At 58.1% G+C, this 230,686-nt stretch carries 184 protein-coding genes, 1 tRNA gene, 3 pseudogenes and 1 riboswitch (2 of these 189 cut by a window edge); of the genes and pseudogenes, 111 read left to right on the forward strand and 77 right to left on the reverse strand.

Going from position 1 to position 230,686, the window contains the following annotated elements:
• Positions 1 to 277, reverse strand: the beginning of a protein-coding gene (locus D3871_RS08080) for an amidase (RefSeq protein WP_119768417.1). The gene continues 1,046 nt to the left of window position 1, outside the view; 277 of the gene's 1,323 nt are visible here — the first part of the coding sequence; the start codon lies at positions 275 to 277; its stop codon lies off the left edge, out of view.
• A gap of 223 nt (positions 278 to 500) precedes the next feature.
• On the opposite strand from D3871_RS08080, the gene purL reads away from it, so the two are divergent.
• The gene (gene purL, locus D3871_RS08085) at positions 501 to 4,520 is read left to right on the forward strand and encodes a phosphoribosylformylglycinamidine synthase (protein WP_119768418.1); all 4,020 of its coding nucleotides are present in this window, start codon (positions 501 to 503) and stop codon (positions 4,518 to 4,520) included.
• 167 nt (positions 4,521 to 4,687) lie between these two features.
• Here purL and D3871_RS08090 read toward each other — a convergent pair whose 3' ends face one another.
• From D3871_RS08090 to D3871_RS08115, 6 genes are read right to left on the reverse strand one after another with little or no spacing between them, the layout of a single operon-like run.
• Positions 4,688 to 5,464: a peptidylprolyl isomerase gene (locus D3871_RS08090; protein WP_119768419.1), complete on the reverse strand. Its 777-nt coding sequence runs from the start codon at positions 5,462 to 5,464 to the stop codon at positions 4,688 to 4,690.
• A gap of 55 nt (positions 5,465 to 5,519) precedes the next feature.
• On the reverse strand, positions 5,520 to 5,795 hold the full coding sequence (locus D3871_RS08095) for a BolA family protein (protein WP_119768420.1): 276 nt from the start codon (positions 5,793 to 5,795) through the stop codon (positions 5,520 to 5,522).
• A complete protein-coding gene (locus tag D3871_RS08100) occupies positions 5,792 to 6,412 on the reverse strand; it encodes a septation protein A (RefSeq protein WP_119768421.1) in 621 nt (206 codons plus the stop codon). The genes D3871_RS08095 and D3871_RS08100 overlap by 4 nt, the downstream gene beginning before the upstream one ends.
• Positions 6,413 to 6,442: 30 nt before the next feature.
• Positions 6,443 to 6,838 (reverse strand): peptide-methionine (R)-S-oxide reductase MsrB, encoded by a 396-nt coding sequence (gene msrB, locus D3871_RS08105; protein ID WP_119768422.1) that lies wholly within the window; start codon positions 6,836 to 6,838, stop codon positions 6,443 to 6,445.
• On the reverse strand, positions 6,835 to 8,340 hold the full coding sequence (locus D3871_RS08110; protein WP_119768423.1) for a protein adenylyltransferase SelO: 1,506 nt from the start codon (positions 8,338 to 8,340) through the stop codon (positions 6,835 to 6,837). The genes msrB and D3871_RS08110 overlap by 4 nt, the downstream gene beginning before the upstream one ends.
• On the reverse strand, positions 8,337 to 9,122 hold the full coding sequence (locus tag D3871_RS08115; protein ID WP_119768424.1) for a Crp/Fnr family transcriptional regulator: 786 nt from the start codon (positions 9,120 to 9,122) through the stop codon (positions 8,337 to 8,339). The genes D3871_RS08110 and D3871_RS08115 overlap by 4 nt, the downstream gene beginning before the upstream one ends.
• 198 nt (positions 9,123 to 9,320) lie before the next feature.
• Here D3871_RS08115 and D3871_RS08120 point away from each other — a divergent pair, with 198 nt between their 5' ends.
• From D3871_RS08120 to mmsB, 17 genes are all read left to right on the forward strand, one after another.
• The gene (locus tag D3871_RS08120) at positions 9,321 to 10,097 is read left to right on the forward strand and encodes a class II aldolase/adducin family protein (protein ID WP_119768425.1); all 777 of its coding nucleotides are present in this window, start codon (positions 9,321 to 9,323) and stop codon (positions 10,095 to 10,097) included.
• Between the two features lie 21 nt (positions 10,098 to 10,118).
• Entirely contained in the window at positions 10,119 to 10,706 is a 588-nt protein-coding gene (locus D3871_RS08125) for an HD domain-containing protein (protein ID WP_199724740.1), read from the forward strand.
• 172 nt (positions 10,707 to 10,878) lie between these two features.
• The gene (locus D3871_RS08130; RefSeq protein WP_119769972.1) at positions 10,879 to 12,531 is read left to right on the forward strand and encodes a 3-(methylthio)propionyl-CoA ligase; all 1,653 of its coding nucleotides are present in this window, start codon (positions 10,879 to 10,881) and stop codon (positions 12,529 to 12,531) included.
• 108 nt (positions 12,532 to 12,639) lie between these two features.
• Positions 12,640 to 13,887: a branched-chain amino acid ABC transporter substrate-binding protein gene (locus D3871_RS08135; protein WP_119769973.1), complete on the forward strand. Its 1,248-nt coding sequence runs from the start codon at positions 12,640 to 12,642 to the stop codon at positions 13,885 to 13,887.
• A gap of 325 nt (positions 13,888 to 14,212) precedes the next feature.
• On the forward strand, positions 14,213 to 15,460 hold the full coding sequence (locus D3871_RS08140; protein ID WP_119768427.1) for a branched-chain amino acid ABC transporter substrate-binding protein: 1,248 nt from the start codon (positions 14,213 to 14,215) through the stop codon (positions 15,458 to 15,460).
• 96 nt (positions 15,461 to 15,556) lie between these two features.
• Positions 15,557 to 16,504, forward strand: a complete 948-nt coding sequence (locus tag D3871_RS08145; protein ID WP_119768428.1) for a branched-chain amino acid ABC transporter permease — start codon at positions 15,557 to 15,559, stop codon at positions 16,502 to 16,504.
• Positions 16,505 to 16,509: 5 nt separating this feature from the next.
• Positions 16,510 to 17,811, forward strand: coding sequence for a branched-chain amino acid ABC transporter permease (locus D3871_RS08150; protein WP_233575555.1), 1,302 nt, complete (start codon positions 16,510 to 16,512; stop codon positions 17,809 to 17,811).
• Positions 17,808 to 18,572: an ABC transporter ATP-binding protein gene (locus tag D3871_RS08155; RefSeq protein ID WP_119768429.1), complete on the forward strand. Its 765-nt coding sequence runs from the start codon at positions 17,808 to 17,810 to the stop codon at positions 18,570 to 18,572. Before D3871_RS08150 ends, D3871_RS08155 begins: the two co-directional genes overlap by 4 nt.
• Complete coding sequence (locus D3871_RS08160) at positions 18,573 to 19,286, forward strand: ABC transporter ATP-binding protein (RefSeq protein ID WP_119768430.1); 714 nt, start codon at positions 18,573 to 18,575, stop codon at positions 19,284 to 19,286. It abuts the gene before it with no gap.
• 85 nt (positions 19,287 to 19,371) lie between these two features.
• Positions 19,372 to 19,956 (forward strand): gamma carbonic anhydrase family protein, encoded by a 585-nt coding sequence (locus D3871_RS08165; protein WP_119768431.1) that lies wholly within the window; start codon positions 19,372 to 19,374, stop codon positions 19,954 to 19,956.
• A gap of 113 nt (positions 19,957 to 20,069) precedes the next feature.
• The gene (locus tag D3871_RS08170) at positions 20,070 to 20,306 is read left to right on the forward strand and encodes a hypothetical protein (RefSeq protein ID WP_119768432.1); all 237 of its coding nucleotides are present in this window, start codon (positions 20,070 to 20,072) and stop codon (positions 20,304 to 20,306) included.
• A gap of 249 nt (positions 20,307 to 20,555) precedes the next feature.
• Positions 20,556 to 22,634 carry a 3-hydroxyacyl-CoA dehydrogenase NAD-binding domain-containing protein gene (locus tag D3871_RS08175; protein ID WP_119768433.1) on the forward strand — a complete coding sequence of 693 codons (2,079 nt, stop codon included), beginning with the start codon at positions 20,556 to 20,558 and terminating at the stop codon, positions 22,632 to 22,634.
• A 147-nt stretch (positions 22,635 to 22,781) separates the two neighbouring features.
• Positions 22,782 to 22,994, forward strand: a riboswitch (cobalamin riboswitch).
• Between the two features lie 272 nt (positions 22,995 to 23,266).
• Positions 23,267 to 24,802, forward strand: coding sequence for a CoA-acylating methylmalonate-semialdehyde dehydrogenase (locus D3871_RS08185; RefSeq protein WP_119768435.1), 1,536 nt, complete (start codon positions 23,267 to 23,269; stop codon positions 24,800 to 24,802).
• 13 nt (positions 24,803 to 24,815) lie between these two features.
• On the forward strand, positions 24,816 to 25,976 hold the full coding sequence (locus tag D3871_RS08190; RefSeq protein ID WP_119768436.1) for an acyl-CoA dehydrogenase family protein: 1,161 nt from the start codon (positions 24,816 to 24,818) through the stop codon (positions 25,974 to 25,976).
• Positions 25,973 to 26,755, forward strand: a complete 783-nt coding sequence (locus tag D3871_RS08195) for an enoyl-CoA hydratase (RefSeq protein ID WP_119768437.1) — start codon at positions 25,973 to 25,975, stop codon at positions 26,753 to 26,755. Before D3871_RS08190 ends, D3871_RS08195 begins: the two co-directional genes overlap by 4 nt.
• Positions 26,752 to 27,882 (forward strand): enoyl-CoA hydratase/isomerase family protein, encoded by a 1,131-nt coding sequence (locus D3871_RS08200; RefSeq protein ID WP_119768438.1) that lies wholly within the window; start codon positions 26,752 to 26,754, stop codon positions 27,880 to 27,882. Before D3871_RS08195 ends, D3871_RS08200 begins: the two co-directional genes overlap by 4 nt.
• Before the next feature lie 31 nt (positions 27,883 to 27,913).
• A complete protein-coding gene (gene mmsB, locus D3871_RS08205; protein WP_119768439.1) occupies positions 27,914 to 28,807 on the forward strand; it encodes a 3-hydroxyisobutyrate dehydrogenase in 894 nt (297 codons plus the stop codon).
• Between the two features lie 96 nt (positions 28,808 to 28,903).
• Here mmsB and D3871_RS08210 read toward each other — a convergent pair whose 3' ends face one another.
• Positions 28,904 to 29,818, reverse strand: coding sequence for a LysR family transcriptional regulator (locus tag D3871_RS08210; RefSeq protein WP_119768440.1), 915 nt, complete (start codon positions 29,816 to 29,818; stop codon positions 28,904 to 28,906).
• Between the two features lie 105 nt (positions 29,819 to 29,923).
• On the opposite strand from D3871_RS08210, the gene metE reads away from it, so the two are divergent.
• A complete protein-coding gene (gene metE, locus D3871_RS08215) occupies positions 29,924 to 32,215 on the forward strand; it encodes a 5-methyltetrahydropteroyltriglutamate--homocysteine S-methyltransferase (RefSeq protein ID WP_119768441.1) in 2,292 nt (763 codons plus the stop codon).
• A 336-nt stretch (positions 32,216 to 32,551) separates the two neighbouring features.
• Here the strand turns inward: metE and D3871_RS08220 are convergent, their stop codons facing one another.
• Positions 32,552 to 33,346 carry a ferredoxin--NADP reductase gene (locus tag D3871_RS08220; RefSeq protein WP_119768442.1) on the reverse strand — a complete coding sequence of 265 codons (795 nt, stop codon included), beginning with the start codon at positions 33,344 to 33,346 and terminating at the stop codon, positions 32,552 to 32,554.
• A gap of 89 nt (positions 33,347 to 33,435) precedes the next feature.
• Here D3871_RS08220 and serA point away from each other — a divergent pair, with 89 nt between their 5' ends.
• Positions 33,436 to 34,635 carry a phosphoglycerate dehydrogenase gene (gene serA, locus D3871_RS08225; RefSeq protein ID WP_119768443.1) on the forward strand — a complete coding sequence of 400 codons (1,200 nt, stop codon included), beginning with the start codon at positions 33,436 to 33,438 and terminating at the stop codon, positions 34,633 to 34,635.
• Between the two features lie 42 nt (positions 34,636 to 34,677).
• Here the strand turns inward: serA and D3871_RS08230 are convergent, their stop codons facing one another.
• From D3871_RS08230 to D3871_RS08240, 3 genes are read right to left on the reverse strand one after another with little or no spacing between them, the layout of a single operon-like run.
• On the reverse strand, positions 34,678 to 36,078 hold the full coding sequence (locus D3871_RS08230; protein WP_119768444.1) for a SpoVR family protein: 1,401 nt from the start codon (positions 36,076 to 36,078) through the stop codon (positions 34,678 to 34,680).
• 14 nt (positions 36,079 to 36,092) lie between these two features.
• Positions 36,093 to 37,250 carry a DUF444 family protein gene (locus D3871_RS08235; RefSeq protein ID WP_119768445.1) on the reverse strand — a complete coding sequence of 386 codons (1,158 nt, stop codon included), beginning with the start codon at positions 37,248 to 37,250 and terminating at the stop codon, positions 36,093 to 36,095.
• A gap of 28 nt (positions 37,251 to 37,278) precedes the next feature.
• Positions 37,279 to 39,228 carry a serine protein kinase gene (locus tag D3871_RS08240; RefSeq protein ID WP_119768446.1) on the reverse strand — a complete coding sequence of 650 codons (1,950 nt, stop codon included), beginning with the start codon at positions 39,226 to 39,228 and terminating at the stop codon, positions 37,279 to 37,281.
• 513 nt (positions 39,229 to 39,741) lie between these two features.
• Between D3871_RS08240 and D3871_RS08245 the strand changes: the two genes are divergently transcribed.
• The 4 genes from D3871_RS08245 (at position 39,742) to D3871_RS08260 (ending at position 42,964) form a co-directional block, all read left to right on the forward strand.
• Complete coding sequence (locus D3871_RS08245) at positions 39,742 to 40,656, forward strand: ribose-phosphate pyrophosphokinase (RefSeq protein WP_119768447.1); 915 nt, start codon at positions 39,742 to 39,744, stop codon at positions 40,654 to 40,656.
• A gap of 340 nt (positions 40,657 to 40,996) precedes the next feature.
• Positions 40,997 to 41,950 (forward strand): AAA family ATPase, encoded by a 954-nt coding sequence (locus D3871_RS08250; RefSeq protein WP_119768448.1) that lies wholly within the window; start codon positions 40,997 to 40,999, stop codon positions 41,948 to 41,950.
• A gap of 35 nt (positions 41,951 to 41,985) precedes the next feature.
• Positions 41,986 to 42,489 (forward strand): outer membrane protein assembly factor BamE domain-containing protein, encoded by a 504-nt coding sequence (gene bamE, locus D3871_RS08255; RefSeq protein WP_119768449.1) that lies wholly within the window; start codon positions 41,986 to 41,988, stop codon positions 42,487 to 42,489.
• Between the two features lie 151 nt (positions 42,490 to 42,640).
• Complete coding sequence (locus tag D3871_RS08260) at positions 42,641 to 42,964, forward strand: hypothetical protein (protein WP_147376757.1); 324 nt, start codon at positions 42,641 to 42,643, stop codon at positions 42,962 to 42,964.
• 79 nt (positions 42,965 to 43,043) lie between these two features.
• Here D3871_RS08260 and D3871_RS08265 read toward each other — a convergent pair whose 3' ends face one another.
• From D3871_RS08265 to D3871_RS08275, 3 genes are all read right to left on the reverse strand, one after another.
• A complete protein-coding gene (locus D3871_RS08265; RefSeq protein ID WP_119768451.1) occupies positions 43,044 to 44,132 on the reverse strand; it encodes an alpha/beta hydrolase in 1,089 nt (362 codons plus the stop codon).
• A 117-nt stretch (positions 44,133 to 44,249) separates the two neighbouring features.
• Positions 44,250 to 48,200, reverse strand: coding sequence for a translocation/assembly module TamB domain-containing protein (locus D3871_RS08270; RefSeq protein WP_158597886.1), 3,951 nt, complete (start codon positions 48,198 to 48,200; stop codon positions 44,250 to 44,252).
• Positions 48,201 to 48,207: 7 nt separating this feature from the next.
• Positions 48,208 to 49,998 carry an autotransporter assembly complex protein TamA gene (locus D3871_RS08275; protein WP_119768453.1) on the reverse strand — a complete coding sequence of 597 codons (1,791 nt, stop codon included), beginning with the start codon at positions 49,996 to 49,998 and terminating at the stop codon, positions 48,208 to 48,210.
• Between the two features lie 557 nt (positions 49,999 to 50,555).
• On the opposite strand from D3871_RS08275, the gene D3871_RS31625 reads away from it, so the two are divergent.
• The gene (locus tag D3871_RS31625; protein WP_420799659.1) at positions 50,556 to 50,855 is read left to right on the forward strand and encodes a response regulator; all 300 of its coding nucleotides are present in this window, start codon (positions 50,556 to 50,558) and stop codon (positions 50,853 to 50,855) included.
• Between the two features lie 268 nt (positions 50,856 to 51,123).
• Here the strand turns inward: D3871_RS31625 and selD are convergent, their stop codons facing one another.
• Complete coding sequence (gene selD / locus D3871_RS08285) at positions 51,124 to 52,182, reverse strand: selenide, water dikinase SelD (RefSeq protein ID WP_119769975.1); 1,059 nt, start codon at positions 52,180 to 52,182, stop codon at positions 51,124 to 51,126.
• 129 nt (positions 52,183 to 52,311) lie between these two features.
• Here selD and mnmH point away from each other — a divergent pair, with 129 nt between their 5' ends.
• Positions 52,312 to 53,346 (forward strand): tRNA 2-selenouridine(34) synthase MnmH, encoded by a 1,035-nt coding sequence (gene mnmH, locus D3871_RS08290; RefSeq protein ID WP_119768455.1) that lies wholly within the window; start codon positions 52,312 to 52,314, stop codon positions 53,344 to 53,346.
• Positions 53,347 to 53,595: 249 nt separating this feature from the next.
• Positions 53,596 to 54,921, forward strand: coding sequence for a hemolysin family protein (locus D3871_RS08295; protein WP_119768456.1), 1,326 nt, complete (start codon positions 53,596 to 53,598; stop codon positions 54,919 to 54,921).
• A 231-nt stretch (positions 54,922 to 55,152) separates the two neighbouring features.
• Here D3871_RS08295 and D3871_RS08300 read toward each other — a convergent pair whose 3' ends face one another.
• On the reverse strand, positions 55,153 to 55,842 hold the full coding sequence (locus D3871_RS08300) for a Bax inhibitor-1/YccA family protein (RefSeq protein ID WP_119768457.1): 690 nt from the start codon (positions 55,840 to 55,842) through the stop codon (positions 55,153 to 55,155).
• A gap of 752 nt (positions 55,843 to 56,594) precedes the next feature.
• On the reverse strand, positions 56,595 to 58,511 hold the full coding sequence (locus D3871_RS08305) for an AAA family ATPase (protein ID WP_119768458.1): 1,917 nt from the start codon (positions 58,509 to 58,511) through the stop codon (positions 56,595 to 56,597).
• Positions 58,512 to 59,140: 629 nt separating this feature from the next.
• Here D3871_RS08305 and D3871_RS08310 point away from each other — a divergent pair.
• From D3871_RS08310 to D3871_RS08320, 3 genes are all read left to right on the forward strand, one after another.
• Positions 59,141 to 60,205, forward strand: coding sequence for a TIGR03032 family protein (locus D3871_RS08310; RefSeq protein ID WP_119768459.1), 1,065 nt, complete (start codon positions 59,141 to 59,143; stop codon positions 60,203 to 60,205).
• An 89-nt stretch (positions 60,206 to 60,294) separates the two neighbouring features.
• Entirely contained in the window at positions 60,295 to 64,140 is a 3,846-nt protein-coding gene (locus D3871_RS08315; protein ID WP_119768460.1) for an Ig-like domain-containing protein, read from the forward strand.
• Between the two features lie 155 nt (positions 64,141 to 64,295).
• A complete protein-coding gene (locus tag D3871_RS08320; RefSeq protein WP_158597888.1) occupies positions 64,296 to 66,812 on the forward strand; it encodes a sensor domain-containing protein in 2,517 nt (838 codons plus the stop codon).
• Here D3871_RS08320 and mdoH read toward each other — a convergent pair.
• The 3 genes from mdoH to D3871_RS08335 form a co-directional block, all read right to left on the reverse strand.
• Positions 66,758 to 69,352, reverse strand: coding sequence for a glucans biosynthesis glucosyltransferase MdoH (gene mdoH / locus D3871_RS08325; protein ID WP_119768462.1), 2,595 nt, complete (start codon positions 69,350 to 69,352; stop codon positions 66,758 to 66,760). The genes D3871_RS08320 and mdoH overlap by 55 nt on opposite strands.
• Entirely contained in the window at positions 69,325 to 70,863 is a 1,539-nt protein-coding gene (locus D3871_RS08330) for a glucan biosynthesis protein G (protein ID WP_119768463.1), read from the reverse strand. Before D3871_RS08330 ends, mdoH begins: the two co-directional genes overlap by 28 nt.
• Before the next feature lie 235 nt (positions 70,864 to 71,098).
• Positions 71,099 to 71,296, reverse strand: coding sequence for a hypothetical protein (locus tag D3871_RS08335; RefSeq protein ID WP_119768464.1), 198 nt, complete (start codon positions 71,294 to 71,296; stop codon positions 71,099 to 71,101).
• Positions 71,297 to 71,536: 240 nt separating this feature from the next.
• Between D3871_RS08335 and D3871_RS08340 the strand changes: the two genes are divergently transcribed.
• The 4 genes from D3871_RS08340 (at position 71,537) to D3871_RS08355 (ending at position 74,876) form a co-directional block, all read left to right on the forward strand.
• Positions 71,537 to 71,995, forward strand: coding sequence for a (2Fe-2S)-binding protein (locus tag D3871_RS08340; protein WP_119768465.1), 459 nt, complete (start codon positions 71,537 to 71,539; stop codon positions 71,993 to 71,995).
• 85 nt (positions 71,996 to 72,080) lie between these two features.
• Positions 72,081 to 73,205, forward strand: a complete 1,125-nt coding sequence (locus D3871_RS08345; protein ID WP_119768466.1) for a tartrate dehydrogenase — start codon at positions 72,081 to 72,083, stop codon at positions 73,203 to 73,205.
• Between the two features lie 146 nt (positions 73,206 to 73,351).
• On the forward strand, positions 73,352 to 74,497 hold the full coding sequence (locus D3871_RS08350; protein ID WP_119768467.1) for an alpha-hydroxy acid oxidase: 1,146 nt from the start codon (positions 73,352 to 73,354) through the stop codon (positions 74,495 to 74,497).
• A gap of 175 nt (positions 74,498 to 74,672) precedes the next feature.
• Positions 74,673 to 74,876 carry a hypothetical protein gene (locus D3871_RS08355; protein ID WP_119768468.1) on the forward strand — a complete coding sequence of 68 codons (204 nt, stop codon included), beginning with the start codon at positions 74,673 to 74,675 and terminating at the stop codon, positions 74,874 to 74,876.
• A 361-nt stretch (positions 74,877 to 75,237) separates the two neighbouring features.
• On the opposite strand, the gene D3871_RS08365 is transcribed toward D3871_RS08355, so the two are convergent.
• Both D3871_RS08365 and galU read right to left on the reverse strand, forming a co-directional pair.
• On the reverse strand, positions 75,238 to 75,819 hold the full coding sequence (locus D3871_RS08365) for a hypothetical protein (protein WP_119768470.1): 582 nt from the start codon (positions 75,817 to 75,819) through the stop codon (positions 75,238 to 75,240).
• Between the two features lie 81 nt (positions 75,820 to 75,900).
• Positions 75,901 to 76,764, reverse strand: coding sequence for a UTP--glucose-1-phosphate uridylyltransferase GalU (gene galU, locus D3871_RS08370; protein ID WP_119768471.1), 864 nt, complete (start codon positions 76,762 to 76,764; stop codon positions 75,901 to 75,903).
• An 854-nt stretch (positions 76,765 to 77,618) separates the two neighbouring features.
• Between galU and D3871_RS08375 the strand changes: the two genes are divergently transcribed.
• The 14 genes from D3871_RS08375 (at position 77,619) to D3871_RS08440 (ending at position 97,184) form a co-directional block, all read left to right on the forward strand.
• Entirely contained in the window at positions 77,619 to 79,286 is a 1,668-nt protein-coding gene (locus D3871_RS08375; protein WP_119768472.1) for a DUF1302 domain-containing protein, read from the forward strand.
• Between the two features lie 17 nt (positions 79,287 to 79,303).
• Entirely contained in the window at positions 79,304 to 80,656 is a 1,353-nt protein-coding gene (locus tag D3871_RS08380; protein WP_119768473.1) for a DUF1329 domain-containing protein, read from the forward strand.
• A 243-nt stretch (positions 80,657 to 80,899) separates the two neighbouring features.
• Positions 80,900 to 81,916, forward strand: a complete 1,017-nt coding sequence (locus D3871_RS08385) for a WD40/YVTN/BNR-like repeat-containing protein (RefSeq protein ID WP_233575558.1) — start codon at positions 80,900 to 80,902, stop codon at positions 81,914 to 81,916.
• A gap of 22 nt (positions 81,917 to 81,938) precedes the next feature.
• Entirely contained in the window at positions 81,939 to 84,374 is a 2,436-nt protein-coding gene (locus D3871_RS08390; RefSeq protein ID WP_119768475.1) for an efflux RND transporter permease subunit, read from the forward strand.
• 106 nt (positions 84,375 to 84,480) lie between these two features.
• A complete protein-coding gene (locus tag D3871_RS08395) occupies positions 84,481 to 86,118 on the forward strand; it encodes a methyl-accepting chemotaxis protein (protein ID WP_119768476.1) in 1,638 nt (545 codons plus the stop codon).
• Between the two features lie 56 nt (positions 86,119 to 86,174).
• Positions 86,175 to 86,633: an ABC transporter substrate-binding protein gene (locus D3871_RS08400; protein ID WP_119768477.1), complete on the forward strand. Its 459-nt coding sequence runs from the start codon at positions 86,175 to 86,177 to the stop codon at positions 86,631 to 86,633.
• Positions 86,634 to 86,782: 149 nt separating this feature from the next.
• Positions 86,783 to 88,171, forward strand: coding sequence for an amidase (locus tag D3871_RS08405; RefSeq protein ID WP_119769976.1), 1,389 nt, complete (start codon positions 86,783 to 86,785; stop codon positions 88,169 to 88,171).
• 641 nt (positions 88,172 to 88,812) lie between these two features.
• Positions 88,813 to 89,955, forward strand: a complete 1,143-nt coding sequence (locus D3871_RS08410; protein WP_119768478.1) for an acyl-CoA dehydrogenase family protein — start codon at positions 88,813 to 88,815, stop codon at positions 89,953 to 89,955.
• Positions 89,956 to 90,294: 339 nt separating this feature from the next.
• Positions 90,295 to 92,091: an acyl-CoA dehydrogenase gene (locus tag D3871_RS08415; protein ID WP_119769977.1), complete on the forward strand. Its 1,797-nt coding sequence runs from the start codon at positions 90,295 to 90,297 to the stop codon at positions 92,089 to 92,091.
• Positions 92,092 to 92,111: 20 nt separating this feature from the next.
• Positions 92,112 to 92,897: an SDR family oxidoreductase gene (locus D3871_RS08420; protein ID WP_119768479.1), complete on the forward strand. Its 786-nt coding sequence runs from the start codon at positions 92,112 to 92,114 to the stop codon at positions 92,895 to 92,897.
• A gap of 176 nt (positions 92,898 to 93,073) precedes the next feature.
• Positions 93,074 to 94,258: an acetyl-CoA C-acyltransferase family protein gene (locus D3871_RS08425; protein WP_119768480.1), complete on the forward strand. Its 1,185-nt coding sequence runs from the start codon at positions 93,074 to 93,076 to the stop codon at positions 94,256 to 94,258.
• A gap of 11 nt (positions 94,259 to 94,269) precedes the next feature.
• On the forward strand, positions 94,270 to 95,940 hold the full coding sequence (locus D3871_RS08430; protein ID WP_119768481.1) for an electron transfer flavoprotein-ubiquinone oxidoreductase: 1,671 nt from the start codon (positions 94,270 to 94,272) through the stop codon (positions 95,938 to 95,940).
• Positions 95,941 to 95,957: 17 nt separating this feature from the next.
• Entirely contained in the window at positions 95,958 to 96,611 is a 654-nt protein-coding gene (locus D3871_RS08435; RefSeq protein WP_119768482.1) for a TetR/AcrR family transcriptional regulator, read from the forward strand.
• 12 nt (positions 96,612 to 96,623) lie between these two features.
• Entirely contained in the window at positions 96,624 to 97,184 is a 561-nt protein-coding gene (locus D3871_RS08440) for a DUF2889 domain-containing protein (protein ID WP_119768483.1), read from the forward strand.
• Between the two features lie 138 nt (positions 97,185 to 97,322).
• Here the strand turns inward: D3871_RS08440 and D3871_RS08445 are convergent, their stop codons facing one another.
• Positions 97,323 to 100,034: a winged helix-turn-helix domain-containing protein gene (locus D3871_RS08445; RefSeq protein WP_119768484.1), complete on the reverse strand. Its 2,712-nt coding sequence runs from the start codon at positions 100,032 to 100,034 to the stop codon at positions 97,323 to 97,325.
• Between the two features lie 340 nt (positions 100,035 to 100,374).
• Here D3871_RS08445 and D3871_RS08450 point away from each other — a divergent pair, with 340 nt between their 5' ends.
• From D3871_RS08450 to D3871_RS08515, 14 genes are all read left to right on the forward strand, one after another.
• Positions 100,375 to 101,145: an enoyl-CoA hydratase/isomerase family protein gene (locus tag D3871_RS08450; protein ID WP_119768485.1), complete on the forward strand. Its 771-nt coding sequence runs from the start codon at positions 100,375 to 100,377 to the stop codon at positions 101,143 to 101,145.
• 64 nt (positions 101,146 to 101,209) lie between these two features.
• Entirely contained in the window at positions 101,210 to 102,451 is a 1,242-nt protein-coding gene (locus D3871_RS08455; RefSeq protein WP_119768486.1) for a thiolase family protein, read from the forward strand.
• A 42-nt stretch (positions 102,452 to 102,493) separates the two neighbouring features.
• Positions 102,494 to 103,648, forward strand: a complete 1,155-nt coding sequence (locus tag D3871_RS08460; protein WP_119768487.1) for an acyl-CoA dehydrogenase family protein — start codon at positions 102,494 to 102,496, stop codon at positions 103,646 to 103,648.
• Positions 103,649 to 104,059: 411 nt separating this feature from the next.
• Entirely contained in the window at positions 104,060 to 105,241 is a 1,182-nt protein-coding gene (locus tag D3871_RS08465) for a lipid-transfer protein (RefSeq protein WP_119769978.1), read from the forward strand.
• A gap of 16 nt (positions 105,242 to 105,257) precedes the next feature.
• Positions 105,258 to 106,460, forward strand: a complete 1,203-nt coding sequence (locus tag D3871_RS08470) for an acyl-CoA dehydrogenase family protein (RefSeq protein WP_119768488.1) — start codon at positions 105,258 to 105,260, stop codon at positions 106,458 to 106,460.
• A 14-nt stretch (positions 106,461 to 106,474) separates the two neighbouring features.
• On the forward strand, positions 106,475 to 107,608 hold the full coding sequence (locus D3871_RS08475; RefSeq protein ID WP_119768489.1) for an acyl-CoA dehydrogenase family protein: 1,134 nt from the start codon (positions 106,475 to 106,477) through the stop codon (positions 107,606 to 107,608).
• Between the two features lie 196 nt (positions 107,609 to 107,804).
• The gene (locus D3871_RS08480) at positions 107,805 to 108,260 is read left to right on the forward strand and encodes a MaoC family dehydratase (protein WP_119768490.1); all 456 of its coding nucleotides are present in this window, start codon (positions 107,805 to 107,807) and stop codon (positions 108,258 to 108,260) included.
• Positions 108,261 to 108,411: 151 nt separating this feature from the next.
• Entirely contained in the window at positions 108,412 to 109,323 is a 912-nt protein-coding gene (locus D3871_RS08485; protein ID WP_119768491.1) for an SDR family NAD(P)-dependent oxidoreductase, read from the forward strand.
• 596 nt (positions 109,324 to 109,919) lie between these two features.
• Positions 109,920 to 111,041, forward strand: a complete 1,122-nt coding sequence (locus D3871_RS08490) for a CaiB/BaiF CoA transferase family protein (protein ID WP_119768492.1) — start codon at positions 109,920 to 109,922, stop codon at positions 111,039 to 111,041.
• A gap of 19 nt (positions 111,042 to 111,060) precedes the next feature.
• Complete coding sequence (locus D3871_RS08495; protein ID WP_119768493.1) at positions 111,061 to 111,930, forward strand: SDR family oxidoreductase; 870 nt, start codon at positions 111,061 to 111,063, stop codon at positions 111,928 to 111,930.
• A gap of 119 nt (positions 111,931 to 112,049) precedes the next feature.
• Positions 112,050 to 113,735, forward strand: coding sequence for an AMP-binding protein (locus D3871_RS08500; RefSeq protein WP_119768494.1), 1,686 nt, complete (start codon positions 112,050 to 112,052; stop codon positions 113,733 to 113,735).
• Between the two features lie 142 nt (positions 113,736 to 113,877).
• Complete coding sequence (locus D3871_RS08505; protein ID WP_119768495.1) at positions 113,878 to 115,236, forward strand: DUF1329 domain-containing protein; 1,359 nt, start codon at positions 113,878 to 113,880, stop codon at positions 115,234 to 115,236.
• A gap of 187 nt (positions 115,237 to 115,423) precedes the next feature.
• The gene (locus D3871_RS08510; RefSeq protein ID WP_199724741.1) at positions 115,424 to 116,461 is read left to right on the forward strand and encodes a DUF1254 domain-containing protein; all 1,038 of its coding nucleotides are present in this window, start codon (positions 115,424 to 115,426) and stop codon (positions 116,459 to 116,461) included.
• Between the two features lie 23 nt (positions 116,462 to 116,484).
• Positions 116,485 to 117,960: a DUF1254 domain-containing protein gene (locus tag D3871_RS08515; RefSeq protein ID WP_233575559.1), complete on the forward strand. Its 1,476-nt coding sequence runs from the start codon at positions 116,485 to 116,487 to the stop codon at positions 117,958 to 117,960.
• A 120-nt stretch (positions 117,961 to 118,080) separates the two neighbouring features.
• On the opposite strand, the gene D3871_RS08520 is transcribed toward D3871_RS08515, so the two are convergent.
• From D3871_RS08520 to D3871_RS08540, 5 genes are all read right to left on the reverse strand, one after another.
• Positions 118,081 to 119,238: an alpha-hydroxy acid oxidase gene (locus D3871_RS08520; protein ID WP_119768496.1), complete on the reverse strand. Its 1,158-nt coding sequence runs from the start codon at positions 119,236 to 119,238 to the stop codon at positions 118,081 to 118,083.
• 206 nt (positions 119,239 to 119,444) lie between these two features.
• Complete coding sequence (locus D3871_RS08525) at positions 119,445 to 121,121, reverse strand: alkaline phosphatase D family protein (RefSeq protein WP_233575560.1); 1,677 nt, start codon at positions 121,119 to 121,121, stop codon at positions 119,445 to 119,447.
• A 283-nt stretch (positions 121,122 to 121,404) separates the two neighbouring features.
• The gene (locus D3871_RS08530; RefSeq protein WP_119768497.1) at positions 121,405 to 122,760 is read right to left on the reverse strand and encodes a DUF1329 domain-containing protein; all 1,356 of its coding nucleotides are present in this window, start codon (positions 122,758 to 122,760) and stop codon (positions 121,405 to 121,407) included.
• Between the two features lie 13 nt (positions 122,761 to 122,773).
• Positions 122,774 to 124,444: a DUF1302 domain-containing protein gene (locus tag D3871_RS08535; protein ID WP_119768498.1), complete on the reverse strand. Its 1,671-nt coding sequence runs from the start codon at positions 124,442 to 124,444 to the stop codon at positions 122,774 to 122,776.
• Positions 124,445 to 124,606: 162 nt separating this feature from the next.
• Positions 124,607 to 125,638: a DUF1254 domain-containing protein gene (locus D3871_RS08540; RefSeq protein WP_119768499.1), complete on the reverse strand. Its 1,032-nt coding sequence runs from the start codon at positions 125,636 to 125,638 to the stop codon at positions 124,607 to 124,609.
• Between the two features lie 493 nt (positions 125,639 to 126,131).
• Between D3871_RS08540 and D3871_RS08545 the strand changes: the two genes are divergently transcribed.
• The gene (locus tag D3871_RS08545; RefSeq protein WP_119768500.1) at positions 126,132 to 127,076 is read left to right on the forward strand and encodes a helix-turn-helix domain-containing protein; all 945 of its coding nucleotides are present in this window, start codon (positions 126,132 to 126,134) and stop codon (positions 127,074 to 127,076) included.
• A gap of 114 nt (positions 127,077 to 127,190) precedes the next feature.
• Here D3871_RS08545 and D3871_RS08550 read toward each other — a convergent pair whose 3' ends face one another.
• The 5 genes from D3871_RS08550 to D3871_RS08570 form a co-directional block, all read right to left on the reverse strand.
• Positions 127,191 to 129,584, reverse strand: coding sequence for an arylsulfatase (locus D3871_RS08550; protein ID WP_119768501.1), 2,394 nt, complete (start codon positions 129,582 to 129,584; stop codon positions 127,191 to 127,193).
• Positions 129,585 to 129,673: 89 nt separating this feature from the next.
• On the reverse strand, positions 129,674 to 131,062 hold the full coding sequence (locus D3871_RS08555; protein WP_199724742.1) for an FAD-binding oxidoreductase: 1,389 nt from the start codon (positions 131,060 to 131,062) through the stop codon (positions 129,674 to 129,676).
• Positions 131,062 to 132,603 (reverse strand): acetolactate synthase large subunit, encoded by a 1,542-nt coding sequence (locus D3871_RS08560; RefSeq protein WP_119769983.1) that lies wholly within the window; start codon positions 132,601 to 132,603, stop codon positions 131,062 to 131,064. Before D3871_RS08560 ends, D3871_RS08555 begins: the two co-directional genes overlap by 1 nt.
• A gap of 378 nt (positions 132,604 to 132,981) precedes the next feature.
• Complete coding sequence (locus D3871_RS08565; RefSeq protein ID WP_119768502.1) at positions 132,982 to 134,313, reverse strand: MFS transporter; 1,332 nt, start codon at positions 134,311 to 134,313, stop codon at positions 132,982 to 132,984.
• A gap of 201 nt (positions 134,314 to 134,514) precedes the next feature.
• Positions 134,515 to 134,670 (reverse strand): hypothetical protein, encoded by a 156-nt coding sequence (locus D3871_RS08570; protein ID WP_199724743.1) that lies wholly within the window; start codon positions 134,668 to 134,670, stop codon positions 134,515 to 134,517.
• A 252-nt stretch (positions 134,671 to 134,922) separates the two neighbouring features.
• Between D3871_RS08570 and D3871_RS08575 the strand changes: the two are divergent.
• From D3871_RS08575 to D3871_RS08615, 9 genes and pseudogenes are all read left to right on the forward strand, one after another.
• Positions 134,923 to 135,108, forward strand: a pseudogene (locus D3871_RS08575) (TetR/AcrR family transcriptional regulator); the annotation flags it as partial.
• 23 nt (positions 135,109 to 135,131) lie between these two features.
• Positions 135,132 to 135,437, forward strand: a complete 306-nt coding sequence (locus tag D3871_RS08580) for a hypothetical protein (protein WP_147376758.1) — start codon at positions 135,132 to 135,134, stop codon at positions 135,435 to 135,437.
• A 683-nt stretch (positions 135,438 to 136,120) separates the two neighbouring features.
• Positions 136,121 to 137,407 (forward strand): histidinol dehydrogenase, encoded by a 1,287-nt coding sequence (gene hisD / locus D3871_RS08585; protein ID WP_119768505.1) that lies wholly within the window; start codon positions 136,121 to 136,123, stop codon positions 137,405 to 137,407.
• A gap of 93 nt (positions 137,408 to 137,500) precedes the next feature.
• Complete coding sequence (locus tag D3871_RS08590; RefSeq protein ID WP_119768506.1) at positions 137,501 to 138,403, forward strand: SDR family oxidoreductase; 903 nt, start codon at positions 137,501 to 137,503, stop codon at positions 138,401 to 138,403.
• 29 nt (positions 138,404 to 138,432) lie between these two features.
• Entirely contained in the window at positions 138,433 to 138,879 is a 447-nt protein-coding gene (locus tag D3871_RS08595; RefSeq protein WP_119768507.1) for an acyl-CoA thioesterase, read from the forward strand.
• A gap of 25 nt (positions 138,880 to 138,904) precedes the next feature.
• Entirely contained in the window at positions 138,905 to 140,500 is a 1,596-nt protein-coding gene (locus tag D3871_RS08600; protein ID WP_119768508.1) for an arylsulfatase, read from the forward strand.
• A 31-nt stretch (positions 140,501 to 140,531) separates the two neighbouring features.
• The gene (locus D3871_RS08605) at positions 140,532 to 141,737 is read left to right on the forward strand and encodes a formylglycine-generating enzyme family protein (RefSeq protein ID WP_119768509.1); all 1,206 of its coding nucleotides are present in this window, start codon (positions 140,532 to 140,534) and stop codon (positions 141,735 to 141,737) included.
• 380 nt (positions 141,738 to 142,117) lie between these two features.
• Complete coding sequence (locus D3871_RS08610; RefSeq protein ID WP_119768510.1) at positions 142,118 to 143,281, forward strand: hypothetical protein; 1,164 nt, start codon at positions 142,118 to 142,120, stop codon at positions 143,279 to 143,281.
• A gap of 11 nt (positions 143,282 to 143,292) precedes the next feature.
• Positions 143,293 to 143,730, forward strand: coding sequence for a type 2 periplasmic-binding domain-containing protein (locus D3871_RS08615; RefSeq protein WP_233575562.1), 438 nt, complete (start codon positions 143,293 to 143,295; stop codon positions 143,728 to 143,730).
• A gap of 66 nt (positions 143,731 to 143,796) precedes the next feature.
• Here D3871_RS08615 and D3871_RS29720 read toward each other — a convergent pair whose 3' ends face one another.
• A complete protein-coding gene (locus tag D3871_RS29720; protein WP_147376760.1) occupies positions 143,797 to 144,069 on the reverse strand; it encodes a hypothetical protein in 273 nt (90 codons plus the stop codon).
• Positions 144,070 to 144,266: 197 nt separating this feature from the next.
• Between D3871_RS29720 and D3871_RS30770 the strand changes: the two are divergent.
• Positions 144,267 to 144,467, forward strand: a pseudogene (locus tag D3871_RS30770) (ISNCY family transposase); the annotation flags it as partial.
• A 2-nt stretch (positions 144,468 to 144,469) separates the two neighbouring features.
• On the opposite strand, the gene D3871_RS08625 reads toward D3871_RS30770, so the two are convergent.
• The 6 genes from D3871_RS08625 to D3871_RS08650 form a co-directional block, all read right to left on the reverse strand.
• Entirely contained in the window at positions 144,470 to 144,760 is a 291-nt protein-coding gene (locus tag D3871_RS08625; RefSeq protein WP_119768512.1) for a DUF1330 domain-containing protein, read from the reverse strand.
• A 216-nt stretch (positions 144,761 to 144,976) separates the two neighbouring features.
• Complete coding sequence (locus tag D3871_RS08630) at positions 144,977 to 146,623, reverse strand: long-chain-fatty-acid--CoA ligase (RefSeq protein ID WP_119768513.1); 1,647 nt, start codon at positions 146,621 to 146,623, stop codon at positions 144,977 to 144,979.
• A gap of 55 nt (positions 146,624 to 146,678) precedes the next feature.
• Entirely contained in the window at positions 146,679 to 147,767 is a 1,089-nt protein-coding gene (locus D3871_RS08635) for a CaiB/BaiF CoA transferase family protein (RefSeq protein WP_119768514.1), read from the reverse strand.
• A gap of 55 nt (positions 147,768 to 147,822) precedes the next feature.
• Positions 147,823 to 149,943: a 3-hydroxyacyl-CoA dehydrogenase NAD-binding domain-containing protein gene (locus tag D3871_RS08640; RefSeq protein WP_119768515.1), complete on the reverse strand. Its 2,121-nt coding sequence runs from the start codon at positions 149,941 to 149,943 to the stop codon at positions 147,823 to 147,825.
• A 10-nt stretch (positions 149,944 to 149,953) separates the two neighbouring features.
• Positions 149,954 to 151,159, reverse strand: coding sequence for an acetyl-CoA C-acetyltransferase (locus tag D3871_RS08645; protein WP_119768516.1), 1,206 nt, complete (start codon positions 151,157 to 151,159; stop codon positions 149,954 to 149,956).
• A 22-nt stretch (positions 151,160 to 151,181) separates the two neighbouring features.
• Positions 151,182 to 152,318, reverse strand: coding sequence for an acyl-CoA dehydrogenase family protein (locus tag D3871_RS08650; protein ID WP_119768517.1), 1,137 nt, complete (start codon positions 152,316 to 152,318; stop codon positions 151,182 to 151,184).
• 302 nt (positions 152,319 to 152,620) lie between these two features.
• Here D3871_RS08650 and D3871_RS08655 point away from each other — a divergent pair, with 302 nt between their 5' ends.
• On the forward strand, positions 152,621 to 153,640 hold the full coding sequence (locus D3871_RS08655) for an AraC family transcriptional regulator (protein WP_158597889.1): 1,020 nt from the start codon (positions 152,621 to 152,623) through the stop codon (positions 153,638 to 153,640).
• A 251-nt stretch (positions 153,641 to 153,891) separates the two neighbouring features.
• On the forward strand, positions 153,892 to 155,604 hold the full coding sequence (locus D3871_RS08660) for a cation:proton antiporter domain-containing protein (RefSeq protein ID WP_119768519.1): 1,713 nt from the start codon (positions 153,892 to 153,894) through the stop codon (positions 155,602 to 155,604).
• Here D3871_RS08660 and D3871_RS08665 read toward each other — a convergent pair whose 3' ends face one another.
• The 7 genes from D3871_RS08665 to D3871_RS08695 form a co-directional block, all read right to left on the reverse strand.
• A complete protein-coding gene (locus D3871_RS08665) occupies positions 155,605 to 156,732 on the reverse strand; it encodes an AI-2E family transporter (RefSeq protein WP_119768520.1) in 1,128 nt (375 codons plus the stop codon). It lies immediately after the preceding gene.
• Positions 156,733 to 157,298: 566 nt separating this feature from the next.
• A complete protein-coding gene (locus tag D3871_RS08670) occupies positions 157,299 to 157,742 on the reverse strand; it encodes a DEAD/DEAH box helicase family protein (RefSeq protein ID WP_233575563.1) in 444 nt (147 codons plus the stop codon).
• A 1,087-nt stretch (positions 157,743 to 158,829) separates the two neighbouring features.
• A complete protein-coding gene (locus D3871_RS08675) occupies positions 158,830 to 159,084 on the reverse strand; it encodes a hypothetical protein (RefSeq protein ID WP_119768521.1) in 255 nt (84 codons plus the stop codon).
• Positions 159,085 to 159,300: 216 nt separating this feature from the next.
• Positions 159,301 to 159,789 carry a GNAT family N-acetyltransferase gene (locus D3871_RS08680; protein WP_119768522.1) on the reverse strand — a complete coding sequence of 163 codons (489 nt, stop codon included), beginning with the start codon at positions 159,787 to 159,789 and terminating at the stop codon, positions 159,301 to 159,303.
• Between the two features lie 117 nt (positions 159,790 to 159,906).
• The gene (locus tag D3871_RS08685; RefSeq protein WP_119768523.1) at positions 159,907 to 161,046 is read right to left on the reverse strand and encodes an ABC transporter substrate-binding protein; all 1,140 of its coding nucleotides are present in this window, start codon (positions 161,044 to 161,046) and stop codon (positions 159,907 to 159,909) included.
• Positions 161,047 to 161,092: 46 nt separating this feature from the next.
• Positions 161,093 to 161,848 (reverse strand): ABC transporter ATP-binding protein, encoded by a 756-nt coding sequence (locus D3871_RS08690; RefSeq protein ID WP_119768524.1) that lies wholly within the window; start codon positions 161,846 to 161,848, stop codon positions 161,093 to 161,095.
• Positions 161,849 to 162,035: 187 nt separating this feature from the next.
• On the reverse strand, positions 162,036 to 162,506 hold the full coding sequence (locus tag D3871_RS08695) for a MarR family winged helix-turn-helix transcriptional regulator (RefSeq protein ID WP_119768525.1): 471 nt from the start codon (positions 162,504 to 162,506) through the stop codon (positions 162,036 to 162,038).
• 366 nt (positions 162,507 to 162,872) lie between these two features.
• Between D3871_RS08695 and D3871_RS08700 the strand changes: the two genes are divergently transcribed.
• The 3 genes from D3871_RS08700 to D3871_RS08710 all read left to right on the forward strand — a co-directional run bounded on the left by D3871_RS08700 (position 162,873) and on the right by D3871_RS08710 (position 165,003).
• Entirely contained in the window at positions 162,873 to 164,105 is a 1,233-nt protein-coding gene (locus tag D3871_RS08700) for a flavin-dependent oxidoreductase (RefSeq protein ID WP_119768526.1), read from the forward strand.
• A gap of 111 nt (positions 164,106 to 164,216) precedes the next feature.
• On the forward strand, positions 164,217 to 164,642 hold the full coding sequence (locus D3871_RS08705; protein ID WP_119768527.1) for a hotdog fold thioesterase: 426 nt from the start codon (positions 164,217 to 164,219) through the stop codon (positions 164,640 to 164,642).
• A gap of 160 nt (positions 164,643 to 164,802) precedes the next feature.
• Positions 164,803 to 165,003, forward strand: coding sequence for a hypothetical protein (locus tag D3871_RS08710; RefSeq protein WP_119768528.1), 201 nt, complete (start codon positions 164,803 to 164,805; stop codon positions 165,001 to 165,003).
• 31 nt (positions 165,004 to 165,034) lie between these two features.
• Here the strand turns inward: D3871_RS08710 and ispF are convergent, their stop codons facing one another.
• Together ispF and ispD are read right to left on the reverse strand one after the other, a co-directional pair.
• Complete coding sequence (gene ispF, locus D3871_RS08715; RefSeq protein ID WP_119768529.1) at positions 165,035 to 165,532, reverse strand: 2-C-methyl-D-erythritol 2,4-cyclodiphosphate synthase; 498 nt, start codon at positions 165,530 to 165,532, stop codon at positions 165,035 to 165,037.
• The gene (ispD, locus tag D3871_RS08720) at positions 165,529 to 166,227 is read right to left on the reverse strand and encodes a 2-C-methyl-D-erythritol 4-phosphate cytidylyltransferase (protein WP_119768530.1); all 699 of its coding nucleotides are present in this window, start codon (positions 166,225 to 166,227) and stop codon (positions 165,529 to 165,531) included. Before ispD ends, ispF begins: the two co-directional genes overlap by 4 nt.
• A 176-nt stretch (positions 166,228 to 166,403) precedes the next feature.
• On the opposite strand from ispD, the gene mfd reads away from it, so the two are divergent.
• The 3 genes from mfd to D3871_RS08735 are packed head-to-tail and all read left to right on the forward strand — an operon-like array spanning position 166,404 to position 171,122.
• On the forward strand, positions 166,404 to 169,847 hold the full coding sequence (gene mfd / locus D3871_RS08725) for a transcription-repair coupling factor (RefSeq protein WP_119768531.1): 3,444 nt from the start codon (positions 166,404 to 166,406) through the stop codon (positions 169,845 to 169,847).
• 24 nt (positions 169,848 to 169,871) lie between these two features.
• The gene (gene serB, locus D3871_RS08730; RefSeq protein WP_119768532.1) at positions 169,872 to 170,720 is read left to right on the forward strand and encodes a phosphoserine phosphatase SerB; all 849 of its coding nucleotides are present in this window, start codon (positions 169,872 to 169,874) and stop codon (positions 170,718 to 170,720) included.
• 39 nt (positions 170,721 to 170,759) lie between these two features.
• Positions 170,760 to 171,122: a DUF4870 family protein gene (locus D3871_RS08735; RefSeq protein ID WP_119768533.1), complete on the forward strand. Its 363-nt coding sequence runs from the start codon at positions 170,760 to 170,762 to the stop codon at positions 171,120 to 171,122.
• A gap of 75 nt (positions 171,123 to 171,197) precedes the next feature.
• Here the strand turns inward: D3871_RS08735 and D3871_RS08740 are convergent, their stop codons facing one another.
• Genes D3871_RS08740 through rimO form a run of 3 tightly spaced genes read right to left on the reverse strand, consistent with a single transcriptional unit; the run spans position 171,198 to position 174,268 of the window.
• Positions 171,198 to 172,388 (reverse strand): cystathionine beta-lyase, encoded by a 1,191-nt coding sequence (locus tag D3871_RS08740; RefSeq protein WP_119768534.1) that lies wholly within the window; start codon positions 172,386 to 172,388, stop codon positions 171,198 to 171,200.
• A gap of 21 nt (positions 172,389 to 172,409) precedes the next feature.
• Complete coding sequence (locus D3871_RS08745) at positions 172,410 to 172,901, reverse strand: hypothetical protein (protein WP_119768535.1); 492 nt, start codon at positions 172,899 to 172,901, stop codon at positions 172,410 to 172,412.
• Positions 172,901 to 174,268 (reverse strand): 30S ribosomal protein S12 methylthiotransferase RimO, encoded by a 1,368-nt coding sequence (gene rimO / locus D3871_RS08750; protein ID WP_119769985.1) that lies wholly within the window; start codon positions 174,266 to 174,268, stop codon positions 172,901 to 172,903. The genes D3871_RS08745 and rimO overlap by 1 nt, the downstream gene beginning before the upstream one ends.
• An 875-nt stretch (positions 174,269 to 175,143) precedes the next feature.
• On the opposite strand from rimO, the gene D3871_RS08760 reads away from it, so the two are divergent.
• Together D3871_RS08760 and D3871_RS08765 are read left to right on the forward strand one after the other, a co-directional pair.
• On the forward strand, positions 175,144 to 175,668 hold the full coding sequence (locus tag D3871_RS08760) for a hypothetical protein (RefSeq protein ID WP_119768537.1): 525 nt from the start codon (positions 175,144 to 175,146) through the stop codon (positions 175,666 to 175,668).
• A gap of 100 nt (positions 175,669 to 175,768) precedes the next feature.
• Positions 175,769 to 176,572, forward strand: a complete 804-nt coding sequence (locus D3871_RS08765) for a hypothetical protein (protein ID WP_147376761.1) — start codon at positions 175,769 to 175,771, stop codon at positions 176,570 to 176,572.
• Between the two features lie 361 nt (positions 176,573 to 176,933).
• Here the strand turns inward: D3871_RS08765 and phaR are convergent, their stop codons facing one another.
• Positions 176,934 to 177,491 (reverse strand): polyhydroxyalkanoate synthesis repressor PhaR, encoded by a 558-nt coding sequence (phaR, locus tag D3871_RS08770; protein ID WP_119768539.1) that lies wholly within the window; start codon positions 177,489 to 177,491, stop codon positions 176,934 to 176,936.
• Between the two features lie 285 nt (positions 177,492 to 177,776).
• Complete coding sequence (gene phaC / locus D3871_RS08775) at positions 177,777 to 179,498, reverse strand: class I poly(R)-hydroxyalkanoic acid synthase (RefSeq protein WP_119768540.1); 1,722 nt, start codon at positions 179,496 to 179,498, stop codon at positions 177,777 to 177,779.
• A gap of 56 nt (positions 179,499 to 179,554) precedes the next feature.
• Here phaC and D3871_RS08780 point away from each other — a divergent pair, with 56 nt between their 5' ends.
• Positions 179,555 to 179,803 carry a hypothetical protein gene (locus tag D3871_RS08780; protein ID WP_119768541.1) on the forward strand — a complete coding sequence of 83 codons (249 nt, stop codon included), beginning with the start codon at positions 179,555 to 179,557 and terminating at the stop codon, positions 179,801 to 179,803.
• Positions 179,804 to 179,838: 35 nt separating this feature from the next.
• On the opposite strand, the gene pgeF is transcribed toward D3871_RS08780, so the two are convergent.
• Both pgeF and D3871_RS08790 read right to left on the reverse strand, forming a co-directional pair.
• The gene (gene pgeF / locus D3871_RS08785) at positions 179,839 to 180,591 is read right to left on the reverse strand and encodes a peptidoglycan editing factor PgeF (RefSeq protein ID WP_119769986.1); all 753 of its coding nucleotides are present in this window, start codon (positions 180,589 to 180,591) and stop codon (positions 179,839 to 179,841) included.
• A gap of 18 nt (positions 180,592 to 180,609) precedes the next feature.
• Positions 180,610 to 181,611 carry an RluA family pseudouridine synthase gene (locus D3871_RS08790; RefSeq protein WP_119768542.1) on the reverse strand — a complete coding sequence of 334 codons (1,002 nt, stop codon included), beginning with the start codon at positions 181,609 to 181,611 and terminating at the stop codon, positions 180,610 to 180,612.
• Positions 181,612 to 181,695: 84 nt separating this feature from the next.
• On the opposite strand from D3871_RS08790, the gene D3871_RS08795 reads away from it, so the two are divergent.
• The gene (locus D3871_RS08795) at positions 181,696 to 182,493 is read left to right on the forward strand and encodes an outer membrane protein assembly factor BamD (RefSeq protein WP_119768543.1); all 798 of its coding nucleotides are present in this window, start codon (positions 181,696 to 181,698) and stop codon (positions 182,491 to 182,493) included.
• Positions 182,494 to 182,564: 71 nt separating this feature from the next.
• Here D3871_RS08795 and yaaA read toward each other — a convergent pair whose 3' ends face one another.
• Positions 182,565 to 183,341: a peroxide stress protein YaaA gene (gene yaaA, locus D3871_RS08800; protein ID WP_119768544.1), complete on the reverse strand. Its 777-nt coding sequence runs from the start codon at positions 183,339 to 183,341 to the stop codon at positions 182,565 to 182,567.
• 47 nt (positions 183,342 to 183,388) lie between these two features.
• Between yaaA and D3871_RS08805 the strand changes: the two genes are divergently transcribed.
• The 3 genes from D3871_RS08805 to D3871_RS08815 all read left to right on the forward strand — a co-directional run bounded on the left by D3871_RS08805 (position 183,389) and on the right by D3871_RS08815 (position 186,465).
• The gene (locus D3871_RS08805; RefSeq protein ID WP_119768545.1) at positions 183,389 to 183,862 is read left to right on the forward strand and encodes a putative toxin-antitoxin system toxin component, PIN family; all 474 of its coding nucleotides are present in this window, start codon (positions 183,389 to 183,391) and stop codon (positions 183,860 to 183,862) included.
• A 47-nt stretch (positions 183,863 to 183,909) separates the two neighbouring features.
• Positions 183,910 to 185,097, forward strand: a complete 1,188-nt coding sequence (locus tag D3871_RS08810) for a pyridoxal phosphate-dependent aminotransferase (RefSeq protein WP_420799632.1) — start codon at positions 183,910 to 183,912, stop codon at positions 185,095 to 185,097.
• A gap of 222 nt (positions 185,098 to 185,319) precedes the next feature.
• Complete coding sequence (locus D3871_RS08815; RefSeq protein WP_119768547.1) at positions 185,320 to 186,465, forward strand: HD-GYP domain-containing protein; 1,146 nt, start codon at positions 185,320 to 185,322, stop codon at positions 186,463 to 186,465.
• 78 nt (positions 186,466 to 186,543) lie between these two features.
• Here D3871_RS08815 and D3871_RS08820 read toward each other — a convergent pair whose 3' ends face one another.
• Positions 186,544 to 187,191 (reverse strand): glutathione S-transferase, encoded by a 648-nt coding sequence (locus tag D3871_RS08820; RefSeq protein WP_119768548.1) that lies wholly within the window; start codon positions 187,189 to 187,191, stop codon positions 186,544 to 186,546.
• A gap of 176 nt (positions 187,192 to 187,367) precedes the next feature.
• On the opposite strand from D3871_RS08820, the gene D3871_RS08825 reads away from it, so the two are divergent.
• The 14 genes from D3871_RS08825 to D3871_RS08890 all read left to right on the forward strand — a co-directional run bounded on the left by D3871_RS08825 (position 187,368) and on the right by D3871_RS08890 (position 204,483).
• A complete protein-coding gene (locus D3871_RS08825; protein ID WP_119768549.1) occupies positions 187,368 to 188,147 on the forward strand; it encodes an oxepin-CoA hydrolase, alternative type in 780 nt (259 codons plus the stop codon).
• The gene (locus D3871_RS08830) at positions 188,144 to 188,854 is read left to right on the forward strand and encodes a histidine phosphatase family protein (RefSeq protein ID WP_233575564.1); all 711 of its coding nucleotides are present in this window, start codon (positions 188,144 to 188,146) and stop codon (positions 188,852 to 188,854) included. Before D3871_RS08825 ends, D3871_RS08830 begins: the two co-directional genes overlap by 4 nt.
• 113 nt (positions 188,855 to 188,967) lie before the next feature.
• Positions 188,968 to 190,032: a phosphotransferase gene (locus D3871_RS08835; RefSeq protein WP_119768550.1), complete on the forward strand. Its 1,065-nt coding sequence runs from the start codon at positions 188,968 to 188,970 to the stop codon at positions 190,030 to 190,032.
• Between the two features lie 46 nt (positions 190,033 to 190,078).
• Entirely contained in the window at positions 190,079 to 191,341 is a 1,263-nt protein-coding gene (locus tag D3871_RS08840; protein ID WP_119768551.1) for an acyl-CoA dehydrogenase family protein, read from the forward strand.
• A gap of 87 nt (positions 191,342 to 191,428) precedes the next feature.
• Positions 191,429 to 192,121 carry a glutathione S-transferase N-terminal domain-containing protein gene (locus D3871_RS08845; protein WP_119768552.1) on the forward strand — a complete coding sequence of 231 codons (693 nt, stop codon included), beginning with the start codon at positions 191,429 to 191,431 and terminating at the stop codon, positions 192,119 to 192,121.
• A gap of 116 nt (positions 192,122 to 192,237) precedes the next feature.
• Positions 192,238 to 192,314, forward strand: a tRNA-Arg gene (locus D3871_RS08850).
• A 370-nt stretch (positions 192,315 to 192,684) separates the two neighbouring features.
• On the forward strand, positions 192,685 to 193,470 hold the full coding sequence (locus tag D3871_RS08855; protein WP_147376762.1) for a methylamine utilization protein: 786 nt from the start codon (positions 192,685 to 192,687) through the stop codon (positions 193,468 to 193,470).
• A gap of 9 nt (positions 193,471 to 193,479) precedes the next feature.
• Complete coding sequence (locus tag D3871_RS08860) at positions 193,480 to 195,870, forward strand: putative bifunctional diguanylate cyclase/phosphodiesterase (protein WP_119768554.1); 2,391 nt, start codon at positions 193,480 to 193,482, stop codon at positions 195,868 to 195,870.
• Between the two features lie 78 nt (positions 195,871 to 195,948).
• Positions 195,949 to 197,379, forward strand: a complete 1,431-nt coding sequence (locus D3871_RS08865; RefSeq protein ID WP_119768555.1) for a PAS domain-containing sensor histidine kinase — start codon at positions 195,949 to 195,951, stop codon at positions 197,377 to 197,379.
• A gap of 11 nt (positions 197,380 to 197,390) precedes the next feature.
• The gene (locus D3871_RS08870; RefSeq protein ID WP_119768556.1) at positions 197,391 to 198,041 is read left to right on the forward strand and encodes a response regulator; all 651 of its coding nucleotides are present in this window, start codon (positions 197,391 to 197,393) and stop codon (positions 198,039 to 198,041) included.
• 141 nt (positions 198,042 to 198,182) lie between these two features.
• Positions 198,183 to 199,961, forward strand: coding sequence for a GGDEF domain-containing protein (locus tag D3871_RS08875; protein ID WP_233575565.1), 1,779 nt, complete (start codon positions 198,183 to 198,185; stop codon positions 199,959 to 199,961).
• Between the two features lie 212 nt (positions 199,962 to 200,173).
• Positions 200,174 to 201,643 (forward strand): pyridoxal phosphate-dependent decarboxylase family protein, encoded by a 1,470-nt coding sequence (locus D3871_RS08880; protein WP_119768557.1) that lies wholly within the window; start codon positions 200,174 to 200,176, stop codon positions 201,641 to 201,643.
• Complete coding sequence (locus D3871_RS08885) at positions 201,643 to 202,881, forward strand: ATP-grasp domain-containing protein (protein ID WP_233575566.1); 1,239 nt, start codon at positions 201,643 to 201,645, stop codon at positions 202,879 to 202,881. Before D3871_RS08880 ends, D3871_RS08885 begins: the two co-directional genes overlap by 1 nt.
• 45 nt (positions 202,882 to 202,926) lie before the next feature.
• The gene (locus D3871_RS08890) at positions 202,927 to 204,483 is read left to right on the forward strand and encodes a hypothetical protein (protein WP_119768558.1); all 1,557 of its coding nucleotides are present in this window, start codon (positions 202,927 to 202,929) and stop codon (positions 204,481 to 204,483) included.
• Between the two features lie 150 nt (positions 204,484 to 204,633).
• Here D3871_RS08890 and D3871_RS29725 read toward each other — a convergent pair whose 3' ends face one another.
• Positions 204,634 to 204,924, reverse strand: a complete 291-nt coding sequence (locus D3871_RS29725; protein WP_147376763.1) for a hypothetical protein — start codon at positions 204,922 to 204,924, stop codon at positions 204,634 to 204,636.
• On the opposite strand from D3871_RS29725, the gene D3871_RS08895 reads away from it, so the two are divergent.
• The 3 genes from D3871_RS08895 (at position 204,914) to D3871_RS08905 (ending at position 209,860) form a co-directional block, all read left to right on the forward strand.
• Complete coding sequence (locus D3871_RS08895; RefSeq protein ID WP_119768559.1) at positions 204,914 to 206,959, forward strand: flagellin N-terminal helical domain-containing protein; 2,046 nt, start codon at positions 204,914 to 204,916, stop codon at positions 206,957 to 206,959. The two genes, D3871_RS29725 and D3871_RS08895, sit on opposite strands and share 11 nt — an antisense overlap.
• Before the next feature lie 211 nt (positions 206,960 to 207,170).
• A complete protein-coding gene (fliD, locus tag D3871_RS08900; RefSeq protein WP_119768560.1) occupies positions 207,171 to 209,534 on the forward strand; it encodes a flagellar filament capping protein FliD in 2,364 nt (787 codons plus the stop codon).
• 2 nt (positions 209,535 to 209,536) lie between these two features.
• Complete coding sequence (locus tag D3871_RS08905) at positions 209,537 to 209,860, forward strand: flagellar protein FliT (RefSeq protein ID WP_119768561.1); 324 nt, start codon at positions 209,537 to 209,539, stop codon at positions 209,858 to 209,860.
• A 45-nt stretch (positions 209,861 to 209,905) separates the two neighbouring features.
• Here the strand turns inward: D3871_RS08905 and D3871_RS08910 are convergent, their stop codons facing one another.
• Genes D3871_RS08910 through D3871_RS29730 form a run of 14 tightly spaced genes read right to left on the reverse strand, consistent with a single transcriptional unit; the run spans position 209,906 to position 224,095 of the window.
• The gene (locus D3871_RS08910; RefSeq protein ID WP_119768562.1) at positions 209,906 to 212,929 is read right to left on the reverse strand and encodes a tetratricopeptide repeat protein; all 3,024 of its coding nucleotides are present in this window, start codon (positions 212,927 to 212,929) and stop codon (positions 209,906 to 209,908) included.
• A gap of 38 nt (positions 212,930 to 212,967) precedes the next feature.
• Entirely contained in the window at positions 212,968 to 214,167 is a 1,200-nt protein-coding gene (locus tag D3871_RS08915; protein ID WP_199724744.1) for an N-acetyl sugar amidotransferase, read from the reverse strand.
• Positions 214,168 to 214,176: 9 nt separating this feature from the next.
• Positions 214,177 to 214,983, reverse strand: a complete 807-nt coding sequence (gene hisF, locus D3871_RS08920) for an imidazole glycerol phosphate synthase subunit HisF (protein ID WP_119768563.1) — start codon at positions 214,981 to 214,983, stop codon at positions 214,177 to 214,179.
• Complete coding sequence (hisH, locus tag D3871_RS08925; RefSeq protein WP_119768564.1) at positions 214,980 to 215,594, reverse strand: imidazole glycerol phosphate synthase subunit HisH; 615 nt, start codon at positions 215,592 to 215,594, stop codon at positions 214,980 to 214,982. The genes hisF and hisH overlap by 4 nt, the downstream gene beginning before the upstream one ends.
• Before the next feature lie 7 nt (positions 215,595 to 215,601).
• On the reverse strand, positions 215,602 to 216,660 hold the full coding sequence (gene pseI, locus D3871_RS08930; RefSeq protein WP_119768565.1) for a pseudaminic acid synthase: 1,059 nt from the start codon (positions 216,658 to 216,660) through the stop codon (positions 215,602 to 215,604).
• Complete coding sequence (locus tag D3871_RS08935; RefSeq protein WP_158597891.1) at positions 216,657 to 217,616, reverse strand: ATP-grasp domain-containing protein; 960 nt, start codon at positions 217,614 to 217,616, stop codon at positions 216,657 to 216,659. The genes pseI and D3871_RS08935 overlap by 4 nt, the downstream gene beginning before the upstream one ends.
• Complete coding sequence (locus D3871_RS08940; RefSeq protein ID WP_158597892.1) at positions 217,613 to 218,311, reverse strand: metallophosphoesterase family protein; 699 nt, start codon at positions 218,309 to 218,311, stop codon at positions 217,613 to 217,615. Before D3871_RS08940 ends, D3871_RS08935 begins: the two co-directional genes overlap by 4 nt.
• A 16-nt stretch (positions 218,312 to 218,327) precedes the next feature.
• Positions 218,328 to 219,215 (reverse strand): class I SAM-dependent methyltransferase, encoded by an 888-nt coding sequence (locus D3871_RS08945; protein ID WP_119768568.1) that lies wholly within the window; start codon positions 219,213 to 219,215, stop codon positions 218,328 to 218,330.
• Complete coding sequence (gene pseG, locus D3871_RS08950; RefSeq protein WP_119768569.1) at positions 219,212 to 220,312, reverse strand: UDP-2,4-diacetamido-2,4,6-trideoxy-beta-L-altropyranose hydrolase; 1,101 nt, start codon at positions 220,310 to 220,312, stop codon at positions 219,212 to 219,214. The genes D3871_RS08945 and pseG overlap by 4 nt, the downstream gene beginning before the upstream one ends.
• The gene (locus D3871_RS08955) at positions 220,309 to 220,938 is read right to left on the reverse strand and encodes a pseudaminic acid biosynthesis-associated methylase (RefSeq protein ID WP_119768570.1); all 630 of its coding nucleotides are present in this window, start codon (positions 220,936 to 220,938) and stop codon (positions 220,309 to 220,311) included. Before D3871_RS08955 ends, pseG begins: the two co-directional genes overlap by 4 nt.
• Before the next feature lie 9 nt (positions 220,939 to 220,947).
• Positions 220,948 to 221,685 (reverse strand): cytidylyltransferase domain-containing protein, encoded by a 738-nt coding sequence (locus D3871_RS08960; RefSeq protein WP_119768571.1) that lies wholly within the window; start codon positions 221,683 to 221,685, stop codon positions 220,948 to 220,950.
• Positions 221,682 to 222,839, reverse strand: coding sequence for a UDP-4-amino-4,6-dideoxy-N-acetyl-beta-L-altrosamine transaminase (pseC, locus tag D3871_RS08965; protein ID WP_119768572.1), 1,158 nt, complete (start codon positions 222,837 to 222,839; stop codon positions 221,682 to 221,684). The genes D3871_RS08960 and pseC overlap by 4 nt, the downstream gene beginning before the upstream one ends.
• Positions 222,836 to 223,834 carry a UDP-N-acetylglucosamine 4,6-dehydratase (inverting) gene (pseB, locus tag D3871_RS08970; RefSeq protein ID WP_119768573.1) on the reverse strand — a complete coding sequence of 333 codons (999 nt, stop codon included), beginning with the start codon at positions 223,832 to 223,834 and terminating at the stop codon, positions 222,836 to 222,838. Before pseB ends, pseC begins: the two co-directional genes overlap by 4 nt.
• Before the next feature lie 57 nt (positions 223,835 to 223,891).
• Positions 223,892 to 224,095, reverse strand: a complete 204-nt coding sequence (locus tag D3871_RS29730) for a hypothetical protein (protein ID WP_147376764.1) — start codon at positions 224,093 to 224,095, stop codon at positions 223,892 to 223,894.
• Between D3871_RS29730 and D3871_RS08975 the strand changes: the two genes are divergently transcribed.
• The 6 genes from D3871_RS08975 (at position 224,094) to D3871_RS09000 (ending at position 227,821) form a co-directional block, all read left to right on the forward strand.
• Complete coding sequence (locus D3871_RS08975) at positions 224,094 to 224,465, forward strand: flagellar protein FlaG (RefSeq protein ID WP_119768574.1); 372 nt, start codon at positions 224,094 to 224,096, stop codon at positions 224,463 to 224,465. The genes D3871_RS29730 and D3871_RS08975 overlap by 2 nt on opposite strands.
• Positions 224,466 to 224,754: 289 nt before the next feature.
• Positions 224,755 to 225,255, forward strand: coding sequence for a flagellar export chaperone FliS (fliS, locus tag D3871_RS08980; protein WP_119768575.1), 501 nt, complete (start codon positions 224,755 to 224,757; stop codon positions 225,253 to 225,255).
• A gap of 6 nt (positions 225,256 to 225,261) precedes the next feature.
• Positions 225,262 to 225,600, forward strand: coding sequence for a flagellar protein FliT (locus D3871_RS08985; RefSeq protein ID WP_119768576.1), 339 nt, complete (start codon positions 225,262 to 225,264; stop codon positions 225,598 to 225,600).
• Positions 225,601 to 225,605: 5 nt separating this feature from the next.
• Complete coding sequence (gene fliK, locus D3871_RS08990; RefSeq protein WP_233575653.1) at positions 225,606 to 226,733, forward strand: flagellar hook-length control protein FliK; 1,128 nt, start codon at positions 225,606 to 225,608, stop codon at positions 226,731 to 226,733.
• Entirely contained in the window at positions 226,726 to 227,025 is a 300-nt protein-coding gene (locus D3871_RS08995) for an EscU/YscU/HrcU family type III secretion system export apparatus switch protein (protein ID WP_119768578.1), read from the forward strand. The genes fliK and D3871_RS08995 overlap by 8 nt, the downstream gene beginning before the upstream one ends.
• Positions 227,026 to 227,050: 25 nt before the next feature.
• Positions 227,051 to 227,821: a flagellar brake protein gene (locus D3871_RS09000; protein ID WP_119768579.1), complete on the forward strand. Its 771-nt coding sequence runs from the start codon at positions 227,051 to 227,053 to the stop codon at positions 227,819 to 227,821.
• Between the two features lie 127 nt (positions 227,822 to 227,948).
• Here D3871_RS09000 and D3871_RS09005 read toward each other — a convergent pair.
• The 3 genes and pseudogenes from D3871_RS09005 to D3871_RS09015 all read right to left on the reverse strand — a co-directional run.
• Positions 227,949 to 228,425: pseudogene (locus tag D3871_RS09005) on the reverse strand (NuoB/complex I 20 kDa subunit family protein).
• Between the two features lie 314 nt (positions 228,426 to 228,739).
• Positions 228,740 to 229,837, reverse strand: coding sequence for a TRAP transporter substrate-binding protein DctP (gene dctP, locus D3871_RS09010; protein ID WP_119768580.1), 1,098 nt, complete (start codon positions 229,835 to 229,837; stop codon positions 228,740 to 228,742).
• Positions 229,838 to 230,205: 368 nt separating this feature from the next.
• Positions 230,206 to 230,686, reverse strand: the final stretch of a protein-coding gene (locus D3871_RS09015) for a porin (protein ID WP_158597893.1). It continues 665 nt past the right edge of the window; the window shows 481 of its 1,146 coding nt (coding positions 666-1,146); its start codon lies beyond the right edge, outside the window; its stop codon occupies positions 230,206 to 230,208.

Raw genomic sequence — 230,686 nt, forward strand, 5'->3', positions numbered from 1 at the left:
CGGGCGTATCCCGCAATGCGGTTGAGCCCGCCATCGTGGTTTCTCCCGCGATATCGACCAGATCCTTGATGGAAACCGGCAGTCCCGCCAACGGCGACAGTTCGACGCCCGCCGCGCGCATTGCATCTGCATGATCGCCAGCGGCGCGCGCCGCATCCGGATACAGCCTGGTGAAAACAGACTTCGTCTTTTCCGCTTCTTCAAGACAGACATCGACCAGGGAATGACGTGAATACCTGGCCAATGCAGGAATCGATTTGGAGGTGAGGGGGTTCATGCGGACAGAACTCGCTTAAGCAAAATGATCGGCATGGCAACGATAGCATACCGTCAGGGTGCCGTCGAAGTGCGTCAATCAGGTCGGCTGTTACGCAATACCCGTGACAAAGACCGGCTTGGCAGGATGCCATGATGCGGCGTCGCGGTATAATCGCGGTTTCCCGATTTAACCCGCAGTCGGGTCGCCAACCGGCCACCGCTGCATCAATTTTCTCGCCGCCATGTTGATTCTGCCGGGCTCCAATGCCCTGTCTGCCTTCCGTACCCAGCGCCTTTTGTCACAATTGCAAGAAGTCGAGCCCGCGATCGTCAGCGTTACCGGCCGTTTCCTGCACTTCATCGAGGCGGCGTCCGCGCCCAGCAAGGATGAGATCGGACGATTGGATGCCTTGCTGACATACGGCGAGCCCTTTGCGGGCAGCGCGGACGGAGAAGAATTCATTGTCATTCCGCGTTTCGGCACCATTTCGCCATGGGCCAGCAAAGCGACCGATATTGTCCATAACTGTGGCATGGTCCATATCAAGCGCGTCGAACGCGGGATTTCCTATCGGGTGCAGATGAAAACCGGCCTCCTGGGCGGTGCCAAGAAGCTGCCGGAAAGCGCGATTCCGGCGGTTGCCGCGCTATTGCATGACCGGATGATCGAAGCCGTGCTGCGCGACGCCAATGAGGCAGCCGGCCTGTTCCGTGAACTCGATGCCAAGCCGCTGGAATTCGTCGATGTGCTCGCCGGCGGCAAGGATGCCCTGGTGCGGGCAAACAGCGAACTCGGGCTTGCGTTGTCCGATGACGAGATCGACTATCTGCTCAATGCCTTCACGCAGGCGAAACGCAATCCCACCGACGTTGAATTGATGATGTTCGCGCAGGCCAACAGCGAGCACTGCCGCCACAAGATTTTCAATGCGGACTGGACCATCGACGGCGTCAAGCAAGACAAGTCGCTGTTCGGGATGATCAAGAACACGCACCAGCTGCATCCCAGGGGCACCGTCGTTGCCTATAGCGACAATTCGTCGGTCATCGAAGGTGCCACCGTATCGCGCTTCTATCCGCGTGGCGCTGCGGGCGGCAATGTGTATGAAGCATCGGATGAGCTCACGCATATCCTGATGAAAGTCGAAACCCATAACCACCCGACCGCGATTTCTCCGTTTCCCGGCGCGTCCACCGGCGCGGGCGGCGAGATTCGCGACGAAGGGGCAACCGGACGGGGCGCGAAGCCGAAAGCTGGCCTGACCGGCTTTACCGTGTCGAACCTGATGATCACGCATGCGGTGCAGCCTTGGGAAAATGCGCGCGATGCCGCCGAACCCGCGGCTCAGCGTGCGCCGCATGCGCAGGCCGGCATCTACGGCAAGCCGGATCGTATCGCATCGCCGCTGCAGATCATGATCGACGGTCCGATCGGCGGCGCGGCATTCAACAATGAATTCGGCCGGCCCAATCTGGGCGGTTACTTCCGTACTTACGAACAGAATATCGGCGGCGCGGTAAAGGGTTATCACAAGCCGATCATGATCGCGGGCGGAATGGGCAATATCTCCGCCAAGCACACCAAAAAGCATGACCTGCCGGTCGGCAGCCTGCTGGTCCAACTCGGCGGCCCCGGCATGCGCATCGGCATGGGCGGCAGCGCCGCATCGTCGATGGCAACCGGTACCAATACCGCCGACCTCGATTTCGACTCCGTACAGCGCGGCAATCCTGAAATGGAGCGCCGCGCGCAGGAAGTCATCAATGCCTGCTGGGCCATGGGCGACGACAATCCCATCCTGTCTATCCATGACGTCGGTGCGGGCGGCCTGTCGAATGCATTCCCGGAGATCACCAACGATGCCAGGCGCGGTGCGATCTTCGACCTGCGCAAGGTCCCGCTGGAAGAGAGCGGCATGGCACCCAAGGAAATCTGGAGCAATGAATCGCAGGAGCGCTATGTGCTGGCGATTGCGCCGGATAGCCTGCCGCTGTTCCAGTACATGTGCGAGCGCGAACGCTGCCTGTTTGCGGTAGTCGGTACCGCGACCGAAGAGCGCCAACTGAAGGTGATCGACCCCGAACAAGGCAATAACCCGGTCGACATGCCGATGGAAGTCTTGCTCGGCAAACCGCCCAAGATGCATCGCGACGTGACGCATGTACAAAACGAATATCCGCCGGTCGACCTGACCGGCATGGAGTTGGCCGAAGTTGCGCAGCGCGTTTTGCGCCTGCCGACCGTTGCCGACAAGTCCTTCCTGATCACCATCGGCGACCGTACCGTGGGCGCGACTTCGGTGCGCGACCAGATGGTCGGCCCATGGCAGGTGCCGGTTGCCGATTGCGCGGTCACGACCATGAGTTTCGAAGGCTATCGCGGCGAAGCCATGTCCATGGGCGAGCGCACACCGCTCGCGGTGATTGATGCGGCAGCCTCCGGGCGCATGGCGGTCGGCGAAGCGCTGACCAACATCGCCGCCGCACCTATCGCTGACATTTCGGACATCAAGCTATCCGCCAACTGGATGGCCGCCTGCGGCCAGCCGGGTCAGGATGCGGCGCTGTTCGATACGGTCAAGGCCGTCGGCATGGAATTGTGCCCGGCGCTCGGTGTCAGCATCCCGGTCGGCAAGGATTCCCTTTCCATGCGCACCACCTGGAAAGATGAAGGCGGCGCCAAGGAAGTGACATCGCCGGTATCGCTGATCGTGTCCGCGTTTGCCCCGGTGCCGGACGTGCGGCTGTCGCTTACGCCGCAGTTGCGTACCGACGCCGGCGACACGGTGCTGATCGCCATTGATCTCGGACGCGGCAAGAACCGCATGGGTGCTTCGGCGCTGACGCAAGTGATGCAGCAGATTGGCAATGAAGTCCCGGACGTGGACAGCCCGGAAGACCTGAAGGCCTTCTTCTGCGCGATCCAGCAACTCAACAACGAACGCAAGCTGCTTGCTTACCACGACCGTTCCGATGGTGGCCTGTTCACCACGCTGTGCGAGATGGCATTCGCCGGCCGTACCGGCTTGTCGTTGAACCTCGACATCCTGACAATGGAAGGCGAGCATGCATCCGACTGGGGTGATTCCAAGAACTGGGCAGGCCAGGTAGCGGAGCGCCGCAACGAACTGTCGCTGCGCGCCCTGTTCAATGAAGAACTGGGTGCCGTGATCCAGGTAAGGGCAGAGCAGAAGTCCGACGTGATGGCCGTGCTGCGCTCATACGATCTGGGTGCCTGCAGCCACATCATCGGCAAGCTCAACGATCGCGATGTGATCGAAGTCATGCGCGACGCCAAACTGGTCTACAGCCAGCCGCGTACGGAACTGCAGCGCCTGTGGAGCGAAACCAGCTGGCGCATCGCACGTCTGCGCGACAACCCTGCATGCGCGGATGCGGAATACGAACGCATTCTCGACGCCGCCGATCCCGGCATGACGCCTATCGTCACCTTCGAGCAGCAGGTCGATATCGCCGCGCCATTCATCGCAACCGGCGCTAAGCCCAAGGTTGCCATCCTGCGCGAGCAGGGTGTGAATTCGCATATCGAGACCGCCTATGTGATGCATAAATCCGGCTTTACTTCGGTAGACGTGCACATGAGCGACCTGATTGCCGGCCGGGCGCGTCTTGATGACTTCAGCGGCTTTATCGCGGTCGGCGGTTTTTCGTATGGCGATGTGCTGGGTGCCGGCGAAGGATGGGCGAAAACCATTCTGTTCAACGCCAAGCTGGTCGAACAGTTTTCGATATTCTTCAACCGCGGCGATACCTTTGCACTCGGCATCTGCAATGGCTGCCAGATGATGAGCAATCTGAAATCGATCATTCCGGGCGCGCATGCCTGGCCGAAGTTCACGCGCAACAAGTCCGAGCAATTCGAAGGGCGCCTTGCAATGGTCGAAGTCACCAACTCGCCATCGATCTTCTTCAACGACATGGCGGGTACGCAGAGCCCGATCGCGGTAGCGCACGGCGAAGGCTACGCCGACTTCTCGCAGACCGGCAATATCGACGAAGCCATCGTCGCGATGCGCTGGATCGACAATAACGGCAGGCCGACCGAAACCTATCCGTACAATCCGAATGGATCGCCTCAAGGCATCACATCGGTCACCACGCCGGACGGCCGCTTTACGGTATTGATGCCGCATGCCGAGCGTGTATTCCGCACGGTGCAGCATTCCTGGCATCCGGAAGGCTGGGGCGAGTATTCGCCGTGGATGCGCATGTTCCGCAATGCGCGGAAGTGGGTTGGGTAAAAAGTACGCTGTCTATATGTTGGCGGAGTCATGCACGAATCCGCCAACGTCAGTCTGGCCATTATGGTCGAAGCACTACAACGGTATAAAAAAAGCGCTCCGAATGGAGCGCTTTTTGTTTGTTCGCCCGAAGGCGAGGGTGGCCTGAATACACCACCCGCAAGCTGTTACTGAATTTTTGCTTTCTTGCGCAGGTCTTCCTGGAAAGCCTGCAGCTTTTTCTGTTGCAGCGATTCGGCGATCTGCGGCTTGACTTCTTCTAGTGTCGGGATCTTGGCAGCGCGCACGTCTTCCAGCTTGATCACATGGAAACCATACTGGGTCTTGACCGGTGTTTCAGTGATCTGGCCTTTTTGCAAACCAGTCATCGCATCCGAGAATGGCTTGACGAAAGAAGCAGGGGAGGCCCAATCGAGGTCGCCGCCATTGGCTGCCGAACCCGGATCTTTCGATTGCTTGGCGAGCTCTTCGAACTTGGCGCCGCCCTTGAGCTTGGTGATGATGGCTTTGGCTTCGTCTTCTTTTTCAACCAGGATGTGACGGGCATGGTATTCCTTGTCGCCGGCCTGGGACTTGAACTTGTCGTATTCAGCCTGGATCTCGGAATCCTTGACCGGATTCTTCTTCAGGTAATCCTGCACCAGCGCGCGAATCGCGATCGACTGGCGGGCGATTTCGACCTGATTCTTCACTTCGGCCGAATTGCTCAAGCCCAGCTTGTCGGCTTCCTGGATCAGGATTTCGCGGTTGATCAACTCTTCCTTGACCATCGCGCGCAGTTGCGGCGAGTCCTGCTGGCCTTGTGCCGACAGTTGCTTGACCATGGCATCGGCGCGCGAGGAGGGAACGGGTTTGCCGTTCACGACGGCGAGGTTTTGCGCCATAACTGGCATAGCAAGAGCGCCGACAAGCAACATCAGCAGGCGAGCAGGTTTCAAAGTCATTTATGTAGTCCTAACATCTGAAAAAAATAAGAGATTAAACCAAATTCAGGCGCGTCTACGCGGAGAGTTCAGACGGCGCGACGGCAATGATGTTGATGGCGTGAATTTCAGTTGCCATCATGTCACGGAGGCAATCATACACCAGCCTGTGCCGCGCTATGCGATTCAGGCCGGCAAAGCGTTCAGAGACGAGGCGAAGCTTGTAGTGGCCTGCGCCCGAAGCGGCACCTGCATGACCGGCGTGCAGGTGGGACTCATCGTCGAGTTGACATTCCAGCGGTGCGAAAGTTGCAATGAGCCGGTCACGAATTTTCTCGATACGTTCGCTCATTGCTGATCCTTGACATGGCGCGACAACATCAGACTTTGTGCGATCACAAAGGCAAGCATGAGTCCAGTAAAGCCGAACAGCTTGAAATTGACCCAGAACGCTGTGGAAAAATTATAGGCCACATACAGATTGACCAAGCCCATTGCGCCGAAGAATGCAGCCCAGGACAAATTCAGCTTTTGCCATACCGCATCCGGCAAGGAAAGCTGCTTTTGCATCATCAGGCGAATCAGGTTTTTACCCAGCAGAAACTGGCTGACGACAAGTGCCGCGCCGAAACACCAATACAACACGGTCGGCTTCCACTTGATAAAAGTTTCATTGTGAAAATAGATGGTCGCTCCGCCAAACAGGGTAATGATGGCAAATGACACCCACAGCATGGTATCGACCTTTTTTCCACGCATGAGCAGATAGCCGATCTGTCCTATCGTCGCGATGATTGCCACCGCTGTCGCAAGCATGATCGGCGCCTGGGTGGCGGTCACGGCGCCGCCGGAGACCAATCCGGACAAGTACTGCTGCGCCAGGGCCTGCGCGGAGTCCGCATGGCCTTCTCCCCATTTGAACATTGCAAAGAAGAGAATGACCGGGAAGAGATCGAACAGGAACTTCATATCGGTGGAGGATCTTTCGTAAAGGCGTGATTAGCTGGGTTCAAAACGCAGCGACGCGGAATTGATGCAGTAGCGCAGCCCTGTGGGAGGCGGACCGTCCGGAAATACATGGCCGAGATGCGCGTCGCACACATTGCAGAGAATTTCGGTGCGTATCATGCCATGACTGCGGTCGATCCGCTCGGAAACATTGGCCGGATCCAGTGCCTTGAAATAGCTGGGCCAGCCGCAACCCGAATCGAATTTGGTATCGGACTCGAACAACGGGGTATTGCAGCATACGCAAACATAGATGCCGTGTTCGTGATGATCCCAGTATTTCCCGGTAAAGGCGCGTTCAGTCGCCGCGTGGCGGGTTACCTGATATTCCAGAGGCTCAAGTGCGGCGCGCCATTCGGCGTCGGTCTTCGTTACTTTGTTTGTCATGATGAGCAACTCACCTCAAGTTCGTTTGCCCAGTCGGGCGGCAGTTCAGCATAGCTTTCGTTTTCGGGCTGCTCGTCGAACGGGCGTTCCAGGACAGCGAGCAGGCGGGCAACTTCGGAAAAGTCCTTATTTTGCGCTTTTTCAATCGCAATTTGTGCAAGGTAATTGCGCAGAACGAATTTCGGATTCACGGTATGCATTTCGGCTTTGCGTACCGCATCGTCGCTGTTTTCCTGACGAAGGCGCAGGCGATATTGCGCAGCCCATGCGTCGAAGGCAGGACGATCGATGAATAAATCGCGGATGCCTTCATCAGCCGCAGGATTGTCGACCTGAAGTCCCGCAAGACGTCTGAAGAACAATGTGAAGTCGACATGGGTTTTCTGCATCAGCTCGTGCATGGCTTCGATGAGCTTGCCGTCCTCGGGGAGATTGCTATGCAGGCCGAGTTTTGCATGCATGAGCTGGTCGAATTTGTTTTCGTAGGCAGACTTGTAGATTGCCAGCACCACATGGACATCATCGACTTCGCCTATCAGCGGCAACAATGCCTGCCCAAGCGCGAAACAATTCCATTGACCGATGCGCGGCTGCATATGGTACGCATAGCGACCCTGATGATCGCTATGGTTGCATATATGTCCAGCGTCGAAGGCTTCCATGAAGCCGAATGGCCCGTAATCGATGGTCTGGCCGAGAATGGACATATTGTCGGTATTCATGACGCCATGCATGAAGCCGACCGCTTGCCACTGCGCCATCAGCTCGGCGGTGCGACGCGTCACTTCGGTCAGTAGTGCCGCATAAGGCTGCGCCGTCGCACGTAACGCAGGATAAAAGCGATCGATGACATAGTCGGCAAGGATCTTCAATTCATCTTTGCGGTCGTTGTAGAACCAGTGCTCGAACGAGCCGAAACGGATGAAGGTCGGCGCCATTCTGGTGGCGATCGCGCTGGTTTCCGGCGTTTCGCGCATTACCAGCATGTCGGAGCCGGTCACGCAGAGGGCACGCGAGGTCGGAATGCCAAGCGCGGCCATCGCTTCCGAGCAGAGAAATTCGCGTATCGATGAACGCAGCACTGCGCGGCCATCTCCCATGCGGGAGTAGGGCGTCAAGCCGGCACCCTTGATCTGAAGCTCCAAGCGGTCCGGATGCGAGCCGTCCATGGCCGGCACATCGCCCAGCAGGATCGCTCGCCCATCGCCGAGCTGACCGGCCCATACACCGAACTGATGGCCCGAATAGACGGCTGACAGCGGTTCGGATCCGGGTAATACGCGATTACCCGAAAAAGCGTCGATCGCATGCTGCTCGCTCAATGCGGTCACATCGAGTCCGATCAATGCTGCGGCCGAGGCGCTGGCACCGACGAGGTAGGGCGCAGGAACCGGGGTCGATTGCAGGCGCGTATAAAACGAAGCGGGCAAGCCGGCAAACGAGTTTTCAAAAGGCAATTCATCCACACGGTAGTGGACCAGGCCTTTCTGAGGTGCATTCATGAAACTTCCTTGAGTGAGGACGTGTCCGGGAGTGGCGCTAAAGGCTTTACGGTCCGTTTCCTCGTTTGTTCGGGATAGGCGAGCGATGCGAGAACCTCGGGCTGCCTGATCGATATGCGTCCATATTTGGTTTTTATCAAGCCGTTTTGTTCCCACGCATGTAACTGTTTGGAAATGCTTTGCCGCGACTTGCCCAGCAAGTGCCCGAGTTCTTCCTGTGTCAGTGGCACTTCGCGCCCGCGCGCGTCGACTGCGGCATTCAGGGGTGAAGGCTTGATGTGTGCCAGTTCAAGCAGGCGACGCGCGAGCCGCTGAGTCAGCGGCGCGACCACGGCTTCCTCGACCAGATCGAAGGTGGCACGCAGGCGCATGCTCAATACTTTGGCAAAGCGTTCGTAGATCGACGGATAGCGCGCAAGCAGCCGCTTGAAATCGGTCTTTGCGTGAAATAGCAGAATGGTAGGACCCGAAGCATGTCCGTCGTGGGTACGAGGCAAACCGTCGAACAGGGAAATCTCCCCGAAGCAGTTTGGCGCGTCGAGCACGGCGATGGTGGTGGACTGGCCGTCTGCCGTCGCGCGGGTGAAGCGTACCGCGCCGCTGGCGATGGTATAGAAACCGTCCGCTTCCGCACCGCGGGCATGGATGAGTGTGCCGTCTTCCGCCGAACGCAGCGTTCCGCAGGCCGCCGCGACATCGATCACGTCGTCGGAAAAACCGGATAGCCAGGAACGCCGCAACACGCTTGCCTTGTCGATCTGGTCGATACTGCGATTTTGCATCGGAAATGTTAAGAAGTTGACAGTGTTATGCGGGGCGATATAACGATACTGTACCGACCTGAGCGGCTTGTGCCTGGTTCTACTGCGTCACAAAATTTGCTGTAACGTTTCCTTCCCTAAAGGAGGAGTCGAGCAGCAAAGGTTTATGCTGAAGTAGCTACACAAGCCTTCATTTTGACAGAGAAGAGGAGACCCCATATGAACGCGCCCGAAAAACTGGCCATCCCATCCCTAAAAGACCGGGTTTCTCCCGAGGAATGGCAAGCCCGAGTGGACCTTGCCGCCTGTTATCGTCTTGTAGCCGATTTCGGCTGGAGCGATCTGATCTTTACCCATATCACCGCACGCGTACCCGGTACCGAAGACCAGTTCCTGATCAATCCCTACGGCATGATGTTCGACGAAATCACTGCGTCATCGCTGGTAAAAATCGACATGAACGGCAACAAGATCGAAGAATCGCCATTTCCGATCAATCCCGCAGGTTTCACGATTCATTCCGCGATTCATGCAGTCCGTCATGACGCGCAATGCGTTCTGCATGTCCACAGCATCAACGGCGTTGCGGTGTCGGCGCAAAAAAATGGCTTGCTGCCGCTATCGCAGCAGTCGATCTTTGTGCTCTCCAGCCTCGGATATCATGACTATGAAGGTGTGGCGCTCAATGACGAGGAAAAGCCGCGCCTGGTTGCCGACCTGGGCAATAAAACCTATCTGATGCTGCGCAACCATGGCTTGCTCACCTTGGGTAAGACAATCGCGGATGCCTTCGTCAACATGTACATATTCGAAGCAGCTTGCATGATACAGATCCGTGCACAGGCAGGCGGTAGCGATCTGATCTCCATACCGCAAGCGATTATCAGCGGTGCGCAGCAACAGGCGCGTACCGTCACCAAGTCACAAGGCGGCATGCTGGCATGGCCAGGACTGTTGCGTCGCCTCGATCGCATCGATCCTTCCTACCGCGACTAACACCAAAAGAAAGAGAATCCCATGGAGACTATCGCTCACCCGCGCGCCACCTTTCGCGACATGCAGGAAAGCACCGCCGACGACTGGAAAATCATCGGTGATGAATTCAAAAGCTATGCCGCTGCCTTGCCGGATCGCGTGCTCGTTCATTTGCGCCTCTTGGACGGCGACTGCGGCGGCTTTCCGGTCGACCGGCTGACGCACAGTCTGCAGACCGCGACGCGCGCCTATCGCGACAAGCGTGATGAAGAGTATGTGATATGTGCGTTGCTGCACGATATCGGCGACACACTTGGAAGTTTCAATCATCCGGATATCGCGGCAGCCATCCTCAAGCCCTTCGTCAGTGCGGAAAACCATGCCATCGTGGAAAAGCATGGCATTTTTCAAGGCTACTATTTTTTCCATCATCTCGGCATGAACCGCAACCTGCGTGATCAGTTCGCCGGGGAATCTTTCTACAATGCCACACTGGAGTTTTGCGAAAAGTACGACGCGCCTGCATTCGACCCCGATTACGACACGCTTCCGCTGGAATTTTTTGAACCAATGTTGCGTCGCGTGATGGCGCGACCGAAAAACACCATCTACAAATCCGTTACCGAGTAAAAAGTCTTGAACATGACATTGGTGCGGTGCGTCATCGAAAGTCATTGACGGTTTTAGTACGGTCGTTCAAAAATCATGCTTCGTTAGAGCCGGTGATGAATGCGGCTGATTGATCTGCTGCATTCATCACCGGCTCTGGAAGAAGAATTCTAACTACGAGGCAGGAGGCATGATGACGGAATTTCCTAAGAGCCCATTGATGGGCCAGATGATGAGCCAGCCCTTGCTCATCTCAAGCATCATCAAGCACGCTGACCGTTACTACGGCAGCAATGAGATCGTTTCACGCCGCGTGGAAGGCGATATCCATCGCTACACTTATCGCGATTGCCACAAGCGTTCGCGCCAGATGGCAAATGCACTGGGCGGCCTTGGCGTCAAGATAGGCGACAGGGTGGCGACCCTGGCATGGAACGGCTATCGCCACCTGGAGCTGTACTACGCAATCTCCGGCTCCGGCGCAGTGATGCACACCATCAATCCGCGCCTGCATCCCGAGCAGATCGCCTATATCGCCAATCATGCCGAAGACATGTATCTGTTCTTTGACATGACTTTCCTGCCGCTGGTCGAAGCATTCGCCGCGCACTGCAAGACGGTCAAGGGTTTCATCGCCATGTGCGACAAGGACCGCATGCCGGCCGAGAGCAAGATTCCCAACCTGATGTGCTACGAAGAACTGCTCGAAAAAAATTCCGACCAGTACGAATGGCCGCTGTTTGACGAAAACTCCGCTTCCAGTCTTTGCTATACCTCCGGCACCACAGGCAATCCCAAGGGCGCGCTGTATTCTCACCGCTCGACGGTATTGCACTCCTATGCTTCCGCAATGCCCGACGCCCTGAACGTGTCGGCGCGCGACTCGGTCCTGCCCGTGGTGCCGATGTTCCACGTCAATGCCTGGGGTCTGCCGTATTCGGTTCCGCTGACCGGCGCGAAGCTTGTCTTCCCCGGTCCGGCGCTGGACGGCAAATCGGTCTATGAACTGTTCGAGCAGGAGAAGGTGACGTTCTCCGCGGGCGTGCCCACCGTGTGGCTCGGTTTGCTGACCTATGTCGGACAAAACAATCTGAAGTTTTCGACCTTCAAGCGCACCGTGATCGGCGGATCGGCCTGTCCGCCCGCAATGATGAAGACTTTCCGCCAGCAATACGGCGTCGAAGTGGTGCATGCCTGGGGCATGACGGAAATGTCGCCGCTGGGTACCGCCGGCACATTGCAAAGCCATCACATGGATCTGCCTGAAGAGAAGAAGCAGGCGATCCTCGAAAAGCAGGGTCATGCGATCTACGGCGTCGACATGAAGATCGTCGGCGACGACGGCAAGGAACTGCCTTGGGACGGCAAGACCTACGGCAACCTGCTGGTCAAGGGGCCGTGGATCATCAGTAGCTATTTCAAGAACGAGGCCGGCGATGTGCTGCAGGACGGCTGGTTCCCGACCGGCGACGTCGCCACCATCGATGCCGATGGTTATATGCAGATCACCGACCGCAGCAAAGACGTCATCAAGTCCGGCGGCGAGTGGATCGGCACGATCGATCTCGAAAATATCGCGATGGCGCATCCTGCCGTGCAGCAAGCTGCATGCATCGGCGTATTCCATCCGAAATGGGACGAGCGCCCGCTGCTCGTCGTGGTGAAGAAGCCAGGAGCCGAAGTCACCAAGGAAGAACTCATCAAGTTCTATGAGGGCAAGATCGCGAAGTGGTGGACGCCCGACGATGTCACTTTCGTCGATGCGCTGCCCATTGGTGCGACCGGCAAAGTGCTGAAGAACCGCATTCGCGAACAGTTCAAGGAGTATCGGCTTCCGACTACATGACCGGAAGCGCTCCGCCACGTTTAACACAACAAGAAGCCACTACAAGAAGCCGGAACGGCCATTGATCCAATGAGTAGCAAGTAACCCTACATAAGGATGAGACACATGATGAAGAAGATTCGCCCACTCGTTTTGGCAGTTTCCGTCGCGGCTGCGTTCGCTGCTCCAGCGTCACACGCAGATGTCATCAAGATTGCGATGATCGATACGATGTCGGGCGCATTTGCTCCTATCGGACAAAACCAGCTGAACACCTTCCGCATGTTCACTGAAATGGCAAACCAGCAGAAGTGGGCTGGCAACCATACGCTCGAAGTGCAAGCCTTCGACGGAAAGGGCAGCCCGCAGGAATCCCTGAACCAGCTCAAGACCGTGATCGATCAGGGTTACCGTTACATCGCGCAGGGCAACGGCTCCGGCGTCGCCCTGGCCCTGGTGGATGCGGTCAACAAGCACAACGAACGTAACCCCGGCAAGGAAATCGTATTCCTGAATTACTCGGCAATCGATCCTGACCTGACCAATAGCAAGTGCAGCTTCTGGCACTTCCGCTTCGACGCCAATTCCGACATGAAGATGGAAGCTCTGACTTCCTACATGGCCAAGGACCAGGAGATCAAGAAGGTCTACATCATCGGCCAGAACTATGCGCACGGCCATCAGGTCACCCGCGCAGCGAAGGAATACCTGAAGCGCAAGCGTCCGGACATCCAGATTGTTGGCGACGACCTGCACCCGATCGCGACCGTCAAGGACTTTGCGCCGTATGTCGCCAAGATCAAGGCTTCCGGCGCTGATTCCGTCATTACCGGCAACTGGGGCGCCGACCTCGCATTGCTGGTCAAGGCAGCCAAGGACGCTGGCCTGACCGCCAAGTTCTACACTTACTACGCCGGTACGTCGGGCGTGCCGACCGCAATGGGCGGCGCTACCGCAGGCATGGTGAAACAGGTCGCTTACTGGATCCCGAATAACGAAACCTTCTCCGGCAAGGAAATCGTTGAGGCCTTCAAGAAGAAGTACAACGACGACTTCTATGTCCAGGACATCTATACCCTCGTGCAAATGGTATCGAAAGCCGTAAAAGACACCAACACGACCGATCCGACCAGGGTTGCCTTCGCGCTTGAAGGCATGAAAACCAAGGCGATCAATGGCGATGTGGAAATGCGCGCAGCCGACCATCAGTTGCAGCAACCGCTCTACATTTCCACCTGGGCAAAAGTCGACGGCAAGAAGGTCAAGTACGACCAGGAAAATACCGGCTATGGCTGGAACATGGATCAGAAGATCGAATCCTACGTCGCCACTCAGCCGCATTCGTGCCAGATGAAGCGTCCGGCACGCCCGTCCTAAGCATCACCTCTCAGCGGCATGGTACCGAAGCGGTCCATGCCGCATTTCGCTGCAATGCGGCGAATGTATCCGACAGCAACACCTTATCGCGCAACGATGGTCATGACGACTAACGGAATGCGAGGCAGGCGCGCATCCTTATCGGCAATGCGGCAGCCTGTGCGGCAGTACGGTTTTTTGCACTATTTCTGGGCCAGAATCGACTCACGCACGAAAGGGAAAAGCCATGCAAAACACCAGTTAGATTCCTTTGATTTCCGTGCTTTACACCGGGTATAACCATCGATATGCTGTAAACACAAAACACCTATAAAGGAAGAGACAAATGGCTATCCAATTCAAATCCCTCATCATTCCACTTTCTTTGGCCGCTGCATTCGCCGGTCCCGCTACGGCGCATGCAGAAACGGTGAAGATGGCGTTTATCGATCCTCTGTCGGGACCATTCGCACCGGTCGGACAAGGCATATTTAAGAGCTGGCAGTACATCGCCGAAATGGCAAATGCGCAGAAATGGGGCGGCGATAACACCTTCGAGATCGTCGGTTTCGATAACAAGGCGAGTCCGCAGGAATCGCTGTCTCAATTGAAAACTGCAATCGACCAGGGTTACCGCTATATCATCCAGGGTAACGGATCCGGTGCTGCGCTTGCCCTGATCGACGCGGTCAACAAGCACAACGAACGCAATCCGGGCAAGGAAGTCCTGTTCTTGAATTATGCCGCGGTCGATCCCGACTTGACCAACAGCAAGTGCAGCTTCTGGCACTTCCGCTTCGACGCCAATTCCGACCAGAAGATGGAAGCCTTGACTTCCTACATGGCCAAGGACCAGGAGATCAAGAAGGTCTACATCATCGGCCAGAACTACGCGTTCGGTCATCAGGTCACGCGTGCTGCGAAGGAATACCTGAAGCGCAAGCGTCCCGATATCCAGATCGTTGGCGATGACCTGCACCCGATCGGACAGGTCAAGGACTTCGCTCCCTATGTCGCCAAGATCAAGGCATCGGGCGCGGATACTGTCATCACCGGCAACTGGGGTGCAGACCTGGCGCTGCTGATCAAGTCCGCCAAGGAAGCCGATCTGAAGGCAAACTTCTTTACCTACTACGCCAGCACCACCGGTGTTCCGACCGCCATGGGTTCCGCAGGAGCCGAGCGTGTCAAATACGTCGGCTACTGGAATCCCAACAATGAAAAATTCGTTGGCAAGGACATCGTCGAAGGCTTCAAGAAGAAGTACAACGACGACTACTATGCAATGGCTACCTACACCGGCCTTGCGATGGTAGCCAAGGCGATGAAGGACACCAAGTCGACCGATCCGCTCAAGGTAGCACTGGCGCTCGAAGGCATGAAAGTCCAAAGCCTGAACGGTGACGTCGAGATGCGCAAGTCCGACCATCAACTGCAGCAGCCGCTGTATATCGCGACCTGGACCAAGGTCAATGGCAAGGATGTGAAGTTCGACCAGGAAAACACCGGCTACGGCTGGAAGACCGATGTCAAACTCGATGCCTTCGTTGCCACTCAGCCGACGTCCTGTCAGATGAAGCGTCCGACGAACTAATCATGTTCCCCGGCGGCGTGTCGCACCAGACACGCTGCTTTTTTATTGTCTAAAAAAAGTACGGTCGTACAAGAATTTTGAAATAGGGGTTGCCTCGTGGAGTTCACTTTAATTACCTTGCTTAACGGTTTGAGCTACGGGCTCCTGCTGTTCATGCTTTCATCCGGCCTGACGCTGATTTTCAGCATGATGGGTGTGCTCAATTTCGCGCATGCGAGCTTTTACATGCTCGGCGCCTACTTCGCCTATGCGATCAGCGTCAAGATCGGCTTCTGGCCAGCGCTGGTCGTGGCGCCCTTGCTGGTGGGCGTGATCGGCGCCGTGGTCGAGCGCTACGGCTTGCGCTCGGTGCACAAGTACGGCCACATTCCCGAACTGCTGTTCACCTTCGGCCTGTCGTACGTGCTGGTCGAACTGGTGCAGCTGATCTGGGGCCGCGCCGCGGTGCCGTATCCGATTCCGGCCGAACTCGACGGTCCGCTGTTCACGCTGTTCACCACCACCTTCCCGATGTATCGCGGCTTCATGATGCTCATCGCGATCCTGATGCTGGTGTCGATCTTCCTGGTCCTGACCAAGACCCGCATCGGGCTGGTGATCCAGGCTGCACTCACGCACCCGGACATGGTCGAAGCGCTCGGCCACAATGTGCCGCGCGTGTTCATGCTGGTGTTCGGCGGCGGCTGTGCGCTGGCCGGACTGGCCGGCGTGATCGGCGGCAATGCCTTCGTGACCGAACCCGGCATGGCCGCCACGGTCGGCTCCATCATCTTCGTGGTGGTGGTGGTCGGCGGCATGGGTTCGCTGGTGGGCGCCTTGCTCGCCTCGCTGCTGATCGGCATCCTGCAAACCTATGCGGTGGCGCTGGATTACTCGTTTGCCACCCTGCTGGCAGGACTGGGCACCACGGTCACGCCGGACACCTTCGGCTTCCCGGTGCTGAAACTGACGATTTCGCAAGTGGCGCCGATCATGCCCTATCTGCTGCTGGTGCTGATCCTGATCTTCCGCCCGCGCGGCCTGATGGGAACACGGGAAGGCTAATGAACATGACTACCTTGACCATGAATAAAACAATGACGTACAAGCCGATGAACCTGGCGCGCTGGATCATCTGGGGCCTGTTTGCGGTGGGGCTGATCATCGCGCCGCTGCTCTTCAAGTCCGGCGCGTCGCTGTCGATCCTGTCGCAGATCGGCACCGTGATGATCTTTGGCTTGTCCTACAACATGCTGCTGGGGCAGGGCGGCATGCTGTCGTTCGGCCATGCGGTGTATTCCGGCCTGGGTGCATTCTTTGCCATCCATGCGATGAACCTGGCCAGCGCCGGCCAGATGTGGATGCCGGTCACGATGATTCCGCTGGTCGGCGGCATCGCCGGCATGTTCTTCGGCATGCTGTTCGGCTATGTGACCACCAAGAAATCCGGCACCACCTTTTCGATGATCACGCTGGGTATCGTCGAACTGGTGTTCGCCTGCTCGCTGATGTTCCCCGAGTTCTTCGGCGGCGAAGGCGGCATTTCGACCAACCGGGTGTATGGCGAGAAGTTTCTCGGCATCACCTACGGTCCGCAGATCCAGGTGTATTACCTGATCGCCGCCTGGCTGTTCATCGCCACCATCGGCATGTATGCGTTCACGCAAACCCCGCTGGGACGCATCATCAATGCGGTGCGCGACAACCCGGAGCGGGTCGAGTTCATCGGCTACGACACCCAGTGGGCGCGTTACCTGACCCTGATCCTGTCCGGCTTCTTTGCCGGCATCTCGGGCGCGCTGTCGGCGATCAACTTCGAGATCGTCACGGCCGAAAACGTCAGCGCGATCCGTTCCGGCGGGGTGCTGCTGTTCACCTTCATCGGCGGCGTCGGCTTCTTCTTCGGCCCGATGATCGGCGCCATCATCGGCGTGTTCCTGACCGTGATGCTGTCGGATTTCACCAAGGCCTGGCAGCTGTATCTGGGCGTGTTCTTCATCCTGATCGTGATGTATGCCCCGTTCGGTGTGGCCGGCATCATCATGCTCAACCTGCGCGTGGCCAAGTACGGCAAGTTCAAGCGCATCTGGCCGCAGATGGCGGCCATGTGCGCGGCCGGGCTGGTGGCGCTGGTGGGGGTGATCATGGTCATCGAAATGCTGTACCACTACACGCTGGAATCGGTGAATGGCACCGAAATGAAGCTGTTTGGCACCATGGTCGATACCGCGGCGCCGACTGGCTGGAGCATTGCGCTGGCACTGCTGGCGGCAGGCGGGCTGGCGTTCTGGAAAACCAAGAAATCATTTGCAACCGTGTGGGGCGAAGTGAATAGCGAAATTGAAGAACAGATCCGGAGGGCCACGGCATGAGCGCGTATTCCCTTGAATTGAAAGATGTGCGCAAGAGCTTCGGCAAGTCGGAAATCATCCGCGGCGCCAACCTGAGTGTGCCCAAGGGCGAGCGCTTTGCGATCATCGGCCCCAACGGCGCCGGCAAGTCCACGCTGTTCAACCTGATCTCGGGCCGGTTCCCGGTCAGTGCGGGCGAGATCCTGCTGAACGGCAAGAGCATCCTGGGGTTGAAGCCATTCGAGATCAACCGCAGCGGCTTGTCGCGCAGTTTCCAGATCACCAACATCTTCCACCGCTTGTCAGTGTATGAAAACCTGCGCTGCGCGGTGCTGTGGTCGCTCGGCTACAAGTACTCGTTCTGGCATCGCCTGAACGGCTTGAAGGATGCGCAGGAGCGGGCCGAAGCGGTGCTCGAGCAAATCGGCCTGCGCCGTCGGCGCGATACGGCGGCCGGCTTGCTGACCTATGCGGAACAGCGGGCGCTGGAAATCGGCATCACGATTGCCGGCGGCGCCGAGGTGATCTTGCTGGACGAGCCGACGGCCGGCATGAGCCGGTCGGAATCGGATGCGGCGGTCGAGCTGATCCGCAAGGTGACGGTGGGCAAGACGCTGTTGATGGTGGAGCATGACATGAGCGTGGTATTCGGCCTGGCCGACAAGATTGCGGTGGTGGTGTATGGCGAAGTGATCGCCTGCGACACCCCGCAGAATATTCGTGGCAATCACAAAGTGCAGGAAGCCTATCTGGGCGGCCATGCACCGGCGGAGGCAGCATAAATGGCAGCATTACTGGAAATCAAGGACCTGCACGCGTATTACGGCAAGAGCCATGTGCTGCACGGGGTGGACCTGCAGGTGGGCGAAGGCGAAATCGTCAGTCTGCTGGGGCGTAACGGCGTGGGGCGCTCGACCACGGTGAAGTCGACCATGGGGCAGGTCGACGTGACCGGCTCGATCAAGTTCAAGGGCGAGGAAATCAGCGGCCTGAAAGCGTTCGAGATTGCGTACAAGGGACTCGGGTATGTGCCGGAAAACCGCGACGTGTTTCCGACGCTCACGGTGGAACAAAACCTGATCCTGGGCGAAAAGAACGGCAAGGGCGCCAAGAAGAAGCCGCGCTGGACGCTGGACGACATGTACCAGATGTTTCCGCGCCTGAAGGAACGGCAGCATACGGCAGCCGGCGTGTTGTCGGGGGGCGAGCAGCAGATGCTGACCTTGTGCCGTACGCTGATGGGCGACCCGGACCTGATCATGATTGACGAGCCGACCGAAGGACTGGCGCCGAAGATCGTGGACCTGGTGGCGGAATACCTGAAGGCGTTGAAGAACCGGGGTATTTCGATCCTGCTGGTGGAGCAGAAGCTGGCGATTGCGATGGAGATTTCGCAGCGGGTGTATGTGATGGGCCATGGCGCGATCGTGTTCGAGGGCACGCCCGACGACTTGCGCGCCAATGCCGCCATCCGCAAGGAATGGCTCGAAGTGTAGAGCAGTTTTATTGCGTGCTACAGAAGATCCGAGGCGGGGTGCCATGCACTTCGCCTTGTTTTGTTCAATCTTGTGAGGGAGTGATATGCCTGTAATCGGACCGGACGTCAGTCTGAACAATCCCGCCTACGTACACGACAGCGCACTCCTGTATGGCAAGGTGACGGTCGGTGCACATGCGTCGATCTGGATGAATGTCGTCGCGCGTGCCGAACACAAGGAAATCGTGATCGGCGAATACACGAATATCCAGGACTTCGTGATGTTGCATATCGGCGATGTCACGCCGACGCTCATCGGCAGCCACTGTTCGATTACGCATCACTGCACCATCCATGGCTGCACCATCGGCGACAACTGCCTGATCGGGATCAACTCCACCATTATGGATGGCTGTGTGATCGGCGAAAACAGCATCGTCGCCGGCCATGCCTTTCTTAAGGAAGGCACGGTCATCCCGCCTAATTCCATCGTCATGGGCGCGCCGGGGAAGGTCACGCGCATCCAGAACAACTTTGTACGAAACCGCATCAACGCCTATATGTATTACCGCAATGCGCTGGCCTATGCATCGGGCGACTTCCGCGCCTGGGCCGCCGAGTCCATGCCGAAGCAAATTGCCGAAGAAGTGAAGCGTCTATCCAACCTGCTGGAAGAAGGTCAGCCATAAGGCGTCATCCTCTGGGTTCACGTAGCAAGAATAGTATTCTCCTGGCCTATAAACGCGCGTTCAAGACCGACCGCATTCCATCGCCCATAAGCGCTGCCCAAGGCTATGACGGCATGCACCTTTTATATCTTGCCATCCGGCAGGCCAATTCTACCGAAGGTCCGAAGATCCTTGCGGCGCTGGAAAGCCTGAAGAGCCGCTATAAGGGCGTTATTACCAGCTACAACAAACCGTTTTCGAAAGAAGACCATGATGCCATCACGCAGAACCTGCTGATCATGGACGAGGTTGCGTCCGGACGCGTCGATCCTATGCCGACGACCAGAGAAAAGGTGTCATATTGCGTATGAAAGCGCAGTAACAGCGTCTGCAACTTGCATCGGCAAACCGGGTCTACGGGTCTATTATTTCAGGCTCGTTTTTTTTGCCAAAAATAATACGTCCGTGCTTTTTTGCGGTATAGTTAGGCGTTCCAAAACCAAAAATAGTGGTTGCCAGCCTCGATACAGCTTGCGATTCATCGTGATTCCGCACGGTAGCCACACGCCGCAATCAATGAATCGACAATCTCACAGACATCTAATTTAAAAGGAAGAGATATGACTGCCGAATACAAGGTCAACGGCGCGGTAGCCGTCATCACGCTCAACAATCCCCCGGTAAACGGCCTCGGCCATACGACCCGTAGCGCCATCGTCGACGGCATGAAGCAAGCCCTGAACGACGATGCGGTCAAGGCGATTGTCATCACCGGCGCGGGCAAGGCATTTTCGGGCGGCGCCGACATCAAGGAATTCAATTCGCCGAAAGCCTTGGCGGAACCGACTCTGCACACAGTCATCAACGTCGTTGAAAGCTCCACCAAGCCGGTAGTTGCCGCGATTCATAGCGTTTGCATGGGTGGCGGTCTTGAACTCGCTTTGGGCTGCAACTATCGCGTGGTATCGCCGGCTGCCCAAATCGCACTGCCGGAAGTCAAACTCGGCATCCTGCCCGGTGCTGGTGGAACACAGCGCCTGCCGCGTGTACTCGGTCTTGAAATGGCCTTGAACATGATCGTCTCTGGCAATCCCGTGCCATCGGACAAACTTGCGAAGACAGGCCTGTTCAATGAGCTGGTCCAGGGCGACCTGATGGAAGGCGCAATGGCCTTCGCCGACAAGGTTGCCGATGTGCGTCCGCTGCCGAAGGTGCGCGACATTAAGGTCGACTATCCGAATTACGAAGGTTTCCTCCAGTTCTCCCGCAACACCGTGCGCGCAATGGCTGGTCCGTTCCCGGCGCCGTTGAAGTGCGTGGAAGCCGTCGCCGCCTCCGTCACCAAGAAATTCGATGACGGCATGAAGTATGAACGCGAACTGTTCACGGAATTGGTTCAGACAACTGAATCCAAGGCCTTGCGCCATTCCTTCTTTGGCGAGCGCGCGGCCAGCAAGGTGGCTGATGTACCGGAAGACACGGCGACACGCCCCATCAAGTCGGCTGCGGTCGTAGGCGCCGGCACCATGGGCGGCGGTATTGCAATGAACTTCGCGAATGCCGGCATCCCGGTCAAGATTCTCGAAATGAAACCGGAAGCGCTGGAAAAGGGCTTGGCGACGATTCGCAAGAATTATGAAAACACGCTCAAGAAGGGCAAGCTGACCCAGGAAAAATTCGACCAGCGCGTCGGCCTGATCACCGGCACGCTGTCCTATGAAGATATTGGCCAGGCCGATATCGTGGTCGAAGCGGTATTCGAAGAGATCGGCGTCAAGGAACAGGTATTCAAGAAGCTGGACGAAGTGATGAAGCCGGGCGCAATCCTCGCATCGAACACCTCGACACTAGACGTCAATAAGATCGCCAGCTTCACCAAGCGTCCACAGGATGTGATTGGCCTGCACTTCTTCAGCCCGGCCAATGTGATGAAGCTGCTGGAAATCGTGCGCGGCGAAAAAACAGGCAAGGATGTTCTCGCTACATCCCTGCAGCTGTCGAAGAAGATCAAGAAGACCGGCGTTGTTTCCGGCGTCTGCGATGGTTTCATCGGCAACCGCATGATCGAGCAATACAGCCGTCAGGCCGGCTTCCTGCTGGAAGAGGGCGCATCGCCCGAGCAGGTGGACAAGGCGATTGAAAAATTCGGCTTCGCAATGGGTCCGTTCCGTATGGGCGACCTCGCAGGCAACGACATCGGCTGGGCAATTCGCAAACGCCGTTACGTCGAAAAGCCGGAAGTCACTTATTCCAAGACTGCGGACCTGCTGTGCGAAATGGGCCGTTACGGTCAAAAGACCGGAGCAGGCTGGTACGACTACAAGCCGGGCGACCGCAAACCCTATCCGGCGCAAGTCGTAAACGACATGATCGTCAAGCACTCGGCCGATCTCGGCATCGAGCGCCGCAAGATCAGCGACCAGGAAATCGTCGAACGCCTGGTGTATGCACTCGTCAATGAAGCTGCTTACATCCTCGAGGAAGGCATCGCCCAGCGCGCATCCGACGTCGACATGGTATACCTGACCGGCTACGGTTTCCCGCTGTTCCGCGGCGGCCCGATGTTCTACGCCGATACCGTTGGCCTGCAGAACGTTGTGATGGCAATGGAAAAGTATGCGAAAGGCCGTCATGGCCAAGCCTGGAAACCAGCACCGCTGCTGGCAAAACTGGCGGCCGAAGGCAAGACCTTCAACTGACGCGCCAACGTAATACCTCGATTTACCGGAAAGCCCGGGCCCTCAAGGCCCGGGCTTTTTTCTTGAGGATGAAACTGCACTAGCATTGCGCCCTCATTCGGCAAAACATGCGTATTTTGTATTTACGTTTACGTTAACGTAAATTGATGTTATCGTTAATCATCAGGTGCTGCACCGCCGATTCCGGCGTGCAGTTAAACGGGAAAGCGGTGCGTGTCTATGTATGTGACACCATGCCGCTGCTGCCCCCGCAACGGTAAGCAAGTGTGGTCGCGTCTTTCACGCCACTGGTCGATGGACCGGGAAGGCGATGCGGCAAGTCTTGCAAGCCCGGATACCGGCCTGATGATCTATCAGGAATGGTTGCGGAGGGCAGCGATTCGATGAAGGTCACGTATCGCCTGTGCCATGCAGTGCGCAGCGAGAGGGCCTTATTCGATTTTGCTTCCACCTTCATTCCTTGGGTCTCGGTCGTGCACGGAGGGTGCGTTACCGGGGCGCGCAATGTCCTTTCTTGCAGCGCTCAGTTCGCGGGGCCGGTGCACGAGCGCAAGGAAGGCTGGTGTGCCGGTTCCCTTTACATCATCTGGCTGTAGCGATTGCAGCACAGCCCTGATTCGAGGAAACAGACCATGACCAATCCAGCACAGGCCCATGCGGCCGCCTTTCCCTTTGTCCCCACAGTCAAGCTACTGATCAACGGCGAACTTGTCGAGTCATCGGCCAGGGAATGGCGCGATGTCGTCAATCCCGCCACCCAGGAAGTCCTGGCCCGCGTGCCGTTCGCCACGCCGGAGGAAATCCAGGCGGCGGTCGCCAGCGGCAAGCGCGCTTTCCAAACCTGGCGCAAGACCCCGATCGGCGCGCGCGCGCGTATTTTCCTGAAGTATCAGCAACTCATCCGCGAGAACATGAAGCAACTCGCGGCTATTCTGACGGCAGAGCAAGGCAAGACGCTCGCCGATGCGGAAGGCGATATTTTCCGCGGGCTGGAAGTCGTCGAACATGCCGCCAACATCGGCGGCCTGCAAATGGGCGAACTAGCGAACAATGTCGCCAATGGCGTCGATACCTATACCCTGCTGCAGCCGCTGGGCGTATGCGCCGGCATTACACCTTTTAACTTCCCTGCGATGATTCCGCTATGGATGTTCCCGATGGCGATCGCATGCGGCAATACGTTCGTGCTGAAGCCTTCGGAACAGGATCCGTTGGTAACGATGCGGCTCGCTGAACTGGCGCTGGAAGCAGGCATTCCGCCCGGCGTGCTGAACGTGGTGCATGGCGGCGAAGACGTGGTCAATGCGATCTGCGACCACCCGGATATCAAGGCTGTGTCGTTCGTCGGTTCCACCCGTGTCGGCACGCATGTGTACCAGCGCGCCTCATTGGCCGGCAAGCGCGTGCAGTGCATGATGGGCGCGAAAAACCATGCGGTCATCCTGCCGGACGCCAATAAGGAACAAACCATCAATAGCCTGGTCGGTGCGACCTTCGGCGCCGCTGGACAGCGCTGCATGGCCGTATCCGTGGCAGTACTGGTCGGAGACGCCCGGCACTGGATAGCGGATCTGGTGTCAACCGCAAAGACGCTCAAGATCAATGCCGGAGTCGAGCCGGGTACCGACGTGGGGCCGGTGATCTCATGTGCTGCACGCGAACGTGTGCTCGGCCTGATCGAGCGCGGCGTGGCGGAAGGCGCAACGCTGGAGCTCGACGGCCGCCGCCCGCATGTGCCTGGCTATGAACAAGGGAACTTCGTCGGTCCGACGATCTTCTCCGGCGTCAAACCCGGCATGAGCATCTACGATCAGGAGATCTTCGGCCCGGTACTTTGCCTTGCCTCGGCGGCCACGCTTGACGAAGCGATCGACCTGATCAACGCCAATCCGAACGGCAACGGCACGGCGATCTTCACGCAGTCCGGCGCGGCCGCGCGCAAGTTCCAGGAAGAGATCGACGTCGGCCAGATCGGTATCAACGTGCCGATCCCGGTGCCGGTTCCGCTGTTCTCATTTACCGGTTCGCGTGCGTCGAAGCTGGGCGACCTTGGTCCGTACGGCAAGCAGGTCGTGACCTTCTATACCCAAACCAAGACCGTGACACAGCGCTGGTTCGATGACAACAGCTTGTCGGTCGGCGTCAATACCACCATTGCACTTAAGTGATGCGGGAGCTGCAATGGATTTCGATCTCACGCAAGAGCAACTGGCGTTTCGCCAAACGGCACGGGATTTCGCCACCGGCGAGTTGATCCCGCATGCCGCGCATTGGGATGCTCATGCACTGTTCCCGAAAAGCACACTCGCCAAGGCGGGCGAACTCGGCTTTTGCGGCATCTATTCACCGGAGGAAGCCGGTGGACTGGGCTTGTCGCGGCTGGACGCCACAATCGTGTTCGAAGAGCTGGCTGCGGCGGACCCGTCCACTACGGCTTATCTCACGATCCACAACATGGCGACCTGGATGCTATGCACCTGGGGAGCGCCTGCGGTGCGCGCGCATTGGGGCCCGCTGCTGACCGGCGGCAGGAAACTGGCCTCCTACTGCCTGACCGAATCCGGCGCAGGTTCGGATGCCGCCGCATTGAAGACGCGTGCCGAACGCAACGCGGACGGCTATGTCCTCAATGGCAGCAAGGCATTCATTTCGGGGGCCGGCGACACCGATCTACTGGTAGTCATGGCGCGCACCGGGGGCGCAGGTGCGGCCGGCATTTCCGCCTTCGCGGTCCCGGCCGATGCGCCGGGCATTACCTACGGCCGCAAGGAAGAAAAAATGGGTTGGAACAGCCAGCCGACGCGCGCGATCACCTTCGACAACGTCCGCATTCCGGCCGACCATCTGCTGGGCCAGGAAGGCGAAGGCTTCAAGATCGCGATGCGCGGCCTGGATGGCGGCCGTATCAACATCGCCACCTGCTCGGTGGGCGCGGCACAAGGCGCGCTCGACGCCGCGCAGCGGTATGTGACCGAACGTCGGCAGTTCGATCGTGTGCTGGCGGATTTCCAGGCGATCCAGTTCAAGCTTGCCGACATGCTGACGGAGCTGGTAGCCGCGCGCCAGATGGTGCGGCTGGCCGCGACCAAGCTCGACGCCAGGGCGCCGCACGCAACAGCGTATTGCGCGATGGCCAAGCGGCTGGCGACGGACATCGGCTTTACGGTCTGCAATGAAGCGCTGCAGATTCACGGCGGCTACGGCTACACCCGCGAGTATCCGCTGGAGCGCTTGATGCGCGACGCGCGTGTGCACCAGATCCTCGAAGGCACAAACGAAATCATGCGCAACATCGTCGCGCGCCATTTGCTGGACACCATTTCTACTGGAGAGATTCGATGAGTAATTACACCAACCTGCAGGTCGAGATCACCGGCCATACCGCAGTCGTCACCCTGTCCAATCCGTCTGCCAATACGTTTACGCGGGACGGCCTGATCGCACTGACGCAACTCGTGCACGACCTGAATGCGAACCGCGACATCGTCAGCCTGGTGGTGACCGGCCAGGGAGAGAAATTCTTCTCCGCAGGCGCCGACCTCAAACAGTTCGCCGAGGGAGACAAGGCGCTGGCTCGCGAGATGGCGCGACGCTTCGGCGAAGCATTCGAAGCGCTGTCGCGTTTTCGCGGTGTGACGATTGCCGCTATCAACGGCTATGCGATGGGAGGCGGCCTGGAATGCGCGCTTGCCTGCGACATCCGCATCGCCGAAGAGCAAGCGCAAATGGCACTGCCCGAAGCTGCAGTCGGCTTGCTGCCCTGCGCCGGCGGCACGCAGAATCTGTCATGGCTGGTCGGCGAGGGCTGGGCCAAACGTATGATCCTGCTGGGCGAGCGTATCAACGCGGCCACGGCATTGCAAATCGGCTTGGTTGAAGAAGTTGTGCCTGCCGGCAAAGCGAAGGAACGCGCGCTGGCCTTGGCGAAGCTGGCGGACAGGCAGAGTCCCATCAGCATCGCTGCCTGCAAACGCCTGATCCAGGGTGCGCGCCATCAGCCGCTTGCGCAAGCGCTGCCGCAGGAGCGCGAAGCGTTTGTCGACCTGTTCGACACCCATGACCAGCAGGAAGGCGTCAATGCCTTCCTGCAAAAGCGCGCGCCGCAATGGAGGAATGCATGACGGCCTCCGTCTTGTTCGAGGAACGGCTTGCCGCCAATGGCATGCGCATCGGAGTCGCCACGCTCAATGCGGAAAAAACGCTCAATGCATTGTCGCTGGACATGGTGCATTTGCTGACGAACAAGCTGCATGCCTGGGCCGACGAGATCGGCATTGCACTGGTGGTGTTGCAGGCGGCTGGCGAGAAAGCATTTTGCGCGGGCGGAGACCTGCACAATCTGTATCACGCAATGCGGGAGCACCATGTCTCTGATGCGTGCGGCGACGTGGCCGCCAATCGCTATGCCGCCGATTTCTTTGCGCATGAATACCGTCTCGATTACCTGATCCACACCTATCCCAAGCCGGTGCTGTGCTGGGGCCACGGCATCGTGATGGGCGGCGGAGTTGGCTTGATGGCCGGCGCCAGTCATCGCGTCGCCACCGAGCAGTCGCGGGTGGCGATGCCGGAGATTTCGATTGGCCTGTATCCGGACGTCGGCGGTTCCTGGCTGTTGTCGCGCATGCCCGGCAAGACGGGGCTATTCCTGGCACTCACGGGCGCGCAGGTTCGCGCAGCCGATGCCTTGTTTACCGGGCTGGCGGATTACGCTCTTTCACAATCCAGCAAAGTCCCGGTGCTTGAAACCTTGCTGGTGCAGCCGTGGACAGCGCAACGCCGCGACAACGATGCCTTGCTGTCGCAGGTGTTGCGGCGATTTGCCGATCCGGCACTCGCCGCACCGGGACCGCTGCAGAAGCATTTCACCGTCATCAATACCTTGTGTGGCGACACCGATATACAGCGCATCGTCTCCGCCATTACCTCGCTGGATATCGATGATGAATGGCTGCACAAGGCGGCGACGACGCTGGTAGCAGGTTCGCCTAGTTCGGCCGCCTTGGCGCACGCGCTGCTGCAACGGGCGCGAAACATACCGCTGGCCGATGTGTTCCGGATGGAGTATGTCGTATCCCTGCATTGCGCGGCGCGCCACGATTTTGGCGAAGGCATTCGCGCCTTGCTGATCGACAAAGACGGCAAACCGCAGTGGGAGCCAGCGTCACTGAAAGGCGTGACACCGGAAATGCTGGAGGCTTATTTCACCGAACCTGCATGGACTCGGCATCCATTAGCCGATCTTTAACCGCATCTATTCTTGAATTCAAAGGAAATCCATGAGTCATATCGCATTCATTGGCTTGGGCAACATGGGCGCACCGATGGCGCTCAATCTGATCAACGCCGGGTATCAAGTGACCGTATTCGACCTGTCCCGCGCCGCCGTCGGCAAACTGAGCGAAGCGGGCGCGATTGCGGCCGCCGATGCGCAAGTGGCGACCGCCGATGCAGACATCGTCATCTCGATGCTGCCCGCAAGCAGTCATGTCGAAGCGCTCTATCTTGGTGAGCAGGGCATCCTGCCGGGCATTCGTGACGGCGCTCTGCTGATCGATTGCAGCACGATCGCCCCGCAATCGTCGCGTAAGGTGGCGCAGGCCGCTTCGGCACGCGGCTTGGCGATGATCGATGCTCCGGTCTCCGGCGGCACCGCGGGAGCGGCGGCGGGTACGCTGACATTCATCGTCGGAGGGGACGCCGCTGCGCTCGACCGCAGCCGGCCGGTACTGGCCGCGATGGGCAAGAATATCTTTCATGCCGGCGGCAACGGCGCCGGCCAGACCGCCAAGATCTGCAACAACATGATGCTGGGCATCCTGATGGCCGGAACCGCCGAAGCGCTTGCGCTCGGCGTGGCCAACGACCTCGATCCCAAGGTGCTGTCCGACATCATGAGCAAGAGTTCCGGTCGCAATTGGGCGCTGGAACTCTACAACCCTTACCCGGGCGTGATGGAAAACGTGCCGGCGGCACGCGGTTACAGCGGGGGCTTCGGTGTCGACCTGATGCTCAAGGATCTCGGACTGGCGGCGGAAGCGGCGCTGTCCGCACGCGCGGCGATTCCACTCGGGGAGCTGGCGCGTAACCTGTATTCGCTGCATAGCCAGGCCGGCGCTGGCGCGCTGGATTTTTCCAGTATCCAGCAGTTGCTTGCTCCCGATAAGCCATAAGCAGCATGGCATTCCCTTCTGCTGAAGGGAATGCCATTCATTGATTAATGCCTACAGTACAGACCGGACGAGTCGCTTGCGGCATCGAACCTGAGTTCATCGGCTCTGTTCGGGAAGTCGAGGCATCCAGATGGATTGACGCGCGAGTTCGACGAATGCCCTCAGATACTCGATATCCAGATCCGTTTCGCGCGTGCCCAAGAATATCTGCTTGGCGATCCCGTGACGTCCCAGACGAACTGGAACGACAGCCATTTTTTCCGCATATTCGGCCACCAGCCAGCCGGGTAACGCCGCTACACCCCGGCCGGTTGCCACCATCTGCAACATGATGTCGGTCGTTTCAATCACCTTGCGCTTCCTGGGCATGCAGCCGGCGGGTAACAGGAATTGATTGTAAATATCCAGCCGCTCGATCTCGACCGGATACGTAATCAGGATTTCCCCGGCAAGCTGCTTCGGCGTGACATGAGCTTGCCTGGCGAAAGGATGCTGTCGCCCCACGACCAGCACCTGCTCATAGTCGAAGACCGGCTCGAAGCACAAACCGGGTTTGTGCAGCGGGTCCGGCGTGACAAGAACGTCGATTTCGTATCCGAACAAGGCGCCGATACCGCCAAATTGAAATTTCTGTTTGACGTCCACATCCACGTCCGGCCAGCTTGTCAGGTAAGGCGACACCACCTTGAGCAGCCACTGGTAACAGGGATGGCATTCCATGCCAATGCGCAAAGCGCCGCGCTGGCCTTCCGCATATTGCCGCATCAGTTGTTCCGCATGCTCCAGTTGCGGCAACAGCCGATTGGACAAGCCCAATAAATATTGGCCCGCTTGCGTCAGGCGCAGGTTGCGTCCTTCCCTTGTCCAGATAGCGGTCCCCAGTTGCTGCTCCACTTTCTTGATGGTGTGGCTGAGCGCCGATTGCGTCAGGCAGAGCACCTCGGCTGCAGCGGTGAGGGAACCCTGGCGGTCTACTTCGCGGATGACGGCCAGATGAATACGTTCGAGCATGATTCAATTCATGAAGAAAAATAATAGGTCAATGAAATAATGCCACTATTTTTCATGAATTGGAAACACTATGATGGGCGCCATTCATATCAGGAGTGACTCATCATGGTGACGACGCACAATCTCGGATTCCCCCGTATCGGCGCAAAACGCGAACTGAAATTCGCATTGGAAAATTATTGGAAAGGACTGTCGTCTCGCGACGAATTGACGGCACTGGGAGCGCAGTTACGCCAGCGTCACTGGGAAAATCAGGCGTCGTTGGACCTGGTTCCGGTCGGCGATTTCTCGTTCTACGACCAAGTGCTCGACATGAGCTTCATGCTTGGCAATATCCCGGAGCGGGTGCGCAATCTCCAAGGTAACGCGCTCGACAATTATTTCCGCGTCGCCCGCGGCCGCTCCGCGAAGGACTCCGCCTGCAGCTGCGTGCACGCTGGCGAAATGACCAAATGGTTCGACACGAACTATCACTACATCGTGCCGGAATTTGCCGTGGACACCGAATTCTCCCTCGATGCATCCCGCTTGCTGGATCAGATCGCTCAAGCGCATCAACTCGACGTGAAAGCCAAACCAGTTATCATCGGACCAGTCACCTATCTCTGGCTGGGCAAGGCCAAGGATGATTCCGACAAGCTCGCATTACTGCCGCGCCTGCTGCCGGCTTATGCAACGCTACTGAATCAGTTGGCCGAACAAGGTATCGAGTGGGTGCAGATCGACGAACCCGTGCTGGTCACGGAATTGAACGCCGAATGGCAGCGGGCGTTCGTCACCGCCTATGAGGCCTTCAAGGACGGAAAAGTCAAACTGCTGCTGGCCACTTATTTCGGTCAATTGCAGGACAACCTGACTTTGGCATGCAAGCTGCCGGTACAAGGTTTGCACATCGACGCCATCAATGCCCGCGCCGAAATCGAGCAAGTCATCCAGCAATTGTCGACCGATCGCGTGTTGTCCCTGGGCGTGATCAACGGCCGCAATATCTGGAAAACCGACTTGCATGCCACGCTTGAATGGCTGGAGCCGATTCACGGGGTGCTGCAAGACCGTTTGTGGATCGCGCCTTCCTGCTCCCTATTGCACGTGCCGGTCGATCTGGACAGCGAACAGAAAATGGATAGCGAAATCCGGTCCTGGTTAGCCTTTGCGTTGCAAAAGCTGGGCGAATTGCAGATTCTCGCGAAGGCCCTGAACAAGGGGCGCGTGCCTGCACAGGAAGCGCTGATAGCGAACAATGCGGCAATCGAAAAACGTCGCACTTCCACCCGTGTGCACAATCCGGAGGTCAAGGCAGCGCTCGCCAGGATTGATGCCGCACTGGGCAAGCGCGCCGGCGCCTACGAACAGCGCGCAGCGAAGCAGTCCGCCTTGCTGAACCTGCCGGCTTATCCCACGACGACCATCGGCTCCTTCCCGCAAACGACAGAAATCCGGCAGGCCAGAAACCAGTTCAAGCAAGGTGAACTGGACGAAGCCACCTATAGGATTGCGATACAGGCCGAAATCGCGCGCTGCGTACGCGAGCAGGAAGCGCTCGGCCTGGACGTGTTCGTACACGGCGAGGCGGAACGCAACGACATGGTAGAGTACTTCGGCGAACAGCTCGACGGTTACGCGTTCAGCCAATTCGGGTGGGTGCAGTCCTACGGTTCGCGCTGCGTGAAACCACCGATCCTGTTCGGCGACATCAGCCGTTCGAAGGCCATGACCGTGGCATGGACCAGGTATGCGCAGTCGCTGACCGACAAACCGATGAAGGGCATGCTGACGGGCCCGGTCACGATCCTGAATTGGTCTTTCGTGCGCGACGACCAGCCGAGGTCAGTCTCCTGCTATCAGTTGGCGCTGGCGATCCGGGAAGAAGTGCTGGATCTGGAAGATGCTGGCGTGCGTGTGATCCAGATCGACGAAGCGGCATTGCGCGAGGGGTTGCCGCTGCGCCGATCGCAGTGGAACGACTACCTGCAATGGGCGGTGGAATCCTTCCGTATCACGGCGAACGGCGTGCAGGACGAGACCCAGATCCATACACACATGTGCTACTCGGAGTTCAATGACATCATCGCGTCGATTGCCGACATGGATGCGGACGTGATCACGATTGAGACTTCCCGCTCCGATATGGAATTGCTGGACGCCTTCGATAACTTCAATTATCCGAACGAAATCGGGCCAGGCGTCTACGACATTCATTCGCCGAACATTCCGAGTCAGGAACACATGGTGCACCTGATGCGCAAGGCAGCGGAGCGGATTCCACCACAACGCCTGTGGGTTAACCCGGATTGCGGATTGAAAACGCGTGCGTGGGAAGAGGTTCTTCCAGCGTTAAAAAACATGGTCGAAGCAGCCCGCACGCTTCGTGAGAGCATGGATGTACATGTGCATTGACGCAATCGAACGACTAAGCACAATATGACGGTGGCAGTTGTGCAAGCGGTGCTTGCACAACTGAATTAGTCATTTTGAGGATGGGGAGTTGTTCAGCGCAAGTGCGCAACAGACACAAAGTCGATTTTCAGATTTTCGCTGCTGTTATATCAACGACTTAAATATATATCTTTGCGAAGAAACCGTAAGCAAGCTGCCTGCGATATTCCTTTTACGGGACATGACACACTCATGCCCCGAGACGAGGCTCCGAATTCATGGTGTGGATTCCCTGTCTCGAAGCAAGTGCACCTACGTTTGCAACGATTCGTTAGGACGGCACAAGCCGGCCCGCCGCTACCAGTAATTTTCGGTAACGAACTGGCCGGGAAGGGCGCGACGCACCGGCCGCATGCCGCGCTGATGAAGCAGACGCCGCATGTCTTCTATCATTTCGGGATTGCCGCACAACATGACGCGTGAAGCGCTTTCCGACAGGGGCAATCCGGCTGCCTTTTCCAGATCGCCGCTTTCAAGCAGGCTTGTGATACGTCCGCTCAGATAAGGCGTGGATTTTTCTCCGTTGACATCGCGCGTGACGGTACGAATGATCTGCAGCCGCGCGCTCGATGCCACTGGCGGGGCAAGCCGCAAGCTTTCGAGTTCGGCACTATAGGCAAATTCGTCGACATGACGAACGCAATGCACAAGAACCAGGTTGCGAAAACGCCCCCATACCCCTGGATCGCGCAACATTGAAATATATGGGCCGATCCCGGTCCCTGTAGATAGCATCCACAAGTCATCACCGTCAGTGAACCGGTCGGGGGTCATGAATCCGTAACATTGCTTCTCGACCAGAATCGGGTCACCAATCTTCAGGGCTTTCAGGCGCGTGGTAAACAATCCGTTCGTGACGAGGATGCCGTAAAACTCCAGCGTGTCGGATTGCTCGGGCGCGGAGGTCATGGAATACGCGCGCCATATGATGCCGCTTTCGTCCCGCAAGCCTAAGCGCGCATACTGTCCGGCGGCAAAGGCGTAGGTCGGCGATCGTGTGGCCGTAAACGTCAATAGTTTGTCGTTCCACCATTTGATACTGGTAATCGATTCGGTGGTCGCCTTGCCTGCAATGTACTCTTCGTTGAGCATGCGGTTATCTGCGCCGTCGGCCAGCGCAGCGAATTGGTTTACTATCTATTTTACGTGAATCCATCGGCAACCATAGGCAAACACAGGCAATGGCAAAAATCGTCCTACTCGAGAAAATCCATCCAAGCGCGGTGGACCATTTGCGCAGCGAAGGCTTTACCGAAATCGTTCAGCTTCCCACTGCATTGAAATCCAATGAACTGAGGACAACACTGGCGGATGTCGATGTGGTCGGCATTCGGTCGGCGACTCATGTATCCGCTGACACCTTGAAACATTTGCCCAATTTAAAGGCTATCGGATGCTTTTGCATCGGCACCAACCAGGTCGATCTGCCTGCGGCGGCAGCACAGGGCATACCGGTTTTCAACGCGCCTTTTTCCAATACGCGTTCAGTAGCCGAGCTCGTGATCGCACAGGCGATTCTGCTGCTGAGGCGTATCCCCGAAAAAAATGCACGCACCCATAGGGGCCATTGGGACAAGAGTGCTCAGGGTGCTTATGAAGTACGCAACAAGGTGCTGGGCATTATCGGTTACGGCAATATCGGGGCACAGGTAGGCATTCTTGCCGAAAGCGTCGGCATGCGCGTCACTTATTACGATGTGGAAAGCAAGCTGCCCCTGGGTAATGCACGTCCCGCTGCGACGCTGGAGGGTTTGCTTGAGCAAGCCGATATTGTGACATTGCATGTACCCGGCGGCAGTCTGACCGAAAACCTGATGACCACAGAGCGTATTGCTACGATGAAGCCGACGGCCGTACTGATCAATGCCTCGCGCGGCGGGGTGGTCGATATTGACGCATTGAACGCGGCTTTGCGCGAACGCCGTCTTGCCGGCGCCGCGCTGGACGTATTTCCGGCGGAACCAAAAAACGACAAGGAAGAATTCGTATCGCCGTTACGCGGACTGGATAACGTGATCCTGACGCCGCATATCGGCGGCAGCACGGAAGAAGCCCAGGAAAATATCGGACGTGAAGTTGCCGACAAACTCGCTCGCTTTCTCAAGGCGGGCACCACGCGCTGGGCTGTCAACTTTCCCGAAATTCCGCATCTGGAAAAGGAAGCGAAGAGCCGCATCCTGCATGTGCACCGCAACGAGCCTGGCGTCATTGCCAGGATGAATGCCGACTTTGCAGAAGCCGGTATGAATATCGTGGCTCAGCACTTGCAAACACGCGGTCCGATCGGCTACGTGATGACGGATGTGGATGCGCCCATTCCCGCAGCGCTATTGAACAAGCTGCGCGGCGAACCCGCGACCATCCGTTGCGAATTGCTCTGACCGTTTGTTAAGAAACTGCGAGCGGGTCATGACCGACCCGCTCTACACTCGCTTGCTCGTCACCACACGCGCCTCGCCGCGATCACCGATCGTATGCAAGGTAACAGGGCGCCGCCATATCCGTCCTATGTATTCCAGCACCCTTTCGGCACGGCTCAGGTCGATGCCGCGTCCATCGCTCTGGTGGTCATGCAGCAATTGCAGACTGCCATCGACATGCAGGTTGTTGGCAGCAATACGTGGTGCGCCGTAATTGAACTTGGGCGAGAGAATGGCTTCATGCACCGCATGGATATCGTTGTCCGAAATCCGGATATCTCCATCATTGCGGGCTTCATAGACAAACAGCTCCAGCTTTTCGGCGAGTTCCTTGGTCAGGTAGTTGCGGACGAAACCGAAATCATCCTCTTCCTTCATGATCCGGCGCGCATTGCTCAAGCCATGCTTTTCGATGATGTCTTCCCACATCGAAAAGCCGAGATGGTAAGGATTCACCGCCAGCGCCAGCTGCCGTTCCGCCGCGTAAGGACGCACCACGTCGGAATGGGCCTTGATCGCGGACAGATACAAGTCTTGCGGAAGGAAGTCGGCCTCGCGCAGCAGGCGGGCATGCCAGTACGATGCCCAGCCTTCATTCATGATCTGGCAGGCAAAGACCGGATAAAAGTAGAACGACTCTTCCCTGACTGCAAGAAAAATGTCGCGCTCCCATCCTTCAAGATCCGGCGCGTAATTCGCTATGAACCACAACAGATCATATTCGGGCTGCGGTGGAATGGTCGCCCGTCTGGTTGCGCCATGATGATCATGGTGCGGCTTTTCGCCGGGCAGGCTGCGGAACCGCTTCTGGAAGGGATCGGGTTCGGGCTCGGGCGCCGGTTTCAGATTCGATTCCGGATAAAGCGGGCGGTGCAACTCGCGGTTGACATCGATATGCGGTTCCAGCGCCAATGCGGCGTCGAGCACGGCTTCGACCCGCTCCTGTCCGTGTTCCTGGATCGCGGTCTCGATACGGTGCGCGCGCGCCGCCGCCTGCTCAAGAATATGCCCGCCAGCCATTTCCATGAATTTCGCAAACAGATGGTTGTTCTTGGAAAAATCCGCATGTCCGAGCACATGTGCGGTCACCAGCGTGTTTTCCGGCAGCGTGTTGCCATTCACCAGGTAGGCCCGGCAGGGATCGCCAGGAAACATGACTTCGAAAATCCGTGAATGGCCCATGCCCTGACGGATCAGCTGGTGAATGTAACGCACGCCGAACGACCAGTGATGCATGCGCACCGGAAGGCCATACACCGCAATTTCCATCATGAAGTTGTTCGGTACCAGTTCGAAATCGACCGGGTAATAATCCAGCCCCAGATCGCGCGCGAGCTTTTCGATCTGCGCAGAATACTTCTTCAGCGCTTCGATGGTTTCAGGAGAGTTCGTGGTTGTGCACATGTGTCCGCCTGTCCTTATTCCGATTCCTGCTGTACGAAGAATTTGCGAATTGCTTTCCACACATCTTCATGACGCGTCAGGACGCTGCTGCCTATCGGCGCGCCGGTGCGCTCGATTTCTCCGCACAACATTTTCATTTCCGTCTCGCTGGTACGTGGCGAACCAGGAACCGTTTCCACATAGCCGATGAAATTGAGTACCTTGCCGAGTTTGGTCAGGTACTCGGTTGCAGCGACCCTGTCCTCCGTAAAGTTTTCACCATCCGATGCGTAGAACAGATAGCCGTTGTACTGCGAAGGATCGTACTCCGTCTCGACCAGTTCATGCGCCATCTTGAATGCAGTGGACGCGCCGGTGCCGCCGGTGCCGCTGACATTGAAGAATTCGCTTTCCGAAAATTCCCATGCCTGCGTCGTATGGGCGATGAAGCGCGTTTCCACCTTGCCGTAACGGCGGCGTATGCCTTGCAGAACAAAGAAGAAAAAGCTTTTTGCCAGCTTGCGTTCTGCATCGGTCATGCTCGCCGAAACATCGAGTGCAAAAATCACCACGGCGTTGGTCGCGGGCTTGCGCCTGTGCACCAGTTGCTTAAAGCGCAGGTCGTCGTTGGTGAAGGGGACCGGGTTTTCCTGCGTCGCCCGGCGCTTGACCGCTTCCTTGACCGTGCGGCGTCGGTCAAGACGCGCACGTACACCATGCTTGTCCCAGCCTTCGCGCACATACTCGTCGTCGGTCACCGCGCTGTTGCGCTTCGGCTGCAGATCGGGCAATTGCAGTTCTTCCCAGAGCCAGTCGATGATGTCGTCAACCTTGAACTCCAGCATGAGCTTGACTTCACCCTCATTGTTGCCGCCCTGGCCGTCGTCGTCGCCCATGTCAGGCTGTGCCTGCCGCAGGATATCGCCCGGTTTGCCCTGGCCCTGTCCTGCGCTGGAATGCGTCTGGGACGACGATTCCGCAAGACGAAACCGTGCATGCTCCAGCAACTTCACCGGGATCTGCACGGTCTTGTCCTGCGAGCCGGTGATCACATCCGGTCCCGCAACAAGGTTGGGAAGATTCTGCTGAACCGCCTCACGCACTTTCTCGTTGTGGCGAAGCCAGTCACGTGAGCCCCTGGAAAAAAGATCGTACCAGGGAGTTTCGGCAGAGATCGTTATCAGATCAGTCATAGTTGAGCCTCAAGTGGCGCGGCGTGCATCATTCCTGTGCCATCAGCGTGGTCACATAGTTCAATGCCTCGCGCGCGCTATGGCTGTCGTAAGCATACTCATCGACAAGCCGTTTCTCCACCACTGATATCTTCTGACGTACTTCTTCATCCGGTCGCGTGGTGGAACTGACCAGACGCAAGACATCGCGGCGCTGCTCGAACAGGTATTGCTGTACCGCGTTGTGCAGTTGCGCATGACTGTCGAGCGTGAACTTCTCTCCGCGCTTGTAGGCGCCCATGGCCTTGCGGACCACCTCCTGACGGAATGACTGCTTGCCGGAATCCGAGATATGAATCTTTTCCTCGACCGCGCGCAGGAAACGCTCGTCCGGCTTGCGCTCCTCGTTGGTGATCGGGTCCTTGATGTGGCGGTTGTCCAGCATCGCTTCGACCTCGTCCAGATACTTGTCCAGCAGATCCTGAGCTTCCTGCTCGAACGACACGAACAAGGCCTTGTGCACGTCTTCCTTGACCCAGCGGTTGTAAAAGTCCTTGCGTGCCAGCACCAGGTAATCGATCCACTTGCGCTTGCGCTTCGGGTCGATGCGTGCGTCGTTCTCGATCGAATCCTTCAGTGCCAGCAACACATCCATCGTGGTCAGGCTCTTTGTATTGGACTGGATGATCGCGTTCGACAAGGCATTGATGACAAAGCGCGGCGAAATGCCGGCGAGTCCTTCATCGGGCATGCGCTGTTTCAGACGCTCTGTCTCGGCATGGGCATATCCCTCGACCTCTTCATTGGCGTAGAGACGTACTTTCTTGCTGAGTTCCAGTTCCTTGTCTTCGCCTTCATGCAAACGCGTGAAGATCGCGAACACTGCCGCAGCATGAAGTACATGCGGGTCCAGATGCGTTTCGCGGAAAGCGGGCGCGGCCGACGAAATCAGTTTCTTGTAAATTCGCGCCTCATCCTTGTAATTCAGCGTATAAGGCACCTGGATAATAACCATGCGGTCCAGAAGGGCTTCGTTCTCGCTCTCCTGCAAAAACTTACGGAATTCCGCAAGATTGGTATGCGCAAGAATGGTTTCATCCAGATAGATCAGCGGGAAGCGCGAGACCTTGACATTCTTTTCCTGGGTTAGCGTCAGCAACAGATAGAGGAACTCGCGTTTTACTTTCAGGATCTCGATCATTTCCAGCATGCCGCGGCTTGCCGCATAGACCGCACCGGACCATGACCATGCGCGCGGATCGCCTTCGTCGCCGTATTCCGCGACCTTGGACAAGTCCACCGAGCCGACCAGGTCGGCCAGGTCCGCAGTGGTCGGATCGTGCGGCGCATAGGTGCCGATACCGACGCGACCAGCTTCGGAGATGAAGACACGTTCGACCGGCACACGCAGGAAATCGCCGTGGTAATCGTTCTCGAGACGTGTGCGGCAATGCGGGCAGACTTCGCCGATGATCTCGACGCCATAGGTCTCACGAAAGCGCGGCCGCAACGAATGCGGAACCAGGTGCAAGGGCGATTCATGCACGGGGCAGCCCTGGATCGCGTACAGCGAGCCGGCCTCGGTACGGCTATATTCCTCGAGTCCGCGCTTGAGCAGAATCACGAGTGTCGATTTGCCGCCCGACGGCGGTCCGAGCAGGAGCAGCAACCGGCGTCCTACTTCGGATCCCGCGGCCGCGGCCTTGAAGTAATCGACAACCCGGCTGATCGCTTCATCCACACCGAACAATTCCTCGTCAAACAGCTTGCAGCGGAAATTACCGGTCTCGTCTTCGCCGCCCATCCACCGAATCATGTCCCACATGTATTGATGGGACGTACGTGCAGCACCCTGTGGGTCTGCGGCCATGATGCGTTCGAGGAAATCCGACAGCGTTCCGGACCAGTACACCGCGCGATGGTCCTTGGTGAAGGCCACCAGGCTTTTCAACAGGTCCTCTTGCTGCTCGGTACGATTGACATCACTGTGAGTGGTCATTGCATCTGCTCCCCGCAAGTTTGTCGCATGTTCAGGATGGACATACGAAATCGGTTTACGTTTCTGTCGCTCTCAACTTAAGTATAGGGCGCGCTGAAAACTTTAAATGATGAGGATCGTCAATGAATTCACATTGCCGCACGCCCAATACTGGCAAAGATGAATGCGCACAATGAGTGCATTAGCAAGATGCATGCAAGCACGATGTACATGTATATCGCCTCGAAAAATACCGCTAATCGTGCGCTTCCTTCTGAATGATTAACGCTTGAAGCCATATCAACGTCTACGTCGTCCGCGATATACCGGATTCAAGAAAATGGTTGAGGTAAAAATTACCTCCATGAAAATGCAGAGACTGCACAAGACGCCATGGAGTTTGCTTTGCATCAATTCGTACTGTGCATACACGCCACAGAAGAATTTTTTCCGATGCGGTATGCGCTGGCGCAGCAATTGCCATCCTGGCGTGTTTACATTGGTGTATATGCTTGTTAGCCGAAGGGTGAAAAAATGAAGCCGATTCTGCTTGCGCTGCCTGGCAATGACCAATATGGCTTGCAGTTGGCGCAGGCAATGGAATGCGAGGCAGGGGATCTGGAAAGCCGGCGATTCCCTGACGGCGAGTTTTATCTGCGCATATTGTCCGAGGTCAAAAATCGAGACGTGGCTCTGCTATGCACGATGAACAATCCGGACGAAAAGCTTGTGCAGATACATCTGGCCGCGGGTATCGCACGCGATCTTGGCGCGCACAGTGTTGGACTGATCGCACCATATCTTGCTTACATGCGACAGGATTCGTGCTTCAAGCCGGGTGAGGGAAAAACTTCCGGCCATATTGCACGGATGATTTCCGCTTGCTGTGACTGGCTGGTGACCGTCGATCCGCATCTTCATCGGCATCACAGCCTTGACGAGATTTACACCATCCCAACGAAAGTCGTTCAATCCGCACCCGCTGTCGCGGAATGGATAAGCAAGCATGTATCGCGACCCGTCATCGTCGGCCCCGATGCGGAAAGCGAGCAGTGGGCATCGAAGGTTGCTGCGGCAATAGGCTGTCCACAGGCGATTTTGCAAAAGACGCGCTACGGCGATCGTGAAGTCGAAGTATCCGTGCCCGATACCTCGGACTGGAGCGGATGCACTCCAGTCGTTGTCGACGACATTGCATCGAGCGGGCGAACCATGCTGGCAGCGGTCATGCACCTCAATCGTGCGGGCATGCTGCCCCCGGTGTGCATAGCCGTGCACCCGGTCTTTGCCGGCGATGCCTGCAAGGAGCTTGCCGAAGCCGGCGTTGGCCGTCTTGCAAGCTGCAACACGATCATGCATCACAGCAATGAGATCGATCTCACCCGTCCAATCGCGAACGCCAGCTTAGCGATGATAACGAATGTTTCCACACCCTTGGCACATTACTAATTCTTCTAAGCGGAGGGTTAAAGATCGCTACTGCATCGACGCCACGTCCTGCCCGCTACATGCTACATATTTCCATACTTGACAGCGTCTGGCATTCTCGATGCAATAGACTCAATAATGATTAACGGAAATCTTTGCCTTGGAACAGAGCTTGCATATGGTTCACTGGCAAAGAGCAGAGGGTACCGCCTTGCGCGGGGTTGGAAGGCTGTGCCAACTCATTCATATTTTTGTAAAGGACGATGCCCATTGTAGTTTTTGCATTCAGGCGATATTTAGCGAGAAGCTGATAACGCGCTCCGTCTTTGCAATGCATAACTGGAGAACCGGGAGTTCAGACATGACGATTACACTTGCACGCTCTCATCCGATCTATAGCATGAAGGAAGTCGAGTCCGCGCAGGAAAAGGCGCGCGCACTAAAATCGCCGGAACTCGAAGCCTTTTATGAAAACATGCTTGAGTTAGGGGCAGAACGCTTCGTCACGACGCCTTCTTCGACCAGTGCACTCGAGCCGCTGTATGACGATTGTCCGAACTTCGGCGAAGTACTCGACGACCTGAAACGCTATCTTGGCCTCGCCATTGCAGGCGGAGCCAGCTTCAATGTCATGCCGGTGCTGCTGCTTGGCGACCCCGGCGTAGGAAAGACGCATTTCGGCAAGAAACTTGCAACCGTCCTCGGCACCGAATTCGAGTTCATCAGCATGAATGCCTTGTCCGCCGGTTTTGTCATTACCGGCAGTTCGTCGACATGGAGGGGAGCGAAGTGCGGCAAGGTTGCGGAGCGCCTGGTGCGCGGCAAATTTGCAAACCCTGTGGTATTGCTGGATGAAGTGGAAAAAGCAACCGGTTCCACGCAATCCGATCCCATGGCAGCCCTGTACCAATTGCTTGAGCCGGAAACCTCACGCGCATTTCATGATGAATTCATCGATGTGGATCTCGATGCGAGCCAGGTATTCTGGGTATTGACCGCAAACAGCCTCGATGGCATTCCGGAGGCGCTGTTGTCGCGCATGGCGGTATACGAAGTGCCATCGCCCACACCTGATCAGGCCGCCGGCATCGCACGTCGCGTCTATGTCGGTCTGCTGCGTGAACTGCGGCTGCAACAGGTGGACGAAGCCTTGCCGGACAATGTGCTCGCCAAGCTTTCCGAAATCTCTCCGCGCGAAATGCGCAAGGCCTTACTGGATGGCCTGGGTTATGCGGTGGCGGCGGGACGTACGGCGCTGATTCCGGAAGATGTGCATGTCAAGACGGACATGGGCAAACGCAAGATCGGGTTCTGAGGTTCCTCTGACGCGTATAACGATTTAGGAGCGGCATGAATACATTGTTTGGCGGGATCGTGCTGGCACTTGGCGCGTTATTGAAGTTCGGGTGCGACCGGCAGGGCAATCCGATTCAGGAATTCGGACTCGACAAGCTTGCAAAGGGCGTGTCTTCCGAGGCCGATGTGCGCATGGTGATGGGCCAACCCGACACCGTATGGGAAGAAGAAGATGGCAGCCGCGCGCTCCAATATCCTAAAGGACCGGAGGGCGTGCGAACGTGGGAATTCATCATCGACAAGAGCGGTAAACTGAAGGATTATCGCCAGCTGCTTTCGCCGGAAACCTTTGCCCGCATCAAACCCGGCATGTCTCGCGACGAAGTACGCCGCGTGCTGGGGAAACCACGGACCGTCCAGCAGTACAAGTTGAAGAATGAAGAAGCCTGGGACTGGCGCTACCTCGAGGGAACGACGGAGCGCTTCTTCAATGTGCATTTCGACATGTCCACCGGCAAGGTCACGCAAACGTCCAGCATGGATGCACTCAATCATTGAGCGAGATTGTTGCTTTCCTCGATTTACCCATCTTTACGAAACCGAAATACTCCCGAGCAGTCCTATTATTAGCAGCCGCGCAATATGTTGCCGAAGCGGCTCATGCAAATATGCAAGCTCATGATAGATAAACGGTTTCTCCAAGGAGGTAATGATGAAGAAAGCATCACTAGCATTGCTGGTTTCCATGTTGTCGATTTCCGGAGCGGCGCTGGCGCAATCACCATCCACCGAAATTCGTGAAAGCACCGATCCGGCCAGGGTTGCCGAAGTCGAGCAACGCGCCGCCGATATTCAGGCGCGCCAGCAAGCGGCTTCATCGAGCCAGGATATGAGTTCAGGCTCCGGCGACACCGGCAAGAAGCATTCTCGCAGCGGACACGGCAAGAAACCTCACTCGAAAGACCATTCGCGGTCCGGCGGTCACACAGGCAGTTCGTCCGGTGCAGGCGCAGAGGTATCCGGCAGCAAGTAAAGCTTGTTTGTTGTAGCAGTTGGAAGCATTCGGTGGTGTAAAGCCTAGATCTTTACGCCACCATGCGCCTTAGTGTGTCTTAGTGCGTGGTTCCATCAACCTTCACCGCCCATTGCAATATTTCAGGCCATATCCTCCGGTGCGCGCTTTCACCGACAAGTGCGCCCACATGCGCCAGCGTGACGCCCGTATCGCCATCGTAGGTAAGCAGCCGTTTGGTAGCGCTTGATGTTGCCTTCACAAAACCTGTCATGGCGGCAGGAGGAATAATCCTGCTGCGAGGATCGTACACAGCCAGAACAGGCGCTACGATGCTGATCGGGCTGACCGCTCGACCGGCAATGACGAGTGAGCCTTGCATAAACGCATCGCCGCGATATAACTGATCAACGACATCTTGGAACAGGGCGGGGGACATCGATGCTTCATCCAGCATCCAGCGCTGGACCCGAAAATGACTGCGCATGCTGACAGGGGAATCTAGCGATGCCATCAGATCGGCATATGGCTCTGATCCAAAGGTCGATGGAGATGCCATCACGCTCGCCAGATTGAGCAGGGAACCGGGAACACGACCAAAGATGCTTGTCACCTGACTGGCTTTCGGCCCGAACGCGACCAGCGGACCGAAGGCACCCTGGTCCTTGGGGAAATGTAATGGCGCTTCGATCAACACCAGGCTCGCCACATATTCCGGGCGCAGCGCCGTATAGATCGCAGCCAGGATGCCTCCCAATGAATGACTGAACAGCGAAATCCTCGGAAACGAACCATTGGCGTGCTGCTTGCGAATAACGGCGACACACTGATCCAGCAACTCGAATGCGTACTGTTCAAGGCCGAAAGATGCTTCCTCCGCTCCCGGCTCGGTCCACTCGACCAGATATACCTGCAGTCCGGCATCGATCGCCCGTTGCACGACGCTGCATTCGGGCGCCAGATCCCAGATGTAGTGGCGCTTGATCGGAGCGGGTACGATCAGTGCAACATGCTCTGATGTACCGTTGCCACGATAGTGCCGCAAGCGAAATCCGGGGGCGGTGAGCACGATATCCGAAGCGGTTTCAACCGGGGCATAGCCCATCTGTTCCATCGCCACGCCACGCCGCTTGCGTGCATGGTCCATCGATTCGAACCACCACTGCAATCCCGACGACATTGTTTGCATGTATTTCCTCCGGTCAGCTCATTGTGCTTCGGCACATGCCGTATCGGATTGGTCATTCATCACTTAGGAACGTTCCTTGGCAGCTTGTTGAAAAACGACAGCCAGGCTGAAACGGCGCTAATCAAATGCAATGTTATAGAACAGGGATACCGCGCTACGTGCACCAGCTTCCGCTTCGACCGACAGCCTGGGTGTCAACGTATACCGCAGCTGCACCACGCTGCCCGCGTTTTCCAATCCTTGCTGATAGCTCAGGTATAGCCGCGAAGAAATCTGTTTTCCGAGCGTGACGATACGCTGCTGCAACGTATCGTCGCTCGTGCCGACGCTGAAGGTGTCCAGGCCGAAAGCGCTCGCAATACGCGACTGAAGTCCGGCCTGAGCGCCTTTCGACAGCAACGCGGCCGCAGCACTTTGCAAGGTGCCGGCATCGCCCGGGTTGGCCGTAGCCAATCCACGTCCGAGCACCAGCCACGACAATTTCTCCGCATCGGCCACACTGGGTTCGGAGACTAGCGATACGCGCGGGGCAAGAACGGTGCCGCGAACCGATACGCCGGCCTCGACTTCCTGTCCGCGTCGCATCGCAAGAATGTCGAGTGCCGGGTTATTGAGCGGACCGGTAAAGCGGATCAGTCCCTGTTCGATTTTCAGTTCACGTCCGTAGGCGCTGAACGTTCCCTTGTAGATGCTCAGCGTGCCCTGCGCCTGCAGCGTCCCGGCAGGATCGCTGAGAATGCGCAGCTTGCCGACCAGCGTGCCATCGATGCCCCGGCCCTTGAGCTTAATGCCATCCCCAAGCCCGATACTCAAGTCAACTGCCGCGCCGGTCTTTTGCCCGCTTTTCTTTTCTTGTCCCACGATGACGACATCGCTCGACAGCTCTGGCTTGTCCGCGCTGCCCAGATCGATGAAGCCGGAATCCACCGTGAATGCACCGGTTACGGAAGGACGTTTATCTGCTACCGCTATGCGGCTGTCGCCGCTGATGATGACACGGCGGTCGGCGCGGCTGAGGAGCGCGAATCTTTCCGCGCGCAAGGCGAGCAGGGCGCTGATATTGCCATCCTTCAGGTCGATGGGTCCGGTTACCGTGACGTTGCCTTCAGCGCCTTCAAAACGCAATGCATTGATCACCAGACGCTCGCCTTGAAATTCGCTTTTCAGCACACCCTGGCGCAGGTCGATGCCCAGATCGGCCATGGCGATGCGCAAGCCGTCTCCATTGATACTGCCTGCAAGCCTGGGCGTGCCTATGCTGCCTTCGATCGCGATCTCGCTTTGCAGGCGACCGGCGATGCTCGCGGTCGGCGCGATCAGCGGACCGGTCCAGGCGAGAGAAGGCACATCAATACGGATATTGCCGCTCACCGGCGCGTCCTGCTCGAATGACAGGCGCTGCGCACCGCTGCCGGCGCGTGTCGTTACCCTGGCGTCGATGTTGCCGAGCTGGCGCCCCTCGGCCTGAATCTGCAACGCAAGCCGTCCCTCGTCGGCGGACAGGCTCGCGTTCAGGCTGCGCAAGCCGAGTGTGACTGAGGTGCCGCCCAATACGGTAGCGTCTCCGCTATCGCGCCGCAAATTGGCCGAGCCGGAGAGGGTGTCCGCGACCTGCAGATTCCAGTCGCCGCTGAACTGCAGGTCGGTGCGAAGCGGAGGCGCCGGTTCCAGCAGACGCAGGATCTGGCTGAGCTGTATTTTCTCCAGCCGCCCGCGTGTACGCATGCCGCCGGCGTCACGAGCAAACTGTTCGACCGCGATGCGCCCCCTATCGGCATCGATAACCAATCCGTCCACCTGCGTTTGATCGGCTGACAGCATCAGCCTTGCCGGGCCGGCAAGGCGAGCATTGAATCGGCCGCTGCCATTCAATGCAGTAATGCTTCCTGTCCAGCGCGGATCGGATTCGGGCTGGCTCAGCGTGCCGCTGGCAGCGCCATACCAGTTCTGTCCGGGCTCTGCGATCGTAGCGTCGATCCGATGCTGCCCCGTCGTGCCGTTGGCCGTGAGGTTGAACCGATTGGCGCGATAGGCGCCGGATTCCATGCCTTCGCCTCGCACTAGCAGCTGAAGCGGTGCATCAGGCTTAGGCGCAAATCGCGCTTGCAAGGTCAGGTCTCTTACCCGATTGACGTTTTGCCGCACGCCGCTGGCGCGTATGTCGGCATTGATGGTCTCCAGGATGAAAGCGCGAGTGCGGTCGAGGCTCAATTCGACCTGGCCTTGCACGGAGTCCAGTTCCACCGCACCGGGCGCGCGGACTTTGCCTGCGCTCCATTCGGCCTGTACGCGCGGCCGCATGAAACTTCCCTTTACCGTGCCGCGGGCGCGTGCAACGCCGGCGAATGCCGGGCCAAGTTGCGCGAGTCGCTGCGCATCGAGCGAAAACGCGAGTTGCGAATCGCCCTCGGAGAGCTTGCCTTCGGCGCTCAGACGGTTGTCGCCGGATGCAAGCAGGAATTTCGGCACATCCAACACTTCGCCATGCAAGCTGACTTTCCCGTCACCGCGCAGCGCCTGGCCGGCAAGCCGGCTGTCGATGATGGAGAACGACAAGTCCGCTTCGAGTTCAGGCTGACGCCGCCCTTCGACAGCGAAGCGCGCATTGAGCAGCAGTTCCGGCACCTGCGCAAACTCGCCCAGATCCTGCAGCCGGAAACGATCTATCCGTCCCTCGGCGCGGAAGCCCTGGCTGTCCGCCATGCCAAGCATGCCTGAAAGGGTGGCACTGCCGGCACCGACGCGCAACTCGGCGCGGTCTAACGACAATGTATTGTCGGCGAGTACGCCATGCGCATCCAGTGTCAGTCTCTGCCGCTTCAGCGGTTCGTTCAGCTTGACGGTAAATTCCTGCCTGCCCGCATCCTGCTGCAGCGCGACGGTTCCTGCCAGCCGGGTAGAGCGGATGCGGCTGTCAAGCCTGCGCAGGTCCAGCGCTTCGGTACGCAAATTCAGACGCAGCTTGTCTGGCGCGTACGTACCGTCTCCAAGCACTTCACCGGCGCTTGCCTTCGGACTGCCAAGCAGCGCGGCAATATGCTGGAATCGGAACTCGCCCGCCTCCTGGGTGAATGCCAGCTGCAGACTGGACAGCGGTATCTTCTTGTCATTGACCAGGCCTGGCTCGCGGTTGACGATGCGAAGTTCGCCTGCACCGTTGTCGTCGGACGCAAGTCGGATATCGAGACTGGATTGCGGCAATTCCGGGGAGAGTGCGGACAGGTCAAGCGCTGACGCATTGAGCTGCGTCGCGCCGAGTGGCCGTTCCGAAAACGGCTGTAAATTCACGCGCCCACGGATCGGCGAACGATTGACCAGCAAGTCGATGTCAGCGGCAAGATCGGCCATCGAACCGGACAGCAACAGCTTTCCATCGGCACCTATCGTCCGGTCATCAAGGACAGCCTTGCTGTTTGCGTGGAAGCTGCCCTTGAGGGCGTAGGGCATTTCCGTAGCCAATTCCGCGTCACCGCTGATGCGTGCGGTGGCCGTGCCTTTCTCCAGTGTCGGCATCAGCGTCAACTCGCGCAGCCGGAACTGATATTGGCTTCCATCGAAGGACAGGGCAAACCCGCTGGGACCAAGTCGAAGTATCTCGGTTGAACTCGGAACGGTCGGGCCGCGACGGACAGTACCGCGATCGATCGCGACGGAGTCGAGCCGGACCTTTAACGGCAACGCAATCCGTGCAGGCATTTTCGCCGGTTCGTCCTTGCTCTCCCCGATCAGGGCGACATCGGCATGCGCAATATGCAGACGGGTAAGGTGGAAAGTCGATTTCAATAATGCACCCGGTTTCCAGTCCAGCGTCACTTCACGCAAGTTGATGTTTTGCCCAGGCTGGCTGATCGCAAGCTGCTCGATCCTAAGCGGCCCGACGAGACGGCCATGGATGCCCTGCGTCTGCAAGGCACCGTCGGCAAGCGAAGCGGCAATCCGGAAGGCCGCGCGCGCACCGCTTTCGCTGGCCAAAAGCCATGCAAGAGCAAGCGCCGGCAACAATGCCAGGATCAGCAGCGTGACCGTAATCCGGCGCAGGCGGCGCCCGCTTCTCTCTACCTTTTTCACGGGTTCCTCAGAAGCCATAGCCGATCGAAAAGTGCAGACGCGGCTCGCGCGTCGTGTGTCCATAGGCGAGATCGATGTTAACCGGTCCTAATGGACTGCGCCAGCGGGCGCCAACGCCAGTACCGTGCCTGAACCGAAAGTCACCCCAGGAGTCGGCAGCATTGCCCGCGTCATGGAAGAGGGCGGCTCCCCAGTCGGGAGTCAACCGGCGCACCACTTCGGCGCTCACAATCGCCGTCACCGTTCCGCCGACAATCGCGCCATTCTGTTCGACCCCGAGACTGTTATAGCCATATCCGCGCACGCTCTGATCGCCGCCGGTCCGGAACAGCAGGTCGGCCGGTACCGTCTGGCGCGTGCCGCCAAACACTTGTCCGGCTTGCGCCCGTACCACAGTGCGCCAGCGCGGCGCCGGTTGTGTGAGCCAGGTCACCCGCCCCAGCAGACGCCCCAGATTGGTTTCGTTGATCAGGCCGCTCGGCCCAGCTCCCAGTTCTACCGAGGCAACATAACCACGACGCGGCGTCAGAGGATGATCGAGGCGGCGCCTTGTGTAGACGAAGGTGGCGATCAGCGCCTGACGGTTGTTGACGAAGTCGCCTATGCGCTGGCGATCCGCCAGATAAGACACGCCCCAGGTCTTTTCATCCACCCGGTTCGGGCTGGAGATGCGTGCGCCCAGCCGCATCTTGTTGACGATTTCGCCGCTGGTGACCGTGCGTTCATAGTGAGCGCCGAAAGCGGGCTGCCATCCGTCCAGGCGCCCATCTCGCAATGCAGGCAAATACACATCGCCGCCAAGCAGGCGCGTTTCGCGGTCGATGCGCAGTTCCGACTCGAGCCGCCAGTCGCGCATCAGGAAATTGCGGTCGAGCCATTTCACCTGCGCCCGCGCCCCGGTATCGGTAGAAAATCCGACGCCGAGCGAAAGACGCTTGCGCGGATTCTCTGCAAGGTCGACGCGCACCGGGGTATTTTGTGCCTGCGCGGGGTCGACATCGACCGTTGCGAACGCCGAACGAAAATACCCGGTCTCTTCCAGCCGCGTCTGCAACTCGTTAAGTTTTTCCTGAGAATAGCGTTCGCCCGGTTTAATCGGGTTGAGTCGATCGATCATTTCGCGTGAATAGCGCGTCAGTCCCTGTACGTCGAGTTCGCCAAACGTGAATACCGGGCCGGAATCGACTTCCACCGTCAGCGCGGCGCTTCGCTTTTCTGGATCGATCCTGGCTTCGCTGAATGCTATCGCTGCCGCGGGGAAATCCCGGTTCAGCAAGTCCTTGAGCAAGTCGTTCTTGGCTTCCGTCCAGCTCTTTTGCGTAAATGTTTCGCCCGGGTCGAGCGACCATCGCCGTTTCAGGCGCTCCATGCGGCGGACATCGGCTTCGGCACCGTCGGCAATCGCTCCCTTGAAACGTATCTGTACATCGGCGATTCGTGTCGGCAAGCCAGGATCGACTTGCAGCCGCGCTACCGGCGGTGTCATGCGCCGGTCCAGTTCAACCTGTACTTCGGGAGAAAAATACCCCTCGGTTGCCAGCAGCGCGCGTACCTGTTCCGGCGATATGTTAACGAGGCGTTCGAGACCGTCATCCGACAATTCGGGATCGCTACGGTGACGCCTCAATTCCAGATGTTCTTCCAGCAGTTCTCTGAAACGGCCGGCGCCATTGATTTCCACCACGTAGCGGGCGGCTGTTTCGACAGCGTAGCTGTAGTCAGGACTGGCTAGCGCCACACCTAATGCACACAGCAGAGCGACTATAGTCCGCGTGGAACGTGCGCTGCGCGACAGCATTGAGAGTGTGCCGGCGTCACTCGTCGCAACGGCGTGACCGCATGGCCGCAGACCAAAAAAAGCAACCCGAAATGACATCAATAGTGAGATCGACGCATGGGTCGGCGATAGAGTGAAAGTAAAAGGGAAGGAATCATCGTCATTATTGAGCACGGGCAAAGCATATGCCTTAGGCAAAATCAAACTGACAGGCTGCGTTTCCCGGTACGTGCATGTGCATGTATACGCATCACACGGTTTCCAGGCACAAGCCATGAATGGAACAATGGGACGCATGGTTTGTCATGTCCGATACACGTCATCTCCCGCCAGCGTACGCAGCTGTCGGTTGATTTCTTTCACGGCGTTTTGCCGTGCTTTTGTGTAACAGCAACGCAGGCCCTGCCGGTGTCACTATAATGCACGGCGAGCACATGCGTATTATCCATCCGGCCGGCCCTATGACCTCGTCTTCACAATGCAATGAAAATTCCCGGCTTCCACATGATCAAATGCGTGTGTTGGTAATCGAGGACAATCAGGATCTTGCAAAGCTGTTTTGTGACCTGCTTGAAGTCATGGGATGTATCACAAGCGTTGCGTTCAATGCCCGCACTGCGCTCGAGATGGCACGAAACGGTATGCCCGACCTGATATTTTGCGATCTGCGCCTCCCGGGCGAAAAGAGCGGCTTCGATGTTGCCGCCGCGCTGAGAGCGGACGCCGGATTTGCCCATATCCCGCTCATCGCAGTCACGGGTTTCGACGATTCGATGGGCCACCAGCGCGCAAAGGATGCAGGATTCGACCGCGTCTTTGAAAAGCCGGTTAAATTCGCGCAGATCCAGGACGTGCTTAACACTTATCGCAAAGGATAGATAGCCATGCTGATCGGCATCGCATTTCTGTCTTTCATGCGATGGCGAGGCGGGACTTTCATCTGCCGACGTGCGGTCGGTCTCCTAGTGGGTCACTTGGCAATGGGATACGCATAAAAGCGATGGATTTTTGTGTCAGGCTAGGCCTCGCCGGCCGCACGACAAGCACAGCAATAGCGGGGCTATCGCGCGCATTGGTAACGATGCATGGCACAAAAAGACGCGCTTTTATGCGTATCCTGTTGCCAAGTGACCCACTAGTGCTGCGTCAGCCCTGCACCTCAACACGTGCAGGGCCCTCGGCCACCTCGCCAATGACCTTCGCCTGGGCAAAGCCTTCACGGTGAAATAGGGCAAGCACATCCTCAACCGACTCGGGAGCACACGAAACAAGCAAACCGCCCGAAGTCTGCGGATCGGTCAGCAACGCTTTCTGCGTAGGCGTAATCGCGTCCGCGAGCACCACGTCCTGACCGTAACCGGCCCAGTTGCGAGCTGATGCGCCTGTGACAAAACCCTGTTGCGCAAGTTGTTCGACGCCTGGCAACAAGGGAACGTCCGACATGCGCAGGCGTACACTCATCCCTGCGCCGCGGGCAATTTCCAGCGCATGGCCCAGCAGGCCGAACCCGGTGACATCGGTCAGCGCATGCACGCCGTTCAAATCCGATAAAGCCTTGCCCGGCTTGTTCAGCCTGGTCGTGTTCTCGATCATTGCGCGATAACCGGCCTCGTCCAGCGCCTCTTTCTTCAAGGCCGCCGACAGTACGCCGACACCAAGCGGTTTGCCCAGGACAAGCTTGTCGCCGGCCCTGGCGTCGGCATTGCGCTTGATCTTCGATGGATGCACCAGGCCCATGACCACCAGGCCATAGATGGGCTCGACCGAATCGATGGTGTGGCCGCCGGCTATGGGGATACCCGCTTCCGCACAGATCGATTCCCCACCTTGAATAATGCGCCCGATCACATCGACCGGTAGCTGGTTGATCGGCATGGCAACCAGGGCCAGTGCCATGATCGGCGTACCGCCCATCGCATACACATCGGAAATGGCATTGGTTGCCGCGATCCGGCCAAAGTCATACGGATCGTCGACGATAGGCATGAAAAAATCGGTGGTCGCTATTAGCGCCTGCTCGTCGTTCAGCTTGTACACCGCTGCATCGTCGGCGGTTTCTATGCCGACCATCAGCTCCTTGGGAACCGGAAACCCCGTTGACTTTTTCAGGATATCGGCCAGCACGCCGGGGGCAATCTTGCAGCCGCAGCCACCGCCATGCGAAAAGGAAGTCAGCCTGATAGGGGGATCGGTATGGGTGGTCATTGTGTCGTCGTAAGCGTTGGATTCCTGGAGGCCTGACAGGATTTTCGCAGCGTCAGGCAGAGCCGCGATTATCGCCCAAGCGCGCCCGCTCTGCTGAAGCCGGGCAGCCAAAGGCCTTACAATGCCGTCATGTACGATTTCAAATCATATGACCTGATCATTGACGCGCGCAGCCCGCGCGAATTCAACGAAGATCACATCCCCGGCGCCGTCAATCTGCCGGTCGTCGACAATGCCGAGTTCGCCGAAGTCGGTACGCTGCACCGCACCGATCCGCTTGCCGCCTACCAACTCGGTGCGCGCTATTCGCTGCGCAATATCGCGCGCCATATCGAAACCCATCTGTCCGGCGTCGAGCCCAAAAGCCGCATCCTGGTTTACTGTTTCCGTGGAGGCAAGCGCAGCAAGGTCTGGCAAGACGTGCTGGAAACGATCGGCTACCGCGTCGAGCGCGTGAAGGGCGGGTGGAAAGCATACCGGCGCTGGGTAAATGAACAACTGTTGGTTGTGCCCGCCAATTTCCGCTATATCGTCGTCTCCGGTCCGACCGGATGCGGCAAGACGCGACTGTTGTCGGCTTTGCAGGACACCGGGGCGCAAGTGCTCGATCTGGAGGGACTTGCGGCGCATCGAGGATCGATCATCGGGGCGGTACCGGGCAAGCTGCAACCGACGCAAAAGCTGTTCGATAGCCGTCTGCTGGAACGGCTGTCCGGTTTCGATCCGGCGCGTCCGGTCTGGCTGGAGTCGGAGAGCAAGAAAATCGGTCAGGTGCAGTTGCCCGAGGCCTTGCTGGCTGAAATGCGCAAGGGACAGACGCTTGCAGTCGATGCTCCCATGCCGCAAAGAGTGCAACTCTTGCGCGAGGATTACCATCATTTCGAACAGGATCCCGCCGCGTTGATCGAGCGACTGAAGAATCTGCGTCCTTTGATCGGCGGTGAAGAATTCGAACAGTGGGAAGCGCTGGCGGCCGCGCGCATGGTGCCGGAACTGTTCGAACGCCTGATGCGGAATCACTATGACCCGACTTACCGACGTTCGATTCTTCGCAACTATCCGGAAATCGATGCCTCTCCCAGCGTTTCCTTGCAGGACCTGTCCTCTTCCGGCCTGCTTCCGGTTGCACAGGAACTGCGCGAGCGCTTCGATCGATCGGAGTGAGGCCGGGCATTGAGAAGGCCAATCTACATTTTCAATATCGGGCAGCCATCCTACAACCCTTAATAGGAGCTGCCGGTCAAACATGAGTGGAAAAGGTCCGCTTCAGACTTAATTTTGCTTGAGCGTTTTTTCAGCGATAAAGAGTCTAAATCCGCTAAATTAGGTTTTGTTACAATTGTTTTCATGGAGAGTACAATATCGGTCCCTTAACAACAGGAACTGACGGGACAACCGTGTCGTTCTGTAAGAGTGGATATATTAATTATCCTTGGACTCATTCTCCTCAATGGTGTTTTTGCGATGTCCGAGCTGGCCCTCGTTTCATCGAAACGCATTCGGCTACAAAACCTTTCTGACAATGGCAGTCGGGGCGCAAGAGCAGCGCTACAACTGGCTGACCATCCAAGCCGCTTCCTTTCTACAGTACAAGTCGGTATTACCCTGATCGGCATCTTTAATGGTGCCTTTGGCGAAGCCTCACTCGTCGCGCGCCTGGCACCGCAAATCGCAAGTGTTGCGATGCTTGCCGACTACGCCAGAGAGATTGCCCTTGGCATCGTTGTCATCGGAATTACCTTTGCGTCCATCGTTCTCGGTGAACTGGTTCCGAAACGAATTGCAATGCAATACCCTGAAACAGTAGCGACCATGATTGCCGCTCCTATGCAGTGGCTGTCACGCATGGTGTCGCCCTTCGTCAAAATCCTGACAGTAACGACCGACGCCATCATGCGCTTGCTCGGATTGCATCAGCCGAAGGATATGTCGATGACGGAAGAAGAGATCGCCGGCATGATCCGCGAAGGTACGGATGCAGGCGTGTTTGAACGCACCGAGCATGACATCGTTACCCGTGCCTTGCGCCTGGATGACCAACGTCTTGGCGCGTTGATGACGCCACGCACGGATATCGAGTTCATCGACTTGAACGATACCCTCGAACAAACCTTGGCGAAGATTGCCGACAGCCCCTTCAGCCGATTACCTGTTTGTCGTGGCGACCGCTCCAATGTCGTCGGGATTGTCCATGCGGGCGACCTCTTTGAACAAGCAATTCGCGGAAAATCTATTTCCAGCGTTGATATTGAGAAGGCGGTAAAACCAGCGCTTTACGTACCGGAGTCGATCAGTGCGATGGACCTGCTGGAAACACTGAAGAAGAACCGCGCCGAGCTGGCCCTCGTTATTGACGAATACGGGGAAATCGAAGGCATGGTCACGTTAAGTGACGTGATGGGCGCGCTTGTAGGCGATGTATCGGTAGTCGATGATGAAGCGCATGAAGCCGATGCCGTGCAGCGTGAGGACGGATCTTGGCTCATCGATGGCGGCGTCTCGCTCGACCGCTTCCGTGACTTGTTTGACACCGACCTTCGGTTCCCCGAGGAAACTGCTGGCACGTATCACACGTTGGCTGGTTTCGTACTTACCCAACTGGGTCGTATCCCGAGTGTTTCGGAGCATTTTGAATGGGGCGGCTATCGGTTCGAGGTCATGGATATGGATCGGCACCGAATCGACCGATTGCTTGTCTTTAAGAAAGAAGCGCCCGATACACCGAGCGCGGAACAGTAGTTTCCATGTATGTATGGGAACGAACGGGGGCAAAGACAAGACAGTCTTGGCTCCGTTTCGGTTAGATGCGAACACCAAATGTCGAACAATCGATACCCCAGCGCTGGCTCATCACCGCGCATGTCGAGTCGATGGCGGTATTTGAGCTTGCATCGTAGCCAAGGTACACAGATCACCAAACAAAAAAGCCGACCCGTGAGTCGGCTTTTTAGCATCGGATGCACTGCGTCCTTAGTCGCGCTCACCGCCGGCGATGCCCAATAGCTGCAGCAGGCTGCTGAAGACGTTGTAGACACTCAGGTAAATCGCGAGCGTGGCCGTAATGTAATTGGTTTCGCCGCCGTTCACGACGCGCTGTACGTCATACAAAATGAATGCAGAGAAAACTGCAATCACCAGCACCAGGATTGTCAGGTGGAGTGCCGGTATTTGCAAAAAGATATTGGCAACAATCGCAAGCAGCAGTACCAGCGCGCCGGCGAACAGCCATTTGCCCATTCCGGAAAAGTCACGCTTGGAAACGGTGGCGACACTTGCCATCACGGCGAAAATGGCCGCGGTGCCGCCAAAGGCGCCCATGATGAGGCTCGCGCCATTCGAGTAACCCAGGATGTGGCCGATCAAGCGCGACAACATCAGGCCCATGAAAAACGTGAAGCCAAGCAGGATGGCGACTCCCAGCCCGGAATCCTTCGTCTTTTCAATGGCATAGAAGAATCCAAACGCAATCGCGAGAAATAGCATCAGGCCGATAAACGGGCTGCCGGGAAGGAAGGAAAAGCCGAATTGCACGCCGACCCATGCGCCGAGCACGGTGGGAATCATCGAGATGGCGAGCAGCCAGTATGTGTTCCGCAGCACACGATTGCGCGCCACAAGCACTTCACTCGACGGGGTGTATGTCTGCAGGTTCGGATTCATATCGCCTCCATAGGAACGATTATGTCGTTACAAAAGCATAACACGAATAGGATTCCAGTCTTGGGCTGACGTTCTGCCCTATTGCCGCCAAATGTGCAATTCGGTCGGCCCCCGCATGTTGCGCCCCATTATCATTACCAGTGTCATGCCCGCCATCATTGCGTTCAGCGCGGAGCAGCCGTGCATTTGCTCATTCTTCGCAGCCGCAGCGCATTCGCAACTACCGAGACTGAACAGTTCAATTCATGACAAATCGCACAAGCGTAGGGGTTCCTTCTGGTCTGGTATCGCAGACGTCCGGAGTTGCCATGTTACTCCGGAAGAGCAATAAGCACTGAGCCGCCGAATAGCTTCATCAGGAAAGTCGAATGTGTGTTTGGACCGGCTCCGATCCGCGATCGCAGCTACTAAGGAATGGCTGCGTTTCGCTGTCAAACGGACGTTGAGGATCCCTGATCGACCGGCGGCAATGGGTCGGACTTTCGCATTCAATAATCGGAATTGAACGGCCGCTTTCTCGTCTATAACAGCCACTGTTCACGATTACCCATCCCGATAATCCCAGCAATCTCTGCGCCGTCCAAATGAGACTCGGCACCACAGAGAAATTAACTTTTTGACAGGCCTGAGCTACGCTCAGGTGGCCGGATTGATGTATTCATAGACCAGTAATCGAAGAATTCAGTCTGCATAATGAAAAAACCCCGTCGCGCTGGACGGGGTTTTTGTTGTCTTCGATGCAATAGCTCCGATCAGGCCACTTTGCGCGGCGGCTCGGTCAGTTCGGCCAGCAGCGCAAACACTTCATCCTTCGACAAAACATATCGCTCCAGCAGGGTACCGGTGATTGCGCTAATCAATTCCTGGTAACCCTTCATTGCTTCCAGCGTGCGGGTGTACAACTCGTCGGCTTTGCCTTCCACCTGCTTCAGCGCTTCTTCCGGCGAACCTTCGCGCTTGAGCTGAGAGTAGTCGAGCTTGGAACGCGAATACATCGACAGGCGATTCACCATCATGTCCAGCATTGCCGTGACTTTCTGGATATCGTTCTGGCTGCCGGTGGAAATTCCGCGTGCGCCATAGAACAGTTCTTCGGCTGCGACGCCGCCATACAGCTGGATGACATCCTGCTCCAGTTCTTCCAGAGTGCGCAAGGATACGTCGTTGGCGGAAGACAATACGTAACCAAGCGCACCGATCTTCGATACCGACTCGGTACTGATCTTGAGCAGGTTGGATTTTGCCTTGACTTCATCCCAGCTCATGCCCTGGCGCACATAGGGGTCGATCTGCATGAAGAAATGTCCCAGTTCGTGCAGGGCGACGCGCTCGCGCTCCTTGTCCTTTTCGGCCGTGGTTGCACGGTCGGTCAAGCCGATCGACGCGCGCTCGAAAGCGCGGAACAGCACATCGGTCGTGATCAGGGTTTTTTCCTGGATCGCGATCATGCTGGCGCGGTCGACGACGGTTTCAAGCAGGGCAGGGCTGAGGTTTGCAGTGATTTCGGCTACGTAATCGAGGTTCAGGTTGCTCCAGTCTATGCATTCGACATCCTTGCGCGCCAGGAACACGTTCAGCAGTTCGCGGCGCTCGGATTTGTTCGGCAGACGGAAATTGATCTTCACCGAGAAGCGACGCAGCATTGCCTCATCCATTTCGGAAGTCGCATCGTCAAAGTTGGATGCCACGACCCAGATCACGCCCGCGCCTTCATCGCTCTTGATGCCGTCCAGCAAGCCGAGCAGGGTATTCGCGGTGTCGTCATCCCAGCGTTTGTCTCCGCGTCCACGCGGCATGAACAGGCTTTGCGCTTCATCCAGGAAAATAATGCAACGCCCTTGAGCGGCAGCTTTCTTGTAAATCGCGTTCAGCGCTTTCGAACCGCCTCCGACGAAACCGGACTCCAGGCCGGAACCCGAGGCCTGGATCAATGGAATATCCAGTTTCTTGGCCAGGTAGCCGGCCAGCTTGGTCTTGCCGGTGCCGGCGGGGCCGGTCAGCATGACGTTGAATGGCTTGTCGATATTGTGCGAGCGATACAGTTCGCGGTTGACAATCATTTCTTCAAGATGGGCGACTTCTTTCTTGATGTCTTCCATACCGACCAGGTCGTCCATGCTGCCCTTGAGGTTCTCGGGCTTGATCACGGATGCACCGTTTCCCATACCGGGAATGCCTTTGCGCAGGCCTACGAAAAGGAAAGCGAGCAGGGCGATCCCGATCGCATTGCGCGCGAGAAAGGCGCCCGCTTCGGCAAGTGCGCTGCGTTGCGCTTCGGCATCCTGGAGAACTGCCGGATTCGCATTGAGGAATTCATCCTTTGCAATCGCGTAGGGAATAGCATTCTTCAGCAAAACTTCCCGCTCCAGATTGGAATGGGAAGTATTTGGCACCTTGACGACAACAATTTCATCCGCGTCTTTGTACTTGAAGACGTAACGCGGAAAGTCGGACAGCGGCAAGGCAACGAGCAGATATTCAAGGCGATGCTTGTTGGTCGCCAGCTTTGTAATTTCGGAAATATCCTGCGATTGCACAACAGGGTTGGAGTGCGTGGTCAGCGGTTTGTATACCACTGCTGCAACGGTAATAAAGGCGAGCAAAACAGCGATCGTTGCAACAACGTAGCCATTCTTGAAGGACTCGTAGACTTTGGAAATGCTGGGCATGCGTGGTTCCTATGGACGGTCGGAATTGCGGGCAGTAGACAGTCAGGAGCACTGGATGCACGCAAGGTTTCTGGTAAGCAGTAATAGGACAAAGCAAGCGCATTTTGGTTGCTATGCACAAAAATAAAAGTTCAGTTTTTTTTCTATCGAGGCGATAGGGAAATGATGAAATCACGTTTGCCCGAGTTCCGCCGCGTACCGGATTAATCGTTGACCAAACGCAATCTTGCAGGATGCCCCGGTGCTTTAATGAAGTATCAGGTGCGGACAATAAACGGAGGCCAAGATGGTTTCAGCGATTATTCTGTTATTGGCGTTATTCACTGCAGGACTGGTCGTAGGTGTGTTTGCCATGGCCCTGATCGAGTTGAATCAGATTGACGAAATAGCTGGGCACGCTGACTATTCCTCTCAGGAAAACCTTCCCTAAGCAGCATTCTTTTCTTATCCCATTTCGAATTCCGCTATTAAAATTGCGGCAGGCTTTACGGAATTCACGTAAACAACAAAACAAGCTCAAATCATTGCCGCGCATGAAAACGAGACGCCTGACGGGGCAAGTTTGCTTGTAATCTGCTGTCACGAATTGCAGAAAAATCAATAATTACAACCCAACAAAAGAAAACCGCATGAGCGATCAAGCATCCGCCACGCCGCCAGCATTGGAAATTACTACCTCCCGGCAGATGCTGTCCTGGCTGGCCGAGCAAAGCCTGTCGATCGCCCTGACCACTTACCAGATCGGCAAACTGTTTTTCCTCGGCCTGAAGCCGGGAGGCGAGTTGTCGGTCTTCGAGCGCAACTTCAACCGCTGCATGGGGCTGTGTCCGACCGCCGACGGCAACGGCCTGTATATGAGCAGCCTGTACCAGATCTGGCGCTTCGAGAACCTGCTCGAATCCGGCCAGCAGCAGGACGGCTTCGACCGTCTGTACCTGCCGCAGGTCGGTTACACGACCGGCGACCTCGATGTCCACGACATGGCAGTAGATGCGGACGGCAAGCTGGTGTTCGTGAATACGCTATTCGGCTGCCTGGCGACCTTGAGCGACACGCACAGCTTCAAGCCGCTGTGGAAGCCACCGTTTCTGAGCAAGTTGGCAGCGGAGGACCGCTGCCATCTGAACGGGCTGGCGATGAAGGATGGGCACGCCGCGTATGTGACGGCCACCAGCCGGTCGGATGTGGCCGACGGCTGGCGCGACCATCGCGCCGACGGCGGCGTGGTGATTGATGTCGCCAGTAACGAGATCGCGCTGTCCGGGGTGTCGATGCCGCATTCGCCGCGCTGGCACAATGGCAAGCTGTGGCTGCTCGATTCCGGCACCGGTAATTTCGGTTACGCCGACCTTGATGCCGGACGCTTCGTGCCGGTGAGCTTCTGTCCCGGCTACATGCGCGGCCTGAGTTTTCACGGCGACTTCGCGCTGATCGGCCTGTCCAAACCGCGCCACAACAAGACTTTCAGCGGCCTGGGCCTGGACGCCAATCTCAAGGCGCACAATGCTGCGCCGCGCTGCGGGATTCAGGTGATCGACCTGCGTAGCGGAGACGCGGTGCACTGGTTGCGCATGGAAGGTGTGGTGGAAGAGTTGTACGACGTCGTCGCGCTGCCGAATGTCCGCCGACCGATGGCGCTCGGTTTCAAGACCGATGAAATCCGCCGGGTGATCAGCGTGGAGTCGCCGCTGTAATCTGCACGTGCCGGTTTGGGAATAGACCGTAAAATTTATAGCAGTTACCATCGAGAAACGTATTGCCACCGGTTCTCAATGAGGTTCTCATGCACGGCGCTAACCCAAATCTGCCTACGCTGAATAGCGATCAACTCGCCCTGGTTCAACTTTATTTGGCTACCTTCGGGCGTGCGCCGGAAAAAAGCGGTCTCGATTATTGGAGCGCGCGCCTGACCGGCGGCCAGTCGCTCACGGCCATCGTGAACACAGTGTTCAGCCTGGACGTCGTCAAAGCGGTCTATCCCGATGCACTGCCGACGACCGAGTTCCTGACCCAGGTGTATGCGAACGTTTTCGGCAAGACGCCGGATGCCGAAGGCCTGGCGTATTGGGGAGCGCAACTGGCCGCGGGCACCCCGCGTGGCAGTCTGATGCTGGCGATGGTCGAGGCCGGCCTGGGTTGCGCTGACGGCACGCCCGGCAAGGCCTTCCTGGCCAATCGCTATACAGTCGCCTGCCACGCGGTCGAACAGCAGCAAATGCAGCAGCGCGAGATCGACCCGGCGCTGTTGCAGAATATCCACGCCGGCGTGAATGCCGATCCCGACAGCGTGACCGTCGCCACTGACAGGATCGACCATCATAGCGGCGCTCATGTCAGCGGTGCGGTCGCCGATGGCTACATCCGCAACGCGGCCGTGTTTGCCGATACCAACGGCGACGGCCTCCGCAACGCCGGCGAAGCTCAGGGCATCAGTGACGGCAAAGGCCGGTTCGCACTGACCAATGCGCACGGCGCGCTGATCGCGGAAGGCGGCACCGATATCACGACAGGTCAATCCCGTACTTGGGCGTTGAAGGCGGTCGAAGGTGCGAGCGTGATCAATCCGCTCACCACGCTGCAGCAAGCGTTCGTGGCCGCCGGCCACACCGCCGCGCAAGCGCAGGGCTTACTCGCCAAGGCGTTCGGCTTCGATAGCGACAAGATCGACGTCAGCAGCTACGATCCGCTGGCGATCGCATTTGCAAGCGGCGGCACTGACAAGAATCTCGCGCTACGCATGCAAGCCTTGATCGCCAAGCTCGATGGCGTGGTGACAGTCACCAGCAAGGTGCTGGCCGGCGTGGTCGGCGCCGAGAATTTGTCCCTGCATGACGCGGCGAACGCAGTCCTGGCATCGCTGGTTCGCGCGATCCAGGCTGACGCGGATGGCATCGTCGCACTCAATGACCGCGCTTTCCTTGGCGGCATCGTGGCGGACAGTGCCGCCCATGCCACGCATCCGGCTCTGAATGCCGCAACTGGCAAGATCGAGGGCATCGCCGGCGGCCTTGCGCAGGTGCTGGCCGATATCGCCGGCAACATCGACAAGGCATCGAGCGCACCAGCGACGATCTACGACGGGCTTGCGCAACTCGGCAAGGTGCAGGCAGCGGTACAGGGACCGCTGGCCGCCACCTTGGGATGGGCAGCGGCCTACGGTGCGCTGGACGGCGTAGTGCCTGGTTTCACCGGCGCCAGCCTGGAAGCATCGATCCGCGGAATGGTGATTGCGGATCTCGATCCCAACAGCACGGCGGATCAGCCGGCCATCAACACGGCCAATGCCCAGGCCAATGCAGATGTCAATATCGAAGCGCCGGACACCAGCAATCCGACGCTGACTTCCAGCAACCCGGCAGATAATGCGACGGGCGTGGCACTCGGTAGCAACGTCGTGCTCAGCTTTAGCGAAACGGTGACGGCTGGCACGGGCAGCATCGTGCTCACCAATGCCGGTAATGCCGCCGACACGCGCACTATCGCAATCGGCGATGCAACGCAGGTGACGTTTTCCGGCAACACGGTAACGATCAATCCGAGCGCCGACCTGCTGCTCAATGGGAATTACCACGTGCAGATCGCAAGCGGGGTGATCCGGGATATGGCTGGCAATCCCTATGCCGGCATCGCCAACGCGACCACGCTCAACTTCGCCACCCCGGTCAGCGTCATCGCGCTGTTCTCGCTCAACGGCAGCACCGGCTTCCGGCTCAATGGCGCAGCAGCGGGCGACCGATCCGGCAATTCAGTCAGCCAAGCCGGCGACATCAATGGCGACGGCTTCGAGGACTTGCTGGTGGGCGCACACAAGGCCGACGCCAATGGCGTTGATTCGGGCGCCATCTATGTAGTATTCGGCAAGGCGTCGGGCTTTGCATCGAGCATCGACCTGTCCAGCCTGGACGGCAGCACCGGTTTTCGGCTCGCCGGCGCGACGACGGGCGATCAATCCGGTTTCTCCGTGAGCAGCGCGGGCGATGTCAATGGTGACGGCTTCGCCGACCTGGTGATGGGCGCTCGTTTTCCCGACGTTAATGGCGTTGATTCGGGTGCGAGCTACGTCTTGTTCGGCAAGGCGTCGGGCTTTGCATCGAGCATCGACTTGTCCAGCCTGGATGGTAGCAATGGCTTCCGGCTTGCCGGCGCAGCCGGGTACGATCAATCCGGTTTTTCCGTCAGCGGTGCAGGCGACGTCAACGGCGACGGCTTTGCCGATTTGCTGGTGGGCGCATTTGCCGCCGGCAGTTTTGCGGGTGCCGGCTATCTGGTATTCGGCAAGGCGTCCGGTTTTGCGTCGAACTTCAATCTGTCCGATCTCACCGGAAGCAACGGTTTCCGGGTTGCCGGCGCAGCGGCGGGCGACATAGCCGGCGTTTCCGTGAGCGGCGCGGGCGACGTCAATGGCGATGGTTTTGATGACCTGCTGGTGGGCGCATCAGGGGTCGCCGGCTCTACGGGTTCAAGTTACCTGGTGTTCGGCAAGTCATCCGGCTTTGCATCGAACATCAATGTGGCCAGCCTGGACGGCAGCACCGGCTTCCGGGTCGATGGCGTAGCGGCGGGCAATGAAGCCGGCCATTCCGTCAGCGCTGCCGGCGACGTCAATGGCGATGGCTTCGCCGATCTGTTGATCGGTGCACACCGGGTCAATGCCAACGGCACGGCATCGGGCGCCAGTTACGTCGTATTCGGCAAAGCGGCCTTTGACCCCAGCATCAATCTGGCCAGTCTGGACGGGAGCGACGGCTTCCGGCTCGACGGCGCGGCAGCGTACGATCTTTCCGGCGTGTCCGTCAGTGCCGCCGGCGACGTCAATGGTGACGGCTTTGAGGATCTGCTGGTTGGTGCATACGGCGCTCCCAACGGCGGCTACACGGGAGCCAGCTACGTGGTGTTCGGCAAGGCGTCAGGCTTCGCGTCGAGCGTGAGCCTGTCCAACCTGGATGGCAACAACGGGTTTCGGCTCGACGGCGCGGCGGCGGGCGATATTGCCGGCCACTCGGTCAGCGCGGCTGGCGACGTCAATGGCGACGGCTTTGCCGACTTGCTGGTGGGAGCGGAGAGCGCCGATCCCAACGGCAGCGATTCGGGCGCCAGCTACGTGATCTTCGGTGGCAATTTCAATGGCGCGGTGACCTTCCTCGGTACCGACGACAGCGACAGCCGGAGCGGTACCGCAGCGGCCGAACGCTTTGTGGCCGGCAACGGCGACGATACATTGACCGGCAACGGCGGCGCGGATGTATTCCTCGGCGGTGCAGGCAATGACACGATCGCGGTGGCCGATGTCGGCTTCGCCCGCATCGACGGCGGCAGCGGCAGCGATACGCTGGCGCTGGCCGGTGCCAGTCTGCACCTGGACCTGTCGGCGGTGCGCAACCGCATCGACGACATCGAGAAAATCGACCTGACCGGCAACGGCGACAACATACTGACGCTGAGCGTGCATGATGTGCTGAATCTGTCTGGCAGCAGCAACGTGCTGACGGTGGACGGCGATGCCGGTGACACGGTCAATATCGGCCTCGGCTGGACCGACAACGGCATGACCGGCAGCTATCACACTTATACCCAAGACGCAGCGACCTTGTTGATCGGTATAGCGATTGTTGACGTAACAATGATCTAATACCAAGCCTGTCACGTCTTTGGGACGTTTTCAATGACGTTCGAACAACCTTGTAAAGCCGGCACGACAACATGGTCGGACCTTGTCGGCCTACTATTATCGAAGCGGCAACTTTGCGCAGCCCGGTCGGGTTGTCGGTGGTAACATTGCCGCCCATGGGGAAAAGTTTCGTTTTATCGCCGGAAAGCAAAGTCACCGGCACGAGCCTTGAGGCTCGTCGTGCCGTCATGCGTCAGCTGGCCGACCAGGCACGCATTGTGGTTTGGGAAGCCCGTCCCGACGGGACCTGTGTCTATGTCAGTTCCGCAATTGCAGGCCGTCTGGCAAAGAGTCTCGATCTTTCCCATTGGTATGCCTGCATTCATCCTGATGACAGCAAACGCGTTGCCGAATGCGTGAACGATGCCTGCCGCGAGGGGATGGAATATCAGGTCGAGTATCGCATTCTCCGTTCAGACGGTACGGTGCGATGGATGTCGGAGACCGCGGCGCCCAAGCTCACCGCGCAGGGAAAGATCGATGTGTTTGTCGGCACTTTTGTCGATGTGTCCGATAGTCATGAAACCCGTGTCAGACTTGCGCACAGCGAGATGGAACACCGGTTGCTGACCGAAAACGCCTGCGACATGATTTCGCACAGCGATGCCAATGACGTCTATGTCTACGCTTCTCCCTCTCACAAGGACACGCTTGGCTACGATCCGCAGGAACTGATCGGCACGCCGCTTTATGCCTATATCCATCCGGATGATCTGGCAGGCGATACCGCACGACGACCGGGCAAGGCAGGCGGCAAGCGGCGCGGCTTGGTCAATATACGGTTCAGGCACAAGGATGGTTCCTGGGTATGGATTGCCGCAAGCACGCGCACGCTGCGCGACCCGCAAACCGGTGCCAAGCTCGGCATGGTGTCGGTGGCGCGTGAAATTACCGCGCAGATGGAAGCGGAGCGCGAACTCGCACGCCGCGAAGAACGATTCCGCAGCCTGACATCCTTATCTTCCGACTGGTATTGGGAGACCGATCCCCAGCTGCGCTTTACTTTTTTTTCGGAAGGCATCTACAACAAGCTGCGCGTCAGGCCGGAACAGCTGCTTGGTTCGCATTTTGAAGATCATGCACATGACTCTCATGCGCCGGGCTTGCTGGTTTGCCTGGAGAGCATCCGCGCTCGCCGACCATTCCATGATGTAATTTTTCCCGCCGCATCGGATACCGAACCGGAAATCGTTCGCTTCCTGCGTATCTCCGGTGAACCGTTCAGTGAAAACGGCCAGTTCTGCGGTTACCGTGGCGTGAGCCGCGATGTGACCAGGGAGGTAAGAACCGCGAAGGCGCTGGAGCGGCTTGCCACACGTGACATTCTTACCGAATTGCCTAATCGCGCCTTGCTGCAGACGCAGTTGCGGCAACGCCTGGAACAGCGCGAGTCGGACGTTTCCCATGCCGTCTTCTTTATCGATCTCGACGATTTCAAGGAAGTCAACGATTCGCTCGGTCATGCCGCCGGCGACCTGCTGTTGAAGGAAATTGCCGTGCGCCTGAACCAGTGCGTGCGGCCTGACGATACGGTTGCGCGGCTTGGCGGCGATGAATTTGTGGTAGTGGCGGAATGCCCGCGTGCTGATGCCTCCGCCGCGCGCCTGGCAGAGAAGCTTTGCAAGGCGCTGGATCAGCCGATGCTGATCGAAGGCCATGAAGTAAAAGCCAGCGCATCGATCGGTATCAGTATGCACCCGCAGGATGGCAATACCAGCGAATCGCTGCTGCAGAGCGCCGACACCGCCCTGTACCGCGCAAAAGCCCTGGGCGGCAACACCTTCTGTTTCTTCACCGCTGAAATGGGCGAGGCTTCACGCTCGCGGATGCTGATGCAGTCCGCATTGCGCCACGCGATCGCACGCAATGAATTGCAGGTGTATTACCAGCCGCGCGTGCACTTGAAGACCTTCGAAGTCACAGGTGTGGAAGCATTGCTGCGTTGGGCGTCTCCCGAACTCGGCCCGGTTTCCCCAAGCGAATTCATTCCGCTGGCTGAAGAAATCGGACTGATCGACGAAATCGGCGACTGGGTCTTGCGCCAGGCCACGATGCAAGCCCAGCAATGGAACGTTCTGTTCGATAAACCGCTGAAAATTTCTGTCAACTTGTCAGCCCGTCAGATCCGCACCAGAAAATTGCTCGCTTCTGTGGCGGCGGCCTTGCAGGATAGCGGTTTGCCGGCGCAGCAACTGGAGCTGGAACTGACAGAATCTGCATTGATGGAAGACGCCGATGTGGCCGCGGAACTGCTTGCGGCCCTGAAGGCGCTGGGATTGCGCCTGTCGGTTGACGACTTTGGCACCGGATATTCATCGCTTGCCTACCTGTGCCGGTTTCCGCTCGACAGTCTCAAGCTGGACCGGTCCTTTCTGTTGCAAGTGCAACCGGACGACATCGGCCGCTGGAAACTGGCGGAAGCCGTGATCAATCTCGCGCACACGCTGGGGCTTTCCGTCGTAGCCGAAGGCGTGGAAAGCGCCGAACACCTGGCTTTTCTGCGCACGACGTCCTGCGATGAAATACAGGGCACCTGCATCAGCGAACCGCTGCCCCGGCATTTGGCTGAAAAACTGCTTCAGGGAGTCTTTGCCAGTGGTTCACTTTCCGGCATCTCCGGAACGACGCGATAAATCCGGTCGCGCCATTCCGGATGCGCAAGTGCCGAACTCCATACCTTGAAATGCAGCTGCGATAGTGCCAGCGGGTCGTCCAGCAAGACACGATATTGCGCCGGCTGCAGCGTAGCCGGGCCTTCGCGCAACGCCGTATCGGCCAGTACGCTGCGCTCCGTTCGTGCGGAGGAGGGCAGGCGTGGATGAGCACGCGCCCCGCTGCAGACAACCGCATTCAACAGCGGATCAACGACGGCATCGACAAAATCGGGCGTACTGCTTGTCGCTTTGGCATAGTCATAGGTCGCCTTCAGCTCTGTCGGCGGCTCGGCTTCTTCAGGAATCAGAAACAGCTTCGCACGCCGGAAACTGCGACCCAATGAAACCCTGCTCGATAGCACCGACAGCGGAGCCGACAATGCGAGTGCCCCGGCAATCGGCAATAGCCACCAGAGAAATGAGGGATTGAGAAAATACACCACGACACCCCATGCCAGTCCGAACACCATGTGCAGACCGTGCTTGCGGAACGCTTCTCCCCAGGTGGTTTCGGAATCCTCGCGCGGCGGCGAGTTCCAGCGCATTTCCCAGCCGAGAAAGGCCGCGGTCACGAAAACCGTGTGGAATAGCATGCGTACCGGTGCCAGCAGCATGGAGAACAGCAGTTCGATCAGCATGCTGACCGTCAGCCGGAATTTACCGCCGAACAGTTCCGCACCGTGCGAGGCAATCAGGAGCACGCTCAGGATTTTGGGCAGGAAAAGAATCGTGGCCGTGGCGCTGAACAAGGCAAGCGCTTTTTCCGGGTGCCATTGCGGCCAGATCGGAAACAACTGCCTGGGCGCGACAAAATACTGCGGTTCGACCAGGGTGTGAATGGCCAGCATGCCTGTCGACAACGCGAGGAATAACAGCCACAACGGGGCTGAAAGATATGCCATCACGCCGGTCACAAAGACTGCGCGATGCACGCGATGCATGCCACGCGCGGTAAAGAGCCTGAAATTCATCAGGTTGCCGTGGCACCAGCGGCGATCCCGTTTCAACTCGTCGAGCAGATTGGGCGGCATTTCCTCATAGCTGCCTTCCAGGTCGTAGGCGATCCAGACCGCCCAGCCGGCACGGCGCATCAATGCTGCTTCGACGAAATCATGCGACAGGATTTCACCGGCCAGCGATCCGCGCCCCGGCAGCGGCGCCAGCGCGCAATGCCGGATGAAGGGCGCCATCCGGATGATGGCGTTATGCCCCCAGTAATGCGACTCTCCCAGTTGCCAGTAATGCAGGCCTGCGGTAAACAAGGGCCCGTACACCCGCGTCGAAAACTGCTGGATACGCGCATACAAGGTGTCGCGTCCGGCAGCACTGGGCGCCGTCTGGATAATGCCGGCACCGGGATTGCCTTCCATCATTTTCACCAGAGTGGTCAGGCAATCGCCGCTCATCACGCTGTCCGCATCCAGCACGATCATGTAGCGATAATTGCTGCCCCAGCGTCGGCAGAAATCATCGATGTTGCCGCTCTTGCGTTTGACGCGCCGACGGCGGCGACGGTAGAAAATGCGGCCGAAACCATCAACTGCCTGACAAAGCCCGCGCCATGCATCCAGTTCCGCGACGCAGGTATCGGGATCGTTGCTGTCGCTCAGGATAAAGAAGTCGAATCGCTCGATATCACCTGTCTTGAGCACCGATTCATAGGTCGCGCGCAAGCCCGCCATGACGCGGATGACGTCCTCGTTGCAGATGGGCATGACGATCGCGGTGCGGGCACCGGCCGCGATCGGGGCGTCGGCGACATCACGGCGCGAAATCATGAACGTGTCCCTGCCGCGCAGGATGACCAGAAAGCCGGCCATCGCAGTCCAGAAGCCGGCGGACACCCAGCAAAACAGCACGGCGAACAAGGTCAGCACAGCCATTTCAAGCCTGGTTCCTCCCTGGTAGGGCAACACCTGGCTCATGAACCAGGTCGCCGCCGCAGTCTGGCTTAGCATCAAAACCAGCAGTACCAGACGCCGGATATTGCCCTGATGCTGCCAGCGACCACGCGGATCGGGTGCATCCACCACATCGTGGTGTGCCGCTTCCGGCAAGGCTGCCGGCCAGGCTTTTCTTGCGGCGCCGTCGTGGCGGCGTTCCACCCAATGCCGACGCTGGCGCATCAAGGCGTTTGCCCAACGTTTCAAGGGATTGAGCGGGGTCCAGGGATGAGGAATCATCGACTGCCGGCTGGGCGGCGGGGCGATACCCGGCGTATTCTGTTGTTGCGTGTCCGCCGGCTCAGTAGTGAGCTTGGCATTGCTTACGCCCGATGCAAGCGCTGCGCGGACCGGGACGGAAGCGAATGCGGGATTGTCTGCTTGCCCAGGCGATCCGGCCAGGGCTTCGTGCAACGCCGTTAATGCTTCGGCTTCATCGGTCGCTGCCGCGGCATCAATAGCCGCGGCAGCGGTGCGGCGTGCATCCGGCTGAAGTTGCAGCCGATCAAGATAACGCTCGCAGAGGGGCGAGCTGCTGTAGACACGTTTTAGTCGGGCGGAAGAATGTAGCTCCACGTTTCAGATAAGGTTGTATTGTTATTGCGTAAGTATCCACGCAGTTCCACCGGCTTTTTTTCATCGGTGCGCTTGAACCGGATTGCCGTGCGCCAGCCTCCGGTCATTTCATTGCGATACGTATTTATTTCAAGCACTTTCGCGTTGCCGTCCACGGTAATGTTCGCTTCAGGCTTTGCGTTATCGTCCAGCTTCTTCAGCGCCGGCCCTTCAAAATCGACAAACAGGGCAATACTGTCGTCGGGCTTGCGCAGATAACCATGACCACGTCGTGTCTGCGTTACCCATGACAAGGGAGGGCGCTTGTCGGCATCCTTCTGCCAGTACATCCGATATTCCAGATCCAAGCCGACCCCTGGTTTGGGAGCGACGTCAGGTACCCAGAACGCAACAACGTTGTCGTTGGTTTCATCCGGCGTTGGTATCTGTACCAGTTCGATGCGTCCCGGCCCCCAGTTTCCCCGCGGTTCTATCCATGTACTGGGACGGCGTTGATAATGTGCTTCGAGGTCTTCATAGCTGGAAAATTCCCGGTCGCGTTGCATAAGTCCAAATCCCAGCGGATTGTTTAACGAAAACGAGGTAATTAGCAGCCGTTTCGGATTGGCGAGCGGGCGCCATATCCATTCACCGGTACCCGCCTGTATCGACAGACCATCGGAATCATGCACTTCGGGACGATAATCATCGACATTCGGACGATGGTTTTCACCAAAGAAAAACATGCTGGTCAGCGGAGCGATGCCCAATTTGGAAACGTTCTCGCGCAGGAACAGTTGCGACTTTACATCGATCTGTGTGTCGGGACCGGGCTTGACGACAAACCGGTAAGCACCGCTTACGCGACGCGAATCGAGCAGCGCATAAATGGTCAGTTCCTTGGAAGTCGTTTCAGGCCGCTCGACCCAGAATTCGACGAATTGCGGAAATTCTTCCCCTGATGTCAGCGCGGTGTCGATGGCAAGGCCACGTGCGGACAAGCCATATAGCTGGTTTTTTCCGACCGCACGGAAATAGCTTGCGCCGAGAAAGACGACGACTTCGTCCTTGTACCGATTGGTGTTGAGCGGATAGTGGATGCGGAAACCGGCAAAGCCAAGATTGGTCAGCTCTTTCGGATTGAGGTTGTTCGCGCCGTAGTTGAACAGCTTTGGATCGAAGCGGATTTCCTGGACATTCTTGCCGATGACTTCATGGATTTTTACCGCGCTTTCGAAGAACAAGCCCTGGTGGAAGAACGCGAGTTCGAAGGGAAGCTTCGCGCTGCGCCAATGCGATTTTTCCGGATTGAAGCGAATATCGCGGTACTGATCGTAGCTCAGGCTTTCCAGACTTTTGGGAATGTTTTTCGGCGGTTTTGCGTAAGGGTTGGCGGCGAGTGCCTGTGCCTTTGCGGCGACGTCGGGAAAACCGAAGGCGAGGGCGGCGCCGACCGGAAGAAAGGCCATCGCCAATGCCAGCATGATCAGACGGCATCGCGATATCGTATAAAGAAGCAAATTCAGATGCATTGGATCCGCTATGTACTGTAGTGGACCTCAATGTTGCCATCTTTGCACAGTGCGCTTTTGACACCGGGCAATGGACTGCCGTTTTCCTGGAGATAGATGTCAGGGCGAATTCAATTGCCTTGAAATGCGCCGTTGTCGTGATGGGAAGGAAGTACTGATTGAAACCGGACCCGGCCAGCGATTTGCTCGACTACATGAGATTGCCTGCACGACCCAGGAAGAAAAGGAAATAAACTTAATCCTTGAGCGGAACGCGGCGCGAGCGCCTGATTGCCGCCTTGCGTGCCTCGACGACTTCACGCAAGGCTGTAGCCAGCATTTCCTGACGCCGCTTCAATGACACCATGTGCGTTGTGACGCTATAGGCGCGCACCGTGCGTTCGAGATTGCGAAGCGCGCGCAGTTCTTCGCTGTGTTGTTCGTCAAGCATCATGGTCGATTACCTTCAACAAATCGGGATAAGGCTCTAGACTCAAATTCGTGCAAGTTGTTCCCTAGAGGAAAAACTTCCCGGAGGCGACACGTTTTTCTTACATGGCCGACTTCGCATATCCGGCTTGTGGCAGGTCACGTAAAGATTATTGCCATTCTGCGCATGCTTGAGATTTCGTCTATATTCTGTTGGCCGAAGTACATCTTGAAGTAGCGAAGTAAATAAAGCGGAGGAGACAATTTGATCATCCTGAACATCAATGGCCGCGACATGGAGGTCGATGCCGACCCCGCCACCCCGATTCTCTGGGCCTTGCGCGACAACCTCAACCTTACCGGCACCAAGTTCGGCTGCGGTGCCGCCTTGTGCGGCGCGTGCACGGTGCATCTCAATGGACAGGCCATACGCTCCTGCGTGACGCCGATCTCATCCGCCACAGGACAGAAGATCACCACGATCGAAGCGATGGAAGGAGACAAGATCGGCAAGGCTGTACAGGATGCCTGGGTCAAGCACGATGTGCCGCAATGCGGCTATTGCCAAAGCGGACAGGTCATGAGCGCTACCGCTCTGCTCAAGCTGAAGAAGAACCCGAGCGATGCCGACATCGATGCGGCAATGAGCGGCAACATCTGCCGCTGCGGCACCTATCAGCGTATTCGCGCGGCCATCAAGGACGCTTCCACATCCCTCGCTTAAGGACCGTGCCATGCGTATCGAATGGATAAATATCCGGCCGATCACTCCTTCCGTTAGTTGATACGCATCGCTTCAGCAAACTGCCATGAATACCTCTCCAAGAAAATCTTTCGACATCGCAGTCATCCCAGGTGACGGCATCGGCAAGGAGGTCATGCCGGAAGGGCTGCGCGTCATCGATGCCGTGGCGGAACGTTTTTCACTCGATCTTGCTTATCGCCACATCGACTGGGCCAGCTGCGATTATTACGACGAGACCGGCAGCATGATGCCACCGGACTGGCGCCCTCAGATCGGCGAATGCGACGCCTTGTATTTCGGCGCGGTGGGTTGGCCGGCGCGCGTGCCTGACCATGTTTCGTTGTGGGGCTCGCTGCTGAAGTTCAGGCGCGATTTTGACCAGTACATCAACCTGCGTCCGGTGCGGCTGTTCGAAGGTGTGCCTTGCCCACTCGCCAACCGCAAACCGGGCGACATTGACTTCTTCGTGGTCCGCGAAAATACCGAGGGCGAATACACCGCGCTCGGCGGCCGCATGTTCGAAGGGACGGAACGCGAGCTGGTGATCCAGGAATCGGTATTTACCCGCACCGGCACCGATCGCGTCCTGCGCTATGCCTTCGAACTGGCGCAGTCGCGCCCGCGCAAGCATCTGACGGTCGCCACCAAGTCGAATGGCATCGCCGTCAGCATGCCTTACTGGGACGAGCGCGCCGACCTGATGGCGCAACAGTATCCCGGGATCACGGTAGACCGGCAGCATATCGATATTCTTACCGCACGTTTCGTGCTTCAGCCCACGCGTTTCGACGTAGTCGTTGCTTCCAACCTGTTCGGAGACATCCTGTCCGATCTCGGTCCCGCATGCGCCGGCACCATAGGACTCGCGCCATCGGCCAATCTGAATCCCGACCGGCTGTTTCCTTCACTGTTCGAGCCGGTGCATGGTTCGGCGCCGGATATCTACGGCAAGGGCATCGCCAACCCGGTTGCGATGATCTGGTCTGGCGCGTTGATGCTGGATTTTCTCGGCAGGGATCCGACCTGCCCGGACGGCGAACGCTACCGTCGCGCACACGATGCCATTCTGTCGGCTATCGAAACTGTACTGGCGAAAGGACCGCGCACCCCGGACCTGGGCGGTGCGGCGCGTACCGAGGATCTGGGCAAGGCCATCGCGGAACTGGTGAAAACCATCGACGTCGCCTGAGCCGTAAGAGGCAGTCTAGGCGGCAGCTTTTCGGATGCCGGTGCATGAGCCGTTTTGCGTTCAGGTGAATAATTTTCAAGCATGGCGGTCGCGCCGCGCGCGCGTTGCTTGCATTACACTTGCTCATCTCAGTGAGGAGTAGCCGAATGCCCGTCATTACCACCATCGAAGATCTTCGCCGCCTTGCGCAACGACGCGTACCCCGCATGTTCTACGACTATGCCGATTCCGGTTCCTGGACCGAATCGACTTATCGCGCCAACAGCAGCGATTTCGAACGCATCAAGTTCCGTCAGCGCGTTGCCATGAACATGGAAAACCGGACGCTGCGCACCACCATGGCTGGTCAAGAAGTCGCGATGCCGGTCGCGCTCGCGCCCACCGGCCTGACCGGCATGCAACATGCGGATGGCGAGATCCTTGCGGCAAAGGCGGCAGAAAAGTTTGGCGTGCCCTTCACCTTGTCGACCATGAGCATCTGCTCGATCGAAGACATCGCCGCCAACACCAGCAAGCCGTTCTGGTTCCAGCTTTACGTCATGCGCGATCGCGAATTCATCAAGCGCCTGATCGCGCGCGCCAAGGCGGCCAAATGTTCGGCACTGGTGCTGACCTTGGACCTGCAGGTGCTGGGCCAGCGCCACAAGGATCTGATCAACGGACTGTCGGCGCCGCCCAGGCTGACGGTTCCCAACATCCTCAACATGATGACCAAGCCGCGCTGGTGCCTCGGCATGCTCGGTACGTCGCGCCGGACATTCGGCAACATCGTCGGGCATGCGAGCGACGTGTCGGACATGTCTTCGCTTTCGTCATGGACCGCCCAGCAATTCGATCCCCGGCTCTCATGGGATGACGTCAAATGGATCAAGGACCTGTGGGGCGGCAAACTGATCATCAAGGGCATACTCGACGAAGAAGATGCGCGACTGGCAGCTGCCAGCGGCGCCGATGCCCTGATCGTGTCGAATCATGGAGGACGCCAGCTGGACGGTGCGCCTTCCACGATCTGGGCGCTGCCGCGTATCGTCGAGGCCGTCGGGGACAAGATCGAAGTTCATATGGATGGCGGCATTCGCTCCGGGCAGGATGTCATCAAGGCGCTGGCGCTGGGCGCGAAGGGTGTCTATATCGGACGCGCATTTCTGTTCGGACTTGGCGCCATGGGCGAGGAGGGCGTTACGACTTGCCTGGAAATCATCCGCAAGGAACTGGATCTGACCATGGCTTTTTGCGGATTGACCGATGTCCGCAAAGTCGACAGGAACATTCTGCTTCCCGGCACCTTTTGATCTCTTGATGCCGCGTCCTCTTTCGGAACTATCCCTCTGCGCCTGATGACCAATAAGAGACCCTGAACGCCATGCAGATGGTATTCAGGGCACCTTACTTGCGCATTGTTCACAACGGATTGCATGCCCATGGCAGCGTAGGCGCCTCGGCATCGACCGAAAAAAAGGGGATGCCATGCACGCATTTATCATCAAGACCAAGGATGGTTACCTCTATCCATTCGCTGGAGATCTTTCGCTGACCGACGATGAAAACCAGGCGGGACGGTACGACAGCGTGGATGAAGCGCGTCAAACCGCAGAAAGTCGCGGCTACTACGACGGAGGCTTCGACATCGTCCGTATCGACCTCGAGTCCGGCAAGACAGCGCGGCATTGAAAATGTCAGTCTGCAATGAATGCGCGAGCCTGGCTGGCGCCAATACGGCCACATCACCACACGCAAACCTGCTGCTGCATTCGGAAGCAGCAATCAACTTCGGCGCCACGGCGACGGGACGCATCGAATACTACATATGCAATCGTTGCGGTACAGCATGGGAACGCGAACGTGCCAAAAGCGAACCACAAGCGGTGTGGCGTCATTCCACGCGAACGCTTCGCTGAAGCGTGTAATTTACGCATGAACATGAAAATGCTTCCAATGTGAAGCCTCGCACTTGCAAACCCTTGCAAATAATGCGTGACGACATCGGCATGCGTCGCCACAGCGGCGCATGCCGGTAGCAGGTAATACCGGTTTACTGCTTTGGGGCAGCTGTCGGCGGAGCCGGTTGCGCCGCAGGGGGCGCGACGCCTGTGGGCGGCATTTGGGGCGGTGCGGCTGCCGGCGCAGAAGGTGCGGCAGGAGCAGGGGATGGACCGGCTGCGGAAGTTCCAGCCGTACCGGCTCCGCTCGAACCCGCTGTCTGCGCCTGTTTTTTCGCTTGGGCTATGGCCAGGTCCTGACTAGCTTTTGCCTCGGTCTGACAAGCTTTCTTTGCATCTCCGACCTGATCGTCGCATTTTTCCTTGGCCACCTTGTATTGGGCTTCGGCTTTTGCCTGGTCCAGTTCCAGGCGATTCTTGGGCGTATCACGCCCGGTCACCTTGGCCTGCGCTTCGGCAACTTTCTTTTGCCCGTCCGCTTCTGCCTTGCAAATATCCTTGGCGTTGTCCTTCATGTTGCCGCATTTTTCCATCGCGGCCTTATGTTGCTGTTCCGCCTGGTCCTTTGGCGACGCCTGTCCTTGTGCCGCGGGATTGCCAGCCGGTTGCGCATGCACCGAGACCGCAAAGAGCAGCGCAAGGCTTCCCGCCATGGTTGTGAGCTGTATCTTCATGAGAGCACTCCTTTTTCGGAAAAAGGAGGTATAGCGTGCAAACGGCGTGCCATCCTGACGTTTGGCAGCCGAAGGCGATGTTTATTGCTCCGCCAGCCAGCGACTGAAGTCGTCGCCGACTTCGGCATGCTTGCGACCAAGCGCCACAGTTGCCTGCAGATAGCCAAGCTTGGAGCCGCAATCATAACGCCGTCCCTCGTAACGGCAAGCAACGACCGGTTCTTCGGCGATCAACGATGCGATGCCGTCGGTCAACTGAATTTCGCCGCCGCTACCGCGTTCGATGCGGCCAAGATGATGGAAGATGCGCGGTGACAGAATGTAGCGTCCAACGACCGCGAGCGTGGAGGGCGCGACGTCAGGCTGCGGTTTTTCAACGATATGCGAAACGCGCTCAATGCTTTTCGAAATCGGACTGCCGCTGACGATGCCATAGCTGCCGGTATCCGCGCGCGGCACATCCTGTACGCCCAGGACAGACGCATTCTGGGCAGCCGACACTTCCATCAACTGCTTGAGCACCGGCGTGTCGCTATCGATAAGGTCATCCGCCAGCACGACGGCAAAGGGTTCGTCCCCGACCACGTGCTGCGCGCACAGGACCGCATGCCCGAGGCCCAGCGCCCGGGACTGGCGAATGTAGGCGCAACGTACATTCGCCGGCAGGATGTCGCGCACCAGCGCCAGCAGCTTTTCGTCATTGCGCGTCGTGAGTTCGGCTTCGAGTTCGAACGAGGTATCGAAATGATCTTCAATGGCGCGCTTGCTGCGTCCGGTAACGAAGACGAGATCGGTAATGCCGGATTGAATTGCTTCTTCGACGGCAAATTGAATCAGCGGCTTGTCGACAATGGGAAGCATCTCTTTGGGATTGGCCTTGGTGGCGGGAAGAAACCTGGTGCCAAGCCCGGCGACCGGGAAGACGGCTTTACGGATGTTCTGCATGAGGATGGTCGTGTGTACGTGCGGAGGAAATCGATCGACGAGGGGGGCGCAAAACCCGGATTCGAAGGCAAATTTTACATCGCGAGTTCAAATACGAAGTGCAACAGTTGATTAATGAGGTCGGGTCGGAAGATGCGATAGCATCCGAGCCTCCAGGCATCCGAGCCTCCAGGCCGCCAAGTCAAAGTTGCCCAGAATGCGCTATACACACCTTACCCAAGACGAACGATACCAGATTCATATTCTCAATAAAGCAGGTCATGGAAGCTAATGTTGGGGCAGGTCAGTCCGATCGCACCATCGGACGCATTCAACGGCCGTTTCCAGGTTAAACACCTCTTCAGCTCGCCATCATCGGAGGCTTGGCTTCGACCGGGACATGCCGTTCAGCCCGCAAGCGCGCGTGAATTTCTCCGACTTGAGGGGGCTTGGTGCCATTGGGCTCCGGTGCGATCGACGCTCCTAATGGCCGTGTTTTCGGCGAGGCGCGGTCGATTTCTGCCGCCGCTGAATTGATGAAATTTCAATCTTTCCTGCTTCGTTGATTTGTTGCTTGCACCCCCACCCTCTAATTTTGAGGGGGCGGCGGCCAGCATGATTCGTTACCCTCAGTGCACGTCTCAGAGACCGGCCAGCGAGCAATTATGGTGGCAGCGCTATTGATCCATTTGCAATGCAGCTGGCATGCCGGTGCTGAGCAACTTGATAACCATGCACACGCGATTCCAGTTAGAGAGATGGCACGAATGGGGAGGCGACATGCGGAGTTGAGGAAATGCTTGAGGAAGGATGGCGCATCTGTGCGGCAGCGAATAAAAAATTTGTATAAAGATCAAGACTGAGGAGATTCAAGTATGACCAACCCTAAACAAGCCCGATACGGCGGCCTTCGGCGCACCGCGTTCGCCGCTGCGGCGGCTGCTCTGTGCGCGGGCTTCTGCGCCAGTGCCAGCGCGTTCGATATCGATACCGGCAATGAAGACATGCAGGTACGGTTCGACAACACCATTCGCTACAACCTGGGCTATCGCACTGAAAAGCAAGACCCCGCCTTGCTGGCGAACCCGAATTTTGATGACGGTAACCGCAATTTCAAGCAGCACAGCATTGTGAACAACCGCCTGGATTTGCTGAGCGAGTTCGACGTCATCTACAAGAAGAAATTCGGCGCCCGCGTCAGCGCTTCCTCCTGGTATGACCAAGCCTATTCGGGCAGCTTCGACAATACCAGTCTGGCCACCTCCAACCATCTGGTCAACGGCGCCCCCGCCTTCGGCTTGAGCCCGTATGCCGACCGCTATTACAACGGCCTGTCCGGCGAATGGCTCGACGCCTTCGTATTCGGCTCGGTGGATCTCGGCACCATGCCGCTGACCGTGCGTGCCGGCCGGCATACGGTGTTCTGGGGCGAAGGCTTGGTGAACCCGCTCCACGGTATCAATTACGGCCAGGCACCGTTGGACCTGGGCAAGGCCCAAGGCTCGCCGGGCGTCGAGGTCAAGGAATTGTTCCGTCCGCGGACACAGATTTCCGGTCAGTTGCAGGCCACGCCGGAACTGTCGTTCGCCGGCCAGTATTTCTTCAAGTATGACGAAGCGCGCCTGCCCGAAGGCGGCACCTATTACGGTGCCGCCGACCTGTTGCAGCGCGGCGGCGAATCCTTGATTCTGGGCCCGGGCATCCGCGCGCTGCACGGCGCCGACATCAAGCCCAAGGACCGCGGCGACTGGGGCCTGGCGACGCGCTGGAGCCCGGAATGGTTGGACGGCACGCTGGGCTTTTACGTGCGTAACTTCTCCGACATCCTGCCGCAGCAGATCGTGATGGCGGCCGCACCGCGTCAGTACTTCCTGAACTACGCCGACGATATCGACATGTTCGGCATTAGCCTGGCCAAGCAGATCGCCGGCATCAGCGTCGGCATGGACCTGAACTTCCGCCGGAACATGCCGCTGGCCAGCGATGGCGCCACCATCACGTCCTTGGCTGCGCTGCCGGCGCAAGGCGAGATCCTCGGCGCGCGCGGCAAGACCTTCCATATGCTGTTGAATGCGATCGGCACGGCCCCCGTCACGCCGCTGTGGAATAGCGCGTCGTGGAATGCCGAATTGACCTGGAACCGCCTGCTGTCGGTAAGCAGCGACCCGCTCAATCGCTACAAGGGCCGGGCCGGCAACACCGCGCTCGACGCGTCCACCAAGGACTTCTTCGGGATTTCGTTCGGCTTCACGCCGACCTGGTTCCAGGTGTTCCCGGGCGCCGACCTGTCGATGCCGATCAGCTATTCGCGCGGCTTGAACGGCAACTCGGCGGTGGCGTCCGGCGGTAACGAAGATGCCGGCAGCTGGGCGGTCGGCCTGGGCCTGGACCTGTACAGCAAGTACCGCCTCGACATGAAGTATGTCGACGCCTTCGGCCATTACACGGTCGGCGCGAACGGCGCGGTCGCGGTTCCCAAGGGCAGCGGGGCGCTCCTGAACGATCGCGGCGCTGTTTTCCTGACATTCAAGACCACATTCTAAAAAAGGAGGCAGACATCATGAAAAAATTAGCAGCAGCACTGATCGGCGCGGGCCTGTTGTCCGCGCACATGGGCGCAGTCCATGCGACCGCGACAGCGGACGAAGCGAAGAAGCTCGGCACCACGCTGACGCTCTTCGGTGCCGAAAAAGCCGGCAACAAGGACGGCACGATTCCGGAATACACCGGCGGCCTCACCACCGCGCCGGCCGGCTTCGACAAGGCCAAAGGCGTGCGTCCCGATCCGTTCGCCAGCGAAAATCCCTTGTTCTCGATCGACGCGAAGAACATGGACAAGTATGCGGACAAGCTGAGCGAAGGCGCCAAGGCCTTGATGAAGGCGCATGCGGACTATCGCATCGATGTCTACAAGACGCATCGTAGCGTCGCCTATCCCAAGTCCGTGCTCGACAATACCGTCAAGAACGCGACCCGGGCCAAAGTGTCCGACGATGGCCTCTCCATGCAGGGCGCGCGCGCCGGCATCCCGTTCCCGATTCCGAAGAACGGCAACGAGGTGATGTTGAATTTCATGGCGCGCTACCAAGGCTTGGCGTTTGTCCTGCCTAAGTTTTCCGCCTATAACGTCGACAGCAACGGCAAGTTGGTGTTGTCGACCCAAGGTTCTTACATTGTAGAAACCCCCTACTACGACGAAGCGAAGGGTAGCGAGACCCTGAGCCGGGTTCGCCCCAACTACACCGCGCCGGCGCGCCGTGCCGGCGAGTCGGCCATGGTGGTGGACCCGATCGACATTAGTGAGAAAGGGCGGCGCGCCTGGCAGTACCTGCCGGGTCAGCGGCGGGTGCGGGTCGCGCCGGACCTCGCCTACGATACACCCAATCCAGGTACGTCCGGCATGTCGACCTATGACGACGTGAATCTGTTCAACGGCAAGATGGACCGTTTCGACTTCAAGCTGGTCGGCAAGAAGGAAATGTATATCCCGTACAACGCCTATCGCTTCGTCTACAACGACAAGACGGAAGACGTGTTCGGCGCCAAGTTCATCAACCCGGCGACGGTGCGTTGGGAACTGCACCGCGTGTGGGTGGTCGAGGCGACGTTGAAGGAAGGCAAGCGCCATGTGTATTCGAAACGCACGTTCTACGTGGACGAGGATAGCTGGAGCATGTCCGCCGTCGATCAGTACGACGGCCGCGGGCAACTCTGGCGCCCTGGCTTTTCCTACCAGGCCCCAGCCTACGACGTGCCGTCGCAAAACAGCATCGCAACCGGCCATTACGACTTGATCTCCGGCACGTACTACGCCAACCTCTGGCCGGGCGCCGGCGGTATCAAATTCGCCGACGCCTTGCTGCCGGATTCCGCATGGACTGGTGACGCCCTCGCGGGTGCGGGCGTGCGCTAAAGCGGTGTAGTAAATGTGTGTGCGGTGCCGGAGGGACCCGCATCGCACACACCTATTAATTGATTGCTCCTGAGGGCAAGTGGCCAGGGTGACGTACTCACCTTGGCCACTGATGTTTCGCCTTGCGCCAGGCGCCCCTATGCAGGGCACCCCTCGGCAGCCCCCCGCAATTGAATCAATCATGTGATGGAGCGAGACGTGCAGTACAAAGCTTTGTTAATCCCCGTTGTTATGGGGGCCGCCATGATAGCGGCTTCGGCAACGGCGGAACCCGTGTTTCAATCGCCGCTGGTGCAGCCGGCGGTCAAAAGTGCGCTCGCGCTGCGCGCGCCGCTCAATGCGCTGGCGATGGCAGGCAAGCGCTTGGTCACCGCAGGCCAACGCGGCCATATTCTCTATTCCGAAGACGGCAAGAACTGGACGCAGGCCGAGGTGCCGGTCAGTTCCGACCTGACCGCATTGTCGTTTCCGAGTCCGCTGCAAGGCTGGGCAGTCGGCCACAAAGGCGTGGTCCTGCACACCATCGACGGCGGCGCCACCTGGGCCAAACAGCTTGACGGCAAACAGGCGGCCGATCTGCTGGCCAAGTACTACGGCAAATCGGCACATGCGAGTGATGCCGCGGCGGCAAAATTGAAGCAGGATGCCGAAGGGTTTGCCGCGCAAGGCGCAGACAAGCCCTTCCTCGACGTCTGGTTCGAAGACGACAAGAACGGTTTCGTGGTCGGTGCGTTCAACCTAATCCTGCGCACCGAGGATGGTGGCCAGAGCTGGACGCCGTGGATGGATCGCGTCGATAACCCGAAAGCGCTGCACCTGTATGCAATCCGCCCGGCCGGCGGCACGGTATTCATCGCCGGCGAACAAGGCCTGGTGCTCAAATACGACCGCGCGCAGCGGCGCTTCACCGGCGTTGAACTGCCGTATCGCGGCACGCTGTTCGGCGTCACCGGCACGCCCGCCATGGCGCTGGTGTACGGCTTGCGTGGCAACGCGTACCGCAGCACCGATGGCGGCGCCAACTGGACCAAGGTCGATACCGGGGTGAACGCCGGATTGACCGGCGGCCTGGTGCGCGCCGACGGGTCGGTGGTGCTGGCCAGCCAGGCCGGCCAGGTATTGGTCAGCACCGATGCGGGCGCCAGCTTCAACCGCGTCAAGGTCGCGACCGCCGCGCCGACGTTTTCGGTCGCGGAAGCCGGCAACGGTGCGGTCGCGCTGGCCGGCCTCGGCGGCGTGCGCGTCGAAGCTCTGAAGTGAAACGGTTGAAAGAAAGAATGCAATGGTAACGAACAACATCGACGACATGCCGGCGATCCGCGACTTGAAGGATTTCGACCGCAGCTCCGGCAGCCGCTTCGAACGGCTGATCTTCAACAATCGGCTGCTGGTGATCCTCGCCTGCGTGCTGGTGACGCTGGTGCTGGGCTTCCAGGCCACCAAAATCACGCTGAACGCCGCGTTCGAGAAGACGATTCCGCACAACCAGCCCTACATCAAGAACTTTCTGGCCAACCGGAATGAATTAAAAGGGCTCGGCAACGCGCTGCGCATCGTCGTCGAGAACAAGAATGGCGACATCTTCGACCCGGCCTATCTGCAGGCGCTGAAACAGATCAACGACGAACTGTTCCTGACGCCCGGCGTCGACCGTGCGAACGTGAAGTCGCTGTGGATGCCAGTGGTGCGCTGGAACGAGGTCACCGAAGAAGGCTTCTCCGGCGGCCCGGTGATGCCGGATAATTACACCGGCACCCCGCAGAACACCGAGCAGTTGCGGCAGAACATCGCGCGCGCCCAGCTTCTGGGTAGCCTGGTCGGCAACGACTTCAAGTCCAGCATGATCTTCGTGCCGCTGATGGACAAGGATGTGCGCACCGGCGCCGCGCTCGATTACCGTGAGCTGTCGGGCCGCCTGGAAGCCATCCGCGCGAAGTATGCGAACGCGCACGGCGCCGCACTCGAGATCCGCATCGTCGGCTTCGCCAAAGTGGTGGGCGACCTGCTCGATGGCCTGCAGCAGATGATCATCTATTTCGCGGTGGCGGCCATCATTGCCGCCATCATCATCTACTGGTGGACGCGCTGCACGCGCAGCACCGCGCTGGTGCTGATTTGCTCGCTGGTGGCGGTGCTGTGGCAACTGGGGCTGGTCGCGACGCTCGGCTATGAACTCGATCCGTATTCGATCCTGGTGCCGTTCCTGGTATTTGCGATCGGCGTGTCGCATGGCGCACAGAAGATGAACGGCATCATGCAAGACGTCGGTCGTGGTACGCATCGTCTGATCGCGGCGCGTTATACGTTCCGCCGCCTGTTCCTGGCCGGCCTGACCGCGCTGGCGGCCGATGCAGTCGGCTTCGCGGTACTGATGCTGATCGACATCCCGGTGATCCAGGACCTGGCGATTACCGCCAGTATCGGCGTCGCCTTGCTGGTGGTCACCAACCTCGTGCTGTTGCCGGTGATGCTGTCGTATACCGGCGTCAGCCAGAAAGCGGCGGCGCGTGCGCTGCGCGCCGAACAAGCGAAGCCAAGCGGCCTGTGGCTTCTGCTGGAACGCTGCGCCGAACGCCGCTGCGCGGTCGCGGTGATCGTGTTCTCGGCGGTCGTGGCGGTCGCGGGCTTCGTGGTCAGCACGCACCTGAAGATCGGCGATCTCGATGCGGGTGCGTCGGAGTTGCGGCCCCACTCGCGCTACAACCTCGACAACGCCTACATCACCAGCAAGTACGCGCTGTCCAGTGACCAGTTCGCGGTGATCGTAAAGACCAAGCCGGAAGGCTGCCTTAATTACCAGACTTTGGTGGAAACCGATCGGCTGGGTTGGACGCTGCAACAGATCCCGGGCGTGCAGACGACTATCTCGCTGCCGGATGCGGTGCGCAAGGTCACCGCCGGCACTTTCGAGGGCAGCAGCAAGTGGCTGACCATCTCGCCGAACCAGGATGTGCTGAACTATGCGGGGCTTAGCACCAGCACCAGCAATCCCGACTTGGTCAACAACGAATGCTCGGTGATACCGGTGGTCGCGTATCTGTCCGACCACAAGGCGGAAACGCTGGACCGCGTGGTGAAGGCGGCCGACCAGTTCGCGAAGGAACACAGCACGCCGGAGCGGCAATTCCTGCTCGCGGCCGGCAGCGCCGGCATCGAAGCGGCGACCAACATCGTGGTCAAGCAGGCCAACGTGATGATGCTGCTGTACGTGTATGCGGCGGTGATCCTGCTGTGCTTCATCACCTTCCGTAGCTGGCGTGCCGTGGTGGTCGCGGTCGTGCCGTTGGTCATCACCTCGATACTATGCGAAGCCTTGATGGTGGCGCTGGGCATGGGTGTGAAGGTCGCGACGCTACCGGTGATCGCCTTGGGTGTTGGCATCGGCGTCGATTACGCGCTGTATTTGCTGAGTATTCAATTGGCACAGCAACGCGCTGGCGCATCGCTTGCCGATGCGTACCGCCACGCGCTGCAGTTCACCGGCAAGGTGGTGGCGCTGGTGGGGATCACGTTGGCGGCCGGCGTAATCACCTGGGCCTGGTCGCCGATCAAGTTCCAAGCCGACATGGGCATCCTGCTGACCTTCATGTTCGTGTGGAATATGTTGGGCGCACTGGTGCTGATTCCGGCGCTGTCGCACTTCCTTCTGGGAAGCGTCGGCGGCGACAACGTGGAGAGTCAGCCGGTGCAAGCGGAGCTGGAGGCCCTGCGCGCTTGAGAACACGTACGACGCATCATTCAGTATTCCAACGCCCGCCGGCGCTGCCGGCGGCAGCGTGCTGTAACAAAAAGCAAAACGGGCAGCCAATAGGGAGGAGAACAGAATGAAACTGGCAAAACTGAAAATCGGACAACGACTGACTATCGGTTTCGGGATGGCGATCGCGGTGATGGTGGTCGTGATCCTGTATGGCGCGGCCAAGCTAATGAACATCAATCAGAGCGTCGAGGTCATGGTCAAGGACCGCTATCCGCAAACGGCATTGGCCAATAGCATCAAGTCCGACTTGTTCGATGTTGTGCAAACCATGCGCGACATTCTGTTCGCGACCGACCGGGACGAAATCAAAAATTACGTTACCGGGATCGAGCAGTCGATGGCGTTCGTCGAAAAGAGCACCGGCGAACTCAACCAGAAGCCGTCCGTGTCACCCGAGGAAGAGGATCTCAAGAAGGGCCTGAAGGACGGGGAGGACAAGTTCAAGGCGGAACTGGAGTGCTTCAAGCAACTGGTCAAGGCCGGGGACCGCGACCAGGCAAAGGACATTCTGTACACCACCGTGCAGACGGCACAGGTCGCCTATTTCCAGACCTTGAACCAGGTGATTGCGATACATGCCGATGCGATGGTCAACAGCAGCCGCGCCGCGATCGACGACGCCAAGCGCGCGGTCGTCGTGATGCTGGCGCTGGCCGGCGGTGCCTGCATGTTGGCGGTCATGATCGGCCTGTTCGTCACGCGCAGCATCACGCGGCCGCTGAGCCAGGCGGTCGAGCTCGCCAAGCGCGTGGCGGAGGGCGATCTGACGGCCACCATCGACGTCAAGAGCCAGGACGAAACCGGCATGCTGGTGCAGTCGCTCAAACACATGAATGATAGCCTGGGCCGCATCGTCGCCGAGGTGCGCACCGGCATCAATGCGATCAGCACCGCGTCCTCCGAAATTGCGACCGGCAACATGGACCTTGCGTCGCGCACCGAGCAGCAGGCCGGATCGGTGGAACGCACAGTCGCGTCGATGGACGGGCTGACCTCGACCGTCAAGCAGAATGCCGACAATGCACGCCAGGCGAACCAGCTGGCGGCAACGGCGTCGCAAGTGGCGATGAAGGGCGGCGCGGTGGTGGGGCAGGTGGTCGAGACGATGGAATCGATCAATGACTCGGCGAAGAAGATCGTCGACATCATCAGCGTGATCGACGGCATTGCGTTCCAGACCAACATCCTCGCGCTTAACGCGGCAGTGGAAGCGGCGCGCGCCGGAGAACAGGGACGTGGTTTTGCGGTGGTTGCTTCTGAAGTGCGCAGCCTGGCGCAACGCAGTGCCGGGGCGGCGAAGGAAATCAAGCAACTGATCGGCGACTCGGTCGATCGGGTCAATGCCGGCAGCAAGCTGGTCGGCCAGGCTGGCACGACGATGGACGAGGTGGTAGAAAGCGTCAAGCGCGTGACTGGCATCGTGGCGGAAATTTCGTCGGCCAGCGCCGAGCAAAGCACGGACATCGAGCAGATCAACCAGGCATTTACACAGATCGACGAAGCGACCAACCAGAATGCGGCGCTGGTCGAAGAAGCGGCGGCGGCGGCCGAGCGCATGCGCGAAGAAGCGGGCATGCTCGCGCGCGCGGTGAGCATCTTCCGGCTGGATGCGGCAAGTCATGAGCGCACGGTCGAGTTCAATGTAACGCCCGCAGCACCTGCGCTTGGCAAGTATGCCACCGCATTGCTGAACGCAGGGTGACACGGAAGTAGCCGGCGGGTGCGCAGAGTGCACCCTACAAAATCTCGGAGGAACGCATGGTGATCAACGGATTTTTGCGTTACATGGCGTTGCTGTTCCTGGGTGTCGCATTTCATCTGGAGACGCACGCCCAGGGAGTGACAGCGGACGAAGTACTGCTCGGAACCACGCGCCCGATGTCAGGTCCAATGGCATCCATTACAAACGAATTCTTCGTCGGCGCCGGCACCTACATGGAACATGTCAATGCGCAGGGCGGTGTCCATGACCGCAAGATTCGTCTTCTCTCTCTGGACGATGGTTACGATCCGGCACGCGCCGTCGCCAACGTCAAACGCCTGATTGAAAAGGACAAGGTATTTGCGCTGTTCGGCGTGACGGGCACACCGACCAATATGGCCATCATGCCGCTGCTGGCCGAAGGCGAGGTCCCCAGCATTGCTCCGATGAGCGCTTCGGAATCGCTACGCAAGCCTATAAAAACATGTTTTGAAAATCACTACCAAGGAGGGTGACCATGACTAACAATAAACAAGCCCGATTCAGTAGCTCACGGCGCACCGCGCTTGGCGCTGCAGTGGCAGCCGTGTGCGCGGGAGTGTGCGGTAGAGCGGCGGCATTCAACATCGATGTCGGCAATGACCATGTTAATGGGGAAAAGAAGATGACGAAGGACTTGCACTTCCTGGAGATCAACGAGATCTCGCGTCTCGTGGCGGCGCGCGAGATCTCGTCGGTGGAATTGACCGAGCATGTCCTGCGCCGCATCGAGCGCCTGGACCCGAGGCTCAAGTCTTACGCGCTCACGACGCCCGAGCTCGCGTTGGCACAGGCGAAAGAAGCCGACCGGATGATCGGGCGGGGCCAGATCCTCTCGCCGCTGCATGGCGTGCCGGTCGCGGTGAAGGATCTGTGCTTCACCAAAGGCGTGACGACGACTGCCGGCCTACGCGTGCATCGCGATTTCGCGCCGCAGTTCGACGCGACGGTGGTGCGCAAGCTGCGTGAGTCGGGGGCAGTCCTGCTCGGCAAACTGCAACTGACTGAAGGCGCGTACAGTGACTGTGATCCGGCGACTGCGCCGGTGAACCCATGGAATGCTGACTACTGGCCCGGCGGATCATCCAACGGGTCCGGCGTCGCAACCGCCGCGGGTCTGTGCTTCGGTTCCCTCGGTTCCGACACCGGCGGGTCGATCCGCTTCCCTTCCGCAGCCAATGGAACGACCGGCCTCAAGCCGACTTGGGGCCGCGTCTCGCGCCACGGTTGCTTCGAACTCGCCGCGTCGCTCGATCACTTCGGGCCGATATGCCGCAGCGCGAACGACGCGGCGATTATGCTTGCTGCGATTGCCGGCACCGATGCGGACGACCCGACCACCTTGCGCGCGCAGGTTCCCAACTACCAGGCGGGCGACGACCGGGATCTGCGTGGTTTTCGTGTCGGCTTCGACGAAGCGTATGCACTAGGCGCAGCAGACCCGGAAATTCGGCAAGCAGTCCAGGAGTCGCTTCGGGTGATGGCCTCGCTTGGCGCCACGATCGTGCCCATGGTCTTTCCAGACATGAAGACGACGATTGCCGACTGGGGGGCGACCTTGGCCGTCGAAGCTGCGGTAGCCCACGCAGCCACGTATCCCTCGCAGCGCGCCGGTTACGGGCCGGCCCTGGCCGGACTGATCGACGCGGGTAACGCAATGTCAGGGACGAACTATCAACAGGTCCTGCTGCGTCGCCGTGCGTTCACCGGCAGGGTGAACGCGGGACTGGAGCCGGTCGACGTGATGCTGATTCCGGCACAGCCGATCGCTACGCCGACGCTGGCCACGCACGCGAAGATGACCCGCGCCGAATTTGCGGCGATCGTTCGCTACACTGCGCCGTTCAACATGTCGGGCCACCCCACGTTGACGCTTCCGGTCGGTTTCACCGCCAAGGGCTTGCCGGTGGCAGTGCAATTCGTCGGCAAGCACCTCGGCGAGGCCGATATCTGCCGTGCCGGCCGCGCTTTCCAGCGGGCCACCGACTGGCACCGCCGACACCCGCAGGTGTGACCGGGGCGAGCGTCTGCTCCGATGCGTCGATCAGCATCGTGAGTAGCGCGGTGGGGTACGTCATGACGCGCCGGATGTTCTCAACCGTTTCCGGGGCGAAGGCTTGGTGAACACGCTTCATGGCATCAATTCCGGCCAGGCACCGTTGGACCTGGGCAAGGCCGAGGGCTGATCATTCGGGCACACGCAACGTAGGGTTAATTGCCTTCTCCGCAGACGGCGACATTCGGCGCTGAATCTGGCGCCGACACGCATTACCTTGCGCCCGCAGCTGCTGCGGAGTGCAAAGCCATCGACGCCGTGCATGACGCATGGGAAATTCCTCCCCTCCATTTCATTGTCGAAGCGTGAACGAAAGCCCCTCAAGAATTGGGGGCGCAGGGCAGGGCAGCGGCTGTCATGCTTAGCTACGTGATGCGGTTGTCCACACAGAAGAAGAAAGCTTTTCACTTCGCCTCTGTGGATCTTAATGGGGGGCACACCGACGGCTCCCGAAGCTGCCCGAAGCCCCATCGCCACGAATATGGGCATGCGGATGGTTTCGGTCCGATGCTTGGCGTATTCCCATGTATAGATAACTGCCACTACGACTCGAGCGCTCGCAATGCCTCGGAAAGCGTGGCCCAATTTATGAGGAAAAAATGAGCGATACCTCAGCAGTATTCCTGAGCGAACAAGAAGTCATGATCCGCGATTCGGCGCGGAAAGTGGCAACGGAAGTGGTGGCAGCGACGGCCGCCGAGCGCGACCGCACCAGTGCCTGGCCGACTGACGAGTTGAATGCCGTCGGTGAGCTCGGATTTCTCGGCATGCTCATTCCCGAGGAATACGGCGGCGCCGGCGCGAGCTTCGTGGACTACTGCCTCGCGATCGAAGAGTTTGCTGCTGCCGATGCCGGCTTTGCAACCCTCATTCACGTTCACAATTCCGCCGGCTTTGCGATTGTCAAAGATGGCACGGAAGAGCAAAAGCGCAAGTATCTGCCGGCGCTGGCGTCCGGTGAGAAGATCGGCGCCTTCCTGTTGACTGAACCGCACGCGGGTTCGGATACCGCTGCTTTCCGCACCACAGCCCGCCGCGACGGATCGCACTATGTTTTGAACGGCAGCAAGCAATTCATCTCCAACGGCAACCATGCAGGCGTCGGGATCGTGCTTGCGGTCACCGACAAGGCGGCCGGAAAGAACGGCACCAGCATGTTTATCGTCGATCCTAGCGAGCCCGGCTATAACGTGGCGCGCGTGGAGCACAAGCTCGGCCAACGCTCGGCCCACGTCGCGGCGATTCAGTTGGAAGACTGCCGCGTACCGGTGGAAAACCTGGTGGGCGAAGAGGGTACCGGCTACAAGAAAGTGATGGGCGGCCTGTCCGAGGGGCGTATTGCGATTGCCGCCGTGGCGGTCGGTACAGCGCGCGCGGCACTGCAAGCGGCGGTGCAATATGCGAAGGAGCGCGAAGCCTACGGCGCACCGATCATCAAGCTGCAAGGCGTCGCCTTCGACCTCGCCGACATGGCAACCAAGGTCGAAGTCGCGCACACGTTCATGATCCACGCGGCGCGGCTATGCGAAGCCGGCGTTCCTTGCGGCAAGGAAGCGTCGATGGCAAAACTCTTCGCCAGCGAGATGGCGGAAAAAGTTTGCTCGGATGCTTTGCAGGTCCACGGCGGTTATGGCTATGTAAATGATTTCCCGGTAGAGCGTTATTTCCGCGATGTGCGTGTGACCAAGATCTACGAGGGGACGAGCCACATCCAGAAATTGATCATTTCACGCAGCCTCTAAGCGGTAATCGCAGCGAACTGCTGTGGAACCATTTCGGTGCTGGAACTGAAACTCATTGCATGGAGCAGTTTCAGAATGCATTCAAGGGAGGTGAGGTCGGAGCGGGACGCCCGTGCCGGTCGCGCAACGGCTTGCATGCAGCCCGCATTCCTTGCTTCCTTAGGCGCCGTGCAGGAATAAGTTGTGCAATTTGGCGGACGTAGCCGGATGCGATGCAAGGCGTGCGGCGCGCCGCAGTGCGAGCACTGCAAGCGGCGCACAACGCAGCAGCGCGCCGGCTACGGCCAGCAAAATTGTGCAAGTTATTTCTGCGCGGTGCCTTACTCACAATCCTTGACCATGACCACCCTGCTCAACGACCGCGATCTGCAATTCCTGTTGTACGAATTCCTCGACACCGAAGCGTTGCTCGACCGGCCGCGCTATGCCGACCATTCGCGCGAAATCTTCGACGCCACGCTGGACACTGCGCGGGAAATCGCTGCGGACTTGTTCGCGCCACACAATGCCAAGGGCGATGCCAACGAGCCGCATTTCGACGGCGAGCGTGTGCACCTGGTGCCGGAAACCAAGGCGGCCTGGGACGCTTTCGCGCAAGCCGGATTTCTGTCCGCGCATTGGAACGAAAACGAAGGCGGGCTGCAGATGCCGGAAGTCGTGTTGCGGAGCGCCATCGCCTACTTCAAGTCGGCCAACGTCGCGACCGCGTCGTATTCCTTTCTCTCCATCGGCGCCGCCAACCTGCTGCGCAGTTTCGGAATGCAAGAACAGAAGACGCGCTATCTGGCGCAGATGGGCGACGGCCGCTTCTCCGGCACGATGGCGCTGACCGAACCGGGTCAGGGTTCGGCACTGGGTGACATCACCACGCGCGCAGAGCTGCAGGCCGACGGCACCTATCGCCTGTTCGGGCAGAAGATGTTCATTTCCGGTGGCGACCACAACCTCACTGACAACATCGTGCACATGGTGCTTGCGCGCATCAAGGGTGCACCAGCGGGGGTCAAAGGCATCTCGCTGTTCCTGGTGCCCAAATATCTCGTCAACGACAACGGCAGCCTTGGCGCGCGCAATGACGTGACGCTCGCTGGCTTGCTGCACAAGATGGGCTGGCGCAACACGACCTCGACCGTGCTTTCCTTCGGCGAAAAGGGCGGCGCCGTCGGCACCCTGGTCGGTGAGGCCGGCAAGGGTCTGGGACACATGTTCCAGATGATGAACGAAGCGCGCATCGGCATCGGTTTGTGCGCCGCGGCCATCGCCTATCGCGCCTACCTGTTGACGCTGGATTACGCACGCGAGCGTCCGCAGGGCCGGCGGCCCTCGTGCAAGGATCCGCTGTCGCCGCAAGTGAAGCTGATCGAGCACGTCGACGTGCGGCGCATGCTGCTGGCGCAAAAAGCCTACGCTGAAGGCGCGCTGGCGATGTGCCTCTACGCCTCGTCGCTGTTCGAAGACCAGCATACGCATGCCGATCCGCAAGTCCGTCGCGACGCCGGCCTGCTGCTCGACCTGTTGACGCCGGTGGTCAAGTCCTGGGCATCGAAATACGGCTGCGCCAGCAACGATCTGGCGATCCAGATTCTCGGCGGCTCCGGCTACATCCGCGAATATCAGCAAGAGCAGCTCTATCGCGATCAGCGCCTGAACCCGATTCACGAAGGGGCCGAAGCCATTCATGGCATCGACCTGCTCGGACGCAAGGTCATCATGCAATCCGGCGCCGCGTATCGGCTGTTCCGCACCGCTGTCGATGCGACGCTCGAAGAGGGGCGCACCTTCGCCGGCATAGAGCTGCTGTCCGCTGGCTTCACCACGCCGCTGGCACGGCTGGACAGCGTGACCGCGCAACTGGCGCAATTGCAGGCAGGCGATCCCGAGCGTGCGCTGGCCAACGCGATCGTCTATCTCGACGCCTTCGGGCGCATCTTCGCCGCCTGGATCTGGCTCAAGCAGGCGCTCGTCGCGCAGCGCGGCTTGGCAACCGCGAACGATGCCGATCGCGACTTCTACAGCGGCAAGATTCACGCCGCGCGCTACTACTGCAACTGGGAATTGCCGGCAACCTTGCCGCAGTTCGACCTGCTCGCCGGCGTCGAAGAAACGCCGCTGACGATGCAGGACGCCTGGTTTTGAACCAGAACAAAGGAAAACACATGCGTACCACTCAACAACTATTTGATCTCACCGGCAAGACCGCCTTGGTGACCGGCGGATCTCGTGGCCTCGGCCTGCAAATCGCGGAAGCGCTGGGCGAGCAGGGCGCGAAGATTGTGCTGTCCTCGCGCAAGCAGGCCGACCTCGATGAGGCCGTGGCGCACCTGAAAACGCGCGGCATCGAAGCCAGCGCAATTGCCGCCGATCTGTCGCAGGAAGCCGCCGTTGCGCCGTTGGTCGCCGCAACCATGCAGCGTCTCGGTCACATCGATATTTTGGTGAACAACGCTGGCGCGGCTTGGGGCGCACCGGCGGAGGAATACCCGATTGAGGCGTGGGACAAATTGATGAATCTGAATATCCGCAGCATTTTCCTGTTGTCGCAGGCAGTCGGCCGGGAGTCGATGATCCCGCGCAAATACGGGCGCATCGTCAACATCGCCTCGATTTCCGGCTTGTTCGGCAATACCCTGGATGGGATGCAAACCATTGCTTACAACACGTCGAAAGGCGCGCTTGTGAACTTTACCCGCACGCTCGCGGGTGAGTGGGGTAAGTACGGCATCACGGTCAATGCGCTGGCGCCGGGATTCTTTCCCTCCAAGATGACGCAGGGCACGATTGACAGTATCGGCGCCGCTACGATGGCCAAGAATGCGCCATTGCAGCGTATTGGCGACGATGAGGACTTGAAAGGTGCGGCGCTGCTGTTGGCGTCGGACGCGTCCAAACACATCACCGGCCAGATCCTGTCGGTCGATGGCGGGGCCTCGGCAGTGCATTGATTGATGGAGGCCGCAACCGTTTCTGTCTGCGCCCCCTTTTTGCACGAATTTGAATTATCTGCTCCACCGGAGTGAAGCGAGGATGCAGACGGACGACGATGGCATCGCGTGGTATCGCATGAACTCTGAATTTGAACACTGATTTTTACCATATCCAATAGAAGGAAATAGAGAACATGAAACAACGTGAAGTCGTCATCGTCAGCGGCGTGCGCACCGCGATCGGGACTTTCGGCGGCAGCCTGAAGGAATTTTCGCCGACCGAGCTGGGCGCGCGCGTGGTGCGCGAATCGCTCGCGCGCGCCGGCGTGTCTGGCGACGAAGTGGGACACACTGTGTTCGGTAACGTAATCCAGACCGAGGCGAAGGACTTGTACCTGGCACGCGTGGCAGCGATCAATGGCGGCGTATCGGAACACGCACCGGCCCTGACCGTCAACCGCCTGTGCGGCTCCGGCCTGCAGGCAGTAATTTCGGCGGCGCAAAGCATCCTGCTGGGTGACGCCGACATCGCCATCGGCGGCGGCGCCGAAGTGATGAGCCGCGCACCGCACCTGACGCCTGCGGCGCGCTGGGGTGTGCGCATGGGCGACAGCACGCTGGTCGATACGCTGCTGGCCGCCTTGCATGATCCGTTTCACCAGATCCACATGGGCGTGACCGCCGAAAACGTCGCCGCACGTTACGGCATTACGCGCGAACAGCAGGATACGGCGGCGGTGGAATCGCACCGCCGCGCGGCCCGTGCGATTGCCGCCGGCTACTTCAAGGAGCAGATCCTGCCGATCACCACGGAATCACGCAAAGGGACAGTGGTGTTCGATACGGACGAGCACGTGCGCGCCGACACGACGCCCGAGAAGCTGGCCACAATGCGCGCCGCCTTCCAGAAGGACGGTTCGGTCACCGCCGGCAATGCTTCGGGCATCAACGACGGCGCCGCCGCCTTGGTGCTGATGGATGCCAGTGTCGCCGAACGCCGTGGCGCCAAGCCGCTGGCGCGCCTGGTCAGTTATGGATTTGCCGGCGTCGATCCGCGTTACATGGGCATTGGTCCGGTGCCGGCCAGCCGCATGGCGCTCGAGCGTGCCGACCTGACCGTCAACGACCTCGACGTGATCGAATCGAACGAGGCATTCGCCGCGCAGGCCTGCGCGGTGCAGAAGGAACTCGGCTTCGACCCCGCGCGCGTCAACCCTAACGGCTCCGGCATTTCGCTCGGCCATCCGGTAGGCGCAACCGGCGCCATCGTCACCGTCAAGGCGCTGCATGAACTGCAGCGAACTGACGGACGCTATGCGCTGGTCACCATGTGCATCGGCGGTGGACAGGGCATCGCCGCGATCTTCGAACGAATCTAATTTACTCGGTCATGAACAAAGAACTCTTGGAGCAATACGGTCCGCGCGACGCGATGGAATACGACGTCGTCATCGTCGGCGGCGGCCCGGCCGGCTTGTCGGCAGCGATCCGCCTGAAGCAGCTGGCGACGGAACAAGGCAAGGAAGTATCGGTCTGCGTGCTGGAAAAAGGCAGCGAGATCGGCGCGCATATTCTGTCCGGCGCAGTGATGGACCCGATCGCAATCAGCGAGCTGTTCCCGAACTGGAAAGAACTCGGTGCACCGCTGGACGTGCCGGTCACCGAAGACCGCTTCCTGTTCCTGACCGAAACCAAAGCACTCAAGACCCCGAACTGGATGTTGCCGGGCTGCTTTCAGAACCACGGCAACTACGTGATTTCGCTGGGCAACGTGGTGCGCTGGCTCGGCCAGCAAGCCGAAGCGCTTGGCGTGGAAATCTTCCCCGGCTTTACCGCCGCCGAAGTGCTGTATCACGACGATGGCTCGGTCAAAGGCGTGGCCACCGGCAATATGGGCATTGGCAAGGATGGCAATTCGACCGATGCCTTTCAGCTCGGCATGGAACTGCATGCGAAATACACCTTCTTCGCCGAAGGCGCGCGCGGCCATCTGGGCAAGCAGTTGATGGCGCAGTTCAACTTGAATGAGGGCAAGGATCCGCAGACTTACGGCATCGGCATCAAGGAATTGTGGGAAATCGATCCCAAGCTGCATCAGCCAGGCCTGGTGATCCACACCGCCGGCTGGCCGCTCGATAGCAGCACCTATGGCGGTTCCTTCCTGTATCACCTGGACAATAACCAGGTCGCGGTTGGCTATGTGGTGGGCTTGGCGTACGAGAATCCCTACCTGTCGCCGTTCGAGGAATTCCAGCGCTACAAGACCCATCCGGAAATCCGCACATTCTTCGAAGGCGGAAAACGCCTGTCCTACGGCGCACGGGCGATCACCGCGGGCGGCTTGCAGTCGTTGCCTAAGCTGACCTTCCCCGGTGGTGCACTGATCGGCTGCGAGGCAGGATTCCTGAATGCGTCGCGTATCAAGGGCAGTCATGCGGCGATGAAGACCGGCATGCTGGCCGCCGAAGCGGCATTCGAGGCGTTGGGCAATAACCGCCAGCACGATGAACTGACGGCCTATCCGGAAGCATTCAAGCAATCGTGGCTACACGAAGAACTGCACAAGGCGCGTAACTTCAAGCCGTGGATGAGCAAGGGCTTGTACCTCGGCACGCTGATGGTCGGCATCGACCAGGTGCTGTTCAAAGGCAAGGCGCCGTGGACACTGCGCCACACGCATGCCGACCATGAATGCCTGAAGCCGGCATCGGAATGCCAGCCGATCCAATACCCGAAGCCGGACGGCAAGTTGACGTTCGACCGTCTGTCGTCGGTATTCATCTCGAACACCAACCACGCCGAAGAGCAGCCGTCGCATTTGACGCTGAAGAATGCGGACGTGCCGGTGAAGCTCAACCTCGCGCAATACGCAGGTCCGGAAGCACGTTTCTGCCCGGCCGGCGTGTACGAATTCGTGAAGATCGACAGTGGAGATGATCGCCTGCAGATCAATGCGCAGAACTGCGTGCACTGCAAGACCTGCGACATCAAGGACCCGACGCAGAACATCGTGTGGGTCACGCCGGAAGGTGGCGGCGGCCCGAACTATCCGAACATGTAGAGAGCTAGAGACCAATCATGGGCAAAGGTACAAACACGCGCGCAGCCATTCTCGAGCAGGCGATTCACATCGCCTGCCATGATGGATTGGAGCGAGTGACGATAGGCAGTCTCGCCGACCAGCTTGGAATGAGCAAAAGCGGAGTGCACGTCCACTTCGGATCGCACGCCAAATTGCAGCTCGAAGTCGTGAAAGCTTATGCCTGCAAATTCGAGGCAGCGGTAATGCTGCCGGCCCTCTCATCGCCAGCCGGGCTGCCGCGTTTGCATACCATACTTGCGCACTGGATCAGGCACCTTTCGTCCGCGGAGGGCCGTGATGCGCTGTGCATCAATTGTGCCGCTGAGCTTGAAGGCCCGGCGACAGAGGTCCGCGAAGAGCTGGTTTCGCTTGTGCGATCTAGCCGTGCGATGCTGGAGACGTGCGTGCGGCAGGCGGTTAAGTTAGGTCAACTGGCTGCCAACGCCGATGACTGCCAGCTCGCCCATGAATTGCACGGAATGATGCTTCTCCTGCACCATGACACACGTTTCATGCGACAGCGCGAGGCGGCGGTTCGGACAGACAAGGCCGTCCGGCGCTTGTTGGAGGGTTTCTGCAGCAGCGCAGTTAAGGACTCTTCACCACGCTCATGCGAGACGCAGGCCGTACTCGCGACCCTCATCGATTAATTGGAGAACCAGATGAGTAACCACTCTTCGGTGCCGGCTCCATCGGCACCAGTATTTGCCCACAGACGTACCATCGACTGCCAAAGCGCACGGCGCGAAGATGGATTGTGGGAGCTGCAAGCGACACTGCATGATTTCAAGGGAACCCCATTCCCTACGGCAACCGGCGGAAAGGTGATGCCCGGCGAGGCGCTTCACCATATGCAACTGACGCTGGTCTTCAACGATGCGCTGACAATCCAGACCGCGCAAACGCGACTGTTCAGCGGACCTGCTCCGGATTGTCATCACGTCGACACAAGCTACGATGCGCTTATCGGCATGACGCTTGGTCCAGGCTTCAGCCGCCAGGCGCAGGAACGCTTTGGCGGGATTCGGGGATGCACGCACATGAACGAGCTGCTACCCATCGCGACTACCGTGGCTATTCAGACCGTCCTTGCAAAGCGCATGGAAGGAGGTACTGCCGTATTGAAGGCGTATGCACCTGCCTTCGTGAATCAATGCTACACATGGCGCAGCGACGGACCAGCTATTCAGTCGATCAACAATGCGACGTATAAGGATGTTTGAAGGGGTGTCGGCGAGTAGGCCCGAGCAGTAGTAGCCCGGAGAAGCGCAGCGCGTCCGGGAGCAAGCCCCGAGCCTGCGTCGATCCGGATTCCACTTTTCTTCACCTGGACTACATCTTCATCATGTATGAAATAAGTTCTATTCAATCAGCCCCTGCCGGCGCGCCCAGGTCATCGCATCGTAACGGCTCGATACCCCCAGCTTCGCAAGAATGTTCCTGATATTCCAGTTCACCGTGTCGGCGGTGATGTTGAGTGTCAATCCAATTCGTTTGCTGGACATCGCTTGCGAAACCAGGCCAAGTATTTCCAGTTCGCGTGGCGTAAGAGTCGCCTGAGCCGAGGCATTGCCTTGGTTCGATTTACGTGCCCCCTGCGCCGACGGACTGATCCGGCCGAATCGGCCTAGCATGCTGTCGAGATATTGCGCCGTAGGTGCATCCAGTGTGGCAACCAGAGCGGCATTGTTCGCCAGCGTGGCGAGCAGCTCGCTGACGCGTTCTCCCTCGTCGAGAAAGGTTCGTACCAAGCCGAGCGTAGCCCCCGACTGCACAGCTTGAATCAGGCATGCGGCCGCTTCATCATGCCGCTTCAGATCGGCAAGAGCGATCGCCGCAAGCAGATTGGCCATGACGAGCATTCTGGCGCGCCCCAACTTCTCGGCAAACCGGTGAACCTCCTCCAAGGTATTGAGCGCCTCACCGGGATTGCAATTGGCGAGCGCAAGCCGCGAACGTGCCAACGCCGCGATGATCGGGATTTCGGCACGGTAGCCTGCCGCGTCCCGATGGGTCACTCCTAGCGCGTTCAGTTTCGTCACCAGTTCAGTGGCACGAACATGGTCCCCCTTGGCGAGAAGGATTTTGACTTGTTCGGCATGCATATAAGCGAGGGGACGATCCAATCCGAGACTATGGAAATGGGCGACTTGTGTTTGAAGGAATTCGACGGCGACATCGGGCGTCTCCTGCAACATGTCCAGGCGCGCATGGCAGAGTGAGGCGCGCGCCATGACGTCCGGCATCGAAGACCGAAGCACGCCGGTGCGGTTGGCGAGCACCTCGCGTGCATCGTCGATCCGGTCAAGCTCGTAATAGGCATCGGACAGCGTCGTTGCACAAAGGTTTGCTGGGACGGAACCACGCCCACACGCCGTCTCCGCACGGGCAAGAATGGTCGCGCCGACGCGTGCCGCCTCCTTCACGTTGCCTTCGATCAGGAAAATGCCAGCGCGCGAGGACTCGACAATGAGCGCCACGTCGGTGTCGCGGTCTTCGGGGGGCACCGGATTGTCGTCAAGAAGCCGGCGTGAGTCGCTTAAGCGACCGGCCGCAAGATAGGCTGCCGCAAGCGCTGACAAATAGACGTAGCGCAAAAATCGATTGTCGAGTGACACGTTATAGTAGGTCGGCTCAAGCAGGTCGATGGCCCGCTTGCTATCGTCACGCTGCAATGCGATCGTCGCATCCGCCAGCGCGAGCTTGGATGAGATTGCGGGATTCTTTGCGGCATCGCTGCGCCGGACCTTCTCAAGCCACTGTTCCGCTTCTCCCGGATGGGCAGTCAATGCGTAAGTCAGGCAGCCAAGAAAGAACAGCTTGGGATGCGCAAACAAGGTTTCCTGGGGCAAGCGATCGAGCAGATGCAGCATGGGGCTGATGTAAGACAAGCTCCAGTTGGCCGGCGCCGCGTGTTCGATGGCCTTGACCGCAAAATCGAGATCGCCGCCCAGATTGGCATGACGCACGGACTCCACCAGAAAATCGTGTTCGGCGAACCACTGGCTGGCACGGCGGTGCAAGGCTTCGACGGTACCCTGTCCTCGATGTGCCAGGCGGCTCGCGAGGAATTCGCCGAACAGCGGGTGGAAGCGGTACCACGGCGAGCGGTCATCCGACTCGATTCGGTAAATCAGCAGGCTTTCGTCTTCGGCGCGCTTGAGCAATTCGGCCGCACGATCGTTTTCTGTGATGAAGGCGGCGAGTTCTGCGTTGAAGCGCCGGCACACCGAGACCGATTCCATGAACGCGGTCAGCTCCGACGGCAGATGGGCAACGACGTCTTCGGCGAGATATGCCTGCAGGTCGGTCGATCGCCACAGAAACGAATGCAGCTTTTCCCGCGTTTGCGGACGGTTTCTCAACATGATGGCAATCAGTTGCAGGCTGGCTGGCCAGCCAATCGTCATATCATGGATCAAGCGGAGCTCATCCGCGGTCAATTTCACTGCACTGAGATTCTGCTCAAAGAAAACGCGCGTTTCGTCCAAGTCGAAAGGCAGCTCCGTGAACCCGATCTCTGCGACTTGGTCCACCAGGCGCAAGCGCCTGAGGCTCAGCGGTGGCGAGACGCGCGATGCTATGAGGAAGTGCAGGTTCGCGGGACAATGATCGAGCAATTTCTGCATCAGCCTGTGCGCCCACGGGTCCTCGACGTAGTGATAGTCGTCGATGATCAGGTAGAGTTCCTTGGCGATTTTCTCGGCTTCGCTGGCCACGACCGCCACCACGGCATCCAACGATTTTCCGCTGCTGCTTTCCTGCAGCATGTCCTCTTCAATCTGGATCCCCATCCGCTGGAATGCTGCGAGCAAATACGAACAAAAGCCCCGCAATTGCTTATCTTCGTGGCTTAACGACAGCCACGCCACTTCGGCACCGGACTTCATGAGTTCCTGACGCCATTGGACGAGAAGAATGGTTTTTCCGAAGCCGGCACTGGCGCTTACCAGCGCGACTGTGCAGTGCTGTGTATTGCGCAGGTGGTGAAGTAATTGCTTACGAGGAATGTAGCGGGTGCCGATACGCGGCGGCGCAAACTTCGTTGCCACAAGTAGTTTATCGAAATTCATTTAAAGCATTCCTGCATAAATTTTTTTGCAAGCCCTTTAGCGAGACGTGGTAGCGGGGCGGCGAATAAAGCGATGGAATCTAGTATCAAGCGCCCTCCCAATACTTGCGCTACAGATACGGGTTGATCGTTTCATACCGTTGAGGGTGTCGCTGCTTCCGAAAGGTGTTCCGAGCGATTCTTTTTTATCGTAGCACGACGTCCGCTGCATGCGTCTCTTCATGTCATGAAAGCACTTGTCGCGTGTGGCGTCCCTTCAAAAACAGAGGGGGACTCACCAGCCGACACCGCGTATCTTCGCTGATATCCAAACAGCACCCATTTGATTGAGGAGATTAGGGATGAGCGTTTCGTTTGCACTGAAGGGGCCGGTCGGCTGGATTACGTTGGAGCGTCCGAAGGCGATGAACGCCTTGAATTTCGAAATCGTAAAAGGCATCACGGCCCAGCTCGAAGCGTGGAAAAACGATCCGGCAGTGCGTGCGGTGGTCGTGACCGGTACCGGTCCGGCATTTTGCGCCGGCGCCGACCTCAAGCAGGTTTCTGCGCCGGTTGGGCCCGGCGAGATGGATTTCCTGGACACGATCGTTGTGTTTTTTGACACGCTGCGTTCCTTCCCCAAGCCGGTCATCGCGGCCGTTAATGGTCTTGCATTGGCTGGCGGCCTGGAAACCGTGCTGTGCTGCGACATCGTGATCGCCGCGCAAAGCGCCAAGTTTGGCGATGCGCACTCGAACTTCGGCGTGTTCCCGGGTGGTGGCGGCGCCGCGATCCTGCCGCGCAAGGTGCCGGCCAATGTCGCCAAGTACCTGTTGTTCACCGGCGATTCGCTGCCGGCCGAAGACATGAAGACCTACGGTCTGGTCAGTGAAGTCGTCGCGGATGGCGAACTGATCGCCCGCGTGCAGGCCATCGGCGAAAAGCTCGCCAAGAAGAGCCCGATCGTGTTGAGCCGCATGAAGAAAGTGGCGAACGAAGCAGCCGACAAGTCGGCAGCCGACGCGCTGCGTCACGAAGTGCTGGAGCTGCGTAATCACCAGCGTTCGTACGACATCCAGGAAGGCCTGCGTGCGTTTGTTGAAAAGCGTGCTCCGGAGTTCAAGGGCTATTGATTGTTAGAACCCTTCTCCCGCGGGCGGGAGAAGGGAGATGCGCTAATCAACTATTGAGGAAACCATGGAAAACATTTACATCGTTGGCGTCGGCATGACCCCGTTCGGTCGCCATGCAGACAAGACCGTCAAGCAACTGACCGCGTGGGCCGCCGAAGACGCGTTGAAGGATGCCGGCTGCGACCGCAAGTGGGTGCAAGCCGCTTTCTTCGGCAACTGCACGCAAGGCCATTTCGACGGCCAGCATATGATTCGCGGCCAGGTCGCGCTGCTGCCGGCGGGCTTTGACAGCATCCCCATCTTCAACGTCGAAGGCGCCTGCGCCTCGGCCAGCCAGGCCTTCCATCTGGCGACCACGCAACTGCGTGCCGGCTTAGCCGACGTGGCGATCGCGGTGGGTGTCGAGAAGATGTTCTACCCCGACAAGTCCAAGATGTTCTCCGCCTTTGAATCGGCCTGGGACATAGAGACCCTGGAGCAAAACAAGCAATACCTGGCCAACATGGGCAAGGACATCGTGCCGCCGCCCGGTTCGCAGTCGGACAAACCGTATAGCCCGTTCATGGATGTGTATGCGGCGCTGGCGCGCGGCTTCATGTCGCGCTTCGGCATCACCCAGCGCCAGATCGCTGCGGTGGCATCGAAGAACCACGGCCACTCGGTGCACAACGAGCGTTCGCAATACCGCGTGCCGATGAGCATCGAAGAGGTGCTGGCGGCGCCGCCGATCACCTATCCGCTGACCATGACGATGTGCTCGCCGATCTCCGATGGCGCGGCCGCCGCAATCGTCTGCACCGAGTCGGCGCTGAAGAAATACGGCTTCGACAAGAGCCGCGCGATCAAGGTGATGGCGAGCATCGTGCGCTCGGCGGCGGCGCGCGCCGCCGACGACCACGAGAACGCCTGCATGAAACTGAGCGCCAAGGCGGCTTTCGAGCAGGCCGGCATCAGCCCCAAGGACATCAACGTCGCCGAACTGCACGATGCCACCGCGATCGGCGAGCTGATGGCTTATGAAGCGATCGGCCTGGGCGAGGTCGGCACGGCCGGCATCGCCGCTGAGCGCGGCGAGACCACGCTGGGCGGCCGGCTGCCGATCAATCCGTCGGGCGGCCTGGAATCGAAGGGCCATCCGATCGGTGCGACCGGTCTGGGTCAGATCTTCGAACTGGTCGAGCAGCTGCGCGGCAATTGCGGCAAGCGCCAAGTCGAAGGCGCCCGCTTTGCGCTCCAGGGCAACGGCGGCGGTTTGTGGCGTGTCGAAGAAGCGACCGAACACATCGGCATTTTCGGCCGCGCTTGATCGACCGTGCCTCACCCACAACATTTATAGAAAAGAACACTCATGATCGTTCAACAACCCTCTGAAGACCAGAAGCTCGCAGTCGAAAGCTTCCGCAAGTTCCTGGAGGCGGAAGTCCGTCCCTTCGCCAAGCAATTTCGCGATCAGCATATTCCCAAAGAGAAGATGCGTGAAATCACGCAGCGCATCGCCGAGTTCGGCCTGCCAGGTGCCAATGTTTCCGAAGAGTTCGGCGGCATGGGCCTGTCGATCGTTACCGAAGCGATGCTGTTCGAGGAACTGTGCGCGGTGTCGCTCGACATCGGCCTGTGCGTGATGATCAACAAGGGCATGGCGGTCACGCTGGCCGAACTGCCGCCGTCGCAAGCGCACCTGCGCGACAAATATCTGGCCGACATCATGGCCGGCAAGACCTTTGGCGGCTTCTGCATCAGCGAACCGGATGTCGGTTCCAATGTGGCGGACATCAAGGCCACCGCCAAGCGCGACGGCGACCACTTCATCATCAACGGTGAAAAGACCTGGATTTCGAATGGCGACTACTCGGATTTCCTGATTGTCACGGCACGCACCGGCGGCCCCGGCGAGTTGTCGCACATCCTGGTCGATCGCAAGGACGGCTACGAGTCGCGCAACATCGACAAGATCGCGCTGAACGGCCAGTCCACCGCACAGGTTTTCTTCTCGGACGTACGTGTGCCTGTCGCCAACATCGTGTGGGAAGAGGGCAAGGCGCTGAAGAACACGATGAAGCTGTTCGAAAAGGCGCGCGCCAACGTCGGCATGCTGTCCGTTGGCCTGATGCGCGCATCGCTGGAGGCATCGATTGCCTATGCGAAGGAACGCAAGCAGTTCGGCAAGCCGATCGCTGCGCACCAGCTGGTCGCGGCCAAGCTCGCCGAGATGGCGACCATGACAGATGCGGCGCGCCTGATGTGCTTCCGCGCCTTCTCCATGATGGACGCCGGCATTCGTTGCGACGTGCAATCGTCGATGGCGAAATGGTTTGCAACCGAGATGGCAGTCAAGGTCTGCCGCGACGGCGTGCAGATCCATGGCGGCAATGGTCTGACCAAGGAGTTCGACGTTGAGCGTCTGGCGCGTGAGGCAATCGTCATCCCGATTCCGGACGGCACGACCGAGATTCAAAAGTTGATGATTGCGCGTGCATTGACGGGCATCGGCGCCTTTATCTAAGACCACTCAGTCGCGGAGCCGGCCATGGGATCTCGTACGCGCGTGCAACGAGATCTTTGCTGGGGCTTCGCGATGATTGGGGAAATGTGCTTTACCAGCCTTCCAGAGGATTGGCTTAGCCCGCGGCCCATTGGGGCGCGGGCTTTTTTCAGGGCGTCTAACAATATGAAGCGAAGCGGTTCTGAATAGGCGTAGCACCCTCAGAATCATTTTGTTAGACGCTCTTAGTTTGACATTTTTGATGCTCGAAATCAGAGGGAGATCCCGGGTTGATGTTACAAGCCGCGGGTATTCGCGAAACGTCAACCACGTGCGTGAATTTCCTCCGACAAGGAAGCTTTCCTGTTCAGCTTGAAGGATGTTGTTGGCATTCTCGCCAGTGAAGCATTCGAATTACAAAAGGAGAAAGACATGACGCAGAAAGTCGTCGTTGCCGGTGTCGGCATGATTCCATTCAAGAAGCCTGGCCAGAGCGAAACCTACCCGGTCATGGGCGCGCAGGCCGTGCGCGCGGCATTGGCCGATGCCGGTGTCGGCTATGAGTCGATTCAGCAAGCCTTTGCGAGCTATATCTACGGCGATTCGATCTGCGGCCAGCGAGTGCTGTACGACGTCGGCATGACCGGTATTCCTATCGTCAACGTCAACAACAATTGCTCCAGCGGCTCCACTGCCATCTATCTGGCACGCCAGGCGATTGCCAGCGGCGAAGTGGACATCGTGTTGGCAGTGGGCTTCGAACAAATGAATCCGGGCGCGCTGGGTTCAAATTTTGCTGACAAACCGAACCCGACTGAGTTGTTCATGCAGCAGTGCGACATCTTGCTGGGCAAGCAGGACATTCCGCCGGCGCTGCGTCTCTTCGGCGGTGCCGGCCTGGAGCACATGAAGCGCTTCGGCACACCGCTGGAAACCTTTGCCAAGATCCGTGCGAAAGCCAGCCGTCATGCGGCCAACAATCCGATGTCGGTGTTCCGCAAGGTTGTGACGACCGAAGAAGTGATGGCCGACCAGATGGTGTGGCCGGGTGTGATGACCCGACTGATGGCGTGCCCCCCGACCTGCGGCGCAGCCGCAGTCGTCTTGTGCAGCGAAGCGTACGCCAAAAAGCATGGCCTCGATTCGCGCGTCTGGATCGCGGGGCAAGCACTGACCACCGACGGTTCTGAAACCTTCAACGCTGGCGACATGCGCAACATGGCCGGTTTTTCCATGTCGCGTGCGGCGGCCAACAAGGTCTACGAGATCGCCGGCATCGGCGCCAAAGACGTCGATGTGGTTGAACTGCATGATTGCTTCGCGCACAACGAGCTGCTCACCTATGAAGCGCTCGGCCTGTGCCCGGAAGGCGGCGCACAGAAGTTCGTTGACGATGGCGACAACACCTACGGCGGAAAATATGTGGTCAACCCGTCCGGCGGCCTGCTGTCGAAGGGGCATCCGATCGGTGCCACCGGTCTGGCGCAATGTACGGAACTCGTGCAGCAATTGCGCGGTAATGTCGATCAGCGCCAGGTCGAAGGAGCGCGCATCGCGCTGCAGCACAATGTCGGTATCGGCGGTGCTGCCGTGGTCACCATGTATCGCATTTAACAAAAGGGTAAGCGTAATGGATTTTCATCCCGATCCCAGCCTCGCGTCGTTCCGCCAGGAGGTCCGGCAGTTCTTGCAAACGCAGGTGCCGGCGGATCTGAAAGGGCAGCCGCGCAGCACACGTTCGACACGCGAACAGGTGATGCGTTGGCAAAAGGTTCTCAATGCGCACGGCTGGGGCGCGCCATACTGGGCCAAGAAGGATGGCGGTACCGGTTGGTCCGTTCCGCAGATTCTCGTGTTCGATGACGAATGCGCTGCCGCCGGCACGCCGACGCAGGATCCGTTCGTGCAAAAGCTGCTGGGCCCGGTGCTGAATGAATTTGCCACGCCGGAGCAGAAGGCCGAGCACATGCCGGCAGTCTTCAACGGCGAGCGCCTGTGGTGCCAGGGTTTTTCGGAGCCGGGATCCGGTTCCGACCTGGCTTCGCTGCGCACGCGCGCCGAGCTCGACGGCGACCATTATGTGGTCAACGGCCAAAAGATCTGGACCAGCTATGCGCATGAATCCGACTGGATCTTCCTCCTGGTACGCACCAATCCCGAGGTGAAGAAGCAGGCCGGCATCAGCTTCCTTCTGGTCGACATGAAGACGCCCGGCATCACCGTGCGTCCGATCCGCAGCATCGATGACAGCCATCACCTGAACGAAACCTTCTTCGACAACGTGCGCGTGCCGGCGAAGAACCTGGTCGGTGCCGAAGGCGCAGGCTGGAGCATCACCAAGTTCCTGCTCAACAACGAGCATGCGACCACCGCCGACCTGCCGGTGCAGAAGCGCTATATGCAGCAGTTGCGACAACTGGCGACGACGCAGCGTGTCGGCGGTGAATTGCTGATTGACCAGCCGGAGTTCGCGCTGAAGCTGGCGCGCCTGGACGCCGAGGTGCAAGCGATCGGCATGATGGTGCAACGCGTGGCCGCGATGGAGCAGGAGCACAATCCGGCCTCGCACACCCTGGGCTCGATGCTGAAGATCCGCGGCACTGAATTGCAGCAGAAGATCAGCGAATGCCTGGTCGAAGCGCTGGGTGACTACGGCGCGGTTGCCTATCCGGACCCGCATGAGGATCTCGACCCGGCACAGCCTTTGCTGCCCTTGCAGGAAGTGGCACGCGGCATGGCCAACAACATGTTCTTCCATCGCGCGTCGACCATCTATGGCGGCACCAGCGAAGTGCAGCGCAGCATCATCGCCAAGATGCTGTTCCAACTTTAAACCGCAGGAAAAGTATGGATTTCAATCTGAATTCGGAACAACAGCTGTTGCAGGACAGCGTGCGGCGCTATGTCGACAAGGCCTACAGCTTTGAGGCACGCACCGCGCTGGTCAATGCGAAGCAGGGCGGCAGCACCGGCAACTGGGCCATCTTCGCCGAAAACGGCTGGTTGATGGCGGCGTTGCCGGAAGAATACGGTGGCCTCGGCGGCTCATTGATCGACACCGCGCTCATCGCGCAGGAGCTCGGTCGCGGCCTGGTGATCGAGCCCTATCTCGGCTGCGCGGTGCTCGCTGCGCAGACCTTGGCGGCGGGTGGCACCGCCGCGCAGAAAGAACGTCTGCTGCCTCTGCTGGCAGACGGTTCGCAGCGCATCGCGCTCGCCTACAGCGAGCCGGCATCGCGCGGCATGCCGGAAACGGTTTCGTTGCGTGCAGAGCGCGACGCCAACGGCTATGTGCTGCAGGGGCGCAAGTCCTTGGTGCTGGGTGCGGTCGGCGCGCAGCAATTCATCGTTTCCGCGCAAGTGTCGGGAGCGAAAGACATTACGCTGCTGCTGGTCGATGCCAATAGCGCGGGCCTGAAGCGGCAGGCAATGCCTCTGCATGACGGCACCTGGGTGGAAGAACTGACATTCGACGGCGTGCAGGTTGGTGCCGACAATGTGCTCAATGGCGGTCTGGCCGCGCTGCGTGCCAGCCTCGCGCACGGCATCGTGACGCAGTGCGCGGAGCTGGTCGGTGCGATGGAAAAGACCATCGAACTCACCGCCGAATACCTGAAGACACGCCAGCAGTTCGGCGTTGCGATCGGCAATTTCCAGGCGCTGCAGCATCGCATCGCCGACATGGCGGCCGAGATGGAAGTGGCACGCTCGATGTTGCACGCGGCGCTGGCGTCGGTGGAAAACGACGACGACGCGACGCGTCAAAAGACGCTGTCAGCGGCCAAGGCACTGGTCTGCCGCGCGGCAAAATTCGTCTGCGGCCAAGGCATCCAGCTGCATGGCGGCATCGGCATGACCGAGGAATACCAGGTCGGCCACTACTACAAGCGTGCGATTGTCGCCGACCTGCTGCTGGGCGGTAGTGATCGGCACGAAGCGGCGTGCGCCGCAGCGCTGCAAAGCGAATTGCGTGCAAGGTGACGGCTTGTTACCTAATACTCCTGCGTCACAAGAATTGTTCCCTCCCCTTCAAGGGGAGGGTTAGGGTGGGGATGGGTTACGAAGGTCGCAAACCCATCCCCCTCCCAACCTCCCCCCTTGAAGGGGGAGGAGCCCATTTGCGACGCAGTAGTACTAACGACGATTTGATTCACAACACATTTTTGGTGAGACACGTATGAAGAGTTATGAAACCCTGGCCGATTTGCAGCCCTTGGTAGGCGAATCCCTCGGCGCCAGCGACTGGATCGTGATCGACCAGGCACGTATCAACATCTTTGCCGACGCCACCGGCGATCATCAGTGGATCCACGTCGATCCCGAACGCGCAGCGAAAGGCCCGTTCGGCGCGCCGATCGCGCATGGCTTCCTGACGCTGAGCCTGTTGCCGGTCTTCATGGGAACCGCATTCGAGATCCGCGGCTCCACCATGGGCGTGAACTATGGCCTGAACAAGGTGCGCTTCATGCGGCCGGTGCCGGTCAACAGCCGCCTACGTGCGCATTTCAAGCTGCTGTCGTGGGAAGCGATCGAGAACAACGGCGCGCAAATGATCTACGAAATGTCGGTCGAACTCGAAGGCACCGCCAAGCCGGTGTGCGTGGCAGAGTCGATCGTACGACGCTTTCCCTAGAGCGGTTTGACAGTCGATGTACGGAAGCCAAGGTCGGATCGAGGAGCGGACGCGTACAGGTGGTACGCCGAGCACCGCAGGTCCGAGATTGGCCCCGTACACTGATTGGCAAATCACTCTGATCCCTTTTAAATTTTTTGGAGGACATACCATGACTATTCGTTTTGACGGCCGTGTGGCCATTGTGACTGGTGCAGGCAACGGCCTGGGCCGCGTACATGCACTGGGTCTTGCCGCGCGCGGCGCCAAGGTGGTGATCAACGATTTCGGCGGTGCTCGCGACGGCAAGGGCGGCTCTTCTGAAGCGGCGCTGGCAGTAGTCGAGGAAATCCGCAAGGCCGGCGGCACGGCGATCGCCAACGGCGCCAACGTCACCGACTTCGAGCAGGTCAAGGCCATGGTCGAACAGACCAAGGCCGAATTCGGCCGCGTCGACGTACTGATCAACAACGCCGGCATCCTGCGTGACAAGACCTTCTCCAAGATGGAAATGGCCGACTTCCAGGCCGTGGTTGACGTGCACCTGATGGGTTCGGTGTACTGCACCAAGGCGGTGTGGGAATTGATGCGCGAGCAGAACTACGGCCGCATCCTGATGACGACCTCGTCGTCCGGCCTGTTCGGCAACTTCGGCCAGTCCAACTACGGCGCCGCCAAGATGGCGCTGGTCGGTCTGATGAACATGCTGACGATCGAAGGCGCGAAGAACAACATCCGTGTGAACACGATCGCTCCGATCGCGGCAACGCGCATGACGACCGACGTTCTGCCGGAAGCGATGCTCGCCCGCATCCAGCCGGAACAAGTAACGCCCGGCGCGCTCTTTTTGGTCAGCGAAGACGCGCCGACCAAGACCATCCTGTCGGCCGGCGGTGGCGTGTTCTCCGCAGCCCGTATCGTGGACACCGCACCGGTGTATTTCTCCGACAAGGAATTGTCGCCGGAAGCCCTGGCGGCACGCTTCTCGCAGGTCTCCGACTGGAATACCGCACGTCCGTTCGCAGACTCCAACCAGCAGGTTCAGGGTCTGATCGAAGCAGCCGTCAAGGGCATGCAGGGCTAAGGCACTGTCCGGTTCGAGCGTATTGAACGTTCAGCGATAGTCCGCTGTCGTGAAGGTCGGAAAATTCAATAGGCGAGAATCGGGCGGGATACGGTCATGGAATCCCGTCACCACCACGTGGCCGGGATTCCAAGCCACATATCCTGCACAGGAAGCAGGATGGGTATCAAATTGAAAAGCGGGGCGATGCGGACGACACCAGGGTCAAAGGACAGATGTTCCATCATTGGCGCCGCTCGATATCAGCGTAATAGGCAACACGATGGTGTCGATTCAGCCGCGTTTATGGATTTTCCCATCGGTGTCAACTGGAAAGCGCTTTCTACGAGCAGTTCGACATCGCATTGAACGACTTGCGCCAAAACCTCGGCTGCGAACATTCTTCGCTGGAGCGTGCGCTTCTTCTGGATTTTGCATAGTCCTGGAGCGCTTTTGCGCTCAATCTGCCGCACATTTTCGAATCAAAACGTCGAATCAAAGTGTCGAATAACAGCGATGTATCGGCGTGCATCTCCCCCCATTAAAAGGTGGGGAATTGCGAACCACATGTCGATATTGTTCATGTCGTTAATGTGACCTTCATCATGGGGATAGGAATGAGTCGAAATGGAAACGGCCCGCTGGCGGGATTACGCGTTCTGGAAATTGCCGGCCTAGGCCCGGCGCCCTTCTGCGGAATGTTGTTCGCAGACATGGGAGCAGATGTCGTACTGGTCGACCGCAAACAGGCCGGTCCCGAAGATATGGATCTGGGCAAACACGCGATCCAGAATCGCGGCAAGCGCTCAATCGCGGTCGATCTCAAAACGCAAGAGGGGGTCGAGACCGTGCTGAAGCTGGTGGAAAGCTGCGACGTGCTGCTGGAAGGCATGCGCCCCGGCGTGATGGAACGCCTGGGTTTGGGCCCCGACGTGTGTCTGGCGCGCAATCCTCGCCTGGTATTTGGCCGCATGACCGGCTGGGGCCAGCAGGGACCGTTGGCGCATGCCGCCGGTCATGACATCAACTACATCGGCTTGTCGGGCGCGTTGTGGTATTCCGGTCAGCCGGGCGAAGCGCCGATGGCGCCGCCCAGCCTGGTGGGCGATGTCGGCGGCGGCGCCATGTATCTGGCGGTCGGCGTGCTGGCCGGCGTGATGAGCGCGCGTGCGACGGGCAAGGGACAAGTAGTCGATGCGGCCATCGTGGACGGCAGCGCTCATATGATGAATCTGTTGCTAGGCTTGAAGTCGTCCGGCCAGCTGCCGAATGAACGCGGGCACGGCATCCTCGACGGCCCGCATTGGTATCGCAGCTATCGTTGCGCCGACGGACACTTCATTACGGTCGGTTCGCTCGAGCCGCGCTTCTACCGCATTCTGCTGGACAAGCTCGGCCTTGCGAATGATACAGATTATGCGAAGCAAAACGAGGCGGACGCCTGGCCGCGACAGCACGAGCGTTTCGCCGCATTGTTTGCTACCCGTACGCGTGACGAATGGTGCGCGTTGTTGGAAGGAACCGATGCCTGCTTCGCGCCGGTATTGAACCCGGACGAAGCGGCGGCGCATCCGCACATGGCCGCGCGCGGTGTGTACAGCCGTATCGACGGAGTGTTGCAGGCCAATCCGGCACCGCGCTTTTCCGGTACGCCGTTAGCGCAGCCTGGTTGCATCCCGCGTCGCGGTCAGGATACGGAAGCGGTGCTCAACGACTGGGGTAAGGGCCAGGGCCGTTAATCCCGCTATGGAGAGCCGCATGCACTATCAATCGATCTTCCGACCAGGATTGTTCGAAGGCAAGGTGATTATTGTGACTGGCGGCGGCAGCGGCATCGGCCGCTGCGTTGCACATGAGTTGGGTTGGCTTGGCGCATGCGTCGTTATCGTCGGGCGCAATTCCGAAAAGCTGGAGCGGGTGAAGACGGAAATCACAGCCGAAGGTGGCTTCGTATCTGCGCAGGTGTGCGACATCCGCAATGACGCGGCAGTGCTTGCGGTCGTCGACGCGGTGCTGGCCGACCATGGCCGCATCGATGGGCTGGTCAATAACGCCGGCGGTCAATTCTTTTCGCCGCTCAAGGACATTTCGACCAAGGGCTTTGAAGCAGTGGTGCGCAATAACCTTGTGGGCGGGTTCATTTTCATGCGCGAGGTGTACGCGCGCTGGATGGAACAGCATGGCGGCGCTATCGTGAACATGAGCGCCGACATGTGGAACGGTTTGCCCGGTTGCGCCCATTCTGGTTCGGCTCGCGCGGGCATGAATTCGCTGACCGAAAGCGCAGCATGCGAGTGGGCCGCTTCCGGCGTACGCGTGAACAGCGTGGCGCCGGGTTTGATCGCTTCGAGTGGTTTCGATAACTATACTGGTGAAGCCGTTTCCAAGATTCTTGGTTATACCGCGACGATCCCGGCACAGCGCTACGGCACGGTAGCCGAAGTGTCGGCGGCGATTGTATTTCTGCTATCGCCGGCATCGGCGTTCATCACCGGCACCTGCATCCGCGTGGATGGCGGCGGCCCGAACGCGCGCAGTTCCTGGAAACTGCAGCCACACAATAAGAGCGTGCCGTTTGACGGCTTTCACCTGGACTCGACGCCGGACTTGCTGAAGAATGACCACTGAAGAACACTGAATTTCAATAGGGGATACTTCGACGGCGTTGGCGTGGCGGAGAGCACCGATCTGGTCGCGTAGACCGGCATAAGCAACGCACGATCGAAGAATAACGACAGGAGATATAGATGAACGAAAAAAATACGAATACTTTGATGCACCGCTTTTTGCACTGGGAGCGTACCCAGCCCGACGCGGTTCTCTTCACGCAACCCACTCCCGATGGCCGGGTGGTGGACTACACGTGGAAGGATGTCGGCGACCAGGCTCGCCGCATGGCGACGTACCTGCGGTCACTCCAGCTTCCCCCAAACAGCAACATCGCAATACTCGGGAAAAACAACGCGCACTGGATCATGGCCGACGTCGCGATCTGGATGGCCGGCCATATCTCGGTACCCTTGTATCCGACCATGAATGCCGATACGGCGCAATACGTGTTTGAGCACTCCAACACGCGCTTGCTGTTTGTCGGCAAGCTCGATGGCAAGACGGACGGCTGGAACGAGATCAGCAAGGTCTTGCCGGCACATATGCATGTGGTCACCCTGCCGATGGCCCCGGCAACGGACGCACAGCAATGGGATGCACTCATCGATAAGGTTCAGCCGCTGCAGGAAGTGCATCTTCCTAGGCCCGAAGACCTCGCCACGATCATCTACACCTCGGGAACGACAGGCAAACCAAAAGGTGTCATGCACAGCTTCGGCAACACGTATACCTATGCGATGGGCGCGGGTGACTTTTGCGGAACTACCCCGAACGATCGCGTGTTGTCCTACTTGCCGCTGGCACATGGCGCCGAGCGCTCCTTCGTGGAATCGAATGCGCTTTGCCATGGCTTGCACGTCTACTTCAATGACAGTCTGGAAACGTTTGCGCAGGACTTGCAACGCGCACGGCCGACGCTGTTTATCTCGATGCCGCGTCTGTGGACCAAGTTCTACCTCGGCATCTGCGCCAAGCTTCCGGCGGAGCAGCAGAAATTGCTGTTCGCACCGCCTGAAGTCTCTAACCCGCTCAAGAAGCACATCCTCACGTTGCTGGGGTTGGAATCGGTCCGAATGGCCTTCACCGGCTCGGCCCCGCTGCCCGTGGAAATTTTCGACTGGTACCGTAACCTGGGCCTGGAACTGTTGGACGTCTACGGAATGACGGAGAATTTCGCGTATTCGCATTACAGCCGGCCAGGCCAAGTTCGGCTCGGCTATTCCGGTCAGGCGCTGCCCGGAGTGCAATCGCGCATCGCGGAGAATGGCGAGATCGAGGTCAAGTGTCCCACGCACATGATGGGCTATTACAAGCAGCCGGAACTGACGGCGGAAAGCATGACAGCGGATGGCTTCTTCAAGACCGGCGACCGGGGTGAGGTGGATGAACTGGGCCGCTTGAAGATCACTGGGCGGATCAAGGAATTGTTCAAGACCAGCAAGGGCAAGTATGTGTCGCCAGCGCCGATCGAGAACAAGCTCACCCACCAGAAGGTCGAAGCGGTATGCGTGACCGGACCGGGTCACCCGCAACCTTTTGCGCTGATGATGCTGGCGCCCGATGCGCGGAAGGCCTTGCAAGACGCCCAAGCCAGCGAAATACTGCAGGCGGAATTACAGACACTCTTGGATAGCGTGAATACCGCTTTGGAAGACCACGAAAAGCTGAATTATCTGGTGATCGTGAAGGATATCTGGACCACGGACAACGGCTTCCTGACGCCGACCATGAAGATCAAGCGCAACATCATCGAAGATCGCTATTTGTCCAAAGCGCAGAACTGGTCCGCGCTTGGCAAGACCATCATCCTCGAGACGGACTGACAGGCTGCTAGAGCCAGTCTCGCCCTTCACTACATCGACTTCTTCGGCGATTTGGTGACGAATCGCCGACGCTATAACCGCGATATTGCGCGCCTCCGGGAACACGGTGTCGCTTTTGTCACATTCAATACAAGTTGGACACATGAATAAATTAGTAAAGGCAATGATTGCTGCCGGCTTGGTGGCTGCACAAACAGGCGCTCTCCACGCTGCGGTAACAGCGGACGAAGCGAAGAAACTGGGCACCACGCTGACCCAGGTCGGCGCAGAAAAGGCCGGCAACAAGGACGGCAGCATCCCCGAATACACGGGCGGCCTGACCACCGCTCCAGCCGGCTTCGACAAGTCGAAAGGCGTGCGGCCCGATCCGTTCGCCAGCGAAAAGCCACTGTTCTCGGTCGACGCGAAGAACATGGACAAGTACGCCAACAAGCTGACCGAAGGCACCAAGGCCTTGATGAAGGCCCATTCCGGCTATCGCATCGATGTCTACAAGACGCACCGCACCGCGGCACTGCCGAAGTCCGTGCTCGAAAACACGGTAAAGAATGCTACCCGTGCCAAGATGTCCGACGATGGCGCCAGCATGATTGGTGCGCGCGCCGGTATTCCGTTTCCGATACCGAAGAACGGCACTGAGGTAATGATGAACTCTCTGGGACGCTACCAGGGTGTGTCGTATGTCGTTCCCAAATATACCGCCTACAACGTCGACAGTGCCGGCAAACTGGTGATGGCATCTCAAGGCGCCTGGACTCAGGACAGCCCTTATTACGACGAGTCGAAGAGCGAGGCGCCGACGACCCTCAGTCGCGCCCGCGCCAGCTACACCGGACCGGCGCGCCGTGCCGGCGAGGCGATCATGACGACGGAACCGCTTGACTATAGCGACAAAGGACGGCGTGCTTACCAGTATCTGCCGGGACAGCGCCGGGTGCGGCTTGCACCGGACCTCGCCTACGATACGCCTAATCCAAGTACAGCAGGCATGTCGACGTTTGACGATGTCAACCTGTTCAACGGCAAAGCGGACCGTTTCGACTTCAAGCTGGTAGGCAAGAAGGAAATCTATGTCCCGTACAACGCCTATCGCTTTACGTATCACGACAAGCCCGAAGAAGTGTTCCAGGCCAAGTTCATTAACCCGGCTATGGTGCGCTGGGAGCTGCACCGCGTGTGGGTGGTGGAGGCGGCGGTGAAGGAAGGCAAGCGCCACATCTATTCGAAGCGCACCTTCTACGTGGACGAAGACAGCTGGATCACGCTTGCCAGCGATCAGTACGATGGCCGCGGCCAACTCTGGCGCCCGGGCTTTAACTACATGACCCAGAACTACGACGTGCTGGCACAAACCAGCGTAGTCGTGGGTCATTACGATCTTATCGCGGGCAGCTACTACATCAACCTCTGGCCGAGTACCGGCGGTGTGAAGATCTCGGACACCATGACGCCGGAGTCCTCCTGGGCGCCTGACGCTCTGGCAGGACAGGGCGTGCGCTAGTAAAACCGGCTGCGGGAAAGGAGACTCCGTATCCCGCAGCCAACGCCGTGCTACGTCAATATCTGAATAACTGCATCAACCGACCGAGCGAGGGTATGCATGGATTTTGAATTGATCGAAGTGGAAGCGACGGATGGCCTGGCGGACGCTCGATGCAACGAATAAATTAAGAACAGGAGACAAAGTCATGATCAAGCGTAGATATCAATTTGCAATGGCAGCGTTGGCACTGACGGCGTCCGCGTCGCTCCATGCCCAGGCGCCCACGGACAATGCCGTGCTTGTCACCGCCGACAACTTCAACCGTGCCGAGTCAGACAGATTCTTTGCACTTGCCGTCGCGCGCGACCGCTTCGGCAAATTCGGGCACAACCGCGAGCTGTTGCCAATCGACAGTCAGTTCGTCGTTCGTCCCAATCGCGACACCCTGTATTCGGCGGCGGTGTTCGATCTCGATGCGGGACCGGTAACGGTCACTCTGCCCGATGCGGGCAAGCGCTATATGTCGATGATCGCGATCAATAATGAGCAGTACACGCCCGGCGTGGTCTACAAAGCGGGTAGCCATACCTACACCAAGGAAAAGATCGGCACGCGCTACGTGTTGCTGGGCCTGCGCATACTGGTCGATCCGACAGATTCGAAGGACGTTAAGGAAGCGCACGCGCTGCAGGATGCAATCAAGGTCAAGCAGGAGGGCGGTCCCGGGCGCTTCGAGGCGCCAAAATGGGATCAGGCAAGCCAGAAGAAGGTGCGTAATGCACTGTTGACGCTTGCCGCGACGGTCCCCGATTCAAGGGGTATGTTCGGGACAAAGGAGCAGGCCGACCCGGTGCGGCATTTGATCGGATCCGCCTCGGCCTGGGGCGGCAATCCCGAGAAGGACGCCTTTTATCTCAACGTCAATCCGAGCAAGAACGACGGCGCCACGGTCCACAAGCTAAAGGTCAAAGACGTACCCGTCGATTCCTTCTGGTCGATCAGCGTCTACAACGCCGAAGGCTATTTCCAAAAGAATCAATACGGCGCGTACACCCTCAACAACCTCACAGCGAAGAAAGACGCCGACGGTTCGGTCACGGTCCAGTTCGGCGGTTGCGACGGCAAGATTGCCAACTGTCTGCCGATCGTGCCGGACTGGAACTACATGGTGCGCCTCTATCTTCCGCGCGCCGAAATCCTGAACGGCAAATGGACTTTTCCCGAGGCACAGCCAGTGCGTTGATTGAATAAGAAAGCACTCTGATCATGGAATTCAGACGGTTCACAACAAGCAAGGCGTTTCGCTTTGCCCTCTTGGCATCGCTGGTCAGTATCACGTTGGGCATGGGCACGACAGCCAGCGCAATGAAGCCTGTTGACAACGGCGCTGCGTCCGCCGAATCCAGGCGCGCCGAAATCACACTTGCCGAAGCCCGTTCCATCGCGAAGGAAGCCTACATCTACGGGTACTCGCCGGTCGATAGTTACCGCATCCTATATTCCTATTTTGTCGATCGCAACGACCCTGAATATAAGGGCGGCTGGAACACGATTCACAACAATGCGCGCGTATTTACGCCGGACGACAAGGCGATGCAAACGCCGAATGTGGATACGCCGTACTCGAACCTCGGCCTGGATTTGAGGGCCGAGCCGATGGTGTTGACTGTGCCGGCCGTTGAAAAGACTCGCTATTACTCGGTCGAGGTCAATGACCTCTTTACCTTCATCTCCGGTTATTTCGGCACGCGCACCACCGGCAACGGCGCAGGCAACTACCTGGTCGCTGGACCGGGCTGGAAAGGCAAGGTACCAAAAGGCATCAAGGCCGTGATCCGGTCCGAGACAGAGTTGGCATACATCTTTTACCGGACCCAGCTGTTCAAGGCGGACGACATCGAGAATGTGAAGAAAATCCAGGCCGGATACAAAGTCCAGCCGCTCTCCGCATTCCTGGGCAAGCTCGCGCCTGCCGCGGCACCAGCAATCGACTTCATCAAGCCGCTTGGCAAAGAGCAGCAGCGCAGCTCGCTTGAATTCTTCAACGTCCTTAATTTCGTCCTTCAGTTCGGTCCGACACATCCATCCGAGCAAGCCCTCATGGAACGCTTTGCCAAGCTCGGTATCGGCGCGGACAAGACATTCGATGTGCAAGCGCTTTCTCCCGAGATGCGCAAGGCGATCGAAGATGGCATTGCCGATGCATGGCTTGAGTTTGCCGCGCTGGAGAAACGAGTTATCACCGGCGAGGTGACCAGTGGCGATGTCCTTGGGTCACGTGCCTATCTGAAAAACAATTACCTCTACCGCATGCGCGGAACCTTGGCTGGCATCTGGGGCCTGTCGAAAGAGGAAGCCATCTATCCAGCCTACTACGCCGATTCCACCGGCCAGAGGCTCAACGGGGTAGGTAATCGGTACACATTGCGCTTTGCGCCGGGGCAACTCCCGCCCGTCAATGCATTCTGGTCGCTCACCATGTATGAGCTGCCGTCGCGACTGCTCGTCGCCAATTCGCTCAACCGCTATTTGATCAATTCCCCGATGCTGCCGGACTTGAAACGCGACGCCGATGGCGGAATCACGCTTTATGTACAGCAGGAATCGCCCGGCGAGGACAAGGAGTCGAATTGGTTGCCGGCACCGAACGGCCCGTTCGTCGCGGCGCTACGCCTGTATGTGCCCAAGCCCGAGGCATTGAGCGGTGAGTGGAAGCAACCGCCGATGCAGCGTATCAATTAGCCGCAATGGATCCATGGCATCAATCCCCCGGTGAAATGGACCTTGCCGGAATCCTGGCATAAGGCCTTGCGTAGAAATAACTTACACAATGTATCCCTGCATCGACCCCTAACGCAGCGTTCATCCAGCGGCTTGAAATGTGCCGGGCAGGAGAATATTGCTGTCGACCCTCTTTACGTCGGTGACGCCGCAAAACGCCATGGTCAGATCAAGTTCCTTGCGAATGAGATCAAGGCATTTGACAACGCCTTGCTCGCCCATCGCACCCAAACCATAGAGGAAGGCGCGCCCTAGATAGACTCCCTTGGCGCCGAGCGCTAGCGCCTTGATGACGTCTTGCCCGGATCGGATGCCACCGTCCATGTGGACTTCAATTCTGTCGCCGACCGCATCGACAACGGCGGGCAGCGCCGCAATCGAGGAAGGCGCGCCGTCAAGCTGTCTGCCGCCGTGGTTGGAAACGATGAGCGCATCCGCACCGCAGGCAACGGCGAGCCGCGCATCTTCCGCATCGAGAATACCTTTGATGATCAGCTTGCCGTCCCACTGCTTCCTGATCCATTCGACGTCGTCCCACGAGAGGCACGGATCGAACTGCCGTGCGACCCACCCGGACAGCGACGCCATGTCCGTCGCGTCTTTCGCATGACCGATCAGGTTGCCGAAACCGCGGCGCCGCGTGCCCAGCATGCCAAGGCACCAGCGCGGCTTGAACATCATGTCGATAATGTTGGGTAGCGTCAGTTTCGGCGGCGTCGACAGGCCATTTTTCAAATCCTTGTGGCGCTGGCCGACCATTTGCAGATCGAGTGTCAACACCAGCGCCGGGCATTTCGCCGCCTTTGCGCGCTCGATCAGTCGTTTGATGAAATCGCGATCGCGCATCACATAGAGCTGGAACCAGAACGGCGCGCAGGTGTGCGCGGCGATGTCTTCGATCGAGCAGATGCTCATGGTCGACAGCGTGAAGGGCACGCCGAACTTTTCGGCTGCTCTGGCCGCCAGGATCTCGCCGTCGGCGTGCTGCATTCCGGTCATGCCGGTCGGTGCAAGCGCGACCGGCATGGCGACCTCCTGGCCGGCCATCGTCGTTTTGAGCGTGCGGTTTTCCATGTTGACCGCGACGCGCTGACGAAATTTGATGCGTTCGAAATCGCTGCTGTTGGCGCGATAGGTCGATTCCGTCCAGGAGCCGGAATCTGTGTAGTCGTAGAACATGCGCGGCACGCGTTTCTGTGCGAGCAGGCGCAGGTCTTCGATGTTGGTGATGATGGGCATGTGGAGTTTTCTCTGGCAGACTGCGTGTTGGTGTGCGGGCGATGCGGATTGATTGGGTGTCCAGGAGACGCGGGTTGATTTCGGGGTACTGGGCAAGGCGTGAGGAATGCCGTGTGGCGAGTCGCACAAGCGACGTACAACGCAGCCATGCGCCGCAAGCGGCCCGTAGCGCCTGTACACCAGTACGCAATCTGCTCTCGTATTCTTTATGCCTTGCGCGGCACCTCGTACACCAGGGTGGGCTTCATTGTGTCGATCTCCGCGGTCGATTGCGGCGGTCGCCATGTGAAAAGACTGAATATCAGCTTGTCGGGCGTCACGTCGATGATGGTGAAGCCGTTCTTCTCCATCGGCTCGAGCGTCTGTTCCATGTTCACCAGCTGCGATGGCCTGGATTCGATGCGGCGGACCGACGAGGGGAAGGCCAGATCACCAGTCCCCATCGTGCCGGTCATCACAACATGCAGCGGCTGCGACAGCGACAGATCGCCGGAACGCATCATCCGTCCGACGGCAGTGGCATGGAAGTCACCCTGGATGATGACGGGTGCGCGTTTGGATTGCGATGCAAGCGCCTGCATCAGTCTTTGATGCTGATCGAACCAGCCCTGCTGCCATCCTGCCTTTACTTTATTCAATGAGAGCCGGCCCGTCGCGTCGTCGAGCCGATCGGGATACCAGTCGCCCAGCTTGCCGGAGGAATACGCGAAAGGCAGCGATGGCGCGTGCAGGAAATGGGCCGTATCTTCCGCGCGAGTCCGGGCAATCAGCCAGTCCTCCACCCAGCGCGGAAGAACCTTGGCGTGCTTGCCTTTGTAGTCGACATAGCGCCGGCAGTCGTAGAGCACGGTTTCCAGGAGTTTTCCGTAGCGCAGCGTGCCAAAGCAGATGTTTGTGCCCGCAGGTGCACCGGCCTTGTCAGCGCCGGGCAGCCAACCGGGGCGATTCGGGTCCGGCAGGAATTCGGGGTAGTAAAGCCGTTGTGTCTGCTCGGCGCCGAGCGTGCCGTAGGACTCCGGCGGCAAGGTGGCGAGAAGGTCATCGAATTCGTCGTTTTCAAACGTGTCATGGTCGTCGGTCAGGAAGAACGACGGCGTCGAGCGCAACGTAGTGCCATAGAGGCCGCTGATCTGGTAATCGCAGACGCTCGTGAAGATGGATGCGTTCCTGGGGTGGAGCATTGGCAGGCTGATGTCCAGCGGACCACCGAATTTGGGCCAGACCATTTCCTGATACTGCTTGAGCCGGGGTTTGGAGAGGGCGGTCTCGATGTCGTAATAGACATGATCTCCATTCGCGATCATGACGTCGGGCTGGAACGACATGCCGCGCGCGAGCAGTTGCCGCCGCGCCTCCATGTCCAGGAAGATCGATTTGCCGTTGATCCTCGGGCCGTCATAACCGCCGGCGCAGGTGTAAGCCAGGATACGCAGGCGCTCCGGCGCGGCGTCGGGCGCCGGAAAGGTCGTCAGGGGCCAAGCATCGCAGAGCGGAATGCCGTGCCGGTCCGTGACGCGCAATTCATATTGCGTTGCCGGCTGAAGCGATGGCACATCGAAGCGCCAGAATCGTCCCGCCGGATCTGTTTGTTCGCCCTTGTGCGGCTTGCCGTTGACCAGCAGGCGCGGTACGGCGGTCAACGGCGTCTTGAAGGATGCCTTGATCAGGAAGCGATTGTGGCTGGCGGTGGGAATAATATGAACGAGCGCGCCTTGGTTCCATGTCTTTCCGGATTGTGCAGCGGCGGCGTGCGGCCAGCCGAACATTCCGAGGGCGGCAGCGCCGACGCCCAATTCAAGGAATTCCCTCCTGCTGAGATCGGCCACCCGTGCGGCGTTCGCAGATTCGTTCTGTTCCATCATGTCGGGCTGAAGGGGGAGCATCGCTTCTCCTTTATGGTTCTTCAGGCTTTTGTGTAGGTAAGGCCAAGACTTTGGTAGTCCGTATGGAGCGAAACGAAATGCGGGGCACCCATCGAAGGAACGCTGCTTGTCCGCAGATACAGTCGTCACTCCATGGATGTTGCAACACGCATTCCGCTTCGCTCCATACGGGCTACATATTTCGAAGACCCACGGAAAAGTCTGAAGAGCCGAAAAAAATGGCTGGCGGCTGGCGATAGAGTCGCGTCACCAGCCGCCAGCCTAACTGAGGAAATCCAACTTGCTAACGGATACCCGATCCCGCCAAACTTTCCGGGGTCCAGAAGGAATCTGCCATCGGTTTCCCGCCAATCTTGATTCCATTGCTTCCCGGCCATTGGTTCACGTAGTACGAGCCGGCGATGACGTCGTAATGACCGGAAGTGAAATGGGTGGGAGTCGGCACATCGTAGGATTGCGTCATGTACGAGAAGCCGGGGCGCCAGAGTTGCCCCCGTCCGTCATACTGATCGCTGGCAAGAATGAACCAAGTATCTTCGTCAATGTAATACGTGCGTTTCGAATAGATGTGACGCTTGCCTTCCTTCACGCTTGCTTCGACCACCCATACGCGGTGTAACTCCCAGCGGACCGTATCCGGATTGATGAACTTGGCCTGGAATACATCCTCCGGCTTGCCGTTGTAGAGGAAACGGTACGCGTTATACGGGACGTACATTTCCTTTTTGCCGACCAGTTTCCAGTCGAAGCGGTCCAGCTTGCCGTTGAAGAGATTCACGTCATCATAGGTCGACATGCCGGACGTACTGGCATTGGGCGTGTCGTAGTTGAGGTCCGGCGCTAGCCGCACGCGGCGTTGCCCCGGCAGGTACTGGTAAGCGCGCCGCGACTCGTTGGCGTTGTCAATCGGTTCGGCCGTCATGGCGGCTTCGCCGGCGCGGCGCACTGGCGCGGTGTAGCTGGTGCGAACACGATTCATCAGGGTGGGCTCGGGCCGCGATTCGTCGTAGTAGACGCTTTCCTGCATGTAGATGCCCTGTGCGGACAGCATGACATTGCCGCCGCTGCCCACGTTGTAGGCGCTGAACTTCGGTATTACGGTCGTGCCGCCGTTATAGCGCCCGATGTAGTTCAGCATGACCTCGTTGCCGTTCTTGGGAATCGGAAACGGGATGCCGGCGCGCGCACCGATCATCGAGAGCCCGTCATCGGACAGCTTAGCCCGGGTAGCGTTCTTTACCGTGTTCTCGAGCACGGACTTGGGATACCCTGCGGTGCGGTGCGTCGGATAGACATCGATGCGATAGTCGGCATGGAGCTTCATCAATGCCTTCGTGCCTTCGGTCATCTTGTCCGCGTACTTATCCATGTTCTTCGCATTGATCGAGAACAACGGCTTTTCATTCGCGAACGGATCAGGACGCAGGTTCTTCGACTTGTCGAAGCCGGCGGGGGCCGTCGTCAGTCCGCCCGTATATTCCGGGATCGTGCCGTCCTTGTTGCCGGCCTTTTCGGCCCCGATCATGGTCAGCGTTGTGCCCAGCTTTTTGGCCTCTTCCGCTGTTGCCGTCGCATAGGTTGCGCCAATTTGCGTCGATAGCAAACCCGCGCCGATCAATGCTGTTACGCGTTTTTTCATGATATGTCTCCGATTAGAATGCGGTTTTGAATGTGAGATAGACGGCACCGCGATCCTTGAGGTTTGCCGTGCTGCCGTTGGAAACCTGATTCGCGCCCGTTGTCGGGTTTAGCGTGGATTTGCCAAAATAGTCGATGTACTTCAGGTCGAAGCGGTATTTGCTGTATAGATCCAGCCCCAGGCCGACGGAATACTGGCCGGCGCCCTTATTGCCGCCGGAGGTCACCGCCGAGTTGCCTAAGAGGCCTCTCGAATAGCTGATCGGCATCGAGAGGTCTGCGCCGGAGAAGATCTGGAACCAGGTTGGCGTGAAGTTGATGGCAAAACCGACGGAGTCCTTGCTGACCTTATCGATGCCAACGTAGTTGTTGCGGCCCTTAAAGAATTGCGCGCCTTGACTCACCGACAGCCAGCGGCTATAGGTCATTTCGGCCGCCACCGAAGCATTATCGTAGAGCACCGATGAGCCGAGCGAGCTGACTGCATTGACAACCGCGTGCACGGTGTTGCCGCGCGCGCCAACCGAGTTCCCCTGCGCCGGCAGCGCTGCGAGCGACGGGATGGCGATGGCATTATCGCTGACCAGCGGCATGTTGCGGCGGTAGTTCAGGTCGGCGCCGAAGCTGATACCGAAGATCTGCTTGGACAGGCTGACGCCGTACAGGTCGATGTCCGACGCATAGTTGAAGAAATAGCGCTGCGCACTCGATACCAGCAGAATCTGCGGCAGCTTGTCGGAGAAGTTACGGTAATAGAAACCCATGGTCCCGTCCAGCCACTGCGGATTCCAGCGCGCCGCCAAGCCCCAATCGCCGCGCTCCTTCGGCGTGATGGCGTCGCCACGGCGGATGCGTGTGGCTCCTTGAATCAAGGATTCACCGCCGCGGAAATAGTGATCGCCAAAGCCCAGATATGTGCCAGCTTCCGGAAGCCGGCCGGCTTCCCAGTCGAAGTAATACTGGCCGGCGATCGACAGTTCCGGAGTTGCCTGGATCTGGCCCGAAATCTGCGTCAGCGGGCGGAACAGTTCCTTGGCCTCAATGCCCGGATTGCCGAAGCTTTTGGCCTGGTCCAGCGGGGCCTGGGCGTAAGACACGCCATGGATGGCTCCCCCGCCCAACAACGCTTCGCCCCATGCCACCGTATGGCGGCCGGCACGAACCGTGACTGGCATGCTACCCAGTTCAAATCCGCCAAATACGAATGCATCGAGCCATTCGCCGGATGGCCCGTGGTAAAAGCGATTTGCATAGGGGGAGAGGCCGAAAGCGGGCGCGCCGTTGACGAGGTGGTTGGAGGTCGCAAGACTGGTATTGTCGAAACCCCCAGAGTAAGCGGCGTCGTACCAGCCTGCAGCACTGACACGCGCGCCGAACTGTCTCTGGTACACGACATCCAATTCGGACAGCACATCGATACGGTTGGTGACTATGCTCTTGTTGCCGAAATTGCGGTCACCGTCATCGCTATTGACGTTGCGCAGGATCGCCTGGCTCTGCGTATCGATCCGCTTGCCAAGGTTGTAGCGGATGGTGTTATCGAAGCGTACCGTCAGATCTTCGTTGCCGGTATTGATATCGAATGCTGCCGCGCTCGTGCAAAGTCCTGCGCAAAGAGCCGTCGCCGCACCCGCGATCGCTGTGCGCCGAATGCCGGCTGATAGGGCAACTATTTTGTCACTCATTTAAATCTCCTCCTGTGTGGCTTCTTGAATATTTTTTGGCCCGCCGCATGCTTGCGTCTGAGCGTGTCGTAACGTTTTCTCGAATCAGTGAATCGCGCCCCTCCAACATGTCTGCATTTTTCAAATTGGCTTTGTGTCGGCCTCTGCCGTCCAGCCATGCGCTCAATGCGCGGGTTGCGGCTCGGGGCGCGTCCAACTGCCGTTCAGAATCTCCGCACGCGGACGATATAGGCGCATCGTGTAGTTCCAGCCGGGCGTAATGGGAAGGCAGTTGGCAATCTTGCTGTCGCAGCCGCCGAACTGGACGGCGACTGAGCCGTCCTTGGATTTTTTCGCAGTGATGTTGTTCAGCGAGTAGGCGCCATAGGTGTTCGGCTGTAAATAGCCGTCAGCGTTGTAAACGGTGATCGACCAAAAGCCATCGACGGGTACGTCCTTTATGTTCACTTTGTAGATGGTCACGCCATCGTTCTTGCTCGGAGTGAAATAGAGCATGCTGGCATCCTTCTCGGGATTGCCGCCCCAGGATCTGGCCGTTCCAATCAAGTGCTGCACAGGGTTGACCTGGTCTTTGGTGCCGAACATGCCCCTGGAATCGGAAACGGTCGTGCCAAGCACCAACAGCGCATCGCGTATCTTCTTCTGGCTTAGCCGGTCCCAGTCGGGAACGTCGAAGCGGCCGGTGTTTGTCTGCTGGACCTTGATCGCATCCTGCAAGGCGTGGACTGGTTTGAAATCGTTGGGATCGGTTGGGTCGACCAGGGTACGAACGCCCATCAACACATAGCGCGTGCCGACCTTCTCTTTGGTAAAGGTGTATGTCCCCGGGGCGTAAACCACAACGGGCACATAGTGGTCCTCGTCGATCACGATCATCGAGATGAAGCGTTTGCCCGGGTCTGGCAGGGTGATAGTCACTGGCCCCGCATCGAGGTCGAACACCGCCGACGAATACAAGGTATCGCGGTTGGGACGCACGACGCCTTGCTTGTCGACCGGGACAAGCTCGCGGCGGTGTTGAAACTTCCCGAAACCGCCTCGCTCCACCACGCCGCCAAAGAACATGTCGGACTCGGCGCGCTTGAAATTATCGACGGTCACAGGTACGGTCGTGCTTGCTGATGACTGGGCATGGAGCAATGCCGGTGCCGTCAGTGCGATTGCTGCTGTAATCTGCAATCTACGTTTGAACATGGCTATTTTTCCCTCTGTGGTTGTGAATTACTTTTATCGCCAGATGTTTCTGTCTTTCATGCGCCGTCCATTCGTGTCTCCCATGGACGATGGATCCAGCATAGGGCAAGTGCTCCACAACCCTTTAGCCGAAATTACCAACTCGTGTTGGCCGGTGGCCAATACGCATCTGCGTTGGATATTGGCGTGGCATTTTTTATTTTGTAGGCGTGTGATTCGGCCTAATCCCGATGGGGTCTCCGCTTTCTCCTGACGGAATGCAGAAGATGATTTGGGCGACGAAACGAGCACAGGACAACTCTTACGTCACCCAGTATCCGGATCGGCACGCCATGCGGAATAGCAGACATTGCACATTGCGCATGGTGTAGACTCTTGATACTGGCTTATCATGATTTGGTGGCCGCTGATTGCAGGAATGCTGGCAGCTTGGCGAACCCGGTGGCCGTCTCAACGGAGGATTCGGGCGAAGAACCCTAACTAGGATGTAGAGATGAAGAGCTATTATTCTGCCCAGCGGTTTTCCGACGCATATGAGCATGCGCGAAACGTTGCTAATTTCGATCAGCGCTACTTCCAGACCGAGAATGGGCCGTTCGAAGGCACGGTGCGACAGGTCGACTTGGGGGGACTCCACATATTTACCGAAAGGACCAATCGCCAACTCGTCCACCGTGGACAGGTCATGCCGGGGTCGATCGTGTTGGCATGGACAAGCTCTGCGTCCGTTGCGCCGGGATCCTGGCGCGAAGAAACCCGCGTACCGTTGGTCGGCCTTTCGCGCGGTGGCAGCGAGTGGATATTGCATCGGCCCAGCGACACGGAATTGGATGGCATCACGATGTCGGCAGTGGAATTCGATCGACTCATTGATGCGCTAGGAGTTACCACGACACGAAACGAAAACCGGCACATTCAGTTCATGCGGGGCGGCACGGCTTTCTCCGTACTGCGCTCGGGAATTCGCGAGATGAGCTGGCATGCGGAACGCTTCTCCTGCGCTGACGCGCGCGCAACGATCCGCAAGCAGCTTGTGGATGCTATTTTCTGTGCCCTCGGTGAAGCAGAAGCAAGGCATCGCACGGATGTGACGCACCTGACGTACAACGACATGGTGAAACGCTGCCACGATCTGATTCTTGGCAATCCCGAGTTCCCTCTCACCGTGCTTGATCTATGTACGGAACTGCGTGTCTGCCGCAGCACGCTGCAGACAAGTTTTCTGAAAGTCACTGGACAGTCGCCTTTGTCCTATTTGCGCCGCATGCGCCTTTGCGGCGTACGCCGTCTGTTGCGCTCGACTTCTACGGTCCAAATGACGATCGGAGACGCTGCGTCTCGGTGGGGATTCGTTCATTTGGGAAGGTTTGCGACCGACTATCGCGAGCTCTTTGGTGAATTGCCGTCGCGAACCTTGCGTCCCGGCGCCGAGAACTGATGGCCATCGCCGGCGGCGTCGGCGAGCATGGGCGAACGCCGACGCGCTCGCCCATCCTGTTAATGAAGACGTGTAGTCAAACCATTGCCGGTTCCGCGCAATGACTGCCTATTGTCATTTCAACTCAATCGTCACCTTCTCGATCTTGCCGGTAAATGTGAACGGCGGCTTGTACACAAAGTCCACGGGCGAACCGGTATCCATGCCGATGTCCATTCCCTCGGTTTGCGAAAACAAGCTTGGCGTCGTCTTCGTCAATTCGCCTTCGGCAACCTTCTTACCGTTCACCATCATCGCTACCGCTGTAGCCTTGCCGCGTTCCATGGCCTGACCTTTGTATACCAAATCAACCTTGAGCTGCACCTTGCCCTTCGGCAGAGTCTCCTTGGCGGTGAACGTGAAGTACTCGAGCGAGAGATGGTTGTAGACAAACGTTGGCTTGCCATCGCGAACGTACAGGCCGTAACCGCCGGAACTGCCGCCGTGCGTCACGATCATGCCCTCGGCGCCGCCTTCGGGCACATCGATATCGGCGCTTAACGTCCATGACCTGTTGAGGATGCGCGGCGCGGCTTCGTTCGGCAACGCGACTTGTCCGGGATAATAGGTGAAGGTCTTGCGGTTCCCCGCGAGGCTGGGCCGGCCCATGAGTTCGGCGTTGAATTTTGCCGCACCGCGCCAATCGAGCGGCAGCACGTTGTACTTCGCCGCCTCCGCCCACCACAGATCCTGCAGCTCGCGCAGTTTCTGCGGGTTGGCGCTCGCCAGATCATCGGCTTGCGAGAAGTCCTTGTCGATATGGTAGAGCTCCCACTTCTGTTTGTTGAGATCAAATTTCGAACGATCGTATTGCCACGGCACGAATGCCAGCGCAGAAGCCATCCAGCCGTCATGGTAGATGCCGCGATTGACGCCCATCGTGAAGTATTGGGTCGCGTGCCGGCCTTTCGCCAGCGCGTCGTCGAAGGTGTAGAAAAAACTGGTGCCTTCGATCGGCTTCTGCTGCATGCCATTGAGTTGCGTCGGCGGCGTGATGCCGGTCAGTTCGTACAGGGTAGGGGCAATGTCGATCACGTGGGTGAACTGGCTGCGCAGGCCGCCCTTGTCCTTGATCCGCGCCGGCCATGAAACGATCATCGGGTTGCGCACACCGCCGAAGTGGCTGGCAATCTGCTTGGTCCACTGGAACGGCGTGTTCATGGCGTTTGCCCAGCCGGCCGGGAAATGGTTGAAGTGCTTTGGCCCGCCAAGTTCGTCGATCAGCTTCAGGTTGTCCTGCCATTTCTCAGCTGCCCCGTTAAAGAATCGGAACTGATTGGTCGAACCCTCCAGGCCACCTTCTGCGCTCGCGCCGTTGTCGCCGACGAGGTAGATGAAGATGGTGTTGTCTGCGCCCGGCATTTGCTTGATTGCATCGACGATGCGGCCCATGTGGTAATCGGTGTGAGCGCCAAAGGCGGCAAACACTTCCATCATGCGAGCATACAGCCGCTTCTGTTCCGGCTGCAACGAGTCCCATGCCGGCAACGATTCCGGTCGTGGCGTGAGCTTTGCTTCGGCCGGGATGACCCCCAGCTTTTTCTGCCGCTCGAAGGTCATTTCGCGGTACTTGTCCCAGCCCATGTCGAACTGGCCTTTGAACCTGGCGATCCAGTCCTGCGGCGCGTGATGCGGTGCATGCGTTGCGCCGGGCGCGACATAAAGAAGGAATGGCCGGTCGGGCGAAATGCTCTTCACCTTGCGCGTCCAGGCGATCGCGTGGTCGGCAAGATCGGCGGTCACATGGTAGTCCGGATCGGTCGCGGCCGGGACGAGGTTGCGGTTCTCATACAGGATCGGATGCCATTGGTCCGTGTCGCCGCCATGGAATCCATAGAAATAGTCGAACCCCAGGCCGTTGGGCCAGCGATCGAAGGGGCCCGCTGCGCTTGTTTCCCATGGCGGGGTGTTGTGATTCTTGCCAACCCAGCCAGTCATATATCCATTCTGGCGCAACACTTCCGCAACGGTTCCGGTACTGCGCGGCAGCACTGCGGTGTAGCCTTCGTAGCCGCTGGCTCCTTCCGCGATGGTGCCAGTCCCGGCCGAGTGATGATTGCGGCCGGTGAGGAGGGCAGCCCGCGTCGGGCTGCACAGAGCGGTCGTGTGGAAGCGGTTGTAACGCAGGCCTTCGGCAGCGAGCTTGTCCAACGTGGGCGACGGCACTCCGCCGCCGAAGGTGTTGAACTGACCGAAGCCGACGTCATCCAGCAGGATTAGAACGATGTTTGGTGCGCCCTTGGGAGCCTGAACAGGTTGCGGAAATTGTGGCGGGTCGGAGTCGAGATACGTCCGTCCGACATTTCCCGGGAAGCGGAAGTCGGGCCTCGGCAGAACGCTCGGGGTGCCAGCAGCCGCCGATGTTGCAATCGCGGATTTTTCCTGCGCGAAAGACGGGCTTGCGAGACCTCCCAGCATAATTGCGGCCGAAAGCGTTGCATACCGCAAGATCGTTTGTACTTGCATCATGTCCCCTGTGATTTATTGTTTTGCAATTCGCATTTCGCTTGGCTCCGTAGCGCCCGGGCAGGCTAGGTATATCTAAGCCTTGAACATGTCTACAGCCTGCTGTCGACCACGCGCCCTGGATTGAGAACGCCTTTCGGATCTAGGCTTTGCTTAAGCAAGAGCATCAGCGCCAATTCGGCCGGCGTGCGCGACAGACCCAGCCACGCCTTCTTTTCGATGCCGATGCCATGCTCGGCAGACACCGCGCCGTTCAGAGCTTGCAACGGTGTGTAGACCAATCCGTCGAGTTCGGCACGATCTGCGGTATTCATATCCGGCACGTGCACGGCGACATGCACATTGCCATCGCCAAGGTGGCCGAAGGCCCTTAGCTGGGCGTCCGGCCAGCGCGCCTGAATCGAAGTGCGCACGGTCTCTACATAGGTGGCGGTATCCGCCAGGCGCAAAGAGATGTCATACGCGGCAAGCGGGCCGAAACGGCCTAGCTGGCGCACATCATCGCGCAGCGCCCAGAGCGCCTGGCATTCGCGTTCGCTTTGTGCGATGGTCGCATCCGCCACCAGGCCGTGTTCCATCGCATCGCTCAATATCTGGGCGAAGCGGTCGGCTTGGTCAGTCGAGCTACCGCTGGCTTCGACCAGTACATAGAAGGCATGGTCCTGTGGCAAGGGCGGGCGCGCTTGGGCAGGCGGCGTCGTGACCACCTGGTAGAAGTCTTGCCACATCACTTCGAAGGCCGAGAGTGTGCCGGCCATTGCATGGTCCAAGCGGCGCAGCAGCTTGCCTACAGCGTCGAAATCGGACAGCGCCAGCAGGGCTGTGCAGCGGCCGGCCGGGGCTTCGCACAGGCGCAGCACGACACGGGTCACCACACCGAGCGTTCCTTCGGAGCCGATGAAGAGATGCTTGAGGTCGTAACCGGAGTTGTTCTTGAGGAGCTGATTCATCGAACTGAGCACGGTGCCATCGGCCAGTACGACTTCGAGGCCATGCACGTTGTTGCGCATCATGCCGTAACGGATCACGCTGTTACCGCCGGCATTGGTGGCCACCATGCCGCCCAAGGTGGCGCTGCCGCGCGCGCCAAGGTCCACCGGAAAGAGCAATCCAGCCGCTTCAGCGGCGGCCTGGGCTTGCTCGAGAATGACGCCGGCTTCGGCCACCAGCACGCGCTGTGTGATATCCACCGGTTCCAAGCGGTTCATGCGTTCGAGCGAGAGGATGACTTCATGCGCTTGCGCATCGGCGCCATGCACCAGGCCGGTCAAACCGCCTTGCGGTACCACGGCCACACCTGCAGCATGGCATGCGGCAAGCACGGCGCTCACTTCGGCGGTGCTGGCCGGGCGCACCAGCGCGTACGCGTGCAGTTGCTGCGGCTTTTGGCGCGCACGCAACTCATCACCCGCCAGAAGGCCGGCCGGGCCGACGATGCCGCGCAGGGTGTCAAGGAGGGTGTTGTCGATCGCTGCACCCATCAGATCACCAGTTCAATGACGAAGGGGCCCGGGCGTCGGTTGGCCAGCGCGAACAGGTCATTGAAGCGCTCCATGTTATCCGCACGCGCGGCTTCCACGCCCATGCCGTTGGCGATTTTCACCCAGTCCAGGTCTGGATTGCCGATATCCAGCATGTCTAGCGCGGTCTTGCCGGGGTTGGCGCCTACGCTGGACAGTTCGTGCATCAAGATGGCGTACTTGCGGTTGGCCAGCACCACCACGGTGACATCGAGTTTTTCGCGCGCCATGGTCCACAGCGCCTGCGGCGTGTACATGCCTGAGCCGTCGGCCTGCAACGCAACTACGCGCCGGCCCGGCGCGCCCACCGCTGCACCGAGCGCCAGCGGCAGGCCGTCGCCGATGGCGCCGCCCGTAATTTGCAGCCAGTCATGTGGAGCGGCATGCTCGGTCCCGGGATAAAAGGCGTGACCGAAACTCACGCTCTCGTCGACCACGACGGCCTGGTCCGGCAACAATGCACTGAGAGTCCGCGCCACCGACTGCGACGTGATGGTGCCCGTGGCCACGTCCTGGTTGCGCGGCTCCGTATCGGGCACATCGACGCGCGGCGCGTTCAGTTCTGCGGCCAGGCGTGACAGCGCTTCTGCCAAATCCTCCTCGGGCCGGGCCAGCACATGGATCACCGCATCTTCCGGATACGGGCGCGCCGATTTGCCCGGATAGGCGAAGAACGTCGCCGGTGCCGGCGTGCCGACAAGAATGATGTTGCGAATGCCGGCAAGCTTGGCACGTGCGGCGTCACCAAAATACGGCAAACGCTCAACGGCATAGCGTCCGCGGCCGCGTGCCGTTCGCGCATTGGCAGTGGTCGAGAGCAAACGGGCATTGGTGGCCGCGGCAATGCGATGTGCGTCGGCCAGCGACGCCTGCTCCAGTGCGCTGCCCGTCAGCAACAACAGTGTGGGTTGACCGGAACGCAGCACGCGTGCAGCTTGCTGCACGGCATCGGGCGAGACCTTAGGCACAGGGATGGGCGCCAGCGGCGCAGCCACCTGTCCACCCGCGTCCCAGCACACATCGGACGGCAGGATTAGGCTGGCCACGCCACCGGGCGCAGCGCATGCGGCCTGCACTGCGGCAGCGGCAGCCGCCCCGACGGCGGCGGCGTGGGTGGCAGTGCGGGTCCATACCGAAACCGGGCGCGCCCAGCCTTCGGTGTCGGCCGTCAGAGGTGCGTCGAACGGGCGATGGTAGGTCGCCTGGTCGCCAATGATATTGACTATCGGCGTTTGCGCACGGCGCGCGTTATGCAAGTTCGCCAAGCCATTGGCTAGGCCGGGCCCGCAATGCAGCAGCGTGGCAGCAGGCTTGCCGGCCATGCGTGCATAACCATCGGCTGCGCCCGTCACCACGCCCTCGAACATCCCGAGCACGCAACGCATGCCGGGAATGCGGTCGAGCGCGGCGACAAAGTGCATCTCGCTGGTGCCGGGATTGGCAAAGCAGGTATCTACGCCGCAGGCCAGCAGCGTCTTCACCAGGCTTTCGGCGCCGTTGATTTGGGCCGAAGACTCCGTCGGCTCATGCTGCGGCAAACGGGATTGGTCCTGGGCAGACATTTTTGCAAGAGACATGGTCAAAAACTCACTAATTGAAATGATGGAGAACCCGGGCAGTTCAAACCGATGCAACAGACGGAACACCATTGAATCAAAGTCGCCGGCCTAGAGTCGAATCATTATAGAAAGATGTAATGGGAACACCGTTCCGGATTCTGACTCCGGTCGCAACCTGCCAAGTTATTGAATAAAAAGGGATGAGCGGATGTGCGCCTGGCGTGTCATTCCGTTACTCCGCATTCGAGACGCAATCGCCGCAACGGATGCTGACAGGCATCCCGGATTCCGCTTTGCTTCTCCCGGGTTTCTCAAACTGCATTAGTGCGCCTTACGCTCACGCAGATGTCGTGCTGGAATCGCAATCAATAACACCAAGGCGCCTACCACCAGCGTAATACCCATCACATCGAAGGCCATGTACAAACTGCCGGTCGCCGTTTTGATCGCGCCGACCGCAATCTGACTGACTACGCCTGCCGCCACGCCGATGCTGCTGATCATCGCGAAGCCGGCGGCGGCAGTGGCGGGCGTCAGCAAGGCCGGCGGAATCGTCCAGAACAGCGAGACTGCGGACAGCGATGCCGCTGCGCCGAGGCTCATGAGGAATACCGACAGCGGCAGATTTCCTTGCGCGAAGCCAAGCAGGAAGAAGCTGCTGGCGCCCACCAGCATGGTCAGCGCGACGTGCCAACGGCGCTCATGCCATTTGTCCGAGCTACGGCCAAGCAAATACATGCCGCACACGGCCACAATGTAAGGCACGCTGGAAAGCATGCCGATGGTTTTCAGGTCTTCCACGCCAAACCCGCGGATCAGCGTCGGCATCCAGTAGGACACGGTGTTCGAGCCGCTGTAGATACAGAAGTACACCAGCCCGGCGATGTAAATCCGCGGCTCGCGCAATACGTCGATGAAGCGGGCATGCGCCGTGCTCTTGCCCGACTCCGCCGCCAGCGCGGTGGCAATGACATGCTTTTCCTCGGCGTTCAGCCACGAAGCCTCTGCCGGCCTGTCGGTGAGCCAGTACAAGGCGATGATGCCCAGCAGAATAGCCGGAATGCCTTCGAACACGAACAGCACCTGCCAGTCCTTCAGCCCAAGCCAGCCACCAAAGTTAGACATGATCCAACCCGCAAGCGGACCGCTGATGATCCCGGCGGACACACCGGAAATCAGGAACGCGGCAGTGATGCGGCCCCGCAGTGCGGATGGGAACCAGTAGGTCAAATACAGGATCACGCCCGCGAGGAAGCCCGATTCCGCCAAGCCGAGCAAAAAGCGCGCGACGATGAACTGGTTCGCGGTAGTGACGAAGGCCGTCCCCACCGTGACCGCGCCCCATAGCATCATGATGCGCGCCAGCGTGGCGCGGGCGCCGACGCGCTGCAGGTACAGGTTACTGGGAACTTCGAACAGGATGTAGCCGAAGTAGAAGGCGCCGGCGCCAAAACCGTAGGCGGCATCGCTCAAGGCGATGTCCTCGACCATGCGCAGCTTGGCGAAGGAAATGTTCACACGATCGATCGCGTTGACCAGGAGCGCGAGGATCAGAAATGGCATCAGCCGCCAGATGACCTTGGTGTACACGTTCTTTGCCTCCGCCGTAGCGGCTTTCGACGTTGTCGGTGAATACTGCTCGATTTGATTCATGTCGCTCCTCTTGAATTGGGGAAATTATCTTTGTTATGGTTGTCCGACTTGGTCCTCCGGAAGAGACCGAGTTTCTATATGGAGCAAATCAAGGATAGGTAATTGGTCGAGCCGGCGCCCCCTCTTTTTTAAAGGGGGAGGCCGCAAGCGGAAACAGCAACGCATTGAGTCCATGCAAGCGCTTGGGCACCGCGCGAAACATCAATCGATGGCCACCTCGCGCATTGACGCCATATCGATCACGAAGCGGTACTTCACTTCGTTGGCCGGCATGCGCTTGAACGCCGTGTTGATGTCGCCAATGTCGATCATCTCGCAGTTGGGCAACACATTATGTTCCGCGCAGAAGTCGAGCAAGTCTTGCGTGTCCTGGATGCCGCCGATCAGCGAACCCGCCAGGCATCGTGCGAATAATTGACCAATGCTGCCGGATCATTCAGCAGCAGGCGGGTTTTGTCCTCGATGGATTTTTCCACTAATGGCATTGTCAGAATCACTAATCGGATTAATAAAAAACGGCGAGGCGTATTAGGTGCCGCCTCGTGTACGGATAGGCTTGCCGTCGAAGCAGAAGCGGTGTTTGCCGAACTAGTATAGGGGTGTGAAGCGCTATCGATGCAGCACCTGTCCGAGCGCGCAGGCGTGGCGGTCAGCTCCATCTACGAATACTTTCCGACGATGGAGGCGCTGATCGCGGCGATTTTCGACGATTTCCTGCACGAGGCCAGAAGCGAACTGGCAAAAAAATTAATGCGCTACCACCATCAATCAGCCTGTACGACTGCATCAGTCTGATGCTGCGAGCAGGCGTCGAAACCATGCAAAGATGGTCGCTGATCGAACCGGCATTCTTTACCAAGTCGGCCCAGTACGACGAATTGGTGCGGCTCGAACTCGTCAAAACTGAAAGCACCTTGACCTCCGAGGTGACGGAGGCCCTGATCGCGCGGTATTCCGACCAGATTCGCATGCGTGACCTGGATAAGGCTCGCTTTCTCGCTCATCAGACCATCGTGGCATTACTGCGGGCGATGGCGCTCGTGAAGCCTGAATATCTGAAGCAGGAGGACACACCGCTCCTGCTCGGCCGAATGTTGTATGCGCTGTTGACCACCGAAGCCTAGTACTACTACGTCACGAACGTGCTTCCCCCTTGCAGGGGGAAGGTTGGGATGGGGGTAGAGAGGTCGAATCGGCGCAATCGTTAGCGCAACCACTCTACCCCCACCCTAGCCCTCCCCCTGAAAGGGGGAGGGAACTGGACAGTGATGTTTTGTGACGCAGTAGTACTAGTGTCCTGCCTCCTAAATTCGTTAAATAAATGACAACGATAATTGTGCCGATACTGCGTCAAAAATCTTTTCCCCTTGTCTCTGCCCGATTTCGGCAGGTGTATCTTCAATAATCCTGCCGGACAAAGCACTTCCGTCGTCACTGCTCCCATCAGAGTAAATCCTTGCGCCTGCACCGGGTTCACCCCCTAATTAAATGACGGGGAAATTCCCGAAGCCCCTAGCTACTATCCATTTCAGTTGTGCACACGTATGCACAAGCAACGATAACCATTGCGTGGCGAGGTGCCAAGCAATGCACACGATTGCACGCTGCAGTGCGATTACTGCTTTGCATCGCACCTCTCAAGGAAACCAAATCGAAATGATCGATTTTGCCATCGACCTGCTGCGTGCCGGACATCGACCGGACGGCATACATGCGGCGCTGCAGGAAGTGCCGGGACAGATCATTGTGCGCGGCTCCGCTTAACAACTTATTCACACCACCCAACATCGACATCAAAGGAAATCACATGGCTACTTTTCTGAAAACGTCCAAGCCGCAAGAAGTGAAGGCGGAAATCAACGCGCAAGTGCGTGACACGGTCTCGTCGATTCTGGCCGAGATTGCCAGTCGCGGTGACAGCGCCGTGCGCGAATATTCGTCCAGGTTCGACAAGTGGACGCCTGCCAGTTTTCGCCTGACCAAGGAAGAGATCGACGCTTGCGTCGCATCGCTGTCGGAAGAGACGCTTAACGATATCCGCTTCGCACAGGAGCAGATCCGCCGCTTCGCACAGATTCAGAAAGACTCGATGCACGACGTTGAAGTCGAGACGTTGCCCGGCATCGTGCTCGGCCACAAGAACCTGCCGGTGAACAGCGTCGGCTGCTACATCCCGGGTGGAAAATATCCGCTGGTGGCATCCGCCCACATGAGCGTGCTCACCGCCAAGGTGGCCGGCGTCAAGCGCGTGATCGCTGCCGCGCCGCCCTTTGGCGGCAAGCCTTCGGCGGCAATCGTCGCCGCGATGCACCTGGCCGGCGCCGACGAGATTTATTGCATGGGCGGTGTGCAAGCCATCGCCGCAATGGCGCTGGGCACCGAACAGATTGCACCGGTCGACATGATCGTCGGGCCGGGCAACGCCTACGTGGCGGAAGCCAAGCGCCAGTTGTTCGGGCGTGTCGGCATCGACTTGCTGGCCGGTCCCACCGAGACGCTGATCATTGCCGACGATACCTGTGATGCCGAACTGGCAGTGGCCGATCTACTGGGCCAGGCCGAACATGGTCCGAATTCCCCTGCAATTCTGCTGACCAATTGCGAGGCATTAGCGCGCGCCGTGCCTGCCGAGATCGAGCGCCAATTGGCGATTCTGCCGACGGCGCCGATCGCCCGCGTGGCATGGGAAGAGTACGGCGAAATCATCCTGTGCGATTCGTACGAAGAGATGGTGCACGAAGCGGACCGCATCGCTTCCGAGCACGTGCAAGTGATGACGCGCGATCCCGATTACTTCCTGACGAACATGACCAACTACGGCGCGCTCTTCCTCGGTCACCGCACCAACGTCTCATACGGGGACAAGGTCATCGGCACCAACCACACGCTGCCCACCACCAAGGCCGCGCGCTACACCGGCGGCCTGTGGGTCGGCAAGTTCATCAAGACCTGCACCTACCAGCGCGTGCTGACTGACGAGGCCTCCGCCATGATCGGCGAGTATTGCTCGCGTCTGTGCGCACTGGAAGGCTTTGCCGGCCACAAGGAACAGGCTGACATCCGCGTGCGCCGCTACGGCAAGAAGGCAGCCTAAGGTCGCGGAATAAAAGCCCGCGCGGCACGGCGGTTGCGATGGCTATCGCCGTGCCCGCCTTGGCGAGGCGATCTCAAGAGAAAGGACGATGTCATGAAACAATTCCAAAATAAAGTCGCCGTGATCACGGGTGCCGCCTCCGGCTTCGGCAAGGCGTTCGCCGACATTGGCGCGTCTCTCGGCATGAAGTTGGTGCTGGCCGACATCCAGCAAGACGCGCTCGACGCGACCGTCGCCGAACTCAAGGCCAAGGGCGCAGCGGTGATTGGTCTGCGCACCGATGTTTCCAAGTCCGAACAGATCCAGGCACTTGCCGATGCCGCGATGGCGGCATACGGTCAGGTCAACCTGTTATTCAACAACGCCGGGGTAGGGGCCGGAGGACTGGTCTGGGAGAACAGCGAGGCGGATTGGGAGTGGGTGCTGGGCGTGAACCTGCGCAGCGTGATCCACGGCGTGCGCATCTTCACTCCGCTGATGCTGGCCGCTGCGGCCAAGGATCCGGCCTATGAAGGGCATATCGTGAATACCGCCTCGATGGCGGGACTGCTCAACGCGCCGGCGATGGGCGTGTACAACGTTTCCAAGAACGCGGTAGTCGCGCTCAGCGAAACGCTTTACCACGACCTGAGTTTGATGACAGAACAAGTGTATTGCTCGGTGCTGTGTCCTTACTTCGTGGCAACCGGATTCAACGATTCACGCCGCAACCGTCCCGCCGACCTGGCCAACGCCGCGCCGCCGACGCGCTCGCAACTGGTGGCGCAAGCGAATTCCGACAAGGCCGTCACGTCGGCAAAAGTCAGCGCCGAGCAGATCGCGCAGATGACTTTCGACGCGATTCGCACACGGGGTTTCTATATCTACTCGCATCCGCAGGCTATGGCGCCGGTGCAGCAGCGCTTCGAAGCCATCATCGAACAGCGCAACCCCGGCGACCCCTATGCAGGCAAGCCGGAGGTGCGTGCCAAGCTGATCAGCACCTTGCGCGGCTGAATCATTTTCAACAACACAGACACTCGCAAATGAAAAAATCCGAAGCTGCGTTACGCGACGCATATCCCCATTTCCTGCCGATCATGACGCGCTGGATGGACAACGACGTCTATGGCCATGTCAATAACGTGGTCTACTATAGCTACTTCGACACCGTTGTGAACGAGTATCTGCTCCGCAAGGGCGTACTCGACTTTGAGCATAGCCCGACGGTCGGGCTTGTTGTCGAGACGCAGTGCAACTACTTTTCGTCGATTGCGTTTCCGGACCGTATCGATGCCGGGCTGCGTGTCGCAAAGCTCGGCTCGTCGAGTGTGCGCTATGAGATCGGGCTCTTTCGCGAAGGCGAGTCGGAGCCGGCGGCGCAAGGGCACTTTATCCATGTCTACGTGGACCGCGAAACGCGCCGCCCTGTGCCTTTGACTGATGCGATGCGCGCGGCGCTATCGGCACTGGCAGTCAACGCAGATCGCTAGTAGTAACAACTACAGGAGAGAGGCCATGATCGAACGTATGAAGCGCATGCTGACCCTGCTTGGAACAGCCTTCGTGTTTCTAGCCCCGCTGTCGGCAAGCGCCCAGCAGAACAAGCAACCGAACATCCTCGTCATCTGGGGCGATGACATCGGCTGGCAAAACGTGAGCGCCTATGGCATGGGCGTCATGGGATATACAACGCCCAACATCGACAGCATCGGCATGGAAGGCATCCGCTTCACCGACCATTACGGCCAGCCGTCGTGCACGGCTGGTCGCGCAGCGTTCATCACTGGTCAGTATCCGATCCGCTCCGGCATGACCACGGTCGGCGCGCCCGGCGACAAGCTCGGCATGCAGGCCGCCTCGCCAAGCCTGGCCGAAGTGTTGAAGAAGGCCGGCTACCGCACTGGCCACTTCGGCAAGAATCACCTCGGCGATAACAACGAGCACCTCCCGACTGTGCATGGGTTCGATGAATTTTTCGGTAACCTCTATCACTTGAATACCGAAGAGCAGCACGAATACAGCGACTACCAAACGTACGCCAACAGCTATCCAGGAGGCCCGCAGGCCTTTGCGAAAAAGTTCGCCACCCGTGGTGTTCTGCATACGTTCGCGAACGACCGCGACGATCCAACGGTGGATGAGCGCTTCGGACGCGTCGGCAAGCAAACGATCAAGGACACCGGCCCGCTCACCATGAAGCGGATGGAAGATTTCGACGGCGCTGAAGTGATCCCCAAGGCGATCGACTTCATGCAGCGGTCGAAGAAGGACGACAAGCCATTCTTCGTCTGGCTCAATACGAGCCGCATGCACCTTTACACTCACCTCAACGACAAATGGCGCGGCGCTGCGGCGAAGTACACGCACGAGGATGACAAGCATGGCGGCGGGATGCTCCAGCATGATCACGATATCGGCCAGGTGCTTGATTACCTCAAGAAGAACGGCCTCGATAAGAACACGATCATCTGGTACTCCACCGACAACGGCCCTGAGCATTCGTCATGGCCGCATGGATCGACCACGCCGTTCCGTGGCGAGAAGATGACGACCTACGAAGGCGGCGTGCGGCTGATCTCAATGTTGCGTTGGCCGGGCGTGACCAAGCCGGGCCAGATCAAGAATGGCATCCAGGCACATCAGGACATGTTCACCAGTTTCGCGGCCGTGGCTGGCGTGCCGGACGTCGTCGATCAGATGAAGAAGGAGAAAAAGCAATACATCGACGGCATCAATAATGTCGACTATTGGACGGGAAAGTCGCCGGAAAGCGCCCGCAACAGTTTCCTGTATTACGTCGAAAGCAAGCTGACGGCGGTTCGCATGGGCCCGTGGAAGATGCACTTTTCGACCAAGGAGGACTACTATGCCGACTTGAATCCCCGCTTCATTGCGCTCATGTTCAACCTGCGCAGCGATCCATTCGAGAGTTACGACAGCAAGGACTCGTACGGTCATTTGCTGCAGAAGAACTCCTGGATTTCCTATCCGATGAGCGAGCTTCTCAGCAATCATTTGAAGACCTTGGCCGAGTATCCGCCGGTGCAAGCCGCCAAGTCGTTCGACCGGTCGAACATGGTCCAGGAATTTTTGCAGCGGCAGAAGCGGTAGTGAAGATGCACGCCGCCGCGCGGAGAGATATATGAAACAGAATAGATGCAAGCAAAAGCCGGTGTCCGCGGCAGCGGCCGTGGGGCAGATTCAAAGTCGCCCCCCTTGGTGGCGGCGACGCGCTGTGCTGGCCGGTCTACTTTTCTGCGCTGCCGGAGTTTCAGGTCTAGCCGTTTCAACCTGGCACGCCGGCGCTGGTATGCCCAATCCACCGAGCATCGTGCTTGGCGATGGCGTGTATGGACCGAGAGGGATGGTTCTCGTACCCGCGGGCGAGTTCCTGATGGGCAGCGACCACAAGCTGGCCCAGCTCAATGAGCGGCCCGCCCACAAGGTACGTGTAAACGGCTTCTGGATGGATCAGCACCATGTCACCAATGCCGAGTTCCGCAAGTTTGTCGACGCCACCGGCTATGTCACCACGGCGGAGAAACGGCCCGATTGGGAAACCTTGAAGGTCCAGTTGCCGCCCGGTACGCCGAAACTGCCGGAGAGCGCACTGGCAGCCGGCGCCATGGTGTTCGTCGGCACTGCCGGCCCGGTGTCCTTGCAGGATTACTCCCAATGGTGGCGCTACATTCCGGGAGCCGACTGGCGTCATCCAAACGGCCCGGGCAGTTCCATCGAAGGCAAGGACGAGCATCCGGTGGTGCAGGTTTCCTATGAGGACGTGCAAGCCTATGCAAAGTGGATCGGCAAGCGCCTGCCTACCGAAGCAGAATGGGAATTCGCCGCGCGCGGCGGATTGGAGCAGGCCACCTACGCCTGGGGCGACCAGTTCACGCCTGGCGGCAAACAGATGGCCAATGTCTGGCAAGGCCAACAGGCGCAGGCCTTTCCGGTAGTGAGCGCCAAGGCGGGCGGAGCGCTGGGCACTAGCCCGGTCGGTAGCTTTCCGGCCAATGGTTACGGCCTCTTCGACATGACTGGCAACGCCTGGCAATGGGTCGCCGACTGGTATCGCGCCGATCAGTTCGAGCGTGAAGCACTCGCAAGCCGGGTGATCGACAACCCCGCAGGCCCCGCAGACTCTTGGGATCCGAGCGAGCCCGGTGTTCCGGAGGCCGCGCCGCGCCGCGTTACACGAGGAGGGTCGTTCCTTTGCAACGAAGACTACTGCATGAGCTATCGGCCAAGTGCGCGGCGTGGAACGGACCCGTACAACAGCATGTCCCACTTGGGCTTCCGGCTGGCGATGGATGACAAGCACGGCAGCGCCACAGGATCGGAGCGGTAAGCGTAGAAGAAGTGCGTATGTCGACCACTCGTGAGCAGTCCGTCGCGAAAATATTGATCACGCAAAGGGATTGGTTTTGATCAATCAATTCGACACCATGCTAAAAGAGAGAGGACCGTGATCGGAGGATTAATGCCGGCGTTCGCGCGCGAATGGGGAAGAAAAGCGTAGGCTGCAGCTGCCACGAAGCCGGCAGTACCCCTACCACCAAGAACAGTTGCTTCTTGGCGCGAACAGGTTTGATATATAGGGAATCGCGCTTGCGTGGAGGACGATAAAATCGCACAACGAGGCAAGTTGGAAATGCGCGGCGTGCTGCTGCGTTGGAAAACGAGTCTGTTGTTCCGAAGTAATCAGCATGATTTCGGAAGGCACTGCAGATGCGAAAACGAACAACGTATTGGCGTGAGAAGTGTATCTCGCCCGACAAGCCCGGGGATCGCACATGGATGCGTGTGCTGTTAATTTGCGGGTTGCTGATCCAGACACCCGGCCATTGTGCGGAGCCGCAGGAGCGGGGCTATGCGATCACAATACGGGGATTCGGCACCTTGGGCGCGGCCCACTCGTCTCTACGTGATGCTGATTATGTTGCAAGTCCTGTTCAACCCAGCGGTACAGGGTTTTCCAGAGACTGGGCGCCCGGGGTGGACAGCAAGCTCGGACTTCAAGTCAACGCCGACATCAGCGAACGTCTCGAAGCGGTCTTCCAAGTCGTCAGCCGGCACCAAGTCGATGCGGGTTATTCACCTCGGGTAGAGTGGGCCAACCTCTCCTACCAAATCACCCCGGATCTGCGCGTTCGCGGCGGACGTATCGTACTTCCGGCTTTTATGGTGTCCGAGTCCCGTCTCGTCGGGCTTGCCAACTTCTGGTTGCGGCCGCCAATCGAAAGCTACAGCCTTATTCCGTTTACCAACTCGGATGGTGTTGATGTCTTTATCAGGTCACGAGTGGGCGACGCAACCAATGCACTTCAGCTCCTTTACGGCAACGTGAAAATCAAAGGCGTTTCCGCCACCGCAACGGGCACGCAGCAGATCAGAAGCGAGGCCCGTGGCATGACCGGAATTGCAAATACGATTGACTGGAACGGCTGGACGTTGCGCGGAGCCGCATTGGCTTCTCGCCTTCCAGCGTCCGACGGCAGGCTAAGATTTTTTAACTTGGGTGTTTCCTATGATCCGGGCAACTGGTTCGTCCAGGCTGAATGGAGCAAGCTCATGATCCCTAACCTTTCGCGGATAACGAAGGCTGCCTATGTCTCGGTCGGAATGCGGGCAGGGATGTTGACTCCGTACATTATTTATTCGACTGCTAGACCGGGCGATCCGGAACCCTCAGCGATCGCCAATGACCAGCGTGCTATTTCGGCCGGTGTGCGGTGGGACTTTGCAAAGAATGCGGCGCTGAAGCTGCAGCTTGACGATGTGCAGGTACGAGAAAGGGCAGGAGGCAACGGGTATTTCATCAATATTCAACCCGGATTCTCGCCCGGAAGCGCGTCTAAAGTCGTCAGCATTGTCCTGGATTTTGCGTTTTAGCGGGGAACGGGATGAAAGCGGCTAACATGTTTGTAGGGGGATGGATCATTGCTGCGGGATTAATGCCTGCCGCATGCTCCGGTGCGGCCGAAATTGCCGTCATCGTCTCCAGCAAGAGCCCCGTTAGCAGCATCACGCCCAATCAGGTGGCAGATATCTTCCTTGCGCGGATTGCCACATTTCCGACCGGCGCGCGTGCAGTGCCGATTGACCAGCCCGAAGGGTCGCCAGTGCGTGACGAGTTCTACGAGAAGACCGCGCGCAAAAGCGTCACGCAGCTCAGGGCATATTGGTTAAATCTAATATTTACCGGCAAGGGGGAACCGCCTGTCGTAGCCGCTGACGGCGAGGCCGTCAAGCGCGCGGTAGTGAACAATCCAAATGCAGTCGGCTATATCCGCACGGACCTCCTCGACGACTCTGTGAAAATGCTATTGCTTTTGCCTTAGGGCGATGCGAGGGCCAGCATTGTCACCCGAGTTCGCTCAAACCCGTTAAATTAGGTTCTTCGCGGATTAACGTGGAGCAAGCAAAAACAAGGAGGGCAGTGAAACGTCGATAAACTGGTTATGCGACCAATTAGTAAATGACGAAACACTGGCCTCATGACCGATCACTGGTTTAGTCAGCCATAGCATGGTTGTATTTAAACGTGGGTCTTCTTGGAACGCCTCTGATGATCCATCCAAGCCATTCAGGCTTGTGGAGATCATTGAGAACGTCTTCAATTGACTGGTTGTTTTCTCTGGCCAGTTGTTCCAACTTTTTCTTTTCTTCTGCCAGCCCAATTCGCATTCCACCTACCATTGTTGTATGGCGTAGGGCACGACGCAGAACGCGCACAATATTTTACATAACGCGAATTAGGTATCTTTTATATGTGGCAGCCATTTTAAAATGTCTAAATCTAGCCATATTCAAATGTCCATATGAATAGGTTCATGCTGAAGGCTCCGTAATGATTGAGGAGTCGGATCATGGCTGTTTTGGACCGACAGTCGCTTGCGAGAAGCTGCGGGAATGCCATGGCATCGTGTTGGCCAAGGAAACGATCCGCAAACTAATGTTTGACGCGGGTTTGTGGCTACCGCGTAAATTAAGGTCGCCGGCTATTTATCAACCACGTAACCGCCGGCATTGCCTCGGCGAACTGATCCAGATCGATGGTAGTGAGCATGCCTGGTTCTCCTAGCCCAGACCTCCCACCAGCCAGGACACCGTATCGGCGCCAGCGTGGCGATCCTTCGAAATTTCCAGGTACTCAGGCGCGTCCATGAACCGGCGCGCTGACGTCTCGTCCGAGAACGACATGAGCACCACCTTCTCCCGATCCGACTGGCCCTCCAGGAGGATCGGTTGTTCATCCGCCGCGAGCAGACGCCCGTCGAACTTGCGGAACACATCCATAAAGCGCGCCTGGTAGCGCTCATAGGCGGCGCGGTTGGTGAACTTCAACTGCGCCAGGATGTAGGTGGTCATATTGGGGTCGTCTCAGAACGGAAAAATCATATTACAAGGGCTTCCCTAAGAGCCAAGCAAAATCGGCATTGGAAGTAATTAGCATACAAATGCCATCGGTAGCCTTGCATATTAATTACTTCCACTCGTAAGAGACGAATTTACCCAAATATGGGAAACAAACATTACCCGACGTCCCACGGACGTTGCCGCGAGGCGCGCCGGCGCGTTCAAACATCATCCCGGCAGCTGATAGTCCTTGAATTTCTGCCGCAATCCGAGCTTGTAGATCTTGCCGGTGGCCGTCATCGGCAAGGCATCGACGAACACGACGTCATCCGGCGTCCACCATTTGGCAATCTTGCCGTCGAGGTAGGCCAGCACGGCGGCCTTGTCGACCTCGGCGCCCGGCTTTTTCACGCAGACCAGCAGCGGCCGTTCCTGCCACTTCGGATGCGGAAGCGCGATCACCGCCGCCATCGCTACGCCGGGGCATCCGACCGCGGTATTCTCGAGATCAATCGACGAAATCCATTCGCCGCCGGACTTGATGACGTCCTTCGAGCGGTCGACCAGACAGATGTACCCGTCCTCATCGATGGTGGAAATATCTCCGGTGTCGAAGAAACCTTCCGCATCGAGCAAATCATTGCTTTCGCTTTTGAAGTAGCGATCGACGATCCACGGTCCGCTGACCATCAAGCGGCCGCTAGCCTTGCCGTCGTGCGGCAGCCGGCGGCCTTCCTCGTCGACGATCTTGAGCTGTACGCCATACACGGCGCGGCCCTGCTTCATTTGGACGTCGTAGCGCTGCGCCGCCGGCAGAGCGGCGTGCTTGGGCAGCAGGCGGCAGACCACGCCGAGCGGGCTCATTTCGGTCATGCCCCACGCATGCAGCAGAAAGGTGCCAAAGTCGCGGTCAAAGCGTTCGATCATCACGCGCGGCGCGGCCGAACCGCCAACCACTGCATCCTTCAGGCACAGGTCTTCACGCGGCTTCAAACCGTTGGCATCGACATGCTGGAACAGCATCTGCCAGACCGTCGGCACGCCGGCAGCCAGCGTGACGCGCTCATCGCGCAGCAAGTCGTAGATGCTCTTGCCGTCCAGGTGCGGGCCGGGCAGCACCAGCTTGGCGCCGGTCATCGCCGCCGCATACGGCAGGCCCCATGCGTTGACGTGAAACAGTGGCACCACCAGCAGGATCGTCGAGTCGGCCGACACCCCGAGGGAGTCGGGCAGGCTGACGACGCAGTTATGCACAATCGTCGAGCGGTGCGAATACAGCACGCCTTTCGGATTGCCGGTCGTGCCCGAGGTGTAGCACAGCGTCGATGCAGAACGCTCATCGAATTGCGGCCAGGTGAATGAAGGATCGGCCGGTGTATCAGCGAACAGGGTTTCGTAGCCGCTGAAATCACGAATGTCCGGCGCAGCCTTGACTACCGAATCCTGATTTGCGAGCGCGTAGAAACGCTTGACCGTCGGGAAGCGAGATTGCAGCTTTTCGACCAGCGGCGCGAATGGCAGGTCGAAGAACAGCATTTCGTCTTCCGCATGGTTGACAATGTATTCAAGATGTTCTGGCGACAGGCGCGGATTGATCGTGTGCAGGACAGCACCGATTCCCATCACGGCGAAATACAGTTCGAGATGGCGATAGGTATTCGTCGCCAGCGTCGCCACCATGCTGCCCTGCTTGATGCCCTGCTTTTGCAAGGCGATCGCAAGGCGGCGCGAACGCTCGCCGAGTTCGCGCCAGTTGCAGCGGTGGATCGGTCCTTCGATCGTCTTGGTGACGATTTCGACATTCGGATGGAAACGTTCCGCGTGCTCGAGCAGCGATGAAATCAGCAGCGGTTTGTCCTGCATTTGGCCTAGCATGTTGTCTCCTGTCTTAGTAAAAAATGTACGGTCTTGGTGAGATTCGCATCAGGCTCTATCGGCTTGATTTCGTGTTCTCTTCCAATACTTGCTGCGTATGCTCGCCGACTTTCGGGACCGGCCGTGTTGCAGCCGCCGGCGAGCTTGAAAAGCGCGGGGCCGGATTGGCCTGCAGCAGGCCGCCCTCCTCGCTGTAGATTTTCCGTTGTGCGATATGCGGATGGCGCGCCGCTTCCGACGGCGCGAGCACCGGCGCGAAGCAGGCGTCGCTGCCTTCGAGCAGCGCGCACCATTCTTCGCGCGATTTGGTCGCGAACAATTCGGCCAGTTGCTGCTTCTGCTGCGGCCATTGCGCTGTCTTGTTCTGACTAGCAAAACGCGGATCGTTTTGCAGGCCGAGTTTTTCCAGCAGCAGCCGGTAGAACTTCGGCTCCAGCGCACCGACCGTAATGTCGCGCCCGTCGGCGCAGCGGTAGGTGGTATACCAGTGCGGGCCGTCGAGCAGCGACGTGCCGCGCTGCTCGCTGCCCAGGCCGCCACCGATCAGATCCAGCATCAGGTTCATCAGGTGCGCCGAGCCATCGACGATCGCGGCATCGACCACCTGCCCTTGCCCGCTGCTGCGCGCGTTCAGGATGCCGGCCAGGATGCCGACCGCGAGATACAGTGCGCCGCCACCCAGGTCGCCCACCAATGTCGGCGGCGCCACCGGCGGCTGCCCCGCTTCGCTGGCATACCAGAGCGCGCCCGACAGCGCGATGTAGTTGGTGTCATGGCCGGCTGCCTGCGCCAGCGGGCCGTCCTGGCCCCAGCCGGTCATGCGTCCGTACACGAGGCGCGGGTTGCGCGACAGGCACACGTCGGGACCGAGACCAAGGCGCTCCATCACGCCGGGGCGCATGCCTTCGATCAGCGCGTCGGCGCTCTCGATCAGGCGCAGCACGGTTTCGATTGACTCAGGCGATTTCAGGTCGAGCGCGACCGAGCGCTTGCCGCGTCGCGTGATCGCCGCCGGCAAGTCGCCGCCGCCCGGTCGCTCGATGACGATGACGTCGGCGCCGAGGTCGGCCAGCAGCATGCCGCAGAACGGGCCGGGGCCGATGCCGGCGAGTTCGATGATTTTTATGCCTTTGAGTACGGTCATGGGAATACTTTCATTTCTTGAGGATTCCTTCCCCTTGAGAGGGAAGGAATTCCTTTTATTTATAAAACGCCTCGCCCTCCTCCGCCATCGCCTTCAGCAGGGCCGGGGCCGCGAAACGCGCGCCGTACTGCTTAGCCAGGCGCTCGCACTGTCCGACGAACTGCTTGACGCCGACCGTATGCACCCATGAAAGCGGCCCGCCGCGAAAGGCCGGGAAGCCCCAGGCGAGAATCGCGCCGACGTCGGCGTCGCGCGCCGTCGTCAGCACGCCTTCCTCCATGCAGCGCACGGTCTCAACCGCCTGCACCGCGACCAGGCGCTCGATCAGCTGCCGCACGTCAGGTTGCGTTGCAACGAGCGGAAAGAGTTCGCACAGGCCATGCCACAGCTGCTTCTTACCGCCCTGTGGATAGTCGTAGTATCCCTTGCCCGCTTTCTTGCCAATGCGACCCAGCTCCACCATCTGCGCCGCCACTTCATGGCCGGGGCGCGGCTGGTAAGCGGTACCGAGGTCGGCGCGGGTCTGCTTGTCGATTTTGTAGATCAGCTCGCTCGACACTTCGTCGGTCAGCGCGAGGGGCCCGACCGGCATGCCAGCCATCAGGCCCGCGTTCTCGATTAGGGCCGGCGCGATGCCTTCCTTCAGCATCGCCAGACCTTCCAGCACGTAGGTCGAAAACACGCGGCTGGTGTAGAAGCCGCGCGAATCGTTGACCACGATAGGCGTCATGCCCAGCGTCTTTACCAGGTCGAGCGAACGCGCCAGCGTTTCCTTGCTGGTTTGCTTGCCGACGATGACTTCGACCAGCGGCATCTTGTCCACCGGCGAGAAGAAATGCAGGCCGATGAAATTGGCCGGCCGCGCGCTCGCTTCGGCCAGACCCGTGATCGGCAGCGTCGATGTGTTGGACGCGAAGATCGCGTCGGCGGCCAGCACCGCTTCGCTCTTCTTGGTGACGTCAGCCTTGATCGCACGATCTTCAAACACCGCTTCGATCACGATCTCGGCGCCGTGCAGCAGCGCATAGTCGGTGGTCGGTGTAATGCGGTCGAGCAGTGCCTTCGCCTTGTCCTGCGCGAGCTGGCCGCGTTCGACCTGTTTGGTCACGAGCGCCTGCGAATATGCCTTGCCCTTGTCGGCCGCTTCCTGCGCCATGTCGATCAGCACCACCTGCAGGCCGGCCTTGGCAGCGACGTAGGCGACGCCTGCGCCCATCATGCCGGCGCCGAGCACGCCGATCTTGCTATAGCGCTGCACCGGCACGCCGGCTGGACGCGATGCCAGCTTGTTGGCTTCGCCCATGCTGAAGAACAGCGTGCGGATCATGTTCTTCGCTTCCGGCGTCATCACCGTTTCCACGAAGTAGCGTGCCTCGGTTTGCAAACCGGTGTCGATGTCGGTGATCAGACCTTCATACACGCAGGACAGGATGTTGGCCGGGGCAGGATAATTGCCAAAGGTCTTGGCGCGCAGCATCGCGTTGCTGGCCATGAAGACCTGCTGCACCGTCGGGGATGCCACTGCTCCGCCCGGAATCTTGTAACCCTTGATATCCCATGGCTGCTGCTTTTTCTCCTGTTGCGCCAACAGCCATTCGCGCGCCACCTGTACTTCGGTACCAGGCGCAACCACGGCGTCGAGGATGCCGAGCTTCAATGCATCGGCGGCTTTCAGGCGCTTGCCTTCGAGTAGCAACGGCAGCGCTTTCTGGATGCCGATCAGGCGCGGCAGGCGTTGCGTGCCGCCGCCGCCCGGCAGCAGGCCGAGCGTGACTTCGGGCAGGCCGATGCGCGCTTTCGGATTGTCGGCGGCGACGCGGTAATGGCCGGCCAGCGCAATTTCGAGTCCGCCGCCCAGCGTCATGCCGGGCAGCGCCATCGCGACCGGTTTGCCGCAGGTTTCGAGTTTGCGCAGCGCGCGGTGCAGGCGCATCACGCGCTCGAACAGTTCGTCGGCTTCATTGGCCGACAACAGCCATTCGAGATCGCCGCCGGCGATAAAATCAGGCTTGGCGGAAGTCATCAGGATGCCCTTGACCGCATCATCGGATGCAGCGCGATCGATCGCGGCAAACAACGCTTCGCAGCTTTCGCCATTGAGGACATTCTGGCTGCGGCCCGGCATGTCCCAGGTCAGTGTCGCGATCCCTTGCGCGTCGAGTGTGAAAGCAATCATGTCGGTCCCCTTAAATACGTTCGATGATGGTGGCAGTGCCCATGCCGGCACCGACGCACAGAGTGGCGAGGCCGGTGGCGACATTGCGCCTTTCCATCTCGTCGAGCAGGATGCCGAGGATCATCGCGCCGGTTGCACCGAGCGGATGGCCCATCGCAATCGAGCCGCCGTTGACATTGATCTTGTCGTGCGGGATGGCCAGCACTTCCATGAAGCGCAGCACGACCGAAGCGAACGCTTCGTTCAACTCCCACAGGTCGATGTCGGACACCGACATGCCGGCGCGCTTCAAGGCTTTTTCAGCGGCGTAGCTGGGGCCGGTCAGCATGATCGACGGTTCCGAGCCGATCGATGCGAATGAACGTATGCGCGCACGCGGCTTGATGCCGGTACGTTCGCCGGCCGCGCGGTTGCCGATCAAGACAGCGGCGGCGCCGTCGACGATGCCGGAGCTGTTACCGGCATGGTGGACATGCTGCATCTGTTCGATCCGCGGATAACGCTGCTTGATCACCGCATCGAAGCCGAACTGCTCGCCCATGTCGGCGAACGAAGGCTTCAACTGGCCGAGCGATTCGAGCGTGGTTTGCGGACGCATCAGTTCATCGCGGTCGAGGATAGTCAGGCCGTTGCGGTCCAGCACCGGCACCACCGTCTTCGAGAAATAGCCGGCGTCCCATGCACGCTTCGCGCGCTGCTGGCTTTCGACCGCATACGCATCGGCGTCGCGGCGGCTGTAGCCCCAGATGGTCGCAATCGCATCAGCCGACACGCCTTGCGGCACAAAATAGCGCTTGAACGCGCTCTGCGGATCGACCGGCCAGGCGCCGCCACTGGAACCCATCGGCACGCGCGACATCGCTTCGACGCCACCGCCGACCACCAGGTCGGACTGGCCCGACATCACTTGTGCGGCTGCCATGTTGCAGGCTTCCAGGCCGGAAGCGCAGAAACGGTTGATCTGCACGCCAGCCACGCTTTCCGCATAGTCGGCAGCCAGCGCCGCGACGCGACCGATGCACGCGCCCTGTTCGCCGACCGGCTCGACGCAACCGAGCACGACATCGTCGATCAGTCCGGTATCGAGATCGTTGCGCGTGCCGAGCGCACGCAACGCGGTTTCGGCCAGACGCAGCGGCGTCACGCCGTGCAGCGAACCGTCTTTCTTGCCCTTGCCGCGCGGCGTGCGGACGGCGTCATAGATATAGGCTTCCATTCGTTTTTCCTCTCGTGTTCTCTTACAGATTACGGCTGATCAGTTCTTTCATGATCTCGTTGGTGCCGCCATAGATGCGCTGCACCCGCGCATCGGCCCACGCGCGTGTGATCGGGTATTCCCACATGTAGCCGTACCCTCCGTGCAACTGCACGCAGCGATCGAGCGCGCGGAATTGCATCTCGGTGGTCCAGTACTTGGCCATCGACGCGGTCGCCGCATCCAGCTTGTTTTCCAGCAGCAGTTGCAGGCAGCGATCGACGAACACGCGGCCCAGTTCCAGTTCGGTCCTGATCTCGGCCAGCGCGTGCGCCACCGTTTGAAACTCGCTGACCGGGCGCTTGAACGCCTTGCGGTCGCGCGTGTAGGCGACCGTCCAGTCCAGGCCGGCCTCGACAGCGGCGATCGCGGTGACCGAAATCTGCAGCCGCTCCCACGGCAGTTCCGACATCAGGTATTTGAAGCCCTGCCCTTCTTCACCGAGCAGGTTGGCTGTCGGCACGCGCACGTTGTCGAAGAACAGCTCGGCCGTGTCCTGCGCTTTCATGCCGGCTTTCTTCAAGCGCTTGCCCTTGGAGAAGCCCGGCATCGAGGTATCGACCACGAACAGGCTGATGCCTTTCGAACCGGCTTCGGGATCGGTCTTGGCGACCACGATCACGAGGTCGGCGTGCCAACCGTTGGTAATGAAGGTCTTGGAGCCGTTCAGGATGTAGTGGTCACCGTTGCGTACCGCAGTCGCCTTGACGCCCTGCAGGTCGGAGCCGGCGCCCGGTTCGGTCATCGCTATCGCACCGATCATCTCACCCGTCGCCATCTTCGGCAGGTAGGTCGATTTCAGGTATTCGCTGCCGTAATGCAGGATGTAGGGCGCGACGATTTCCGAGTGCAGGCCGAAGCCGAGACCGGAGCAGCCAATGCGCGCCTGCTCCTCCATCAACACTACGCTGTACAACTTGTCGCCGCCTGCGCCGCCGTACTGATCGGGCATGCTGGCGCACAGAAAACCGGCCGCGCCGGCCTTGTGCCATACCTCGCGGTCGACATAGCCCTGCTCTTCCCATCGCTCGTTGTGCGGCGCGACTTCGGTTTCCATGAAGCGGCGCGCGGCTTCGCGCAGCATCTCGTGTTCTTCGGTAAATAGAGTGCGGGGGATCATGCAACTTTCTCCTGTCGTGTCATCGAAAGAGGGAGGCGCGATGTTGTCGAACATGCCAAACATTTCCCTCACCTTGGCAAACTATTGCGAATGAGAGACATCATCCCCAAGCATTCATTTATTGCCAAATCCGCCTGCATCGTGCCTCGCCTCAAACATCGTCCTGCGGATGTTTCTTCGCCTTCAAATCATTGAAGCAGCAGGTATTTTGTCCCTTTACCTCTAAAAACGTGATAGCGTAAGTTGCCATTGTTATTGCATAAACTGCCATGCCCACTAAATCAAGTGCGATTACGGTTCCTATGCGCGCCGCCCTCGGTCTGATCGGTCCGGCAACGGCGCGGGGAATAGCGCCCGACGAACTCTTGAGTCGGGCCTCGATCGACCGAGGCCTGCTTGACGTCCCAAGAGCCCGTCTCAGCCTCAAGCAGTTTTCCAGGCTCTTCGCCGCGATCGTTAACGCGCTGGAGGATGAAGCACTCGGCCTTCATAGCGAACCGACGCGGCCAGGTTCGGTGGAGATGCTCTGTCGTACCGGCGTTACCACGTCGACCTTTGCCGACTGCGCGCAGGTCATCGCCAGGGGATGCAATGCCGTGCTTCGCGGCTTCAAAGTGGACTGCATCGCCGAGGATGGGGAGCTTCAAATCACACTCCGGGAACGCGGGGGAGATCCTGAAAAAGGCCTGTTGGCGTACGAAGTTCCCTTGCTGACGATCTACGCCATCATGTCCTGGCTCGTCGGACGGCGGCTGCCCCTGGTTTGCGCCGACTTTCCCTGCCCGCCTCCCCGCCATCGGTTTGAATTGCGATCCTTGCTGGCGGGAACAATACGATTCAATCAGCCACACGCCGCCTTGCGATTCACGGAGCAGGCCAACAGCCTCCATATCGTCCGCAACGCCGAAGAAATCCCCAGGTTCATCCGGCGAGCGCCTGCCAGCTTCATCGACACCTTGCTGGTGAGAGACTCTCTTGCATCTGAAGTCAGGCGCGTGCTTCAGCAGGCCCTGCCCTCGCTCTTGTCGTTGCCGCAGGTCGCCGAACGCCTCGCGGTGTCACCGCGAACCTTGCATCGCAAGCTGGAAGCCGGGGGAGCAAGCTTTCAGCGGATCAAGGATGATCTGCGTCGCGACATGGCGCTTCATTTGCTGACCCGTGGGACAACCCCGCTCAAGCAGATAGCGACGCATCTCGGCTTTTCAGACCCATCAACGTTTCAGCGGGCTTTTGCGCAATGGACCGGTCTTTCACCGGGTGAATATCGCAGGCGCACTCAACCGCGAACGGCAGAAAAAGGACATGAGGGTGGCGTCTGCTGAAAGTCGCGAGATGCAAGCCGCTCTAACGTTCATTGGTTCATTGCGCGGTGCGCCACTCCAAAAGATGAAAGACACTACGAGGTTGCAGTCCCACCAATCAGGTGCGAAAACAGCCCAAGCTGCGCAACGCTGCACGATTTTCCGTGCATGCAAACGCATTCATATGTCCCTCAAATTGTCATCCATGAATTCTCTGTAAAATCACCGTTCCATTCATACAACCCGCCAACTGTTCGGAGGACCTGCCCCTAATGCCACATAACGTCAGCCTGATTACCACGATTGCAGCCGCGCTCGGCTTTGGCCTGATATTCGGGTTGATTGCCGTACGCATGAAACTTCCGGCGCTGGTCGGTTATCTGGCAGCCGGCGTTGTGATCGGCCCGGCGACGCCCGGATTCGTAGCGGACGTCGACTTAGCCAGCCAATTGGCGGAGATTGGCGTCATGCTGTTGATGTTTGGCGTCGGTCTGCATTTTTCGGTGGATGACTTGCTGCGAGTCCGGCGCATTGCCGTGCCCGGCGCCATACTCCAAATTGTTGTGGCAACCGCCATGGGCGTGGGCCTGGCTCAGCTTTGGGGCTGGAGCGTCGGCGCCGGGCTGGTATTCGGGCTTGCCTTATCTGTCGCGAGCACCGTGGTGCTGTTGCGCGCATTGGAAGACCGCGGCATTCTTGATTCGATCAATGGACAGATCGCCGTGGGATGGTTGGTGGTCGAGGACCTGGTTACCGTACTGGTTCTGGTGCTATTGCCCGCGCTGTCTGGCTGGCTGGGCGGCACCGGCGGACAAAGCGGCGATGCGCTCTGGAAAACCCTCGCGTTCACGTTCGGTCAGGTGGCCGCCTTTGTGATTTTCATGCTGGTGGTCGGACGCAAGCTTTTCCCCTGGCTGCTCTGGCGCGTGGCAAGGACCGGCTCCCGCGAACTCTTCACGCTTTGCGTGATTGCGGCAGCGGTCGGTATTGCATACGGCTCGTCCAAGGTGTTTGGCGTCTCGTTTGCGCTCGGGGCATTTTTTGCCGGCATGGTTCTGCGCGAGTCTGAGTTGAGCCACCGGGCCGCCGAAGAATCGCTTCCGCTGCGAGATGCGTTCTCCGTACTGTTCTTCGTGTCAGTCGGCATGCTGTTCGACCCGCGCGTGCTGGTGGAGAGTCCATTGCAGATACTGGCAGTCGTTGCCGTGATCATTTTCGGAAAATCGCTGGCGGCATTCGTGCTGGTGCTGTTGCTGCGATATCCGCTGAACACGGCGCTAACCGTATCGGCCAGCCTTGCACAGATCGGTGAATTCTCATTCATCTTGGCTGGTCTGGGCATGTCTCTGGAATTACTACCGGTCGACGGCCAAAACTTCATTCTCGCGGGTGCGATCATCTCGATTGCATTGAATCCACTGGTTTTCAAGGCTGTGGAGCCTTTGCAAGCCTGGATACGCTCGAAATCGGACCTGGCGCGCCGGCTGGAACGGCCTGACGATCCGCTCGCCGAGTTGCCGATGACCACTGACCAAAGCAAGCTGAGCGGACAAGTCGTGCTCGTGGGATACGGCCGTGTGGGTCGCCAGATTGCCCAGGAGTTAACGCACCGCGGCGTCCATTTTGTCGTCGCCGAACAAAATCGGTCGCTGGTCGAAGAACTTCGTGCACAAGGGGCCGCCGCCGTGGCCGGCGACGCTGCGGAGCCGGCGGTTTTGATCCAAGCGCACATCGCTAGAGCGTCCATGCTGGTGGTAGCCACACCCGACACCTTCGGCGTGCGCGCGATGATTGAAACCGCCAAAGCGCTCAATCCTTCCATTCACACCGTGGTCCGGACCCATAGCGAAAGCGAAGCGGTCCTGCTGCAGCAGGAAAAAGCGAACAAGGTATTTCGCGGTGAATACGAGCTTGCGATGAACATGTCGCATTACATCCTGAGCAGCCTGGAGAAAGAAGAACAGGCGCATTCATCGCATCAATAGTCAATGCTCGCTGGGCGTCTTCACCTGATCGCCCAGCACATCCTGGACATACAGCATCGTAACGAGCACGGCAAGCGCTGCGGTCAGCGGCGTTGCCAACGCGACGCCTGCCAAGCCGAATAGCGCTCCCATCAATACCTGCATGACTATCGTCAGTGCCGGCGGTAGCGAGACGGTTTGCCGCTCGATCAAAGGCGTCAACAAATAGCCTTCGGCGATTTGTACCGCGAGAAAGAAAAGCGCGACATAAAGCGCCAGCGTGGGGCTTTCCGAAAATGCGATCAGCACTGCCGGACCGCCGGCAAGAATGGGACCGAGATAAGGAATGAAGTCGAGCAAACCGGCAATGATTCCCAGCACCAGCGCCAGCGGAACGCCAAGCAGGCTAAGTCCCAGTGCCGTGACGATGCCGACAACCACCATGGTCACGAATTTTCCGACCAGCCACTGACCAAGCGTACGGCCGAGTTCGGCAATGACTTCGCGTGCACGCTGCCGCTTTCTACGCGGCATGAGAGTGACGATCCCGTCGATATAGATATGCGGCTGCGCCGCGAAATACGTTCCCACAAAAGCAATGATGGCGAAGTTGCCGACCGCGCCCAGCACACCGGTGAAAAGTACGCCTACCTGCGAAAGTATCTTTGTTGCCCGAGACATCAACTCTTGCGTCGACGGCAAGGCCGCCACCAGGTCTCGCAGTAATTCGCGCTGCTCGGCCGCCGCGCGCAGTCTATCAATTGCATGTGGAATGGTAGATGTCAGATCACCTACCTGCTGCGTGATCTGCGGTGCCATGAGCCATCCAGCCAGGCCAAGCAGGCCGAAAAGCAGAAAAACCACCAATCCCAGCGCCAGTCCATGCGACAAATGCAGCCCCTGCCTTACCCGCTCACTGAGGTCGTACAGAAGAACGGCAAAGAGAACACAGGCAAATACCAGCAGGAGAACATGCGCGGTCAGCCATATAAAGCCCGCGGCAATTACGAACAGCAGACCTACGCCATAGAACAGTACCGCATGATGCAGGAAGTTGCGTTCTTCCCTTGTGCCCGTGCCATGCTTCGCTCTTGTCGCCGGCAGCGTGCTCCGGTTGGCTTCATCATGATTGTCGTGATTGTCGTCCATGGCTTAATGCATTAATGCTGCCGGACAAGGAGCGGAGGCTCCATTGATCTGAACGACAAGCGCTAAAAAATGTAGTTTTTTCATTTTTATTGCAAAGTGGAGGATTGATTACCGGAAATGAACGTCGTATTCCTTCGTATTCCCTCATGCTGATCAACATTCATTGCGAAATAGTGCATTATTCCAATGACACGCATCCATGTTTCGCAAAATACATGCCGGGATGAAAAGCCTTCGTTGAAGGTTCTGTACGAGACTTTTTATCGAGACACCTTCGTCACAAAAGCAAAAGGCCGGTATTTCCAGATGAAATACCGGCCTTTTCCAAGAGCCCTGCCAATGCACTCATGCCAATCCTGACGCAGAACTTAAAATGGAATCGCATCATCCACAAAGTCATATCGAGTCGGATGAGTATCGCTTGCCGCGGCATTTTCCCGCGCCTCGGGAGTGTCAGTTCCGGATGACGTGGGCTCATGCTCGCTGGCATGTGGTCGCGCCCCCAGCATGCGCATGTCGTCGGCTACGATTTCAACCGCCATACGTTCAACGTCATCCGTTCCAATTCATTTGCGCGTCTGCAGACGGCCCTCTCTGCTCCATGCATGCGCGAGACTGTCGATGATGATGGTCGACACACCGATATCTTCCAGCGCATGAATCGCCTCGATGTAGCGTGCGGGTGTATAGGGTGGCGCCAGCGACAATACGTCATATCCTTCGGGCAGCAAGTCTGCGTACAGGTCACCTCTGCCGTGCTCGGTGTCGATCATGCCGATGCGTCCGCCGAGGCCTCCTGCGATCTGCAGCGCCGCATAGGTTTTGCCGCTGCCTGCAGGTCCGGACATGCCAAGACGGAGTTTTGCGCGACGCTTGGTAGCACGGTGAATTTCAAAGGTAGCCGTGATATGTCGTGTCCTTTCTCGTTTCTCATCTTCAAACTGCTCTTGACGGCCGATCTGCTCATACCACTGCAAGCCGCCATCATCCATATCAACTTGGCAATCCATTCAGGTATCCCCCATCGTTAATTCCCGTGTCCGGCGACGCTTCTTGTCGCCTTTTCCGAGGCGGTTCCATCAAATGCTGCGCCTCCTTGCCATGCCTTTTCAATACAGGTTCTTGATCTTTCCTGATTCAAGCAGGATGGATTCGTCTAGGTGCTTGCTGCGATCATCGGGATCGCCCAGCAGTTGATCCGCATGCGTGGCGCCTTTTGCTCAACAACATTCGTTAGCGTTTTAAAAGTTGGCAGTTCAGTCTGTACAGTTCAACTCGCCTTTCGCGCGACACGGCCCGGTATTGAATCGCAGCCATGTCGTTCAAGGCAGGACGACACTCGTCCATGTGCTCGGCAAATAAAGCGGCGTGATGAATGCTTCTGGCACGAAGTCCTCAATAGGCAAACGAACGACTCAAGGTACCGAATGATTACAGGGATTGGAAAAGGACCGGTTAAGCACGCCGGTCGACAAAAATGAAGACTTGCTTATCGAAGCGATCCGCGTGCCTTACCAAGCATTACTGACTTAGGTGCATAACAAAACACAATTATGTTTAGCCACAGTCATTCAGTTTAATTCATGCATTCATGCGACCATGCAGCCCGCTTTTCCAAGATACCATTTGCTGTATATATGTACAGTATATATTACTCAGTCCTGAGCTCCTGCACAACAAAAATATGGCAGTTTTAATCGAAATCTTCAGATGAAGGCCATCGTGCAACATATTGAAAACAAACATATTTGTCCGCAAGAAAAGCGGCAGTTAGCGGTCCGGTGCCATGCCGTTTCATATGGGCGAGCAGTGGCAGATTTCAGGTAACTCATGCTCGTTTTTCCAGCAAATCTTGGTGACTTACCAAATGAAAATTTTCCATTAATTCATGGTCGCTTTAATACGGCAATGTTTTAAGCAGACGCATTAATGGCAAGTGATCAGAGCCAGCTTGATGGTGTCCCAATGGATCGGATTGGCAAAAAAAAACCCTCTGGTGTTAGCAGAGGGCTCAATACAACCTTTGGGTATTACATTAGGCTTTACGGCAATATGCCGGAACACTTTATACCAATCGAAGCACGAGAAGACATTACATTATTTCCGAGCTGTCACACGCGGCTTTCGCCGCTCGGAAGGCCGAAGTAATACACGCATTGTCACGTCGACCGGCACCATTTTTTTCTTCAGGAATTCGGTAGCGCGTTGCGTACCTGCTGTTTCTTGCATCATGATTCCCAACTCCACGTTCGTTGCCGTTTCAAGGTCGGGACGTGAGGTGGCCGCCTCGGGCAGCGTTGCCTTTTGAGGAGGAATCCAGTATTCGCTTCGGTCACGTCGGTATTGGCTCATGCCTGTCTCCATGATGAAGAATAATCATTGCACGGAACCCATCAGCACCCTGCCCTTGGGCCATCGACTATTGAGATGAATCAACATGCCGCGTGCATGGGACGTGCAGGTAAAGGGCCATACAGTGTAGGTACGCTCTGTGATGGCACGCTCTGTGACATGCGGCAATCCATAGCGCATTCAGTTCAGTCGTGGCGTTTTCGTCGACTTTCGATATCAATCTTGCAGGCAGTAGCGTATTCCCGGTCGCATCTCTTCGTAGATCTTGTAGTCGGTTTCGTGCATGCCCAGGTTCTTGTAAGTCCGTTGCGCATTCAGATTGTCTTTTTCGACATACAGGCGAAAACCACACACTCCTGGCTCCCGTGCTGCAAAATCGCGGATATATTGGTACAAACGCGAATAGACGCCTTTGCGCCGTGACTCCGGACGCACATAAACGCTTTGTATCCACCAAAAGATTCCGTTGCGCCAGTCGCTCCACTCGGTGGTGATCATGAGCGATGCGACGACTTGCCCCGACTCTTCCGCAACCAGGTAAAAGCCTAGCGCAGGATTGTTGATCAAGGCGACCACGCCGGTGCCTATCACGTCGGCGAGCAATTTCTTGCCCTCGGTTTCAAAGGCCATGGCGCGATTGAATTCGGCGATGATATCGGCATCGCGCAGGTCGCCGCGGCGGATATGGAAGGATTCGTTGATCATGCATTGCCCTGTCCTGAATCGAAGAACGATCGAGTGTATCAAAGCAGACAAAGAAAAACCGAAGGCCGCATGGCGGACCTTCGGTTTGCAAGATGCAGGCGGTATGCAGATGATTTGTTAATTCACAAGCTTCCAGTTTCCGTTATCGATGGTCAGCATGACGCGCGCATTGTCTTCCAGTCCGAAATGGTCTTTCTGCGTATAGCGCACCACGCCTTGGGTGATGGGAATGCCCTTGGTCGATTCCAGCGCTTCTTTCAGTGCAGCGCGAAATTCCGGCGTGCCGGGTTTCGCCTTCTTCAGCGCCTGCGGCACGATGGCCTGCAAAAGCAGGTGTGCATCATAGCCGTGCGCGGCGAACTGATTGCGCGTGCCTGCGCCAAACTGCTTCTCGTAACGATCGACGAAGTCGGTTGCCAGTTTCTTCGATGGATGATTTTCCGGCAACGCTTCGGGCATGACGGCGAGTCCGGCGACGACGAAAGAACCTTCCACATCCTTGCCGCCAATACGGATCAGGTCGCGCGACGCGGCGCCGTGGGTCTGGTAAATCTTGCCCTTATATCCACGCTCGACGATGGCTTTGTGCGGCATTGCGGAACCGCTTCCCGATGCGCCCAGCAGGATGGCGTCCGGCTTGGCTGACACAATCTTCAAGGCTTGCGCGGTGACGCTGGTATCGGCCCGGGCGAAGCGTTCGGTGGCGACGGATTTCAGCCCCGCCTTGTTAGCGAGTTCGGTAAACGATCGCAACCAGGTTTCGCCATAAGCATCGGAATAACCAAGATAGGCATAGGTTTGCACACCCTGCTTTTTCATGTGCTCGATGACCGCGCTCGCCATCAGTGGCGTCGATTGCGCAACACGGAATGTCCATCCGCCCCTTCCTTCGGGAAGATCGACCGGTGAGGTGGAAATCTGCACGGTACTGCCTTCGGCGGCTACGTCTGCCAGTGCCACCGACGCCGGTGTGGCGGTGGAACCGACGATGACATCCACCTTGTCTTCAGTGATGAAGCGACGGCCGTTCTTTGCCGATTGCGTGGTGTCGGAGGCGTCGTCCAGCATGATCAGCTTGACCTTTTCTCCGCCTATCGTATCGGGCCATAAAGAGATACCGTTCCTGGTGGGGATGCCTAGCCCCGACGCCGGGCCGGTCAATGGCAGGCTTACCCCGATCGTGATGTCGGCGTGCGCATGCGCTGCGGCCAGCGCCGTCACGACGGCCGCAAGCAGAGGTTTGAACGATGCTTTCATGAAGTCTCCTTTGTTGGTCAAATGGGTGGACGCTGTAATTGCTTTTTTATGATGCCGGTGCCAGCGGCTTTTTCGAAAAACCGAGATAGGTTTCGATCACACGCGGATCGTTCGCCAACTCGGTCGCCGGACCTTCCATGGAAATATTTCCGGTTTCGAGCACGTAGCCGTAATCGGAAACTTGCAGTGCGGCGCGCGCATTCTGTTCGATCAAGAGGGTCGCCACGCCGGTGATGCGCAGCCGGCTGATGATATGGAAGATTTCCTTGACGATCAGTGGCGCAAGACCGAGGCTGGGTTCATCGAGCATCAGGAGACTCGGCCGCGCCATCAGGGCTCGTCCTACCGCCAGCATCTGCCGCTCGCCGCCGGATAGCGTGCCGGCATCCTGCTTCGCCCTTTCCTTCAAACGCGGAAACAGCTCGTACACGGTTTCAAGCTGGTCCATGTAATGCTTTTCACCCGCCTTCTTGCGCGGATAGGCGCCAAGATGCAGATTGTCCTGGACGCTCATCGTGGCAAACAACTCTCTCGTTTCGGGGACCAGGCTCATGCCTTGCACGACCCTGGACTCGACCGCCACGTCGGACAGCTCCAGATTCAAAAAGCGAATACTGCCCTGCGTCGCGCCGATGGGCGGCAGGTTTCCCATGATGGCATTGAGCGTCGTCGACTTGCCGGCTCCGTTGGGACCGATTACCGATACGATCTGGCCAGGAGCAACTTTCAGGTTGATGCCATGAACCGCCTCGACCTTGCCGTAACGAACATGCAAATCGCTGACTTCCAGAATTGGCTGCATCGTATTTCCCTGTCGATTGCGTGACGCCTGAGAAAAAAGCCGCAGCCATGACCGGGCGAATTGCAAGCCCGGCCGCTACAGCGGTAGCGTCGACAATATTGTTATGTTGAATAACAGTTCTTCACTATAAATAGGTCGCACGGCTTATGCAAGCGTCTTCGCCGCGCTCCTCAGATCCGGCCTGCATTCAGCGATCCTCTTCCCTCAGGCCTATCTTGCGCAGCAAGGACTTCAGCTGCTGCTTCTCGCTTGCGCTGAGTGCGCTGGAAATGCGGCTGTCATGGTTTTCGACGGCCTTCTTGTAACGCTTGAGCTGTTTCTGGCCTTCCTTTGTAAGGTGCAGGTTGTACGAACGCCTGTCTCCGGAAGCCTGGCGTTCGACCAGTCCGCTGGCCTCGAAGCGATCGATAATGGAGACGACGCCGGAGCGCGCAATACCCATCACCTCCGCCAACCTGGTTTGCGAGATGCCGGGATTGTTGCCGATGATGACGAGCGATGAAAAACGCTGCGGCGTAATATCTTCGGCAGCCAGCGATGCGGCAAAATCCTCATAAATCGAGAGTTGCGCGCGGCGTACCGCGTATCCCACCAGGTCGTCCAGGATGTCGTAGTTGATCCCTTCTATCCTGGCGTTGAAATGCACCTGGTTCTCCATGGATTCCGTTTTCCGACTGTTCGACAAATCATTCCCCTTCCGTAATGTCCGGCAATTCAGTCATGCTGCATGCCGCGTCCTTCGTCAGTGCAGCCTTGCGTTTGCAGCAATTGTAACGGCTGCTGCCGAAGTGCTGTCTGTTTGTGGGGAGACGCACGCTATCCGGCTGCCATGGATTGCATCAATGCATCGGGCCAAAGTAACGCCTTCATTCTTGTGTTCTGTAAAATAACTGTTATATAGTATAACAATTCACACTGAAGATATTGACCATTCGATCTTCGCCGTTTCCAACAGTATCGGCAGGATTACGTCGCGGTTTTATCCTTCCTGAAATACATCCCCATTTACTCCAAGGAGACAATCATGAAAGTAGCAATTGCCGGAGCCGGCATCGGCGGTCTGACGCTGGGCCTCATGCTTCATGAACGCGGAATCGAGGTGGAGATATTCGAAGCAGTCAACGAAATCAAGCCTTTGGGCGTAGGCATCAACCTGTTGCCGCACGCCAGCCAGCAGCTGTTGCAACTTGGCCTTGAGAAATGTCTCGCCGAAAAAGGTATCGAAACCTCGATGCTGGCCTACTTCAACAAGTTCGGTCAGGAGATCTGGCGTGAACCGCGCGGGCGTGCCGCCGGGTACCCTTTTCCCCAGTTCTCCATTCCTCGCGGCGAATTGCAGATGGCCCTGCTGGATATGGCGGTTCAACGCATAGGTGCTTCACGCATTCATGCGGGGCATGCCTTCAGTTCTTTTGAGCAAGCCACGGACAAAGTGGTGTCGCGCTTCCTGCGCCGCAAGGACAATTCTGTTGTGGAAGTCGAGAGCGATGTGCTCGTGGGAGCAGACGGCATTCATTCCTCGGTGCGTCGCTTTCTCTATCCGACCGGTGACGAAGCGCGCTTTTCCGGACGCATGCTGTGGCGTGCGGTTACCGAAAGCGAGCCGTATATGGATGGACGCAGCATGTTCATGGCCGGCCACCAGGACCAGAAGTTTGTCTGTTATCCGATCTCTGAACCCATGCGCAAAAACGGCCGTTCCCTGATCAACTGGATTGCCGAATTGCGCGTTCCCAATGGCGAATTGCCCAAAACCGACTGGAACCGAAAGGTCGATAAATCGGTGTTCGAGCAACCTTTTCAAAGCTGGAAATGGGACTGGATCGATGTACCGGCAGTGATCAACGGCGCCAGCGAAATTTATGAATTCCCGCTGGTGGACCGTGATCCACTGCCGCGCTGGACCTTCGGGCGTGTCACTCTGCTGGGCGATGCCGCGCATCCCATGTATCCGATTGGCTCCAATGGCAGCGCCCAAGCTATACTCGATGCGCGCTATCTTTCCGACTGCCTGTCGGCAGATCCGAATACGCCATATGCACTGCGCGAATATGAAGCCGAACGGCTGCCGCGTACCGCTGGAATCGTGTTACGCAATCGCATGAACGGTCCGGAGCAAGTCATGCAATTGGCGGAGGAGCGCGCGCCAAACGGATTCCGCCATGTCAACGACGTGATTTCTCAGGACACGCTGGAAGCGATGTCATTGCGTTACAAACGTCTCGCCGGGTTCGACAAGGATTCGCTCAAGGCGTGATCACACGTATTTGCAAAACATGCGATCCGTCATATTCTGTGCCTATGGAAAAATGAATGGAGGTGCGAACGGCATGCATTGCTTCGTATCGACTATTGCAAAGGATGAAAGATGACGATCTGGAAAACAAATTTCGATCTCCAGAGCTTGAGTAAAAGCCATATCGGGACGGCAATTGAGCATCTCGGCATTGAATTTACCGACTTTGGCGAAAACTGGCTTGAAGCAAGGATGCCGGTGGACAAGCGCACCATACAGCCGTTCGGTATTCTGCACGGCGGCGCTTCGGTATTGCTGGCGGAAACGCTGGGCAGCGCTGCAAGCAACCTGTCGATAGACAGCGAGACGCATTACGCCGTGGGTCTGGATATCAACGCCAACCATGTGCGGGCGGTACGTGAAGGATACGTCACTGCCAAAGCCCAACCTATTCATCTGGGGCGTTCGACCCAGGTCTGGCAAATCATGATTTACGATGGGGCGCAGCGGCTGAGCTGTGTCGCGCGACTGACCATGTCGATACTGGAGCGCAAATAAGAGCAAGACGTGTCGCCGCCTCGCCTGCTCCCCGCCTGAACTTCCGCAATTTGCATCAATCTATCTGGACAACCCCCGTCGACGCCCAATTGCCTGGCGGGAATTGATTGGTGTACAAAATCGGCTCGATACAATTTGCCGATAGATATCAGGAGGCGATATGAGCGTTACGCCATCGTCGGGCACACCCGGCAAGCCAGAAAATCACTTGAAGCCCGGCGACGAAGCACTTGCCGGCACTCCCGGCACGGGAGAAGACCTTTGTCCGGATTGCAGCGGCAGCGGGAAATTGCGCGATGGTACGGAATGCCCGACCTGTGAAGGCAGCGGTCGCATTACGCAAGGGATAGGCGGCGGCTGACGCCGCTGCCGATGCGTCGCTCAGCGGGTAGTCATACGTCACTGGCGCGATATACCAGCGCGACCGCCTCGGCGGCAATGCCTTCTTCACGCCCCAGGTAGCCCAATTTTTCATTGGTCTTGGCCTTGATGTTGACCTGTGCGGCACTGATGCCGAGCGCTTCCGCAACATTGGCCGCCATGCGAGCAATATGCGGCGCCATCTTCGGTGCCTGCGCGATGATGGTCGCATCGATATTGCCGACTGCGTAACCAGTCTCTGCCACGCGTTTGCCTGCTTCACGCAGCAGTACCTGCGAATCCGCGCCGGCAAACCTCGCATCCGTATCCGGAAAGTGCTTGCCGATATCGCCCAGTCCTGCAGCCCCCAGCAGCGCATCGGTAATTGCATGCAGCAAGACATCGGCATCCGAATGCCCGAGCAGTCCGGTTGCATGGGGTATGGTCACACCGCCGATGATCAGTGTGCGTCCCGGCACCAGCGCGTGGCAATCGTAGCCTTGTCCGATACGGAATGGAGGAACGGTCATGGATTTCCTTTCAAATGCAGTTCGGCCAACGCCACATCATGCGGCAGCGTAACCTTGAAATTGCGCGGACTGCCCTCCACCAGTTTCGGCCGGTAGCCGAGCGCCTCGATCGCGCTCGCCTCGTCGGTAACGTTGGCGGCAGTTTCAAGCGCCGTGCGCAGCAACGCATAGCGGAACATCTGAGGCGTTTGCGCTGCCCACAGAAAGTCGCGCGGCACGGTGACCTCGGCGCGTGCCTGCGCATCGCTACGCTTGATGGTATCGACCACCGGCAAGGCGAGCAGGCCGCCGATCTCGTCGTTTTCCAATGCGGTGACAAGCCGGTCGATCAGTTCGGCGCCAAGCCCGGGACGGGCCGCGTCGTGCACCAGCACCCAATCGTTGTCGGCGATGCGATCACGGATCGCTTGCAGGCCGTTCAGCACCGACGCATGCCGCGTCGCGCCGCCATTGCGCAGCACGGTGACTTTTCCTGCGAGCGTATTTCCTTCGCTTGTCACTTCATCGATATAGCCATCCTCGGCGCTGACGACGACATAGGTATGCGCGATGGCCGGATGTGCGGCAAACGTGTCGAGAACATGCCGCAGCATGGGCTTGCCCGCCAAAGGCATGTACTGCTTGGGAAAATCGGCTCCCATGCGCGCGCCGACGCCGGCGGCGGGAATCAGGGCATAGTAACGAGATGACATCATTTGAGCAGGTATCCGGCCGGCCATGCGCAATGTGATAGCAGAGTCACAGCGCGGCCACGGCCGGAGCGAGGGCCTTGGTTTATAATCTCGGCATATTTTCTCACAGTCGAAGTCCGTCGCCTTGCCTGGCAAGCCGACGGCTTCGGCCATTCTGACATTCCAGATGTCGTCCGCAGATGACGTTCGATCTTAAAAAATCCCTTCCCAAACCCGGTCACCGCTTCGCCCTGCCGGCCGTTCACGGCTCTGCAGACGCATTTGCGCTGGCGCAGGCCGCCGTCGAACTGAAGTCGCGGCAGCGGTTGCTGGCCATTGTGGTCGCCAATGCAACCGATGCCCAGCGCCTGCTCGTTGAAATTCCCTGGTTCGGCGGCAAGGATGCCGACTTGCGCTGCCATTTGCTGCCCGATTGGGAAACCCTGCCATACGATGCGTTCTCTCCGCACCAGGACCTGGTCTCGGAACGGCTCGCCACGCTGCATGAAGTCAGCAGCGGCCAGTGCGATGTACTGATCGTTCCAGCGACGACTGCGCTGCTGCGCATGGCGCCGCCATCCTTTCTTGCGGCCTACACCTTCTTCTTCAAAAAGGGCGAAACGCTGGACGAAGCCCGGCTGAAGACGCAACTTACGCTGGCCGGCTATACCCATGTCACCCAGGTCATGTCGCCTGGCGAGTATTCCGTACGTGGCGGCCTGATTGACCTGTTCCCGATGGGTTCGGCCTTGCCCTACCGGCTGGACTTGTTCGGCGACACCATAGAAACCATTCGCACCTTCGATGCCGATACCCAGCGTTCGCTGTATCCGGTGCATGAGGTGCGTCTGCTGCCGGGCCGCGAATTTCCGATGGACGAAGCTGCCCGCACCGCATTTCGCAGCCGCTGGCGCGAAGAATTCGAAGGCGATCCGTCAAAGTCCTCGATTTACAAGGATATCGGGAACGGCATTGCTTCCGCCGGCATCGAGTACTACCTGCCGCTGTTCTTCGACGAGACGGCAACCCTGTTCCAATATCTGCCGCAAGACGCGACATTCGCGCTGGTCGGCGATATCGAGGCATCGATCAAGCGGTTCTGGAACGATACGCAATCGCGCTATAAATTTCTGAAAGCCGACCGCGAGAGGCCGCTCTTGCCGCCGGAGAGGCTGTTCCTGACCGATCAGGACTTCTTTACGCTTGCCAAGCCCTATGGCCGTTGGGTGATCCAGCACGACGATGTGGCATCCGAACTGTCGGCTCCGATCCCGAATATCGCGGTCAACCGCCGAGTCGATGACCCCCTGGTCAATTTGCGCTCCTACCTGCTGCAGACCGGCAAGCGGGTAATGATTTGCGCCGACTCCAACGGCCGGCGCGAAACGCTTCAGCAATACTTCGACGAATACGATCTGCCGCTCGCGCCATGCGAGGGCTTTAACGATTTTGCAGCGTCGTCGGCCAAGCTCGTGCTGTCGGTCGCTCCGCTGCAGGCGGGTTTCGAGCTCGGTCCCGAACTCGGCGACCTGGCTTTCATTACCGAGACCGAGCTGTATGCCGGCTCGGGCCGACGCGCAGGACGCAGGAAGCAGGAAGCGGTCACCCAGGTCGAATATATGGTGCGCGACCTGTCCGAGCTCAAGATCGGCGATCCGGTCGTGCATGTCAATCACGGCATCGGCCGCTACATGGGACTGATCGGCATGGACCTGGGTGAAGGCGAAGCCGAGTTCCTGCATCTGGAATATGCGAAGGAAACCAAGCTCTACGTTCCGGTATCGCAGCTGCATGTGATTTCGCGTTACTCCGGCGCCTCGCCCGACGAGGCGCCGCTACACAGCCTGGGTTCAGGCCAGTGGGAAAAGGCCAAGAAAAAGGCGGCCCAGCAGGTACGCGATACCGCCGCCGAACTGCTGAATCTGTATGCCCGCCGCGCGGCCCGCCAAGGTCACGCATTCGAGTACTCGGCCCGCGACTACGAAGCGTTTGCGGAGAGCTTTGGTTTCGAAGAAACGCCGGACCAGAGTGCCGCCATCACTGCAGTGATCAAGGACATGGCCGGCGGCAAACCGATGGATCGCCTGATTTGTGGCGACGTCGGCTTCGGCAAGACGGAAGTGGCATTACGCGCGGCTTTCGTCGCGGTCATGGGCGGCAAGCAAGTCGCCATCCTGGCACCGACCACCTTGCTCGCCGAGCAACATGCGCAGACCTTCGCCGACCGCTTTGCTGACTGGCCGGTCAAGATCGCGGAGCTATCGCGCTTCCGCACCGGCAAGGAAGTCACTCAGGCAATCAAGGGCATGTCCGAAGGCACGGTCGACATCGTGATCGGTACGCACAAGCTCTTGTCCAACGACGTGAAATTTTCACGCCTGGGCCTGGTCATCATCGATGAAGAACATCGCTTTGGCGTCCGTCAGAAAGAAGCGTTGAAAGCCCTGCGCGCCGAAGTCGATGTGTTGACGCTGACCGCGACGCCGATTCCACGCACGCTGGGCATGGCGCTGGAAGGCTTGCGGGATTTTTCGGTGATCGCTACCGCGCCGCAAAAGCGTCTTGCGATCAAAACCTTTGTGCGCTCGGAAGACGATTCGGTGGTGCGCGAAGCCTGCCTGCGCGAACTCAAGCGCGGCGGCCAGGTTTACTTCCTGCACAACGAGGTCGAGACCATCCTCAACCGCAAGGCCATGCTCGAAGGCTTGCTGCCGGAAGCCCGGGTGGCCGTCGCGCACGGTCAGATGCACGAGCGCGACCTGGAAAAAGTGATGCGCGACTTCGTGTCCCAGCGTTTCAACATCCTGCTGTGCACGACGATCATCGAAACCGGTATCGACGTCCCGACCGCCAACACCATCATCATGCACAGGTCCGACAAGTTCGGTCTGGCTCAGTTGCACCAGTTGCGCGGCCGTGTCGGCCGTTCCCACCACCAGGCCTATGCCTATCTGCTGGTCCATGACGTGCAGGGTTTGACCAAGCAGGCACAGCGCCGGCTGGACGCGATCCAGCAGATGGAAGAGCTCGGCAGCGGATTCTATCTGGCGATGCATGACCTGGAAATCCGCGGCGCCGGCGAAGTGCTGGGCGAAAGCCAGTCCGGCGAAATGCAGGAGATCGGCTTCCAGTTATATTCGGACATGCTCAACGAGGCGGTGCGCTCGCTCAAGAACGGCAAGGAGCCGGATCTGGCCGCGCCTTTGTCCACCACCACCGAAATCAACCTGCACGTCCCTGCCCTGCTGCCGCAGGATTATTGCGGCGACGTGCATGAACGCCTGTCGCTGTATAAACGGTTGGCCAATTGTCAGACGCAGAACACGATCGACGACTTGCAGGAAGAATTGATCGACCGCTTCGGCAAGATGCCGGAACCGGCGAAGGCATTGATAGAAACCCACAGACTACGGATTTCTGCCGTCCCGGCCGGCATCATCAAGATCGACGCGCATGCCGAATCCGCCGTGCTGCAGTTCTGTCCCAATCCGCCCATCGAAGCGATGCGCATTATCGAACTGGTGCAAAAGAACCGCCAGGTCAAGCTGAACGGACAAGACAAATTGCGCATCACCGCGAACATGCCCGACCTGGCCGCCCGGGTCGCGCAGGTGAAGGCAACGATCCGTACGCTAGTAGGCTGAATTGTTAACTTTTGAATTTTTCCAATGAATCTTATTCTTCAGGGCTTGCCCGGTACTCCTATTGCCCTCGCCGTCGAACATGTTGCAAAACTCGTCGAGAGCAAACGCTGGATCCAACTCGATGGCAATGCCTATCGCTGCGAAGACGTGCAGTATTCGGATGCCTTGAAAGCACAGGTCGATGCGGAATGCCTGGCAGCGGGTATCGATTACGCCTTTACCGCACCGGGACGCAAGCTGAGCGACTTCAAACTGGTGGCGATGGACATGGATTCGACCGTCATCACGATCGAGTGCATAGACGAAATCGCCGACATGCAGGGACTGAAGCCCCAGGTTGCCGAAATCACCGAGGCAGCGATGCGCGGCGAGATCGAATTCCGTGAAAGCCTGACGCGCCGCGTCGCCTTGCTCAAGGGTCTGGATGCAGGTGCCTTGCAAAAGGTGTATGACGAACGCCTGAAACTGTCTCCGGGCGCGGAGCGCATGCTGGAAACAGTGAAGGCAGCTGGCCTGAAAACCTTGCTGGTGTCCGGTGGATTCACTTTCTTTACCGATCGCATGAAGACGCGGCTCGGGCTCGACTACACTCATTCCAATGTTCTGGAAATTGCTGATGGCAAACTAACCGGACGCGTAGTCGGAGGAATCGTGGATGCTGACGAGAAAAAAGCGACTGTTGAACGCGTTTGTGCCGAGCTGGGCTGCACCCCGAAACAGGCGATTGTCATGGGTGACGGCGCCAATGATTTGAAGATGATGGGAATTTCCGGCCTGTCCGTGGCCTTCCGCGCCAAGCCTGTTGTCCGTGCGCAAGCCGATGTTGCCTTGAATTTTGTTGGTTTGGACGGAATCTTATCCCTGTTCGAATGATCTTTTTATAAATGATTGTTCATTGAATAAGGAAGATTCATGACCCAGGAACTCGTATTCGACAGCAAGCTACACGCCACCAAGAATTTGGCGTGGTGGCTATACATTCTTCACGGCCTCAGTTTCGTGTTTTCTCTGGGCGCCTTTTCGTGGATTCCGCTCATCATCAATTACGTCAAGAAAGAAGACGCTGCCGGTACGTTTGTCGAAAGCCATCATCGCTGGCAGATTCGCTCATTCTGGTGGTATCTGTTCTGGATGGTGCTCGGCGGCATCCTGTTCCTGACAATCGTCGGCATACCGATCGCGTGGTTGGTCTGGACCGGCGCGTGGGTGTGGAAAGCCTATCGATTGATCAAGGGGCTGCTCGACCTGAACGATAACAAGGCAATGCAGATATAGGCTAGAAAAACTTGCAGGAATGCGTTGAATCGAGCACAGGCCGCATCATCGATGCGGCCTGAATGGCGATCGATATCAGGACCGGCTTAGCGATTCAAACGCCTGCTCGATATCGGCGATCAGGTCCACCGGGTCTTCCAGGCCGATATTGAAACGCACGAGTTGCCCGCTGCCCTGCCAGTTGCGGCGCATGCCCTGGATGCGATAGGGTACGCACAGGCTGGCCGCACCGCCCCAGCTGAATCCGATCTTGAAAAGCTTCAGGCTATCGACGAAACGATCGGTCTGCTCTTCGCTATAGCGTTCATCGAACACCACCGAGAACAAACCGCCGGCACCGGTAAAGTCGCGCTTCCAGATTGCATGTCCGGGACAATCCTCGAACGCCGGATGCAGTACGCGGCCGATCTCCGGACGTGCCTTCAACCAGGAAGCCACCTTGCGCGCCGCCGCGTCGTGTGCATCGAAGCGCAGCTTCATGGTCGGCAATCCGCGCAGCACCAGGTAGGTATCGTCACCGCTGACGCCGAATCCGACACGCATATGGGCCATTTCAATGCGATGCATCAGTTCGCGGTCGCGCGTGATCACAGCGCCCATCAGCACATCCGAACCGCCTGACTGATATTTGGTGAGTGCCTGCATCACGATGTCGACACCGTGATCGAAGGCCTTGAATGCAATGCCTGCGGACCAGGTATTGTCGAGCGCGACATGGATGTCTTGTCCGGTCGCTTTTCTTTCATGCACCGCCGTGCAGATAGCAGGAATATCCGGCACCTCCATCGAGACCGATCCCGGCGCTTCGGTCCAGACCAGTCGAGTGTTCGACTGGATCAGGTCGGCAATGCCAGAGCCGATCAGAGGATCGTAGAAGCGCACGCTGATCCCGAAATCCTGCGACAGCCAGCGTCCCAGCTCGCGGTTGGGGTTATATACATTGTCCGGCAACAGCACATCGTCACCCGACTTGAGCAAGCCAAGATCGACCATCGCAATTGCTGCGAGGCCGCTGGGTGCGAGCAGGCAGTGTGTGCCGCCCTCGATTTCTGCCAGGCGTGCTTCCAGTGTGAAGGTGGTCGGCGTTCCATGCAAGCCATAGGTATAGGCGTTCTTGTCCTGCCAGTTGCGCGAACGCATTGCCGCGACATTCTTGAACAGGACCGTGGATGCATGATGAATCGCAGTCGGGAAAGCGCCGAATCCGGCCGGAGGCACATACTCCGAATGGATAAGAGTGGTCTGTATCGATTTCCGGTCTGTCACGCTTAGCCTTCCCTTATCTGCTTACTGTTTTCCGTTTACGGATTTGCCGCCGGCCGGCGGTTTTTGTGTCGTCTTTTCATCCGCCTTGACGATGCGCAGGCTGAACGGTTTTTTGATCTTCCCGTCAGCCGATTGCCATTCACCGGCCAGCATATCGCCCTGCAGCTTGCCTTCCCACTGTCCTGACACGTCGGTGCCGTTTTCGGATTCCTCCATGAACAGGTCCTCGCCTTCGATTTCGCCTGCAAGCAAGACCTTCAGCGAGCGGCCGAAGTAAAAGTATTCGCCTTCGATCCCCTCTTCCATCTGCTCCTTGTTGCGCAGCGTCGCCTGGATGTCGGCGTCGCCGAGCTTGCCGCGCAAGGCGACCGGTTTCGCAAAGAGCGCCTTGCTGGCAAAGGTTGGCGCAGAAGCGACCTGCTCATTTGCCGCTTGAGAGAGGGGGCCGAGAAGCGCGCCGGAACACGCAATACAGATGGCAGCGATCAGCCTGCCACGCAATGCACGCATCATCAAGCCTCCGCCCACAAGTCGTGCTCGTCGGCCGCCGTGATACGGACATCGACAAATTCGCCGACCTTGAGTTTACGATGCGGCTCGTAAGGCGGCTTGACGTAAACCACGCCATCGATTTCCGGTGCGTCCGCCGCAGTGCGGCCGACGCCTCCGCTCGGACCGACCTCATCCAGCAGCACACGCATGGTCTTCCCTACCTTGGCTTGCAGACGTTTCTTGGAAATGTCTTCCTGCAGTTCCATGACGCGGGCACGACGTTCTTCACGCACTTCTTCGGGAACGGGATTGTCGAGCAGGTTGGCGGTCGCGCCCTCGACCGGCGAATAAGCGAAGCAACCGAGCCGGTCGATTTCGGCTTCCTTCAGGAAGTCGAGCAGGTACTGGAATTCGGCTTCCGTTTCGCCCGGAAATCCGGCAATGAACGTCGAGCGTATCGTCAGGTCAGGACACATGCGGCGCCATGCCTGGATGCGCTCGATATTCTTTTCACCATTGGCGGGACGCTTCATCCTCTTGAGCACGTCGGGATGGGCATGCTGCAGCGGCACGTCCAGATACGGCAATACATGGCCTCCGTTCATCATCGGAATGACGTCGTCGACATGCGGGTATGGATAAACATAATGCAGGCGAACCCAAGCGCCGTATTGCGCAGCCAGTTCTCCCAGCGCGCCGACCAGTTGGGTCATATGCGTACGCACCGGCTTGCCGTTCCAGAAACCCGTGCGGAACTTGACGTCCACGCCGTAGGCACTGGTGTCCTGTGAAATGACCAGCAGTTCCTTGACGCCGGCTTTAAACAGGTTTTCCGCCTCCAGCATTACATCGGCGATCGGCCGCGACACGAGGTCGCCGCGCATCGATGGAATGATGCAGAAACTGCATCGATGGTTGCAGCCCTCGGAAATCTTCAGATAGGCAAAATGCTTGGGAGTGAGCCTCACGCCCTGCGCGGGAACCAGGTCAAGGAATGGATCGTGCGGCTTGGGCAGGTGCTTGTGAACCGCGGCCATGACTTCGCCGACCGCGTGGGGGCCGGTGACTTCGAGGACCTTGGGATGAACACTCTGAATGATGTCATTGCCGGCTGCGTCTTTTTTTGCACCCAGGCAACCAGTCACGATGACCTTGCCGTTTTCGTTCAACGCTTCGCCGATCGCATCGAGCGATTCCTGCACGGCGGCATCGATGAAGCCGCAAGTATTGACGATGACAAGATCAGCGCCGTCGTATGACTTGGCGGTGTCATAACCTTCGGCGCGCAATTGGGTAAGGATCTGTTCGGAGTCGACGAGGGCCTTGGGACAGCCTAGACTGACAAATCCAATCTTCGGCGAAAAATTCTCGTAAGTATTTGTTTGCAAATGCTTTTTCACTTAGTAATCCGTTCTTTTGAGCACAAGATCGCCCAAGAATACAAAACTGTGATTTTAACCCACCCAGCGTCATAGCCTTTGACGCTGGGACTAGATGGGATTTATTCCAGCCTTTTCCTCTAAGAAATATTAGCTGTTTCGTATGTTGTCACTGTGTCTTGGATTTCAGTGTCCGCGTAAACCTGTCCTGATAACACCGAAAAACGAAATACTGGCTGTAAAAACAGTGAGCTAGCATGAAATTAACAGGCTTACATTGGCGGTTTATCAGACAGGTGTCCAGATTTATCAGACAATATGAGCCGCATAAATAATTTAGTTCGGCATCAACCTGAATTGCCTACTATGAATGCTTCCACACGCACTCCAACTGTTGACGCGAATGCTAGGACCGCTCTAGTTACAGCCATTGGCATCATTCTTGGTTTCGCTTTGGCTTTCTTTTACACGTGGAGCCTGAAGGATCCGCCGGCGAATGCCTCACAGGTACAGTCACGCGAGACCAACTCGCCTTCCTCTAAGGCGACAGATCTCCACCCTACGAAGGCAGTCGATCCTGATCAGCCATGGGAACCGGAAGATATCCCAGCTCTTATCGCCTTGTGCTCCGGCATCATCGTTCTTATGTTCTCCCTTTTTCGGTCCCTCTGGCCGCTTGTCCAATCCGAGCTTTACTACAGGAATACAGTGTTGGTGTTTATGCTGGGAATCGTCATCACATTTGGCAGTTCCATTTATGCCGTATTCGTATGAATGTCGAATCAGGCATGATGCCGAACCCATCATTCCAGCGGACGCGCAAAAACAGCGGCGCTTCGCTTGCTTTTTTGCGCGCCGCTAAATTCAAGCGTTAGAGGTCACTCATGGATGCTCTGGAACGCCGCCTAAAGACCATCGAGATTGGCATCGCCGTCGTCGGCCTCCTGGGTTTGGCGTTCGGTGGCTATCAGACCTACCTGACTTACCGACAGCATGCCGAACTACAAGCTCTACGAGCCCTGAACGACGCACAGCTCAAGATCTGCCAAGATTTCGTCGCTACTGCGGCGCATCTGTTCTCCGTTGAAGACCGCAAGTCACTGCGCGCTGAGTATTACAAGTTCTCCGAGATCAAACACGGCCAGGCGCTGGCGCTTCTTGACGCGAACGTTCTCGACAAAGGCGTTGCCGTTCACTCGAAGCTAATTGACGCCTTGGAAGTTCCTGACGGAGAGACCTTTCGGACTCAGGTGCGCTGCACACTTGGCAATGCACCATTTGAACTCGCGCTTGCTTGTCGGAAGATGATTGGCCGGGCATTTCAGAAGGAGTCTGGTGCCGCAGTCGAGCCCATTGATCCAACTTATGTTATGAATTGGAAAGGCACTTGCAAGATAGAACGAAAGTGACCTCTAATCCTTCCATCGAGCGGACGTGCCATAGCAGGCTTTGCCTGCCGCGTCACGCCGCTCATGTCCAACGTTAGCGGCCACCATATCTACAACCAACATGAACGATCAAAAATTATCAGACATTGTCAATCAATCGGGTTTTCCTCTTCAAATTGGAGTCGAACACCACGTTCGGGAAACCGGCGCAAGCCATGGATGGAAAGTGCTTTACACGGAGCACTCATGGAAGAACGCTGCAAATAACACCGATGGATTCATCGACATCGTTTTAGAGGATGAGCACGGAACATCCCTGATGATTGTGGAATGCAAGCGCGTCTTAGAGTCCTCGTGGATATTCCTGAACGCAGACATAAGTGTAAAAAATCGGAGGCATGCTAAGGCATGGGTTACCTGTTACATATCCGGTAATACTGGTTACTTTGGTTGGACAGATTTAGCCCTTGAGCCTAGCTGTCCTGAGTCGCAATACTGCGTAACATTTGGGCAGGATGCAAAGTCAAAGCCTATGCTTGAACGGGTCGGCGCCGAGCTGGTTTTCGCAATCGAAGGCCTAGCGGATGAAGAAAACCCCTTTCACGCTCGCCGCCAAGACTCTATCCGAATATATTTCAGCGTTATTGTTACAACTGCTCATCTTAAGCTTTGTACCTTTGATCCAAAGGAAATTTCCCTAGATGACGGAAAGGTCTCCGCGTCGTCGTTCCAAGACGTCCCATATGTCCGGTTCAGAAAACAACTTTCAACCCAATCATTGAAGCCCAACTTTACAGAAGGATTAGGCCACCTAGTTCGTACCAAAGAGCATACGGTGTTCGTTGTGAACGCCGAGTATTTTTCCGATTTTCTTAAGTCGTTCGAGATAGATGACAGGGTGTTTCGCCGACTTGCCAGCCGCTAACCCTATAGCCGAAGAGACGCTGTGCCATAAAGCCGCGCACCGCCCCGACTTCCACACGTTAGCCAAGCGGCTGCAACTACGCATGCGGCCGCTAACAAAAAGCCTAGGGCAGCATTACGCCTCCTAGGCTTTTTGTGTCTATTTCCGACTTCTGATCCGGCTTATTTCAAGAATCCTACGGGCAGCCGAGCGATACGAAGCCGACTTTCGGAGAAACGGGAGGATTGGACATGACTAAACCGGGTACGAAAGCTTAATCCGCTATTGTACCCCGTCACGCCCCGTTTCCCGGCACCCCCGTAAAGCGAAGGCTTTTCATTCAGGCATCAAGATATTATCAAGGAAGCCTGCGCGCCTACTCTCATTTTTTTGTCTTGTCCGTCGGCGGGAACGGGAAAGAACCGAACATGCTCTTGGTCTGATTCTGCATCTGATCCTGCATCTGCATGAACAGGTTCTTGCTCTGTTCGATGTAGTTGCTCATCATGCCCTGCATCATCGGACCCTGGACGTTCATGAACTGCGTCCACATCTCCTGGGTGAAGGGCTTGCCCTCATAGTATCCCTTGGAGCTTTCCGCGAGCTTGTTCTGGATATCGATAAATGCCTGAATATTCTTTTCCAGATAAGAGCCCATCATCCCCTGCATGGCATGACCATAGTAGCGGATGATTTGCGACAGAGCACCGCTGGAAAACATCGGCGTTCCGTTCGCTTCCTCTTCAAGAATGATCTGCAGAAGAATGCTGCGGGTGAGGTCTTCCTCGGACTTGGCATCGACAACCGTAAATTCTTCATTGTCGAGGACTAATTGCTTTACATCAGCGAGCGTGATGTATGAACTGGTTTGTGTGTCGTACAGACGGCGGTTCGGATACTTCTTGATCAAGCGCTCGGAAAGCTTTTTTGCACTATTCATCGAAAATTCCAGTTATTGCGTCGCAACGCGGCCATGCCCTCTTCTACGAAAAGCGAACAACCGTTCGCTCAGGCTGTTTTTATTATAGTGCGAAAAAACAAAGATTTACGCAACTATTGCAATGCAGTTATAAATTTATTGCAATGCATTTCAGGAAAATCGTTCTTCTCTTGCAAGTCGACTTATTTAACCAATCGGTGTATGCCTTTATGGTCTTGGAATTTACTGATCAAATATCCGGATAGCTGGCTTGAGGCAACGTTATGTCGCCTCAAGACCTGCCGATCAATGATCCGCTTTCACTTTCACGTAACGTCCTGGAGCCGCTTCGATCGGAGTGTACTTTGCGTTTCCGAACTTTTTCGGCGCAGCGATCTGTTTGCCTGCATACTCAGCAAGAAAGGCTGTCCATTCAGGCCACCAGCTTCCCGGTTGAACTTTCGCGCCCGCCATCCATTCTTCGGCCGACCCGGTCACCGCATCGTTTGACCAGTAATTGCGCTTCTTCTTCGCGGGCGGATTGATGACGCCGGCAATATGTCCCGATGCGCCAAGGATGAAACGGTTGCGGCCGCGATCTTTCGGATTGAGCAACTTCGTCGATTCATAGCTAGATGTCCACGGCACGATGTGGTCTTCCTTTGAACCATAAATGAAGACAGGCGCATCGATCGCGGCCAGGTCGATAGGCTCATTGGCCACCTTGGTTTTGCCGGGCACCCTGAGGTTATTTTCGAGATACAGGTTACGCAGATACCAGCAGAACATCGGTCCGGGCAGGTTGGTACTGTCCGCATTCCAGTAAAGCAGGTCGAAGGGAGGCGGTTCTTCGCCTTTAAGGTAATTCGACTTCACGTAATTCCATACCAGATCGTTCGGCCGCAGGCTGGAAAATGTCGAGGCAAAGTCGCGGCCCGGCATCAGGCCGCCCCGCCCTATCGCCTGCTCGCGCATTGATACCTGAGCCTCATCGATAAATACCTCGATCACGCCGGGATCCGAAAAATCGAGAAATGTCGTCAGCAGCGTCACGCTGGCGACCGGTTCGTCTCCACGCGCGAAAAGCAAGGCCAGCGCAGTCGACAGCAGCGTGCCGCCGACACAAAAACCGAGCGCGTTGATCTGGTCTTGCCCAGAAATTTCCTGCACCACATTGATGGACTTGACCACGCCGTCCAGAATGTAGTCGTCCCATGTCGCCTGGCCCAGCGATCTGTCCGGATTGCACCAGGATACGAGAAATACCGTATGCCCCTGTTCGACCGCATGGCGCACCAGCGAATTTTCAGGCTGAAGGTCGAGGATGTAATATTTGTTGATGCAGGGCGGAACCAGCAGCAGCGGCTTCTCGTAGACCGATTTGGTCAGGGGCTTGTATTGAATCAGCTGGAACAATGCGTTTTCGAACACCACCGCACCTTCGCTGGTCGCCACATTGCGTCCCACCTCGAATGCCGACTCGTCGCTTTGCGAGATGCGGCCTTTCTGTATGTCCTCAAGCATGTGGGCGATGCCTTTGGCCAGGCTGTCTCCCTTGGTATCAATGATTTTCTTTTGCGCTTCCGGATTCGTGACCAGGAAATTCGCCGGAGACATGGCATCCACCATCTGCTGCACGGCAAAGCGAATTTTCTGCTTGGCCCGCGGCGCTGCTTCAACCGAATTGGCAAGCGCCATCAGGAAGCGGGCATTGAGCAGATAGGCAGCCGCGTTGAATGCGAACAGCGGATTGGACTGCCATTCCGGTGACGCGAAGCGTCGGTCCCCGATCGCCGGAGCTTTGGCGCTCATGACTTCCTGCCACAACTCGGACATCTGTCGCATGTAGTCGGCCTGCAGTTTGGCGAGCGCCGAGGGATCGATCGACGCGCCGAACTCCTTCACTGCCGCGGTCAGGGGTGTGGTATCGATCGGTGGCTTCTGCGTCCAGGCCTGCCATGCGCCGGAATCGGTGAATTGGGACAACCATCCCTGGGGATCGATTTGAGGGGGGAAGATGTTATTCATGTCTGCATCTCTTTTTTCGCGTAAGGTTACGGTTTGATTGAATGCCTTGAATTGCTATGTATATCGTCGCCATCGCCTGGATTTATGTTGTCCTGATGATGTCCATTACCGAACACTCGGTCGTCGCCGGCGTCATGACGTTTCTGCTGTATGGCGTTTTGCCCCTGGCAATCATTTTATACTTGATGGATGCCCCAAGACGCAAGCGCAAGCGCTTGGAAGCCGAAAATGCACTACGGAGCGAAGCGGAGAATCCCGATGCGCATCCGGCACCCCGTTCAGAAAATGAAGGCAGCCCGCATTAATTTACTGCGGGCATCATCGCGCATCTGTGCGCCGGCTACTTGCGCCAGATCAATGAAGCCATTCGGCCGGTGACGCCGTCGCGGCGATAGGAATAAAAATGCCGGCGGTCGGTAACCGTGCAGAGGTCGCCGCCATAGATTTGCGTAACGCCTGCCTGGGCAAGCTTTAGCCGTGCAAGCGCATAGATATTGGCGAAATATTTGCCGCTGCTTCCAGGGATGGCATTGAATGCCCTTGCCGCTTCGGAGTCGGTGCCGGTAAAGACGTCGAATACTTCAGGCCCCACTTCGAAGGCGGTCGGACCGATCGCCGGTCCCAGCCACGCCATCACCGAAGCCGCTCCCGCGTCGCGCATGCGCGCGACGGTATTTTCCAGTACTCCGTTGGCCAGCCCGCGCCAGCCCGCATGCGCCGCGCCGACGACACTGCCGTCTCCATCGCAAAACAGTACCGGCAGACAGTCGGCAGTCTGGATCACGCATACCTGCCCTGGTGTGCTGGCAATGCTGGCATCCGCTTCCGGTACCTTGCCATGCAAGGATTCCACGTCCACCACATGCGTGCCATGGACTTGCGTCAGCCATGCCGGCTCGCCCGGCAGGAAGGCGCGCAGCGAGCCGCGATTATGCGCCACCGCTGCAGGATCGTCACCAACGTGGGTCCCGAGATTGAGACCGCCCCCGCCATGGCCATCGTCATAGGGTGCGCGACTCGATCCGCCTATGCGCGTCGTGGACAGACACCCGACATTGGCAGGCGCCTCCCATTGAGGAATAATCAGATCGATGGCGGGCATGGCTCTTTCTTATCCTATGACGCCGGCATCAATGGCCGTCCTCGCCAGCAGGGCCGCAAAATCTTCTGGCAAGGCAGATTGCCATTCGGCTTCCTTGCCAGATACGGGATGAATCAATCCGAGCCGGTACGCATGCAATGCCTGCCGCGGAAAGACCGGGGCCAGATGCGGTTTGCCGTACAAGGGATCGCCGACCAGGGTAAAACCGATCGACTGCATATGCACGCGGATCTGGTGTGTGCGCCCGGTTTCGAGTTGGCAACGAACCAGGCTGACCGGACGTCCATCCAGAGTACCGGTAGCAATGCGCTGGTAATGCGTTACCGCCGGCTTGGCGCTGGCGTTGTCGGAAACCGCCATTTTGATGCGATCGCGCGGATGTCGGCCGATTGCCGCGTCTATTTTTCCACTGATCTGCGGCAATCCCCATACCAGGGCAAGATACTCCCGCTTGACGGAGCGCGCCTGCAGCTGCCTGACCAGGTCCGTCTGTGCCTGCAGCGTCTTGGCGATGACCATCAGGCCGCTGGTTTCCTTGTCCAGACGGTGCACGATGCCCGCACGAGGCACGCCTGCAATCGCAGGAAAATGATGCAGCAAGCCGTTGAGCAAGGTGCCGGACCAGTTGCCTGCGGCCGGATGCACCACCAGCCCGGCCGGCTTGTCGATCACCATCAGCGCCGCATCCTCATGCAGGATCGCCAAATCCATGGCTTCCGGCTTGAAAGCGTTGTCTTCCGGCGCTGCCTGTGGCCGGACCACGATCATTTCATCGCCCAGCGCAAGGGTCTTTCCCTTCGCAGGCTGTCCATCCACGGTGATATGGCCGTCGTCGAGCCATTGCTGCAGCCGGCTACGGGAGTACTCGGGAATCAGCTGCGAAAGCACCTTGTCCAGGCGCACGCCGCAAAACTCCGGCGTCAGCTGCAATTCAATGGATGCGGCCTCGGGCGTTGCGCCCTCTTCATCATCGCCGTCGTATAGTTCGGTGTCGGTCAAGTTTTTGGTCAAAATCGGGGTTTCTGTCGGTATCGCTGCAAGGAGTCGGCATCGGCTATAATCTTGGCCTTGTCCAGCTGTGCTCCTGCAAACCTTATGTATAAAAGATCGCTGAAAATCGCCGCCATCGCACTTGCCCTGTCCCTCTCGGGATGCGGTCTGCTTCCGGAAAAGGTGGACGAAACGAAGAATTGGTCGGCGTCGAGATTATACTCGGAGGCTCGGGAAGAGCTCACAAGCGGCAATTACGAAAAGGCGATCCAGCATTTCGAAAAACTGGAAGCGCGCTATCCTTTCGGTACTTACGCGCAACAGGCTCAGATGGAAGTCGCCTATGCTCACTATCGTCAGGGCGAACAGCCCGAGGCGCTGGCAGCGGTCGAGCGCTTCATCAAGCTGCATCCGAACCATCCCAACGTGGATTACATGTACTATCTGCGCGGGCTGATCAACTTCAACGACCGGGTCGGTTTCCTCGACTTCCTTTCCAAGCAAGACCCCAGCGAGCGCGACCCCAAGGCTGCGCGCGACGCGTTCGATGCATTCAAGCTGCTGGCGGAGCGCTTTCCGGATAGTGTCTATACCAAGGACGCGACTTCCCGCATGAAGTACCTGGTCAATGCAATGGCCCAGTACGAGGTCCATGTCGCCAGTTACTATTACCGTCGCGGCGCCTACGTCGCCGCCGCCAACCGTGCGCAGATAGCCGTTAGCGAATACCGCGAGGCACCGGCCATCGAGGAAGCGCTGTATATCATGGTCAAATCGTATGATGCGATGGGCATGCCGGATCTGCGTGACGACACCGAACGCGTGTTGCGCAAGAACTTCCCCGATAGCGTGTACTTCAAGGGCGGTCCGATCACCAGCAAACCGTGGTGGCAAATCTGGTAAGCAGTGCACGCTTTGCCGCCCCATAAAAAACCTTGCTTCAGCGAGGTTTTTTATTAGATACCCTGCTTCGTCTATTCAGCGAGTCGGCGCCGAAACATCCAGAGACGGTCGGTCGAGGCATCCGGATCATGCTCGTATCCATCCAGGTTGAATGCCTTGAGCTTTTCCGGCTGCTTGATTCCTTTTTGCGCCGCATACCGCGCCATCAATCCGCGCGCACGCTTGGCATAAAACGAAATTACCTTGTACCTGCCGCCCTTCCAGTCTTCGAATACCGGTGTGATCACTTCCGCGTTCAGCAACTTTGGCTTCACGACCTTGAAGTATTCATCCGATGCCAGATTGACCAGCGCATTGGCGCGGTGAGCAGACAGTTCGGCATTGAGCGTTTCGGTGACCAGATTGCCCCAGAACGCATACAAATTCCGCCCGCGCGCATTCGGCAGCGCCGTGCCCATTTCAAGGCGATATGGCTGCATCAGGTCCAGCGGCCGCAGCACGCCGTAAAGTCCTGAAAGGATGCGCACATGGGATTGCACGTACTCCAGCTGCTTTTCGGTCAGCGAGGGAGCATCCAGCCCCTCATACACATCGCCGTTAAAGGCTAGCACGGCTTGTTTAGCGTTTTTCCTGGTGAACTTGCGCGACCAGGATGCATAGCGGGTAACATTCAACACCGCCAGCGGATCCGAAATGGTCATGAGCTCCGACACCTGTGCGGGCGACAAGGGCCTCAATGTATCGATCAATTCAGCCGAATGATCGATAAACGCCGGCAGCGTGTGTTTTTCAGTCGTCGGCGGAGTCTCGTAATCGAGGGTTTTAGCGGGCGAAATAGCAATCAGCATTGAGCAATGTACACTCTTGAGAGTGTCGCAAGGAAAGAATTTCGGCAATGATACAGAATCGCATCGTCATCGACACAAACGTCTGCCTGGACCTGTTTGTATTTCACGACTCGCGCTGGGCGCAGCTATTGGCGGCGCTGAACGCAGGCGATATAGAGGCGGTAACACGGAGTGACTGCCGTACCGAATGGCTGAAGGTTCTTGAATACCGACATCTGCCGTTGAATGACGAATTGCGACCAGAGGTCATTGCCGCATTTGACCGCTTGATCACCTGCCTTCCGGCTGACTTTAGCTCGGTACGCGCCGAAATCTTGCTTCCGGTCTGCACCGATCCCGATGACCAGAAATTTCTCGAACTGGCACGCGACGCTGGTGCTGCAACCTTGATCACCAAGGACAAAGCGCTTCTCAAGCTGGCAAGAAGAACGGCCAGGGCCGGCATGTTTCAGATCATGCAGCCCGAAAAATGGACAGCCTCGTGGGAAACGATGCAAGCAACGCCAGCCGAGCCTGTATAGAATGGCGTTTTGCCCTGCGCGCACTTTTCAGACTCTCAGATATGACCATGCCGACGCCCGCTTCCCTCGCGCCTGATACCCGACTTATCTCATTGCAATCCCGCCTTCCGAGTGTCGGCACAACGATCTTTACAGTGATGTCTGCGCTGGCAACTGAAAAGGGCGCGGTCAATCTGGGGCAGGGTTTTCCCGATTTCGACTGCGACCCTTCGCTGGTTGATGCCGTCACCGCAGCAATGAAGAATGGGCTGAATCAATACCCGCCGATGGCCGGCATCCCTGCCCTGCGAGAAGCGATTGCTGCAAAAATTGCAAGCATCTATGACCACCGCTATGACGCCGGTACTGAAATTACGATCACCGCCGGCGCGACCCAGGCATTGCTGACAGCCATTCTTTGCACAGTCCACCCCGGCGACGAAGTCCTGATCATTGAACCGGTGTACGACAGCTACGTGCCGGCCATCGAACTGGCCGGCGGCAAGCCGGTATTCGTACAAATGGAAGTCGGCCCGAACGGTTATTCCATCCCTTGGGATAAGGTCAATGCGGCAGTGACGCCGCGCACCCGGCTGTTGATGATCAATTCCCCGCACAACCCAACCGGCTCGGTGCTGCGCGAATCAGACATGCGAGCTCTTTCCGACATCGTGCACAACACCAATATCGCGATCGTCTCTGACGAAGTCTACGAACACATGGTGTACGACGGCGCGCGGCATGAATCGGTATGCCGCTATCCCGATCTGGCTGCACGTTCCTTTGTCGTGTCGAGCTTCGGTAAAACCTATCACGTGACCGGATGGAAAATCGGCTATGTCGCCGCGCCGGCGCATCTATCGGCCGAATTCCGCAAAGTGCATCAGTTCAACGTCTTTACCGTCAATACGCCTGTTCAGCACGGCATCGCACGCTATATGGCCGATCCGGCCCCCTATCTTGACCTGCCCGCCTTTTACCAGCGCAAGCGCGACCTGTTCCGCGACGGCCTGAAAACGAGCCGTTTCACCCTGCTTCCTTCGGATGGCACTTATTTCCAGTGCGTCGACTATTCCGCGATTTCGGATATGCCGGAAGTCGATTTCGCGAAATGGCTGACCAGCGAAATCGGGGTGGCCGCCATCCCGGTGTCAGCCTTCTACAACAGACCCAAGGATTCCTGCATCGTGCGCTTCTGCTTCGCGAAGAAGGATGAAACCCTTCGGATTGCGCTTGAAAAGCTTGCAAGGGTCTGAAAAGTCTCCTAAGCTCCAATCATATAAAGTTGCCGTGTATCAATAGCCATCTTTGATGTGCGTAGTGCCGCGCTCTCCCGCAGCACAAGTGGCTTTTCGCCACCATTTGCTGCGAGCGGCCTGTGGCGTCAGCCTTATCGAAGCAAAGCATCCGGAACAATCGATCGTATGCAAGACCAGCCGTAACCACTCGCGACACCACCACATGGCAGGGGGCAGCAGATGGAACAGCGTCGACTCAGCATGTCCGATATTGCAATTGGCGAGCCACTGCCCTGGGATGTTTTCGGAGAGGGAAACAAGCTGCTGCTTCGGCGCGGACACATCGTTCAGAGCAGCTCGCAGATCGAATCCCTGCTGACGCGCGGGCTCTTTATCGATGCGGGGCACTTTGACCGGCACAATAAGGCGATCAAGGAAGCGCACGCGCTGCGGCAGGATACGCCGTCCGCACTGCGCTTCATCAACCTCGCAAACAAGCGGCTGGAACGCTTGCTCTACAACCTCAACAACGAAGCGGATGCGCCGGCAAAGATTCTCGAAGTCGGCAAGGCTCTGGCCTTCGCGGTCGACATCAATCCCGACATTGTGTTGGCCAGTGTTTTACTCAACCAGCAGGCGTCCAGCTATGCGGTCCGCCACTGCATCGATACGGCTCTCGTAGCCTTGCTGATCGCGCGCGCGATGAACAAATCAGCTGATGAAGCACAGCTCATTACTGCTGCATCACTGACGATGAACATCGGGATGTTGCGCCAGCACGATCAGATGCAAATGAAGCAGGAACCGCTATCCGAGAAGGAAAGTGCATTGATCAAGGCGCATGCGCAGGGTAGCGTCGAAGTTCTCAAAGAGACCGGCGTGTCCGATGCGGACTGGCTCTCGTATGTGCAGCTTCACCATGAAAAAGACGATGGCAGCGGTTATCCAGGCGGGAAGTCCACGGCTGACATACCGCAAAATGCAAGGATTGTGGCGTTTGCGGATCGCTATTGCGCCTGCATTGTCGGCAGGGCTTATCGAAAAACCCTGTCGCCCAACGTCGCATTAAGAGACGTGCTTCTCGCCGGCGGCAAGACCAGCGATCCCCAGCTGGCAGCCCACTTCATCAAGGAAATCGGCACCTATCCGCCAGGCGCCTTCGTGCGCCTGCAAAGTGGAGAAATCGGGGTGGTCACGCGCCGTACGAAGGCCGCTGCTGCGCCGGTCGTGCATGCTTTCATCGGCCCGCGCGGCGCGCCGCTGTCGTTTCCGATTCAGCGCGACACCAGCAAGGAATTGTATGCCGTCCGTGAACTGCTGGCACCGGAACAGGCAATGCTGCGTTTCAGCATGCAGCAGCTATGGGGTAACGAGGCAGCGCTTTAGGAGGCTGGCAGAACCGTTTGAATTTTTCTAAAGCGTTCCTCGTTGCCTTATGCGATAAGCCGCCCTGCTTTGGCTTGCTTACTTCACCATCGACTTCATCATTTCTTGGTTGAGCTTTCGATCGGCGTTGACACGCTGTGCGGACGGACGCTCGCTCAGCATCTTGACGTATTCGCGCGTCGGCAATTCGGCAAGCAAGTCTTCTCCATAGATCACTTTTGACGCCATGCTGACGAGCGGCAGGTGAACCATGCCGGCGCAATCCGCCATCGTGAATTCCGCTCCGGCGATGTAGGGAAAAAACTTGACCAGCGTTCCGAACGCCTTGGCATTGCGAGCCAGCAGTTTACGCGTGCGTTCCTTGACTTCATCCGACACCTTGCCGCCAAAGAAAGCTTCCGCATAGAGTTCGCGCGCAACCAGTTCCAGATGCAACTCCATGAAGGTGATGATTTCGCGTACCTGAGCCGCGGCAAACGGGTCGGCAGGTATCAAAGGCTTTTCCGGATAGGCGGACTCCAGATAGTCCAGCATGACCTGAGATTCACGCAACCGGCCGTGCTCGGTTTCAAAGAAAGGGATCTTGCCCAAGGGCGAGCGCGCCATAAGTTCTGGCGCACGATTGGTCCAGACCAGTTCTTCTTCAAAGTCGATGCCCTTTTCAAGCAAGGCCATCTTTACCTTGTTGTAGTAATTGCTGGCGGCGAATCCACATATTTTTAACACACTGTCTCCTTGTTTCTGAATGGTATGGGTCGAAACAGCTTACCGCAGTTTTTGCGATATTGCCGCTGGATCGACGTTCGCGACATATTTCGGCAATAATAGAAAACAAATTTCACTCTTCATTCCCTGCCCGGCCTGGCCCTGCGGGCATCATTCCGATAAACAAGCCTTCTGCCATGTCCGCCGAACTCCAAGCATCCCGCCAAGACGCCACCCTTATCCTGACCATTTCCAATCCGGGTGCGCGCAATGCACTGCACCCCGACATGTATGCGGCAGCCATAGAAACCCTGTCTACCGCCGAACGCGACGACTCCATCCGTGCCGTCGTACTGACGGGCGCTGATGGCTTTTTCTGTTCCGGCGGCAATCTGAACCGGCTGCTTGAAAACCGAAGCAAGGATAAGTCGGTCCAGGCAGAGTCGATCGATAACCTACATGGATGGATAGAAGCAATCCGCGATTGTCCCAAACCGGTTATTGCCGCCGTCGACAACACCGCTGCCGGCGCCGGCTTTTCATTGGCCCTTGCCTGCGACATGATCGTCGCAGGGGCATCGGCAAAGTTTCTCATGGCCTATGTCAAGGTCGGCCTGACGCCGGATGGGGGCGGCAGCTGGTTCCTTTCACATGCCTTGCCGCGCCAGCTTGCAGCCGAAGTCCTCATCGAAGGCAAACCGATCACGGCGGAACGGCTGCATCAAGTCGGCGTGGTCAATCGTCTCGTTCCGGACGGCACCGCACTGGACGCCGCACTCGCCTGGGCCGATGAACTCGCCCAACTGTCGCCGAACTCTGTCGAGCGCATCAAGTCTCTGACACATGAGGCGCAGCGCAATACGCTGGCTCAGCATTTCGAATCCGAAAAACGGCACTTTGTCGAAAGCCTGCACCATCGCGATGCGCTTGAAGGCATCAGTGCATTTCTCGAAAAACGGACACCCCGCTACAAATGACTTCACAACACAGACGGCGCATCTACCTGATGCGTCACGGCAGCGTTACTTACTTCGACGAACAGGGCAAACCTTTTCTACCGGAACAGGTGCCTCTCAATGAGCTTGGACGCGAACAAGCCGCCGCCGCTGGCCGCGTATTTGCCCAGGAAAAACTGCATTTCGACCGCGTGATCGTATCCGGCCTGCCGCGCACCGTCGAAACGGCAACCCGGGTGCTTGCCGAAACCGGACAGCAGATCGAATTGGAACGCTGGCCCGAACTCGTAGAGCTGCGCGGAGGCAAGCTGTCGGCAATACCGGATGAAAGTTTGAAAGAGGCATTCGTCGGCGCATTCGATGGCGTCGTGCCCGAAGACCGAAAATTTCTTGAAGGTGAATCGATCGGCCAGTTGATGGACAGGGTGCATCCCTGCATCGACCGCCTGCGCGAAGACAAGTCCTGGGACACGGTCCTGCTGGTCCTGCATGGCGGCGTCAACCGCGCCATCCTGTCCTATGCATTGACCAACCAGAGAATATTCCTGGGCAATCTTGCGCAGACCGCCGGCTGCATCAATGCGATCGACGTCGGCGCTGTGCATGCGGACTGGGTGGTGCGGGTGATGAACTACTCGCCGATCTCGACGCTGCAGGGCGAGTCGCGCCATACGACGATGGAAGTCTTGCTCGATCAATACCTAAAATCGCGCAACCGCCAGTCATAAGCGAAGAATGTTTTACGCATCTCCGGCAAATGAAAATAGAATAGTACGGTCGTACGATTTTAGCGGTAGAATGTGTCGATAACAATTTTCCCGCGGCTTGCAAAGGAGACGAGATGTTTGAAGAGTACATGGGTACGAGGCCAGTGTCGGACCGTCAGAAATTCGACGTTGGCGCCATGCAGGAATACATGCGCCGGCACGTCGAAGGTTTTTCCGGCGACCTGAGCGTCGAGCAGTTCAATGGCGGACAGTCGAACCCGACGTTCAAGCTGACGGCCGACGGCAAGCGTTATGTCTTGCGCACCAAGCCAGGCCCTGCGGCCAAACTGCTCGCTTCTGCCCACGCGATCGACCGCGAATTCCGTGTAATGAATGCGCTCAACAAGGCTGGCTTCCCGGCAGCAAAACAGTATGCGCTGTGCACCGATGAGTCCATCATCGGCCGTGCTTTCTACATCATGGATTTCGTTGACGGACGCGTGTTGTGGGACCAGTCGCTGCCCGGCATGAGCAACAGCGAACGCGCTGCCATTTACGACGAAATGAATCGTGTGATCTCTCAGCTGCACACCGTCGATTATGCGGCCATCGGCCTCGCCGATTACGGCAAGCCCGGCAATTATTTCGTCCGTCAGATCGACCGCTGGACCAAGCAATACAAGGCGTCCGAAACGGAAAAGATCGACGCGATGGATAAGTTGATCGAATGGCTGCCCAACAATATCCCACCTGGCGACGATACCAGCATCGTGCATGGAGACTATCGCCTCGACAACATGATTTTCCATCCGACCGAGCCGCGCGTCCTGGCTGTGCTGGACTGGGAACTGTCGACGCTTGGTCATCCGCTGGCCGACTTTTCCTACCACTGCATGAGCTGGCATATTCCGCAGGGACAGTTCCGCGGCATCGGCGGGCTCGATCACAAATCGCTCGGCATTCCAAGCGAGGAAGAATACATCGCGAAGTATTGCGAGCGTACCGGCAAGACCATACGCAAGGAAGATTTCAACTTCTACCTGGCGTACAACATGTTCCGCATGGCAGGCATCCTGCAAGGCATCATGAAACGCTATGTGGATGGCACGGCATCGAGCGAGCAAGCACTGAAGTCCGGCAAATCCGCGCGGCCCATGGCTGAGATGGGCTGGGACTATGCTTCCGGCAAAAATGATTAAGCGAAAACCTAGGACGTAAACACAGGGACCAACCCGAGGAGACATGATGGAATTCGAGTATTCAGATCGTTGCAAGCAGTTGCAGGAAAAGCTGTTGAAGTTCATGGATGAGCACATCTATCCGAACGAAAAAGCCTTCGATGAAGAGGTGGACCGCAATGGCCGTGAAAAAGGCAATCGCTGGATTCCGACACAGCTGATTGAAGACTTGAAGCCGAAGGCACGCGCCGCCGGATTGTGGAACCTCTTCCTGCCCAAGTCGACCCGCGCACCTGAAGGCCTGTCGAATCTCGATTACGCTCCACTGTGCGAAATCATGGGACGCGTCTCTTGGGCACCCGAAGTCTTCAACTGCGCCGCGCCGGACACCGGCAACATGGAAACCATCGAGCGTTACGGCACCGAGGAACACAAGCGCGAATGGCTGGAGCCGCTGCTGCGCGGCGAGATCCGTTCGGCATTTGCGATGACGGAGCCGGCAGTGGCCTCTTCCGACGCAACCAATATCGCGACGCGCATCCAGCGCGACGGCGACGAGTATGTCATCAATGGCCATAAGTGGTGGATTTCCGGCGCAGGCGATCCGCGCTGCAAGGTCTTCATCCTGATGGGCAAAACCGATCCGGATGCACCGCGCCATTCGCAGCAATCGATGATCCTGGTGCCGCGCGACGCCAAGGGTGTTACCATCAAGCGTCCGCTGCCGGTATTCGGTTATGACGATGCGCCGCACGGCCATTGCGAAATCCTGTTTGAAAACGTGCGCGTACCTGCTTCCAACATTCTGCTCGGCGAAGGCCGCGGTTTCGAAATCGCGCAGGGTCGCCTTGGGCCTGGCCGCATCCACCATTGCATGCGCGCCATCGGCGTGGCGGAACGGGCGCTTGAGTACATGTGCAAGCGCCTGAACGATCGCGTGGCGTTTGGCCGCAAGGTGTCGGAGCAAAGCATATGGCATGAGCGCATCGCCGAGTCGCGCATCATGATCGACACCGCCCGCCTGCTGACCCTGAAGGCTGCCTACATGATGGATACCGTGGGCAACAAGCATGCAAAGGCCGAGATCGCGATGATCAAGGTGCTCGCCCCTAACGTGACGCAACAGGTGCTCGACTGGGCAATCCAGGCGCATGGCGCCGGTGGCGTTTGCGACGACTTCCCGCTCGCCGGCCAGTGGGCAGGCAACCGGACCCTACGTATTGCGGACGGCCCGGACGAGGTCCATCGCAATTCGATCGCGAAGCTGGAACTGGCGAAGCACATGGCGATTCCTTCGCGCGATACCGAGCTTCCGATTACCCGCTCCTGATTCTGCAGTAGCCGCTCTGCAAGGACTGTCGAATCGCTGCATAATCCGTGCAGCATTTGACAGTCCAACAACATCGCAGGAGCGAAGATGATCGACGTTTATTCCACGGCCACCCCAAACGGCCACAAAGTCCACATCATGCTGGAAGAGTGTGGCCTCCCCTACCAGGTCCACCATATCAACATCGGCGAAGGCGACCAGTTCAAGCCTGAGTTTCTCGCGATCTCTCCCAACAATAAAATTCCTGCGATCATGGATTCCGACGGTCCGGACGGCAAGCCGATTTCTTTGTTTGAATCGGGCGCTATCCTGGTCTACTTGGCCAGCAAGGTCGGCAAATTCCTTGGCAATACCGACCGCGAAAAATTCACGACTCTGCAATGGCTGATGTTCCAGATGGGCGGTGTCGGTCCCATGCTCGGTCAGGCGCATCACTTCCGCATCTATGCGCCGGAAAAAATCGACTACGCAATCAACCGCTATACCAATGAGGCCAGACGCCTGTATGGCGTAATCGACAAACAGGTATCGAAGACCGGTTACCTCGCCAGCGATGAATACACGATTGCCGATATTGCGACTTTCCCTTGGCTGCGCTCATGGAAAAACCAGGGCATCGAATGGGAAGATTTTCCGAATACGAAACGCTGGTTCGATGAAATCAGTGAACGCCCGGCAGTGAAACGCGGTGTCGAGGTGTTGGCCAGTTTGCGCAAACCACTGGTGGATGACAAGTCGAAAGAAATATTGTTTGGGTCAACCCAATATCAGAAGCGCTAGGAAGATGCTTGTTCACTGCCCGCCCTCGGTTCTGAAAGTGTACAAGGGAGCAATATAAAAATGCTTCTGGAGGGGCTTCCAAAGTTTGTTGAATGGGTGCTATAATTTTGTTTTTCGCGGCTGTAGCTCAGCTGGATAGAGTACTTGGCTACGAACCAAGGGGTCGTGGGTTCGATTCCTGCCAGCCGCACCAGTATAACGAGGGGTTAGATCGCAAGATCTAACCCCTTTCTGGTTTACAGGCATGCTTGAGCGGTTGAAGATTCAATACGGCCAAGTAACTGCAACTGTAATTGCATCACATCGCTTGTTTCCAAGCTTCCCTTCTGGTCAGGCGCGTCGCTCTATCTTCTGATCACAGTCACCACAAATCAAATCAAGAGACAAGATTTCTCTGCGCTTTTTCGGCCTCCCTTTCCTGGCAGCGATTAAATTTCAAAAGCTTGTGATAAAGTCGCTCCCAGTATTGCAAATCAGAATGCCCTCAATGTGCCGCCACGCTTTCAGGATATCGACCATAAACGCTCCCGTTCACAATGTTGCGGCTCAGTCAGATAAATGCATTGTTCCCGGCTTTCAAGATTTGGCGGAATCTCTTCCTTACTACTCATCCATGCTTTATCGGCTTGGTCGCCTTTCGCGCGCTAGTTGCACCCACGCTCGATGAACCGCGATACCGTAAGCAAATGAGCAATTTTTCTATTCCGTCAGCGCATACGTTCCTGTCACGTTTCCGGATGCCGCGCACGCTGCTAGCCCTTGTACTTATTTTCCTGTTCGCTTCAGGCATTGCGAACTCTCATGCCGCCTCCGCATCAGTTCAGGTTTTTGGTGCTACAGGCGCGGCATTGCCTGATGTCGCAGTATATGCAGAGCCGCTATCAGGACCGGCGCTGCCAAAGTCCCAAAAGACTGTCGATATTGAACAAAAAGGACGTAAATTTCTGCCGCCCATGACTGTGATTCAGGTTGGTACAAATATTTCATTCCCCAACAACGATACGGTTCGCCATCATGTCTATTCGCTTTCGCCCGCCAAGGTATTCGACTTGAAGCTGTATGCCGGCGAGCCGGAAAACCCGGTCAACTTCGACAAGCCTGGGACGGTCGTCATCGGCTGCAACATTCATGACCAGATGGTCGCCTATATCCACGTCGTTCCCACACCCTACTTTGCCAGGACTGACACATCCGGCAAGGCAAGACTTGACGGTCTTGCTCCCGGCAAGTACCGGCTGAAGACATGGCATGCCAACCTGCCTCCAGCTGCGCCAATACCGGAGCAGCAAATCACGCTGACTGCGAGCGACGCGGTCACAAACTTCACCGTCAACATGAACGCCAGATAGGAAAGTCTCATGCGCTTGCGCAGTCTTGAAAGCCGCATCGTCATCCTGTTTCTTGTGCTCATACTCGCGGTGCAGCTCGCCGGTTTTTTTGCAATCCAGACCGGCATTCGCGAAAACGCGCAATTGGCGATACGCGACGAACTTCAGATCGGCGAACGCGTGTTCGGGCGTCTGCTCGATCAATATGCTCAAAAGCTGATCCAGGGTGCGCGGCTGCTCGCATCCGATTACGGTTTCAAGCAAGCGATCGGCAGCAACGACAGGGAGACGGCTGAATCCGCGCTCGCCAATCACGGCGACCGCATCGAAGCGTCGCATGCACTCCTGATCGGACTGGACCGCAGCATCAAGGCATCCACTGCCGCAACGCCAGGTGTGGACCTGGAGAAGTCTATTCTGCACTTGGTCGACCAGGCGGAGCAGACTGGCAGCGCGGCAGGAACCGGCATCGTCGACAATCGCCCTTACCAGATTGTCGTAGTCCCGGTAAAGGCGCCCATCACCATCGGCTGGGTTGCGATGGCGTTTGCGATTGAAGAACGAATAGCCGCTGACATGCGCGAGCTGTCCTCCCTGCAGGTATCCATCCTGAGCAGCCGGACCGACGGTACCTGGGTGCTTGACGTGTCGACCTTGTCCCCCACCGAGGCTTCTATTCTTGCCCCTCAGTTACGCGGCATGCCGGCCAATACCAAGTTTCTGCCGCAACTAACTCTGGGCGACAGCGACTTCAGCACACGTATCGTGCAACTCGCACAGAATTCCGGACAACAAGTCATCGTCGTCCTCCAGCGCTCCGTCAGTGAAGCGGTGGCGCCGTATCGGCGGCTGCAAATCAACCTGCTCATCCTTACGGCCATTGGCATTGCAGTGGCGGTAGTCGGCAGCGTGTTCGTGGCCAAACGCATTACCGGCCCGCTGCGAAAGCTGGGTGAGACCGCAAAACGTCTTGGCGCGGGTGACTATCGCGGACAAATTGAAATGCGCCGCGATGACGAGATCGGCGAGCTGTCGCAAGCCTTTGCGCGGATGCGTGACGGCATATCGAACCGCGAACTTGAAATTCGCCGCCTGGCGTATTGGGATACGCTCACGGACCTGCCGAACCGCGCGCAGTTTGCCAACCTGCTTAATGAAGCAATTACTGATGCGCGCAAGCGGCATGGATCCTGCCATGTGCTCATGATGGACCTCGATCGTTTCAAGCACGTCAACGATGTGATGGGCCACAGCTTTGGCGATGCGCTGCTGCGTCGTGTCGCCGAGCGTCTCCAGGCACAACTGACCAGCCCGGTGCACCGGCTCGCGCGCCTCGGCGGCGACGAATTCGCCCTGCTCCTGCCCGGCACGGACGTCCATGAAGCACGCGAACTTGCCTGCCGCATCCTGACGTCGCTCGAAATGCCTATATCGCTGGAAGACCAGAATGTCGACCTTGGCGCAGGAATCGGCATCGCCGGATTCCCCAGCCACGGCACCGATGCCGAATCCTTGCTGAGCCGGGCGGAAGTCGCCATGTATGCGGCAAAAAACGGCGGCAACGAAGCGGTTGTTTACGATCCAGCCATCGACAAGTCCAGCCAGGAAAGTCTGTCGCTCCTCAGCGAATTGCGCCGTGCCGCCGAGGAAAACCAGTTCCGCCTGTATGTACAGCCCAAGGTCATGCTAGGCACCGGCGAAGTTGTCGGCATCGAAGCCCTGGTGCGCTGGGTGCATCCCGAACGCGGCATGGTCTTCCCTGACAACTTCATTCCGTTCGCAGAAAAAACCGGATTCATCCGTACGCTCACCCGATGGGTGATCGAGCAATCCGCAGCCTTGTGCAGCCAGCTTGAGGCGAGCGACATCAAGCTGCGCGTATCGGTTAATCTTTCCACGCGCGACCTGCTGGACCAAGAGTTGCCGGCAAAATTTGCCGCGGTGCTCGCGCGACATGCCCTGGCCCCGTCATCGTTCTGCCTCGAAATTACGGAAAGCGCAATCATGGACGATCCGGTCCGTGCGCAACAGACACTCGAAGGCTTGCACGCCATGGGTGTCGACCTCTCGATCGACGACTTCGGAACTGGATATTCTTCTCTGGCTTACCTCAAGCGCCTGCCCGTTCACGAATTGAAGATCGATAAATCCTTTGTGCTGAAAATGGAAAACGATCCGGACGATGCAAAAATCGTTCGTTCCACCATCGATCTTGGTCATAACATGGGGCTAAAAGTAGTTGCGGAAGGTATAGAGACCTTGGGAGCATGGGAATTGCTCGCCGCCATGGGTTGCGATCAGGGGCAAGGTTACTTCATCGGCAAACCCATGCCAGCAGAGCAATTTGCGGACTGGCTGCAACGATGGAAGTCGCCGTTCAATGGCGTGAATACCGCTACCGGTTTGCGCGTTGCCAGCTGATCGCAACCTGCAAGCATTGTGACCGGCACAAAATGCGCATAGGCACGAGTTCAAAATACACATGGAAAAACCTTCGACATGATGCAAGCGGAATGGCTTCCCATCCTCATGCAGGGCTCGTTCAGCGAAATCTACATCGTAGACTGCGCCAGCCTGCGTTTTATTCAGGTCAATCAGACCGCGCGCCGAAACCTGCGTTACACCTGTAGCGAACTGCAAGCGCTGTCCATGACCGACCTCGCACCCGACATGTCGGTCGACACGCTTGAACAAGTTCTGCACCCTTTGCGTTCTGGCGAGAGCCAGCGCGCGGAATTCGAAACCACGCATGTGCGCAAGGACGGCTCGACCTATCCTATCGAGTTTCGCGTCTTTTTTTGTGCCGCCGATTCCGGTGCGTCGTATATCGCAATCGGCAACGATCTGAGCGCGCGGCAGGCGTCGGCAACGGCCTTAAGCATTTCCGAAGCGCGCTTCCGCGCCATCGTGTCCAATACGCCCGGGCTCGTGTATCAATTCCTGCAGCGGCCGGACGGCAGCATAAGCTTTCCCTACCTGAGTGAAGGCTGCCATGCCCTGCTGGGGATTACCGTGGAACGGCTGCGCACCGAGTCGTCATTGTTTCTTGATCTCATACTGCCGGAAGACCAGGCATCCTATCTTGAATCGATGCAGGCTTCGTCGACCAGCATGAAGGCATGGAACTGGGAAGGCCGGATCTGGATCGAAAAATGGCACGACATCAAATGGATCAATCTGCGCTCCACACCACGTGCCCTGCCCGGCCAAGGCATACAGTGGGAAGGCATCATGACCAACATCACCGAAAGCAAGCTGGAACAGGCGGAAATCGAGCGTTCGCGCGCGCAGCTTGCCGAATTGTCGGCACATGTGGAAACGGCCAAGGAAAACGAACGCACACGTATCGCCCGCGAAATTCATGATGATCTGGGTGGCAACCTCACCGCGATCAAGATGGCGCTTGCCCTGTTGACGAAACGCCTGCCGAACGACGCCATGCTTGCTGAAAAAACCGACTATGTCGATGCGCTGGTCGACCGCACCATCGAAGCCATCCACCGCATCTCGGTCGATCTGCGGCCGGGCATGCTGGATTTCGGTATCGTTGCCGCAATCGATTGGCAATCGAAGGAATTTGAAAAACAACTCGGCATTCCCTGCAAGTTCTCAAGCAGCAAAAAAGAGATACCGCTGCATCCTGATCAGGCCACCGCGCTGTTCCGGATTTTTCAGGAAGCCCTGACCAATATCGGCAAGCATGCCGACGCAAGCATGGTGACAGTACGCCTGACACGCACCAATCGCAGCGTACGGCTGGAAGTCACCGATAATGGACGCGGCATTGATGCAGCCGACCGCATGAAGCCGAAGTCCTTCGGCATACGCGGCATGATCGAACGCGCCAATGCCCTAGGCGGCCAGTTGTCGGTATCGAACGCGGCCAGCGGCGGCACCGAACTGACATTGCGTATCCCGCTCACCCAATAACACACAACACCATGAGCGCACACCAGCCCATCAGAATCATCATTGCCGACGACCACGCGATTGTGCGCGAGGGCTTGAAACAGATCCTTGCCGACAGCGACGACATGATCGTGTCCGGCGACGCCGAGAGCGGTACGGACGCGATCAAGCTCGCACGGCGCGGCGATGCCGACGTACTCCTGCTGGATATTTCCATGCCCGACCGCAGCGGCATCGAAGTGCTCAAGCAGATCAAAAAAGAAGCACCGAAGCTCGCCGTCCTGATGCTGTCCATGCATCGCGAAGACCAGTATGCAATTCGTTCACTCAAGGCGGGCGCATCCGGCTATCTGAACAAGCAAAGCGCGCCGGCGGAACTCGTCGACGCCATTCGGCTGGTGGCTTCCGGTCGCAAGTACATCAGCCCGGCGCTGGCGCAGGAGCTCGCCAATCAGGTCGGCGACGAAAACCGGGACATCCCCCCGCACGAAACGCTTTCCGATCGCGAGTACCAGACGCTGGTGATGATCGCATCGGGAAAAACGGTCAGTGACATTGCCGGTGAACTCTCGCTCTCGGTCAAGACGATCAGCATGTATCGCTCACGCCTGTTGCAAAAAATGAAACTGCGCCATAACGCCGAACTGACGCATTACGCGATCAAAAACCATCTGGTCGAATGAAACGACATGGCAGCCGGCCCTTTGCTGTCAAAAACACAAAACAAGCAACTTTTTGATTCTCTATTGCATCACTAAAATGCTGTGGCAAGCGATACTATCGTTCGATGCCGGACTTTATCTGAATCGGCCGCGAAAGTACGTATGCAAGACAGTGAAAAAAAGCCGGAGCTGCAAAGCCCCACCGATATTGCCCGTGAAGCGTTTCGACGACTGGCCGTGCGCCGCATTGCGCCGACGCCGGATGCGTATCGCGACATCTACGAAGAAATTGCCGGTGCAAAGACCATAGCGGGTCCCGAAAAGATTCTTGCCGAATTTGCCACGAGCCTGTCCGGCGCTTCCACGGAACTGGCCCGGCTGGCGAATAATTTCAAGCGTGCGCACGACAAGCGCGATTGGGATGGCTACAGCGCACAGCTTTCGCAACTTATTGAACGGCATCTGAATCCAAAGACCACAACCGCAAAACCGGATACAGCGACTGTTCCACCGGCGGCGGCGGCCTCGGCGTTGAAATCCGCCGGCATACCTCTGGTGGATACTCCCGCAGCCGCTCCCCTCAGATCCCGCGATATCGCGCTGGTCGATATGGTCGCACCGCCCGTGCGGAAATCCGCAGGCGTCGCGCTGGTCGATATGCCTTCGGCCACTCCCATGCCGAAGGCCGCTGCGCCGACACCAGCCGCATTGCCGGCAGCTCCGGTGGCAACCGAGAGCCGGCAATTGCGCCTGTTGCGCGAACTGCTGGTGCGCACCTTGACCCTTGCCCTTGGCTCCCTGCTGCGCAATGCGCCGGAACTCGCCGAAGAATCCGAAATGCTTGCTTCTTCCGCGCGCAACGCCACCACGGAACCGGCATTGAACGATATCAGCGCCCGTCTCAAGCAGCTTTGTTTTCGCATCGAACTGAAAGCCGACGATCTGGCCGAGGAACACGAGCTGCTGCTGCGCCTGTTCCAGCTTCTGCTGGAAAACATCGGCGAGCTGCTGGAAGATGATTCCTGGCTCAGCGGTCAGCTTGCCAACGTTCAGGATTTGCTGTCCGGGCCACTAAGCCGCAGCGCCCTGCTCGATGCCACGCGCAGCCTGAAGGAAGTGATCTATAAGCAAGGCGTGCTCAAGCACAGCCTGAAAGAGGCGAAGGTCACCGTCAAGAACATGATGATCACCTTTATCGATCGTCTCGGCGAAGTCGCGACCAGCACCGGCGACTTTCACAAGAAGATGGGTAACTATTCGCAAAAGATCAGCCAGGCCAAGGACATCATCGAACTGAACCACATCCTGGAAGACGTCATGCGCGACACGCGCCTGGCCCAGACGGAAGTGCTGCGCTCGCAGGAAGACATCATCGCCGCCAAGCAAGAGGTGCAGGAAGCGGAAGCACGGATCGAGCAACTGGAGTCCCAGCTTGAGCAGATGAGCGAGCTGGTACGCGAAGACCAGCTGACCGGCAGCCTGAACCGCCGAGGCCTTGACGACGCCTATGAGCGCGAGGTTGCCCGTTCGACGCGGCGCAAGACGCCGCTCTGCGTCGCGCTGCTCGACCTCGACGATTTCAAACGCCTCAACGATACCTATGGACACACGGCCGGCGATGGCGCGCTGATTCACCTGGTGCGCGTCATCAAGGAAACCCTGCGCACAATGGATGTCATTGCCCGTTTCGGCGGCGAAGAATTTTTGATCGTCCTGCCCGACACGCCGCTTGAAGAAGCGGTACAAACCGTGACTCGGCTGCAGCGGGAACTGACCAAGCGGATTTTCATGCATGACAATCAAAAGCTGTTGATCACTTTCAGCGCCGGCGTGGCCTTGCGCAATGACGATGAAGAACAGACCGACCTGATCAAGCGCGCCGATGAAGCACTGTATGAAGCCAAACGCGCAGGGAAAAACCGGGTTGTGGCGGCGAGGTAGCGCTAGCGAACGCAAAAATATTGGTATAACACCAAGACTCTTGCGTAGTCTCTCTATCGATGTACGCCGTTCGTTTCTTGTCTAATGCACTATTTAACCGCTGCATACACCCCATCTCCCGCAAAACCGCGCGGAAAACCCTCATATTCCCGTTTTCCATTTCGGCTCCAGCAACGATAATGGACGGCGAAATTACTTCTTGCAGGAAAAGAATGCAACAGCCATCTCCGCACACGCTCGATCCGTCCGATTGGGATGAATTGCGCGCCCAGGGACATCGTATGCTTGACGATATCTTCGACTACATGCAGCAGTTTCGCGAACGCCCCGTATGGCAGGCAGCACCAGCCGAAGTCCGCGATCGCTTCAAGGAAGGTCTGCCCTATGCGCCTTCCTCGCTCGACACAGTGCATCAAGGTTTTCTGCAGGACGTTCTGCCCTATGCGATAGGCAATGCGCATCCGGGTTTCATGGGATGGGTACAGGGAGGCGGCACGCCGGTCGGCATGCTCGCGGAAATGCTCGCTGCAGGCATCAACGCCAATGTCGGCGGGCGGGAGCAGATTCCGGTCGAAGTCGAACGCCAGATCCTGCGCTGGGTGCGTGAGCTGTTTAGTTTTCCAGAGACCGCGAGCGGCATCTTCGTCACCGGCACATCGATGGCCAACCTGATCGGCGTACTGGTGGCCAGAACCGCTGCGCTCGGCACCGGCGTGCGCAAGAGCGGCCTTGCGGCAAGCGGCACGCGGCTCGTCGCCTACGCCTCCAAGGCCGCGCATGGCTGCGTCGCGCAGGCAATGGACTTGTCCGGCCTGGGACTCGATGCCCTGCGTCCGATTCCCTTCGACCGGCGCGGTGAAATGGACTTGACTGCCCTGCAGCACGCCATCGACGAAGACAGGCGCAAGGGTTTCACGCCATTTCTTATCGTCGGCACCGCAGGTGCGGTCGACACCGGCGCGGTCGACGATTTGTCGTCCATCGCAGACATAGCTGAGCGAGAAAAGCTCTGGTTCCATGTCGACGGTGCTTATGGCGCGCTCGCCATCATGGCGCCCGATATCGCGCCGCGACTCGACGGCATAGAACGCGCGGATTCGATTGCATTCGACTTCCATAAATGGGCACAGGTACAGTACGACGCTGGCTTCATCCTGGTACGCGACGGTGCGATGCACTATGACACTTTCGCATCCCCTGCCGCTTATCTTCAGCGCGAAACACGCGGTATGGCAGCGAACTCGCCATGGCCATGTGACTTCGGCCCCGACCTGTCGCGCGGATTCCGTGCACTCAAGACCTGGTTCGCCATCAAGACCTACGGCATTGACCGTCTGGGACAGGTCATCTCCGGCACATGCGCACTGGCGAAATATCTCGGCCAGCGCATTGCGTCCGAACCGGAACTTGAATTGCTCGCTCCGGTTTCATTGAGCATCGTCTGCTTCCGCTATCGCTGCGACAGCACTGACGACGCAGACAGGATCAACAACGACATTGTCATTGCCCTGCAGGAATCGGGCATTGCGGCGCCCTCAACCACCATTATCGACGGCAAGCTTGCAATCCGCGTCGCGCTCTTCAATCATCGTACCAACGTCGGCGATGTCGATGCCTTGCTCAAGGCGACACTGCAGTTCGGTCGGATGGAAACCGTTCGTACAGAAAGCGCAGCATTGTGATGCAATCCATTCAAGCTCCAGACACCGCAATGCCGGAGACCCGTGCGCCGCTGATCGGCCTTGCGCCATTGATGCGCCAGGCATTCTCGGGGGTCGATCTCAAGCCGCTGGGATCCCAGCTGATCGAGCGCTCTACCCGATTCCCCGATGACGCCCACACGCTGATGGACTTGTCGACGGTGCTGCAATTGACCGGCAACCGCGATATTGCGCTGGCGATGCAGGTGCAAGCGCTGGCATTGCAACAGATCTACCGCATTCCCGCAGCCACGCCCGAACCGGCAATCCGCCTGCTGGCCGTCATGGCGCCCGGCGATCTGATGGCCAATACACCACTGGAATTTCTGCTTGAACAGTCGGATGTCACACTCGACATGCTGTACCTGACGCCCAACATGGATGCTTTGCCGGAATTGCCTGAGCATGACGTCATGTTTGTCGCTGTCGGTGAATCGGACGACAACCGGAACCTGCTTGAACAACTGGCTGCGGTAACGCCGCACTGGCCGCGGCCGGTGCTCAATGCCCCCGACCGTATTGCAAATCTGTCGCGTGACCGTGCATGCGCCCTGCTCGGCGATGCGCCCGGCATCGCCATGCCGAGGTCGGTTCGCATTCCGCGCGGTCTGCTGGAACAGATTGGCGCGGACGCTATTCCCATCGGCGGCATCCTCGATGACGGACAGTTTCCCATCATCGCGCGCCCGGTAGGATCGCACGCCGGCCATGGCCTGGACAAGCTTGAGCATCCGGAAGACATCAAGGCTTATCTGGCCGCGAACGACAGCAATGAATTCTATGTCGCGCGCTTCGTCGATTATCGCAGCGAGGATGGACTGTTCCGCAAATACCGCATCATCCTCATTGAAGGAAAACCCTACGTCAGCCATATGGCGATTTCTTCGCACTGGATGATTCATTACCTCAATGCCGGCATGACCGACAGCGCAGACAAGCGCGCCGAAGAAGAAGCTTTCATGGCCGGATTTGAAAGCGGATTCGCGGTGCGTCACGCGCAAGCCTTCGCGGAGATCCGCACGCGACTGGGACTGGACTACGTAGGCATCGATTGCGGCGAAACCAACGACCGGCGCCTGCTGATCTTCGAAGCCGATAGCGACATGATTGTCCATGCGATGGACCCGGTCGACATGTTCCCCTACAAGCAGCCGCAGATGCGCAAGCTGTTTGCGGCTTTTCGGCAAATGCTTGGCAATGTGGCAGCACGGACGGTCTGATATTGAACGTCGAACGAACATGCATGCGACTGGTAGAGCTCCAATATGAAGCTCGCTGATCCGGCATCGCCTTGCACGTTTGCCGATGCATCGCTGCCCCCGGTTTCGCAGTTGCTGGCAAGCGGTGGTGACGCCCGGATCGCCATCGGCCCCGGTGGAGCAAACAGATACGGATGCAGGCCCGCACCCGACAGCCGATTGCTGGCATTCGGATCCTCGACTGCGTCCACGATTTCGGAAGCCGGTTTTATTGCGGCAAGCGCTTTGCGCAAAAAATTGCAGGCTGATCACGCGCTCGCGCCGGCAACCGTATATGCACGGGAGCTTGAACGCATACGCAGCGAACTGGGCGGTTTATGCGGGTTCGGCACAGGCCTTGAACCGGACATGATCTTCGCCGCTTCCGGAACAGACTTGCATCTCATTGCGGCCAGCCTTGCTCTTCGTGATCGGACGCAACCCCTCGATGTCATTATTGCCGGCGTCGAGGAAACCGGACGCGGCGTGCCGATGGCGGTCACAGGGCATCATTTTTCATCCTCCTCCGCGCTGGGACAACAAGTCGTCGAAGGTACATCCTGCCTCGACGCCCCCATCCAGCTGCATACGGTGCCGGTACGCAATGCTGACGGCACACCTCGCAATGCAGCGGAGATCGATTGCGAGATCGAGAATCTGGCTCGTCAGGCTATCACCCTTTACCACCGTGTCCTTCTTGTCGTCGTCGACGTCTCGAAGACCGGCCTGGTTGCTCCCAGCCCTTCATGCGCGATTGCCTTACGCAACGCATTTCCGGAATCGATAGATCTGATGGTCGATGCCTGCCAGTTCCGGATCAGTTCTGCAACACTGCAAAACTATCTCGGAAACGGTTTCATGGTCGCACTGACGGCTTCAAAGTTCTTGACCGGCCCCACATTTGCCGGGGTGCTCATGGTCCCCGATGGCGTGGCGTCAGGCATACGACGTCAACTGCCGTCGGAGGGAATATCGAATTACTCATCGCGTGCCGACTGGCCAGTCGACTGGTACGGTGCGGATCGTTTGAACAGTACCGCCAACTACGGCCAGCTGCTCAGATGGGAAGCCGGCCTTGCCGAATTGCGCCGCTTCGCCGCGGTACCGGAAGCCCGCGTTACCGCCATTCTTGAATCGTTTTCCAACGCGGTTATCGCCCGGCTTCAAGGCGACCCTCGCTTCGAGCCGCTTGCAGTACCAGCACTCGATCGAGGGCATGTTGCATCGTCCGGATGGGATTGCAAACAAACGATCTTTCCATTTCTTCTATACGCCGCAGAAAAATGTGGCCGCCGCCCGCTCTCATGCGAGGAAGTAGCTCTGGTTTATCAGCGTATCGGTCAGGCGCGAGACAAAGCTTTCGCAAACGGCAACGAGCGTCCAGGGTGTGAAATCGGCCAGCCGGTCGCTGTTGGCATGCGTGACGGCACCGAAGTCAGCGTCCTGCGCATCTGTATGAGCGCAAGACTGGTTGCAGATGCCGGCTTGGCAGGCAACGAGGAGGCCGTAATCAACAATGCAATGCGCGTACTGGATGAAGTCGCTGCATTGATCTCTTGCCAGCTTGGTCACGCCAGTTCTTGATATCAAAAACCTAATTCTCCATATAGCAGAACGCCTTAACGGCACCATTTCCAAATACTTTAGGCATGCGGAGAATTTTTATTTTTTCCGCTCATCGTCCACCTGAAGACCACGCCTGATCTCCCAAGCGCCCTACTTGGGAAGAACCGCTCAATCAGCGCTCGGAACCGCCCAAAAACTTAGCTCCGGCGCGGGATGGCAAGGAAAATAATTTCTTTCGACGCTAAAGAAAACCCATGCTTGTCCGATGAAGCAAGTGCCCGGCGCAAAGTCGGCAAGACCGGAAAAATAAAAGTTAAATTTGTCGCTAAAGTTTTTCCAGTCTTGATCGATAACGGTAACAACAGCGGTTGAATGCCTCGGCTGAAAGAGGCAAAGCAAGCTGGAACGAGCCAGCCGGGAATTATCCGATCCATACAGGAGAATTAATATGTCATCCATGATCAACACCAACATTGCGTCCCTGAATGCACAGCGGAACTTGTCCTCTTCGTCCAGCTCGCTGACGACCGCTCTGCAGCGTCTGTCTTCCGGTCTGCGCATCAATAGCGCGAAGGATGACGCGGCTGGCCTGGCAATTTCCCAGCGTATGTCTTCGCAGATCGGCGGCCTGAGCCAGGCAGCACGTAATGCGAACGACGCGATTTCCCTGGCTCAGACAGCTGAAGGTGCGTTGTCCGGCATGTCCGACAACTTGCAACGTCTGCGTACACTGGCTGTTCAGTCGGCTAACGCGACAAACTCCGACTCCGACCGCGCAACAATCCAGACAGAAGTTGCTTCGCTGGTCGCTGAAATCGGCCGTGTCGCACAGACCACGGAATTTAACGGAATCAAGCTGCTTGACGGTTCGTTCACATCCCAAGCGTTCCAGGTCGGCGCGAATGCCAACCAGACAATCTCCATTTCGATGGACAATGCTTCCACCAGCAAACTCGGAAGCACTCAGGCTTCGTCCCTGACCGCATCGAACAACGGCACAGCGCTGGCAAGTGCAGATCTGACGATCAATGGCGTGGCAATTGGCGCTTCGGTGGCGGCTTCGGACAATGCTTCGACCGCAGGCGCCTCTTCAAGTGCGATTTCCAAAGCCGCAGCAATTAATGCAGCATCGGCACAAACCGGCGTAACAGCAAAGGCCGACGTCAATACGGTGGCCGGCGCATCCATGACCGGTACGGCGGGAACCGGCACCATCACGATTAATGGAAAAACAAGCGGTACGATCACGCTGGGAACAGATACCGCCGCAAATCGTACAGCTGTGATTTCTGCAATCAACGCAATGTCTGGACAGACCGGCGTCGTTGCAACGGACACGGGCGCTGACGGCAGCGGCATCTCCCTCGCAGCTGCCGACGGCCGCAACGTGGCGGTATCCTTCAGCTCCGCTTCCGGTACCTTTACATCGGCCACTACCGGCGTGACCTCCGGCACTGGCTACGGCACATACACACTGTCCTCCACCAAAGCAATCACCGTCTCCGGCGCCGCATCGAAACTCGCCAATGCCGGCGTGACCGCAGGCACATACGCGACACAGACTGCTTATGCGTCGACAACCGCAAATACAACTACTGCGGCTTTCGCTTCCGGCGATATCAAACTGAATGGCGTCATTATCGGCGCCTCGCTTGCAGCTTCGGATAAGTCGTCCACGACAGACCAGGCCAAGAGCGCGATCTCGAAGGCGGCGGCGATTAACGCCGTGAGCAGCCAGACAGGCGTGACCGCGACTGCAAATGCAACAACGGTGAGCGGTGCCGCGATGACGGGCGCTGCAGGCACAGGTACATTTACCATCAACGGCGTCACTACCGATTTGGTTACCGTTACGACGGATGCACAGGCCAGCCGCACCGCAGTAATCAATGCAATCAATGCAAAGAGCGGTCAGACAGGTGTTGTGGCGGTTGATGGCGGCGCGGACAGCTCCGGCGTCACACTGATTGCCCAAGATGGCCGTAACGTCGCGTTGACTGCAAGCCAGTCCTCCGGCTCGTTTGCTTCGGCCACTACCGGCGTCACGCTGACAGCGACAACCTACGGCACCTTCACATTGAACTCCGCCAAGTCGTTCAAGGTTGAAGCAGGATCGACGGCTTCGATGTCCAGCCTCGGTATGCTGAATGCCGGTACCTACGGCGCAGGCAAGAGCGGCCAGGCATTGTCTACCATCGACGTGTCCACGGCTTCCGGCGCGAACGATGCGATTACGGCGATCGATAATGCGATTTCGACAATCAACACCAGCCGCGCGAATCTCGGTGCGATCCAGAATCGCTTCACATCGACGATCTCCACGCTGCAGTCGACATCGGAAAACCTGACAGCCGCGAAATCGCGTATCACCGATGCCGACTTCGCCGCTGAAACTGCAAATATGACCCGCGGTCAGATTCTGCAGCAGGCTGGTACTGCGATGCTGGCCCAGGCCAACGGCCTCCCGAACGGCGTGCTGGCTCTGCTCCGCTAATCAGGAAGCGGCAGCTAATGCAGCAACAAGCCCGGCCGGAAGTTTCGGCCGGGTTTTTTTATAGTTGGAACAATGACGTCCTGGTTGATCTTAAGGAAGGCAGTCGAAACAATGCGCTGATCGCATAAAAGCCTTATTCCCGGATTACAGACCAGCCGTTTAAAGATATAGTTCTAGCTGGAAAAGTATTGAAGCATCTAAGGAGGAAAGCATGGCTATGTCGTCAGCTGGTGTCGGCGCAAATCTCGATGTAGCGGGACTTGTCTCCAAACTAATGGCCGTCGAAAGCCAACCGCTAACCACCCTGCAAAAGAAAGAAGCCAGCTATCAGGCAAAACTGACCGCTTATGGAAGCCTCAAGGGCGCCCTGTCTTCGTTCCAGTCCTCCATCTCGGGCTTGAGTGACGTGTCGAAGTTTCAGTCACTCACCGCGTCGGCATCGGATTCCAGCATTCTGTCCGCCTCCTCTACCAGCGCGGCAAGCCCCGGCAATTACACCGTTTCGGTCAGCGCGCTTGCTCAGTCGCAAACCATATCGAGCGCGGGCCAGGCTAGCACCACCGCTGCCATTGGCGGCGCAGGCACGACGACACTGACCTTTCAGTTTGGAACCATCAGCGGCGGTTCGCTTGCAAGCGGCACCTATACCGGCGCGTCGTTTGCACAGGATGCAACACAGGCAACCGGGTCCGTCGTGATCAACAACTCGAATAATTCGCTGCAAGGCATCCGCGATGCGATCAATTCGGCGGGTGTCGGCGTCACGGCGTCAATCGTCAACGACGGAAATCCCACCACACCGTATCGGCTGCTGATCACCTCCAACAGCACCGGCCTGTCCAAGAGTATGAAGATCACGTCGGACGGCGGCGATGCATCGATTTCCAGCCTGTTGAGTTACGACCCGGCGGGTACGCAAAACCTGACACAGACTTCGGCCGCGCAGAATGCTGCGCTATCGGTTAACGGCCTTGCCATCAGCAGCGCATCAAACTCGGTAACCGGCGCGATCAGTGGTGTGACGCTCAACCTGACAAAGGCGGGAAGCACGAACCTGTCAATCGCGAACAACACGTCCGCAATCGCTTCCGCGCTGCAGTCGCTGGTGCAGTCATATAATTCGATCAACACCACGCTCAATACGCTGACCCGCTATAACGCCACCACCAAGCAAGGCGGCCTGCTGATGGGAGATGCATCGATGCAGATGATCCAGTCCCGGATCCGAAGCACACTTTCCGGTGCGCTGAGCGGGCTTGGCAGCAACACGCTGACCAATCTTAGTCAGGTCGGCCTTTCGTTTCTGAAGGACGGCACCCTGTCACTCGACAACGCCAAGCTGCAATCGGCCTTGTCCAGCAACTTCGGTGATTTTGCTTCTCTGTTCGCGTCGTTCGGCAAGGCAACGGACAGTCTGACCAGTTATGTCAGCGCGACGGGTAACACCAAGGCGGGCAGCTATGCGGTAGAGGTTACAACGCTTGCGACACAAGGAAAGGTGACCGGATCGGCGCCGGCCACTCAGGCACGGCTGACGGGGTCCGCTGCGGCCGATCTGACGGTAACGGCAGGCGTAAACGACAAGTTACTGGTCTCGGTGGATGGCGGCAGCGCAATCTCCGTTACGCTCACTCCCGGAGCACCTTACGCCAACGCCGACGCACTGGCCGCCCAAGTCCAGGCCGATATCAATACTGCTCTAACTGCCGCAAGCCAGACAGGCCAGGTAACCGTGACCCAAAGCGCCGGCCGACTCAGCATAACGTCTAACGCATTCGGCTCGGCCTCCGCGGTGAGCGTCACGGACGACGGGGGATTTCCCGGCAATACCGGCGCTACCAGTTTGCTCGGAGGCGCACCGACGACGTCCTCGGTCGCAACCATCAAGACCGGGGTCAACGATCAGCTTTCGCTGGGCGTCAATGGAACCACTGCGACCATTACCCTGGCAGCGGGTACCTACACGGCAAGCACGCTCGCCGCGCTGATCCAGTCGACAGCAAATGCCGCGACGAGCTTTACCTCAGCCGGCATCGCGGTAACCGTGTCCGAGTCGGCCGGAGTGCTCACCGTGAACTCCAATCGCTACGGCGTCAGTTCCGCAGTAAGCATTGCCGGCGGGTCCGGCGCCGCCAACTTGTTTGGCGCCAGCCCATCGGCAACCATCGGCGCAGATATCGTCGGAAAGATAAACGGCGTCGCCGCTACGGGTTCGGGCCAGCTTCTTACAGGCGCAACTGGCAACGATGCCGAAGGTCTGCGGGTGCAGGTCGTCGGCGGAATACCCGGCGCACGCGGCACAGTCAATTTTTCGAAGGGTTATGCGTACAACCTGAACAAGCTCCTCGATGACGTATTGTCCAGCACGGGATCAATTGCCAATAGCACGACCAGTGTCAACAATAATATTGCGGATTTGCAGAAGCGTGCCACGGCACTGAACGTACAACTGGCGGCGACTGAGAAGCGTTATATGGCACAGTTCACCTCATTGGATACCTTGATCAGCAAGATGAATGCCACGAGTAGTTTTCTGACGCAACAACTAGCTAACCTTCCAAAGATTGAAGGGTAAAAGTGAGTAATTTGCGATTTCTGGAGCGCTACAAGGATATGGAGCGTTTGTCCCGGGATATGCTGAACGCAGCAAGCCAGGCTGACTGGGACACACTCGTCGCGCTCGAGCAGTCACGCACTTCGATTGAGCAGGAATTGAAGCTTGTCGACACGCTGTCTTGGCAAGGCGCGCACGGGCTGCAGAAAAGAATGCTGCTTGAATCAATTCTTGCGATCGATGCCGACACACGCGCCCTTGCCGATAGCGGAATGAAGGGGTTGCAGGCACAATTGGGCAGCATCGACACAGGAAAGAAGCTGAAGAAAACTTACGGTCTGCCGTGAGCTAGCAGGCTCGACAGAGCAGGCCGCTGCCGAATACTTCGAGCTTCAATCAGTGGCCTGCAAAACCGCTTTCTGGCGCCTTTGAATCAAGACGATACGTCTTGCAACTTCGTCGCTCGCAAAGCCAGACGCGTGGACTTCCTCAAGTACCGCCAATCCCTCATCCAGCGTGAAGAAACTTGAAAACGCGCGCAAGCGTTCCCTGCACTCCAGCACCATTGCGACGATCCAATCCGATATGCGCTCACCAGGATCGGTTTGCTCATAATGCGCGTCGAGAGCAAAGCATGGTTCATCCAGCGAACAATGCAAGCCTGACTGGATCAGCGAACAAATCTGATTCAAAAGATTGACAGCCATCTCCCTTCTTCCGGCCTCGATGAGCACACGTGCAAGACTTAGCAGGCGCGGCAGTGTTGCCTTTTCCTGAGCCAATGTAGTGAGGACATTCAAGGCGGCCTGCAGGCAGGCAAAACGTTCTGCGGCAGGTCGATCGGATTTCGCCATTGCAAAGAGATGCAAGCCCATCCAATACACCTCCCATCCGCTCTGGCGTTCCGCTGGGTCAATCCAAGCGGCCATCGAACGAACGGCATAGGAAAAACGTTTTAGAAAATCCTGCCAGTCAGTGCGGTCGATACCCGGAAAGCTGCTTAACGCATTGGCGCTGCGAATCAGCAACCCACGCTGCTCGAGCGCTTCCGCACGTTCTGCTCTGGCTGCGAACAGATTGCGGGAATACTGATCCAGCTCACTGGTGGAAGAGCACGGAATGAGGAGATTGAGGCCGGGCACCAGCCGATACAATCCATATCCGCGGTTGGCAAACCATTCGACGACCGCGACGTCGAATCCGCCGCCCGGCGTAATGCCGAACAGAATCAGCGGCGATTGGACAGAGAAAAACCGCATGCTGGCAGAAAGCATATCCATCGTACTCGTGTCGGCGGCGATCCGGACTATCGATGCATCACGATAACCCTGGCGATCCATCTCGGTATCGAGTGAAATCACACCGGCTGCGATGGACACGCTGAGCGTCTCCTCGAGTTGGTTCTCTGCCCGGGACTTCATCAGCAAGCTGGCATGATCGGCAGTACGGGTCAATGCGAACACTTTTCCGTCGCCCACTTTTTTTGCCAAAGGAATCGCGTATTCACCAAGTCCGGCATCCGTATCCACCACTTGCATGCCCGGACGCGCAACCGCCAGCGCAAAGGCATGCTCTGCCTCCATCCACCCTTGCTGCTCCTTCAATACATAGCTCGCCATATCACCCACGGAACCGCTTACGGCAATCCGCGTGTGGTCGGAGAGTTCGACGTATTCCGCTTGCTCCACACCGCATACCCGTTCTTTCAACACTGCAGCCACGGTAGCCAACTGCGTATCCCAGTCATATTGCGTATGCTGCTGGAACAAGCGTATGGAAGGATGCCACGGCATGCGATCCGAGCATCCAAGGACGTCCCAGTGCCGCCCGAAGGGATCGTAACGATACTGCTCGACGCCAACGGCTCCGCCGATTTCCGAAACGGAAGTGGAGGCACAAATCATGAGGTCGACACTCGCCATAAGCGCCGCCGAATCGTCGATATCGTTGCGCAGGTCAATGTCGGAATACGAGGCGATCTTTATGCCGAACAGTTGTTCAGCCTCCAGCAGTTCTTCGGCGCACTCTCCATACTGAAGGTTCACGAAATGCACGCCGGGGACCGCGAAGATGGCGCCCCATTGCGAAATCTGGCTATAGTACTTATGGCGCTCACCCTTGCGCAGGCCGCTTCGCCAGCAGATACCGACTTTCAAGCCGGGCCCCAGCAAGGCCAGCCGCGAACGCCAATGCTCCACCCGCCCAGCGTCTGGAATCAGGTATTGCGGGCGAGCAGGAAAACTATCAAGTGTAGGCCGGAAAAAGCGCGGGAGGCTGCCCGCAGGAATCTGTACGTCGATCTTTGGAATGTTGACGAGCCAGCCGATCTCGAAGCGCGGCGCGCCGACAACTGTCGCCGTCGGAAAGGTGCGGGTAAACAACGGGGCCAAACGCGGCTCGCATTCGATCACACAATGCTTCGCCCGTGCAATGATGTCCGCGAAACAGGATGCAAACAGGATTTCATCCCCTAAGCCTTGCTCGGCATAGACGAGAATGGTTTTGTTTTCCAGAGAACTGCCGTCCCATTGCGGATAAGGAAAACGCTCCAGGACCTGCCCTACCTTCAAGCGCAGCTCATGGGCCTCCCAGCCGCGATCGAGAATGCCTTGACGCAGGAATAGAAAGGCCTGGTTCCAGCGCGGCGTCGCCTCGTTCGGATCAAGCTCGACCGCCCTCTCGTATTCGGCGAGCGCCTCATCGAAACGTCCAAGCTCCTCCAGTACCGCACCGCGGTTATTGTGTGCGCTATAAAGCGAGGGCTTCATCAGTATCGCGCGGTCGAGACAGGTCAAAGCCTCGTCGAAACGCCCCCAGAATTTGTAAATGCTTCCCAGATGGTCATAGGCGATCGCGACGCCCGGCTTCATTTCCATGCCGCGCAGGAAGCAGTGAACGGATTCCTCGAAACGATCCTTGCCCTTAAGCACCATCCCGAGGTTGTAATAAGCATCCGCCAAATGCGGATTGAGAACGAGCGCTTTTCTTAAATACTGTTCGGCTTCGTCGAGTTCGCCTATGGTTTCCAAAGCGCCGCCGAGGTTGTTATAGGCATCGGCATAGTCGGGCCGCACTGCAAGCGCGCGACGGTAATAGGCGATTGCCTCCTTTTCCTTGAGCATGCCTTTCAGGGTAAGGCCCAGATTGTTCAGGGCCTCCGGATGATTGGGCGCAAGCTGAAGCGACTTCTTCAGATACTTGACCGCATCGTCGAACTTGCCCTGCTGGCTGCACACGGTCCCGAGCAGGTACAGCGTCTCCATGTCTGAAGGGCTCTTTTGCAAAGCGCGCCGATACAACTCCTCGGCAGTTTCCAGGTCCCCCATCTGATGCGTTGTGAACGCCTTGTGAAACAGGAGATCGGCTTTACTGGGAGTATTTCTGCGAAGATGATTCATGGATATCGGGCCGCGCATGCAGCGCAGGTTTCACAAGGTGGATCGAACGTACACGTCTAGCGTCTGAAGTACTTTTGCCAGGATTCTTTCGGCAGGTGTACCGATCCATAGGCCGAGGCCTGGCCCCAGATATTGTCCTTCCACCATTGGCCGTCTTCAATCCACCATACACGCGGGTCACGGAAGCGATCTGCCGTTGCCCAGAATTCGTCTTCGCTCATGCTGACATAGTTGAGCCAGTAATAAAGATCCTGCGAGACGACATGATCATGCTTGCGCACCATCTCGATCCCGCGCGCGCGATCCATGTATCCGGTCCGGATGTCTTTCGATGCATGGTCGGAAGCGCGGCCATAACCGAACTTGATAAACTTCAGCAAATCATGGACGCCGTTCTCGTAGCGATCATCCAGATTGGACATGGTGCGATAAGTCCTTTCAAACGGCCGATCCGCTGCCTTCCAGCCGTATTTTTCCTGCACCATTCGACTATGCTGGTTCGGGTCCCACTTGAAGAAGTTACCGATATACAGGCCGCGCACACCGACCGACAGTATCTCTTCATCCGATGGATATTTCGCCCAGGACAAATCTTTTTCCCTAAGCGGTTCCTGCGGATCGTTGAGCATGTCGTACCATTCATAGCCGCGAAGCGCATGTTCATGGCGCATGCGTGCACTGAATTCGACGAAGTCGTCGGGTTCATACATTCCCGAGATGTCCCATGCCGTCTCGCCCCACATCATGAGGGGAATTTTGAACTTGATCGCGATCTGGATCGGATAGGTCATGATGCCGCAGTGGGCATGCCAGTTCATGTCCCCCATTTTTCGAAAGCACAGGCGATTGAGTTTCTTCAACACCTCGACGCTGGGCCCGAACACCAGATGATCGGCGTCGAACGCATGGCGCATGTGGTCGCGGTTGAAGTCGCCTTCCGGCAGATAATTATTGCCATGATAGGTAACCAGCAAGGGCTTGAGTCCGTATTCGGCAGCCATCATGTGCGTCTGGAAATAGCTGTCCTTGCCCCCGCTGACGGGAATCAGGCAATCATAATCCGACTTGTTTGTCTTGCGGATTTCCTCGATGGTTTTTTCAAACCGCAGGCGGCGCTTTTCCCAGAATTCCGGAGTCAGCTTTTCGAACTCTTCAGCAACGCGGCAGCTTGAGCAAATGCCCTCATCGTCCACCGAAAGATTGACCGCCACAGCGGGATACATGCAGCGGTTGCAGTAGCTCATATGGTCGTGCATCGTGACTCCTCAAATTGCAAGCAGATCCGCGGGCCGTACATTCAGTCCGCGTTCATGCAGGTATTTTTTCGCCAGATAGACACTCTGGTCGCTATAGTGAAAAATATTGGCGGCCGCGACCGCATCGACGTCCGTCTGTTCCAACGCATCCGCAAGGTGTTCCCAGTCACCGACACCACCACATGCAATGACGGGAATCCGTACGCGGCGCGCAACGCGATCCAGCAAATCGAGGTCATAACCGTTTTTCATGCCGTCCCGATCGACCGAATTGACAAGTACTTCCCCTGCTCCCAACTGCTCCACCCTGCCGGCCCAATCTTCGGGTGTATGGTCGGTGACCTGGCTCGTTCCCTTGGTAACCACGCGATAAGCCTCTCCGTCCAGCCTGACGTCGATTGAAACGACAATGCATTGCGAGCCGAATTCGCGTGCCGCCGCTTCGACGAACTGCGGATTGTCGATCGCCGCGGTATTCAGAGAAATCTTGTCCGCGCCGAGCGCAAGCCGCTGCTCGATGTCTTGCAGCGTGCGGATGCGTCCACCGACCGTAATAGGCATGAATGCGACCTTCGACACGTCGTCGATGATATCCAGGATGCTGTGACGGTTTGGATGTCCCAGATCATCGCGCCGCATGTCGTAGGAATTGTCGCGGGTAATGTCGAGATAAATCAGCTCGTCGGATGCCCACTCGCTCAGGCGCTTGACTGCCGACACCGGATTGCCGAGATTCTGGTAACGTTTGAATTGCTTGCTCTGGACCAGCCAGCCGTTACGGAGCAATAGCACCGGAATGAGTCGTTTCTTTTTCATGACAGCGCCAAAAAATTCTTTACCAGGCGAATGCCGGTTCGCTGGCTTTTCTCCGGATGAAACTGCACACCGAACAGGTTTTCCTTACGAACGACGCTGCAGAATCGCTCGCCGTATTCGGTAGTCGCGATCGCATGTTCAGCACATTCGGGTTTGAACGCAAAGCTGTGGACGAAATAGAAATCGGGCGCGTCGCCCAGTCCGTCGGTCAAAGGTGTCGATCCGTGCGATGTGACGTTGTTCCAGCCCACGTGCGGCAACGGCAGCCCGTCGGTAGCCATCTGCTCGACCCGGCCAGGTATCCAGCCCAGACCATCGCATTCGCCGAATTCCCTGCCCTGCGTTGCCATGACTTGCATGCCGACGCAAATTCCGAGGAAGGGTTTCTTCGCACCCATAACAGCTTCTTCCAAAACCTCCATGGGCAAGGTGTCCCGGATCTTGCGCATCGCGGCTGCAAAGGCGCCGACACCGGGCAGCACAATATGCGAAGCGCATGCGATATCGGCGGCCGCATTTGATATGACCACGTCCTCCGCAACGGAGGAAAACAGATTGAATACCGATCGGGTATTGCCCGACCCGTAATCAAGAATGCAGATACGTCCCATCGTCGCCTTATTGCATCATGTCCCATTGAAGCGCTGTACCTTTGCGCAGCGCCCGTTTTGCCTGACGGCCCAATACGGTGTCGATCTGTTTTGGCGGCAGTCCGTTTCCAGGACGGATTGCGCGCACATTTTCCCGCGTAAAGCTCTCGCCGGCCGCCATGTCCTTTACCACATACAACGAGCGGCGGTAAGCCATCGACGACTTTTCCGCTTCGGTAGGACCATACTGCACCCTACCTAATGCCTGCCATGCGCGCTCCGACTCCACCGCAAGCGAGGCCATCTCTTCCGGCTCCAGCGAAAAGCTAGAGTCCACTCCTCCATCCGCGCGTCGCAGCGTGAAATGCTTTTCAATTACCGTGGCGCCGAGCGCCACGCTTCCGACCGCAACACCGACTCCCATGGTATGGTCGGACAAGCCGATTTCGCAACCGAACAATTGCCGCATATGCGGAATGGTCAGGATATGGGTATTTTCGGGACTTGCCGGATAGGTGCTGGTGCACTTCAGCAGGATCAGGTCTTTGCAACCCGCTTCACGCGCTGCACGTACCGTCTCATCCAGTTCGGCAATACTGGCCATGCCTGTGGAGATAATGACCGGCTTGCCAGTCGCAGCGACCCTGCGTATCAATGGAATATCCGTATTTTCGAAAGAAGCTATTTTGTAACAGGGTACCTGCAGTTCTTCCAGAAAGTCGACAGCCGTTTCGTCAAAAGGCGTGCTGAACCCGATGATGCCAAGTTCCCGGCAGCGATCGAAGATAGGACGGTGCCACTCCCAGGGAGTATAGGCTTCCTGATACAGCTTATAGAGCGACTTGCCCTTCCAGAGATTGTCCGGATGCGAAATGAAGAACTCGCCCTCGTCCACATCAATCGTCATGGTGTCGGCGGTGTAGGTCTGTATCTTCAGCGCATGCGCACCCGCTGCTGCGGCGGCTTCCACGATCTGCAGCGCACGCTCCAGTGACTGGTTATGATTGCCTGACATTTCCGCAATGACGAACGGCCGATGACCCAGTCCGACCGCGTGCTTGCCAATCTGAATGGAATGCGATTTCATCCTTGCTGACTCCCTATTGTGCAACAGTTGGCCGGAACGACCACCGCTGCATTTTGAACACGTACTGCAATAGCTCCCGGCACTACCGAGGCCATCTTAAACGGTCGTCCTTCCACGTCGTCGAGCGCCCAAACCGCATCGCTGAAGCCGAGTCGATGCCGCATCAAGGTGGTCGATGAGAATCGCGGATTGATTTCAAAAACCCGCGGCCCCTGGGCTGTGAGACGCAGTTGCACATTGATGCTGCCCTTTACGTCCAGGCCTTCGGCAATCGCCTTGCACATTTCCGCCGTCGCCGCATCATCGATGATCCGTGCCCATCCGGTAAAGCCGCCAACCAGTTTGCGCAGCATTTGCAATGTCGCGACCCTGCCGTCCTGCGCGCGGAATACCGCACAAGTCACTTCACGATCGGCAGGCAGCAGCAGTTCCTGATACACCGCATCAGGGACACGCTTGAGCAGATAGGCGACATCGTCGCTATCCTTGACGACAAAGACCGAGCGCGATCCCGAGCCGGTCCGACTTTTCAAGATACAAGGAAATTGTGGCGGAAGTCCTTCATCCGCCGCCAATGTCCAGGGTACCGGCAAGCCGAGCGACGCAAGGCGCTGTGCGGTAGCCAGTTTATCGAGACCGGCGGCCACGGCTTGCTCGCCGCATGTAAGCCACGTTACGCCGGCAAATCGTTTTCGAGCCAGCACTGCCAGCTCGGGCTCTGAAACCGGCAACACGATATCCACGCCTTCGCGGTCGACCACAGCCTTCAACGCTTCAAGATAACCGGCGTCCGACGCTGCCGGAATCCGATGGAAGGCGTCGACGAACAGTGTGCCGCCATGCTGGTCATGCAAGTCAACGCCGATCAGCCGGTACTCTGGGCGCGCCTCCCGCAAGACTGTCGCCACTCCCTGTGCGATATCGCCGCCTATTGCCGTGATCAGTATGGTTTTCATGTGCGGCATAGTACCTCCGCCAGATAAGGAAGCTCAGGATGTCTGCGCCGGGCTTCCTCAATCAATGGCTGCATATCGTAATACTCGCGCCGCAAGGAAATCTCTCCGCTGACCGAATCCAGCAGGGCCCAGGCCGCGCCGGGTTGGCGGTCCCGAGGCTGTCCCACGGAGCCGGGATTGACGAGAACACGTTTGCCGATTTGTCGCAGCATCGGATAATGCGTATGGCCGGTAATGACAATGTCCCTTGCTTCACCAATGCAGCGCTCGACGATGCCTTGCGGCGCATCCGGATATATATACTCATCCAGATTCCACGGGGCACCATGGCAAAGCAGGATCGCGCATGCATCGATCATCACGTGCATAGGATGTGGCAATTCGCAAAGCCCATCCAGTTGTGCGTCCGACAATTCGTCCAGGGCCACACGAATACCGCTTCCATAACGGGCTTCAATGTCGGCCAGTCGCAAGCTGCTGACACGCGCCTCGGCCAGCATGGCTTCGTGATTTCCTCGCACGATGCATTTATCCCAGGGCTCAAGCAATTCCAGAACGGTGCACGGCGAAAAGTAATACCCAACAAGGTCCCCCGTCACCAACAGCTTCTCGACACCATCGTTGCGCGCGGCGTCAAGCACGGCATGCAGTGCAGCTGCATTGCCGTGAATGTCACCGAGTATCGCAACGCGCATTTCCAGCGGCTTTCTATTATTTTTTACGGAAGAATCCGATGACCTGCCGCCCCAGGCCCATATCGGCCATGGCGCGGTAAAGCGCATTGGTTTTTTCCGGGGAGATACCGTGCAGGAAATTTTCAATGGCGATGCGCTGATGATGGCAAGCCTTTCCGCTAGCCTTGTCTTCGACGAAGTTGGTACGCGGATTGAACAATGAAAGATCAATGGCGTGGTCCGCCATCAGGTCCTCGCAGCGCAATCCGGCTTCATCACAAAGGGCAAGCAATCCATCCTTGTTGAAATAGGAAATATGCTCGAATGGCGCAATCCAGTAGCTTTGGGAAATGATGCCTTTGTCCAGAAGGTGATGCTGCACGGCCGAACAATCGTTTGGCACCTCGATCATAAGGACGCCCTCGGGTGCAAGAAGCTTATGTATGTCACTTAAAATCGCAAGCGGATCGAGCACATGCTCCAGCACGTTGTCGAGCCAGATGCATTCATACTGCATGCCCTTCTCTACCAGGATTTTCAGGTTGTGATGTACGTCGCCGGTCGTCACCCGATCCAGACATCCCGGATTCTGGTGACGGCAGCCGAACTCGCTGTAGTCCAGCCCCTGAATCGTCCAAGCTTTCTCGGCAAAATACTTCAGGCTCCAGCCTTCGCCGCAACCAACATCGAGAAAACGCTGCCCTACGGTATCGGCGCCCGCACGCAGGCTTTCCAGTACAAGATATTTTTGTGCGATCTTGTTTTCGATGAATGCCTGCTCTTCGGCCGAATACACCTGCTCATATCCGGTGTCCGGCGTATCCTGATAATAGGTCTGCGCATACCATTGTTCGAGCGCCTCCGGCGTCGGTTTCTCTTTCAGTTCGTGAAAGCCGAACCGGTTCAGTTGAAGCAAGTCGTTCATGTGTTCACCTCGATTAACCGAAGGTCATTAAGCATAGCGAAAAGACGGGCCGCGATAGCATCGGCCGCTGAAGCATCGACGGGGCGGTCATCGGCAACTCCCATCACACGCAACGCGGCTCGGCTCTTCCCGCACACGGCGTCCGAATCGCTCAGGATTTCATCCAGCGCGCACGCTATTGCGTCGGCGGTCACTGTGTCAGCGGTTCCGAGATTCCATACGGCGCCGATATCCGCCAATGCGCGCGTCGTTTCTGCCTGGTTGTCGGCCACAATGATGGTGAGTGCGGGAAGCCCCAGATAGCAGCGCTCCCAGGTCGATGCGCCGCCGGCTCCGATGGCGAGGTCCGCACGCGTCATCAGCGTCGCAATATTCGCTATCTGGCAATGAAAAGCCGCATTTGGAATTTGCGCACACAAGGCTTCGATCCGATCCCGGTTCGGATTCGCATTCCCCACCACGACGTCCAGATGCAGGTCGGCGCGGTCCAGCTTGCGAATGGCGCAGAGTGCTTTTTCAGTTTCGTTCGTAGGATCGCTTCCGCCGAAAAAAATGAAGATTTGCGATATGGCACCGTCACGCTTCTTCCGATATCTCGCCGCGTCGTTGAACTCAGGCCGTAACAATGCATGACGCGGACCGAGTAGCTGAGTGCCATGGGGGGGAACAAGTGCCCGATAACGCAGTTCCGCATCAGGATAGAAGTTTTGATCCAGCAACAGATCGCAATCATGCCGGCGATTTGCAAGGTCATCGATCACCATAATCCGTCCTACACTGGGTCGAATTGCGGATTCCCAGCGCGCGTCGAGCGCGTAATGATCGACGATCAGCCAGTCCGGCGCCGTTGGCTCGCTGGCGAGCAATGCCTTCATATGCGCGGCGTCCTCTTCCCACACCAGGTTTTCAATGCCCGCTAATGTATGCACAGCGTAGCCCTTGCTGGAAATATAGGCGTTCAGATTCCCTGGCAGGTCACGGCAGGCGAAGACGACGCGGGCACCTGCGGCGCGCAATGCGTCTGCAAGCGTCAGGCAACGCATGACATGGCCGGTGCCAATCGCGGTCGAAGAGTCGGTGCGGATGCCGATGTTCATGCGGCAGGCTTCTCCAGCAGAAACCAGGTAATGTCGTCTTGCGCGAACTGGTTATCTCTCCGGTAGCAGAACGCGTAATCCACCAGCCGCAGCTCCGGGAAGCGGTCGAGCATCTCTCCCGCGAAATCCCGCTTGAACAGACGCCCGGCATTGCCGCGGTAAAGTACCTCGACAGGTGCAGGATTGTAGTATTCAGCGATGCAGATATATCGTCCGGCCGTCTGATACAGCAGGTCATACACTTGTGCGAGGCTGTCCGGGTTTATGTGAATCAGCACGCCCTTGATCAACACCAGATCGCGCTTAACATCCGGTTGAAAATCAAGAATCGACTGCGGATAAACCTTGATGCCGCCCTGTTGCTCCAACACGCTGGCCGCCTTGGCATTGATTTCAATGGCCGACAAGTCTATGCCCGGCGCCAGCAGGCGCAATGCGGCAAGGTTCATCCCGATGTTTGCGCCGAACTCGATCGCGGATCCGACATTACGGGTCCTCTCAAGAATCCGGCTGAACAGCGCCAGGTTACCCGCCAGCATTGCTGCTCCCTGATTACGCTCGATGTACTGATCGCCAAAATTACCGGCCCAGAACGCTTCCTGCTCGGTTTTATATTCGGATGCCATTGCGGTTCCTTATTCGCCTAATTTCTTCTGCACCACATGGGCATTGATGAGTGCCCAATGGGGATTTTCATTCAGTTTTTCCGCGATATCTTCAAGTCCGAATTCAGGGTTGCCAGGATAGAGCGCCTCGATGATAAGACGTATCAATTCGAAATCCTCGGCCGTATCCACGGTCCAGCGATGGCCGCTTAAATCCCTTGGATAGGCAAGCTGACCTATGCCGTAACGCTCCGGCCGCAAGTAGATGAAAGGTGTCACATGTTCGCGCTCCGGTTCGGCCGATGCCTCCCGATAGGCCTCTTCCAGCACCCGGAAGGAAAATACCTCCACCGACATCCCGTTCGGATAGGTCTTGGAAAACGCGTTTGTCACATAATCGAATCGACCGGCATTGTCGGCATGGTAGCGGATCGCCTGATCGATGATGGCCGGATCGATGACGGGGCAATCGGAGGTGATCCTTACCACCACGTCGGCCCCGTGCGCTTTCGCAGATTCATAGTAGCGGGCGAGCACATCTTGCTCGGATCCGCGTGTAACCGCAACACCAAGACGGTCGCAAAGTTCCACGATCGGTACATCGGAATCATTGGTAGTCGTGGCAATCACAATAACGCTGGCGGCGTTAACACGTTTCAATCTCTCGATCAGGTATTCGAGCAAAGGCTTGCCCAGCACCTCTTTCAATACCTTGCCAGGAAGCCTTGTCGACGTCATCCGTGCCTGTACGATGATCGCGACCCTCATGCCAGCACCCCGTAAAGTGCATCGATAACCTGATCCTGCATATCTTCGGACATGCCGTAGAACATTGGCAGGCTGATCGCTTCGCGATAGTACTGTTCCGCCGCAGGAAAGTCTCCCTGCGCGAATCCGAATCTGCGGTAGTACGGCTGCGTGTGGACAGGTATGTAATGGAGATTTACGCCGATACCTCGCGCGCGCAACTCTTCAAACACCTCACGATGGGCCTTTGCGCATTCCTGCACATGCAGCCGCACTACGTAAAGGTGCCACGCGGATGAAGCATCCGGCGCACACCAGGGCAAGGTCAGAGGCAGTGAGGACAGCGCGGCGTCGTAGCGCCGTGCAAGCAAGCGCCGCCGCTCGACGAACTGGTCTAACCGCTGCAACTGACTGCTTCCGAGCGCGGCTTGGATGTCGGTCATGCGGTAATTGAATCCGAGTTCACTCTGCTGGTAATACCAAGGCCCGTCAGGTGCGCGATCCATCCGGCGGGCATCGCGCGTGATGCCATGTGAGCGCAGGCAAATCAGTCTTTCGTAGAGATCCGTCCGGTTCGTCAATACCATGCCGCCCTCGCCCGTCGTTACGATTTTGACAGGATGGAAGCTGAATACAGTCATATCGGAAAACCGGCACGAACCGACCGGAGCGCCGAGGTAGCTTCCGCCGACCGCATGGGATGCATCCTCGATCACCGAGAACCCGAAACGAGCGCTGAGTTCGGCGATACGTTCCATGTGGCAGGACTGGCCCGCGAAATGCACGGGGATCACAAGTTTCGGCGTTTTGCCCTGTTGTTCGGCGCGCACCAGCTTTTCTTCGAGGGCAGTGACGTCGAGGTTGTATGTCCGCGGGTCGATGTCGACAAAATCCGGGCTTGCCCCGCAATACAGGCCGCAATTCGCTGATGCGACAAAGGTGTTGGGCGAGGTCAAAAAGACGTCGCCCTGCCCGAGTCCGGCCGCCAGACAGGCAAGATGCAGAGCCGAGGTCGCATTGGTGACCGCGACGGCATATTTAACGCCGCAGTACCGCGCCACGTCTTGTTCGAATCGCTCAACAGCAGGGCCTTGCGTCAGAAAATCCGAGCGCAAGACGTCAACGACGGTCTGGATGTCCTCCTCGCTGATGTCCTGACGGCCGTAGGGAATCATGGCTCGAAAGTCGCCTCAAGCGCCTGAAGTTCTGCGATGCTAAGAAACTCCGGGTTCATCCCTGAACTGTATTCGAAGCCTTCGCCAACAGAGTTGCCGATTTCGCCAAGCCGGTTGACTTTGTAATCCGACTGCACCGCAAAGGTAATTGCCGGACAGATTACATAGTGATCCTTGAACTCCAGCGTCTGATGCGCGTTGTCCGCCGGGCACATGGTCTCGTGCAGCTTTTCCCCAGGACGAATGCCGATCATTTTAGTAGGCAACTCAGGCGCCATCGCCGCAGCCAGATCCGTAATCCGCGACGAAGGAATCTTGGGCACATAGATTTCTCCGCCATGCATGCGCTCGAAACTCTTGAACACCAGATCGACTCCATCCTGCAAGGTGATCCAGAACCGCGTCATGCGCGGATCGGTGATCGGCAACTCCTTGACGCCTTCGTCGATCAGCTTGCGGAAAAACGGCACGACGGATCCGCGCGAGCCGACCACGTTACCGTAGCGGACCACCGCGAAGCGTGTCTTGTGCCCGCCCGCGATATTGTTCCCCGCCACAAACAGCTTGTCGGACACCAGCTTGGTTGCCCCATACAGATTGATCGGGTTGGCCGCCTTGTCCGTCGACAGCGCAATGACCTTTTCGACATCGTTTTCCAGGGCCGCATTGATGACGTTCTCGGCACCGTGGATATTGGTCTTGATGCATTCCATCGGATTGTATTCGGCTGCCGGAACCTGCTTGAGCGCCGCCGCGTGCACCACGAAATCGACCCCGCGCATTGCTTGGCGCAAGCGCTGCCCGTCGCGCACATCGCCCAGGAAGTAACGCATCGCCGGGTCGTTGAACACCTGCTGCATCTCGAATTGCTTGAGTTCGTCGCGTGAAAAGACGATAACGCGGCGCGGCTTGTATCGGGCAAGAATAGTCTTGATGAACTTCTTGCCGAACGAGCCGGTACCGCCGGTAATGAGTATGGATTTATCGTCAAACATGGAATCACTCACGGACGTTGTAGAGACTATCGGAAGATTACCGCGCGTCTTGAGCGATCAATCTGCAATGAAACGTTGAAAAAGGGCAACTGTTCTCGAAATTGGCTTTTTATACAAATAAATGTTGTCGAAGCCTAAATTCTTTTCACATGCAGCCGTTAATAGTTGCAGGCGCCAAATGGGTTTTCCATACGGCAATTCAGGTATTAGTTTATTTTCCCGGGCAAAAGTTCGGGCTTTCTCTGCAATGGAGGACATCATGGACATTAGCGTGATCGGCAATAACAGCCCACCCGGGGCGGCGCGCAGTGAAGGCATCTCTGCCGCCGAGACCCTGCTGGCGGCACGGAGTGCCGCCGCCACGGTGCAGACCGCGGCGGCGGTTGAGCAACCGGCAACGGTTCCCAGCCTTGGGCAAGTATCGCAAGCGCTCAAAAGTATCAACAAGGCACTCGAAGAGCGCTCGCAAAGCCTTGAATTTGCGCTGGATGAGGACACTGACCGCACCGTGGTCAAGGTGCTGGACCGCCAAACCAAGGAAGTGATCCGGCAAATGCCGACTGAGGAAGCGCTGCGTATTTCCAAGACGCTCGATCAGTCGCATGGCTTGCTAATTCGGCAAAAAGCCTGAAGCGTTGCAGAGTAAGCGTATAAATTGCCCTCTAAAGTTCGATTTGGCAAAGCCGATAAATGGCTATGCTTATCAGCTGAAATCACTGGTGATGGTTTTGTAGGCAAGCCGGGGCGGTCGTAAATCGCCGTCGGCGTGTGCCCGGTCCGTGAAATCGGCAGTTGGCGAGCGTGCGAAAGTATCAAGTCTGTAAAGTCTGATGCATCAAGCGCCTCGCCTCCCTGCCCCGGCACTGGTAACAGGTACATGATGAAGCAGCAAGCTGTTGAAGCCGGTAAAGGGGATATACATGTTTGGATCAACGCGGAGCGGCGCAAACGCTTATGCGACAGTCGGGGTCGAGACCGGCGTGGCGGCGGCTAGCCCGCACAAACTCATCGTGATGCTGTTCGAAGGCGCGATGGTCGCCGTCGCTTCGGCGCAGCATCACATGCAGACGGGCGATATTGCCGCCAAGGGCAAGGCGATTTCACATGCGATCTCCATTATCGATAACGGTTTGCGCGCCAGCCTCGACAAAAAGGTGGGTGGCGAGATCGCCCTGAACCTCGATGCGCTGTATGAATACATGAGCAACCGGCTGTTGACGGCCAATCTGAAGAACCAACCGCAGACGCTGGACGAGATTTACCAACTCCTGAAGGGCCTGAAGGGCGCCTGGGATGCCATATCGCCGGCATCCGGCGCTTCCGCTGAAGCGGCGGCCCAACCCGCAGCGGCGCCAGCGCCGGGACAGGCGCAAGCCTATGACCCGCTCGCACCGCAACCATCGAGACTGATGAAGGCGTGATCAACCATGGATAACCAGGAAGTCATCGCGTTGTACGAAACCGTCGCGGATATCACCGACCAGATGCTGGCCGCAGCCCGTGTCGGCGACTGGGAAAGACTGGCAGCGCTGGAATCGCGCTGTTCCAGCCAGGTCGAGATGCTGAAAAAATCCGAAGAGCCGCGCCAGCCGCTCTCTCCACTTGCGCGCGAAACGAAAACCAGGATCATCAAAAAGATCCTGGATGACGATCGCCAGATCCGCGACCTTACGGAACCCTGGATGGCCCGCCTGTCGGCCATCATGAAAAATGCCGGCGGTGATCGTAAACTTCCCCAGACGTACGGGGTCAAGCAAACCAATTGACGGCCATGCTGCCGCGGGCCGACCTCAATTCACCGCGGCCGCTGGCCACGCTTGAAGCCGCTTCTCCGGTTACATCGGCAACCGACGCACGCCAGGAAGTCTTTCGGCGACTGACACAGATTGCTATCGGACGGGAATTGCAGGCAACCGTCGAATCCATGCTGGATGACGGCAGCTTTGTCGTGAGAGTGGCCGACACTGCGGCGCGCATGGCGCTCCCGGTGGGGTCGAAAGTCGGCGACATGTTCAACATGGTATTCGTGGCGCGCGAGCCGCGTCCAACTTTTCTGCTGACCCAGCAAGGCGGCAGCGCCCCCGCCACACTCAGTTCGACCGGCCGTCTGATCGGCCAGCTATTGCAATCCGCACAACAACAAGGCGCTTCGCCTGCTGTGAACGCGCACGCCCCCTTGCTGCCGGCCCCGGCCATCGACCCGAAACAACTTGCAACGGCGATGCAGGACGGTCTGTCGACCAGCGGTCTGTTCTACGAATCGCATCTGCATGAATGGATCAGCGGTAGCCGCAGTCTGTCCGATCTTGCGCGCGAACCGCAGTCGAACATGACCTCACCCGGTCAATCGAAGGCAGCCGCGTCTCCATCGGAAGGAGACCGCCTGGACTTGTCGCGCCTGGCGAACGACTTACGCGAGTTGAGCGAAGGGGCCGGCAAACTGACAACACTCATTCGCGACGCACAGGTGCAATCCGGCGCCAACACGGACGCCGACGTGCTCGCACGTGCGCAAGCCCCCTTGCCCACCATCGAACCTGAGGCTGCCCGCATCATTCATTCGCAGCTCAACACTCTGGAAAATCACCAGATTCGCTGGCAGGGCGAACTGTGGCCCGGGCAGCAGATGGAATGGGAAATCAACGAAGACACCCCCGAGCGCAGCGGCGGCGAAGCAGCGGAACAATCAGTATGGAGCAGCGCGGTACGTTTTGAATTGCCTCATCTGGGTGGCGTGTCGGCCAGCATCCGTCTGGTCGGGGATCGCGTGCATGTGCAGGTCCATGCAGGCAGCGATAGCGTGGCCGGCATGTTGCACGAGTACCGTAGCCTGCTGGCCGACCGGTTGGATGCGGCGGGCTCGCCACTGGATTCCTTTCTGGTCAAGCGTGATGAATAGGCCCCCGCCCACGCAAAATGCGGTCGCCCTCGCCTATCAGACCGGCGATACCGCTCCCACCGTCGTGGCCAAAGGCCGCGGCTTGATCGCCGAGCAGATCATCAGCCGTGCCCGCGAGCACGGGGTCTTTGTACATGAGTCGAAGGAAATGGTTGCGCTGCTGATGCAAGTCGATCTGGATCGACATATTCCACCCGCCTTGTACAGAGTTGTGGCGGAATTGCTTGCATGGCTTTACCATATCGACGCAATCAAGCACACTGGTGAAAAGGGCCCCAAGCCTCGCCCCTAAACAGACAGCAGACAAGTAAAAATACATGGTACTCAATTCGAAGTTCGGAACGGAAGATGTCAGTCCGTATCAAGTACATTCCCGCCGCGAAATCGTGGGATTGCTGCGCGCAATGAGCGAGCGCAATCAGCTCGTCAGCATGCAGGCTGACGGTGGCGCCGAGGCTGTTGTGACTTCCGTGCTGGAGGTGGATGAAGACAATGGCATGGTGGTGATCGACCGTGCGCCGAGCAATCTGGTCAACCAGCGTATCCTGGACAGCGACAATGTCTCGTTCGAGACCGTGCTCGACAATATCCGTATCTTCTTCTTTGCCGAAAGGGTAAAGGAATGCCTGTATGACAATTTACCGGCCTTGTATATCGGTTTGCCGACCAATATGGTCCGCTTGCAGCGCCGCGAGCACTACCGAGTTCCCACTCCGGTTGCCACACCGTTGCGCTGCACTATCCGCATACCGGCGGACGAAGAAGCGGGCGTAGCAGCCGCGACCGTCGTCGTCACCTTGAAAGACATCAGCGGCGGCGGCATCGCCGTCATCGATGAAAAAAAGCTGCTCGACAATACCATCGGCCGTATTTACAAGGATTGCCGCCTTGAACTGCCCGGCGGAAGCCCGGTCCTGGTAGACCTGCAGATCCGCAATTCGAATGACCTGTCGCTAACGAGCGGCAAATCAATTCGCAAGATGGGCTGCATGTTCGTGAAGCCTGGACCGCCGATGCTGGCTGCAGTGCAGCGCTACATCACCAAGCTCGAACGCGAGCGCAATGCGCGGGCTACCGGACTGGGCTGATAGACTTCGATTAGCGAGAACATTCAGTTGACGAGAGAATGTTCCGCTCGTGCTCTTTAGCCTTGTCGGTCGATGTCGTGATTCCGAATCTCGATATGTCTGCAGAGATAAGAACAGTCAGAATACCTCAGCGTCGCATGACCTTATTGCGCGATATTTTTCGCTGCAGCTGCATGATGCCGTAAATGAGCGCTTCTGCCGTCGGCGGGCAACCGGGCACATACACATCCACCGGAATAATGCGGTCGCATCGTCACACCACGGAATACGCGTAGTGGTAATACCCACCGCCGTTCGCACACGACCCCATCGAGATCACATACTTGGGCTCGGGCATCTGATCATAGACCTTGCGTAGCGCAACCGCCATCTTGTTGGGCAGCGTGGCGGCGACAATTATCAGGTCCGCCTGCCGGGGACTGACGCGGGGCATCATGCCGAATCGATCCATGTCGTAACGGGACGCGGCAGCCTGCATTATTTCGACGGCGCAGCAGGCCAGCCCGAACGAGAGATACCACAGGCTGTTGCTGAGGCCACGGGCCCACAAGTCTTCTATGCTGGTGAGAATATAACCGTGGCTTTCACGTGAGGTGGCTTCCATATCGTCCTTCCTAGAGAAAGGAAGACATTAAATGACAGCTTGCGCAGCTCTGCCAGAAGTTGCTTCTGTTCGCGGGTGCAATCGTCAAGGTTTATGGGAGAAATGCGAGGTTCAAGCACTTTCCAGTCGCCTTCCGGAAGGCCGTCGCGAATGTTCATTGCCTGTTTCTTTCTAAGTTGATGCATAGGGTCAAGCACGACGCAACGCACATCCGCCTTCTTTCATGGCAGTACAGTCTGGCAGGTGGATTATTACTGCGCGATGCAGTACCGTATTGCCTTGACCTTCGCTACTTGTTGACCTAAGTGCTAGTGTCACTTCAGCTTGGAGAAAATTTCGCTCCACAACGCCTCTTCGTACGCCTTGCGGTCACCCTTGGTTTCCGCAACGATCTTTTCCCACTTCGCGAGCTTCTCGAGATATGTTTTAACCAGGACGTCCGCGCGCTCCACCCCCTGTTTCTTGTAGCTGCTGACGATGCGCTCGATCTCGGCACTACGGAACGCCGCCACTTTGTCGGAGTAGCCGCGCACGGGGCTGAACTTCACCCCCTTGCTTTCGGCAAACCGTCGTGCCTCCTGGCCGTCGGCGACGCTGTTTGCCGTGGCCTCGGCCACCAGGAATGGCAGGTTCCGGGAGATCACCTGCTTCTGTTCAGCACTCAGTTTCTTCCAGAGTTCGGTACTGGCGACAAACGGCATGCGGCCGGCGAAGTCATGGCCGGTAGGCTGTTCGACGACAAACTTTGCCACATCGGCGAGGCCATACTGCTTCAGCCAATCAACACCAGCGATAGCGCCCTCGATCTGGCCGCGTTGCATCGCCTCGAATATCTCCGACGGCGCGGTCGCGGCGGGATTCGCCCCAAGCTGCTGAATGAATACCTGTGACGGGCCGATGCCCCGGATGAGCTTGCCCTTGAGTTCACCGATGTCATTGATCGGATTCCGGAGGATGGTGTAGAAAGGTGCGCTACCGGAAAACGAGAGTCCCTTGATCTTGTAACGCGATAGTTCGGCGTCGCACTCGGGGCAGTTCAACAGCACCATCTCGTTCATCGCGGCTGCGCCTGACCAGGGATCGAGCGGCTGAGGGCCGAGCTGGAGGAACAGACTCAGGGTCTTCAGCTCACTGAAGAAGAAGGCAGGAAACAGTTGGCCCGCATCCACGAGGCCGTCCTTGATGCTGCCCAGCGTGCTGCGGTAGTTGACGACCTGGCCGTCGAAGCTGGCGTCGAACTTCAATTGTCCGTTGGTCTGCGTTTCCACCCGCTTGAAGAACTGGACGTTGGCGCGCGAGTTCGCCTCGTTGGTTGGCATCGCGCCACCGAAGGCAATCTTGGTCTGGGCTGTAGCCGTGCCGGCTGCGACCAGTGCAGCAGTGATGAGAAGCGATTTGATGATCCGATGCATGAGATGTCTCCTTGTAAAAAGTTGATATGAACCAGCATGTATTTTGTAGAACGCTTCAATGCTTCAATGATCCCGATGCCCTTATTGCTTGCCGACGAAGTACGGTCCGCCACGATCGCATTCGTCGCCTGGCTGACCGCATGGCGATCGAGGCGCTGCGAGTTGAGCTGCCCGGCTTCAAGTGTCAAGCATTGCCATGTGCATCGGATGGCTTCTGACCAGCCGCGAGTATGTAGAACTGAAAAATGCCTGGGCTGAATATGCTATCCAGCCCAGGTAAGGCATCGCGCAGGCGACGCACACCTTGGAGACAATTGGTCGCTTGGACTCAAGCCGGCGGACCGCCATGGCCCGCCTTGGGGGAGTGCTTAGAAAAAGTGTCGAATACCGACTGCCAGCGCCTTGATATCTGCGCTGAGTGCGCCGGGAGCTACTGCTCCGTCACCGGAAATCAGGGGGAAGGCCGCGGTCGCGCTGTTGTTCAGTTGGCCGTAAGAAGCGTACAGCGACGTGCGGCGCGACATCGGATGTACATAACCCAGACCGAATACATTCCCGGTCGCTGCGGCGCCGGCCACCGCTTCCTGCTTCATTCGCTGCAGGTTGGCGTATACCGTACCTGTGCCAATTTTTGCCGAAGCGCCTAACCAGGCATCACTACTGTCAGCATTGTTAGGCTGCTTCGCCAGGAAGTAACCCGCTGAAAGCGTATAGGCCCCGAACGTATATTTCGCGCCGATCACGTGATCTTTGCGAGTGCTGCTACCGCCGGTGAATGCCGCTGGCGTACCAGCAACCAGCGGCAGTTTGAGTTCCTGATAGGCACCAGCGAGGACCAGGCCGCCCATC

The sequence above is a fragment of the Noviherbaspirillum saxi genome (assembly GCF_003591035.1).
In the GTDB taxonomy this organism is placed as follows: domain Bacteria; phylum Pseudomonadota; class Gammaproteobacteria; order Burkholderiales; family Burkholderiaceae_D; genus Noviherbaspirillum; species Noviherbaspirillum saxi.

Bases quoted from the DNA above. Each gene is read 5' to 3' on its own strand.
- purL (WP_119768418.1), top strand. From the start codon at position 501: ATGTTGATTCTGCCGGGCTCCAATGCCCTGTCTGCCTTCCGTACCCAG.
- D3871_RS08090 (WP_119768419.1), bottom strand. From the start codon at position 5,464: ATGACTTTGAAACCTGCTCGCCTGCTGATGTTGCTTGTCGGCGCTCTT.
- D3871_RS08095 (WP_119768420.1), bottom strand. From the start codon at position 5,795: ATGAGCGAACGTATCGAGAAAATTCGTGACCGGCTCATTGCAACTTTC.
- D3871_RS08100 (WP_119768421.1), bottom strand. From the start codon at position 6,412: ATGAAGTTCCTGTTCGATCTCTTCCCGGTCATTCTCTTCTTTGCAATG.
- msrB (WP_119768422.1), bottom strand. From the start codon at position 6,838: ATGACAAACAAAGTAACGAAGACCGACGCCGAATGGCGCGCCGCACTT.
- D3871_RS08110 (WP_119768423.1), bottom strand. From the start codon at position 8,340: ATGAATGCACCTCAGAAAGGCCTGGTCCACTACCGTGTGGATGAATTG.
- D3871_RS08115 (WP_119768424.1), bottom strand. From the start codon at position 9,122: ATGCAAAATCGCAGTATCGACCAGATCGACAAGGCAAGCGTGTTGCGG.
- D3871_RS08120 (WP_119768425.1), top strand. From the start codon at position 9,321: ATGAACGCGCCCGAAAAACTGGCCATCCCATCCCTAAAAGACCGGGTT.
- D3871_RS08125 (WP_199724740.1), top strand. From the start codon at position 10,119: ATGGAGACTATCGCTCACCCGCGCGCCACCTTTCGCGACATGCAGGAA.
- D3871_RS08130 (WP_119769972.1), top strand. From the start codon at position 10,879: ATGACGGAATTTCCTAAGAGCCCATTGATGGGCCAGATGATGAGCCAG.
- D3871_RS08135 (WP_119769973.1), top strand. From the start codon at position 12,640: ATGAAGAAGATTCGCCCACTCGTTTTGGCAGTTTCCGTCGCGGCTGCG.
- D3871_RS08140 (WP_119768427.1), top strand. From the start codon at position 14,213: ATGGCTATCCAATTCAAATCCCTCATCATTCCACTTTCTTTGGCCGCT.
- D3871_RS08150 (WP_233575555.1), top strand. From the start codon at position 16,510: ATGACTACCTTGACCATGAATAAAACAATGACGTACAAGCCGATGAAC.
- D3871_RS08155 (WP_119768429.1), top strand. From the start codon at position 17,808: ATGAGCGCGTATTCCCTTGAATTGAAAGATGTGCGCAAGAGCTTCGGC.
- D3871_RS08160 (WP_119768430.1), top strand. From the start codon at position 18,573: ATGGCAGCATTACTGGAAATCAAGGACCTGCACGCGTATTACGGCAAG.
- D3871_RS08165 (WP_119768431.1), top strand. From the start codon at position 19,372: ATGCCTGTAATCGGACCGGACGTCAGTCTGAACAATCCCGCCTACGTA.
- D3871_RS08170 (WP_119768432.1), top strand. From the start codon at position 20,070: ATGCACCTTTTATATCTTGCCATCCGGCAGGCCAATTCTACCGAAGGT.
- D3871_RS08175 (WP_119768433.1), top strand. From the start codon at position 20,556: ATGACTGCCGAATACAAGGTCAACGGCGCGGTAGCCGTCATCACGCTC.
- D3871_RS08185 (WP_119768435.1), top strand. From the start codon at position 23,267: ATGACCAATCCAGCACAGGCCCATGCGGCCGCCTTTCCCTTTGTCCCC.
- D3871_RS08190 (WP_119768436.1), top strand. From the start codon at position 24,816: ATGGATTTCGATCTCACGCAAGAGCAACTGGCGTTTCGCCAAACGGCA.
- D3871_RS08195 (WP_119768437.1), top strand. From the start codon at position 25,973: ATGAGTAATTACACCAACCTGCAGGTCGAGATCACCGGCCATACCGCA.
- D3871_RS08200 (WP_119768438.1), top strand. From the start codon at position 26,752: ATGACGGCCTCCGTCTTGTTCGAGGAACGGCTTGCCGCCAATGGCATG.
- mmsB (WP_119768439.1), top strand. From the start codon at position 27,914: ATGAGTCATATCGCATTCATTGGCTTGGGCAACATGGGCGCACCGATG.
- D3871_RS08210 (WP_119768440.1), bottom strand. From the start codon at position 29,818: ATGCTCGAACGTATTCATCTGGCCGTCATCCGCGAAGTAGACCGCCAG.
- metE (WP_119768441.1), top strand. From the start codon at position 29,924: ATGGTGACGACGCACAATCTCGGATTCCCCCGTATCGGCGCAAAACGC.
- D3871_RS08220 (WP_119768442.1), bottom strand. From the start codon at position 33,346: ATGCTCAACGAAGAGTACATTGCAGGCAAGGCGACCACCGAATCGATT.
- serA (WP_119768443.1), top strand. From the start codon at position 33,436: ATGGCAAAAATCGTCCTACTCGAGAAAATCCATCCAAGCGCGGTGGAC.
- D3871_RS08230 (WP_119768444.1), bottom strand. From the start codon at position 36,078: ATGTGCACAACCACGAACTCTCCTGAAACCATCGAAGCGCTGAAGAAG.
- D3871_RS08235 (WP_119768445.1), bottom strand. From the start codon at position 37,250: ATGACTGATCTGATAACGATCTCTGCCGAAACTCCCTGGTACGATCTT.
- D3871_RS08240 (WP_119768446.1), bottom strand. From the start codon at position 39,228: ATGACCACTCACAGTGATGTCAATCGTACCGAGCAGCAAGAGGACCTG.
- D3871_RS08245 (WP_119768447.1), top strand. From the start codon at position 39,742: ATGAAGCCGATTCTGCTTGCGCTGCCTGGCAATGACCAATATGGCTTG.
- D3871_RS08250 (WP_119768448.1), top strand. From the start codon at position 40,997: ATGACGATTACACTTGCACGCTCTCATCCGATCTATAGCATGAAGGAA.
- bamE (WP_119768449.1), top strand. From the start codon at position 41,986: ATGAATACATTGTTTGGCGGGATCGTGCTGGCACTTGGCGCGTTATTG.
- D3871_RS08260 (WP_147376757.1), top strand. From the start codon at position 42,641: ATGATGAAGAAAGCATCACTAGCATTGCTGGTTTCCATGTTGTCGATT.
- D3871_RS08265 (WP_119768451.1), bottom strand. From the start codon at position 44,132: ATGCAAACAATGTCGTCGGGATTGCAGTGGTGGTTCGAATCGATGGAC.
- D3871_RS08275 (WP_119768453.1), bottom strand. From the start codon at position 49,998: ATGCTGTCGCGCAGCGCACGTTCCACGCGGACTATAGTCGCTCTGCTG.
- D3871_RS31625 (WP_420799659.1), top strand. From the start codon at position 50,556: ATGGGATGTATCACAAGCGTTGCGTTCAATGCCCGCACTGCGCTCGAG.
- selD (WP_119769975.1), bottom strand. From the start codon at position 52,182: ATGACCACCCATACCGATCCCCCTATCAGGCTGACTTCCTTTTCGCAT.
- mnmH (WP_119768455.1), top strand. From the start codon at position 52,312: ATGTACGATTTCAAATCATATGACCTGATCATTGACGCGCGCAGCCCG.
- D3871_RS08300 (WP_119768457.1), bottom strand. From the start codon at position 55,842: ATGAATCCGAACCTGCAGACATACACCCCGTCGAGTGAAGTGCTTGTG.
- D3871_RS08305 (WP_119768458.1), bottom strand. From the start codon at position 58,511: ATGCCCAGCATTTCCAAAGTCTACGAGTCCTTCAAGAATGGCTACGTT.
- D3871_RS08310 (WP_119768459.1), top strand. From the start codon at position 59,141: ATGAGCGATCAAGCATCCGCCACGCCGCCAGCATTGGAAATTACTACC.
- D3871_RS08315 (WP_119768460.1), top strand. From the start codon at position 60,295: ATGCACGGCGCTAACCCAAATCTGCCTACGCTGAATAGCGATCAACTC.
- D3871_RS08320 (WP_158597888.1), top strand. From the start codon at position 64,296: ATGGGGAAAAGTTTCGTTTTATCGCCGGAAAGCAAAGTCACCGGCACG.
- D3871_RS08330 (WP_119768463.1), bottom strand. From the start codon at position 70,863: ATGCATCTGAATTTGCTTCTTTATACGATATCGCGATGCCGTCTGATC.
- D3871_RS08335 (WP_119768464.1), bottom strand. From the start codon at position 71,296: ATGATGCTTGACGAACAACACAGCGAAGAACTGCGCGCGCTTCGCAAT.
- D3871_RS08345 (WP_119768466.1), top strand. From the start codon at position 72,081: ATGAATACCTCTCCAAGAAAATCTTTCGACATCGCAGTCATCCCAGGT.
- D3871_RS08350 (WP_119768467.1), top strand. From the start codon at position 73,352: ATGCCCGTCATTACCACCATCGAAGATCTTCGCCGCCTTGCGCAACGA.
- D3871_RS08355 (WP_119768468.1), top strand. From the start codon at position 74,673: ATGCACGCATTTATCATCAAGACCAAGGATGGTTACCTCTATCCATTC.
- D3871_RS08365 (WP_119768470.1), bottom strand. From the start codon at position 75,819: ATGAAGATACAGCTCACAACCATGGCGGGAAGCCTTGCGCTGCTCTTT.
- galU (WP_119768471.1), bottom strand. From the start codon at position 76,764: ATGCAGAACATCCGTAAAGCCGTCTTCCCGGTCGCCGGGCTTGGCACC.
- D3871_RS08375 (WP_119768472.1), top strand. From the start codon at position 77,619: ATGACCAACCCTAAACAAGCCCGATACGGCGGCCTTCGGCGCACCGCG.
- D3871_RS08380 (WP_119768473.1), top strand. From the start codon at position 79,304: ATGAAAAAATTAGCAGCAGCACTGATCGGCGCGGGCCTGTTGTCCGCG.
- D3871_RS08385 (WP_233575558.1), top strand. From the start codon at position 80,900: ATGATAGCGGCTTCGGCAACGGCGGAACCCGTGTTTCAATCGCCGCTG.
- D3871_RS08390 (WP_119768475.1), top strand. From the start codon at position 81,939: ATGGTAACGAACAACATCGACGACATGCCGGCGATCCGCGACTTGAAG.
- D3871_RS08395 (WP_119768476.1), top strand. From the start codon at position 84,481: ATGAAACTGGCAAAACTGAAAATCGGACAACGACTGACTATCGGTTTC.
- D3871_RS08400 (WP_119768477.1), top strand. From the start codon at position 86,175: ATGGTGATCAACGGATTTTTGCGTTACATGGCGTTGCTGTTCCTGGGT.
- D3871_RS08405 (WP_119769976.1), top strand. From the start codon at position 86,783: ATGACGAAGGACTTGCACTTCCTGGAGATCAACGAGATCTCGCGTCTC.
- D3871_RS08410 (WP_119768478.1), top strand. From the start codon at position 88,813: ATGAGCGATACCTCAGCAGTATTCCTGAGCGAACAAGAAGTCATGATC.
- D3871_RS08415 (WP_119769977.1), top strand. From the start codon at position 90,295: ATGACCACCCTGCTCAACGACCGCGATCTGCAATTCCTGTTGTACGAA.
- D3871_RS08420 (WP_119768479.1), top strand. From the start codon at position 92,112: ATGCGTACCACTCAACAACTATTTGATCTCACCGGCAAGACCGCCTTG.
- D3871_RS08425 (WP_119768480.1), top strand. From the start codon at position 93,074: ATGAAACAACGTGAAGTCGTCATCGTCAGCGGCGTGCGCACCGCGATC.
- D3871_RS08430 (WP_119768481.1), top strand. From the start codon at position 94,270: ATGAACAAAGAACTCTTGGAGCAATACGGTCCGCGCGACGCGATGGAA.
- D3871_RS08435 (WP_119768482.1), top strand. From the start codon at position 95,958: ATGGGCAAAGGTACAAACACGCGCGCAGCCATTCTCGAGCAGGCGATT.
- D3871_RS08440 (WP_119768483.1), top strand. From the start codon at position 96,624: ATGAGTAACCACTCTTCGGTGCCGGCTCCATCGGCACCAGTATTTGCC.
- D3871_RS08445 (WP_119768484.1), bottom strand. From the start codon at position 100,034: ATGAATTTCGATAAACTACTTGTGGCAACGAAGTTTGCGCCGCCGCGT.
- D3871_RS08450 (WP_119768485.1), top strand. From the start codon at position 100,375: ATGAGCGTTTCGTTTGCACTGAAGGGGCCGGTCGGCTGGATTACGTTG.
- D3871_RS08455 (WP_119768486.1), top strand. From the start codon at position 101,210: ATGGAAAACATTTACATCGTTGGCGTCGGCATGACCCCGTTCGGTCGC.
- D3871_RS08460 (WP_119768487.1), top strand. From the start codon at position 102,494: ATGATCGTTCAACAACCCTCTGAAGACCAGAAGCTCGCAGTCGAAAGC.
- D3871_RS08465 (WP_119769978.1), top strand. From the start codon at position 104,060: ATGACGCAGAAAGTCGTCGTTGCCGGTGTCGGCATGATTCCATTCAAG.
- D3871_RS08470 (WP_119768488.1), top strand. From the start codon at position 105,258: ATGGATTTTCATCCCGATCCCAGCCTCGCGTCGTTCCGCCAGGAGGTC.
- D3871_RS08475 (WP_119768489.1), top strand. From the start codon at position 106,475: ATGGATTTCAATCTGAATTCGGAACAACAGCTGTTGCAGGACAGCGTG.
- D3871_RS08480 (WP_119768490.1), top strand. From the start codon at position 107,805: ATGAAGAGTTATGAAACCCTGGCCGATTTGCAGCCCTTGGTAGGCGAA.
- D3871_RS08485 (WP_119768491.1), top strand. From the start codon at position 108,412: ATGACTATTCGTTTTGACGGCCGTGTGGCCATTGTGACTGGTGCAGGC.
- D3871_RS08490 (WP_119768492.1), top strand. From the start codon at position 109,920: ATGAGTCGAAATGGAAACGGCCCGCTGGCGGGATTACGCGTTCTGGAA.
- D3871_RS08495 (WP_119768493.1), top strand. From the start codon at position 111,061: ATGCACTATCAATCGATCTTCCGACCAGGATTGTTCGAAGGCAAGGTG.
- D3871_RS08500 (WP_119768494.1), top strand. From the start codon at position 112,050: ATGAACGAAAAAAATACGAATACTTTGATGCACCGCTTTTTGCACTGG.
- D3871_RS08505 (WP_119768495.1), top strand. From the start codon at position 113,878: ATGAATAAATTAGTAAAGGCAATGATTGCTGCCGGCTTGGTGGCTGCA.
- D3871_RS08510 (WP_199724741.1), top strand. From the start codon at position 115,424: ATGATCAAGCGTAGATATCAATTTGCAATGGCAGCGTTGGCACTGACG.
- D3871_RS08515 (WP_233575559.1), top strand. From the start codon at position 116,485: ATGGAATTCAGACGGTTCACAACAAGCAAGGCGTTTCGCTTTGCCCTC.
- D3871_RS08520 (WP_119768496.1), bottom strand. From the start codon at position 119,238: ATGCCCATCATCACCAACATCGAAGACCTGCGCCTGCTCGCACAGAAA.
- D3871_RS08525 (WP_233575560.1), bottom strand. From the start codon at position 121,121: ATGCTCCCCCTTCAGCCCGACATGATGGAACAGAACGAATCTGCGAAC.
- D3871_RS08530 (WP_119768497.1), bottom strand. From the start codon at position 122,760: ATGAAAAAACGCGTAACAGCATTGATCGGCGCGGGTTTGCTATCGACG.
- D3871_RS08535 (WP_119768498.1), bottom strand. From the start codon at position 124,444: ATGAGTGACAAAATAGTTGCCCTATCAGCCGGCATTCGGCGCACAGCG.
- D3871_RS08540 (WP_119768499.1), bottom strand. From the start codon at position 125,638: ATGTTCAAACGTAGATTGCAGATTACAGCAGCAATCGCACTGACGGCA.
- D3871_RS08545 (WP_119768500.1), top strand. From the start codon at position 126,132: ATGAAGAGCTATTATTCTGCCCAGCGGTTTTCCGACGCATATGAGCAT.
- D3871_RS08550 (WP_119768501.1), bottom strand. From the start codon at position 129,584: ATGATGCAAGTACAAACGATCTTGCGGTATGCAACGCTTTCGGCCGCA.
- D3871_RS08555 (WP_199724742.1), bottom strand. From the start codon at position 131,062: ATGGGTGCAGCGATCGACAACACCCTCCTTGACACCCTGCGCGGCATC.
- D3871_RS08565 (WP_119768502.1), bottom strand. From the start codon at position 134,313: ATGAATCAAATCGAGCAGTATTCACCGACAACGTCGAAAGCCGCTACG.
- D3871_RS08580 (WP_147376758.1), top strand. From the start codon at position 135,132: ATGCAAAGATGGTCGCTGATCGAACCGGCATTCTTTACCAAGTCGGCC.
- hisD (WP_119768505.1), top strand. From the start codon at position 136,121: ATGGCTACTTTTCTGAAAACGTCCAAGCCGCAAGAAGTGAAGGCGGAA.
- D3871_RS08590 (WP_119768506.1), top strand. From the start codon at position 137,501: ATGAAACAATTCCAAAATAAAGTCGCCGTGATCACGGGTGCCGCCTCC.
- D3871_RS08595 (WP_119768507.1), top strand. From the start codon at position 138,433: ATGAAAAAATCCGAAGCTGCGTTACGCGACGCATATCCCCATTTCCTG.
- D3871_RS08600 (WP_119768508.1), top strand. From the start codon at position 138,905: ATGATCGAACGTATGAAGCGCATGCTGACCCTGCTTGGAACAGCCTTC.
- D3871_RS08605 (WP_119768509.1), top strand. From the start codon at position 140,532: ATGAAACAGAATAGATGCAAGCAAAAGCCGGTGTCCGCGGCAGCGGCC.
- D3871_RS08610 (WP_119768510.1), top strand. From the start codon at position 142,118: ATGCGAAAACGAACAACGTATTGGCGTGAGAAGTGTATCTCGCCCGAC.
- D3871_RS08615 (WP_233575562.1), top strand. From the start codon at position 143,293: ATGAAAGCGGCTAACATGTTTGTAGGGGGATGGATCATTGCTGCGGGA.
- D3871_RS08625 (WP_119768512.1), bottom strand. From the start codon at position 144,760: ATGACCACCTACATCCTGGCGCAGTTGAAGTTCACCAACCGCGCCGCC.
- D3871_RS08630 (WP_119768513.1), bottom strand. From the start codon at position 146,623: ATGCTAGGCCAAATGCAGGACAAACCGCTGCTGATTTCATCGCTGCTC.
- D3871_RS08635 (WP_119768514.1), bottom strand. From the start codon at position 147,767: ATGACCGTACTCAAAGGCATAAAAATCATCGAACTCGCCGGCATCGGC.
- D3871_RS08640 (WP_119768515.1), bottom strand. From the start codon at position 149,943: ATGATTGCTTTCACACTCGACGCGCAAGGGATCGCGACACTGACCTGG.
- D3871_RS08645 (WP_119768516.1), bottom strand. From the start codon at position 151,159: ATGGAAGCCTATATCTATGACGCCGTCCGCACGCCGCGCGGCAAGGGC.
- D3871_RS08650 (WP_119768517.1), bottom strand. From the start codon at position 152,318: ATGATCCCCCGCACTCTATTTACCGAAGAACACGAGATGCTGCGCGAA.
- D3871_RS08655 (WP_158597889.1), top strand. From the start codon at position 152,621: ATGCGCGCCGCCCTCGGTCTGATCGGTCCGGCAACGGCGCGGGGAATA.
- D3871_RS08660 (WP_119768519.1), top strand. From the start codon at position 153,892: ATGCCACATAACGTCAGCCTGATTACCACGATTGCAGCCGCGCTCGGC.
- D3871_RS08665 (WP_119768520.1), bottom strand. From the start codon at position 156,732: ATGGACGACAATCACGACAATCATGATGAAGCCAACCGGAGCACGCTG.
- D3871_RS08670 (WP_233575563.1), bottom strand. From the start codon at position 157,742: ATGGATTGCCAAGTTGATATGGATGATGGCGGCTTGCAGTGGTATGAG.
- D3871_RS08675 (WP_119768521.1), bottom strand. From the start codon at position 159,084: ATGAGCCAATACCGACGTGACCGAAGCGAATACTGGATTCCTCCTCAA.
- D3871_RS08680 (WP_119768522.1), bottom strand. From the start codon at position 159,789: ATGATCAACGAATCCTTCCATATCCGCCGCGGCGACCTGCGCGATGCC.
- D3871_RS08685 (WP_119768523.1), bottom strand. From the start codon at position 161,046: ATGAAAGCATCGTTCAAACCTCTGCTTGCGGCCGTCGTGACGGCGCTG.
- D3871_RS08690 (WP_119768524.1), bottom strand. From the start codon at position 161,848: ATGCAGCCAATTCTGGAAGTCAGCGATTTGCATGTTCGTTACGGCAAG.
- D3871_RS08695 (WP_119768525.1), bottom strand. From the start codon at position 162,506: ATGGAGAACCAGGTGCATTTCAACGCCAGGATAGAAGGGATCAACTAC.
- D3871_RS08700 (WP_119768526.1), top strand. From the start codon at position 162,873: ATGAAAGTAGCAATTGCCGGAGCCGGCATCGGCGGTCTGACGCTGGGC.
- D3871_RS08705 (WP_119768527.1), top strand. From the start codon at position 164,217: ATGACGATCTGGAAAACAAATTTCGATCTCCAGAGCTTGAGTAAAAGC.
- D3871_RS08710 (WP_119768528.1), top strand. From the start codon at position 164,803: ATGAGCGTTACGCCATCGTCGGGCACACCCGGCAAGCCAGAAAATCAC.
- ispF (WP_119768529.1), bottom strand. From the start codon at position 165,532: ATGACCGTTCCTCCATTCCGTATCGGACAAGGCTACGATTGCCACGCG.
- ispD (WP_119768530.1), bottom strand. From the start codon at position 166,227: ATGATGTCATCTCGTTACTATGCCCTGATTCCCGCCGCCGGCGTCGGC.
- mfd (WP_119768531.1), top strand. From the start codon at position 166,404: ATGACGTTCGATCTTAAAAAATCCCTTCCCAAACCCGGTCACCGCTTC.
- serB (WP_119768532.1), top strand. From the start codon at position 169,872: ATGAATCTTATTCTTCAGGGCTTGCCCGGTACTCCTATTGCCCTCGCC.
- D3871_RS08735 (WP_119768533.1), top strand. From the start codon at position 170,760: ATGACCCAGGAACTCGTATTCGACAGCAAGCTACACGCCACCAAGAAT.
- D3871_RS08745 (WP_119768535.1), bottom strand. From the start codon at position 172,901: ATGATGCGTGCATTGCGTGGCAGGCTGATCGCTGCCATCTGTATTGCG.
- D3871_RS08760 (WP_119768537.1), top strand. From the start codon at position 175,144: ATGGATGCTCTGGAACGCCGCCTAAAGACCATCGAGATTGGCATCGCC.
- D3871_RS08765 (WP_147376761.1), top strand. From the start codon at position 175,769: ATGAACGATCAAAAATTATCAGACATTGTCAATCAATCGGGTTTTCCT.
- phaR (WP_119768539.1), bottom strand. From the start codon at position 177,491: ATGAATAGTGCAAAAAAGCTTTCCGAGCGCTTGATCAAGAAGTATCCG.
- phaC (WP_119768540.1), bottom strand. From the start codon at position 179,498: ATGAATAACATCTTCCCCCCTCAAATCGATCCCCAGGGATGGTTGTCC.
- D3871_RS08780 (WP_119768541.1), top strand. From the start codon at position 179,555: ATGTATATCGTCGCCATCGCCTGGATTTATGTTGTCCTGATGATGTCC.
- D3871_RS08795 (WP_119768543.1), top strand. From the start codon at position 181,696: ATGTATAAAAGATCGCTGAAAATCGCCGCCATCGCACTTGCCCTGTCC.
- yaaA (WP_119768544.1), bottom strand. From the start codon at position 183,341: ATGCTGATTGCTATTTCGCCCGCTAAAACCCTCGATTACGAGACTCCG.
- D3871_RS08805 (WP_119768545.1), top strand. From the start codon at position 183,389: ATGATACAGAATCGCATCGTCATCGACACAAACGTCTGCCTGGACCTG.
- D3871_RS08810 (WP_420799632.1), top strand. From the start codon at position 183,910: ATGCCGACGCCCGCTTCCCTCGCGCCTGATACCCGACTTATCTCATTG.
- D3871_RS08815 (WP_119768547.1), top strand. From the start codon at position 185,320: ATGGAACAGCGTCGACTCAGCATGTCCGATATTGCAATTGGCGAGCCA.
- D3871_RS08825 (WP_119768549.1), top strand. From the start codon at position 187,368: ATGTCCGCCGAACTCCAAGCATCCCGCCAAGACGCCACCCTTATCCTG.
- D3871_RS08830 (WP_233575564.1), top strand. From the start codon at position 188,144: ATGACTTCACAACACAGACGGCGCATCTACCTGATGCGTCACGGCAGC.
- D3871_RS08835 (WP_119768550.1), top strand. From the start codon at position 188,968: ATGTTTGAAGAGTACATGGGTACGAGGCCAGTGTCGGACCGTCAGAAA.
- D3871_RS08840 (WP_119768551.1), top strand. From the start codon at position 190,079: ATGGAATTCGAGTATTCAGATCGTTGCAAGCAGTTGCAGGAAAAGCTG.
- D3871_RS08845 (WP_119768552.1), top strand. From the start codon at position 191,429: ATGATCGACGTTTATTCCACGGCCACCCCAAACGGCCACAAAGTCCAC.
- D3871_RS08860 (WP_119768554.1), top strand. From the start codon at position 193,480: ATGCGCTTGCGCAGTCTTGAAAGCCGCATCGTCATCCTGTTTCTTGTG.
- D3871_RS08865 (WP_119768555.1), top strand. From the start codon at position 195,949: ATGATGCAAGCGGAATGGCTTCCCATCCTCATGCAGGGCTCGTTCAGC.
- D3871_RS08870 (WP_119768556.1), top strand. From the start codon at position 197,391: ATGAGCGCACACCAGCCCATCAGAATCATCATTGCCGACGACCACGCG.
- D3871_RS08875 (WP_233575565.1), top strand. From the start codon at position 198,183: ATGCAAGACAGTGAAAAAAAGCCGGAGCTGCAAAGCCCCACCGATATT.
- D3871_RS08880 (WP_119768557.1), top strand. From the start codon at position 200,174: ATGCAACAGCCATCTCCGCACACGCTCGATCCGTCCGATTGGGATGAA.
- D3871_RS08885 (WP_233575566.1), top strand. From the start codon at position 201,643: ATGCAATCCATTCAAGCTCCAGACACCGCAATGCCGGAGACCCGTGCG.
- D3871_RS08890 (WP_119768558.1), top strand. From the start codon at position 202,927: ATGAAGCTCGCTGATCCGGCATCGCCTTGCACGTTTGCCGATGCATCG.
- D3871_RS08895 (WP_119768559.1), top strand. From the start codon at position 204,914: ATGTCATCCATGATCAACACCAACATTGCGTCCCTGAATGCACAGCGG.
- D3871_RS29725 (WP_147376763.1), bottom strand. From the start codon at position 204,924: ATGGATGACATATTAATTCTCCTGTATGGATCGGATAATTCCCGGCTG.
- fliD (WP_119768560.1), top strand. From the start codon at position 207,171: ATGGCTATGTCGTCAGCTGGTGTCGGCGCAAATCTCGATGTAGCGGGA.
- D3871_RS08910 (WP_119768562.1), bottom strand. From the start codon at position 212,929: ATGCGCGGCCCGATATCCATGAATCATCTTCGCAGAAATACTCCCAGT.
- D3871_RS08915 (WP_199724744.1), bottom strand. From the start codon at position 214,167: ATGCACGACCATATGAGCTACTGCAACCGCTGCATGTATCCCGCTGTG.
- hisF (WP_119768563.1), bottom strand. From the start codon at position 214,983: ATGAAAAAGAAACGACTCATTCCGGTGCTATTGCTCCGTAACGGCTGG.
- hisH (WP_119768564.1), bottom strand. From the start codon at position 215,594: ATGGGACGTATCTGCATTCTTGATTACGGGTCGGGCAATACCCGATCG.
- pseI (WP_119768565.1), bottom strand. From the start codon at position 216,660: ATGAAATCGCATTCCATTCAGATTGGCAAGCACGCGGTCGGACTGGGT.
- D3871_RS08935 (WP_158597891.1), bottom strand. From the start codon at position 217,616: ATGAAAACCATACTGATCACGGCAATAGGCGGCGATATCGCACAGGGA.
- D3871_RS08940 (WP_158597892.1), bottom strand. From the start codon at position 218,311: ATGCGCGTTGCGATACTCGGTGACATTCACGGCAATGCAGCTGCACTG.
- D3871_RS08945 (WP_119768568.1), bottom strand. From the start codon at position 219,215: ATGAACGACTTGCTTCAACTGAACCGGTTCGGCTTTCACGAACTGAAA.
- pseG (WP_119768569.1), bottom strand. From the start codon at position 220,312: ATGAACATCGGCATCCGCACCGACTCTTCGACCGCGATTGGCACCGGC.
- D3871_RS08955 (WP_119768570.1), bottom strand. From the start codon at position 220,938: ATGGCATCCGAATATAAAACCGAGCAGGAAGCGTTCTGGGCCGGTAAT.
- D3871_RS08960 (WP_119768571.1), bottom strand. From the start codon at position 221,685: ATGAGGGTCGCGATCATCGTACAGGCACGGATGACGTCGACAAGGCTT.
- pseC (WP_119768572.1), bottom strand. From the start codon at position 222,839: ATGATTCCCTACGGCCGTCAGGACATCAGCGAGGAGGACATCCAGACC.
- pseB (WP_119768573.1), bottom strand. From the start codon at position 223,834: ATGTTTGACGATAAATCCATACTCATTACCGGCGGTACCGGCTCGTTC.
- D3871_RS08975 (WP_119768574.1), top strand. From the start codon at position 224,094: ATGGACATTAGCGTGATCGGCAATAACAGCCCACCCGGGGCGGCGCGC.
- D3871_RS29730 (WP_147376764.1), bottom strand. From the start codon at position 224,095: ATGATGTCCTCCATTGCAGAGAAAGCCCGAACTTTTGCCCGGGAAAAT.
- fliS (WP_119768575.1), top strand. From the start codon at position 224,755: ATGTTTGGATCAACGCGGAGCGGCGCAAACGCTTATGCGACAGTCGGG.
- D3871_RS08985 (WP_119768576.1), top strand. From the start codon at position 225,262: ATGGATAACCAGGAAGTCATCGCGTTGTACGAAACCGTCGCGGATATC.
- fliK (WP_233575653.1), top strand. From the start codon at position 225,606: ATGCTGCCGCGGGCCGACCTCAATTCACCGCGGCCGCTGGCCACGCTT.
- D3871_RS08995 (WP_119768578.1), top strand. From the start codon at position 226,726: ATGAATAGGCCCCCGCCCACGCAAAATGCGGTCGCCCTCGCCTATCAG.
- D3871_RS09000 (WP_119768579.1), top strand. From the start codon at position 227,051: ATGGTACTCAATTCGAAGTTCGGAACGGAAGATGTCAGTCCGTATCAA.
- dctP (WP_119768580.1), bottom strand. From the start codon at position 229,837: ATGCATCGGATCATCAAATCGCTTCTCATCACTGCTGCACTGGTCGCA.